221 protein-coding genes, 4 tRNA genes and 4 pseudogenes (1 of these 229 cut by a window edge) are annotated in these 230,686 nt (G+C 42.7%); 137 read left to right on the forward strand and 92 right to left on the reverse strand.

The genetic code is table 11. The features are described from left to right. The first annotated feature begins 40 nt into the window (after positions 1-40). From AB9H30_RS01730 to istB (AB9H30_RS01755), 6 genes are all read left to right on the forward strand, one after another. Positions 41-379 carry a hypothetical protein gene (locus AB9H30_RS01730; RefSeq protein WP_371192903.1) on the forward strand — a complete coding sequence of 113 codons (339 nt, stop codon included), beginning with the start codon at positions 41-43 and terminating at the stop codon, positions 377-379. 396 nt (positions 380-775) lie between these two features. Beyond that, entirely contained in the window at positions 776-1,102 is a 327-nt protein-coding gene (locus tag AB9H30_RS01735; RefSeq protein ID WP_371192904.1) for a hypothetical protein, read from the forward strand. A gap of 85 nt (positions 1,103-1,187) precedes the next feature. After that, positions 1,188-1,538 (forward strand): hypothetical protein, encoded by a 351-nt coding sequence (locus tag AB9H30_RS01740; RefSeq protein WP_371192905.1) that lies wholly within the window; start codon positions 1,188-1,190, stop codon positions 1,536-1,538. Positions 1,539-1,662: 124 nt separating this feature from the next. Next, positions 1,663-2,154, forward strand: a complete 492-nt coding sequence (locus AB9H30_RS01745) for a hypothetical protein (RefSeq protein WP_371192906.1) — start codon at positions 1,663-1,665, stop codon at positions 2,152-2,154. 285 nt (positions 2,155-2,439) lie between these two features. Beyond that, entirely contained in the window at positions 2,440-3,933 is a 1,494-nt protein-coding gene (gene istA / locus AB9H30_RS01750) for an IS21 family transposase (RefSeq protein ID WP_371192907.1), read from the forward strand. Next, a complete protein-coding gene (gene istB, locus AB9H30_RS01755) occupies positions 3,926-4,678 on the forward strand; it encodes an IS21-like element helper ATPase IstB (RefSeq protein ID WP_371192908.1) in 753 nt (250 codons plus the stop codon). The genes istA (AB9H30_RS01750) and istB (AB9H30_RS01755) overlap by 8 nt, the downstream gene beginning before the upstream one ends. Before the next feature lie 277 nt (positions 4,679-4,955). Here the strand turns inward: istB (AB9H30_RS01755) and AB9H30_RS01760 are convergent. Continuing rightward, a pseudogene (locus tag AB9H30_RS01760) lies at positions 4,956-5,825 on the reverse strand (IS110 family transposase); the annotation flags it as partial. A gap of 215 nt (positions 5,826-6,040) precedes the next feature. Here AB9H30_RS01760 and AB9H30_RS01765 point away from each other — a divergent pair. The 5 genes from AB9H30_RS01765 (at position 6,041) to AB9H30_RS01785 (ending at position 8,118) form a co-directional block, all read left to right on the forward strand. Further along, positions 6,041-6,283, forward strand: coding sequence for a type II toxin-antitoxin system Phd/YefM family antitoxin (locus AB9H30_RS01765; protein ID WP_371192909.1), 243 nt, complete (start codon positions 6,041-6,043; stop codon positions 6,281-6,283). Beyond that, positions 6,280-6,543 (forward strand): Txe/YoeB family addiction module toxin, encoded by a 264-nt coding sequence (locus AB9H30_RS01770; protein WP_371193191.1) that lies wholly within the window; start codon positions 6,280-6,282, stop codon positions 6,541-6,543. The genes AB9H30_RS01765 and AB9H30_RS01770 overlap by 4 nt, the downstream gene beginning before the upstream one ends. A gap of 36 nt (positions 6,544-6,579) precedes the next feature. Next, positions 6,580-7,152 (forward strand): helix-turn-helix domain-containing protein, encoded by a 573-nt coding sequence (locus tag AB9H30_RS01775; RefSeq protein ID WP_371192910.1) that lies wholly within the window; start codon positions 6,580-6,582, stop codon positions 7,150-7,152. A gap of 273 nt (positions 7,153-7,425) precedes the next feature. Continuing rightward, positions 7,426-7,626, forward strand: coding sequence for an addiction module protein (locus AB9H30_RS01780; protein WP_371192911.1), 201 nt, complete (start codon positions 7,426-7,428; stop codon positions 7,624-7,626). 90 nt (positions 7,627-7,716) lie between these two features. Next, positions 7,717-8,118, forward strand: a complete 402-nt coding sequence (locus AB9H30_RS01785; RefSeq protein WP_371192912.1) for a hypothetical protein — start codon at positions 7,717-7,719, stop codon at positions 8,116-8,118. Positions 8,119-8,212: 94 nt separating this feature from the next. Here the strand turns inward: AB9H30_RS01785 and AB9H30_RS01790 are convergent, their stop codons facing one another. The 3 genes from AB9H30_RS01790 to AB9H30_RS01800 all read right to left on the reverse strand — a co-directional run bounded on the left by AB9H30_RS01790 (position 8,213) and on the right by AB9H30_RS01800 (position 11,365). Next, positions 8,213-9,316, reverse strand: a complete 1,104-nt coding sequence (locus AB9H30_RS01790; RefSeq protein WP_371192913.1) for a glutathione S-transferase family protein — start codon at positions 9,314-9,316, stop codon at positions 8,213-8,215. A 114-nt stretch (positions 9,317-9,430) separates the two neighbouring features. Next, the gene (locus AB9H30_RS01795) at positions 9,431-10,615 is read right to left on the reverse strand and encodes an aminotransferase class V-fold PLP-dependent enzyme (protein ID WP_371192914.1); all 1,185 of its coding nucleotides are present in this window, start codon (positions 10,613-10,615) and stop codon (positions 9,431-9,433) included. 33 nt (positions 10,616-10,648) lie between these two features. Beyond that, on the reverse strand, positions 10,649-11,365 hold the full coding sequence (locus AB9H30_RS01800; protein ID WP_371193192.1) for a tryptophan 2,3-dioxygenase family protein: 717 nt from the start codon (positions 11,363-11,365) through the stop codon (positions 10,649-10,651). 247 nt (positions 11,366-11,612) lie between these two features. Between AB9H30_RS01800 and AB9H30_RS01805 the strand changes: the two genes are divergently transcribed. From AB9H30_RS01805 to AB9H30_RS01815, 3 genes are all read left to right on the forward strand, one after another. Next, the gene (locus AB9H30_RS01805; protein ID WP_371192915.1) at positions 11,613-12,071 is read left to right on the forward strand and encodes an Lrp/AsnC family transcriptional regulator; all 459 of its coding nucleotides are present in this window, start codon (positions 11,613-11,615) and stop codon (positions 12,069-12,071) included. A gap of 333 nt (positions 12,072-12,404) precedes the next feature. Beyond that, complete coding sequence (locus AB9H30_RS01810) at positions 12,405-13,592, forward strand: efflux RND transporter periplasmic adaptor subunit (protein ID WP_371192916.1); 1,188 nt, start codon at positions 12,405-12,407, stop codon at positions 13,590-13,592. Next, positions 13,589-16,759 carry an efflux RND transporter permease subunit gene (locus AB9H30_RS01815; protein ID WP_371192917.1) on the forward strand — a complete coding sequence of 1,057 codons (3,171 nt, stop codon included), beginning with the start codon at positions 13,589-13,591 and terminating at the stop codon, positions 16,757-16,759. Before AB9H30_RS01810 ends, AB9H30_RS01815 begins: the two co-directional genes overlap by 4 nt. Before the next feature lie 144 nt (positions 16,760-16,903). On the opposite strand, the gene AB9H30_RS01820 is transcribed toward AB9H30_RS01815, so the two are convergent. After that, a complete protein-coding gene (locus AB9H30_RS01820; RefSeq protein ID WP_371192918.1) occupies positions 16,904-17,905 on the reverse strand; it encodes a GlxA family transcriptional regulator in 1,002 nt (333 codons plus the stop codon). Between the two features lie 179 nt (positions 17,906-18,084). Here AB9H30_RS01820 and AB9H30_RS01825 point away from each other — a divergent pair, with 179 nt between their 5' ends. The 6 genes from AB9H30_RS01825 to AB9H30_RS01850 all read left to right on the forward strand — a co-directional run bounded on the left by AB9H30_RS01825 (position 18,085) and on the right by AB9H30_RS01850 (position 23,425). Beyond that, the gene (locus AB9H30_RS01825) at positions 18,085-19,890 is read left to right on the forward strand and encodes an acyl-CoA dehydrogenase (protein ID WP_371192919.1); all 1,806 of its coding nucleotides are present in this window, start codon (positions 18,085-18,087) and stop codon (positions 19,888-19,890) included. Between the two features lie 5 nt (positions 19,891-19,895). Further along, a complete protein-coding gene (locus tag AB9H30_RS01830) occupies positions 19,896-20,900 on the forward strand; it encodes an NADP-dependent oxidoreductase (RefSeq protein ID WP_371192920.1) in 1,005 nt (334 codons plus the stop codon). Positions 20,901-20,902: 2 nt separating this feature from the next. Then, positions 20,903-21,670, forward strand: a complete 768-nt coding sequence (locus AB9H30_RS01835; protein WP_371192921.1) for an SDR family NAD(P)-dependent oxidoreductase — start codon at positions 20,903-20,905, stop codon at positions 21,668-21,670. An 86-nt stretch (positions 21,671-21,756) separates the two neighbouring features. After that, positions 21,757-22,518: an SDR family oxidoreductase gene (locus AB9H30_RS01840; protein WP_371192922.1), complete on the forward strand. Its 762-nt coding sequence runs from the start codon at positions 21,757-21,759 to the stop codon at positions 22,516-22,518. A gap of 81 nt (positions 22,519-22,599) precedes the next feature. Further along, positions 22,600-23,064: a chalcone isomerase family protein gene (locus tag AB9H30_RS01845; RefSeq protein WP_371192923.1), complete on the forward strand. Its 465-nt coding sequence runs from the start codon at positions 22,600-22,602 to the stop codon at positions 23,062-23,064. A 79-nt stretch (positions 23,065-23,143) separates the two neighbouring features. Next, positions 23,144-23,425 carry a hypothetical protein gene (locus tag AB9H30_RS01850; protein WP_371192924.1) on the forward strand — a complete coding sequence of 94 codons (282 nt, stop codon included), beginning with the start codon at positions 23,144-23,146 and terminating at the stop codon, positions 23,423-23,425. A 147-nt stretch (positions 23,426-23,572) separates the two neighbouring features. Here the strand turns inward: AB9H30_RS01850 and AB9H30_RS01855 are convergent, their stop codons facing one another. The 4 genes from AB9H30_RS01855 to AB9H30_RS01870 all read right to left on the reverse strand — a co-directional run bounded on the left by AB9H30_RS01855 (position 23,573) and on the right by AB9H30_RS01870 (position 29,691). Beyond that, positions 23,573-25,498, reverse strand: a complete 1,926-nt coding sequence (locus AB9H30_RS01855) for a methyl-accepting chemotaxis protein (RefSeq protein ID WP_371192925.1) — start codon at positions 25,496-25,498, stop codon at positions 23,573-23,575. A 78-nt stretch (positions 25,499-25,576) separates the two neighbouring features. Continuing rightward, positions 25,577-26,743, reverse strand: coding sequence for a DcaP family trimeric outer membrane transporter (locus AB9H30_RS01860; RefSeq protein ID WP_371192926.1), 1,167 nt, complete (start codon positions 26,741-26,743; stop codon positions 25,577-25,579). A gap of 750 nt (positions 26,744-27,493) precedes the next feature. Next, positions 27,494-28,690 (reverse strand): aromatic amino acid transaminase, encoded by a 1,197-nt coding sequence (locus AB9H30_RS01865; protein WP_371192927.1) that lies wholly within the window; start codon positions 28,688-28,690, stop codon positions 27,494-27,496. Between the two features lie 227 nt (positions 28,691-28,917). Then, a complete protein-coding gene (locus AB9H30_RS01870) occupies positions 28,918-29,691 on the reverse strand; it encodes an NRDE family protein (RefSeq protein ID WP_371192928.1) in 774 nt (257 codons plus the stop codon). 143 nt (positions 29,692-29,834) lie between these two features. On the opposite strand from AB9H30_RS01870, the gene AB9H30_RS01875 reads away from it, so the two are divergent. Further along, on the forward strand, positions 29,835-31,082 hold the full coding sequence (locus tag AB9H30_RS01875) for a cystathionine gamma-synthase family protein (RefSeq protein ID WP_371192929.1): 1,248 nt from the start codon (positions 29,835-29,837) through the stop codon (positions 31,080-31,082). Positions 31,083-31,378: 296 nt separating this feature from the next. Here AB9H30_RS01875 and AB9H30_RS01880 read toward each other — a convergent pair whose 3' ends face one another. Next, positions 31,379-31,933 carry a glutathione peroxidase gene (locus AB9H30_RS01880; protein ID WP_371192930.1) on the reverse strand — a complete coding sequence of 185 codons (555 nt, stop codon included), beginning with the start codon at positions 31,931-31,933 and terminating at the stop codon, positions 31,379-31,381. Positions 31,934-32,134: 201 nt separating this feature from the next. On the opposite strand from AB9H30_RS01880, the gene AB9H30_RS01885 reads away from it, so the two are divergent. The 4 genes from AB9H30_RS01885 (at position 32,135) to AB9H30_RS01900 (ending at position 36,710) form a co-directional block, all read left to right on the forward strand. Beyond that, the gene (locus AB9H30_RS01885) at positions 32,135-34,651 is read left to right on the forward strand and encodes a prolyl oligopeptidase family serine peptidase (protein ID WP_371192931.1); all 2,517 of its coding nucleotides are present in this window, start codon (positions 32,135-32,137) and stop codon (positions 34,649-34,651) included. A gap of 246 nt (positions 34,652-34,897) precedes the next feature. Further along, the gene (locus AB9H30_RS01890; RefSeq protein WP_371192932.1) at positions 34,898-35,236 is read left to right on the forward strand and encodes a hypothetical protein; all 339 of its coding nucleotides are present in this window, start codon (positions 34,898-34,900) and stop codon (positions 35,234-35,236) included. Next, positions 35,237-36,352, forward strand: a complete 1,116-nt coding sequence (locus AB9H30_RS01895) for a GGDEF domain-containing protein (RefSeq protein WP_371192933.1) — start codon at positions 35,237-35,239, stop codon at positions 36,350-36,352. A gap of 163 nt (positions 36,353-36,515) precedes the next feature. Further along, positions 36,516-36,710, forward strand: coding sequence for a hypothetical protein (locus tag AB9H30_RS01900; protein WP_371192934.1), 195 nt, complete (start codon positions 36,516-36,518; stop codon positions 36,708-36,710). A 232-nt stretch (positions 36,711-36,942) separates the two neighbouring features. On the opposite strand, the gene AB9H30_RS01905 is transcribed toward AB9H30_RS01900, so the two are convergent. Beyond that, positions 36,943-37,320, reverse strand: coding sequence for a hypothetical protein (locus tag AB9H30_RS01905; RefSeq protein ID WP_371192935.1), 378 nt, complete (start codon positions 37,318-37,320; stop codon positions 36,943-36,945). Positions 37,321-37,680: 360 nt separating this feature from the next. Then, positions 37,681-38,271 (reverse strand): rhombosortase, encoded by a 591-nt coding sequence (gene rrtA / locus AB9H30_RS01910; RefSeq protein WP_371192936.1) that lies wholly within the window; start codon positions 38,269-38,271, stop codon positions 37,681-37,683. 177 nt (positions 38,272-38,448) lie between these two features. Between rrtA and AB9H30_RS01915 the strand changes: the two genes are divergently transcribed. Continuing rightward, positions 38,449-39,204: an enoyl-CoA hydratase-related protein gene (locus AB9H30_RS01915; RefSeq protein ID WP_371192937.1), complete on the forward strand. Its 756-nt coding sequence runs from the start codon at positions 38,449-38,451 to the stop codon at positions 39,202-39,204. Positions 39,205-39,242: 38 nt separating this feature from the next. After that, entirely contained in the window at positions 39,243-41,060 is a 1,818-nt protein-coding gene (ggt, locus tag AB9H30_RS01920; RefSeq protein WP_371192938.1) for a gamma-glutamyltransferase, read from the forward strand. Between the two features lie 134 nt (positions 41,061-41,194). Here ggt and AB9H30_RS01925 read toward each other — a convergent pair whose 3' ends face one another. Further along, positions 41,195-41,647, reverse strand: a complete 453-nt coding sequence (locus AB9H30_RS01925) for a hypothetical protein (RefSeq protein WP_371192939.1) — start codon at positions 41,645-41,647, stop codon at positions 41,195-41,197. Between the two features lie 119 nt (positions 41,648-41,766). Continuing rightward, complete coding sequence (cysK, locus tag AB9H30_RS01930; RefSeq protein WP_371192940.1) at positions 41,767-42,732, reverse strand: cysteine synthase A; 966 nt, start codon at positions 42,730-42,732, stop codon at positions 41,767-41,769. A gap of 326 nt (positions 42,733-43,058) precedes the next feature. Between cysK and AB9H30_RS01935 the strand changes: the two are divergent. The 13 genes and pseudogenes from AB9H30_RS01935 to AB9H30_RS01995 all read left to right on the forward strand — a co-directional run. After that, positions 43,059-43,550, forward strand: a pseudogene (locus tag AB9H30_RS01935) (AAA family ATPase); the annotation flags it as partial. A 100-nt stretch (positions 43,551-43,650) separates the two neighbouring features. Then, positions 43,651-45,117 carry a tyrosine-type recombinase/integrase gene (locus tag AB9H30_RS01940; protein WP_371192941.1) on the forward strand — a complete coding sequence of 489 codons (1,467 nt, stop codon included), beginning with the start codon at positions 43,651-43,653 and terminating at the stop codon, positions 45,115-45,117. A gap of 2 nt (positions 45,118-45,119) precedes the next feature. After that, positions 45,120-47,507 (forward strand): hypothetical protein, encoded by a 2,388-nt coding sequence (locus AB9H30_RS01945; RefSeq protein WP_371192942.1) that lies wholly within the window; start codon positions 45,120-45,122, stop codon positions 47,505-47,507. Next, entirely contained in the window at positions 47,500-49,656 is a 2,157-nt protein-coding gene (locus tag AB9H30_RS01950) for a hypothetical protein (protein WP_371192943.1), read from the forward strand. The genes AB9H30_RS01945 and AB9H30_RS01950 overlap by 8 nt, the downstream gene beginning before the upstream one ends. 10 nt (positions 49,657-49,666) lie before the next feature. Then, positions 49,667-50,170 carry a hypothetical protein gene (locus tag AB9H30_RS01955; RefSeq protein ID WP_371192944.1) on the forward strand — a complete coding sequence of 168 codons (504 nt, stop codon included), beginning with the start codon at positions 49,667-49,669 and terminating at the stop codon, positions 50,168-50,170. Between the two features lie 574 nt (positions 50,171-50,744). Then, a complete protein-coding gene (locus tag AB9H30_RS01960) occupies positions 50,745-51,143 on the forward strand; it encodes a mCpol domain-containing protein (RefSeq protein ID WP_165744477.1) in 399 nt (132 codons plus the stop codon). Beyond that, positions 51,127-51,741: a hypothetical protein gene (locus tag AB9H30_RS01965; protein WP_165744476.1), complete on the forward strand. Its 615-nt coding sequence runs from the start codon at positions 51,127-51,129 to the stop codon at positions 51,739-51,741. The genes AB9H30_RS01960 and AB9H30_RS01965 overlap by 17 nt, the downstream gene beginning before the upstream one ends. A 44-nt stretch (positions 51,742-51,785) precedes the next feature. After that, positions 51,786-52,382 carry a pancortin-3 gene (locus AB9H30_RS01970; RefSeq protein WP_165744475.1) on the forward strand — a complete coding sequence of 199 codons (597 nt, stop codon included), beginning with the start codon at positions 51,786-51,788 and terminating at the stop codon, positions 52,380-52,382. Continuing rightward, on the forward strand, positions 52,382-53,509 hold the full coding sequence (locus AB9H30_RS01975; RefSeq protein ID WP_371192945.1) for a hypothetical protein: 1,128 nt from the start codon (positions 52,382-52,384) through the stop codon (positions 53,507-53,509). The genes AB9H30_RS01970 and AB9H30_RS01975 overlap by 1 nt, the downstream gene beginning before the upstream one ends. Before the next feature lie 290 nt (positions 53,510-53,799). Then, the gene (locus AB9H30_RS01980; RefSeq protein WP_371192946.1) at positions 53,800-55,230 is read left to right on the forward strand and encodes an IS1182 family transposase; all 1,431 of its coding nucleotides are present in this window, start codon (positions 53,800-53,802) and stop codon (positions 55,228-55,230) included. Positions 55,231-55,725: 495 nt separating this feature from the next. Then, positions 55,726-56,091, forward strand: a complete 366-nt coding sequence (locus AB9H30_RS01985; RefSeq protein ID WP_371192947.1) for a hypothetical protein — start codon at positions 55,726-55,728, stop codon at positions 56,089-56,091. 430 nt (positions 56,092-56,521) lie between these two features. After that, positions 56,522-57,145, forward strand: a pseudogene (locus AB9H30_RS01990) (RHS repeat-associated core domain-containing protein); the annotation flags it as partial. A 513-nt stretch (positions 57,146-57,658) separates the two neighbouring features. Continuing rightward, positions 57,659-58,135 carry a hypothetical protein gene (locus AB9H30_RS01995; protein WP_371192948.1) on the forward strand — a complete coding sequence of 159 codons (477 nt, stop codon included), beginning with the start codon at positions 57,659-57,661 and terminating at the stop codon, positions 58,133-58,135. Between the two features lie 860 nt (positions 58,136-58,995). On the opposite strand, the gene istB (AB9H30_RS02000) is transcribed toward AB9H30_RS01995, so the two are convergent. The 4 genes from istB (AB9H30_RS02000) to AB9H30_RS02015 all read right to left on the reverse strand — a co-directional run bounded on the left by istB (AB9H30_RS02000) (position 58,996) and on the right by AB9H30_RS02015 (position 62,653). Then, a complete protein-coding gene (gene istB, locus AB9H30_RS02000) occupies positions 58,996-59,748 on the reverse strand; it encodes an IS21-like element helper ATPase IstB (protein WP_371192949.1) in 753 nt (250 codons plus the stop codon). After that, positions 59,741-61,234, reverse strand: a complete 1,494-nt coding sequence (gene istA, locus AB9H30_RS02005) for an IS21 family transposase (RefSeq protein WP_371192950.1) — start codon at positions 61,232-61,234, stop codon at positions 59,741-59,743. Before istA (AB9H30_RS02005) ends, istB (AB9H30_RS02000) begins: the two co-directional genes overlap by 8 nt. A 75-nt stretch (positions 61,235-61,309) precedes the next feature. Further along, positions 61,310-61,690 carry an RHS repeat-associated core domain-containing protein gene (locus AB9H30_RS02010; RefSeq protein WP_371192951.1) on the reverse strand — a complete coding sequence of 127 codons (381 nt, stop codon included), beginning with the start codon at positions 61,688-61,690 and terminating at the stop codon, positions 61,310-61,312. 696 nt (positions 61,691-62,386) lie between these two features. Continuing rightward, a complete protein-coding gene (locus AB9H30_RS02015; protein WP_371192952.1) occupies positions 62,387-62,653 on the reverse strand; it encodes a helix-turn-helix domain-containing protein in 267 nt (88 codons plus the stop codon). A 72-nt stretch (positions 62,654-62,725) separates the two neighbouring features. On the opposite strand from AB9H30_RS02015, the gene AB9H30_RS02020 reads away from it, so the two are divergent. The 17 genes and pseudogenes from AB9H30_RS02020 to AB9H30_RS02100 all read left to right on the forward strand — a co-directional run bounded on the left by AB9H30_RS02020 (position 62,726) and on the right by AB9H30_RS02100 (position 80,103). Next, the gene (locus AB9H30_RS02020; protein ID WP_371192953.1) at positions 62,726-63,244 is read left to right on the forward strand and encodes a hypothetical protein; all 519 of its coding nucleotides are present in this window, start codon (positions 62,726-62,728) and stop codon (positions 63,242-63,244) included. Continuing rightward, positions 63,241-64,620: a DEAD/DEAH box helicase gene (locus AB9H30_RS02025; protein ID WP_371192954.1), complete on the forward strand. Its 1,380-nt coding sequence runs from the start codon at positions 63,241-63,243 to the stop codon at positions 64,618-64,620. The genes AB9H30_RS02020 and AB9H30_RS02025 overlap by 4 nt, the downstream gene beginning before the upstream one ends. Positions 64,621-64,674: 54 nt before the next feature. Further along, entirely contained in the window at positions 64,675-64,854 is a 180-nt protein-coding gene (locus AB9H30_RS02030; RefSeq protein ID WP_371192955.1) for a hypothetical protein, read from the forward strand. After that, on the forward strand, positions 64,854-65,273 hold the full coding sequence (locus AB9H30_RS02035) for a hypothetical protein (protein WP_371192956.1): 420 nt from the start codon (positions 64,854-64,856) through the stop codon (positions 65,271-65,273). Before AB9H30_RS02030 ends, AB9H30_RS02035 begins: the two co-directional genes overlap by 1 nt. A gap of 69 nt (positions 65,274-65,342) precedes the next feature. Then, complete coding sequence (locus tag AB9H30_RS02040) at positions 65,343-65,606, forward strand: hypothetical protein (protein ID WP_371192957.1); 264 nt, start codon at positions 65,343-65,345, stop codon at positions 65,604-65,606. Positions 65,607-65,689: 83 nt separating this feature from the next. Next, positions 65,690-65,887 carry a helix-turn-helix domain-containing protein gene (locus AB9H30_RS02045; RefSeq protein ID WP_371192958.1) on the forward strand — a complete coding sequence of 66 codons (198 nt, stop codon included), beginning with the start codon at positions 65,690-65,692 and terminating at the stop codon, positions 65,885-65,887. A 50-nt stretch (positions 65,888-65,937) separates the two neighbouring features. Further along, positions 65,938-67,476, forward strand: a complete 1,539-nt coding sequence (locus AB9H30_RS02050; protein WP_371192959.1) for a type I restriction-modification system subunit M — start codon at positions 65,938-65,940, stop codon at positions 67,474-67,476. Then, positions 67,473-68,705: a restriction endonuclease subunit S gene (locus tag AB9H30_RS02055; RefSeq protein ID WP_371192960.1), complete on the forward strand. Its 1,233-nt coding sequence runs from the start codon at positions 67,473-67,475 to the stop codon at positions 68,703-68,705. Before AB9H30_RS02050 ends, AB9H30_RS02055 begins: the two co-directional genes overlap by 4 nt. Next, on the forward strand, positions 68,698-71,847 hold the full coding sequence (locus tag AB9H30_RS02060) for a type I restriction endonuclease subunit R (protein WP_371192961.1): 3,150 nt from the start codon (positions 68,698-68,700) through the stop codon (positions 71,845-71,847). The genes AB9H30_RS02055 and AB9H30_RS02060 overlap by 8 nt, the downstream gene beginning before the upstream one ends. Then, positions 71,840-72,784, forward strand: coding sequence for a hypothetical protein (locus AB9H30_RS02065; protein ID WP_371192962.1), 945 nt, complete (start codon positions 71,840-71,842; stop codon positions 72,782-72,784). The genes AB9H30_RS02060 and AB9H30_RS02065 overlap by 8 nt, the downstream gene beginning before the upstream one ends. Before the next feature lie 49 nt (positions 72,785-72,833). Further along, complete coding sequence (locus AB9H30_RS02070) at positions 72,834-74,450, forward strand: AAA family ATPase (RefSeq protein WP_371192963.1); 1,617 nt, start codon at positions 72,834-72,836, stop codon at positions 74,448-74,450. Between the two features lie 321 nt (positions 74,451-74,771). Continuing rightward, positions 74,772-74,942 carry a hypothetical protein gene (locus tag AB9H30_RS02075; protein WP_371192964.1) on the forward strand — a complete coding sequence of 57 codons (171 nt, stop codon included), beginning with the start codon at positions 74,772-74,774 and terminating at the stop codon, positions 74,940-74,942. A 164-nt stretch (positions 74,943-75,106) separates the two neighbouring features. Further along, the gene (locus AB9H30_RS02080) at positions 75,107-75,949 is read left to right on the forward strand and encodes an AAA family ATPase (RefSeq protein WP_371192965.1); all 843 of its coding nucleotides are present in this window, start codon (positions 75,107-75,109) and stop codon (positions 75,947-75,949) included. Positions 75,950-76,389: 440 nt separating this feature from the next. Further along, positions 76,390-76,758, forward strand: a pseudogene (locus tag AB9H30_RS02085) (ATP-binding protein); the annotation flags it as partial. Further along, the gene (locus AB9H30_RS02090; RefSeq protein ID WP_371192966.1) at positions 76,748-77,926 is read left to right on the forward strand and encodes a VWA domain-containing protein; all 1,179 of its coding nucleotides are present in this window, start codon (positions 76,748-76,750) and stop codon (positions 77,924-77,926) included. The pseudogene AB9H30_RS02085 and the gene AB9H30_RS02090, both read left to right, overlap by 11 nt. Positions 77,927-78,010: 84 nt before the next feature. Then, on the forward strand, positions 78,011-78,742 hold the full coding sequence (locus tag AB9H30_RS02095) for a pseudouridine synthase (RefSeq protein ID WP_371192967.1): 732 nt from the start codon (positions 78,011-78,013) through the stop codon (positions 78,740-78,742). A gap of 5 nt (positions 78,743-78,747) precedes the next feature. Beyond that, positions 78,748-80,103: an MATE family efflux transporter gene (locus AB9H30_RS02100; protein WP_371192968.1), complete on the forward strand. Its 1,356-nt coding sequence runs from the start codon at positions 78,748-78,750 to the stop codon at positions 80,101-80,103. A 55-nt stretch (positions 80,104-80,158) separates the two neighbouring features. On the opposite strand, the gene AB9H30_RS02105 is transcribed toward AB9H30_RS02100, so the two are convergent. Beyond that, a complete protein-coding gene (locus AB9H30_RS02105; RefSeq protein ID WP_371192969.1) occupies positions 80,159-84,361 on the reverse strand; it encodes a S8 family serine peptidase in 4,203 nt (1,400 codons plus the stop codon). A gap of 308 nt (positions 84,362-84,669) precedes the next feature. Between AB9H30_RS02105 and AB9H30_RS02110 the strand changes: the two genes are divergently transcribed. The 9 genes from AB9H30_RS02110 (at position 84,670) to AB9H30_RS02150 (ending at position 95,986) form a co-directional block, all read left to right on the forward strand. Further along, complete coding sequence (locus tag AB9H30_RS02110) at positions 84,670-85,857, forward strand: thiamine pyrophosphate-dependent dehydrogenase E1 component subunit alpha (protein WP_371192970.1); 1,188 nt, start codon at positions 84,670-84,672, stop codon at positions 85,855-85,857. After that, positions 85,857-86,834 carry an alpha-ketoacid dehydrogenase subunit beta gene (locus AB9H30_RS02115; RefSeq protein ID WP_371192971.1) on the forward strand — a complete coding sequence of 326 codons (978 nt, stop codon included), beginning with the start codon at positions 85,857-85,859 and terminating at the stop codon, positions 86,832-86,834. Before AB9H30_RS02110 ends, AB9H30_RS02115 begins: the two co-directional genes overlap by 1 nt. 11 nt (positions 86,835-86,845) lie before the next feature. Next, complete coding sequence (locus AB9H30_RS02120; protein ID WP_371192972.1) at positions 86,846-88,501, forward strand: dihydrolipoyllysine-residue acetyltransferase; 1,656 nt, start codon at positions 86,846-86,848, stop codon at positions 88,499-88,501. A gap of 198 nt (positions 88,502-88,699) precedes the next feature. Further along, on the forward strand, positions 88,700-89,611 hold the full coding sequence (locus AB9H30_RS02125) for a 23S rRNA (adenine(2030)-N(6))-methyltransferase RlmJ (protein WP_371192973.1): 912 nt from the start codon (positions 88,700-88,702) through the stop codon (positions 89,609-89,611). A 37-nt stretch (positions 89,612-89,648) separates the two neighbouring features. Then, positions 89,649-91,499: a protein kinase gene (locus AB9H30_RS02130; protein ID WP_371192974.1), complete on the forward strand. Its 1,851-nt coding sequence runs from the start codon at positions 89,649-89,651 to the stop codon at positions 91,497-91,499. 65 nt (positions 91,500-91,564) lie between these two features. Further along, positions 91,565-92,425, forward strand: a complete 861-nt coding sequence (locus AB9H30_RS02135; RefSeq protein WP_371192975.1) for an acyl-CoA thioesterase domain-containing protein — start codon at positions 91,565-91,567, stop codon at positions 92,423-92,425. A 13-nt stretch (positions 92,426-92,438) separates the two neighbouring features. Continuing rightward, on the forward strand, positions 92,439-92,960 hold the full coding sequence (locus AB9H30_RS02140) for a gamma carbonic anhydrase family protein (RefSeq protein ID WP_371192976.1): 522 nt from the start codon (positions 92,439-92,441) through the stop codon (positions 92,958-92,960). Between the two features lie 535 nt (positions 92,961-93,495). Next, positions 93,496-94,635, forward strand: a complete 1,140-nt coding sequence (locus AB9H30_RS02145) for an alanine--glyoxylate aminotransferase family protein (RefSeq protein ID WP_371192977.1) — start codon at positions 93,496-93,498, stop codon at positions 94,633-94,635. Positions 94,636-94,756: 121 nt separating this feature from the next. Beyond that, positions 94,757-95,986, forward strand: a complete 1,230-nt coding sequence (locus AB9H30_RS02150) for a nucleoside recognition domain-containing protein (protein WP_371192978.1) — start codon at positions 94,757-94,759, stop codon at positions 95,984-95,986. Positions 95,987-96,005: 19 nt separating this feature from the next. On the opposite strand, the gene AB9H30_RS02155 is transcribed toward AB9H30_RS02150, so the two are convergent. The 3 genes from AB9H30_RS02155 to AB9H30_RS02165 are packed head-to-tail and all read right to left on the reverse strand — an operon-like array spanning position 96,006 to position 98,199. Next, positions 96,006-96,452: a thiol-disulfide oxidoreductase DCC family protein gene (locus tag AB9H30_RS02155; protein ID WP_371192979.1), complete on the reverse strand. Its 447-nt coding sequence runs from the start codon at positions 96,450-96,452 to the stop codon at positions 96,006-96,008. Further along, positions 96,452-97,096, reverse strand: coding sequence for a nucleoside triphosphate pyrophosphatase (locus tag AB9H30_RS02160; RefSeq protein ID WP_371192980.1), 645 nt, complete (start codon positions 97,094-97,096; stop codon positions 96,452-96,454). The genes AB9H30_RS02155 and AB9H30_RS02160 overlap by 1 nt, the downstream gene beginning before the upstream one ends. Beyond that, positions 97,096-98,199 (reverse strand): calcium/sodium antiporter, encoded by a 1,104-nt coding sequence (locus AB9H30_RS02165; protein WP_371192981.1) that lies wholly within the window; start codon positions 98,197-98,199, stop codon positions 97,096-97,098. The genes AB9H30_RS02160 and AB9H30_RS02165 overlap by 1 nt, the downstream gene beginning before the upstream one ends. A gap of 107 nt (positions 98,200-98,306) precedes the next feature. On the opposite strand from AB9H30_RS02165, the gene yceD reads away from it, so the two are divergent. The 14 genes from yceD (at position 98,307) to AB9H30_RS02235 (ending at position 109,465) form a co-directional block, all read left to right on the forward strand. Continuing rightward, positions 98,307-98,828: a 23S rRNA accumulation protein YceD gene (gene yceD, locus AB9H30_RS02170; RefSeq protein WP_371192982.1), complete on the forward strand. Its 522-nt coding sequence runs from the start codon at positions 98,307-98,309 to the stop codon at positions 98,826-98,828. Between the two features lie 9 nt (positions 98,829-98,837). Next, on the forward strand, positions 98,838-99,008 hold the full coding sequence (rpmF, locus tag AB9H30_RS02175; protein WP_371192983.1) for a 50S ribosomal protein L32: 171 nt from the start codon (positions 98,838-98,840) through the stop codon (positions 99,006-99,008). A gap of 16 nt (positions 99,009-99,024) precedes the next feature. Continuing rightward, positions 99,025-100,041, forward strand: a complete 1,017-nt coding sequence (plsX, locus tag AB9H30_RS02180) for a phosphate acyltransferase PlsX (protein ID WP_371192984.1) — start codon at positions 99,025-99,027, stop codon at positions 100,039-100,041. Between the two features lie 4 nt (positions 100,042-100,045). Beyond that, positions 100,046-101,005 carry a beta-ketoacyl-ACP synthase III gene (locus tag AB9H30_RS02185; RefSeq protein WP_371192985.1) on the forward strand — a complete coding sequence of 320 codons (960 nt, stop codon included), beginning with the start codon at positions 100,046-100,048 and terminating at the stop codon, positions 101,003-101,005. A gap of 62 nt (positions 101,006-101,067) precedes the next feature. After that, positions 101,068-101,985 carry an ACP S-malonyltransferase gene (gene fabD, locus AB9H30_RS02190; RefSeq protein ID WP_371192986.1) on the forward strand — a complete coding sequence of 306 codons (918 nt, stop codon included), beginning with the start codon at positions 101,068-101,070 and terminating at the stop codon, positions 101,983-101,985. Positions 101,986-101,994: 9 nt separating this feature from the next. Further along, positions 101,995-102,732, forward strand: coding sequence for a 3-oxoacyl-ACP reductase FabG (gene fabG, locus AB9H30_RS02195; RefSeq protein ID WP_371192987.1), 738 nt, complete (start codon positions 101,995-101,997; stop codon positions 102,730-102,732). A 218-nt stretch (positions 102,733-102,950) separates the two neighbouring features. Continuing rightward, positions 102,951-103,190, forward strand: coding sequence for an acyl carrier protein (gene acpP / locus AB9H30_RS02200; RefSeq protein ID WP_214449853.1), 240 nt, complete (start codon positions 102,951-102,953; stop codon positions 103,188-103,190). An 80-nt stretch (positions 103,191-103,270) separates the two neighbouring features. Then, the gene (gene fabF / locus AB9H30_RS02205; RefSeq protein ID WP_371192988.1) at positions 103,271-104,515 is read left to right on the forward strand and encodes a beta-ketoacyl-ACP synthase II; all 1,245 of its coding nucleotides are present in this window, start codon (positions 103,271-103,273) and stop codon (positions 104,513-104,515) included. An 86-nt stretch (positions 104,516-104,601) separates the two neighbouring features. Continuing rightward, positions 104,602-105,438: an aminodeoxychorismate lyase gene (gene pabC / locus AB9H30_RS02210; protein WP_371192989.1), complete on the forward strand. Its 837-nt coding sequence runs from the start codon at positions 104,602-104,604 to the stop codon at positions 105,436-105,438. Then, a complete protein-coding gene (mltG, locus tag AB9H30_RS02215) occupies positions 105,439-106,473 on the forward strand; it encodes an endolytic transglycosylase MltG (RefSeq protein ID WP_371192990.1) in 1,035 nt (344 codons plus the stop codon). 12 nt (positions 106,474-106,485) lie between these two features. Next, the gene (gene tmk / locus AB9H30_RS02220) at positions 106,486-107,112 is read left to right on the forward strand and encodes a dTMP kinase (RefSeq protein ID WP_371192991.1); all 627 of its coding nucleotides are present in this window, start codon (positions 106,486-106,488) and stop codon (positions 107,110-107,112) included. Between the two features lies 1 nt (position 107,113). After that, entirely contained in the window at positions 107,114-108,028 is a 915-nt protein-coding gene (locus tag AB9H30_RS02225; protein WP_371192992.1) for an AAA family ATPase, read from the forward strand. Positions 108,029-108,035: 7 nt separating this feature from the next. Beyond that, positions 108,036-108,812 carry a TatD family hydrolase gene (locus tag AB9H30_RS02230; RefSeq protein WP_371192993.1) on the forward strand — a complete coding sequence of 259 codons (777 nt, stop codon included), beginning with the start codon at positions 108,036-108,038 and terminating at the stop codon, positions 108,810-108,812. Continuing rightward, complete coding sequence (locus AB9H30_RS02235) at positions 108,809-109,465, forward strand: pyridoxamine 5'-phosphate oxidase family protein (protein WP_371192994.1); 657 nt, start codon at positions 108,809-108,811, stop codon at positions 109,463-109,465. The genes AB9H30_RS02230 and AB9H30_RS02235 overlap by 4 nt, the downstream gene beginning before the upstream one ends. A gap of 22 nt (positions 109,466-109,487) precedes the next feature. On the opposite strand, the gene AB9H30_RS02240 is transcribed toward AB9H30_RS02235, so the two are convergent. The 6 genes from AB9H30_RS02240 to AB9H30_RS02265 form a co-directional block, all read right to left on the reverse strand. After that, positions 109,488-109,877, reverse strand: coding sequence for a hypothetical protein (locus AB9H30_RS02240; protein ID WP_371192995.1), 390 nt, complete (start codon positions 109,875-109,877; stop codon positions 109,488-109,490). 157 nt (positions 109,878-110,034) lie between these two features. Next, a complete protein-coding gene (locus AB9H30_RS02245) occupies positions 110,035-110,679 on the reverse strand; it encodes a sulfite oxidase heme-binding subunit YedZ (protein WP_371192996.1) in 645 nt (214 codons plus the stop codon). Between the two features lie 60 nt (positions 110,680-110,739). Then, a complete protein-coding gene (gene msrP, locus AB9H30_RS02250; RefSeq protein ID WP_371192997.1) occupies positions 110,740-111,741 on the reverse strand; it encodes a protein-methionine-sulfoxide reductase catalytic subunit MsrP in 1,002 nt (333 codons plus the stop codon). Positions 111,742-111,848: 107 nt separating this feature from the next. Further along, positions 111,849-113,168, reverse strand: coding sequence for an anti-phage deoxyguanosine triphosphatase (locus AB9H30_RS02255; protein WP_371193193.1), 1,320 nt, complete (start codon positions 113,166-113,168; stop codon positions 111,849-111,851). A gap of 27 nt (positions 113,169-113,195) precedes the next feature. After that, complete coding sequence (yfbR, locus tag AB9H30_RS02260) at positions 113,196-113,801, reverse strand: 5'-deoxynucleotidase (protein ID WP_371192998.1); 606 nt, start codon at positions 113,799-113,801, stop codon at positions 113,196-113,198. A gap of 2 nt (positions 113,802-113,803) precedes the next feature. Next, positions 113,804-115,024, reverse strand: a complete 1,221-nt coding sequence (locus AB9H30_RS02265; RefSeq protein WP_371192999.1) for a pyridoxal phosphate-dependent aminotransferase — start codon at positions 115,022-115,024, stop codon at positions 113,804-113,806. A gap of 206 nt (positions 115,025-115,230) precedes the next feature. Between AB9H30_RS02265 and AB9H30_RS02270 the strand changes: the two genes are divergently transcribed. Together AB9H30_RS02270 and AB9H30_RS02275 are read left to right on the forward strand one after the other, a co-directional pair. Next, positions 115,231-115,761 (forward strand): hypothetical protein, encoded by a 531-nt coding sequence (locus tag AB9H30_RS02270; protein WP_371193000.1) that lies wholly within the window; start codon positions 115,231-115,233, stop codon positions 115,759-115,761. 166 nt (positions 115,762-115,927) lie between these two features. Beyond that, positions 115,928-116,725, forward strand: a complete 798-nt coding sequence (locus tag AB9H30_RS02275) for a DUF2189 domain-containing protein (RefSeq protein WP_371193001.1) — start codon at positions 115,928-115,930, stop codon at positions 116,723-116,725. A gap of 62 nt (positions 116,726-116,787) precedes the next feature. Here AB9H30_RS02275 and AB9H30_RS02280 read toward each other — a convergent pair whose 3' ends face one another. The 6 genes from AB9H30_RS02280 to cmoA all read right to left on the reverse strand — a co-directional run bounded on the left by AB9H30_RS02280 (position 116,788) and on the right by cmoA (position 123,440). Next, a complete protein-coding gene (locus tag AB9H30_RS02280) occupies positions 116,788-118,572 on the reverse strand; it encodes an alpha-amylase family glycosyl hydrolase (protein ID WP_371193002.1) in 1,785 nt (594 codons plus the stop codon). 1 nt (position 118,573) lies between these two features. After that, a complete protein-coding gene (locus AB9H30_RS02285) occupies positions 118,574-119,800 on the reverse strand; it encodes a glycosyl transferase (protein WP_371193003.1) in 1,227 nt (408 codons plus the stop codon). 24 nt (positions 119,801-119,824) lie between these two features. Continuing rightward, entirely contained in the window at positions 119,825-120,664 is an 840-nt protein-coding gene (locus tag AB9H30_RS02290) for an HAD-IIB family hydrolase (protein WP_371193004.1), read from the reverse strand. Then, positions 120,649-121,548 carry a kinase gene (locus AB9H30_RS02295; RefSeq protein ID WP_371193005.1) on the reverse strand — a complete coding sequence of 300 codons (900 nt, stop codon included), beginning with the start codon at positions 121,546-121,548 and terminating at the stop codon, positions 120,649-120,651. Before AB9H30_RS02295 ends, AB9H30_RS02290 begins: the two co-directional genes overlap by 16 nt. Positions 121,549-121,722: 174 nt before the next feature. After that, positions 121,723-122,694 carry a tRNA 5-methoxyuridine(34)/uridine 5-oxyacetic acid(34) synthase CmoB gene (cmoB, locus tag AB9H30_RS02300; protein WP_371193006.1) on the reverse strand — a complete coding sequence of 324 codons (972 nt, stop codon included), beginning with the start codon at positions 122,692-122,694 and terminating at the stop codon, positions 121,723-121,725. Beyond that, positions 122,691-123,440: a carboxy-S-adenosyl-L-methionine synthase CmoA gene (gene cmoA / locus AB9H30_RS02305; RefSeq protein ID WP_371193007.1), complete on the reverse strand. Its 750-nt coding sequence runs from the start codon at positions 123,438-123,440 to the stop codon at positions 122,691-122,693. The genes cmoB and cmoA overlap by 4 nt, the downstream gene beginning before the upstream one ends. A gap of 183 nt (positions 123,441-123,623) precedes the next feature. Between cmoA and AB9H30_RS02310 the strand changes: the two genes are divergently transcribed. Further along, the gene (locus AB9H30_RS02310; RefSeq protein ID WP_371193008.1) at positions 123,624-124,259 is read left to right on the forward strand and encodes a LuxR C-terminal-related transcriptional regulator; all 636 of its coding nucleotides are present in this window, start codon (positions 123,624-123,626) and stop codon (positions 124,257-124,259) included. Next, a complete protein-coding gene (gene add, locus AB9H30_RS02315) occupies positions 124,259-125,248 on the forward strand; it encodes an adenosine deaminase (protein ID WP_371193009.1) in 990 nt (329 codons plus the stop codon). Before AB9H30_RS02310 ends, add begins: the two co-directional genes overlap by 1 nt. A 79-nt stretch (positions 125,249-125,327) precedes the next feature. On the opposite strand, the gene fadE is transcribed toward add, so the two are convergent. The 4 genes from fadE to purM all read right to left on the reverse strand — a co-directional run bounded on the left by fadE (position 125,328) and on the right by purM (position 130,415). Continuing rightward, positions 125,328-127,820 carry an acyl-CoA dehydrogenase FadE gene (fadE, locus tag AB9H30_RS02320; RefSeq protein WP_371193010.1) on the reverse strand — a complete coding sequence of 831 codons (2,493 nt, stop codon included), beginning with the start codon at positions 127,818-127,820 and terminating at the stop codon, positions 125,328-125,330. A gap of 192 nt (positions 127,821-128,012) precedes the next feature. Continuing rightward, positions 128,013-128,717, reverse strand: a complete 705-nt coding sequence (locus tag AB9H30_RS02325) for a DUF3108 domain-containing protein (RefSeq protein ID WP_371193011.1) — start codon at positions 128,715-128,717, stop codon at positions 128,013-128,015. Continuing rightward, entirely contained in the window at positions 128,710-129,351 is a 642-nt protein-coding gene (purN, locus tag AB9H30_RS02330; RefSeq protein WP_371193012.1) for a phosphoribosylglycinamide formyltransferase, read from the reverse strand. Before purN ends, AB9H30_RS02325 begins: the two co-directional genes overlap by 8 nt. Before the next feature lie 23 nt (positions 129,352-129,374). Then, on the reverse strand, positions 129,375-130,415 hold the full coding sequence (gene purM, locus AB9H30_RS02335) for a phosphoribosylformylglycinamidine cyclo-ligase (RefSeq protein WP_371193013.1): 1,041 nt from the start codon (positions 130,413-130,415) through the stop codon (positions 129,375-129,377). A 3-nt stretch (positions 130,416-130,418) separates the two neighbouring features. Between purM and AB9H30_RS02340 the strand changes: the two genes are divergently transcribed. Both AB9H30_RS02340 and hda read left to right on the forward strand, forming a co-directional pair. Beyond that, on the forward strand, positions 130,419-131,747 hold the full coding sequence (locus AB9H30_RS02340; RefSeq protein ID WP_371193014.1) for a DUF2066 domain-containing protein: 1,329 nt from the start codon (positions 130,419-130,421) through the stop codon (positions 131,745-131,747). After that, positions 131,747-132,451, forward strand: coding sequence for a DnaA regulatory inactivator Hda (hda, locus tag AB9H30_RS02345; protein WP_371193015.1), 705 nt, complete (start codon positions 131,747-131,749; stop codon positions 132,449-132,451). The genes AB9H30_RS02340 and hda overlap by 1 nt, the downstream gene beginning before the upstream one ends. Before the next feature lie 9 nt (positions 132,452-132,460). Here the strand turns inward: hda and AB9H30_RS02350 are convergent, their stop codons facing one another. The 4 genes from AB9H30_RS02350 to arsC are packed head-to-tail and all read right to left on the reverse strand — an operon-like array spanning position 132,461 to position 135,789. Further along, positions 132,461-134,395, reverse strand: a complete 1,935-nt coding sequence (locus AB9H30_RS02350; RefSeq protein WP_371193016.1) for a hypothetical protein — start codon at positions 134,393-134,395, stop codon at positions 132,461-132,463. A 2-nt stretch (positions 134,396-134,397) separates the two neighbouring features. Next, positions 134,398-134,835 carry a DUF2069 domain-containing protein gene (locus tag AB9H30_RS02355; protein ID WP_371193017.1) on the reverse strand — a complete coding sequence of 146 codons (438 nt, stop codon included), beginning with the start codon at positions 134,833-134,835 and terminating at the stop codon, positions 134,398-134,400. After that, on the reverse strand, positions 134,835-135,440 hold the full coding sequence (gene wrbA / locus AB9H30_RS02360) for an NAD(P)H:quinone oxidoreductase (RefSeq protein WP_371193018.1): 606 nt from the start codon (positions 135,438-135,440) through the stop codon (positions 134,835-134,837). Before wrbA ends, AB9H30_RS02355 begins: the two co-directional genes overlap by 1 nt. Next, positions 135,433-135,789 carry an arsenate reductase (glutaredoxin) gene (gene arsC, locus AB9H30_RS02365; protein ID WP_371193019.1) on the reverse strand — a complete coding sequence of 119 codons (357 nt, stop codon included), beginning with the start codon at positions 135,787-135,789 and terminating at the stop codon, positions 135,433-135,435. Before arsC ends, wrbA begins: the two co-directional genes overlap by 8 nt. Before the next feature lie 35 nt (positions 135,790-135,824). On the opposite strand from arsC, the gene AB9H30_RS02370 reads away from it, so the two are divergent. After that, a complete protein-coding gene (locus AB9H30_RS02370; RefSeq protein WP_371193020.1) occupies positions 135,825-136,301 on the forward strand; it encodes a TlpA family protein disulfide reductase in 477 nt (158 codons plus the stop codon). 7 nt (positions 136,302-136,308) lie between these two features. Here the strand turns inward: AB9H30_RS02370 and AB9H30_RS02375 are convergent, their stop codons facing one another. Further along, the gene (locus AB9H30_RS02375; RefSeq protein WP_371193021.1) at positions 136,309-137,769 is read right to left on the reverse strand and encodes a M48 family metalloprotease; all 1,461 of its coding nucleotides are present in this window, start codon (positions 137,767-137,769) and stop codon (positions 136,309-136,311) included. A 159-nt stretch (positions 137,770-137,928) separates the two neighbouring features. Between AB9H30_RS02375 and AB9H30_RS02380 the strand changes: the two genes are divergently transcribed. Further along, positions 137,929-139,008: an AI-2E family transporter gene (locus AB9H30_RS02380; protein ID WP_371193022.1), complete on the forward strand. Its 1,080-nt coding sequence runs from the start codon at positions 137,929-137,931 to the stop codon at positions 139,006-139,008. Between the two features lie 158 nt (positions 139,009-139,166). On the opposite strand, the gene bcp is transcribed toward AB9H30_RS02380, so the two are convergent. After that, positions 139,167-139,628 carry a thioredoxin-dependent thiol peroxidase gene (bcp, locus tag AB9H30_RS02385; protein WP_371193023.1) on the reverse strand — a complete coding sequence of 154 codons (462 nt, stop codon included), beginning with the start codon at positions 139,626-139,628 and terminating at the stop codon, positions 139,167-139,169. Beyond that, complete coding sequence (locus tag AB9H30_RS02390) at positions 139,603-140,160, reverse strand: glycine cleavage system protein R (RefSeq protein WP_371193024.1); 558 nt, start codon at positions 140,158-140,160, stop codon at positions 139,603-139,605. Before AB9H30_RS02390 ends, bcp begins: the two co-directional genes overlap by 26 nt. Before the next feature lie 114 nt (positions 140,161-140,274). Between AB9H30_RS02390 and dapA the strand changes: the two genes are divergently transcribed. The 3 genes from dapA to purC are packed head-to-tail and all read left to right on the forward strand — an operon-like array spanning position 140,275 to position 142,977. Then, entirely contained in the window at positions 140,275-141,156 is an 882-nt protein-coding gene (gene dapA / locus AB9H30_RS02395; RefSeq protein ID WP_371193025.1) for a 4-hydroxy-tetrahydrodipicolinate synthase, read from the forward strand. A 2-nt stretch (positions 141,157-141,158) separates the two neighbouring features. Further along, the gene (gene bamC, locus AB9H30_RS02400) at positions 141,159-142,250 is read left to right on the forward strand and encodes an outer membrane protein assembly factor BamC (protein WP_371193026.1); all 1,092 of its coding nucleotides are present in this window, start codon (positions 141,159-141,161) and stop codon (positions 142,248-142,250) included. 13 nt (positions 142,251-142,263) lie between these two features. Further along, entirely contained in the window at positions 142,264-142,977 is a 714-nt protein-coding gene (gene purC / locus AB9H30_RS02405) for a phosphoribosylaminoimidazolesuccinocarboxamide synthase (RefSeq protein WP_371193027.1), read from the forward strand. A gap of 94 nt (positions 142,978-143,071) precedes the next feature. Here the strand turns inward: purC and yfaE are convergent, their stop codons facing one another. From yfaE to ubiG, 4 genes are all read right to left on the reverse strand, one after another. Beyond that, positions 143,072-143,341, reverse strand: coding sequence for a class I ribonucleotide reductase maintenance protein YfaE (yfaE, locus tag AB9H30_RS02410; protein ID WP_371193028.1), 270 nt, complete (start codon positions 143,339-143,341; stop codon positions 143,072-143,074). 2 nt (positions 143,342-143,343) lie between these two features. Further along, a complete protein-coding gene (nrdB, locus tag AB9H30_RS02415) occupies positions 143,344-144,474 on the reverse strand; it encodes a class Ia ribonucleoside-diphosphate reductase subunit beta (protein ID WP_371193029.1) in 1,131 nt (376 codons plus the stop codon). A 17-nt stretch (positions 144,475-144,491) separates the two neighbouring features. Beyond that, entirely contained in the window at positions 144,492-146,813 is a 2,322-nt protein-coding gene (gene nrdA / locus AB9H30_RS02420; RefSeq protein ID WP_371193030.1) for a class 1a ribonucleoside-diphosphate reductase subunit alpha, read from the reverse strand. A 468-nt stretch (positions 146,814-147,281) separates the two neighbouring features. Continuing rightward, the gene (ubiG, locus tag AB9H30_RS02425) at positions 147,282-147,983 is read right to left on the reverse strand and encodes a bifunctional 2-polyprenyl-6-hydroxyphenol methylase/3-demethylubiquinol 3-O-methyltransferase UbiG (protein ID WP_371193031.1); all 702 of its coding nucleotides are present in this window, start codon (positions 147,981-147,983) and stop codon (positions 147,282-147,284) included. Positions 147,984-148,266: 283 nt separating this feature from the next. Here ubiG and gyrA point away from each other — a divergent pair, with 283 nt between their 5' ends. From gyrA to pyrF, 9 genes are all read left to right on the forward strand, one after another. Beyond that, positions 148,267-150,912 carry a DNA topoisomerase (ATP-hydrolyzing) subunit A gene (gene gyrA / locus AB9H30_RS02430; protein ID WP_371193032.1) on the forward strand — a complete coding sequence of 882 codons (2,646 nt, stop codon included), beginning with the start codon at positions 148,267-148,269 and terminating at the stop codon, positions 150,910-150,912. A gap of 90 nt (positions 150,913-151,002) precedes the next feature. After that, on the forward strand, positions 151,003-152,088 hold the full coding sequence (gene serC / locus AB9H30_RS02435; protein ID WP_371193033.1) for a 3-phosphoserine/phosphohydroxythreonine transaminase: 1,086 nt from the start codon (positions 151,003-151,005) through the stop codon (positions 152,086-152,088). A gap of 1 nt (position 152,089) precedes the next feature. After that, on the forward strand, positions 152,090-153,376 hold the full coding sequence (gene aroA / locus AB9H30_RS02440; RefSeq protein ID WP_371193034.1) for a 3-phosphoshikimate 1-carboxyvinyltransferase: 1,287 nt from the start codon (positions 152,090-152,092) through the stop codon (positions 153,374-153,376). Positions 153,377-153,504: 128 nt separating this feature from the next. Continuing rightward, on the forward strand, positions 153,505-154,200 hold the full coding sequence (gene cmk / locus AB9H30_RS02445) for a (d)CMP kinase (protein ID WP_371193035.1): 696 nt from the start codon (positions 153,505-153,507) through the stop codon (positions 154,198-154,200). A gap of 115 nt (positions 154,201-154,315) precedes the next feature. Beyond that, positions 154,316-155,986: a 30S ribosomal protein S1 gene (rpsA, locus tag AB9H30_RS02450; RefSeq protein ID WP_371193036.1), complete on the forward strand. Its 1,671-nt coding sequence runs from the start codon at positions 154,316-154,318 to the stop codon at positions 155,984-155,986. 89 nt (positions 155,987-156,075) lie between these two features. Next, positions 156,076-156,354 (forward strand): integration host factor subunit beta, encoded by a 279-nt coding sequence (gene ihfB / locus AB9H30_RS02455; RefSeq protein WP_371193037.1) that lies wholly within the window; start codon positions 156,076-156,078, stop codon positions 156,352-156,354. A gap of 46 nt (positions 156,355-156,400) precedes the next feature. Next, positions 156,401-156,661, forward strand: a complete 261-nt coding sequence (locus AB9H30_RS02460; RefSeq protein WP_371193038.1) for a lipopolysaccharide assembly protein LapA domain-containing protein — start codon at positions 156,401-156,403, stop codon at positions 156,659-156,661. Then, entirely contained in the window at positions 156,662-157,831 is a 1,170-nt protein-coding gene (lapB, locus tag AB9H30_RS02465; protein WP_371193039.1) for a lipopolysaccharide assembly protein LapB, read from the forward strand. 106 nt (positions 157,832-157,937) lie between these two features. After that, complete coding sequence (gene pyrF / locus AB9H30_RS02470) at positions 157,938-158,648, forward strand: orotidine-5'-phosphate decarboxylase (protein WP_371193040.1); 711 nt, start codon at positions 157,938-157,940, stop codon at positions 158,646-158,648. Positions 158,649-158,760: 112 nt separating this feature from the next. Here the strand turns inward: pyrF and ald are convergent, their stop codons facing one another. Next, the gene (gene ald / locus AB9H30_RS02475) at positions 158,761-159,891 is read right to left on the reverse strand and encodes an alanine dehydrogenase (RefSeq protein ID WP_371193041.1); all 1,131 of its coding nucleotides are present in this window, start codon (positions 159,889-159,891) and stop codon (positions 158,761-158,763) included. 127 nt (positions 159,892-160,018) lie between these two features. Here ald and lrp point away from each other — a divergent pair, with 127 nt between their 5' ends. The 6 genes from lrp (at position 160,019) to serS (ending at position 166,854) form a co-directional block, all read left to right on the forward strand. After that, positions 160,019-160,504 (forward strand): leucine-responsive transcriptional regulator Lrp, encoded by a 486-nt coding sequence (gene lrp / locus AB9H30_RS02480; protein WP_371193042.1) that lies wholly within the window; start codon positions 160,019-160,021, stop codon positions 160,502-160,504. Between the two features lie 229 nt (positions 160,505-160,733). After that, positions 160,734-163,124, forward strand: coding sequence for a DNA translocase FtsK (locus AB9H30_RS02485; RefSeq protein WP_371193043.1), 2,391 nt, complete (start codon positions 160,734-160,736; stop codon positions 163,122-163,124). A 1-nt stretch (position 163,125) separates the two neighbouring features. Further along, the gene (gene lolA, locus AB9H30_RS02490; RefSeq protein ID WP_371193044.1) at positions 163,126-163,773 is read left to right on the forward strand and encodes an outer membrane lipoprotein chaperone LolA; all 648 of its coding nucleotides are present in this window, start codon (positions 163,126-163,128) and stop codon (positions 163,771-163,773) included. Then, positions 163,742-165,118 (forward strand): replication-associated recombination protein A, encoded by a 1,377-nt coding sequence (locus tag AB9H30_RS02495; protein WP_371193045.1) that lies wholly within the window; start codon positions 163,742-163,744, stop codon positions 165,116-165,118. The genes lolA and AB9H30_RS02495 overlap by 32 nt, the downstream gene beginning before the upstream one ends. Positions 165,119-165,163: 45 nt before the next feature. Continuing rightward, positions 165,164-165,547 (forward strand): fluoride efflux transporter CrcB, encoded by a 384-nt coding sequence (gene crcB, locus AB9H30_RS02500; RefSeq protein ID WP_371193046.1) that lies wholly within the window; start codon positions 165,164-165,166, stop codon positions 165,545-165,547. 8 nt (positions 165,548-165,555) lie between these two features. Continuing rightward, positions 165,556-166,854 (forward strand): serine--tRNA ligase, encoded by a 1,299-nt coding sequence (gene serS / locus AB9H30_RS02505; RefSeq protein ID WP_371193047.1) that lies wholly within the window; start codon positions 165,556-165,558, stop codon positions 166,852-166,854. Between the two features lie 8 nt (positions 166,855-166,862). Here serS and AB9H30_RS02510 read toward each other — a convergent pair whose 3' ends face one another. From AB9H30_RS02510 to AB9H30_RS02530, 5 genes are all read right to left on the reverse strand, one after another. Then, positions 166,863-167,210: a TusE/DsrC/DsvC family sulfur relay protein gene (locus AB9H30_RS02510; protein ID WP_371193048.1), complete on the reverse strand. Its 348-nt coding sequence runs from the start codon at positions 167,208-167,210 to the stop codon at positions 166,863-166,865. Positions 167,211-167,226: 16 nt separating this feature from the next. Beyond that, positions 167,227-167,514, reverse strand: a complete 288-nt coding sequence (locus tag AB9H30_RS02515) for a hypothetical protein (protein ID WP_371193049.1) — start codon at positions 167,512-167,514, stop codon at positions 167,227-167,229. Positions 167,515-167,516: 2 nt separating this feature from the next. Next, a complete protein-coding gene (locus AB9H30_RS02520) occupies positions 167,517-167,879 on the reverse strand; it encodes a DsrE family protein (RefSeq protein ID WP_371193050.1) in 363 nt (120 codons plus the stop codon). Continuing rightward, entirely contained in the window at positions 167,876-168,262 is a 387-nt protein-coding gene (tusD, locus tag AB9H30_RS02525) for a sulfurtransferase complex subunit TusD (RefSeq protein ID WP_371193051.1), read from the reverse strand. Before tusD ends, AB9H30_RS02520 begins: the two co-directional genes overlap by 4 nt. A 109-nt stretch (positions 168,263-168,371) precedes the next feature. After that, entirely contained in the window at positions 168,372-169,034 is a 663-nt protein-coding gene (locus AB9H30_RS02530; protein ID WP_371193052.1) for a Bax inhibitor-1/YccA family protein, read from the reverse strand. Positions 169,035-169,267: 233 nt separating this feature from the next. Between AB9H30_RS02530 and AB9H30_RS02535 the strand changes: the two genes are divergently transcribed. Next, positions 169,268-169,359 (forward strand) — tRNA-Ser (locus AB9H30_RS02535). A 198-nt stretch (positions 169,360-169,557) separates the two neighbouring features. Here the strand turns inward: AB9H30_RS02535 and AB9H30_RS02540 are convergent. The 3 genes from AB9H30_RS02540 to AB9H30_RS02550 all read right to left on the reverse strand — a co-directional run bounded on the left by AB9H30_RS02540 (position 169,558) and on the right by AB9H30_RS02550 (position 172,559). Beyond that, the gene (locus AB9H30_RS02540) at positions 169,558-170,886 is read right to left on the reverse strand and encodes a PepSY domain-containing protein (RefSeq protein ID WP_371193053.1); all 1,329 of its coding nucleotides are present in this window, start codon (positions 170,884-170,886) and stop codon (positions 169,558-169,560) included. Between the two features lie 60 nt (positions 170,887-170,946). Further along, complete coding sequence (gene upp, locus AB9H30_RS02545; protein ID WP_371193054.1) at positions 170,947-171,576, reverse strand: uracil phosphoribosyltransferase; 630 nt, start codon at positions 171,574-171,576, stop codon at positions 170,947-170,949. Positions 171,577-171,716: 140 nt separating this feature from the next. Then, complete coding sequence (locus AB9H30_RS02550; protein ID WP_371193055.1) at positions 171,717-172,559, reverse strand: YiiX/YebB-like N1pC/P60 family cysteine hydrolase; 843 nt, start codon at positions 172,557-172,559, stop codon at positions 171,717-171,719. Positions 172,560-172,715: 156 nt separating this feature from the next. Between AB9H30_RS02550 and AB9H30_RS02555 the strand changes: the two genes are divergently transcribed. Beyond that, complete coding sequence (locus AB9H30_RS02555; protein ID WP_371193056.1) at positions 172,716-173,207, forward strand: FKBP-type peptidyl-prolyl cis-trans isomerase; 492 nt, start codon at positions 172,716-172,718, stop codon at positions 173,205-173,207. On the opposite strand, the gene AB9H30_RS02560 is transcribed toward AB9H30_RS02555, so the two are convergent. After that, positions 173,204-174,880, reverse strand: a complete 1,677-nt coding sequence (locus AB9H30_RS02560) for an aminotransferase class V-fold PLP-dependent enzyme (protein WP_371193057.1) — start codon at positions 174,878-174,880, stop codon at positions 173,204-173,206. The genes AB9H30_RS02555 and AB9H30_RS02560 overlap by 4 nt on opposite strands. Positions 174,881-175,029: 149 nt before the next feature. Between AB9H30_RS02560 and AB9H30_RS02565 the strand changes: the two genes are divergently transcribed. Next, a complete protein-coding gene (locus AB9H30_RS02565) occupies positions 175,030-175,497 on the forward strand; it encodes an Lrp/AsnC family transcriptional regulator (RefSeq protein WP_371193058.1) in 468 nt (155 codons plus the stop codon). Between the two features lie 8 nt (positions 175,498-175,505). On the opposite strand, the gene AB9H30_RS02570 is transcribed toward AB9H30_RS02565, so the two are convergent. Beyond that, the gene (locus AB9H30_RS02570) at positions 175,506-176,000 is read right to left on the reverse strand and encodes a MarR family winged helix-turn-helix transcriptional regulator (RefSeq protein WP_371193059.1); all 495 of its coding nucleotides are present in this window, start codon (positions 175,998-176,000) and stop codon (positions 175,506-175,508) included. A 287-nt stretch (positions 176,001-176,287) separates the two neighbouring features. Here AB9H30_RS02570 and AB9H30_RS02575 point away from each other — a divergent pair, with 287 nt between their 5' ends. Together AB9H30_RS02575 and AB9H30_RS02580 are read left to right on the forward strand one after the other, a co-directional pair. Continuing rightward, positions 176,288-177,361 carry a catalase family peroxidase gene (locus AB9H30_RS02575; RefSeq protein WP_371193060.1) on the forward strand — a complete coding sequence of 358 codons (1,074 nt, stop codon included), beginning with the start codon at positions 176,288-176,290 and terminating at the stop codon, positions 177,359-177,361. A 34-nt stretch (positions 177,362-177,395) separates the two neighbouring features. Beyond that, positions 177,396-177,950, forward strand: a complete 555-nt coding sequence (locus AB9H30_RS02580; protein WP_371193061.1) for a cytochrome b — start codon at positions 177,396-177,398, stop codon at positions 177,948-177,950. A 47-nt stretch (positions 177,951-177,997) separates the two neighbouring features. On the opposite strand, the gene AB9H30_RS02585 is transcribed toward AB9H30_RS02580, so the two are convergent. After that, positions 177,998-178,177: a hypothetical protein gene (locus tag AB9H30_RS02585; RefSeq protein ID WP_371193062.1), complete on the reverse strand. Its 180-nt coding sequence runs from the start codon at positions 178,175-178,177 to the stop codon at positions 177,998-178,000. Positions 178,178-178,630: 453 nt separating this feature from the next. On the opposite strand from AB9H30_RS02585, the gene AB9H30_RS02590 reads away from it, so the two are divergent. Beyond that, entirely contained in the window at positions 178,631-179,365 is a 735-nt protein-coding gene (locus tag AB9H30_RS02590; protein ID WP_371193063.1) for a hypothetical protein, read from the forward strand. Positions 179,366-179,463: 98 nt separating this feature from the next. Here the strand turns inward: AB9H30_RS02590 and AB9H30_RS02595 are convergent, their stop codons facing one another. Then, complete coding sequence (locus AB9H30_RS02595) at positions 179,464-180,288, reverse strand: DUF6671 family protein (RefSeq protein ID WP_371193064.1); 825 nt, start codon at positions 180,286-180,288, stop codon at positions 179,464-179,466. 182 nt (positions 180,289-180,470) lie between these two features. On the opposite strand from AB9H30_RS02595, the gene AB9H30_RS02600 reads away from it, so the two are divergent. The 13 genes from AB9H30_RS02600 to AB9H30_RS02660 all read left to right on the forward strand — a co-directional run bounded on the left by AB9H30_RS02600 (position 180,471) and on the right by AB9H30_RS02660 (position 189,442). Then, a complete protein-coding gene (locus AB9H30_RS02600; protein ID WP_371193065.1) occupies positions 180,471-181,292 on the forward strand; it encodes a chemotaxis protein in 822 nt (273 codons plus the stop codon). Positions 181,293-181,489: 197 nt separating this feature from the next. Further along, positions 181,490-182,134: a UvrY/SirA/GacA family response regulator transcription factor gene (gene uvrY / locus AB9H30_RS02605; protein WP_371193066.1), complete on the forward strand. Its 645-nt coding sequence runs from the start codon at positions 181,490-181,492 to the stop codon at positions 182,132-182,134. Between the two features lie 6 nt (positions 182,135-182,140). Further along, positions 182,141-183,970, forward strand: a complete 1,830-nt coding sequence (uvrC, locus tag AB9H30_RS02610) for an excinuclease ABC subunit UvrC (RefSeq protein WP_371193067.1) — start codon at positions 182,141-182,143, stop codon at positions 183,968-183,970. 57 nt (positions 183,971-184,027) lie between these two features. Continuing rightward, entirely contained in the window at positions 184,028-184,591 is a 564-nt protein-coding gene (gene pgsA, locus AB9H30_RS02615) for a CDP-diacylglycerol--glycerol-3-phosphate 3-phosphatidyltransferase (protein WP_371193068.1), read from the forward strand. 140 nt (positions 184,592-184,731) lie between these two features. Further along, positions 184,732-184,807 (forward strand) — tRNA-Gly (locus AB9H30_RS02620). 69 nt (positions 184,808-184,876) lie between these two features. Next, a tRNA-Cys gene (locus AB9H30_RS02625) sits at positions 184,877-184,950 on the forward strand. A 17-nt stretch (positions 184,951-184,967) separates the two neighbouring features. After that, positions 184,968-185,054, forward strand: a tRNA-Leu gene (locus AB9H30_RS02630). Between the two features lie 74 nt (positions 185,055-185,128). Next, positions 185,129-185,650 (forward strand): hypothetical protein, encoded by a 522-nt coding sequence (locus AB9H30_RS02635; RefSeq protein WP_371193069.1) that lies wholly within the window; start codon positions 185,129-185,131, stop codon positions 185,648-185,650. 72 nt (positions 185,651-185,722) lie between these two features. Beyond that, positions 185,723-186,592 carry a sulfurtransferase gene (locus AB9H30_RS02640; RefSeq protein ID WP_371193070.1) on the forward strand — a complete coding sequence of 290 codons (870 nt, stop codon included), beginning with the start codon at positions 185,723-185,725 and terminating at the stop codon, positions 186,590-186,592. A gap of 40 nt (positions 186,593-186,632) precedes the next feature. Then, a complete protein-coding gene (locus AB9H30_RS02645) occupies positions 186,633-187,220 on the forward strand; it encodes a LysE family translocator (protein WP_371193195.1) in 588 nt (195 codons plus the stop codon). Between the two features lie 56 nt (positions 187,221-187,276). Then, on the forward strand, positions 187,277-188,005 hold the full coding sequence (locus AB9H30_RS02650) for a hypothetical protein (protein ID WP_371193071.1): 729 nt from the start codon (positions 187,277-187,279) through the stop codon (positions 188,003-188,005). Continuing rightward, positions 187,998-188,774 (forward strand): glucosaminidase domain-containing protein, encoded by a 777-nt coding sequence (locus AB9H30_RS02655; protein ID WP_371193072.1) that lies wholly within the window; start codon positions 187,998-188,000, stop codon positions 188,772-188,774. The genes AB9H30_RS02650 and AB9H30_RS02655 overlap by 8 nt, the downstream gene beginning before the upstream one ends. 2 nt (positions 188,775-188,776) lie before the next feature. Beyond that, a complete protein-coding gene (locus AB9H30_RS02660) occupies positions 188,777-189,442 on the forward strand; it encodes a DUF2987 domain-containing protein (RefSeq protein WP_371193073.1) in 666 nt (221 codons plus the stop codon). 1 nt (position 189,443) lies between these two features. Here AB9H30_RS02660 and rssA read toward each other — a convergent pair whose 3' ends face one another. From rssA to ccoN, 12 genes are all read right to left on the reverse strand, one after another. Beyond that, positions 189,444-190,364, reverse strand: a complete 921-nt coding sequence (gene rssA, locus AB9H30_RS02665) for a patatin-like phospholipase RssA (RefSeq protein ID WP_371193074.1) — start codon at positions 190,362-190,364, stop codon at positions 189,444-189,446. Positions 190,365-190,386: 22 nt separating this feature from the next. Continuing rightward, positions 190,387-191,280: a tRNA 2-thiocytidine(32) synthetase TtcA gene (ttcA, locus tag AB9H30_RS02670; RefSeq protein WP_371193075.1), complete on the reverse strand. Its 894-nt coding sequence runs from the start codon at positions 191,278-191,280 to the stop codon at positions 190,387-190,389. 146 nt (positions 191,281-191,426) lie between these two features. Then, positions 191,427-192,332 carry a universal stress protein UspE gene (gene uspE / locus AB9H30_RS02675; protein ID WP_371193076.1) on the reverse strand — a complete coding sequence of 302 codons (906 nt, stop codon included), beginning with the start codon at positions 192,330-192,332 and terminating at the stop codon, positions 191,427-191,429. A gap of 122 nt (positions 192,333-192,454) precedes the next feature. Further along, on the reverse strand, positions 192,455-193,192 hold the full coding sequence (gene fnr / locus AB9H30_RS02680; RefSeq protein ID WP_371193077.1) for a fumarate/nitrate reduction transcriptional regulator Fnr: 738 nt from the start codon (positions 193,190-193,192) through the stop codon (positions 192,455-192,457). Between the two features lie 26 nt (positions 193,193-193,218). Beyond that, positions 193,219-193,887: a sulfite exporter TauE/SafE family protein gene (locus tag AB9H30_RS02685; protein WP_371193078.1), complete on the reverse strand. Its 669-nt coding sequence runs from the start codon at positions 193,885-193,887 to the stop codon at positions 193,219-193,221. Further along, positions 193,880-194,146, reverse strand: coding sequence for a cbb3-type cytochrome oxidase assembly protein CcoS (gene ccoS / locus AB9H30_RS02690; RefSeq protein ID WP_371193079.1), 267 nt, complete (start codon positions 194,144-194,146; stop codon positions 193,880-193,882). Before ccoS ends, AB9H30_RS02685 begins: the two co-directional genes overlap by 8 nt. Positions 194,147-194,153: 7 nt before the next feature. After that, complete coding sequence (locus AB9H30_RS02695; protein WP_371193080.1) at positions 194,154-196,604, reverse strand: heavy metal translocating P-type ATPase; 2,451 nt, start codon at positions 196,602-196,604, stop codon at positions 194,154-194,156. After that, complete coding sequence (locus AB9H30_RS02700) at positions 196,604-197,095, reverse strand: FixH family protein (RefSeq protein ID WP_371193081.1); 492 nt, start codon at positions 197,093-197,095, stop codon at positions 196,604-196,606. The genes AB9H30_RS02695 and AB9H30_RS02700 overlap by 1 nt, the downstream gene beginning before the upstream one ends. A gap of 136 nt (positions 197,096-197,231) precedes the next feature. After that, on the reverse strand, positions 197,232-198,185 hold the full coding sequence (ccoP, locus tag AB9H30_RS02705; RefSeq protein WP_371193082.1) for a cytochrome-c oxidase, cbb3-type subunit III: 954 nt from the start codon (positions 198,183-198,185) through the stop codon (positions 197,232-197,234). 3 nt (positions 198,186-198,188) lie between these two features. Then, positions 198,189-198,362: a cbb3-type cytochrome oxidase subunit 3 gene (locus AB9H30_RS02710; RefSeq protein WP_371193196.1), complete on the reverse strand. Its 174-nt coding sequence runs from the start codon at positions 198,360-198,362 to the stop codon at positions 198,189-198,191. After that, positions 198,362-198,967, reverse strand: a complete 606-nt coding sequence (ccoO, locus tag AB9H30_RS02715; protein ID WP_371193083.1) for a cytochrome-c oxidase, cbb3-type subunit II — start codon at positions 198,965-198,967, stop codon at positions 198,362-198,364. The genes AB9H30_RS02710 and ccoO overlap by 1 nt, the downstream gene beginning before the upstream one ends. Next, entirely contained in the window at positions 198,967-200,409 is a 1,443-nt protein-coding gene (gene ccoN, locus AB9H30_RS02720; RefSeq protein ID WP_371193084.1) for a cytochrome-c oxidase, cbb3-type subunit I, read from the reverse strand. Before ccoN ends, ccoO begins: the two co-directional genes overlap by 1 nt. Positions 200,410-200,622: 213 nt before the next feature. Here ccoN and AB9H30_RS02725 point away from each other — a divergent pair, with 213 nt between their 5' ends. Beyond that, complete coding sequence (locus AB9H30_RS02725) at positions 200,623-201,072, forward strand: hypothetical protein (protein WP_371193085.1); 450 nt, start codon at positions 200,623-200,625, stop codon at positions 201,070-201,072. Position 201,073: 1 nt separating this feature from the next. On the opposite strand, the gene bfr (AB9H30_RS02730) is transcribed toward AB9H30_RS02725, so the two are convergent. The 5 genes from bfr (AB9H30_RS02730) to AB9H30_RS02750 form a co-directional block, all read right to left on the reverse strand. Beyond that, positions 201,074-201,541, reverse strand: a complete 468-nt coding sequence (gene bfr / locus AB9H30_RS02730; RefSeq protein WP_371193086.1) for a bacterioferritin — start codon at positions 201,539-201,541, stop codon at positions 201,074-201,076. Positions 201,542-201,543: 2 nt separating this feature from the next. Continuing rightward, complete coding sequence (gene bfr, locus AB9H30_RS02735; RefSeq protein WP_371193087.1) at positions 201,544-202,014, reverse strand: bacterioferritin; 471 nt, start codon at positions 202,012-202,014, stop codon at positions 201,544-201,546. A 200-nt stretch (positions 202,015-202,214) separates the two neighbouring features. Beyond that, entirely contained in the window at positions 202,215-203,810 is a 1,596-nt protein-coding gene (locus AB9H30_RS02740; RefSeq protein WP_371193088.1) for a cation:proton antiporter, read from the reverse strand. A 416-nt stretch (positions 203,811-204,226) separates the two neighbouring features. Then, positions 204,227-205,150 (reverse strand): alpha/beta fold hydrolase, encoded by a 924-nt coding sequence (locus tag AB9H30_RS02745; RefSeq protein ID WP_371193089.1) that lies wholly within the window; start codon positions 205,148-205,150, stop codon positions 204,227-204,229. Next, a complete protein-coding gene (locus tag AB9H30_RS02750) occupies positions 205,147-206,622 on the reverse strand; it encodes a flavin-containing monooxygenase (RefSeq protein ID WP_371193090.1) in 1,476 nt (491 codons plus the stop codon). Before AB9H30_RS02750 ends, AB9H30_RS02745 begins: the two co-directional genes overlap by 4 nt. A gap of 333 nt (positions 206,623-206,955) precedes the next feature. Here AB9H30_RS02750 and AB9H30_RS02755 point away from each other — a divergent pair, with 333 nt between their 5' ends. The 6 genes from AB9H30_RS02755 to AB9H30_RS02780 all read left to right on the forward strand — a co-directional run bounded on the left by AB9H30_RS02755 (position 206,956) and on the right by AB9H30_RS02780 (position 211,491). Next, positions 206,956-207,363 (forward strand): PaaI family thioesterase, encoded by a 408-nt coding sequence (locus AB9H30_RS02755; protein ID WP_371193091.1) that lies wholly within the window; start codon positions 206,956-206,958, stop codon positions 207,361-207,363. Between the two features lie 813 nt (positions 207,364-208,176). Next, positions 208,177-208,491: a multidrug efflux SMR transporter gene (locus AB9H30_RS02760; protein ID WP_371193092.1), complete on the forward strand. Its 315-nt coding sequence runs from the start codon at positions 208,177-208,179 to the stop codon at positions 208,489-208,491. 27 nt (positions 208,492-208,518) lie between these two features. Then, positions 208,519-208,932, forward strand: coding sequence for an ACT domain-containing protein (locus tag AB9H30_RS02765; protein WP_371193093.1), 414 nt, complete (start codon positions 208,519-208,521; stop codon positions 208,930-208,932). Between the two features lie 164 nt (positions 208,933-209,096). After that, complete coding sequence (locus AB9H30_RS02770) at positions 209,097-209,612, forward strand: prepilin-type N-terminal cleavage/methylation domain-containing protein (protein WP_371193094.1); 516 nt, start codon at positions 209,097-209,099, stop codon at positions 209,610-209,612. Positions 209,613-209,783: 171 nt separating this feature from the next. Beyond that, positions 209,784-210,548: a hypothetical protein gene (locus tag AB9H30_RS02775; protein WP_371193095.1), complete on the forward strand. Its 765-nt coding sequence runs from the start codon at positions 209,784-209,786 to the stop codon at positions 210,546-210,548. A 76-nt stretch (positions 210,549-210,624) separates the two neighbouring features. Continuing rightward, positions 210,625-211,491 carry an NAD(P)-dependent oxidoreductase gene (locus AB9H30_RS02780; RefSeq protein ID WP_371193096.1) on the forward strand — a complete coding sequence of 289 codons (867 nt, stop codon included), beginning with the start codon at positions 210,625-210,627 and terminating at the stop codon, positions 211,489-211,491. 15 nt (positions 211,492-211,506) lie between these two features. On the opposite strand, the gene AB9H30_RS02785 is transcribed toward AB9H30_RS02780, so the two are convergent. Both AB9H30_RS02785 and AB9H30_RS02790 read right to left on the reverse strand, forming a co-directional pair. Next, positions 211,507-211,950, reverse strand: coding sequence for a YaiI/YqxD family protein (locus AB9H30_RS02785; RefSeq protein ID WP_371193097.1), 444 nt, complete (start codon positions 211,948-211,950; stop codon positions 211,507-211,509). 41 nt (positions 211,951-211,991) lie between these two features. Then, positions 211,992-213,380: a DASS family sodium-coupled anion symporter gene (locus AB9H30_RS02790; protein ID WP_371193197.1), complete on the reverse strand. Its 1,389-nt coding sequence runs from the start codon at positions 213,378-213,380 to the stop codon at positions 211,992-211,994. Positions 213,381-213,537: 157 nt separating this feature from the next. Between AB9H30_RS02790 and AB9H30_RS02795 the strand changes: the two genes are divergently transcribed. Then, positions 213,538-214,164 carry a hypothetical protein gene (locus AB9H30_RS02795; protein ID WP_371193098.1) on the forward strand — a complete coding sequence of 209 codons (627 nt, stop codon included), beginning with the start codon at positions 213,538-213,540 and terminating at the stop codon, positions 214,162-214,164. After that, positions 214,161-214,925: a DUF3307 domain-containing protein gene (locus AB9H30_RS02800; RefSeq protein WP_371193099.1), complete on the forward strand. Its 765-nt coding sequence runs from the start codon at positions 214,161-214,163 to the stop codon at positions 214,923-214,925. The genes AB9H30_RS02795 and AB9H30_RS02800 overlap by 4 nt, the downstream gene beginning before the upstream one ends. Positions 214,926-214,930: 5 nt before the next feature. Here AB9H30_RS02800 and AB9H30_RS02805 read toward each other — a convergent pair whose 3' ends face one another. The 3 genes from AB9H30_RS02805 to AB9H30_RS02815 are packed head-to-tail and all read right to left on the reverse strand — an operon-like array spanning position 214,931 to position 218,035. Continuing rightward, complete coding sequence (locus tag AB9H30_RS02805) at positions 214,931-215,080, reverse strand: DUF2256 domain-containing protein (protein WP_371193100.1); 150 nt, start codon at positions 215,078-215,080, stop codon at positions 214,931-214,933. Continuing rightward, positions 215,067-216,605 (reverse strand): cryptochrome/photolyase family protein, encoded by a 1,539-nt coding sequence (locus AB9H30_RS02810; protein ID WP_371193101.1) that lies wholly within the window; start codon positions 216,603-216,605, stop codon positions 215,067-215,069. Before AB9H30_RS02810 ends, AB9H30_RS02805 begins: the two co-directional genes overlap by 14 nt. A gap of 2 nt (positions 216,606-216,607) precedes the next feature. Further along, the gene (locus AB9H30_RS02815; protein WP_371193102.1) at positions 216,608-218,035 is read right to left on the reverse strand and encodes a deoxyribodipyrimidine photo-lyase; all 1,428 of its coding nucleotides are present in this window, start codon (positions 218,033-218,035) and stop codon (positions 216,608-216,610) included. A 155-nt stretch (positions 218,036-218,190) separates the two neighbouring features. Here AB9H30_RS02815 and AB9H30_RS02820 point away from each other — a divergent pair, with 155 nt between their 5' ends. Together AB9H30_RS02820 and AB9H30_RS02825 are read left to right on the forward strand one after the other, a co-directional pair. Next, positions 218,191-219,492: a DASH family cryptochrome gene (locus AB9H30_RS02820; protein WP_371193103.1), complete on the forward strand. Its 1,302-nt coding sequence runs from the start codon at positions 218,191-218,193 to the stop codon at positions 219,490-219,492. 10 nt (positions 219,493-219,502) lie between these two features. Continuing rightward, positions 219,503-221,071, forward strand: a complete 1,569-nt coding sequence (locus AB9H30_RS02825) for a deoxyribodipyrimidine photo-lyase/cryptochrome family protein (protein WP_371193104.1) — start codon at positions 219,503-219,505, stop codon at positions 221,069-221,071. Positions 221,072-221,097: 26 nt separating this feature from the next. On the opposite strand, the gene AB9H30_RS02830 is transcribed toward AB9H30_RS02825, so the two are convergent. Next, a complete protein-coding gene (locus AB9H30_RS02830) occupies positions 221,098-221,418 on the reverse strand; it encodes a hypothetical protein (protein WP_371193105.1) in 321 nt (106 codons plus the stop codon). 235 nt (positions 221,419-221,653) lie between these two features. Between AB9H30_RS02830 and fabA the strand changes: the two genes are divergently transcribed. Continuing rightward, positions 221,654-222,172 (forward strand): bifunctional 3-hydroxydecanoyl-ACP dehydratase/trans-2-decenoyl-ACP isomerase, encoded by a 519-nt coding sequence (fabA, locus tag AB9H30_RS02835; RefSeq protein WP_371193106.1) that lies wholly within the window; start codon positions 221,654-221,656, stop codon positions 222,170-222,172. Positions 222,173-222,259: 87 nt separating this feature from the next. On the opposite strand, the gene rmf is transcribed toward fabA, so the two are convergent. The 7 genes from rmf to AB9H30_RS02870 form a co-directional block, all read right to left on the reverse strand. Beyond that, positions 222,260-222,436 (reverse strand): ribosome modulation factor, encoded by a 177-nt coding sequence (gene rmf / locus AB9H30_RS02840; RefSeq protein WP_371193107.1) that lies wholly within the window; start codon positions 222,434-222,436, stop codon positions 222,260-222,262. Positions 222,437-222,726: 290 nt separating this feature from the next. Beyond that, positions 222,727-224,364 (reverse strand): DUF3466 family protein, encoded by a 1,638-nt coding sequence (locus AB9H30_RS02845; RefSeq protein WP_371193108.1) that lies wholly within the window; start codon positions 224,362-224,364, stop codon positions 222,727-222,729. A gap of 14 nt (positions 224,365-224,378) precedes the next feature. Further along, complete coding sequence (locus AB9H30_RS02850; RefSeq protein ID WP_371193109.1) at positions 224,379-226,298, reverse strand: ATP-binding cassette domain-containing protein; 1,920 nt, start codon at positions 226,296-226,298, stop codon at positions 224,379-224,381. Continuing rightward, positions 226,295-226,546, reverse strand: a complete 252-nt coding sequence (locus AB9H30_RS02855) for a glutaredoxin family protein (RefSeq protein WP_371193110.1) — start codon at positions 226,544-226,546, stop codon at positions 226,295-226,297. The genes AB9H30_RS02850 and AB9H30_RS02855 overlap by 4 nt, the downstream gene beginning before the upstream one ends. Next, on the reverse strand, positions 226,543-228,660 hold the full coding sequence (rlmKL, locus tag AB9H30_RS02860; RefSeq protein ID WP_371193111.1) for a bifunctional 23S rRNA (guanine(2069)-N(7))-methyltransferase RlmK/23S rRNA (guanine(2445)-N(2))-methyltransferase RlmL: 2,118 nt from the start codon (positions 228,658-228,660) through the stop codon (positions 226,543-226,545). Before rlmKL ends, AB9H30_RS02855 begins: the two co-directional genes overlap by 4 nt. Beyond that, a complete protein-coding gene (gene pyrD, locus AB9H30_RS02865) occupies positions 228,653-229,657 on the reverse strand; it encodes a quinone-dependent dihydroorotate dehydrogenase (protein ID WP_371193112.1) in 1,005 nt (334 codons plus the stop codon). The genes rlmKL and pyrD overlap by 8 nt, the downstream gene beginning before the upstream one ends. Positions 229,658-229,738: 81 nt before the next feature. Beyond that, positions 229,739-230,686, reverse strand: the 3' end of a protein-coding gene (locus tag AB9H30_RS02870) for an NAD-glutamate dehydrogenase (RefSeq protein WP_371193113.1). Its footprint extends 3,885 nt past the window's final position; only the last 948 of its 4,833 coding nucleotides appear in the window; its start codon lies off the right edge, out of view; its stop codon occupies positions 229,739-229,741.

Here is a 230,686-nt window from a genome sequence, read left to right on the forward strand (position 1 = left end):
GCAAAAAGAATACTAAAGCGTTATATGACAAGGAGACTGTGTGGATAAGGACGATATCGAAATCATGCTAGAGCAAATTGCTAGAAACCACGTAGCAACAATAAATCTATCTTACATCTTGGGAAAATTAGTACCGGTAGAAGATAGGAAAGTCTTTGGGCCAATGTTAAAAGAATTGTTAAAGAGTAATTATGATCTACAACATCAAATTGGTTGGAAATTCCCTGAATTGCATCCTGATTATCTTGGGCTAGAAAACTTCGCAGCTTTAAGAAAAAAGTATGAAATCCCAGAGTTGCCTGTAAAAATGCCAACTCAGGACGATATTGCCACTGCAAAAGAACAGTGGCAAAAAATTCAAAATCGGATTAAGAGGTAGTATGTCATATAACAAACGGTGAAGACGGTTATCTGTGAGAAGCCTCCAGCTATGCTTATGCAAGATGTTATATTGGCGCGTATGTTCAGGTTGCCATTTTTAGGTTAAAAGGAGTTTCAGCATGGAAAATTTGGGTTTTATTTTTGGAATTGTCGGCATGTCTATGGGTGTTACTGGGTTTGTTTTTTCAATAATTTCAATGAAAAGGATCGATAAACTCGAAAGCTTGCTAAAAGAGAACGATGTAATAAATAGTGATTTCAAATCGACTTAATTTGGTTCTATTGTTATTGCGCTTGAATTCAGCGCAATGGCATTATAACCAACAGTTGAAGATGTATAAAAACAAGAACGGATTTTACTGCTCAACTCAGTATTATATTTCAAGGAGGAAAAATGAAGCCTTTAATCTTTTTTTATAAAAATCCACTAACTTGGATTGTTGTTTTGCTTCTTTTGCAGGTATGGGTAGCGGTTGTATTAACTCCAAACTCTGAACAATCACATGCTCAAAACAACTTCTATGATGAAGTATTGATGTTGGCAGATGGAAACGTTGAGCTTACAGAATTTATAGAAAGTCAAAATCTCAGATTAAAAAAACAAGAAGATGTAATTGTTGCTCTCACAGATATGCAAAAGTATTTAGGAGGACTGGCGGCTATATTCATATTTTTATTTTTGCTCCTGCAATATATTAAAGAGCGGAAGAATCAGCAATGAAATATAACATTACGATGAATACGGATTTGTCAAAAAAAAAGCAGTACCAAACCGAATTTGTACGCTGTTATGTGTAAGGAGTGTTATGGGTGCAATTAGAGTTATATTGACTGCAATTTTTTCTATTTTTTCAGCTATTGGATTAGTGTCAGTAATCTTAAGTAAGGCTCCTTTGGGCTCGCTAATAATATGCTTGGCCTATGTTTTCACTGCAATGGCGTTAAACAGAAAAGGTGGCATTTTCATTCGATATATTGGTTACATTACTAGTTTTATTTTAAGTATAGGTATCATTGGGGCTATTTATGCAGCTATTTTACCTTTACTTGGTTCAACGTTTGAGCCATTACTATTTGGCTCAAGCTTAGTTATCGGTGTTATTGGGGTCACAACCTTTTTCTTACTAAAGAAAAGAGCTAGTGATGTAGAAGTTTAGACATAACCACCAATTTAATTCACTCCCGTTGGTCGCTGGGACACATAAACAGTTCGCCTTCGGCTATTATGCGCACCAAGTATGTGCCCGTTAATTAGGTGTTGAGTACTAAAGAGAGTTCAGTGTGAAAACTAAATATTTGATTTTGGCGCTTGGCCTTGTTTTTCAAGCATCGGCTCATTCTGCAAGCTTCACTGCTAAAGGTGAAGTTGTTGCATCATCAACGTCTGTTAAAACAATTGATTGCGACATATATAAAGTTGATTTAGTGCATGAAAGTTTCCCTTTAAAATTTGAAAACTATGTTCCAAGTGAGTTTAGGGTAGACGGTTTTTATGGCTCATCTACAACAATATCTAAGCAAGCCATTATTCAACCAGCCGGACTTGTTGTCCCAAATCCAAATGATATTGACGAACTTAAAAATCTATATCTAGAGGGTAGGACTTATTTGGCTGGATCTGCGGTTTGCCAAGGGTCTCTGCTTATTGTTTCATATTGGTCTGGTGGTAACTGCTCACAATGTGAAGCTTTCGTTTCATTTGAATATTCTGACTCAAAGTTGTCAAACCCTAAAATAGTGACTTATCGTGAGTTTAAGTCCTTATCGAAATAACATAGATAACACATATGAGCCGATCTCCTGTCAACAGCCATAAAACATTTTTTTGACCGCGTCAGCGGTCAAATCTAAATCAATCAGCAAAAGCGCTTACTTCGTCTGTCATGTAGCTGTTAAGTCAATCGCTTACAGCAAACACATATATGACTAGCCGGTTACCGGGATCTCTTATTGCGGTCTCACCGCTGTATTAAGCGACAATATCCTTGACCACTCAGCGTCAATCAACTTGACCGGTCGATCTGTTAAGGTTCGTCACTGAAATTCGGAGGGAATTCAGTGTCGGGTAAATACATTACAGACAGACAAATCAGGTTATATATGACATTGCGAGAAACGAGTTTACAAGAAGTAGCTGCTGCGAAGGCTGGCATATCTGTCAGCAGTGCGGGCCGAATAGATAATGGACGACACCAGCTAAAGCAAACTAAAACGCGTCGGCGAACAAGAGTTGATCCACTTATTCCCATTTGGGATTCAGTCGTGTTGCCACTTTTAAAGGAAGATCCCGAGATCACGCCCATTGGTATTTTCGACCATTTATGTGAAAGCCATAGCGATAAGTTTAGCTCATCATCTAGGCGCACTTTAGAGCGCCGAATTAAGCAGTGGCGACATTTACATGGGGCAAATAAAGATGTCGTGTTTATGCAGGAACACCCGCTTGGTAAGCTAGGCATATGTGATTTCACCCATGTTAAAAGCCCTGTAACAATTAATCTTAGGCCTTTTAAGCACATGCTGTTTAACTATCGCCTAGTATCTAGTGGATGGGTATACACTCAAGTGACGTATGGTGGCGAAAGCTTCGCTGCATTCTCTGATGGTCTGCAAAACGCATTTGCTAAGAGCAAAGGTGTGCCACGAGAGGTGCGTACGGATAGTTTAAGTGCTGCCTATAAGAATAGTGGAGCCGCTGAGGACTTTACCGCGCGGTATCAAGAGCTCATCGCACATTATGGTTTTATTGCCACACGCAACAACACCGGTGTTGCTCATGAGAATGGTGCGATTGAATCTCCCAATCGTCATATTAAAGCACAGCTTGAGCAAGCTTTAAAAATCCGAGGCTCATACGATTTTAATTGTCGCGCTGATTATGAAGCATTCGTGCAAACGACAATTAACCGCCGCAACAAGCGCATTGCTAACAAATTCAAAGAAGAGCAGCGACAATTACAATCACTACCGAGCCATAAGAGCGTCAATTACTCGCAAGAGTATGTGCGCGTCTCGCGCACAAGCACCATTAATGTTAAGCGAGTGATGTACACCGTGCCATCGCGCTTAGTCGATAGCCGATTGCGCATACACATTTATGACGACCATATTGATTTATTTGTAGGCTGTGAGCTGACATATCGCTTAGAGCGGATTTATGCGCCGGGCGCGACGCGTAAACGTAGCGTCAATTACAAACATGTTATTGACGCGCTGGTCAAAAAGCCACGCGCCTTTAGATGCTCTCAATGGCGCGATGAGCTTCTGCCTAACGAGGATTATCGGACAATATGGGCATACGTGGATGCCACAATGAGAGCCGATGATGCCAGTCATTACATGGTTAGAGTGTTGCATTTAGCCGGTAAGGCAGATAATGAAATGCGGCTAGGGCGTTTTATTACCGGCCAACTAAGACAAGGTCGACTCCCTAGTCTGTTTGACTGCCAAGAGCGCTTTGACATCAAGCCAAAAGACATCCCTAACATTGATGTGATGCAGCACGAACTATCGCAGTACCAATCACTAATCCCGGGAGGTCGCCATGGATAATGCTGCTGCATCTCTGCCTTTAATGTTGAAAAAGTTACGCCTGAGCGCCTTTAGAGAGCAGTGGAAAACCATCGCAGATAAAGCGCTGCACGACCAATGGCGACCTGAGCAATACCTTAGTGAGCTATGTCATATCGAGCTGGCAAGTCGCACAGACAAGCGACAAATGCGCTACATAAAAGAATCACAACTGCCCTCAGGCAAGCACTTAGGTGGCTTCGACTTCACGTCGATTGAGGGAGTGAATAAAGCTAGGATGTATGAGCTTAGTGATAATCATGATTGGGTGAGTCAGGGTGCTAATTTACTCTTGTTCGGCGCAAGTGGTGTAGGTAAAACCCATCTCGCAAGTAGTCTAGGATATAGCCTAATTGAAGCTGGTATCCGCGTGAAGTTCTACTCTGCCAGTGCCTTGGTGCAGCATCTGCAAGAAGCAAAGAAATTGCTCAAACTACAAGATGCGCTGAATAAATTAGATAAATACCAAGCACTTATCGTCGATGATATCGGTTATGTCAAAAAGACAGAGCAAGAAACTAGCGTGCTGTTCGAACTAATTGCGCATCGTTATGAAAGGCACAGCTTAATCATTACTTCAAACCAATCGTTCGAGGATTGGGATGAGTTGTTTACAGACACCACAATGACCGTGGCGGCCATTGATAGACTTGTTCATCACGCTCATATTGTTCAATTAGTAGGAGAAAGTTACAGAAGAAAAACAGCGATGAAAGACGAGAAATAAAACGGTGGCAACCGGTCAAGTTAATTGCCGCTGACCGGTCAAGGAGATTGACGCGCTATACCGCTGCCAGCGTTGTTCTCAATCCATTAAGGGTGACTGGGTCACTAGACATTTATCGGTTAACCCTGAGATGGCACTAATCAAATAGAAGGCGCTTTTTGCACAGTTAGGTACAGGTGTTTAGAAGTTCACTTCAGGTTATTCTCTGCCATATTCATGCTCGCACGTTGGTGTTAACCAAGACTAGTTATGTGTTGAGCTCACCCAGTTGCGCGACTTACTCGTTTAAAAATCGTGATTCATCGAACACCGTCTTATTTTTAAGTATGAAGTAAACACACCTCCCTAACTTGTGTGCAAGGGCAGATAATGCTTTAGCTTTACTAATGCGTTTTTGTAATTTGTTAAGGTAGTTGCGTGCTTTGTCGTTGCCGCGTAAATACAACACTGCCGCTTCAGAGAATGCCCATTTAAGATGTGCATTGCCTATCTTATTACCTTGGGTCCATAGGTTTTGCCTGCCGATTCAGCTTTGCATTTTACGAGTCTAGAATAAGAGGCAAAGCGTTGAACCGAGTCGAACCTATCAATATCTCCAATCTCATAAAGAATAGTCAGTGAGAGTATGCGCCCGACACCAGGAATAGTCTTTAATAGGTTAAGAAAAGCAGGATTATGCTGGCGCGCCTGCGCCAGAATGAAGTGTTCAACCTTGGATATTTCTCGAGCGTAGAAGTCGAGTATATTCATGTCTAGGTCAATATTGCGTTGGACAATGGGGTCATCATAACTGTGTTTTAGCACTTCTCTAGCAGATACATTTTTCAAATTAACCTGCATGGGCGGCAAATTATATTGGCTATTCGTATTAACGACATGACCTTTGAGCATAGCGCCATGGCGAACAATCTTTGTGCGCCTGCGTAATAAGTCCCGCGTAGCGCGCATCTCTTTTTTATAATGAAAAGCGATAGGGAAATTACCGCCACGTAAAAGCTTGGCAATTTTAAGTGAATCGACCTTATCATTCTTGGTTTTACCACCGTGAATGGCTTTCATGTAAAGGGCGTGGCCGAGCACAAAATCGATGTTGTTATCGTCACACCAATCCGCTACCGGTGACCGGCCCAGCCAAATACCAGCAATGTGCGTTATTATAAAATCTCATTGAGTTTTCTCCATTTTGGTTTTGGCGAACTCAAGCATACCGAAAATTTCAGTTGCGTAGGAGGAGGCTCAATGAGTATCAAATCAATGAAGACGGACGTTCGCAAAGAACGCGACCGCCGCTTAAGTGGGTGTTAGCAGTGCAATATTTGACATTGCGTGCGGTTAAGCGTACGCTTTTGGCTGGAGGTACTTATGACTACATTAACTGCAACAGAAGCTCGTGCTAATTTATATCGTGTGATAGATGAAACTGCTGAATCTCATATTCCAGTGAGGATAACGAGTAAACGAAATAACGCTGTTCTACTCTCTGAAAAAGATTGGGATGCAATTCAAGAGACCTTATATCTATTGTCGGTGCAAGGAATGCGCGCAACAATAAAAGAGGGATTAGAAACTGATATATCAGATTGTTCAGAGGATTTAGATTGGTGACATGGAAAGTTGTCTATACTAACCAAGCACAAAAAGATGCTAGGAAGTTAGTTAGTAGCGGTTTGAAAGATAAAGCCCAAGTCCTAATAAGTATAATTGAACAAGACCCATATACGACTCCACCTTCTTTTGAAAAACTAATCGGTGATCTCTCGGGTGCTTATTCTCGCAGGATTAATATACAACATAGATTGGTTTATCAAGTTTATGAGGATGAAAAAATAGTAAAGGTTCTAAGGCTATGGAGTCACTACGAGTAAATTGACTGCTAACAAAAAAAATGGTCTCAGGAAGAGTTGGCGACGGTAACAGGCCTCAGCCACAGAACTATCCAAAGAATAGAGAATTCTGGAAACGCCTCTTTAGAATCCAAGCGAGCACTGTCTGCGGCATTGGAAATGGATATTGATGAGCTAGAATTTGTACACCCCAATACAATTAATAAAAACAAACTCGTCAAAGTCAAACGATTTACAGTAAATATAGCATCAATTTTGTTTATTCCACTTGTTGTTTTCGTCACAGTATTTTTTATTAGAAACGTGCAGAATACGGCAAATTTCGAAATTGTAATTGCAAACCCCAATGATATTAGCTCTAAAATCTATAGCCTAAAATTTAAACAAGACAAAGCATCAATCATACAGGTGCGCAACGGATACAGTTTGGAAGTCGAACTCTTATCTGGTTTTACACCACGCTTAAAGGCGCAACTCTTTTACACAGATTCATCAGGCAAACGCTTGCTTCATACTAGTAATCGTTTAGGGACATATTTTTACCCAGTCAAATACGTAATTCGACAGGGCAACGAAGTATGTTATGAATCACCAATAAGTGACACTGGAGATGGATGTGCCGGCACGTAACAACCGAAATAATGGAATGTCTCTACCGTCGGACACACCGCTTTCAGCGATGCGTCGATTATTCGAGTGTTATCTGTTTATTTTAATACAAAGGATGTTCAAACCTTGTCACCTGTTTCGCAAGAAGCCGTAAAACAAACCGATAACGAGGACGTTCTACCTGACTGTAGTTCGCCTCATATCTATAATCGTTATGTGCTAATTGGTGCAGGTGTTTCATAGTGAAAATTGGCTTATACTTTAGAATATTTGGGCACTTTAATGGTGGGGCTAATGAAAATTGATTCTCTTACAACAAATGAAAAGATTGTTTTAGCGCAACAACTTTGGGATTCAGTCGCTGCGAATGAAGATTCTTTAGATGTCTCAACGAAGCAAAAATCTGAGTTAGACAGAAGAGTTGCGGAGTATGAATCTGATGGTAACAATGGTTCCTCTTGGGAATCTGTCAAATCGAGGATTCTTAATAAGTAATGTTTGAAAACGTAAGGATACGACCAAAGGCTGAATTAGACTTACAGGAAGCATATTCGTATTTTGAACTTAACTAGGTATTGAGCTATTATGCAAAATCCATTTCAACGCTTAGATAACGCACTTCGAAAAAGTCACGTGAATAAGCGGAATGAACCAAGTAAGTTTGTGGCAATGTACGAAATGATTACTTTTCTGCTAGTCATACCAAGTATTTTAGTTTTTCAAATTGGGTTTGTTTTCGTGGTAATTAACATCTGGATATCATCACAAATTGCGAAAAATAGGTTTGTCTTATCAGGTATTTCGATTGTTATTGTAAATTTATTAGCCTTGCCAGTGGCATACTTTTATTGGCTGGGCTTAAACGCCAATTTCAGTATAGTTGCCGGTGCAGCATTGTTTATTTCGCTATCACTTACCCTTGCTGGCTTAGTTGCCTTGTATACTCAAAAAACACGTCAAGAGCTGAGTAAAACTGCTAAAAAATAGAAGCGGACTCGTCAGTAAAAACTGCAATATGTTTCAATTCATATCAATGTATTTAGGTGGGGACAAGCGTCTGTGCTCAACATTAATTGTCGGGTCAACAGTCTGCGACAACCAGCACATTGTTTGTTCTGGTAACTCTGCGCTCAATAACAGTCTGCATTACCTCATAGCCTCCAAGCTCTTTTAAAAGTGGGTCTACCCTTTGCTTCTCATCGTCGCTCATTGCTTGGTAAACATCTAAAACGCGCTGTAGTTTCCATTGGCTAAATGTGCGTATCACACGTTTTTCAGTAACATTGCCAATTTGAAAGCTATGCTCGCCTAAAGCCCTTGGCAGTTTGCTGGCCTTCGGGTTTTGTTCAATCCATTCCTGAACATGTTTAGCCGTGTCTAACTGCACCGGCCAAAACTCTTTGAATTGCTGCTGCAATAATGGCAACAGTGTTTCAGGAATGCGATCATTTACGCACCATCTGCCTAGCTGAACGTTGTCTTGATTCATGCGTTCTACCCATTTCACTACATTTGGCGCAAGTCTCTTCATTAGTTTGCCAGATGCAGGGTCTCTATAAAGATGGGCATACATTGGACCGATTAAGCCAAAATCGCCAATGCAAGGCCGTGATCCCAATAAATAATCGTGCCTAGCAAAGTGGGCATCTAGCATAGGCAGTACTTCATTTTCGTACCAATTTTCAATAGCGGGGATGCTCTTTGGTGTTATCCCTAACATAGGCACAAAGCCTTTAAATTTAGCGCCGGCCTTTTTACCCATTATTCGCCTAACAAATGCCGGCATATAGGGCATCACGACTTTACCAAACTCTTCATAAATGAAAGGAAAATTGTCGTGGTTCCATCTATAGTGCATAGCAGGTAGCAGAAGCCATTCGTCGGCCCACATTTCAAATATGGCTGAAACTAAACGTTGTTTAGGGCCTTTTGGAACAGCAGAGCGCAGCGGAAATTCGGCTTCTAATGAATCCATAATAACCGAGGTGTCTTGGATGAATTTGTCGGTTGGGGTCCTCAATACGGGTATAAAGCGCACACCCGTTTTAGGAATAATGACCTTTTTATACACGCTTAGTGACGAAAACACTTCATCAAAGGGAATCTGCTTAAAGCGCAAATACGCACGGGTTTTGCCGGTATAGAGTGAGAGTGGGGCGCCGTAAAGGGTGTAATTATCAGGCATAATATCCGTTTCTTTTTTGAATGGGCCGCTGATACGAATTATGTTCTGAACTACCCAAAAAACTATTAAAGGCAATTGTTGAGCGGGCGACCTATATACGAATTTAGCTTGCTATTATGAATAGCAAGCTAGCGCTTTTGCAACATCAGTTTGATTATTAATCGCGCTAAACGATAACCTTACCACGCCATTGCGCTCATCAAATTTTATATTATGACCAGAAAACGTACTCTTTATTTTCGTCGCTTGGGATATCGGCATTGGCAAGCAAAGGGTTGCGGAGTGCTTAGGCTTATAGCTAGTAAAATTTATGGCAGAAGCATCAGCGCCCAATTTCAAAAGGCTTTGATAGTGCGCTGGTATCTCATGCTGATATTGCGATAAGAAGCCATGCATAAGCATCAGGTTATGCTCACGAAATGCCGCTGTGCCAAAACGATTATGCTGATGTATGGCGCTGGCTGCCATTACATATGGCGCAATGCTGGGTGTCCCGCCCCAAAAACGCATCACACCTTGTGCAGGACTAAAGTGTCTTATGTCGAACTCAAAGGGATTTTCGTGTGAAAACCATGCTAAATGTTCTGGCATGAGTTCATTGGCTTGTTCGCTGGGAATATATAAAAATGCCGCGCCTGGTCCGCCACTGAGCCATTTTACGCAAGATCCTACCACGCAATCGGCACGCCATTGGCTTAAACTGATGGGAATGATCCCAACCGACTGTGCGATATCTACTGCACCAAGTACAGCATTTGCTCTGGCAATCTTCAAGATAGCCTCGACATCGCTCAGATAACCGGTGTTTGAATGTGCATGCGTCACTAAGCATGCAAATACATCGGGTAATGCCAGTGCTGATGTCCAAGCATCTAAATCGTTGGCAGAGCTTGTGACAAAACGCAGTTCCAGGTCATACACATCGCAAAGCCCCTTGACGGCAAAACCAAGAGAGGCAAACGCATCTTGATGCATTAACACAACTCTGCGTTGTTTCGAGGGTCTATTTTTACTCACCGCGGCTAACCACTGGCTAAACGCAATCGACACCGAGGGTTGCGGGCAAAAGTCATTGGCATCTGCAGTGAGCAAGATGCCTAACTCATTATTAAAACGCGTAATTTGCTCAAGCCATGTGGGCCATGCATCACCACCTAGCGCCTGCCAAGGCGTCAAAAACTGTGTGTTTAAATCATCTTTAGCCGATTTGCACAGAGGGCCAACTGAATGAGCAAGGCAATAGACACCGTCTGGTTTTGCATAAGGCGCTGAGATATCAGCTACGCTAAATGTATTCATGGTCAGTCACTCGTTTTATGCACAACAAAAGCGTTACGATTTACCGCTTATAGATGGACGAACTTTACCATATTCGCTGCCCCATTTATTGGTCATATGATTACGGATATCCCATAATTTCGGGAAGAAGCGTTTTTTAGCGCCTTCCTGCAGAAGGTCAACAGGCCTGCCTTTTAATGAATCTGAGCCCAGGCCAATGGAGCGGTGAATTAAAAACAGATGGCGCCACCTAAATAATTGAAACAATTCATCGTATTCAATTAATGCCTCAGCCACGGTGTATTTCTCGTCGTGAGCATAATGTTCGTCGTAGATATCTTCTATGCTGATTTTACCTTCGTCTAAATAGTGGGTTTCAAAGGCTTTCCATAAATCATTTGGCAGCTTTAATAGCATTCTAAAACCGGGAGATTCTTGTCCACTGCCGTTGCCCAATTGTAGGCGAATTTGCTGATATTCTTTTGGCGACATAGTCTCTAATACCGCCAATTGGTCAACCATCATGCGCTGCAGGCGATGTACGCGGCCAAATAGGGTAATCACCCGGTGGCTTTGCTTTTGCTGCATGTACTCAATAATTTCGACTAGGGTGAAGGTCATCAGCTTCATCCACAGCTCTTCTACTTGATGCACAATTTGAAACTGCAGTTCGTCGGCGGTGGCTAACTCTTTTAGCGGCTTTTGGCAGCTCAGTAATTGATCACATTTAAGATAAACACCATAGTCGAGCATGTCGGGGTTTTCGATCATCGCGTAATAAGCGTCTCGCTTAGATATGGTCGTGCTCTTGCTCGAGGCAGCGTTGTTTTGTTTATTAAGATCGTTATCAAGCACAGGTATCACCTTTAATGAATATCTTGTGTATAGAGTATCGACTAATTTGAAAAAACATTGTTGCTTTTCTTTTTGGATAAACGTCGGTATAAAGAACATTAGTTACTTAGTTTCCTAGAAAAAGAAACGATGTTCTTTAATTGACATAGGCAATGGCAAAATAATGAAACTGAGCCCTCAAGACAAACACATACTCTCCTTACTTGAGCAGTCGGGGCGAATGTCCTTTTCAGAACTCGCTCAGCAAGTCGGACTGTCTAAAACGCCCTGTTGGAATCGCGTTAAGGCACTTCAAAAACAAGGTTTGATCACAGGTTATTCAGCGCAGTTAAGTTCAGAAAAATTAGGCTTAGAGATCCGTGCATTTGTGCACGTAATAGTTAACTTTGAAGCGTCGGATAAGTTTGAACATGCCGTGCTCAAACATCAAAATATTTTGCGCTGCGAGGCCGTAACAGGTGACTTTGACTATTTGCTAGAAGTGGTCGCAGCGAATATGCAGCGCCTAGACGTGTTGTTGCGACAAGAGCTGTCAAAACTGCCGGGGGTGGCACGTTTTAGTACATCCATATCCACCCGTGAAGTTAAGCATATTAGCGCCTATATGCCCTTAATAGACTAATTTGATTGGTCATCTACGTTAATCTGCAGCATTTGTGTAGCTAAGCTCGCTCAAATATTCCGTAAAACGATTTAACTTAAGGTGTGGTTCGCATCAAAGAGTATATGTCAGCAATAGCTAATAAGTGCAGTAAAACTAGGCTTTGTAGGCTTTAGGTTGAATAGACTTTTTTGTAGTATCGCCATGGATAGGCCGATTTCTTATTCGCTTGTAACATTTAGACACACTTTAGCGCACAAAATGAAGGATGTTTAATCATTCTAGGGGGGCTATACCATCAATAGGCGAGTATACTTAAGCAACAAGTAGCAAATTACATCACAAAGGTTTTTCATGGCTAGTGGCATCAAAAAAGTCGGCATCCCCATTATTATCATCTTAGGGGCGATAGCAATTGCCGTTATTTTTGTTATGAACAAAAGCAAACCAGAAAAGAAAGAGGTCGAAATACCTAAGTTTTTGGTTGATATAAAACCCATTGAATTTAACAACGTAGAATTTCTTGTTTACGCGCAAGGCCCTGTTCAACCCAAAAATCAAACCATGCTGAGCGCCCAAGTTAGCGGGCAAGTCGTTAGCATCGCTGATAAGTTTATAGAGGGTGGATTTTTCAAAGAGGGCGACGTGCTTGTTGAGATTGAGAGTGTTGATTACCAGACAGACTTATTACTAGCTGAAGCCGAAATAGCCAGAGCACAAGCAGCCTTAGACGAAGAAATTGCTCGTGGTCGTGTGGCTGCAAAAGAATGGAGTTCATTCAATTCGGGCGCGCCACCAGAGTTAGGCTTGCGTAAACCGCAGTTGGCTCGAGAGCAAGCTAATTTGAAAGCCGCACAGGCAAACCTGCAAAGAGCAAAACGTAATTTAGCCCGCACTAAAATTAGAGCACCGTACGATGGCTTGGTTAAAACCAGAGCAGTCGATTTAGGCCAGTTTTTACCAATGGGCGGTCAAATTGGTGAGGTTTTTTCTACGGATGTCGCGCAAGTTAGACTGCCCCTTACTGACGATGATGTTGCGTTTATCGGCAACTTAAACGAAAAACAACCTTTGGTAACACTTTCTGCCGATGTAGCCGGTAAAAAACACTTTTGGGAAGGCCGCTTAGTAAGAGACGAAGCGGTCTTAGATGATGCGCGAAGAGTCATCTATGGCGTGGTAGAAGTACAAGACCCATATTTATTAACTCAAGATCAAAACCATCAAAGCAGACTCAAATTTGGACGCTTTGTCGAAGCCTCGATTACGGGGATTCAAGCGAATAATGTTATTAAGCTGCCACGATTTGTGCTGAGACTAGACGGCACCATACTCACTGTTGACGAAAACATGTCTTTGAAAATAAATATTGTGGAAGTTATGCGAACCGACGAAGACTTTGTTTACATTGGTGGCGGGCTAAATCCGAATCATCAAGTGGTAATGAGCGCTGTATCTAACCCTTATGATGGCATGCCGGTCAGAACCCTTGCTGATAACAAACTGTCAGAAAACGACTCATCACAAGAGCGCAGCTTATGAGCGAACATATAGACACAAAAACAGGCATCATTTCTTGGTTTGCACGGAACTCAGTGGCGGCAAACCTGCTTATGTTTGCGATTATTGTTGGCGGGATTTTTGGTGTTTTTCGTGTGCAGAAGCAGGTCTTTCCACAGTTTATAATTAATAACGTCATTGTACAGGTGCCGTATTTGGGTGCCGCTCCTCAAGAAGTTGAAGAAGGTGTGGTCATTAAAATTGAAGAGGCCATTAAAAACCTTGAGGGGATCAAGAAAGTCACCTCGACAGCGCGAGAAGGTTTAGCCAGAGTCAGTATCGAAGTTGAAGATGGCTACGACGTTCAGAATATGCTCGATGAAGTAAAAGTACAGATAGATGCCATCCCTTCGTTGCCCGCGAATACCGAAAAACCGGTGGTGTTTAGGGTAAAAGTCCCGCAAGACGTCATGTGGATTTCGGTATACGGCAGTGTTGGCGAACGGCAATTAAAAGAAATGGCTAAATCAATCCGCGACGAAATTGCGAATTTGCCCGGGGTTTCAGATGTAACCGTTGCTGGTGCCAGAGACTACGAAGTTTCAATCGAAATTTCAGAAAACGATTTACAAGCCTTTAACTTGACCTTTGACGAGGTTGTAAGCGCCATCCGTGCCAGCAGCATCGACGTACCTGGCGGCTCCATAAAAGGTGAAAATGGCGATATTTTGCTGCGTGCAAAAGGTCAAGCTTACACCGCTTGGGAATATGCGAGTATTCCGCTCATCAATAGGCAAGACGGTACTCGATTACTGCTTGGAGACATCGCCAGTATTAATGATGGTTTTGTAGAAGAGCGTCAATTCTCTTTATTTGACGGTAACCCTGCGACCAGCATACGTGTGCGTGCAGTGGGTGACCAAAACGTGCTGCAGATCTCTAAAAATGTAAACGCATATTTAGAAAAAAAGCGCGCTGAACTGCCACCAAATGTGAGCGCAGAATCATGGGGAGATGCTTCGTTTTATTTAAGTGAACGCTTAAGCATGATGCTATGGAACATGGCTTTTGGCGCGGGCTTGGTGTTTTTAGTACTGTCTTTATTTCTAAAAATTAAATTGGCATTTTGGGTCATCGTTGGCCTGCCGGTGTGCTTTTTAGGCACTATTATGTTGATGCCGCTAGAGTACATTAACATATCCATCAACATGTTGAGTTTGTTCGGGTTTATTCTCGTGCTGGGGATAGTGGTAGATGACGCCATTATTATGGGGGAATCGGCATACTCAGAAATAGATAAAAGCGGCCACTCCCTCGATAACGTGATACGAGGCGTAAAACGGGTAGCAATGCCTGCGACCTTTGGGGTGTTAACCACCATTGCAGCATTTACACCCATGTTAATGGTATCGGGGACCTTTGGCGTAATTTGGAAAACCATCGGTTTAGTGGTTATTTTATGTTTAGTATTCTCGCTAATAGAATCGAAATTGATCTTGCCGGCGCATCTGGCCAATATGAAGGTTACGGCTTACGACCCGGATAAGACAAATTGGTTTCAAAAGAAGCGCGAAGCATTTAACCTTTTAGTAAAGAGCTTTATTGCGAATAAGTACGCGCCATTTTTAGTAAAAGCCATGAAGTATCGTTACACAACGTTGGCTAGTTTCCTTGGAGTGTTAATTATCACCGTCGGTCTGTTTGCTGGCGGCTTAGTCAGATTTGTATTTTTCCCGGATATTCCGTCAGATTTTATTATTGCTAACGTTGAGATGGAAGCAGGCAGCTCGCTTTCTCAGCGAGACCAGACCATTGAGACCATTATGCGCGCAGCGGTGGATATGAACAATGATATAGCAGACGAAACCGGTCAAGGTGTGATTAAGCACTATCTTGCTTTTGATGGTGGCGCGTTAGGCGGCTCGATTTTTATGGAGTTGTCTAAGGCCGAAGATCGAGAGCTGGATGGAAAGCAAATTGAAGAGCGCTGGCGTCAACAGATCCCAGAAATGGCGGGGGTACGCAGCTTGAGTATTGGCGGCGCTGGCGGTCCTGGCGGTGGAAATGATTTAGACTTTGAGTTTAGCTCTAGCAATATTCAAGAGCTTGCGGATGTTACTCTTGAGCTGCGCAGCTATTTAGAAGCTTATGCCGGCGTAAGTGAGATTAACGATACCTTTAGTGGCGGTAGCGACGAGATTAGACTAGAGGTTAAACCTCAAGCTGAAGCGCTGGGTATTTCATTGGCACAGTTGGCACAACAAGTTCGTTACGGCTTCTTCGGTGCTGAGGCGCAGCGCATTCAGCGTGAGGACGAAGAAGTAAAAGTGATGGTGCGTTACCCGCAAGACCAACGTAATTCTGTGGGTAACCTTGAGAATATGCGCGTTAGAGCGCCTAATGGCGACGACATTCCATTTAGCCAAGTGGCCGATATTCAGCTTTCAAAAGGTTATTCAAGCATTATCCGAGTAGATGGCGCTCGCTCTATCACGGTAACCGGCAAAATCAACAAAGAACTCATCGATCCCGGGGTGGTTGTTTCTGAGATCACCGATAATGTAATCCCCGAAATTCTATCTCGTTATCCGAATGTCACCTTCAAGCTTCAAGGTAATTCAAGAGAGCAGGGAGAGGCTATGATCTCTTTAGCCCAAGGATTTGCGTTAGCGATGCTGGCTATCTTTGCATTGATGGCAGTGCCTTTGAAGTCTTACTCACAGCCCTTAATTATTATGTCGGTCATCCCTTTTGGCATTGTAGGGGCCATTGTCGGTCATGTGGTATTGGGCATGGCAGTCAGTGTGCTGTCAATCTTAGGGATAATTGCGCTAGCGGGTGTGGTAGTCAATGATTCATTGATCATGGTGGACTTTGTTAACCGAGCGCGCCGCGAAGGTTACGCAATGATTGATGCTGTAGTAAACGCCGGTACCCAGCGTTTCAGAGCAATCGTACTTACATCATTAACGACATTTATGGGCTTGCTTCCAATCATATTTGAAAAGAGCTTACAGGCACAATTTATTATCCCAATGGCGACCTCTTTAGCCTTTGGTATTTTATTTGCCACGGTCATTACCTTGATTTTGGTTCCAGCGCTGTATTTAGTTTTAGATGATTTTAAGAATGCATTTAGAAGCAAAAAGCATCGCATCAATCCAAATTCCTCAGACATCAAAGAAGTAAAACTCGCGAGTGATAGCTGAGTGAGGGTAAAGTATTTGAGCACGTAACAGTTGCTTTAAAAATCAAAGGTCAGTTTATATAACTGGCCTTTTTTATATCACTTTGACGAACTTAAATGTTGCTGCTAAGGCAATCAAGAATGCAGCTAATAGCGCAAATATATGTTAAAAGTCAAAGTCTCTGTGAAACTTCGTTTTATATTGGGCTGGCGTTAAACCAGTGCTTTTTTTAAACAGTTTCGCAAACGAAGCAGCGTCTTCATATCCGACTTCTAAAGCGAGCGTTTGCGTGTGTTTGTGGCCACTTTCCAAAAGGCGTTTTGCCTGCTCTACGCGAATGGTTTGAATATACTCAATGGGCCGCATATGCACCCACTGTTGAAACTGCCGATTAAGCGTTCGGGTAGTAGTGTTAACCAGCTCGGCAAGTTCGCTCACTTTTAGAGCCATGCGATAGTTATCCTCAACATACTCCTGCACTTTGATAATGTGTGCTTGTTGATGCTGTTTTAACAAACGAATATTCGTAAAACCGCTCTGATTCGAGCGGTGCACATCAATAACATGCGCCTTGGCTACCTGATTGGCCACATCGCGCCCGCAGTAGCGCTCAATAAGCAGCAAACATAAGTCATGAAATGCAACCCCACCTCCTGCGCAATGTACTCGTCCAGATTGCGTGATCATTTGATTTATTTGCAGCTTAACCTGTGGAAACATCTTTGCGAATAAGGAGGCATAGCCCCAATGCGTTGTCGCGTTCAGCCCATCAAGAAGCCCAGCTTTTGCTAACAAAAACGCACCCGAGCAGTTGCTAGCAACATCGCAATCGCTTTGACTAATGCGAACTAAATGCGGCAATAATGCCTGATGCTGCTCTAATACTTTGTGAATAGAGCCTCCAATTGTTGGGATCAATAAGATATCGGTTTCGCTGATATCTTCGATGGCTTGATGGGCATTAAGCGTGAGTCGATTAATACATTCGATAGGGCGCTGGTTTAGTGTGGCTAAGCTAACGGTAAAGCGCTGCTGCGGCGGTAAATGATTAAAGCGTTGCCAAGAAACCCCAGCGAACGAAAACATGTCCATGGCCCCAGTGATGGCTGATGCTAAGGCGCCGTCAAAGCCAACAATGGTTACGTTATATGGTTTGTAGTAAGGCAAACTTGACCTCTTAGTTAAGATCTTAGGTAAATTCAACTGACAGACATGTATTCACTGAATAAATAGATGTCTTTTATCACCATAAGAATGGCATAAATGACACTAAAATGAAATATGTAAGCGCGTTAACATAGGTTTTAACAATTAAGTAAGCATCTACATTTTAAGGTGAGGCACTAATGGCAGCAGATACATTAATTCATGATATGGAGCTATCGTTCCAATTATATGACGTACTCAACTGTGAATCTTTGTGTGAACATGAAAAGTTTGCAGACCACAATCGTGAGACCTTTGATGCAGTAATTGATACTGCTCATAAAATGGCGGCTAACTTGTTTTTGCCGCATAACCACATTGCCGATAAGCAAGAGCCGACATTCGATGGCAAAAAAGTCAGCATGATCCCCGATGTAAAGGTGGCTTATGATGCGTTCAGAGAAGCCGGCTTTATCGCCGGTCGCTATTCGTTTGAAGACGGCGGTATGCAATTGCCAGAATCTGTGATGACCGCTGTGTCGGGTTACTTCATGGCCGCAAACCCATCTACTACCGGTTATGGATTTTTAACGGCAGCGGCGATTAATGTTATCAGCCACTTTGCCAAAGATGAGCTAAAGCAGCAGTTTATGCCGAAAATGCTCACTGGGGATTTTACCGGCACGATGGCCTTAACAGAGCCCCATGCTGGTAGCTCACTTACTGATATTTTGACCACCGCTGTCAAGCAAGACGACGGTAGCTATCGCATAAAAGGGTCAAAAATCTATATTTCTGGTGGAGAGCATGAGCTGTCAGACAATATCGTGCACTTAGTATTAGCAAAAATACCAGGCGGCCCTCCCGGAGTAAAAGGGATTTCTTTATTTGTGGTACCTAAATACAGACTCGATGCCGACGGTAACCCAGCCGATAGAAACGATGTTCAGCTTGCTGGATTGCTACATAAACTGGGCTACAGAGGCACTACATCAACTGCACTCACCTTTGGCGAAAATGATGATTGTCATGGCTATATTGTGGGCGAAGAACACTTCGGTCTGCGCTATATGTTTATGATGATGAACGAAGCGCGCATTGGCGTAGGCTTTGGAGCAGCGATGATTGGCTATCGTGGTTACCAATATTCACTCGACTATGCAAAAGACCGCACACAAGGCCGTGTGGCACCCAATAACAAACCTGAAGACGCCGCCGCGCCGATTATTCTGCACGGCGACGTGAAGCGCATGTTGCTAGCACAAAAAGCATACAGCGAAGGCGGTATGGCTTTGTGCTTATATGGGTCGAACTTGATTGATCGCGTCAATACCTGCGCAGACGCAAGCGAAAAAGAGGGCCTGCAAGAACTTCTAGATTTACTCACTCCGGTATTAAAAGCTTGGCCATCAGAATACGGTCCCAAGGCCAATGACTTAGGTATCCAGGTATTAGGCGGCTCTGGCTATACCCGTGAGTATTTTTCTGAGCAGTTTTGGCGTGACAATCGTTTGAATCCGATTCATGAAGGAACCAACGGTATTCAAGCGCTAGATTTAACTTTCCGTAAGCTTTGGCAGAAAAATGGTTTAGGTTTAAAGGTTTTACAGCAAGAAATTCAGCGCGACTTGTCGGCTATCACTACGCCTGAATCGGCAGCTATGGCGAAAAAATTAGGCATCTACTTAGGCAAACTACATGAGCTACTAAGCCATGTAGCCGTTGCCCTGCAAAGCGAAAAGCAAGTCACGTTAACCGCAAATGCACAAGCAATGATGAACGCATTTGCCACTATTGTGGTGAGCTGGATTTGGATCCGTCAGGCCAGTGTGGCCGAAAAACTGGTGAACAGCGCTGGCAGCGACTCGGCTAAAGCTTTCTATTTGGGCAAAGTGCAGGCTGCAAAATACTTTATGGATTGGGAGTTGCCAACGATTGAGCGCGACTTACAACTTTTACACAACAACAGCGACGTCTGCGCACAAATGCAAGCAGACTGGTTTTAAGGAGAATGAATATGAACAAACAGTGGAAATTAAAATCTCGTCCAGTAGGTGAGCCAACCTTAGAAAATTGGGAATTTAGTGAAGGCGAAGTCCCTAGTATTAGCGATGGCGAATTACTGGTAAAAGTACACTATGTTTCGTTAGATCCAGCGATGCGCGGTTGGTTAAATGACGCAAAATCGTATATCGAGCCGGTGCAAATTGGTGATGTTATGCGTGCCGGTACCGTTGGCGAAGTGGTCGAAAGTAAAAACGCACATTTTGCTGTAGGCGATTTTGTGGTTGGGCACGGTGGCGTCCAGCAATATGCGGTTACCGATGGCAAAGGCGTACATAAGGTCGACCCTAAACTAGCTCCTCTATCTACATATTTAGGGGTGTTGGGCATGCCTGGCATGACCGGTTATTTTGGTTTACTTAAGTCAGGAGAGCCAAAAGCAGGTGAAACCGTGGTGGTTTCTGGTGCAGCTGGCGCGGTAGGTGGTTTGGTTGGCCAAATCGCAAAGATTAAAGGATGCCGCGTAGTCGGTATTGCCGGCGGCGAAGCAAAATGTAAGTTTTTGATTGATGAGCTCGGTTTTGATGCGGCTATCGATTACAAAAACGAAAACGTAAAAAAAGCCCTGAAACAAGCATGTCCAGAAGGTATTGATGTATTTTTTGACAATGTTGGCGGCGATATTCTAGATGATGTCTTAACTCGTATAAACTTTAAAGCGCGCATTGTTATTTGTGGCGCGATTAGCCAATACAATAATACGACCCCAGTGAAAGGTCCTTCAAACTATCTGTCGTTATTAGTCAATCGCGCTCGCATGGAAGGTATTGTGGTATTTGACAACATTAAAGAATACCCCGTTGCGATGAAAGAAATCGGTGGCTGGATCCAGTCCGGCGAAATGAAAGTCAAAGAGCATATTGTTGACGGCATAGAAACCTTTCCAGATACCCTAATGATGCTGTTTAAAGGCGAAAACTTTGGCAAGCTTATGTTGAAAGTAGGGGAGTAATTATGGGCCATCCTGCAGCAAACGTTGAAGGTAAAAAAATACTCATCACAGGAGGCGCCTCTGGAATAGGCGCCGCTAGTGCACTATTACTTGCCGAGCGTGGCGCAAAAGTGGTCATTGCCGATTTATCAGAGCAAGCTGGAAACGAGGTTGCTGAACAAGCTTCAGCTAAAGGCCAAAGCATTGTTTTCCATAAAGTGGATGTGGCAGACGGCGAATCAGTAAGGGCTTTATTTGCATTTGCAATGGAGCAATTGGGCGGTTTAGACGTGGTGTTAAATAATGCGGGTATCGACCATAAACCCGCTCCTATGCATGAACTGAGCGACGATGATTTTGATCGCAACATTGCGGTTAATCTAAAGGGCGTTTGGCACTGCATGCGCGCTGCTATTCCTTGTCTATTGCCTAAAGGTGGTCATGTTATTAACGTTGCATCGGTAGCCGGCCTTCGTTCTTCACCCATGATCTCTGCCTACAGTGCGTCTAAACATGGCGTTATGGGGCTAACAAAATCAGCTGCTATCGAGTATGCAAAAGCGAACATCCGTTTTAATGCGGTGTGTCCGAGCTTTACCGATACGCCTATGGTGCAAAATACTTTGGCGCAATTAGACGAACGAGCACAAAACGCCATTATAAAAGCAAGTCCTATGCGTCGACTAGGAAGAGTCGAAGAGATATCGGGCGCTGTCGCATGGTTGTGCAGCGACGAGAGCAGCTTTATGAATGGGCATGCCTTTACGCTAGATGGCGGCATGTTGGCCTAAATTGATACTGCAGCGCATAACGATGTATTAATGATCAGTTGTTATGCAATAGTGGTGAACTCAGCAAATGTAGCGGAGATAATAAGATGAAAGATTTATTTGATTTAAGCGGCAGAGTGGCAGTCGTAACCGGTGCTAGCCGCGGGATTGGCGAGTCGATTGCGCGTTTGTTAGCCGACAAAGGTGCTCACGTTATAGTATCGAGCCGTAAACTAGAAGCCTGTGAAGAAGTGGCGCAAAGCATTCGAGAAAACGGCGGTAAAGCAAGTGCATTTGCTTGTCATGTAGGTGAGATGGAGCAAATTTCGGCCTTGTTCGAGCACATTAAGAGTGAGTTTGGCAAAATTGATATTTTGGTAAACAATGCTGCCGCTAATCCGTACTTTGGGCACATTCTAGATACCGACTTAGCAGCATATAGCAAAACAGTTGATGTCAATATTCGCGGATATTTCTTTATGTCGACCGAAGCGGGCAAAATGATGCGTGAACAGGGCAGCGGTGTGATTTTAAACACTGCGTCAGTAAATGGCGTAACTCCGGGCGATATGCAGGGTATTTATAGTGTAACTAAAGCCGCCGTCATCAGCATGACCAAAGCCTTTGCCAAAGAATGCGGTAGGCATAACATTCGGGTAAATGCCTTGTTGCCAGGCTTAACCGATACAAAGTTCGCCTCGGCGTTAACCACGAACGATCATATTCTGAAAACAGCGCTTAAACAGATCCCGTTGGGCCGTGTAGCTCACCCTGACGAAATGGCTGGAACGGTTCTTTATTTGGTGTCAGATGCCTCTAGTTTTACAACAGGGGCATGCGTGATCGTTGACGGCGGGATGATCGCTTAGCCATGCATGACATATAAAAGCGCAGGTCTAACCTGCGTTTTTTTGTAAACATCACCGAAGACTACCTAGAGGACCAACTGCATGGCAAAAAGTACACAAATTATTGAGCAGCACGTGCCCAAAGCAAAATTAGTTGGTAAGGCCAGACTCAAAGTTCTATTTTGGAATGTATATGACTCAGAACTCTATGCTCAAGATGGGGTATGGACTCCTGATCAGCCTTTTGCGCTTTCACTCCAATATTTGCGCGACCTTCAAGGTAGAGACATCGCCAAACGCTCAATCGAAGAAATGCGTAAGCAGGGTTTTAGCGATGAAGTGGCAATGACACGTTGGCACGACACATTGCTCAACATCATCCCAAACGTCAGTAATAACTCTACCGTCGTGGGCATTCAAGATGCCAATAAAAGCACTATTTTATATCATAACGATAACCTGCTAGGTGAAGTCTCTGAGCCGCTGTTTACTGAATGGTTTTTCAATATTTGGTTGGGAGAAAAAACGTCTCAGCCGGCACTTCGTAGACAGTTGCTTGGAGCTTAGTATGCAATAACTAATGCATTGCATTTTTTATTAGCGTAGTCTTTAAACATCAAAAAAAGCGTAGACTTAGAGTGTTTTTATGAATGTAGACAAGGCAAAAAAACTTATCGCAAAGCAGGTTAAAAAAGGCGATAAAGGCTATCCGAAGATTGCTATAGAATATTTCGGAGCAAGCACCGAATGTGCAACTCACGTCGCGCTAAGATTTACCTTAGAAGAGGGCGCGGAAGTACAAGAAGAAGTGTTCTCTAGCAAAACTGACGTCCGTGAGAGCGAAGTGATTCAATCAGCGATTGTAAAAGTTATTCAGCGAGCAGATGCTAAGACGGTTGTCGAAGTACAGGGCGTTTCAGCCTTGTAAAAATGTAATATGAGTCGATAAGTAATCGTTTAGCTTCATAACTGAATAAAAGCACACAATAGCTAATCAAACAAAGACCCCCATGTGTGGAGTCTTTGTTTAAATTAACAAATACGTCTTTAATTTATTATCAATGAATCGGTGGTTTTAGGATCTTCTAGTATAGCCCGTAAGCTTGTCTTGCATTTGTTGCGCTAGCGTCGATAGTTCGTCACACATTGCTTTCATATCACTAGCGCTGCTTAGGTTCTCTTCGCTAATGATGTGCACTTTATCAATGCTTCTTTTAATTTCCATCGAGACTTCTTTTTGTTGACTAGCCATGCTTGAAGTGGCGCTGTTAAGCACTCTAATTTCATCAACAGCAACCAAAGCTTGTTGTAACACTTCTCCCGTTCTCGATGTTGATTGAACGGTTTCAAGCGCCGACTCTTTATTACTAGCCATCGCCATAGAGGCTTCTTTACTGCCAGCCTGTAACTTTTCAATCATTTTTCTAATTTCTTCAGTTGATGTTTGTGTGCGGCTAGCAAGTGATCTTACTTCGTCAGCCACAACGGCGAATCCTCGGCCTTGCTCACCCGCGCGCGCGGCCTCTATAGCAGCGTTAAGTGCTAGTAAATTAGTTTGTTCGGCAATATTGCGGATTACTTCCATTACACCACTAATCTCTTCACTTGAGCGGGCAAGATCTTCAATTACCAGCACTGAGCTTTCAGTTTTTTCTGCCTGACCTTTAATGTCAATTATTGTATTGTTTAGGGTTTGTACACTGAGATTCGTTTCTTTGTCTGCGCTTGCAGCAGCAAAGTCAGCTTTGTTAGTGTTCTCTTCAACAGCAATCGCTTTTTCTTCTAAAAGTGACGCAGAATGGTTAACAGAGTTAACTTCTTCAGATAATTTATTGACTGATGTTTGAGTTGTGCTCGCTAGCGCATTTAGGGCAAAGGTTTTTTCAATTAACTTGTGAGCAGTTGATTCTACGTCCGTTATTGTCTCTTGAACTTTCGCAAAAAGTTTGTTTAGTTCTTTACCCATTTGTCCAAATTCATCATTTTGTTCTTCACTAAACCTCAGAGTTAAATCGTTGTTGCCACTTGAAATTCCCCTTATTGAAGCCGTGTATTGCTCAATACGCTGGCCCACTATTTTTTTCAATAAAAAGAATACGGTTATAAGAATGAAAATGCCAGTTATTAGTTGTTCGCCGGCTACCCATAAAACAGCACTAAAAATAGTATCTGAGACTTCAGTTGAGTCTGCAGCAAAAATAATGTTATATCCCCACTTATCAAACCTAACCTCAGTTATTTCCCAACCCTCTCGATTTTCTATTGCTTGAGAAACCTGTTCTATTGACATGTGGTCAGAATGAGACCGAATATTATTGTTGCCATCAACTAAGGCAATAAAGCCATTGTTTAAAATCCGACTGGTTTCTATCGTTTTTGATATTGCTTCAAGATCGGCTGAATAACCAACGTACCAAATTCCGATGGTTATTCCTGCATCGTTTTTCATTGGTGCATACCCTGTCAAAAACGGATTTCCTAAAATATCAACTGCGCCAAAATATGCGTTGCCTTTATTTATTTCCTGAATAGCTTTTCCTGTTGAACTAAGGGTTGTACCAATAGCTCGCTGCCCATTGTTAATTACATTTGTACTTATTCGGACGTAATCTTGACCTGTTTTGCTGAAAATTGTAGCAGTGCCGTCCATAATATCGGTGAGGCCGTCTACTAATTCAAAGTTATTGCCTTGCGGCGTATCGCCAATCACTATGTTATTAGCGCGTATTCCATTTACATCAACCGTGCCGCTTATTTTTACTTGACCTAGTTCTGTGCTCATTTTTTTGAGCAGACGCATACTGTTTTGCACACGTTCGGCCATGATAAGATCGGTGGTGTTTAAAAGGTCGTGTATATGAGACTTTTGTTTACTAATTTGGTCATCAATGTTTTGTTGAATTTTATTAGCATTATCTATGCCGGTGAATGTGGCCAATATGATCACAAATGCTAATATTACTGTCGCCACTGAATAGAAAAATTTCTGCTGTATTGTCATGGTTTATGCCTTGTGATTTTAACTATTAGTTTAATTAAATGTTCGTTCAAAAGAATGTGTGCTGTAGCGTAAATGTTTTCAAAAACTATACTTAGCCATAAATTGTAAGCGGGTCATATCACCACTTATACCCGATTCAATTTCACGGTTAGCTCTTTTTATTTCGGCACCGAATGTAATTTTTGCTACAGGGGAGTACATGATATTGGCACTAACACTATAAGTGCTTTGAGTGGCTGTTGCCCCTGTCAGGGCAATGTCATTATCAACAGACAAAGCAGCAAACATAAAATTGCTTCTGATCTTTCCAGACCATACCTTTCTGTAGGCTATCGTAAAACCGCTTGATTCGATTGCAGATAGGTTCGAGTTACTATCTAATACAGCTCCATTGCTGGCATTAATAGCTAAATAGCGACCTAAACCGATACCACTGGTAAAGGATATTCGCAGGTCATCCCTATCTCCCACATAAATTTTTGAATTCATACTAATGCCGTATGAAGACGCGCTTTCGTCTATTGTTGCTGTTTCATAACTTAGTTGACGTAAAAGCGTGGCGACTGAGAAATGTCCCCAATCTGCCTTATGGGTATATCGTACGACGGCATCAGGAATAAAACCATCGTCTGATACTATGCGTGCACCGCCACCAAATGGTGTAATTGTTGACTCAGAATTTTCTAAGGCAAATTCCCATGCCCCTGTTTGGTAACGCAATAATGCTTGGCGGTTGAATGCAATGCCGTCGGGTACACCGATAAAATCAACGCTTTCGGGCAAGGTTTTTATGTCTTGAAATGTTGTCCAGGTTTGTCCTATCGTCCATCCGCTGTATTCAACAAACGCATGTCGAATTCGAGGCACATACGAGTTACTGACTCTTTCATTACCACCAGGCGTTACTAAAAAATCTAACTCGAATATACCTTTAATAATGTTGTTATTTCCAGCATCGGTTGTGCTGGTAAAGCGAAAACGAGTTTGCTTTGCATGAGCATCAAATTGAGTACTCTCTTTTACGCCTCCAACAGGAGTCGCACCAGGTACATAAAAGTCTCGGCCTAAACTTTGTGCCGGTAGTGTGCCATTGGAATAATTACTAAATAATGCATCAACTTTTATTGAACCCGTCAAACCGAACTCGGTGTCCGATATTAGGTCAGCGTTTGCATTTGCGCTTAGCATTAAAGCGCCGATCGTAGTGCCTAAAAACGTATGAACCTTTATTTTTGAGTAGTACATTTTTTTGCCTTAATTTGTTTGCTTGTAAACGAACTTGATAAACAAGCATTGATGTAAATTAAATCTTTCGTCGCATGTGTGCTTATGAAAAAATTACATTTACACACTTCAAGCTTAACTAAAGGCAAGTACTTAATTGCGGCTAATCATCGCTCAGTGAGTATAAACCTCGGTTTCATTAATCTGGCGATAATGAAGCTTGATGTTTGGCTTAAAAAGTAAGTTTTTTCTACTTTAGGTTAACTACTCATTGACTTTTTTCTTGAGAGGTAATTTGCTTAGATATGAAAATAATGGGCACTGTTTCGATCTAAGGCCTCGGTAAACGCTCTAAATCATGACTTTAAGGAGCTTAAGGGTTTATCGATTATCATTCGTTTTTTTGATGAAATTTAAAAAATAGTAGAGTTGTGCGCGAAAACGGCTTGAACTTTCAATTGTATTGCAATCAAAACGAAGCAATTGCTCATCATGAATTTTCATATGAGTAAAGCATCACTAATAAGTGACTTTTAAACTCTCAATTGTTAGATATCATGTTAGAGGTCATCGGCTTCGATTGAATTTATTAAGGTTTTTTATACGCGCCCCACTGCAACATCAATTTTCTGGTTAAAGTGGTACTGTTATTTGGTGTAAAAAATGGACATTAATCGGTCAAGATGAAAGTGAGACTGTAAAACTGGATTACATAAATGTAGGATGCCCATTCAATCGAAATTGACTGGGCATTTGTGTTTTAAGGGTTATCTAAGCTTTTAACGTAGCGGCAATCGCCTTCGCCAGCGCTTCAACATTCGATTTACTAATACCCGCGATATTGACTCTGCTTGAATCTACAAAGTAGACGCTGTGCTCACTGCGCAAGTGCTGCACGTGCTCAGGCGAGATGCATAAAAACGAAAACATTCCTTTTTGCTCATTGATAAAGCTGAAGTCTTTATCCACGCCCTGCATCGATAGGTTTTCTACTAGGAGCTGACGCAGGGTAATCATGCGCTCGCGCATCTCAGATACTTCTGACTTCCATATTTGATTCAACGCCCCATCGGCTAAAATGATATCTACCAATGCGCCGCCATATGAGGGAGGCATTGAGTAAATTCCGCGGGCGACAGATTGGATCTGAGATTGCGCAATTTTGGCAACTGAAGCATCTTTGGTAATAATAGCTGCAAGGCCAACACGCTCGCGGTACAGCCCGAAGTTTTTGCTGCACGAAGCGGCGACGATCATTTCATCTACACTATCGGCAAGTAGGCGAAGACCATAGGCGTCTTCTTCTAGGCCATCGCCAAAACCTTGATAAGCGACATCTACAAAGGGTAAGAACCCGTTAGTGCTGGCAAGCGCAGCCACGGCCTGCCATTGCTGATTGCTTAAATCTGCACCGGTAGGGTTATGACAGCAGCCGTGCAGCAATACGACATCGCCTTTTTTCACATCTTTTAGGCAGTCCATCATTTCGTCGAATTTAATAGTCGCCTTTGCTTTATCAAAATATGGATAGGTTTTTAGCGTAATACCGGCATCCCCGAGAAGTGGCATATGGTTCGCCCAAGTGGGGTCACTTACCCATACTACGGTGTCTTTATTACAGCGGATGAGCAGTTCAGCCAATATGCGCAGCGCACCACAGCCGCCAGGTGCTTGAACCGCGGCGACGCGTTTGTCAGCCAATACTTGACTGTCTTTGCCAAACATTAGGTCTAACATACCGTTAATGTAGCCTTGGTGACCTTGCGGCGTAATGTACACCTTAGAGGTTTCACGGCCTTGTAATACGGCTTGTGCCATACTCACGGCTTTTAAAATTGGGGTGTTGCCATGTTCGTCTTTGTATACACCTACACCTAAATCAATCTTATGTGGGCTGGGGTCTTCTTTGAATGCAGCAGAAAGGCCAAGAATAGGATCGGGAGACAGAGCGGGTAATGTTTCGAACACGAGCTAAATTCCTTTAAAAGTAAGTAATAAGATGATTCGCCTACCGAATGGTGACTATCGTCAATGGTCAATGTGACTGGCTCTCATTATGCCTGAATGGTTTAAAAACTCTAAGCATAAATACGCGCAATTCCATCTCTATGCGTCTTGAACATCACATTTGACAAATTAGTGTCGATGTAAGTTTGTACTGTTAACAGCCATCATCATCCTAGGTGATGCGGCGGCTATTGTGTATCAAGTTTGAATAAATAGGTTTGTTGGTCAATTAATTTAGCGTGTGCATCAAAACTACGCTCTTGCCAAAATACCTGTCGATAGCTGTCAAGCAGTAAAACGGTGCTAGAGCGCGTCCCATAGTCTGGTGATTCGATAAAGATTGAAGACAATCGGCGCTCCCATTCAATTGGTACACCTGTTTGCGGTAATACTTCGTCTTCGGGCTTGGTGTTGTTGCCTAATAAATCAAATAAGTGCTCTATGTTTAAATCAGAGGTTTGCTGACAATATTTGGCAAGTTCGCTGCGGCCTAGGTCGAGTTTTGGCCAGGGTGAGTTTAAGTTAGCATTAGATAAGCCATAGACGCCATTAGTTAGAGGGTAAACGGAGTCTTCAAAATTATTGTAAACCTGCAAGTCATCTAGCTGTCCGAATAGCAAATTATAGCCGTTGTATTCGCTGGCTTTAGACGATAAGCGTTTTAAATAGTCGTCATCAGAGTAATCTTTTGCCAGAAAATCCATGACTAATTCACCTCTGCTAACGGCATCGCTGCGCTCTTGGCCTGGCGCTCTGATATTAGTCAGTGCGGCTAATTTCCCTTGTTTTGATACGCCCATCCAGCTTCCACCCGCCTGCATGTCTTTTCCGGCGAGCACTTTTGGATGCTGCTGCCAAAAACCAGATGGCTGGGTTGGACGCGCATGAAATTCATCACGGTTAGCCGCGACTATGAGAGGGAAATCTGGATGTTGTTCGACGCCAATAAATAAAATACACATAAATAATAAGAACTAACACAACTAATTTATAACAATGCTGGCTATACAATAGAGACTACATTCGCTAACATCAAACAAATTCTGAGTTTTCCTATTCTGGCTCTGCAATTTCTTCCTTTGGACTAGTAAAAGAACCCTAAACTGTGAATAAACGCGTTAATAATACTCAACTAGTGCACGCCGACCGCTTACTTAATCGTCCGCAGCATGGCGCAGTGCATGAAGCTACTAATAACTCAGTTTTATTTGAGTTTGAAGACGTGGCAGATTTAGAAGCGGTATTTCAGGGTAAAAAGCCCGGACATGTTTATTCACGCAGCTCATCAAGCTCCGCGGTGTCATTGCAAAATATGCTCAATGATATTGAGGGCGGAGCAGGAGCAGTTGCCTTTGCGACCGGAATGGCAGGGATTAGCAGTATGGTTTATTCGCTGCTCCAAGCCGGTGATCATATTATTGTGAGCCAGTATTTGTTCGGCAATACTCGAAGTTTCTTTCAAACACTGTCTAATTTTTCGGTTAACGTGAGTTATGTTGATGTCACAGATGCAGAGAATATAAAAAATGCGCTTACACCAAGCACCAAAATGGTGTTCTGTGAATCAATTGCTAACCCTGTTACGCAAGTCAGTGATCTAGAGGGAATAGGGGCTTTATGCCATCAACATGGTATTTTGTTTGTCATTGATAACACCATGACTCCATCGCCAATGCTAGATGCCAAAGCTTTAAAAGCCTCTTTAGTCGCCACGTCTTTAACCAAGTATATAGCGGGTCATGGCAGTGTTTTAGGCGGGGTGGTCGTCGATTTAGGTAATTACGACTGGCGCCAATATCAGAACATTGACGACAAATATAAGGTTGCTGATCCTGCACAGTGGGGATTAACTCAAATACGTAAACGTGGACTACGCGACATGGGAGCCACACTGGCGCCAGGTTCGGCAAGTCAAATTGCGATTGGCCTCGAAACGCTAAATCTACGCATGCATCAAACATGCAATAACGCGATGGCTCTGGCGACCTTTTTTGAAAATGAAAGGTCGGTTAAACAGGTTTTTTACCCGGGCTTAAGTGAGCATCCTCAGCACGAAAGGGCAACCCGTTTGTTCAATCACCAATACGGTGGAATACTCAGTATTGAGCTGGCCGACTCACTGGATATGCGAGTGTTTTTAAATGCTTTGAAACTGGTGATTTGTGCGACGCATTTAGGAGATACACGCACCTTAGCGCTACCTATCGCTACTACAGTTTTCTACGAAAACGGCCCTGAGCAAAGAGCTGTGATGGGAATATCCGACAAACTTATTCGCATGAGTATTGGGATAGAAAATGTTGCAGATTTGATTGACGATATTCAGCAAGCACTTAAGCTCGCCGCGGTTTAACCCTGCAGCAATCTAAACGCTAGCATTTATTGTGCCTGAAACATGTTCGCGGCATCCCAAAAAAATTTATAAAATTTTAAAAAAATAATGAACCAAATTATTTATTACAGCACTAATACATACTTAGAGCTGGTGAGTAAGTCACTGGTTTTTAGTGTGTTCCTAGTTGAGTGTGTTGATGGCCCCGCGAAAGCGGGGCTTTTTTATGTCTAAGATAGCTGGTAAGTAACATAGTCTGGTCGTTTCACAGACAAAAAAATAGCCCCAATTGGAGCTATTTGTGTTGCATTTGCTTTCTACTCTGATGTGTTACTAGCGGCTAATGCTGCATTAAGGTCTTTCAAGAAATCTTCATCATCAGGTCTGGTGCGTGAGCCGTAATGAGTCACGTTGCCATTTTTATCCATAAGATATTTATTAAAGTTCCACTTTGGCGATTTACCCGTCTGCTCGGCGAGCTTCGCATATAGCGGGTCGGCATTTTTACCGCGTACTGAGATTGGCTCGAACATTGGGAAGTTTACGCCATAAGTCAATTCACAGACTTCTGCAGTCTTGCTTTCGTCGGCGTATTCTTGAGCGAAGTCGTTAGACGGAAAGCCTAATACAACAAAACCGTCGTCTTTACGTTGCGTATAAAGCGCTTCTAGGCCCTCAAACTGCGGGGTAAAACCACATTTACTTGCAGTATTTACGAATAACACTGTTTTGCCAGCATACTCAGAGCATAGGTTAACTACCTCTTGTGAGTTCAACTTGCGCTTCATATGTTTTAATACGTCTGGGCACTGATTTGCATTAGCGGTGGTGGCGGCTAAAATAAGCGCCACTGCAGTAATTAATTTTTTCATGGTTTTTATCCTTTACTGTTTAACTCAAAACAGAGCTGGCGAATGGCGTGTATTGTCATTCCATCGCATAATATGTACCGTTTAATATTGCAGATGATTTTATTTAGATCACAAGCGTGTAAACTATGGTCGAGATTATCGCATAAGTCGTATAGATTTATGTAACTAATAACGCCTATCACTTCTTTAAAAAATAATAAGATGAAACGACCTATGAAGACAGTTAAATTAAGTGCCCTCGTAATCGCCCTAGGATTCATCAGTGCGTGTACTGCCACTGATAACAATGTAAGCAGCGTCAACTCACCAAACAATGGATCGTCTGCAGCATTCCCCACTGCAACCGTTACTCAGCAAACGCAAAACCCTTCGGCTTCAGTAAGCCAACAGGTTGAGCTGACTATGGAACAAATCATGTCAGACCCAGACTGGTTAGGCAGACAACCAGAAGATGCATTCTTTTCGCCCGACTCAAAGCACATAATATATGAGCGCAAGCAAGAGGGTTCAGTCATCAGAGATTTGTTCAGAACCGATGCGCAATCTGGGAATGGCTCAAAAGTGCCATTAACTGAACTGCATGAAGTGTCATACGACGATTGGATTGATGATAAAGACCAAAGCTTTGTTGCTTGGATATACGAGGGTGATGTGTTTGCGCAGATTCGCGGCACTGACAAGGTCATTCAATTGACTCGCGACAGCGCACAGGCCGACAACCTCCAATATTTCAAGAATACGGGTGTCTCATTTCAGGTTGGCAATGGCTTTTACAGCATCGATATCGACGGCGGTAACTATCAACAGTTGTTAAGTTGGGATTTTAACGACGCACCGCAAGCCGTGAAACCGCCTAAAGACTACATCGCACAAGAGCAATTAAAGTTAATTGAATACGTGAATGTTCAGCGAAAAAACCGTCAAGCTCGTGAAGATTTACGTAACGCTATTAAAGCGCAAAACGATGCAGTGATGGGCACTGAGATATATTTTGACAAGGCTTATACGAATGTTTTGGCGAGTTTATCGCCGGATGGTAAATATGCCGTTGTGGTTATTCGCGAAAACACGCCTACGCGCAACGATAGCGATATTATGCCAGACTACATCGAAGAAGATGGTCGAATCGCTGCACAGCAGGTGAGGCAGCGTGTTGCTGATGCAAAACCCGTTAGCCATGAAGTTTACCTTGTTGATGTAGCCAATAACAGCAAGCGCAAAATTAGCTATGTGAATCTGCCGGGCTATAACGAAGACGTGCTAGAAAACGAAAAACGTGAAAACGCACAAGCCCGCGGCGAAAAATACGAAGCTAACCGTTTACCTCGCGACATTGGCTTATTGTTTGACTGGTACGCCACTGAAATGCCTATTCGCTGGCACGATAACGCTACGCACGTAGCACTCATGCTAGAAGCATGGGACAACAAAGACCGCTGGATTGTGACCCTTGACGCTACCTCAGATAGCGCGTTTACCACTCAACATCGCATGCACGATGACGCTTGGGTTAATTATCGATTCAACCAGTTTGGTTGGTTAGAAGATTCAGCTGTTTTGTATTTGTTATCTGAAGAATCGGGCTACTCACACCTTTATCTCAAACCCTTAGACGGTGACTTGAAACAAATTACCTCGGGCAACTATGTGGTAGACGACGTGTATATCTCAAAGGATGATCGTTTTGCATTTTATCGTGCGAATGTGAAACATCCTGGGATATTTGAAGTGTATCGAACTGAGCTTGCTACAGGAAATACTGAAGCCCTTACTGATTTAAACGGCATGACTGAGTTCGTATTAAGCCCTGATGAATCGACCTTGGTGCTCACACACAGTAAGTTAACCATGCCTCCAGAGCTTTATACCAAGCCAGCAGACACCACTACAAAAGCTGTTCGTTTGACTAACACGGTAAGTGATGCGTTTTTGTCTATTGATTGGAAAGCTCCGTCAATTGTTGCAGTGCCCTCGAGCCATACTGACCAACCCATATACTCAAGAGTCTACTTGCCAGAGAACCTCGAAGCAGAGAAACGACGCGCGGTCGTGTTTAATCACGGTGCAGGTTACCTGCAAAATGCGCATTTAGGCTGGTCGGGATACTTCAGAGAGTTTATGTACCATAATTTGCTTATTTCACAAGGTTATGTAGTGCTTGATATGGACTTTAGAGCATCCGCTGGCTATGGCAGAGACTGGCGCACGGCTATTTATCGCCAAATGGGCACGCCAGAAGTGCAAGACTTAAAAGATGGTGTAGATTGGCTCGTTGAAAATGCCAATGTAGATCGCGGTCGAATAGGCACGTATGGAGGCTCTTACGGTGGTTTTTTAACCTTCATGGCATTGTTTAATGAGCCTGAGCTGTTTCAAGCGGGCGCGGCGCTGCGTCCGGTTTCTGATTGGGCACACTACAACTTGCCGTATACCTCTAATATCTTAAACCACCCTGATGCAGACCCTTTGGCCTATGAGCGTAGCTCACCCATCTATTTTGCAGAAGGTTTAAATAAGCCGCTGTTAATGAATGCACCAATGGTCGACAATAACGTTTTCTTTGTTGATGTGGTTAGATTGGTTCAGCGTTTAATTGAACTTGAAAAGGTCGATTTTGAAACCGCCATTTACCCTGTAGAGCCTCATGGCTTTGTGCAGCCGAGTTCATGGTTAGATGAATACCGCAGAATACATAAGCTGTTTGAAACCCACCTGTAATGGTATTTGCGCATGCCTTTTTATAATAGGCATGCGCTTTTTACATCACTTATCCCAAGTTGGGGCTACTTAGAACCGATATTGAATCATTCGCTGAGTTAGGAGAACGCGGCGCTTTGCAATCGCTGCAAAGTGAAGTGCACGACTATCGTCTATCAGAGACATATCAAAACTGTAATGCGTTGTTTTAGTTGCACAGGTCTATAACGATGGATAGCTTATGCATAATAACCCAATGACTTTGTCATGAGGAAACAAACAAAACATGGAGTTTGCAGTGATTGTATTGGCCATGTAGTCGATGATAATTTTTTAATTGGTTTGAAGAGCTCCAAAGGGCAGTTTCCTGCCGTTGAATTTTTGGTGGGAATGACGTGGGTCATATTGAGAAAAGAAGTGATTCAATGTCCACAATTGGCACTTTTCGACCATTTGGCTAGATATTCCCATCGCTTTGCCTGTGAGGTGGTAATAACATGCTTAACCCTTTATGGATTAACGTTGATGTTTGTCAAGCATTTGCTTATTCAGCCGTTATCTATTGATGATATTTGTTATGGCGTCGTTTCGACGATATATTGGTAAATGCACACTAGTAATAAAAAACAAAAAATTACAAAAGCAAGTACTACCTTTGTTGGCCTATCTGATGTTGAATCCACCAGACGTCTTTTCATATTTTACGTGACTAGCTATTTGGGCGCAGTGATTCTATTTTATTTCGCCTACAAATACTTCAACACAGAATACGTCGGGCTACAACTTCTCTACTCAATTGGCAGTGCATTTATTATTGGTAGCGTAATGCTCGCCCAAAAATTTAAAAACAAAATTTACTTTATTCAGTTCACGGGCTTCACCGTAGGCTGTTTGATGCTTGGGCAAGTATATACAGGAGGTTTCGAAAACACAGGCCTATATTGGATATTTCCGTTTCAATTTGCCATGTTTATTCTACTGGGATATCGCTGGGGTATGATAGGAAGTATTATTATATTTGTGCTGTCTGCGGTTTTGCTATTTAATCCTCAATACACCATTGCCAAATATTCTTTTGTAGAGAGTAGCCGATTTTTAGCATCTTTAGCAGTAATCGACATCTTCATTTTTACCAGTGAATTTACTCGTTATAAAAGTCACCAAGCAATGATGCTGCTAAACTGGGAAAAAGAAAATCAAGCTAACACCGACTCGCTGACGAATCTACCAAATCGCAGATATATTACCTCATTTTTCTTAGACCAAGTGAATACCAAAAAGAGTTCGCTGTTACCAATTAGCATTATTATGGTAGACATCGATCACTTTAAAAAAGTAAACGACAATCATGGGCATGACGCGGGGGACAGAGTTCTTATTTGGTTTGCAAATATTTTACAGCAGAGTATCCGAAACTCAGATTTAGTTGCGCGTATGGGTGGTGAAGAGTTTTTGATTGTTTTCCCTAAGACGCAAATTGATGAGGCAGAAAAAATCACCAATGCGATACGTAAAAAAATAGAGAAAACGGCGTTTTATGCAACTGAAGATATGTCGCTTAAAATAACTGCGAGTTTTGGTATTGCTATGGCCGAACACGTTACAGAAGTTGAATCTGCAATGAACAAAGCCGATGTCAATCTATATTTGGCCAAGCGAAGTGGTCGCAACCGTGCCTGTATTGGTCCTGAGAATAGCCCGCCGTCGATGAACAACGTTTGAATAAGACAATACAAGGTATGATTTAAAAACGTATTCTTATAAAATAGGATGATGTTTTTATTTTTTACATTTACAACTAATTCACTTACGACACTAATAAACAAGGAGACACTAAGAGCGCGATCCCGAAATGGTTTTATGTGGTAACAATTATAGTACTGCTTTGGAATTTAATTGGTGCAGCAGCCGTTGGCATGAATTTGTTTATCACGCCAGAGCAATTGGCTCAATTGTTGGGTTCAGGGTCATTGAAGTGATTGTTGGTGCAGGTCAACGGATGAAAAAGTCAGGATTTGATACTTTTAGGTATGGGTTTTATCCGGTCAATCGACAAAAAAGCGTTGCGAAGGCATGCTGATTTCCATCCATTCTTGCTCTTCGATTATGATTTTGAAACGGCCGCTTTCTTTAGTAATGCAAATAATATTGAGGGTGAAAAGTCGGGTTTTGGCACAAAATGGCATGTTGCTACCAGTCGTCAAAATAGATAAATAAGCTGCTGCAAAAAACCAAGCGCCATAAAGTAAGGCTTAATGTACGAGTCCAAGCGAAGCCTAGACGGATGATCAAAGCCTCATACTAATGACAGCTTAGTCGTTGCTAGCCAATATTATTGTTAACTCCGCTGCACTAACGAGCGCAAATCTGCGTTTAAACATCTTACCGTCTTCATCGAAGAACAAGAGTTCGGCACTTTTTGCCTCGTAATTTTTTATAAAATTATCTGTTGCTGGATAGCCTGTGCGTGATACTAAGTAGTTAACAGTATCACCAAGTTCCGCCTTTGCATTATTCATTTCAATCGTCTGTTGATTACTTACTACTAGATTCAGATCGTAAATAAAAACCACCGACTTTTTGCCGTTGCCAATTTGATTTAAATCATTATCGAGTGGCGCCGGTAATGACCAGATAAATGCAGCAACAAAAATTGCAATGAATCCAAATATCAGAAGAGTCTTTTTCATAGCGTTTAACTTCTCATTTTACTGTGCTTAGCAACCTACCAAACAAAAGCTATATCTTAGGCAAATATAATATCACTTCTGCTGTAATCAGTTATGGCAGATTGCAGGCTCAACCTTTATTGGGGTTTCTGAGCATCGTCTAAAAGTTTTAGCCTAACAGTTTAATTTAGGGCCACAAAAAAAAGGGCTCATTCGCAAGCTATGAAAGTTGCATGAATGATACCGGCATTCGTCATCAATTAGGATGAAAGGTTAATACCGTCACGATTATAGATATCGAAGCCTTTGCTTTGACTGCACGCACAACAAAGCAATATCGACTAGTTTAGTTCGCTTACCGTTGTTCTATAGTTATGCCTGTCAATCCCTAAACTGCTGTTGCAACTCTAGCACTTTTACAATACAGCCAGCCACAACTCCTAGCACGGCGCCCCACAAATGCCCATTGATAGCAACACTAGCGCCTATCAGCTCTGCAGTAGACTGAGTTGAACCGCCCATTTGTTCAAATATGAGTTTGCCGATACCGAATATAATAATGATGTAGGTGGTAACACGCTTTTTGTTGACATCGAGCACTAGCGCAAATGCAAATAGGCCGTGAAGGGTGCCTGATAAACCCGCATACCACGTGATGCTCTGAAGGTTGTTAGTCGCAAATAGCACCATAGATAGGCCCAATGTGCTAAAAGCGAGAGCTAGTAACAGTCGCTGGGGCGAAAAGTACTCTACAAACAACAGCCACGTTAGCCAAAGCCCAGCTATGTTAAGCGCAAAGTGCCAAAGGTTCGTATGTACAAAATGTGCGGTAAACATGCGCCAAAGCTCGCCGTTGGCTAAACCCGCTTCGCTTAATACCATTGCGTCAGTAATATTGCTTGGCAACAACATCGCTGCGCTGCAAAGCACGGTGATCACAAGGCATGCAGCCCAGCTCTTATAATGCGTCATTAGTATCCAGACAAAAAATAATGGAAGTATTTATCGATTTCAGCGCTCGCAGCACTCTTATCGATCATAGCTGACCTTTTGAAAAGACTATCACCCGATTAAATACTCCCTATGGTTTAACAATCGACGGCTTAAAGGTAGACTGCCAGTAACATCACTACATCTTATAAAATAACTATGATAAATACACAAGTCGTTGATCACGTTCTTAAGATACAAATTGACCAAGCTAGCAAGAAAAATGCGCTAAACCCGCGCATGTATGAAGATATGGCGATAGCTATTGAGACCGCCTCTGAGAGCGCCGTAAAAGTAATTTTGATTGAAGGCGCCAATGCTTGCTTTACTTCTGGCAACGATGTTAGTGAGTTTGTAAAATCATCGGCTAAAACCGGCGACATCAATGAGACCTATCGATTTATGCTGGCCTTACTGCATTGTCCGCTACCGGTAGTGGCTAAAGTTGAGGGCTTAGCCATTGGCATCGGCACCACATTGCTATTGCATTGTGACTTCGTGCTCGCACATAAAAATACCAAGTTCGCAATGCCGTTTATCAATTTAGGCTTAGTGCCCGAATATGCTTCGAGCTATATTATTCCACGAATTGGCGGGCATCTAGTAGCCGCCGAACTACTGATGTTGGGCGAGGTGTTTAGTGCCGAAAAAGCCCTGAGTGCGGGCCTTATCAACAGTATGCATGACGATGACTTAGAACAAGCCTGTAAGCAGCTAGTTAATAAACTGATTGCCAAACCAACGGCGGCGTTACAACAAACAAAAGCCTTATTAAAATATGACAAAGTTAATATTCAACACTACATTGATGAAGAGTTAAAATGGTTTGTGCAGGCGATGCAAACTGACGTCGCTAAAGAAGCGTTCGCTGCATTTATCGAAAAGCGTGAAATAAACCGCAATATATTTAAGTAATCGCTAAAAAAATTGTAAATAACTAACAAGGACATCTTATGCCCCTTCACAATAGCGCGTCATTCCTAGTTAAACGAAGTGTGGTTACATTGACGCTTACCCTATGTCTATTCAGCGCACAAGCTATAGCAGACGATACGCTTACTGCACAAAACAACGCGGCGTCAAACCCGCAGCAATCCGCTTGGGAAGACCGAGAGCCAGAGGCCGCGACCGGCATCTATGAAAAACAGGCTGCAACGGCCACACAGTATATGGTGTCGGCCGCAAATCCACATGCCTCTAATGCAGGCCTGAAAATTTTAGAGCAGGGCGGCTCTGCTATAGATGCAGCGATAGCCGTTCAAGCCATGTTGACTCTTGTTGAGCCTCAATCATCGGGCATTGGTGGTGGTGCGTTTATCCTATATTGGGATAACACCGAAAAGCGTCTTTACACCTACGATGGAAGAGAAGTTGCACCGGCTAATACTGAGCCTGATGTGTTTTTTAAAAACGGCAAGGTGATGTCTTGGCGCGAATCAGTGGTAGGCGGCAAGTCAGTGGGTGTCCCTGGTGTGCTAAAAGCCCTAGACAAAGCACACAAAAAACATGGGAGTTTAGCTTGGGACAGCTTGTTTAACGCCACCATTAAACTTGCCAACAGTGGCTTTGAAGTATCTCCGCGCTTGGCCGGTTTGTTGGTGCGCGATTTACACCCCGCACTGAACGAATTTGAGGCCGCTCAGGAATACTTTAAGCCAAATGGCGAGTGGCTAAAAGAGGGCGAGTTAAAACAAAATCCCGCCTTGGCAGTAAGCTTGGCGAACATTGCTAAGCAGGGCGTTGATTACTTTTACTCAGGGCCTCTAGCTGAACAAATTGCAGAAGCTGTGCGGCTTGCTCCGACTAATCCGGGTAAAATGAGTACGCGCGATTTGCGCAACTATCAGGCTATCGAACGCTTACCTATGTGTGGTGATTATCGCGGATACCAGGTGTGTGGAATGGCACCGCCTAGCTCCGGAGGGGTAAGCGTTTATCAGATATTAAACGGTTTAGAGCAATTTGATGTGAGTAAATGGAGCCCTCAAGGCTCTGAACTGGTGCATACCTTCAGCCAATCTAGCTCTCTTGCTTTTGCCGACCGATCTATTTATTTGGCTGACCTAGACTTTATGGGTCTGTCGGCTAAGCCACTGGTAGAAGCATCCTATTTGGCTACCCGCAGTGCATTAATAAGTGTAGATAAACCCTATGTTAAAGGTACCCCTGGCCAACCTTATCCAAACTATGCCTTTGCGCAGGACGATGCATATGAACTCAACAGCACCAGTCACATAGCGATTGTTGATAAGGATGGTAATGCCGTATCGATGACGACCAGTATCGAGTTTATGTTTGGCTCAGGGGTAATGGTAGGCGGCTTCTTGTTGAACAATCAACTTACCGACTTTGCCCTATCGCCTGAAAAGGACGGTAAACAAGTGCTAAATCGAGTACAGCCTGAAAAGCGTCCGCGCAGCAGCATGTCACCTACTATGATATTTGATGAAAATGGTGAGCTATATCTTGTTGTGGGTTCGCCTGGCGGCAGCCGCATCATTAACTATGTTGCCCAAGCCATTATTAATGTTGTGGATTTTGGTATGAATATTCAAGACGCTATCAGTGCGCCACGATTTACTAACCGCAACGATTACACTGCGCTCGAAAAGGGTACTGACATCACTAGCTTGGAGAGCGAGTTAACAGCGCTTGGTCACGATGTTCGGATTATTGACCTAAATAGCGGCATACACGGAATACAAATTGAAGATGGTAAGTTAATAGGCGGAGCAGATCCGCGCAGAGAGGGCTTGGCAGTAGGGCGATAATAGCCGTCACATATCCAGTGTTATCTGATCATTAAAAAAGGCCCGACCCAGATATTGTAAGCGGGTCAGGCCTTTCGTTTTTGTTCGTGACGCTCCGTTGTTGACTAATCGGCGCGATTTTGAATCATCATTTATTACGGGATGGTATTTTTAATGTCGACCACTAACCATTTTCCTGATTCGCGGATCATCGAAATGGTTTTCAGGTCAACCACTTGATTGCCTTCAAAGTCACCTTCGATTTTCACCTCAATATCCGCTTCTTTTTGTACATCTGAAAATATCAGTGTGCCGCCAGAGACAGGGTCAACGGTCATGTTGTTAAGGCGTAGGTTAAGCATATGCCTTTGCACATTTTTGTTGGTGTGATGATTTTGCATTATTCTACCAAACCGAGCATCAGCCATAGAAATCGCTCGCTCTAGTGTTTCGTCATGGTAGATCGCGCGCATAAATACAATCGCAGTATATTGCGGTGTGTCTGTGCTCATCATACCGTAGCGGCCAGCTGCAACTTCATCGCCGGAACCATCTGAACAGCCAGTCATAAACAAGACTGATAATATAGTTAGTAAAATGTACTTCATTGATCTATCACCTCTAATGACGCTATCGGCTTTCGGTATCAAATCATGAGGGATATTCTGTATTTGCATAAAAAAAGAGAGCCTGAGCTCTCTTTTTGATTATTTAGAGGCTAGAGACCTCACTGAACTTCCTCTAATTCAGAGAACTCGCCAGCAAATAGTGGACTGCTCAAGTAACGCTCAGTGCCACTGGCTAGCAGCACGACAACGATTTTATCTTTGTTTTCTGGGCGCTCTGCAAAACGCTTTGCCGCTACTGCTGCCGCACCTGACGAAATGCCCGCTAAAATACCTTCTTCTTTCATGAGACGGCGGCACATTTCAAAGCACTCTTCGTTACTTACACGCTCAACTTCATCAATGATGCTCAAATCAAGGTTGCCAGGAATAAATCCTGCGCCAATCCCTTGAATTTTGTGCGGTGCTGGGGTTAACTCTTGCCCGGCTAATGCTTGGGTGATAACAGGAGAGTCTTCAGGCTCTACCGCAACTGTAACAATGGTTTTACCTTTGGTATGCTTTAAATATCGTGATGTCCCGGTGATAGTGCCTCCGGTGCCAACGCCCGCTATAAAGGCGTCGACTTTCCCGTCGGTAGCATCCCAAATTTCAGGCCCTGTGGTTTTTTCATGGATCTCAGGGTTAGCAGGGTTATCGAACTGATGCATTGCCACATACTTACCAGGGTTAGCATCCATTAGCTCTTGAACTTTCGCTACCGCACCTTTCATGCCTTTTGGTGGCTCAGTGAGCACAAGGGTAGCACCTAGCGCTTTTAATAGCTTACGGCGCTCTAGCGACATACTGCTGGGCATGGTGAGCGTGATTTTATAGCCACGAGACGCGGCGACAAAGGCCAGTGCGATACCGGTATTGCCACTAGTGGCTTCGATAATCTCTTTTTCAGGGGTTAAGGTGCCGGCTTTTTCAGCATCCCAAATCATATTGGCGCCGATGCGGCATTTTACGCTGAAGCTCGGGTTACGGCTTTCAATTTTCGCGTAAACGTTTCCAGAAACAATACGATTAAGCTTTACGAGCGGAGTATTGCCTATAGCGAGAGAACTGTCGTCAAATACGTGCATGGTGAGCGATCCTTTTAGTATCTTGTTTGTTTATCGATGCATATCAATAAACTTAAGTGTTGTGTCGTGCGTAAAACAATTAAAGTAGTCACATTGATGTTTACTAACGCAAACCTCATGTTACAAGCTTATGCTTTATTGGCGAAAAGCAAAGTGACATTTAGCTATATCTTATTAGCCTATGTACAAAAGTGAAGGGTAATGCCTAAGTTAGTAACAAGACCGAATATTGCCATCGATTATTGCAAGCGCGGTAAGTTAAATGTCCGCACTTGTAAGCATCGCATAAACGCATTTGAATACAGTGACTAAAAAAGAGAGAAACAATGGGATTTAAAGGTACTGATAAATATATCGCAAGCAAGGAATTACAGTTGGCAGTTAATGCCGCTATCACACTTGAAAAGCCACTTTTAATCAAGGGCGAGCCCGGCACAGGTAAAACCATGCTTGCAGAAGAACTTGCGTCTGCTTTAGATGCCAATTTGTTGCAGTGGCACATCAAATCAACCACAAAAGCTCAACAAGGTCTGTATGAATACGATGCGGTATCTCGACTCAGAGATTCACAATTAGGCGATGAGCGCGTAAAAAATATCGGCAACTACATCGTGAAAGGTAAACTGTGGGAAGCCTTTACTGCGGAGCAACGCCCGGTATTGTTGATTGATGAAATTGATAAAGCCGACATCGAGTTTCCGAACGATTTGCTTTTAGAGCTCGATAAAATGGAATTTTTTGTTTATGAGACTCAGCAGCGCATAGTCGCCAAACAACGTCCCATTGTTATCATCACCTCAAATAATGAAAAAGAACTATAGTTGGCATAATTAAATGACAAAGATTGTTGGAGGTTTTGACAAAGAATAAATATGACTTATATTGAGGCTTAAAATAACCTCGATGATAATTTGTCTCATGGAAAAAAACTGTGATTATGAAATAAAAGTAGTAAAGGTTTTAAAAAATCCTAAGTTAGCTAGTCCAACCAACCTTGAAACTTGTAACCTTGAGCAAGTAATTAAAGGGAGCGCAACAAAAAGGCAAAAACTTTCTATCATTGTTCAACCTGATGGAATGCCACTAGAGCCACACAATCAATACCTACATTCCAAAATTAAAAATGGTGTTATGGATACATCTTCAGATGCACATGCGTTAATGTCATTCCAGCGCTTTCTAACAAGAATAGGCGAAACCTATCAGTCCTTAACTGATGATCCACAAGAAGGCGTAGTGTGGAAGTATGCTGATTACTTGATTGACAACACTAAGGTCTTTTGTCCGTCATCAGGTGGCGTATTAAAGAATTCACATGGCTATTCATCATCAACGACCAACAACTACATCACTGTAGTTATTGATTTTTATAAGTGGCTTCATAGTAACGGCTTGTTTTTTATCACCAGAGATAAAAAGCCGTTTGAGTTTAAAGAGATCAACAAACGCATGTCTAAAGGTATAAACCAACATGATTTACTTGGACACATTAGCAGTAGAAATCGAGTTCTTCACATACAAACAACGGACGTAAAACAGCGATTCCCAAAGATTCAAAGTCGTCAGCCGCATCAAATATTAAAGCCAATGACCGAAGAGCATAAAGAAATATTCCACACTCACCTTAAATCACTTCCGTATACCTATTCTAATAGAACCCAAAGCTTAATGTTGCGTCTTGCCGTCGAAACAGGATTGCGCATGGATGAAATGGTTACATTTCCTGCACTTGGGATACATCACCCTACAAGCGAAGCTGAATCTATTCCATTTAGCATTGGTCCATACAACGGGTGTAACACTAAATTCAGAAAAGTTCGTAATATAAAAATACCATACGGCTTAATGCTTGCGCTACACGAATACCTAAATAGCGATGACAGAAAAGAAATGCTTAAGAAACGCATTGGCAATCTTAAAAAACAACACGAGAAGGATGTTGTAGCTCAAAAAGAAATACATATCATTAACGGTGGCACAGAAGATACATTTGAAGGTGTGGAGTTTGATAAAATTAAGCACCAAGAAGTACAAAACTTGTTCGTAAATACAAGCGGACTGCCTTTCAATAAAAACACGTTACAAAGCAAGTTCAGTGACATACGCGCAGCAATCCAAGAGAGCCACCCTATCTGGTACTACCGACCACATGATTTGCGCTCAACATTTGCTACACATTGGCTAAAAAGAGAGGCTGATCGGAGAGTGACAGTATTTGATATTCTCATTAGCGAATTAGCCGACTTAATGGGGCACGAGTCAACACAAATAACACAAAAGTACATTAATTTCATGAGCGACCTCACCGCCAAGATTGAATTCGCTCGAAGAAAAAATAGAGCAAGCCAAGAAGCTATGATTATAAACAAAAATATTGGATTATAAAGATGCCTGACCTTCGTAAAAGCCCCTTAAGTGCAGGCATTTTAAAGGACAATCCGATAACGCAAAGAGAGCGTAACGTGATTGATTTTGCTTTGCTAAAGCAAAAGGCGATGCTTGCAAATAAGCAGCGATGTTACTTTGATTTTCATCCATTATTAAATGGTTGTGATAATCGAAAGAGGCTTGTTTATCTATTAGCGAAAGGATTGCGTGAGAGCTTAGAAGACGATTGCTCCACCGATTCAGAATATGGTGCTTATTTAAGATTCTTCAAATATGCCCGTCACTGCAATGCAGTAGGAGTTGATCCATTTTCTAGAATAGGTTTTTTGAGTTTTTGTGGAAGGGAGGGAGAATTACAGAGACTAGTAACCCTTTCGGAAAAACCACTTCCATACTCTTACCTTTACGATCATGGCGGAGAGACAGGGATATCAGAAAATCATGCAGGTGGAATTAGAGGAAGTATTATAATTCAGCTAAACCGCGCTAAAGTATTTAATGAACAATGGTTGAGGGATACCCCCATTTTCTCAAATAAAAAAAATCCGACACCAGCTTATTCGCATAATGAATACAACACTTTACTTAGGCGTTTGCAGTTTGTATTTTTTTCAATCACCAGCCAATTGATTGCAGCAAAGGAAAAAGGGGAATGGTTGGATTCTGTCGAAGCAGTTTTTGATGAACTTAGTGACGGTAGCATACATACGATCACCATACCCAATCCAATGCAAGAATCAATTAATAATCTTACTGCCTTCAACACAGCCATGATTTGCGGCTATTTTTTATTTTGCCATTACACGAATTTAAATACGACCTCTGTATTAAATGTATGCCATCCAATAGTTGAAACAAAATACGCAGAAGCACATCGTTCAACGCGATATACGACAATTAACGCTTGGAAAGGAAGGGCAAAAAAAGTTGTGCAAGGAACCTTTGTGGAAGCTGAAATTGCTGATAATGAAGAGGGAATCCCTCTTGATATAGACAAACGCGATGGACTGACTTTTGTCAAAGCGTTAGCAAAACTATCTTTAATGTTTAATGAGGATACCAATAATGAACACCCACCGCTATTTTATCGTATTGGCACAAATGGCATTACTCCAAAAATAACAGGTGTTAATCTTAACAAAGTGGCTAAAAGGCTCACAATCTATACAGATAACCGCATCGTTCATGCACCTTATCTAATCGAACGATTTAATGAAGTGGTTGATAAACAAACTATCACTAAGGTTAAGCGATTCAATGATGACATAGGAAGTGTAATTTCAAAAGATACTCAACCCCTCAAATCAAAAGATATGAAGGATTGGAGTATAGTTTTAGCTTATGCAGCCTTGCGTTCATTGACCGACATCCCCCTTAAAAACATATACATGCCTCTTAAATACTCAGAAATCGATGAAGACGGTAATGTTGATGTATCATTTTTTTACCAAAATGGGCTAGAGGGTAAACTCACTGTTGCCAGTCGATATGTAAGCTTTGTTAAGAAACTTGAATCTTTTGCAGAGCATTACAATTCCACAAAGCCCAATAAATATCATCCTAACCAGAAGCTCACCCCTTATCTGCTGCCCTTAGGGTCAAGAAACAAGACGTATCAATGGAATACGTTGGAATTACCTATTGTCGGGTATTTAGCAAAGGTTGGTATTTACTCTGGGGAGTATTTGTTAGATGTAACTTCAAAAAGAATTCGAGCCACTGCATCGAACTTCAACTTCGACCCAAACGACGGTGGACTTTCTGTAGCAACCTCGCTACTTCAAAATCAATTAACCACATTAGAAGATCATTACCTCGAAGGTGATATTACGCAAAACCAAGTCGTTACCAGTCAAGCAGTAGATATTCTGCATGAATATCTTGATAGCGATTCAATTAAAGATGCAAAAATCAAGGTCAAGAAGAGTCGAAATATCGAAGTTTTGGAGTATGATGCTTGGAAGGAGCTAAGAATGCCTACTAATCCAAATGGCATGATGTGTGGTGGAGAGCCAACAGGAGAGGCTGCAGCAGAGCACAGGGCATCTCAAAGAAGATCTAAGAGAATTGTAAGCGAAGATATTAAAATCAAGTGCTACCAATACGATAAGTGCTTAACGTGTCAGAGTGCCAAGCTTGTCAATGATATATCGAATGCATACAAACTTTTATCGTTTATCGAGTTATTGCAGGACTCCATTGACCTTATGCCAGAGCGGGAAGAGGAATTTTCCATACGTGCCAATGCTTTAATGGAGTTGGCCGAACAAAACTTATCGAAAGACGTACTAGAGCAAGCAGAAGATAAACTTCTATACGAGGGGCGTTACTTACTTCACGATGAAAGCTTTTTACAGACAATGGCGAGTGTGAATTACCATGCTTAAACTAAAAAATGGTGCCACACTGGCACATTCATATCAGGTTAATCAAGTCGATGGGGGTGGTGATTACTACCGTGACACCTTACTCCCATTAATGTGTGATGGAAGGTGGAATGAGATACAAAACCATATCGTAATCCGATTACCCAACGGCGATGGTATTAAATTTAGCTCAGACAATTGGGGTTTTAGGTTATTACAACCAGAAAATCCTTTAGCGTTGTTATTTACGTATCAGGACAAAATACTTCCTTATCGCCTGCGTAACGAGACAAAAGCAGCAGTTCTAGCACGCATGTTTACTGGTCGAAAAACGATCACTCTGGATACTTTAAGGGCATGGTTGAATAGCCTAAAACCGTTAGTAGCGCAGTTGCCCTTAATTGGTCTAGATAGTTTCTCACAGTTGACAGATGAAATCCTACATGACCTTGCTCAGACAAACCCTGATATTTTTAACAGCCCACAAAGGGTGTGCGCTGTTAACTCTCTCATTGATTGTTACGAGGAACTTCCCTTTGATGTTAATTTTTCAAGACAATCCTCCGAGAAACTTGGCGTTCAAGCGGCGAAACAAAGCCAACACCTTGCTATCCCTCCTAGGATATACAAAAAGCTGATAATCCAATTTTCCAAAGATATTACTGATCTTACTAGACATATCCTTAAAATTGAAAGTGAGACCGTTCGAATGCTAGATATCCAAAGAGAATTCAAAGACTATTCTGTTAAACAATTTAGACAGGGTATGATAGCGAACCCATTTAATGGAGCTGCGACACTCGAGCAAGTGGAGGAAACATTCAAACGGGAAGGCGTTCTTCTGGTAGATCATCTTAAAGGCGAGAAAGACTCGCCGGGTCGTTGGATGAAAGTTTTTGATCAATTACAACCGCCCATAAGGTCCATATCATCGTATGCCCTGAGCAAAAATTGGAGCTATGAGCCATTTAAAATTGGAAAGTTACAATTTGACACTATTGGCAAATTTATTAATTTCCTAATGGATGTTGACACAAAGTGTAAAACCTTGTGTCTCCTGCTGAGTGGGATGCGTATTGACGAGTTAAATTCAATGCACCCTGACTATGGTGCACAAAGTTATCAAGTTTATAATCAAACAATTCACTTGTTTACAACTAGACAGTCAAAAATCACCCGAGGGCAGCAAACCGAAGAGGATATATTTGTAACTAATCAGATAGGACACAAGGCATATCACTTACTAACTTCAATACATAGGCCTTATTTAAAGAGAGTAAAAGATAAGAAAATCGGCTATTTCGCAATGCTACAAAAAAGCACATACCCTCAAGTAATTATTAAGAAAAATTGGGCAAACTTCTTGGCAAATAGGGTTAACAATTGGCTTCTAAATAATAAAAGTAACATAATCTCTTTAGAAGATGAAAGCTTTCTACGTGTTTCTAACCCATCGAACTCAGGCATCGAGGCGGGAAATACGTTTAAATTTACAAACCACCAAACTCGACGCTCTTTTGCGTTCTATATGGTTGGGTTAGAATTAATGGCGTACCCACAACTTAAAAAACAGCTATCACACCTAAGTTCAGCAATGACTCGTCATTACGCCAATAACGCGTCCTATTGGGGGTTATTGCGCTCTGAAGTTCATCATGAGCGTATGTTGCAAAAATCGGAACTGCTCGCTAGCGTCTATAAGCGCTTAGCGCAAGGCGGTACGCTAGCTGGAGGAAAAGGCAAAATTCTGAAGAAATTAGCTGGTAGCAAAAGCTATTTTGAAGAAAGTGAAATAGATAGACGGCTTGACCCTAGCTACTGGAGAAAGCTTATTGAAGCCGGCAAGGAGCATGTCCATGCTATCGCCCCAGGAATGTATTGCACTAACGCTCAGTGTGATATGCGTATCAATGTTGCGCTGGACGAATGCGTAGATTGTGAATTTGATTTTATCATCGATGGCTTGTATGCCGAGGGTAAACGTCTTGCCGCGCATAGAAACTTAGTGGTGTTAGATGAAATGAACGATTTAAACCACAATGTCTTATCGCAGTTGGTCGTTGTTATTAGAAGCTGTGAGAGAATTCTAAACGATTTGGAGATCTCGTTCACCCCAATTGAGCTACCAGAAAATATTAAAGAAATGCTTATCGACACGTTTGAGGCTTAACGGAGGTTCTATGTCGTTACGAAAAATAAAGAAGCAAAAAACGGCTCATGAATTTATGGCAGCAATCAATAGGCTTGTAGACAGAAAGCCAACATGCAGAGAGTTGAAAAAGAAGCTCGCAGACGGAAAACCACTAAAGCTTAACCCAACGAACGTTGAAAAAGAGGCAGGAAGAGGCTATAACTCGACTAAGAACCATCCTTCTGTACTAAAGGAAATAGAGCGAATCAATGCACTAGTATCAAATACAAAGGAAGTCAGCTCACAAGTCCTTGAGAACCTAAAAGCCGAGAGGAAAGAAAAGAATAAAGAAATCAAAAAACTTAAGGAAAATATCAAGAATAAAAATACTGAACTTGAAAAACTTAAGCGGGTCAATTTGATCTTACATGCCCATTGCCGCGAATTGACGAGCGCACTCTACAATAAAATTCCACAGGAAGAAAGAGAGGGTCTGTTTGAAAGGTCTGTGACCACTAAAAACGAAAGCAATATTATTCCGTTTAAAGATTAACAACGTGCAAACGAAAGAGTCATTGGGCTATTTGCATTCTAGGGTTAGAACAGGCCTATTTTATCTAAATTCAAAACGGAAAGAGGTGGTTGGATTTAGATAATTCGTATTACTTCTTTGTGCCAATTGCGGACATTAAAGCGTAACTCGTTTCTGCCCCAAAACCACTTAACGCAAATGCTCTAGAGTCGAATTTGAACGAACTACGGCAGTTACCCAAAGCAGAACAAGAGAGCTGCCTAAAATCAATTCGTTAACCTGCTTAGTTGCTCAGGCTAGCGGCCTCTGTGCGCGTAAAAAATATAATTGCTTATTAAGGCAAATTTAGATGTAATGAATACATAATAAGCGCTGAGCAATGCAGGGAAAGCTTCATTAATAATAGATTCGCTGTTCAAACCAAATGATTTGGCTAATGTCTCTAAAAAGCAAATTCCCATAGCATAAACAACACCAACTCTGACACACCGAGAAGGTAGCGCCTCAGTCCAACAAGCGATTATGCAGCACATACTGCGTGTCGCATAAATACTAAAATGTTAGGCTCCAGTTCTATTTACAACCGAGGTTCTAGTTGAAATATATTTCTATTGATGGTGATGATGTAGGTAGAAAGATTACATCATATTATTTGAGTAATGACTGCAACGGGCTTGAGGAGTTAAGCAGCTCTATTAGGGCTTCTACAAAGGCAATATCAGTTAAGCTTCAGGAACATGGATTTGACATCATTTTTTGCGCTGCCGATGGAGTCGCGGCGTCTACGAAACAAGATATTGACATGAAATCTATATTCTCCGAAATAAGGAAAATATCTCCAAATGGAGTTACTTTTTCCGCAGGGTCTGGGTCAAGTATTCGTGAATCCTATATTGCTTTAATTTCAGCTAAGAGCAATGGGAAAAATTGCCTTCATGAGTATTCAACATTAGATGATTACAGCAAGGATTGCCAAATTGTTCAGGATCGTTAAGTTTGACCTACTTTTAAAGTACATTGCTCTTGCTACCGTTGTCATCAGTATGGGTATTTACGCCCTTGTACAAACATACTGGCTACCTGATATATCGCTATTTAAGGTTATTACGATATCTTCAATAGTAAGTACCTTATTAATTCTATTGCTATTGACTTCCTTTATATCTCGGAAGATATGGGCTGTTTTAGCTTGGTTTGATAAATCAATGTTTCCTGATCTAAATGGAACATGGGAAGGCGAAATCACTTTAGAAGATGGTAAAAAAATTTCGGCTAAAGCTGTGATTCGACAATCGTTACTTGCAACTCAAATTGACATGCATGGCGAAACGACTAAATCAATAACCCTGGAAACAACGCCAACAATTGAGCAGGGACAAAAGAAGCTATATTACGTCTATCGTTCAACTCCAAAAACACCAGGATGGCCTTCTTATAATGGCTCTACATTATTTGATATAAGGACTATAGACTCGGGGAAAGGAAAAATGTATGAACTTTCTGGTCACTATTACACTGATCGAAAAACAATTGGCAGGGTTCGGCTAACTCAGATTAGCAAGGATTCAAATAATGACGTTTCATTTTACTAAAAAGCCTAACAAGGCGCTGCTACGGTTAAATCACGGAGAAAGCTATGCATGATTATGCTGTATTTGGACATGATAGATCTACTATTGGAAGGTGGTTGGGGTTTATATCTATTGCCCTCTCAGGTGGAGTCGCTCAGCTATTGGCTATTGCTAGTAATCTAAGTGGTATTGAGGCATTTACAAAAGCAACAATTACCACAGGCGTAGTATATTTTTTACTCCATTGGATATTCAATAAATGGGTATGGAAAATTTCATTTTTTGAAGTTCCAAACTTAAATGGGGAATGGGAACTTAAGGGGCAAACGCTAAATGATGATGGGACTACTAAATTCGATTGGGAAGGTTCTATTGGAATTGAGCAAACTTGGAAAAATATCCAAGTACACCTAAAAACAAAAAACAGTCAAAGCGAAAGTTATACTGCGACGCTTTCTAAGCGGTTCGGTCCAACAGGTGGCTGGCTTCTTTCATACAGTTACAAAAATGAGCCAGAAATAGAGCAGAGCCATGAGTTGAATTCTCATAAAGGTTACTGCGAAGTTGAGTTTAATAAAGAACTAACGGTTGGTAAAGCCTCCTATTTCAATAGTGCAGGAAGAAAGACATTTGGTGTTATGAGTTTAAAAAGGATTCAATAATGATTGACTTTGAAAAACGGTTGAAATCGCTTAAAGAGCGCAGACAAGGAACTCGTGAACGAGCTATTTATGATTCTATGGAGTCTTTTTCTGCCAATAATGCAATACAGCGTGGGGTTGATGTCAGGAAATCAGAATCATTTGAAAACCTGAATGAAGTCGCTGGTGTCAAATACGCGATAGGCGCAATGTCCGCTGTGGAACCAGCATCTACAAATGTATCTATTGATGAGGGTAATCGAGTAGCTGATAGTCTTATTAAGAGTTTGCAAAATAGTGGTGAATCTGTCACCAAGCGGCTTCAAGGCTCAGTGGCTTTAGATATTCACATCAAAGGGCATTCTGATGTTGATATGCTTATCATTGTTACTAACCCTGTAAATATTGAACTTCCTACAGTAAATCCAAATGGATACTCTCCCGCAACAGACACTAGAGGTTTGATTAATATTGCTAAGGATGTGAGGGAAAAATCAGAACGTATTCTGCCCATTAGCTTCCCCAAGGCAGAAGTTGATAGTTCGGGAAACAAGTCAATTGCTTTGGAAGGTGGAAGCTTGAGACGAAAAGTTGATATTGTTCCAGCCATTTGGTTTGACACAATAAGATACCAGCGTTCAGGTCTAGAAAGTGACCGAGGTATTAAAATATATCATAAAGCAGATCATGAATTTCATCTTAACTATCCATTTACCCATATCAAAATGATAAATGATAGAGATTCATTGTACTCAGGAAATCTGAAATCTGTAATCCGACTATTGAAGAACATGATTGCTGATATGCCTGACTACAAGAAGAGAACTGCGAAAAATTTGAGTAGCTATGATTTGGCTGCAATCGTATTTCATATGAATACAGATTTAGATGTACCTAGCTACATGAAGTTGGCACTTGTGGAGAAAGCTCGTGCACATTTAGCCTTTCTTAATTCTGCAAAAACTTATCGTGATACTCTCGATGTTCCTGATGGTAGCCGAAAGATATTTAATGAAGAAAGTAAGACTGAAGCTTTAGAAATTCTTACAAATGAAATTTCAGACTTAGCTAAAGCGATTTATGAGGAGCTCAAGCCTTATAGCGAGAGGTATGATGCAAATGTCATCCTCAATAAGTCTGTATTTTAGCCCTAACAAACGCATGTTGTCGGACTGGTTTTCCGCTGCGATCCAAACCAGCCGCAAATGCAGGCGTTAGCCCATAGAAATTCACCTAATACAGCTGATGACCTAAAACATTTTTGTCCAAAAACGAGTTTACCCGACCGTCCGCTATTCGCTCAGACTGTGTGAAAACTATTGATCACCTTTTGGTCTAAGTCCCGCGTTTTTATGATCAAATAATCTTAAAGTTGCCGCCTATTAAATCACCACTTTTAGTATAATTATTGGGTCAGATAAATCATAGAGAAAACGTGATGGCACATCATATTTTAGGCCAGTCAAGAACCCAGACAACCTTGTTCCCAGAAGTGCTTGAGGACTTTATTACTGAAGATAATCCTGTTCGAGTCATCGATATATTTGTAGAAGGTTTAGACCTTCAAACCCTTGGGTTTGAAGGTGTTATTGCCAAAGGCAAGGGTCGTCCAGGCTACCATCCAGCCATCCTGTTAAAACTTTATATCTACGGTTATTTAAATCGTATCCAATCATCTCGCCGATTAGAAAAAGAAAGCCATCGCAATGTTGAAGTGATGTGGTTGCTGGGTCGACTAAAGCCAGATTTTAAGACGATTGCTGACTTCAGAAAGAATAATGGCAAAGGCATAAAAGGCGTGTGTCGTAGGTTCGTAGAGATGTGTCGTCAGATGAACATGTTTGCTGATTCAGTCTTTGCTATTGATGGCAGTAAGTTCAAGGCAGTGAACAACAAATCAAAAAACTATACGCCAAGCAAAGTTAAGTTCCACATCGACCGAGTGGAGAAAAGTATTGAAAAATACTTAAGCCAAATGGATACCAAAGATAAGGATGAAAAGGCTGCCGACACTAAGGTGTCAGCGTCAAAATTGGCATGGCTTGAAGCGCGTTTAGTTGAACTTAAAACACTTGAAAAAGAAGTGAATGAACACCCAGATAAGCAAGTGTCACAAACTGACCCCGATGCCCGTTTAATGCATACGCATCACATGGAAAGACGAGTTTGTTACAACGTGCAAAGCGCTGTGGATACAAAGCATCACTTGATTGTTGAGCACGATGTCACCATGACAGTAGACAGAGGACAACTCACCTCAATGGCAGCGCAGGTCCAAAAAGCATTAGGTAAGAAAAACATCACCATCATCGCCGACAAGGGCTATTTTAGTCGCAACGATATTAAGGCGACACAAGACTTAGGCATGACGGCAAACGTGCCACAGAGCGATACATCGGGCGCAGCAAAAAAAGGGGTGTTCAATAAATCGTTATTTAAATATGATAAAAACAAAGATATGTATATCTGCCCTGCGGGTGAAGAATTGCCTCATCGACGTAACGTGACGGAAGATGGTGTTGAGCAAAAGGTATACGTTAACCACGTTGCTTGCAGTGGCTGCACTATCAGAGCGAAATGCACAACGTCAGTAAAAGAGCCGAGAAAAATGAAACGCTGGGTGCACGAAGAGATGATAGACGCGATGCAGATAAGGCTTGGCGATAATCCAGATTTACCCGTTCTAAGAAAGCAAACCCTTGAACACCCATTTGGCACGATAAAAATGTGGATGGGCGCGACACACTTCTTAATGAAGCGCAAAAAGAATGTAAGTATCGAAATGAGCCTCCATGTGCTGGCTTACAACCTGAAACGAATGATGACCATAATGGGAACTGCTGGATTGATGGAGGCGATGATCGCCTAGGGTAGTTACCCCTGAAAAAAATCAAGTGTATAGCCTTATTAAAAGTCATTATTGCTATCCAAAAGTCACTCAACGCGCAAATTTACAATTTCAAATAAATATTCGACACATCAACTCCGATGCTAAGGATGTGATTGAAGCGGCCGCAGATTAGTATTAAAAATAGTTTTAACACAGTCTGGGCAGTTAGGGGACGTAGCGGTTTTCTTCTATTCGGCATTGCGAGAGTAAAAAGGCAATATTCTTACCAACCATAAAGAGATGAATTTACGTTCATTAAACAGTTGATAATGAAGCTACTTTCCTCGATAGCAGACGTTTAATAACGCTCAACTAAGAGGCAAACGATAGTTGGCTAATATAGAGAGCGGAGCGAACAAAGCCAACCGTTACTTGCCCTGCTTGAGTGGCTTGTTATGTTTATATAGTGCAATTGGTTTCTAACATTGATAATGTTTATCGCACTAAGATAATAACTTAAAAGTAATTTAAACAATGATTAGAAATCAAGACAAATTATTATTCGAAGCATTAGCCTCATTCTCAGTACCTCTCGAAAGAGCATTCCACACAGCATTAAATGCAATTAAAACCGACGATAGTATATCTGATAAATATAAGGAGGATTTGCTTACTTACACCAAAGCTATTCTCATGAATAGTTTGGATTTACATGAATATGTTGCGAGGAAAGATCCAAGTTTAGATTTCGAGAAGCTTGGAAAACAAAAATACATTGAAATGAGAGAAGAATATCTAAATGCATTCCCCAAAGACGAATATTATCCTCCGAATTTTCACGAGTACATTTGCAAAGAGGCAGATTCCAGAAAGAAGAAACCGCCAAAAGTTAAAGGCTAATTTATGACTATCAATTTAACTAAATATATTGAGTGAACTGGTCAAGTCATTTTGGCAGCGGCTTGCGTTAAGCTGCCTAAGACAAGTTTGGGCAGTTAGGGGTCTGTCGTAAAACATCTATTCAAGTTGAGTTTCTGCCGTTCAAGCACCATCTAACAGAAGTTTATCGTATGACGGCAATGGGGGGCTAAAGCGGACTGTCACTGTGATTAAGATAGCACTAGTCTTGAAACAAAAATTTCAAACGTATTGGATATCAGTTCAGGGGTATTTGCTCTTGCATGAAAAGATCCACGATGCTTAGTCTTAGTCGGACAATGTAAAATCTATAATATGTTAAGATAACTCGTAGCCACCCCAACAAAAGTCACTTAATATGAAATAGTTGGGTAGTCAGAATGCTGGTTCATAATTACGATTATTTTACTACAAAGCACGGATTTATCATCCAAAGTTAGGTCGATTCCTTCAAGTTGACCCGATTGGGTATGACGATGGCATGAATATGTATGCCTACGTAGGGAATGATCCGATTAATATGGTTGATCCAACTGGCCTTACCGGTTTAATGCCATATGGTCCGGCACTAGAAACAGCCGGATTAGTTAGTAATGGTACGGCAAAAAAAGACATAAAAGTTTATTTGGATACACAACGCGCAATTGATAAATTTTTCTTATCCAAGTTACCGTATATCGGACCTGTTTTAACTGTGTCTGACATAGTAGTTGAAATATCAAACGATAGAGTACCTATTTCAAAATTGCTAGCTGAGGGCACCGGTTATGGTGCTTCAAAATTGACTGATTCTATATCTAACGATTACGGCTATAAAGAGATGCCTATGGGTAAGAAAAAATTTAGTATTTGGCTCCTAAAACAACTCGCAACTGAAAGCTCAAAAACATTTACTGAAAACAATACTGGAATATTTGATGATATAGCCTCAGGATCTGAAAATAAAAGTAGTATGCAAAAACATGATGAAGGATTAATACAAGCAGTTTGGTGTGTTGCAAGTGGACCAGGAAAAGTTAGGTGTCCTGGTAGCTAAGAATTATTTTTATGGGCTGTCTATTTTTGTAAAGTGGCGCGGACTTTTGTAATCTATTCAGTTAAGAAGTAAGCTTTTTTATAGTGCTAATATGTAAAAATATTTAATTGAGCACTGCTATATTACAAGCAAGCAAACCTGCTTCTAATTTAAAGGATAAGGGATGTATTTTAAACAAACTAAACTTACTTATATACATAGGTTAATCATTTTTATATTTCTGCTAATAATTTTTATCGCAACACTTTTTGGTAGTTTATATGGCTTAGGTATGAAATATTTAATAACTTATCTTATGCGCATGGGCGGATTATACTGTTTTGTTTATTGCTTCTTTTGTTTCCTAAAGGGTGAAGAAAATTTCATTAGCGCAGGTTGGTTGATTTCAAAAAAATTCACAAAAAGGAACTATCCACTAACTTTTTACTATGTACTTGTCATGCTATCGGTTTTTGGTTTGTTGATGTCTTATATGGGTTTTGTTCTAATTGAAATTTAAGGAAAATGTAAAAAATGATTGTTCATATTTTGTTGATATTTGGAGTAATTGTTACAGAAGATATTGTTAAACTTAGCGAAGAAGATGTGCGTTTTGCCTTGAATACAATCGATAAGGGAACAAGAGAATGCAATTTTGATAAGGCTACCAAGTACTATCGCCCATATACTTCTTTTTATGCTTACGAGAGTGGTATTAGAATTAGCGAGCACAAATTTGTTGAAATAGAAAATTTATTTCTACAAATGATGGAAAAATGTTCTTATGAAGTAGTAAATGAATACAAATCTGAAGTAAAAATCATAGTAAATAAAGACGGTCAGAAAGCTTTTTCATTAAGCGAATTAGAATATGATATGAAATACACATATGGAGGTAATTCAGTCGTATATAGAGAAAAAATAGAGGCAAAGGCCGAATTTCAAATAATAAACAACCAATTAGTGGTCGTAGAGAATCACTGGAAAATAATTTCTAAATACAAAATTTAGAAAATTTGATACAAAATGTAGCGTACCAAATTACCATCGTGTGCGCCACGAGGCGTGTAGCGTACCTTTTTCCTGTCATAACTTTTGCGAACAAAGCTCCGACTAGCGAGGCTTTGGATTCAAAAAAACACTTTTATGTTTTTCGCTTTCTCTTCTTTTTATCCTTATAACTATTAAAATAGTGATAAGCAAAAGGAACAACGACGAAACATAAGATAATTACGCTTGTATAAGCAAGAACCCATCTGCTATAGCCCGTTAATATCGAAAATATATTCAACAGTAATATTAATGCTACCGAAACATAGTCTAACTTTTTATTTTTGTGTTTATCCTCCAACAATATGAAAAAAAAGCTATGGACTAGAACATATGTGTTAATCAAAAAAAATATTGAAAAGACTACGTACTGAAGAATAGTATATTCTCTTTCTACGTAGCCAAAGCTAAATAACAAAATTCCTAAACAAACAATTAAAAATCTAACTTTAGGCAACTCTAGCATTTTTCTACAGCCTCACAAGCAGACGATGCAGCACTACTTCCAGCACCAGAGCCAATAATTGAACCAGCATTAGCCCCTTGGTCACCAGCCTTATTTTGTATTCTATTCATTTTGCGATTGTGTTTTCTACTATTCGGTGAACCTGCTGGTTTCTTTGGGTTAACTAAAGAAGAAGCCGCTTTACCCGTTTTCTGACCCGCAACTTTCCCTAACGGGGCTAGAGCTTTGCCGCCAGCTACATTAGCAATTGTGCCTGCTACTGTAACTTCTTTTCCTTGAATTTTATCACCAACTTATAGCGCGTCAACTATCTTGACCGGTGTAGCGTCAATTATCTTGACCGGTTGCCACTGCTTTAACTCTCTTTTTTCATAGCACTTTTTCGTCTATAGCTTTCTCCTACTAATTGAATAATGTGGGCGTGATGAACGAGTCGGTCGATAGCAGCCACGGTCATTGTAGTATCGGTAAATAGATCATCCCAATCTTCGAATGCCTGATTCGACGTAATGAGCATGCTAAATCGCTCGTATCGATGTGCGATAAGTTCGAACAGCACACTGGTTTCTTGCTCAGTCTTCCTGATGTAACCGATATCGTCGATAATGAGCGCATGGTATTTATCTAGCTTATTCAAGGCATCTTGCAGTTTTAGCGCTTGTTTTGCCTCTTGTAGATGCTGCACTAGCGCCGTGGCGGAGTAGAATTTTACGCGTATTCCAGCTTCGATTAGACTGTAACCAAGTGAGCTAGCCAAATGAGTTTTTCCAACACCACTGGCCCCGAACAACAGTAGGTTCTTGCCTTGTTTTATCCATTCGTGATTATCAGCGAGGTCATACATTATGGCTTTGTTGACGCCATCTATTGCTGTGAAGTCGAAGCCGCCAAGGCTTTTACCTGATGGCAGGTTTGACTCTTTTAGGAAGCGTAATTGTCGCTTATCGGTGCGACTCGCCAGCTCCATATGACATAGCTCGCTTAGGTATTGTTCTGGTCGCCACTGGTCATGAAGGGCTTTCTCTGCAATGGATTCCCAGTGTGTTCTAAATTCGCTTAAGCGCAGCGTTTTCAGCATCAGAGGGAGCGAAGCGGTAAGATTACTCATGACAACCTCCTTGTAATAACTGATTGTATTGCGACAGTTCATGCTGCCTCACGTTGAGTTTTGGCACATCAACAGCTCTATTAGTAAAGCGTTCTTGGCAATCAAACAAGCTAGGGAGTCTGCCTGCATTTAGCTGGTTGGTAATGAATCGGCCTAACCGCATTTCGTTATCGTGTTTACTTGCAAGGTGTAGCACTCTGACCATGTAATGACTCGCATCATCTGCTTTCATCGTTGTGTTTACGTATTGCCAGATGGTGGCGTAGTCATCATTGGGTAATAGTTCGTCCCGCCATTGTGAGCATCTGAACGCGCGAGGCTTTTTCACTAGTGCATCTATCACATGTTTGTAATTGACGCTGCGAGTGCGTGATGAGCCTGGCGCATATAATCGCGCTAACTCATAAGTCTTTTCATGGCCCACGAATAGGGCAAGGTAATTGTCGTGGATATGGACTTTCAATCGGCTGCCCACTAGACGCGATGGCACTGTGTACATCACACGCTTAACATTAATTGTGCTTGTGCGCGTTACGCGCACATATTCAATGGAGTAATTGACGCTAGTTGTCGCTGGTAAGGCTTGTAATTGTCGCTGCTCCTGCTTGAATTTGGTTGCGATACGCTTATTTCGCCGTTCAACAAGGTCGCTAATAAAACCCTCATACTCTGCGCGACAACTAAAATCGAATGACTTTCGGATACGCAACGCTTGCTCTAACTGCGCTTTTATATGGCGATTACTGGATTCAATTACGCCATTTTCATGTGCAATACCAGCATTGTTGCGCGTGGCTGTAAATCCATAATGCTTCATTAACTCATGATATCGTTGGGTGAAGTCATCAAGCCCACCATTATTCTTATAAGCAGCACTGAGGCTATCAGTGCGAACCTCAATTGGCACGCCACCGCTTTTAGCAAACGCATTTTGCAAGCCATCAGAGAATGCTGCAAAGCTCTCACCGCCATATGTCACTTGGCAATATTGCCAACCGCTGGCGGCTAATCGATAATTAAATAACATGTGTTTAATGGCTTCGCCATCAATCGTGACCGGTACCTTAACGTGCGTAAAGTCGCAGATGCCTAGCTGTCCGAACGGGTGATGTTGGAGAAACACGACCTCCTGACCTTCGCCATGCAAGTGCTGCCATTGCTTAATTCGTCGCTCTAGCGTACGCCTTGATGACGTTGAGAACTTGTCGCTGTGAGCTTCACATAAGTAGTCGAACACGCCGATGGGCGTTATTTCACTATCTTGCTTGAGTAGCGGCAACACAACTGGCTCCCAAATACCTTCGAGTGGATCGGCTCTAGTTCGCCAATGGCGTTTGTCTTTTTTAGGTTGATGGCGACCATTTTCAATTCGCCTGCCTGTGCTGATAGAGATATTGGCTTTACTGGCTGCAATCTCTTGTGAGAAATCTTTTCTGAGCTTCATATATAACCTGATTTGCTTTTCTGTAATGTGATTTCCCGACACTCAACTCTCCTTGGATTTGAGTGTCGAACTTTAACAGAACAACCGGTCAAGATAATTGTCGCTCAACCGTTCAAGTTAATTGTCGCTTAATACACCAACTAAAGATGCTGCACCCTCACTAGCTAATTTGGTCATCACCCCGGCTCCTTTGGCTAAACCAGTTATACCACCACCCGCCAAACCAGCTATTCCAGCCATACCAACTTTACCCAATTCTATTTCATCACCCTTTATTAATTGCGTTGCAAGTTCTACCCCTGCACCTACAAGGAATCCTGCTGCATAACTCATCCATTTTCCTGTAGGATTAATCATATTAACCGGATCATTTCCCACATAAGCATAAAGATTCATCTGGTCTTCATAACCCACAGGGTCAGTTTGCAGGAATAGCCCTAGCTTTGGATGATACATCCGTGCTTTGTAGTAGTTTACCCCAATTTTTTGAAGGTACAACTGACCTGTTTGCCGACCTAATATTCACACCTTATAGAAGCTAATGTGCAACAACAACGTGAGAACAACCTAGATTTATACAAGATTAATTATGCAGCGTTGATGAAGGTCGACTAGCCCAGTTGAGATTAAAAAATGTAAGTAAACGACTGTCTGCTTAGAAAGAGAGCAGACAGTCAAAATTTCCAATCTCAATGGTTGTTTATGGCAAAAATTTCTCGCACATATTTGAACGGCGTGTGTCTGCAAATGCCGTGCACTTGCCCTTAAGTATAAGGAAGGGCAATGTCGGCTGATCGCTCTAAGTGAAAGTTCACTATGCTAAACCTAATGGGCAGATAAACGTTGCACAATTAATATACTGTATTGCATCTCAGAAGGGCGCACACTGTTTGAATCGGAATCGTCGATGTGTGTTTATTCTAGAGAATGAAAATGCGGCAGTATTTAGAGGAAAAAAGCAGTGAAATATTGGAAAAGTGCAACTTAAAAAACGTCAATAAAATCAGTCACTCACTCACTTGTTACATGCAATATGGGGATTAATAGAATGCAAATAGCCAGTCATTGTAGCCCTATGATACAAAATTCAAATGTCCGCAATCAATTTTAGATGAGCATTATCGAAGGATGAAGTGAGCGCAATTGGCACATTATCCCCTTCAACTATGAAAATTTAATGAGTGTTTAGGCAATTCATGGCCTTGAGCTTTTGTGGTTTGTATTCATCGACTCCATTAAAACTGAGAGCCCCTCTCGAGGATCCACTTCAAGAACTTGGCACAACTCAATAAACTCTATGAGTTCTATCTTTCGTCTAGCTTGTTCAATTTTACCTAAGATTGAATGGTGTTTGCCCCACTTTTCCGAGACTTCTCGCAAAGAAAGAGACTGTTCCTCACGATGTGCTTTTAACCACAATCTGAGTTTGTCGTAATGTGAGGAGTAAACTGATGTTTTCATTGTCTCGATGATAGAGACAAAGTACACTGTCGCGAAATTCGAGACGGTAATCATAAAAAGAGATATTTTGTAATGCCAAAGAAGCAATATGACATTGATATATTAGCCTTTATCCGCTCACTTTCACTGGAAACGTTCACTGTTACGGATATTACGAGACACCTTTTAGAGGTTTACGTAAAGATGTTCGACAAAAAGAAAAACGCTACACAATTTGTCTATCGCCACCTTAAATTTCTCGAGAAACAAGGAATCATTAAGACACTAACTATAAATAATCAGAAAGCGATCGTTTTTTGTTGGTCAGTCCAAGGTGAGGATATTAATGACTTGCAAAAACGCACCCACCTCGAAAATAAAAGTCACGAGAGCATCATCAATAAACTTCAAGAGAAGATCCGTTTATGTAAGGCTGAAATGCTGACAAATATTGGTGAAACCGAAGCTTATTCTGAATGGGTAAACGAAATGCCTGAGTTAGTAGACGATGTCAAGTCTCATTACCAACAAACCCGAGATCAAGCAAAGGTGATGCTTGGTAAAGTGAAAGGGTTCGAGCGTTTACTGGCTCAGTATGAAGCGCGTTTATGATTAATTTGAGAAATTGGCAGAGTGAAGCCATCACAAGTGCTCTAGAAAAATTTGAAGCTCTATATTCTCACTTTTTATGTCTAGCGACGCCGGGTGCTGGGAAAACCGTGATGGCATCTACGCTTGCGGATATCCTCATCAAAAAAGACAAGGTCGATTTGGTATTATGTTTTTCGCCATCAACCGTAGTTGCAAATGACTTCAAAGTCGAACTCGAAGCTATAACAAAAAAGCGTTTCTGTGGTGGGCTCGGTGCAACCGGTTCATCACTAACCTACCAAAGCATGAGGCATTTAGATGCAGCGTTTTGGACGTTGCTCGATACTTATAGGGTATTTGTGATTTTCGACGAGATTCATCATTGTGCAGGTACTGGCATCGAAAATGCGAATGCGTGGGGAGAACAAATCCTAATGAACATACAAGGAAAAGCTCACTATACAATCGCATTGACGGGAACGCCTTGGAGAAGTGATACAATCCCTATCGCAATGGCCAATTATATTGGAGAGGATAATAGATTACAGGTAGATTATCGATATGACTTAACTCAAGCTATTGAAGATGGTGTATGTCGTTCTCCACACATTACTTTGTTCGACAATGAGCTTATAGACGTTATTGAAAATAATGAAAGAACCTCTTATTCATCAATTTCAGATTTTCTTATTGAAAGTGGGTTGTCTTATTCCGAACTTATCTTTCATGATGAAGTAATTCGCAAAATACTCAAACATGGAATGATTCGATTAAATCAAGAGCGGAATATTTTTAGTAATGCCGGAGGTCTCATAGTCGCAGCAACGATATCTCATGCAAAACATATCCAAATGCTTTTATCAGAATTAGGCGAATCCAGTGAGCTCGTGACATATCAGGAAGACGATCCTGAAAGCCTTATTCGCCGATTTAAGCGAGGCAGTCAAAAGTGGATTGTATCTATAGGAATGATTAGCGAAGGAACGAACATACCTCGTTTAAGAGTTTGCTGCTACTTGTCTCTAGTTACAACAGAACTCTATTTCAGACAAGTATTAGGTCGAGTCTTAAGAGCGCAATATTCACCTGTTGAGCTTGGTTATCTAATTATGCCTGCTCATCCTCGTCTACTAGAATATTCTAATCGGGTCGCTGAAGAAGTGCCGCATTATGCAGTGATCAAATCATCAGGAAATAATCAAGTTCTGGACTCAGAAGATTCTAATTTGGAAGAGGATAGTGACTCGCCGCCCAAGAGCAACGAGCAAGGTAAACCTCCCACAGCTCCGTTAAATATTGAAATAGAAGAGGAGCCTTCTCAAGGGCCACTCACCTCATGGTATGATTCCACAATAGATTCTTTTGGTCGGTTTCAGCAAAAAGTTTTCATGTTATGAACCTCTTACAGTATCTCTTCCTAATCCAGTGGGCTTCAATTCAGTATTAACAAAATGGTTTCGAAAGAAAACTACAAAATTTCTCAAGTAGCATTTAAATCGATTGCTGATGCTGGCGATATAGAATCAACACGAAGCAAAAAATTACAAAATGTATATCTGTTGCTAGAAGTAAGAGAATTATTTTTTGAAATAGACAGAGACGATATTATTTCAGCAATGGAGCTACACTGATGGCTGAACTTACGACCAAACAGCAAAAACGACTTCACGATAGGCTTGAACAAATACAGCCTAAAATTGAAAGTGACGATTTTTTGAAGAACCAAGGTTTAGGAAATGAGATTGGTTTTTACGTATTTGACTATCCGCCAGAATCAGAAATAGTTATAAGAAAACACCTAGAATACTTGACAGGCCGCCTTAACAAGCGTGGTCGTAATTTCAAAAGCATCAACTTATTTGAAACTGTTATAGAATTGCTTGACTATCGCAACCTCACTGATAGAGCATTCAAAGTGCGGAAAGATCGCGGTGATGAAGCGCTATTCAACGCATTGAAGGGGCCTCTTAAGCAAAACAGAGTAGCTGATTTTATCGCCTCAAAAATTAATTTTGGCTCCAATGACATTCTCCCCAAAGGCACACCTTAAAGCCAGAACAACGTTGCTAAAGAGGCTGGTGTCGACCCTTCCGCACTTAGGCGAGTAAGGTTTCCTGAGTTGGTATCAGAAATACAGGAATGGACCGAAACTCACAAAGATGAGAAAAGCACAAAAACACCAAGACAAATGATGCTTGCTCAAAGATCCAAGAATCGGGATTTAAAAGAGAAGTATCAGTCTCTTGAAGAGCAGAGAGATAAGGCGCTAAGCCAATTGCTGGACGCTCAAGCTAGGATCCTAGAGCTTACTCTAGAAAATCAGAGTCTACGCTCTCAATTGCCAACAAACACAGTAACTCATCTTTTTGACCGAAATAATTAAAGTTGAACTCAAAAAATGTTACGCAAATCAATATTTACTGGTAATCTTTGTGTGAAAAATAAAAAAATGCTAGGAGCATAGCCATGATCCGCTGTCATCTCGCTCGTATGATGGGCGAACATAAAATGCGTATTGCTGACGTTGCAAGAGAAACGGGACTTAGTCGCGCAACTGTAACGTTACTGTATAAAGAAACTGCGCAGAAAGTGGACTTGGGTTCTATAGAGAAGCTTTGCTTGCTGTTTAATTGCCAGGTAGGTGAACTACTAGAACTGGCATAAAGCCGAAAAGCCCTAAAAGAACGGACAAACAATTATAAATAGGAAAAATCATGACAAGCTCACAACAACGTGCCGCACTTCAACGTCAAATCTGGGCTATCGCTAATGACGTGCGCGGCTCAGTCGATGGATGGGACTTTAAACAATATGTACTAGGCACTTTATTCTACCGGTTTATTAGTGAGAACTTCGCCAGCTATATCGAGGCAGATGACGATAGTATTAATTATGCCTCACTCAACGATAATGTGATTACACCTGACATAAAAGACGATGCTATCAAAACCAAGGGTTATTTCATCTACCCAAGTCAGCTGTTTGTTAATGTAGCTAAAAATTCCAAAACGAATGAAAGCTTGAATACCGACTTGGCTGCTATTTTTGCGGCAATAGAAACTTCTGCCAACGGCTACCCATCGGAGGGTGATATAAAAGGCTTGTTTGCCGATTTTGACACCACGAGTAACCGGTTGGGTAATACAGTAAAGGAAAAAAACAATCGATTAGCCGATGTGCTAAAAGGCGTGGCAGTACTGGAGTTTGGTAACTTCGATGCGGTTCATATTGATTTGTTCGGCGATGCTTATGAATTCCTTATCTCAAACTACGCAGCCAATGCCGGGAAATCAGGAGGCGAGTACTTCACCCCTCAGCACGTCTCAAGGCTGATTGCTCAGTTAGCCATGCATAAACAGAGCAGTGTGAATAAAATTTATGATCCGGCTGCTGGCTCTGGTTCGCTGCTTCTGCAAGCCAAAAAGCACTTTGATTCTCACATAATTGAAGACGGTTTCTTCGGTCAAGAGATAAACCACACGACCTACAACCTAGCTCGTATGAACATGTTTTTGCACAATATCAACTACGACAAATTCAACATGAAGCTTGGCAATACACTTACTGAACCGCATTTTGGTGATGACAAGCCCTTTGACGCTATTGTCTCTAATCCGCCTTATTCAGTGAAGTGGATTGGCAGTGACGACCCAACCCTCATTAATGACGAACGCTTTGCACCAGCAGGCGTCCTCGCACCTAAATCCAAGGCTGATTTTGCCTTCGTGCTACATGCACTGAGTTACTTATCGAGCAAAGGACGAGCGGCTATTGTTTGCTTCCCCGGTATTTTTTACCGTGGTGGTGCTGAGCAGAAAATCCGTAAATATTTGGTGGATAACAACTACGTTGAAACAGTTATTTCTCTTGCACCTAATTTATTTTTTGGCACGACCATCGCTGTAACCATTTTAGTGCTCTCGAAACATAAAACCGATACTAACACCCAATTTATAGATGCGAGTGGCTTGTTTAAGAAAGAAACCAATACAAACACACTTACTGATGAGCACGTCAAAGCGATTATGGACGTTTTTGATAGTAAAGCGAATGTGGACCACTTTGCTCGTTCAGTGCCTTATGAGGAGGTTGCTAACGAGTACAACCTGTCGGTTAGTTCTTATGTTGAGGCCAAAGACACTCGTGAAGTGACCAACATCACAGAATTAAATGCTGAATTGAAAATCACCGTCTCCAAAATAGACCAACTTCGAAGAGACATTTATGGGATTGTTGCGGAAATTGAGGGATGAGCGATTTGAGTTTTATGGAAAAGTTACTGGGCGGAGCAGAAATTTGCTGGCTCCCACTAGGTGAAATAACGACATATAAGCAGCCAACAAAGTATCTCGTCAAATCTAAGATTTATGACGATAGCTTTAATACACCGGTATTAACAGCAGGAAAAACCTTCATTCTAGGTTATACAGATGAAAAACAGGGCATAAATAAAGCATCTATTAATCCTGTAATAATTTTTGACGATTTCACTACTGCAAATAAATGGGTCGATTTTGACTTTAAAGCTAAGTCATCAGCTATGAAAATGATTTCATCAGCTGACGAGTCAAAAGTATTGCTTAAGTATGTTTACTATTGGCTTAATACTCAGCCCAGCGGATTGGTCGAAGGTGATCACAAACGTCAGTGGATTAGCAACTTTTGTAATAAAACAATCCCTATACCTTGCCCAGACAACCCAAAAAAGTCGCTGCAAATACAAGCCGAAATCGTCCGTATACTGGACACCTTCACCGAGCTGACCACCGAGCTGACCACCGAGCTGACCACCGAGCTTAATGCCCGTAAAAAGCAATACAACTACTATCGTGACAAGTTGTTGAGTTTTGATGAAGGGGAAGTGGAGTGGAAGACGTTGGGGGATGTGACCCAACTTATTACCAAAGGAACAACACCTAAAGAATTCGTAAGAGATGGAGTTAACTTTATAAAGCTCGAAAGCTTTGATAACAACCAAATAAAGCCAGGCAAGTTTATGTTTATTACTCCAGAAGTTCATAATAAGGAACTAAAACGCTCAGTACTTGAAGAAAATGATATCTTATTTGCCATTGCAGGAGCTACTATTGGTAAATGTGCGATAGTAGATAAAGGCGTATTACCAGCAAACACCAATCAAGCTCTAGCTATTGTTCGCCTAGACCAACAAGTGAATGTAAGGTTTGTTTTTTATTACATGCAAACGACAGCAATGACAGATTATATTGCTAAGTTTAATAAAACGTCAGCCCAACCAAATATAAACCTGAAACAAATGTCGGATTTTAAGATTCCTGTTCCTTCTCTTAATGAACAAATCCGAATTGTTAATATATTAGATAAGTTCAACACATTAACCACTTCAATCCAAGAAGGTCTACCCCGAGAAATAGAACTTCGTCAAAAGCAATATGAGTATTACCGCGATTTGCTTTTGAGCTTCCCTAAGCCTGTTGCAGAGGCGGCGGCCTGTCATGACTAACTTAAAAACAATAGCCGAAACGAATAACTTTATTGTTCTTGAAAAATACAACAAAGACTGGAAAGTAGCTGAAAGCTACCAGAGTGAAGATGCTTTAGAGCGTGAACTAATTCAGGACCTACAAAACCAAGGCTATGAGTTCGTGCCTGGTCTGAATAATCCGCAGGCCATGCTCTCCAACGTTAGAGAGCAGTTGCAAACGCTTAATAACGTGAAGTTTACTGAAGGCGAATGGCAGCGTTTCGTGGAAACCTACCTAGATAGACCAAGCGATACTATCTTAGATAAAGCACGTAAGATCCACGATGACTATATTCATGACTTTGTGTTTGACGATGGCAGTATCAAAAACATCTACCTAGTGGACAAAAAGAACATTGCTCGCAATAAAGTGCAGGTAATCAAACAGTTCGAGCAAACAGGCAGCCATGCCAACCGTTATGATGTGACTATTTTAGTTAACGGCTTGCCATTGGTGCAAATTGAGCTCAAAAAGCGCGGTGTCGCTATTAGAGAGGCCTTTAACCAGGTGCATCGCTATAGTAAAGAGAGCTTTAACAGCGAACAGTCGCTGTACAAGTATTTACAGTTGTTTGTGATATCTAATGGTACCGACAGCCGTTATTTTGCTAATACCACCCAACGCAATAAAAACAGTTTCGATTTCACTATGAACTGGGCAAAAGCTGATAATAGCCTTATTAAGGACTTAAAAGACTTTACCGCGACCTTCTTCCAGAAAAATACACTGCTCAACGTGTTGCTGCATTACTCGGTGTTTGACATCAGCGACACCTTGCTTGTTATGCGCCCATACCAAATAGCCGCTACCGAGCGAATATTGTGGAAGGTGAAAAGTTCCTATCAAGCCAAAAATTGGAGCAACTCGGAGAGCGGCGGTTTTATCTGGCATACCACTGGCTCGGGTAAAACCTTAACCAGCTTTAAAGCAGCACGTTTAGCGACAGAACTCGATTTTATCGACAAAGTGTTTTTTGTCGTTGATAGAAAAGACCTCGACTACCAAACCATGAGGGAGTACCAGCGCTTTTCACCAGACAGCGTAAATGGCTCAGACAGCACTGCCGGCTTAAAGCTCAATTTGGATAAAGATGATAATAAGATAGTTGTCACGACGATTCAGAAACTCAACAACCTAATGAAGAGCGAGAGTGAACTTCCTATCTATAGTAAACAGGTGGTCTTTATTTTTGATGAATGCCATCGCAGTCAGTTCGGTGAGGCGCAGAAGAACCTTAATAAGAAGTTTAAGCGTTTTTATCAGTTTGGTTTTACCGGTACGCCTATCTTCCCGCAAAACGCGTTAGGGGCGGAAACAACTGCCAGTGTGTTTGGTCGCGAGTTACATTCTTATGTAATCACAGATGCGATTCGAGATGAAAAGGTACTCAAGTTCAAAGTAGACTACAACGACGTTCGAGCACAGTTTAAGGCTATTGAAACAGAACAAGATGAGAAAAAACTCAGCGCACTTGAAAACAAACAGGCTTTATTGCACCCAGAACGTATTCGCGAAATTTCTGAGTATGTTCTGAAAAACTTTCGACAGAAGACACATCGATTACAGTCTAACAATAAAGGTTTTAACGCCATGTTTGCCGTGAGCAGTGTGGATGCGGCTAAATTATATTATGAATCCCTAAACAAACTACAAGCAGAGCCCTCGTACAAGGATAAAAACAAGCCACTAAAAATCGCTACTATCTTTTCCTTCGCTGCCAATGAAGAGCAGGATGCAATTGGAGATATTGAAGATGAAAGCTTCGATATTTCAGCAATGAATAGCACTGCCAAAGAATTTTTAAGCGCTGCGGTGGGTGATTACAATGCAATGTTTAAAACTACTTTTAGTATAGATAGTAAAGGTTTTCAAAATTATTACCGTGACCTTGCTATGCGCGTCAAAGGGGAAGACAGCCACGGTAAAAAGTTAAAGCCAAACGAAAAGGTTGATTTTCTAATTGTAGTAGGAATGTTCTTAACTGGCTTCGATGCCCCAACACTCAATACCTTATTTGTAGATAAGAACCTACGATATCATGGCTTGATGCAAGCTTTTTCGCGCACTAACCGTATTTACGACGCGACCAAAACATTCGGAAATATAGTCACCTTCCGAGATCTAGAAAAAGCTACGGTAGATGCCATTACCTTGTTTGGGGATAAGAACACCAAGAATGTAGTGTTAGAGAAAAGCTACAAGGAATACATGGATGGCTTTACCGACGTGGTGACAGGTCAGGCTCGGCGAGGCTTTATGGACGTGGTAACAGAGTTAGAACAGCGTTTCCCCGACCCATCATCTATCGAAAAGGAATCTGACAAGAAAGATTTCGCCAAACTATTCGGCGAGTATTTGCGTGTTGAGAACGTTCTGCAAAACTATGATGAGTTTGCCGCTTTAAAAGCTCTTCAAGATATAGACATGAGTGACGAAGAAGTAGTAGCAGCATTCAAGGCGGAGCATTATTTAGATGATGAAAAGCTCGCTGAACTCCAGAAAATAAGACTTCCAGCAGATCGTAAGCTTCAGGATTACCGGTCGACTTATAACGATGTGCGAGATTGGCAGCGTCGACAAAAATCAGCAGACGATAAAGAAAAATCTACCATAGACTGGGATGACGTGGTCTTTGAGGTGGACTTGTTGAAATCCCAAGAGATTAACCTTGATTATATATTGGAACTGATTTTCGAGCATAACAAAAAGAATAAAAGTAAAGCTGAGCTTATTGAAGAAGTTCGTCGCCTAATTAGAGCGAGCCTTGGTAATCGCGCTAAAGAAAGCTTGATTGTAGATTTTATTAATCAAACTAATCTTGATGATATTGGCGATAAGGCGAACATTATTGACGCATTTTTCACCTTCGCGCAGGCTGAACAGAAAAGAGAAGCTAAAGAGCTAATTGAATCGGAAGGCCTCAACGAAGATGCCGCGAAGCGTTATTTATCAGCATCATTGAAACGAGAATATGCCAGTGAAAATGGCACTGCTCTTAACGAGGCACTTCCTAAATTAAGCCCTCTTAACCCGCAATATAAAACCAAAAAGCAGAGTGTTTTTCAAAAAATAGCAATGTTTGTAGAGAAGTTTAAAGGTGTGGGCGGAAACGTTGAGTAGACCTTTAATTTACATTGATCAAAATATAATCGGATTGCAATTGAATGGTATTATTGAACTGGGCAAGCGAGATGATGTTGTTTGGGTTTATTCAAAAGAGCACTTTTCAGAAATCAAACGAGCTAATGAACCTGAGAAATATTTAGATGTACTCGACGCTATAGATGCGAAGTTACTAGATCTTATCCTTGACGAAAATGGGAAGATAACCAGCGAAGCGGCATTAAATGAAGCCGGATCTCCACATCAACATTATTATAACTACATTGCAGTAACTGAAGACGTAAGTTTCGATGACACCATTTTCGACCCTCTTCAGGTATGGATTAATGGTGGTGCATGCAAAGGTCTATTAATGGAACTCCCAGATAAATTTGAGCGGGAAATTTTAAATCTGACAATTGGCTTACCAATGGATAATACAGAAATGCTTGATAAAGCCCAGTCTTTAAAACCTGAATTGGCTTCAATGGTCGATGAAATGGTATCAAATGGAAACGATACCGAGAAAACTAGGGCAGCAATGGGAGGTGAGAAAGGAGCTTTCGGTAGTTTAGTAGGTGAAAACCAAATTCTACGGATTTGGGAGAAGATATCTTCAACAATGCGCGGCACTGACATTAGTTGCGACCAATTTTTTGGTTTTAATCCCGTTGATAAGCAAGGCTACGACGTTTGGCCCACGTATCTTGGAATAATCGGGTGTAACGCAGTGCTTGATCTATTAGGTTTTCAAGCAGAAAAAAAGTGTAGGGATCTTAACAAGATTCAAAATGTCAGAAGCGACGCTGTCCACATAGCTATGGGCGCATATTGCTCAGCAATCTTATCCAACGACGGGCGGCTAATAAATAGAGCAAGAGCTATCTATGAATACAAGAATATTGATACTACACCTGTCTCGGTTTCACGAAATACTAATAAACCAAGACAGTAAGAGGTCAATAAAAATAGGGTCCAGATTGTCACTAAACTAAGGAATGACTGTGAAGATAAAAGAAGTAAAATTAAATAGATTCAAACGGTTTACCAACCTTACGTTAACGAACATCCCTGAGACAGCTAAACTTGTAGTGCTGGTTGGGCCAAATGGAAGTGGAAAAACCTCTCTTTTTGAGGCTTTGAATCATTGGTATAAATTCAAGGGGTTTAATGATCGAGGGATCCAGGATTACTTGGAAAAGAACGATGGAGAAATATCAAACCCAGAAACTTGGCGGCAAACTTCACACAATAAAGTAGAAATATCTTTTCACAACGAACAGCAGCTGAATCAACAGCAAATAAAAAACAAGTTCTATTTTCGTACTGCTTACAGAAATGAAGCTGACTTTACAGTTTCCAACCTAAATAAGCAGAACAATCCTGCTGAGAATATCAAACTACAGAATTTGATGCAGAACGACCAGACTGTGTCCGAAAATTACCAGCGGCTCGTGGCTCAAACACTAGCGGGAGTCTATGAGCCATCGAACAATAACAAAACGGTTGAACAACTTAGAGATGAACTGATAGGCAAGATCAAGACCTCTCTGTCCAAGATATTTGAAGATCTTAATTTAAGCTCTATAGGTGATCCGTTATCAAATGGAAGTTTCTATTTTGAAAAAGGTACTGCAAAAGACTTTCATTACAAAAATCTATCGGCTGGCGAAAAGTCAGTATTCGACTTGGTCTTGGACATGATAATTAAGTCTAGCTTTTATTCTGATGCGATTTTCTGTATTGATGAACCAGAAGCGCACATGCATACCAGGCTCCAGTCCAAAGTTCTTAGAGAGCTCTATGATTTAACTCCTGAAGACACCCAGCTTTGGGTTTCTACGCACTCAATAGGAATGCTCAAAGAAGCCGAAGATATTGAGGAGCAAAACCCAAAGACGGTAGTGTTCCTTGATTTTGATAATAGAGACTTCGACTTGGCCGAAGTAATCCAGCCTACTCAAATTAGCAGGGCTATTTGGGATAGGTTCTTTGATCTAGCATTTGCTGATTTTTCAAAACTCATATCCCCCAAGAGAATCGTGTTTTGCGAAGGTACTAGTCAGGGGAGAAAGTACCGAGACTTCGACGCTTTAATATACGGAAAAATACTTGGTGAGAAGCATCATGGGACAACATTTGTATCAGTAGGCTCATGCTCAGAAATAGAAGACATGGAAAATAAATCCGTAAACCTTATTTCCAACATATTAAAATCTTCAGAAATCATTAAGTTTGTTGACAGAGATGACAAGAGTAAAGAGGAGGTCGCTGAGCTCTTGGAAAAAGGAGTAAAAACCTCTTCAAGAAGGCACATTGAATGCTATCTTTTTGACGATGAAATCATAAAAAAATTATGTGTAGCAACTGGGAAAAATGAACTAGTTGATGATTGTCTTCAGGCGAAGGAGTTAGGGTTAAAAGAAAGTATTGAAAGAGGGAATCCAGCAGACGATATAAAGTCAGCAAGCGGTAAAATTTTCACGGAAATTAAAAGAATCCTAAACTTAACGCAATGTGGCAATAACAAATGTGCTTTTCTTCGAGACACAATGGCACCTTTGGTTACACAAGAGACACAAGTTTACAACGAAATCGAAGAGGAAATATTCGGTTCATGAGTTTGAGCTTTTCTATACCAGTAGTCTAGATAGGCGAAATTCCTAACGCTGGAGTCGTGCACTTTGTTGATGAAGGCGCAGCCGGAAAGCTCGGTGTCTATCGTATTGAAACTCAAATGACATCAGGTAATCGCAAACATTCCACTTCGGGGTTTGGTTCTGACTCGTCAGCTAAAGAGCAAGTGCGTTTTGGTTTTGAATATTTTAAAGGTAACTTAAATTGTATTGATGTGATTACCAAGGGATTATGTCGATCTACAAACATTTGGAAACAGCCATCATGCTAGTCTAGCTTCACTGGAAGCATGCTGCTCTATTTTGATGAATAAACCAACTCAAGAACAGATGGTTGTGCTTGGCAGCATCACATTAGGTGGTGTGGTTAATCCCGTTCAAGATCTCGCGTCATATATGCAAATCGCTTTGGAAACTGGGGCAACCAGAGTTTTATTACCAATAGCTTCGGCTACCGACATTCCATTAGTACCCTGAGAAACATTTACCAAGTTTCAAGTAAGCTTTTATAGTGATTCAGTAGATGCGGTTCATAACGCTTTAGGTGCTCATTAATCAACACACGAGATAGTATTAATTATAATTAGATTGTAGAATTCGATATTAAAATTTTGCTGAGATAAAATAAAACGAGGTAGTAAATGGCGTTTAAAGGCACTGAAACGTATATTGCAAGCAAGGAATTGCAGCTAGCTGTAAATGCATCAATAACACTAGAAAAGCCACTGCTTATTAAAGGTGAGCCTGGAACTGGGAAAACTATGTTAGCAGAAGAGTTAGCATCTAGCTTGGGAGTTGATTTAATTCAATGGCACATTAAATCCACCACCAAAGCACAACAGGGATTATATGAATACGATGCAGTATCGCGGCTAAGAGACAGTCAACTAGGAGACGAGCGTGTTCATGACATTAATAATTACATTATCAAAGGTAAGTTATGGCAAGCTTTTGAATCCGACAAACGCCCCGTTTTGCTAATTGATGAAATAGATAAAGCCGACATTGAATTTCCAAATGACTTGCTATTGGAATTGGACCGCATGTCATTTTACGTGTACGAGACCCAGCAAGAAATAAGAGCAAAACAAAGACCAATTATTATTATCACTTCTAACAATGAGAAGGAGCTTCCAAGCGCTTTTCTTAGAAGATGCTTTTTTCACTATATTCAGTTTCCATCTATCGATGAAATGAAACAAATAGTAGAAGTTCATTATCCTGACATCAAGCAGAAACTACTTACTGAGGCTTTAACATCCTTTTTCGAATTGAGGGAGCTAAATGGTTTAAAAAAGCTGCCATCAACTTCTGAACTAATAGATTGGCTAAAATTAATCATGGCTGACGATATTTCTCAAGAAGTTTTGCTCGATAAACAAAACAGTAAGGGAATAATTCCTTTGGTCGGGGCTTTAATCAAGAATGAACAAGACACGCATTTGATAGAGAAACTTGCTTTTATGAGCAGGAGAAAAGATTAGTTAGTTGTGAGTGACATTAATCATAAAAATTAAGACTCAAATTAAAATTTTGAGAAAACAAAATGTATTTTTAAGACTGAAATGAAAAATAAGCTATCAAAAATGAATGTTTTAGACTATAGCTTTGATTTTAATATGTTTTATCATGTTAAGTCTTATTTTGTGTCAAACTTTTTTATAAGTGGTGAAAAATTACCAGATGCATTTCTTCGGCTATGTTTTCTAACTACAATAGTGCACCTTTAAGTACATTCAACATTTCAAGCAAGGCTATCAACTTAAAAATTATGACTAAAAATTAAATCATGTTAATAGTTATTTTCGTATAAATATGACTGAATTAAAAATCGAGGTATACAATAATAAATATGACTAACCAAACTGCTTCAAAACATAACTTCGAGGGTTATATGTCATATAAATTATTATTATATAATTCCAATTATAAGTTGCTACCAGATGCGTTTTTGCGCCGGTGTTTTTTCCATTATATTCAGTTTCCTAACGAAGACGAAATGCGTCAAATCGTGGATGTGCACTTCCCAGATTTAAAAAAGAACCTGCTCGACACCGCCTTAAACAGTTTTTTCCAGCTTCGCTCGATTAATGGCTTAAAGAAAAAGCCATCGACCTCTGAGTTAATTGATTGGCTCAAGCTCTTAGTGGCAGATGATATTCCACCAGAGGCGATTGCTGACAAAGACGCGAAAAACGCTCTGCCACCGTTATATGGCGCATTGCTTAAGAATGAGCAAGATATCCATTTATTCGAAAAACTAATGTTTATGGCGCGGCGCAATGCTAATTAATTTTTTCTTTACCTTAAGAAAACACAAAGTAAAGACCAGCATTACCGAATACCTTGATTTGATGGCGGCGCTGAAAAATCAGATAGTAGATGCCGATATGGACGGCTTTTACTATCTTGCGCGTACCGTCTTGATCAAAGATGAAAGTCAGTACGACAAGTTCGACCGTGCATTTGCTGAATACTTTAAGGGTGTGCAGCAAATCAATTTGTTTGACGAAAATATTCCGGAAGATTGGCTGCGTTCGCAGATGGAAAAGCTTTTAAGTGATGAAGAGAAAAAACAAATTGAGGCGATGGGCGGCTTAGATAAGCTCATGGAAACCTTACAAGAGCGTCTAAAAGAGCAAGAAAAGCGGCATCAGGGCGGTAACAAATGGATAGGTACAGGCGGTACTTCACCTTTCGGTGCAGATGGCTATAACCCTGAAGGCGTGCGCATTGGGCAAAACAAAAACCGTAATTACTCGGCGGTAAAAGTCTGGGACAAACGCGAGTATAAAAACCTTTCTAGTGACGTTGAGCTGGGTACGCGTAACATTAAAGTAGCCCTTCGCAGGCTAAGACGCTTTGCCAGAAGCGGCGCCAGCGATCAACTTGATGTGCCTGACACTATTTCGTCTACGGCTCGTAACGCTGGGTATCTTGATATTAAAATGGCGCCTGAGCGTCGTAACGCCATCAAGCTATTACTGTTCTTTGATATTGGTGGCTCGATGGATGCTCATATCAAGCTGTGTGAAGAATTATTTTCAGCTGCCCACACCGAGTTCAAGCATATTGAATTTTTTTATTTTCACAACTGCATTTATGAAGGGGTCTGGAAAGACAACAATCGCCGCGGTTATGGTGATTTAGACACATACCAGATACTGCATAAATACGGCAGCGATTACAAAGTTATATTCGTAGGCGATGCAACCATGGGGCCCTACGAAATCACTTACCCAGGGGGCAGTGTTGAGCATTGGAATGAAGAGCCTGGCAGCGTATGGATGCAGCGAGTATTAAACCATTTCGAATACTGCGTGTGGTTAAACCCTCAGCCAAAAGAGTACTGGCACTATCATGCTTCTATTCAAATCATGAAAGAGCTTATGAAGGACAAAATGTACTCACTGACCCTTGAAGGGATCACTGATGCCATAAAAGCGCTATTGAAAAAATAGCGCCAAGGTATAGACTGCACAACGCAAATTAGGCGTTTGATATCGTTAGGCGCGTTTTTCAACACAAACCGTAATGGTATTCCTTTGAAAAGACTTAATAAATACATCAGCGACACCGGATTTTGTTCTCGCAGAGAGGCAGATAAGCTAATTGAGAGCTTGCGCGTTACGGTAAATGGCAGGGCGCCCGAGTTAGGCACAAAAATTGGTGACGACGATGTGGTGTGCGTTGACGGTAAAGAGGTAAAAGCTGTACCTGAAAACAAAAGTGACAGAGTCTATTTGGCTTACAACAAGCCCGTGGGTATTACATGCACCACCGAGCGTAAGATTAAGGGGAATATTGTTGACGCGGTCAAATATAAACAGCGTATCTTTCCCATTGGACGCTTAGATAAACCTTCTGAAGGCTTAATTTTACTAACCAACGACGGCGATATCGTTAATAAGATACTGCGCGCTGAAAACGCCCACGAGAAACAATACCGCGTGAATGTTGATAAACCCATTACGCCAATGTTTTTAAATAAAATGAGCAGCGGTGTGCCGATTTTAGATACGATAACCTTACCTTGCGATATCAAGCAGGTTGGCAAAACAAGCTTTGATATAGTGCTCACCCAAGGCCTAAACCGACAAATCAGACGTATGTGTGAATATCTTGGTTACAACGTTACTAGACTCATTCGCAAACGCATTATGCATATCAAGCTCGACGGATTAAAAGCAGGCCAATATCGTCAGCTTAGCGATGATGAACTAAACCAGCTCAATAACGATGTGGTTCATTCCAGCAAAACCGCACGAGATAGCTAATTCATATGACGCACTTTCAACGTGAGTTTGCGCAGTTAAGTAAGATTGCTTGGCCATTACTGATTGCTCAGTTGATGCAAATGATGATGGGTGTCTCTGACACGATCATGGCAGGGCGCTACGACTCACTTGATATGGCCGCGGTTGCAATTGGTCACAGCGTGACAATGCCTATATTTATTTTTATGCAGGGCATTTGCCTGGCTTTGACACCTATTGTGGCGCGCTTTAATGGGGCGCGTGAATCCAATCAAGTTGCCTATCCAGTGTGGCAAACGCTGTATTTATCGTTGAGCATAGCTGCTTTGGTAATGCTATCTGTAGTGGGTATGCCAAGCTTATTGAGTATGCTTGAGATGGACCCTCAGATGCGCCGCGAAACTCTCGAATACGTTGGTTTTGTATTGATGAGTGCGCCTGCTTTTGCGATATATCAAACTCTGCGTAACTATTGTGAGGGGCTCTCGAAGACGCGTCCTACCATGGTGATCATGTTTACCGGTTTGATGGTAAATATTCCTGCCAATTATATTTTAATCAACGGTTTATTTGGCTTGCCCGAAATGGGCGGGGCTGGCTGTGGCTTAGCTACAATGCTGGTGTTTTATGTCATGGCCTTTGCCACATGGATTTATACGGTCCTCGATAAAAAGTTATCGGAATATGCACTGTATAGCAATATATCTAAACCCGACCTCGCCTTTATATGGGCGGTATCCAAGCAGGGCGTACCGATTGCTTTAACCTTTCTAGCTGAAGTGAGTTTGTTTGCAGTTGTTGCAATTTTGCTAGCTCCTTTGGGCGCGTTAACGGTTGCCTCGCACCAAGTTGCTCTGAACTTTTCATCTTTGATTTTTATGATCCCCTTAAGTATCGGTTTGGCAGTTGCAATAAGAATAGGACATGTAATTGGCGAAAATCGCACGCCAATGGCGCAAACAGCCTATTTAGCGGCAATTGTATTGGCGATCGCTAGCGTTACTGTTACCGCAACGGGGACTATCTTAGGAAGTCACTATATTGCGAGCCTGTATTCAAATGAAGCCGAAGTCATTGAATTTGCCAGCGGGCTATTATTATTTGCGGCAATATTTCAGTTCTCAGACGCTATACAGGTTGTTTCTGCAAATGCACTAAGAGGCTACAAAGATACCAAAGCCATGCTGATCATTAGCGTATTTTGCTATTGGTTTATTGGCTTTCCAACCGGGATTATTCTGGGCTTAACAGACCATATTGTGCCGGCGATGTCTGCAAAAGGCTTTTGGATAGGATTTATAGTTGGGCTTAGTACCGCAGCCGTATTAATGACGTGGCGAGTGCGAGTAATACAAATTCGCCTCGCCAGATTTCCTATTTAGGCATGAATAGCGCTTCTTTGCCTAAATAACCTGAACGCTGGATAAGAAACAGCGCTCAACGGCCCCGAGAGTTCTTCGCAACATTGATTGGCCTGCGTAAAGCGGCAAGAACGCTTAATAAAAAGAGCCATAGCAACGAAGAACCGCCACCACCGCTACTTCCGGTATTAATCGGCGTTTGGGTCAAATTGATGCTGACCGAATCTGTTACGGTGTTGATGCCGTCTGATACCGAAATACCATAGCTGACTGTCGTTCCGCTGCGCGGTGTGGTGGTGCTAAAGCTGTTGCCGATTACGCCGTTAATGCTTATCGTCAAAACATCACTCTCAGGATCGCTCGCATTTACGGTAATGGTAATTTGCTGTCCACCGCCAGCGGCACTGGGAGCGCTTATCGAATCTATCACAGGCGGTTCATTGTTGATTACGTTCACGGTAAATGTAGCACTGGCAGTATTACCATTACCGTCACTTGCTTGAACATCAAAGCTTAGCAGGCTGTTTTCATCTACATTTGGCGCGTTGAGGGTGGATATACCTCCGTTTTGACTTATTGTTACGGCAGGGCCAGCTGTTTGTGTATAATTTAGGGTGATATTGTCTTGGTTCGGATCGCTTACTGTAATCGGCACTACTAAGGCTTGACCCTCAAACACGTTTAAACTGGCACTCGGGTTACCGTTAAAATCAATGGTTGGACTGCCCTCTACCTGCACTAATGTAAATGTTTGAGCCTGTTGTTCGGTATTGCCGGCACGACCCTGTATTTCGCTGGAAAGATTCACAGCTATAGGTCCTGGACTGCCAGTTTGATCTATATTTAAATCGAAACTCAGTAAGGTGCTAGCTCCATCAGAGCTGAGTTTATTTGCGACAAAGCGCAAGCCATCAGGAAGTATAGTGCCGGCGCCGAAATTAGTGAAACGTGTGCCAGTAATCTCAGGAATAGTGATCACGTAGCTTCTCTCTTCATTCGTTGTATTTCCTGAGACTAATACACCTAGGCTTACGGTATCGCCTGCACTGACTCTGGCGGCGTCTCCAGTGATAACGATATCATCGTCACCTCGAGTAATATCTACAGCTATTAGACCAAGATTATCTGGCCTCTCTGCGCTGGTGCCCATCTCGATGGCACCATAAAAGTCGTCATCTAGCGCGGCATCGTCAAGCTGGTGCAGTATACGCATATTAAAGGGGACGTTTGCAGAAAGCGAGCTAGGTGCTTGGGCTGCTAAACTATTATCTTGTTGGCTTGTGACCACTGCATATCGAAGCTCAAAGCTATCGGTCGCACTAGCACTAGCGGTGAAGCTTTGAACCACAATAAAATATCGACCGGCATCAGGTAAGTCGACTTGAATTTCCTCAGTTGAATCACCCGATTGGCTGGCGGCAATTTCCTCAAACCCTGACAGCACACCATCATCGTTATCGTCAAAAACGAGATACAGGTCTAAATCGGGTGCACTTGAGCCAACCAGCTCAACAATTAAGCGCTTCGCAGCTTGCTCAACAGCTATTTCAGTGATTACCACGCCATCATTAAGGTTATCTACATAATCGGAGTTGTCTGAATCTTGGCTGACTTCGCCAAATACTTTTGTTGCTTTCGTTAATGCGTAGGGCGTTAAAATAAAATTATTTAAAGTAATAGCATCGATATCTTCAATTAATATGCTATCTGCATCTCTTGTGGCAGTTGCTGTAACAAGCGTAGGGATGTCGCCAATTGACGGTAAAACACTTACTGGCAAATGAAGGTCAGGGGAGTTGTTAGAAGACAGATTGACTTGACCAAACACATATCGATTTTTGTCGGCATTTATGGTGTCTATACTGACTTCAATTATTTGTGTTTGCCCAGCTTGAATAGAAAAAGACGTGGGGCTCACGGTAATGTTTAATCCGACCTCTGTGGTTTGTCCACTGACGTTCCATACGCCGTCTTTAGTTGCGGTAAATGTGCGCGTCCAAGTGCATACAGTTGCACATTCATTGTCTGTAATACTGGGTAAATTGAGCGTTCTTGGATCGCCACCTCTAGCTGGCTCAGCGGCAATATAGCGGGCGCTAGTTTCATCAAGTACTAAGCCAGTTTGTGCAGCTAAATCTACCCGAATGCGCCCTGAGCCCATGTCAAAAAAGTCAGCAGGAGTACTAGCATCTTCTCTTCGCACAGACGTGACAGCGGTCATAGCAAGGGCAGACCTTATATTGTCTGGCGTCCAATTCGGATGTAAGGACTTTAACAGAGCCGCTGCGCCGGCCACATGCGGGCTCGACATTGAAGTCCCCGATAAATAGTTAAAATCGCCAGCAGGGGCCTCGTGACCATCATGCCCAAAACGCTGATCAGCGTAGGCAGAATAGATATCAACACCGGGAGCTGTCATGGTTGGGTTTAGAGTGCTGATTGTGGTGTTTGGGCCTCTAGATGAAAAACGGGCAAGTACGTCAACACGCGCTTGGTCAATGTTTTGAGCGGCACTGCCTTCAGTTATTGTAACGCGATGCCCAATTCCAGAAGCGAGCCATTGTTTCAGCGCATCGCCATCGTCTGCATTAATATGAATACCGGGAATGACGTAAGAATCGTTAGCTAAGAAGGTTTCGCCGCCCTGTATATTTGCCAATATATAGCCAGAGGCTCCTCCGGCTCGGACATTTTCTGCCTTTTCTACTCTGGCAATCTCGCCTCTATCACACACTACAATTAAACCATTAAACGTGTTTGCTGGAAATGGCTCTAAACATTGGGCAGAATCATTAGTAGGGTCGTTTGAATTAGTGAAGTCGCCAGCATATACGACAGCTCCAGTAATCGAACCAGTGTTACTCTGACCGATAATATCGCTGGGAGTCGTTAAACCGCCTCTAAAATTGGTGATCTGTTTGATAAGGGCATTTTGCCGACCGTGCTCACTCGCTGCAACCGAGGTATACCAGGGTGAATGTTTGACCGAACTAGACACTCCCGGACCGCTGTTACCAGCTGAAGTTGCTACAAAAATTCCTATACTTTGAGCAGTCAGAAAAGCACTCTCAGTTGAATCTCGCCAAGGGTCTCCACCTCCGCTGATTGAAAAGTTGATAACATCTACCCCGTCTCTAATCGCATCTTCTATGCCTCGGTTAATGGCTGAGCCTGGGCAACCCGCATAAGTGTCGTTTTGGTCAGCGCGACCAACAAAACATACTTGATAGGAGATAAGATTTGCTCTGGGAGCGACACCCGATATTTGCGCAAAGGTAAATCCGGTTGGCGTACCGTCTGATTCTATTTGACCTTGTGTTGGCAACGTTTCCGGTAAGTTATTTAGCACGTTGCCAACGGCTGTTGCTGCAACATGAGAGCCATGACCGTCATAGTCTTCGCCATTGCGTGGTAAATTGGGGGGAAAAACATCTGTATCTGAATAACTGTTAGTGATATTTGGGTAGCTATACACACCAATAAGCTTGTTGTTGCAGAGTTCAGGAAACTGTCCAGCACAATCACCTAAGTAAACGCCATCACCCAATGGGTTAGTGTGTACATAGCCGTCACCACTTCGTTCGGCAAAGGACGGGTGGTCTGAATTAATTCCCGAATCTATAATACCAACTACAACTCCTTCGCCTTGAGTTTGGGGTAAGCTGCCTATGTTGCCTTCCCATAACTGCGGAGCACCAACTAAAGTCGGTCCTTGATCAGTGTTTTTTCTATATATAGTCTCACGGGTAATTTTGGTGATTTTTGGATGAAGAGACAATCGTTGTGCATCGGCTTGGCTTAGACGTAAGGCTACACCGTTTAAAACATATTCATATTGTGTAACGAGATTATCATTAAGGTTGTCAATGTCATTTAAGAATGCCTGCTGATATTCTTGCAAATATTGAACGTGCGACTTTATATTTTGTTGCTGCTGAAATTTAATCGACTGTCCGCGTCCGCGACTTTGTTCAAGGGAATGACGCAACGCGGGAACTTGCAATACAGATGGAGCGTTGAGCTCTACGATATAGGTATACTTGCCCGGAGGGAGAGTCGGTTCGAAAACAAACTTAGCGCTAGTACGGTTGTGATTTTTGTCTTGATTAACATATTGCTTTCTGACCACATGCCCGGGAGTCTCTAGTAAGCCATCTATACCGCTGGATTGTGGCGCTATCTGCAGAGGATGATGGCCTTTTGGGCCTCCAGCATTGTGCGCCTGTGTAGTAGATCCTGAAACCAATATCAAGCAAAGGCCAAAAACAGCTTTATTCATCTAGCTCTCCGAAAAACGTTTTGTGTGGTGCTGTTAATATTTCTTCGCACCAGACATTAACTATCATTCATTGTAATACATCAACACGAGGAAAAAAGAAAACTACCATTACCATTCTTTAATGAAATGTTTGTTTAAAGATACAAAAAAGTAACAAATAGGATAAGTGTTTTAATTTAGAGGCTAAATTAGAACACTTGTTCCTTTTATTTCATTCTCTTTTCAATTATTAGCAATGCTAAGTGAACAAAGCTTGTCTAATATAGTAGGCATCATAATACATTTACGTGTCTACTTTGGATTGAGTTATGCAAGATAGAAACCATCTTTCAGATGTGAATATCATTCATGAAGCAAAGATTATTACAAACGGTTTGCTCGACATTCCCATGCTTCAGCTTGTTGATGAAAACGGCAAAGAAACTAATGATTCAAGCTTACCTGACATAAGCCAAGAAATGGCTCAGAAGATTCTCGAGTCTATGCATTATGTTCGCCTTTTAGATGAACGCATGATCGGCGCGCAACGTCAGGGGCGTATAAGCTTTTACTTAGCCTGTCGTGGTGAAGAAGCTGCAACTGTCGCCTCGGCCGCCGCGCTAAGCGATAAAGACATGATTATGTCGCAATATCGAGAGCAGGGCGCTTTAGTATTTCGAGGCTATACGACCGAACAATTTATGAATCAGATGTTTAGCAATCAGCTTGACCCGAACAAAGGTCGGCAGATGCCAATCCACTATGGCGATAAAGCGCTTAACTTTATGACTATCTCGTCACCGCTAGGAACGCAAATTCCACAGGCCTCTGGCTACGCTTATGGGCAAAAAATGTCAGGCGAGGCGGCAATAACTATCTGTTATTTTGGCGAGGGTGCCGCTTCGGAGGGTGATTTTCATGCTGGCCTTAATATGGCGGCAGTTCTAAATTGTCCTTGTATTTTCTTTTGTCGAAACAATGGCTACGCGATTTCTACGCCTTCACATGAACAGTTTGCTGGCGATGGCATTGCCTCAAGAGGCATTGGGTATGGCGTAAAGACTATTCGTGTGGATGGTAATGACGTGTTAGCGGTTTTCCAAGCGACACAATTAGCGCGCAAAATAGCACTTGAACAGAACTGCCCAGTATTGATTGAAGCGATGACCTATCGCTTGTCTGCGCATTCTACTTCAGATGATCCAAGCGGCTATCGCAGCAAGGAAGAGGAAGAGCAATGGGCTAAAAAAGATCCGGTGCTGCGATTTGAAGCATGGATGGACAGTAAAAAATGGTTTGACCAAAATGCCATTGATGCCTTTAAAGATGAGACTCGTGCTGAAATATTGAATGCCCTGAAGGTTGCCGAAAAAGTACCGGTAAATCCATTAGAAGATATTATCGAAGATGTATATGACACCCCACCATGGCATTTACAAAAACAGCTTGATGAACTCAAAGCGCACGTCAAAAAGTATCCTGAGTCTTATCCGAAGACTTCTGGGAGGGACGCATAATGGCGCAAATGAACTTACTACAGGCTATCAATAACGCATTGATCACCGCTATGGATGAAAATGAACGCGTCATGGTGTTTGGTGAAGATGTTGGTCATTTTGGTGGTGTATTTCGTGCAACCTCAAACCTTCAACATAAATATGGTAAAGGCCGCTGTTTTAATACGCCACTTACCGAGCAGGGGATTATTGGCTTTGCAACAGGCTTGGCATCGCAAGGTTCAGTGCCGGTTGCTGAAATTCAGTTTAGTGATTATATTTTCCCAGCTTTTGATCAAATTGTGAATGAAACAGCTAAGTTTCGCTATCGCTCAGGCGGGCAATTTAGCTGCGGCACGCTAACTATCCGAACGCCGTACGGCGGGGGTATTGCAGGCGGGCACTATCATTCTCAGTCTCCAGAAGCATTTTTTGCCCATATCCCCGGAATGAAGGTGGTTATTCCTCGTAATCCTTATCAGGCTAAAGGCTTGCTACTGGCCTCTATACGAGACGATAATCCAGTGTTGTTTATGGAGCCAAAGCGCCTATATCGTGCCGCCGTGGGCGATGTTCCAGAAACAGATTATACGCTCGAATTGGGCAAGGCAGATTTAGTGAAAGCGGGCTCCGACATTACGCTGTTAGCATGGGGCGCTCAAGTTGAAATCGTCGAAAAGGCGGCAGCCATGGCTGAAGCTGAAGGTATTTCGTGTGAAATTATCGACTTACAAAGTATTTTACCGTGGGACGCGCAAGCAGTGTGCGATTCCGTATATAAAACAGGGCGTCTATTAATTAATCACGAAGCTCCGCTAACCGGTGGTTTCGCCAGTGAAATTGCCGCCACAATTCAGCAAGAGTGTTTTTTATATCTTGAGGCGCCAATTGCTAGAGTTTGCGGATTAGATACGCCTTATCCACTGGCGCACGAGAAAGAATATATGCCTGACCACTTAAAAACATACGAAGCCATCAAACGCACTATGGATTATTAGGAGAGATTGTAATGACTGATTTTATCTTACCTGATATCGGTGAAGGTATCGTGGAGTGTGAGTTGCTTAAATGGTTAGTGGCTGAAGGTGATGTGATTGTTGAAGATCAGCCAGTTGCCGAAGTGATGACCGACAAAGCCACGGTTGAAATCCCAGCAATGTATAACGGTGTTGTGCAAAAGCTGTATTATAAAGAAGGAGATATTGCCAAAGTACATGCTCCGCTCTTTGCAATGAGACAAGATGGGGAAATCCAGCCAGATGCCTTTGCCGCGCCGATAAACAATGAGCATTCAAAAGCGCATGGCAAGGCCGATAGTGCACCTAAGGCAGAAAGCAAAACAGAGTCATTTCTATTGCCAGACATTGGTGAAGGAATTGTTGAGTGCGAGATTGTCAAGTGGAGCGTGGTCGAAGGTGATCACGTTGAAGAGGATCAAGTTGTCGTTGAAGTCATGACCGACAAAGCGGTAGTCGAAATTCCCGCAAAGTATGCGGGGGTGGTTACCCTGTTACATTATAAACAAGGCGATATTGCAAAAGTCCATTCTCCTTTGTTCGATCAACTGATTTCTTCTGATCTTGGTACTCAGCAGCACTCGGACGCTGCGAATACATCTAAAAATTCTGATGGACAAAACGTTGCGTCACAAAACAATAAAGCCAGCATCTCTAAAAGTGCAGACCAAAAAGCGGTGCACGACAAATTTGCTGCAAGTAAACAGGGTGAAAATTTCGAGGCTCCGGTGGATTCAGCTCGCGCTATTGCCAGTCCTGCCGTGAGAAGACTTGCCCGCGAACTCAACGTAGCTTTATCTAATGTTGCAGGCTCCGGTAAAAAAGGACGGATCTTAAAATCAGATTTGCACCAATCTTTAGAAACTGTCAATGACAAGACTAGTGCCGCCAATGCATCAACAGCGCAGCAATCAGTCGACGTGACTCAACCTCCGGTTATGCTTGGCGACAGGGTAGAAGCGATAAAAGGCATTCGAGCTGCAATGGCCAAGCAAATGCTAGCCAGCGTGAGTACCATCCCGCACTTTACTGTGAGTGATGAATTGCTTATGGATAATTTGATTGCGCTGCGTGCAAGCCTAAAACCAGAGTTCGAAAAACAAGGTATTAAGCTTAGTTTTATGCCGTTTTTCATTAAAGCATTGTCGTTGGCGATGCTCGAGTTCCCGGTAATTAATAGTCGCTTAAACAGCGATGCAAGCGAGCTAACATACCTCAGCAGTCATAATGTTGGTATGGCGGTAGATTCCAAAATTGGTTTGCTTGTACCAAGCATTAAAAATGTCCAGCATTTGTCACTTAAAGAAGTGGCGGTAGAAGTCAATCGTATTGTTGAGAGCGCCCGCATAGGTAAACTTTCGAATGCGGATTTAAGTGGTGGCAGTATTAGTATTTCGAATATAGGGGCGATTGGTGGCATTACAGCAACACCGGTGATTAATAAGCCAGAGGTGGCAATTGTGGCGCTAGGGAAAACTCAAAAACTACCGCGCTTTACCGATGATGGCAGTGTGATTGCACAAAATATAATGATGGTGAATTGGTCAGGTGATCATCGCGTGATTGACGGTGCAACTATGGTTAAATTTAACAACCTATGGATGGATTATCTTGCTCACCCTCAAAAAATGCTGGTTAACTTAAGATAGCGCGGTCTGCTAAGGCTCAGCATTTTGGGTAATTACTGCACAATGCTGAGCTATATTTCAACTTATTATTCCTATCGCGTATCAATATCTAGCATTGAAACCTTGCCTAAAGTAGCATGCTAACACTCGAAATTGACAGCCCCAAATGTTTGCAGGCTCAGATTTCTATTTAGATATTTGGTCTTAAGGATATATGACTTGCTAAGTTATCAACATGCGTTTCATGCTGGCAATCATGCTGATGTTTTAAAACATATCGTATTGATTGCCGTTCTCGAAAAGTTAAACAAAAAAGCTAAACCCTATTTTGCACTGGATACTCATGCCGGCTCTGGCCTCTATGATTTAAGCAATGTGCATGAGAAAGCTGACGCTACCGCGTTCGACAAGCTTAACAGTCTGTCAGAGAACACCTATTCTAATAATATTCCACTGAACAAATACATCAGTCTGATTAGCGAACTTCAGGCAAAATCAATTTACCCAGGCTCACCCTATTTAATATCGTATTTTGCAAGAGAGCAGGATAAGCTTCACGCAAATGAACTGTCTGCAGGTATGTTCAATGCGCTAGAAGACACTGCAAAAATATGTAAAGTACAAGGTCAAACATTGCAACTGCATCAGCGCGATGGATTTGAAGTTCTCAAGGCGCTTACCCCGCCGGTGCCGAATCGCGGAATGGTGCTAATTGACCCTCCTTACGAACAAGCTAAAGAGTACCAAGACCTTGTCGATGCAATAAGTGATGTGCTGAAAAAATGGCCAAATGGCACCTACATGATTTGGTATCCGCTGTTATCTGCGAGTCGTATTAGTAGAACTACAAAGCAAGTAGAAGATAATCCCAAATCAGGCTACAGTGCAAATATGCTGCGCAAACTCGCTAATTTGACCCAACAAAAGTGCTCCGGTGGCCTGCTCACTGTGGAGTTTGCAGAACGGGCGCCAAATGAAAAGACGGGAATGTATGGCTCAGGCATCTGCTTGATCAACCCACCTTATCAGATTGAGAAGGACTTAAACGAAGTGTTAGCGGTCCTGAAATTAGACCTAAGAGCAGATAACAACGATTTAAGTGGGCTGAAATGGTTGGTGAAACCCGAATAATTTACCTGCATTTATTGCGATATCAGATTGGAAGCAAATGAAAGAAATTGGCCTTAAACACTTTTATATACCCGACGATCAGTCGGTATATTTGCTATCGCACAAAGATGCGAAACGTTTAAAAGACTGGTTTAAGCTTTGTGAATCTCAGCTTCGTAAACTTGGTTATGCCAATATTAAAATTATTGGTAAAGGCGCTTTTGGTTTTGCATTTAGCGGCAGGTCGCCTTTAGGCGAGTCGCACGTGTTTAAGTTCTCCAGAGCAACCTTGCCTCAGCATATTCAAGACCGTTTAGAAGAAGAGGCTTATATGCTTGGGCTGGTGCAGCATCCGTCTGTGCCGCAACTCATTCAATTTCAAAAAATCAAACGTCAATCCATCTTAGTTATGCAATTGGCCCCTGGCTATGACTTAGAGCAGTATTCGCTATCTCAAGGTCCGCTACCGGTAAACGAGCTGGTAGAAATATTAGTGCAGCTTTGCGATATTTTACTGGCACTGCGACAGCATCAAAGCAACGGCAGTAAAAAGCCGATTGTACACGGCGATGTAAAGCCTTCGAACTTAGTGTGGGAGCCAGAGCAAAAGATTCTATCTCTGATAGATTGGGGATCGTGCGTATTTGCGCAAGTCGACGAACATCAGCAATATGTTGGCGACAATGTCATGGACTTAATGTCGGGCGACTTACAGCAAACAAATGCGAGGCTCGGTGACGTGTATTTTATCGGGGATGATCAGCTCGACGGCAAAATGAGTTCGCCTCGTTTTGATGAGCAAGGCTTAGCAAGCACAATTTATGCGTTAGCGAGCGGTCAGTCGTCTCGCTTTGGGCGTAAAGCGATTACACCTTTAAGTTTAGGTTTACCCCAGGCACTTGCCGAATGTTTACACGCGATGATGAGCGATGAAGCGAGAGTGCGAGAGCAGGGCGGGGATTGGCTTATGGCAAACTATCATCACCTGTCACGCCTAGTCTTTGCTAAACCGAAGCCAGACAGCAAAATTTGTATGTTGCCAACGTGGATTAGCGGCACCAAAAAAGATATTGAAACGGTTGTTTACAGCTCCCGTAAATCATTTTTGCGTCAGCAATCGGGAATTAACGTTGAGGATTTAAACTATCTTAACGATGAGCAGTTTGAACGCTATTATAAAAACTACCTGCAAGGCATGGGGGAAACCGAGAAAGGGTTTATATCTGCGGTTAGTCGATTAGGCAAATACCCTGTTGTAGGGGGCTTAGCAATAAAGTGGGAAAAAGACGGAATATATGTTGATTCGAGTCTCAAACTCTATGATCCGAGCCTTCAAGTGTCGTTTGACCGCTCAGTTGATAACATGATTGTGCTCGCACGAGCGATTAATCGCAGCGGAATATTCAAAAGTTGCATGTTCAATGCTAAAAACACCCTCCATTTTGAGCGAGAGGATGAACAAACACCGTTTTCACCATTGGTAAAAGACAATATCCCCTATGATCTGAGCAAAAAATCTATCGTCGAAAATGAAACCAGAACCCATTCATATTTTGAGGATGGTGATGATCCTGACGAATTTTTAAAACTGCCGCTGCCGCTTATCGAATGCCTCAAAGAGTTGAACAGTATTCATCATACCGGCTGTATAATTTTTGAAGCTTTGCCAAAGCATCTTAAGATCCATAATTATTTTACTTTGCTTGATCATGAACAAGAAGCGACCTTTGCACGTATTTTAAAAGACATTATTGCGTTAGTCCCACATATCGACGGCTTGGGTATTTCTGGTTTCATGAAATTACCTTATAAAGACACTCGCACCTATGAATATCAAGAGATGATGCCCACAAGGTTTTATCCTCGAAACCCGCACCAACTTGAACAAGGTCAAAGTCAAAGTGCATAACACTGATTATGGAATAAAGCGTTGAAGTATTGTCTGTCACATTATAGCCAATTTGGAGAATGCCATTGTCTGACGTAAGGCTCGCACATTTATTTGACTTAGAACAGCTAGAAGCGGGTTTATATCGCGGAGATTCTTGGGACCTTGGTTACCCAGCGCTTTTTGGTGGGCAAGTGCTCGGCCAATCGGTCATGGCGGCATATCATACTGTCCCACAAGAGCGGGTCATTCACTCTTTTCACTCTTACTTTTTACTGCCCGGTGATGCAAGTAAGCCTGTTATCTATGACATCGAGAATGTCCGAGATGGCCGCAGTTTTTCAACCCGAAGGATTAAAGCCATCCAAAACGGGCGCAATATTTTTTATATGACGGCTTCATTTCAAATACCCGAAGAGGGCTTGACCCATCAACACGGACAAATGCCAGTCGCGCCAAAGCCAGAAGATGTGACCCAAGACTTACAATACTATGACGATAACGTTCATAAAATTTCTGAAAGGATGAAACAAGCATTAAGCTATCATCGCCCGGTGGATATTCGCACCATCGGTGGTGCGCACTCCTTTAGAGCCGTTAAACGTGAACCCAAACGCAACCTTTGGATGCGTGGCAGAGACCCATTGGACGAGACCCTTTCGATACACCAAGCTTCACTTGCCTATGCATCAGACTATCATTTTTTGTCTACAGCGCTTCAGGCTCATGGTTTAGCCGCTCAGGATAAAAGTCTGCGTATGGCTACTATTGACCACGCTATGTGGTTTCATAAACCCTTTAAGTTTGATGATTGGCTGCTATATGAAATGGAAAGTCCGTTTAGTGGTAACTCTAGGGCACTTGTGCAAGGTAAGATCTATAATAAAGAGGGTGAGTTAGTAGCGACCTCAGTTCAAGAAGGCTTAATGCGTCAAATCAAAGATTAAACTTGGAGAAACTATGTTGTATTCATTAGATAAAGACCACGTAATCAAAGACAACTCAGCTTATGTCGCACCGGGCGCTCAGGTTATCGGTAAAGTTAAATTGGGCGCCAATTCCAGCATATGGTTCAATACCGTTGTGCGCGGCGATTGTGAATTGATTGATATTGGCGCGGGCAGCAATATTCAAGATTTGTCGGTATTGCACACAGACTATGGTTTGCCGTTACTTGTTGGCAAGGGCGTTACTGTTGGGCATAAAGTGATGCTGCATGGCTGTACGATTGGCGATTATTCGCTGATTGGGATTAATGCGGTCGTGCTTAATGGTGCAAAGATTGGCAAGTACTGCGTAATAGGTGCAAATAGTTTAGTCACTGAAAATATGGTTATCCCTGATAATTCACTAGTAATGGGCAGCCCCGCAAAAATTGTAAAAACGGTAAGTGAGGCGCAGCAAAGTCATTTAGAGGCCTCAGCTAAACACTATCAGGAAAATGCGCAGCGTTTTATGGCAGGTTTAAACCCACAGCAATAAACAGCAATAATAGACTCTTTATCCTGGTAATAGCTGGGCCAGAAAGAAAAAGGCCCGGAACAAATGTTCCAGGCTTAGGGGATGGCTCATTTAAGAGCCTTGCGCTAACTATAAAAACGAAAATCCATAGAATCCCGCTCAAGACTCCAACTGCTAAAAATCGTCAATTACTTCCATTAGATGGGAGAAGCGTTTACAAATACTTTACAAGACGGATAACTATAGCGCAAAACAGGATATAAAATAAATAGCTTTTTGATAATATTCACAGAATTATGCGAATTTGTTCTGTTATGTCCATGGCTTTTCCTTAAATAATACATATTATTCAGCATCATAGAGCTTTTTAATTCACAGGTTTTACCAGTTTCCTCACCGCTTATTCACAAACATATCCACAGATAATCAATGTATAACAAGTGCTTTTACATAAGCGTTCGTTATTTCCAATATCAAACATATTTTCTATCTTTATAGTGGTCTCGAAACTTTTGCTATGTAATCATAAACAAAATTACTTCTTTTAGGTTTTCTTATGGCTCAAGTCCTCGACGCGATCACTACATTTACGCCAAAACAACGAACACTGATGGGTCCTGGGCCCTCTGATGTAAGCGCAAGAGTGCTAAACGCTCTCAGCAGACCGACCTTAGGGCATTTGGACCCTGACTTTATTGGTTTGATGGATGAAACAAAAGCGCTGCTACAATATGCCTTTTGCACTGAAAATGCGCTAACCATGCCGCTATCTGCCCCCGGCTCAGCTGGCATGGAGGCTATGTTTGTTAATCTTATAGAGCCTGGCGACAAAGTTATTGTCTGCATAAACGGCGTGTTTGGTAATCGCATGAAAGAAAACGCTTTGCGAGTAGGGGCTGAAGTAATTACCCTCGAAGACCCTTGGGGCGAACAAAGTAAACCCGAAAAGTTAGAAATGGCGCTCAGGCAGCATCCGGATACCAAAGCCGTGGCTTTGGTGCACGCTGAAACCTCTACTGGCGTGCGCAATGATGCGCAACTGCTGTGCCAAATCGCCAAGCAATTTAACTGTTTAACCATAGTTGATGCCGTGACATCACTGGCAGGAGTCGAGCTAAGAGTAGACGATTGGCTAATAGATGCGATTTATTCCGGGACGCAAAAATGCTTGTCCTGCGTACCGGGCTTGGCACCTATTTCGTTTAGTGACAAAGCCGTAAAAGTCATTCAAAGCCGCAAAAAACCTGTACAGAGCTGGTTTTTAGATATGAATTTAGTGGTGGGGTATTGGGGACAAGGACAAAAACGCGCTTATCATCATACCGCACCAGTGAATAGCGTATATGCACTGCACGAAAGCTTATTAATGTTGCACCAAGAAGGCCTCGAGAATAGTTGGCACAGACATGCCGAAATACATCAAAGTCTAAAATTAGGTTTGGAGGGGATTGGACTAGAAATGGCAGTGGATGTGTCTTATCGCTTACCTCAATTAAATTCGATTCGGATTCCCGAAGGAACGGATGACGCCTTGGTTAGAGCGACATTATTAAATGACTATAACCTAGAGATAGGCGCGGGTTTAGGCGAGTTGGCGGGCAAGGTTTGGCGTATTGGATTGATGGGTTTTGGCTGCAATCAACATAACGTAGATTACTGCGTGCAGTCTTTAGCAAAGGTTTTAAAGCGCATTTAACAATAATAATTTGCGGTCTCCTTGTATTTTATAAGGTGTTTCGCTTCGCAACCTTGTTAGTTTTGCTGTTTATGTCGTAGACTTAAAGACTATGGCCTATAACAAAAACTAAAGAGGGCACATGCTTCATAAAATTTGGCTTGGTTTCATTCTCAGCGCTTTTGTTGCCACCTGTTACAATGTGTTCGTAACTGGAGACTTCGGTTCATTTGAAGAGGTAATGACAGCGGTCAACAGCATGGCCCGCACAAGTGTCGAAATTGCTATCGGTCTGATTGGCTTGCTCGCGTTTTGGTTAGGGATATTCAAAGTTGCCGAACATTCAGGCCTTGTAGCTAAATTTTCTAAAGTGCTTGCGCCGTTATTGTGCAGAATAATGCCTGATATACCTCGCGATCACCCCGCGCTTGGCAGTATCACAATGAATATGTCGGCGAATATTTTAGGCCTAGATAACGCAGCAACTCCTTTTGGTATAAAAGCGATGCAAGATATGCAGACGCTATCACCTGTGAAAGACACCCTAACTGATTCTCAGATACTATTTTTAGTGTTGAACACCTCCTCTGTGACCTTATTTCCAATCGCGGTGTTTCTGTATCGCGCCGACGCCGGTGCAGCTCAACCCACTGATGTGTTTATACCCATTCTGTTAGCCACTAGCTGCTCAACGCTAGCAGGGTTGTTTGTGACCTGCGCCGTACAAAGAGTGAATTTATTTAACCGCGTAGTGCTTACTTATTTGGTGGGTGTATTTAGTTTGTTAGCGGCGATTATTCTATATTTTTCAAAACTGGCGTCAGAACAACTTGCTGCTCAATCAAGCTTAATTGCTAACTTCGCGTTATTCCTTTTTATTGTGGTGGTGCTAATTGCTGGCTATCGTAAAAAACAAAATACCTATGAATTGTTTGTTGACGGTGCAAAACAGGGTTTCGAGGTAGCGATTAGCATTATTCCCTATTTGGTGGCCATGTTGTTTGCGATTGGTATGCTCAGAGCGTCAGGCGTAATGGAAATGGTCACCGGTGGGGTTGCCTCAATGGTCGCCATGGTGGGATTAGATACTATGTTTGTAGACGCATTGCCTACCGCCTTTATGAAGCCTCTCAGTGGCTCAGGCGCCAGAGCACTGATGATTGAAACGATGCAGTTTCATGGGGCTGATTCTTTTGTCGGCAGGCTAGCTTCGGTTATGCAGGGCTCCACTGAAACCACGTTTTATGTGTTAGCCGTTTACCTTGGAGCAGTAGGTATTAAGCACAGTCGATATGCAGTGGGTTGTTGTTTAGCTGCGGATTTAGCTGGCATCGTTGCTGCAATCTTGGTTTGCTATTGGTTTTTTGCTTAGGGTTTGTTGGTCTTTGCTGCTACAAAATAAATTTAGATTTTATTGCTTCGCTGGGCAGCAGGCAGCTATCGGCTTTTCCAAACAAACGATAGCGGTTTCGGGCAATTAAGCGATAGCCAACATCACGAATCGCCTTAGGTACCCATTTAAAGACTCTCAACAGTCGCCACGCGCCGCTGAAAGAGCGGCTGATTTCTAATGCTGCATCGCTTTGTAAATAGAGCTTTTGGTCCTTCACTAGTATAAACGTATCTTGCACTAGGTGCTCTACATCATAGTGCTGCATAAGTGTTTGCGCATACTCACTTTGTAGCGGCGAAAAGAGAAAAGAATCATATTTATCCCTTTTAATAATAAACTGTACAGATTGATTGCACAGATAACACACACCGTCGTATATCACGACTGCTTTATTGGGGCCATCCGTAAAATGCTGTGATTGACTGGATGCTGGTGTTTTATGCATTAGGCTTGCTCTGCATACTGCATTTGAAGATCAAGAACATCAATCCCTATGTTGTTTAACAGCTCTATCAAAGCCATTAACGGCAAGCCGATTAAGGAATTATGGTCACGCCCAGAAAAGCTCTCAAACAAGCTAATGCCGATGCTTTCTGCTTTAAAGCTACCCGCGCAATCAAAGGGTTTATCAATCTCAACATAATTGCGGATCTGTGCGCTACTGAGTGTTCTGAAATTTACGCTATAGCTCTCTACAATAGTTTGTCGCTGACTAGCGTGTGAATTTGCATAATGACTTGGTGCGAAAACGCTCAGCGCAGTATAAAAATGGAGAGTCTTACCACTGTATGTGGATAGCTGCGCAATCGCATTTTGTGCGTTATAAGGCTTGCCTATTGGTGTTTGAGTACCCGCTAAACAGGCGACTTGGTCACTGGCAATAATAATATGCTGGGGATACTGTTCGGAAGCTTTTTCTGCCTTTGCTGCACTGAGTCGTTGCGCAAGCTGTAGCGGTAATTCGTTTATTTTAGGGCTTTCATCAATATTCGGTGAGTAGCTATCAAACTTTAGCCCAATTTGATTTAGCAAGTTGGCTCTGTAAGGGGAGGAAGAGGCCAGTAAAAATTGAGGAAGCTTAGAAAACATTAATGCTTGTCTCTTTTGTTTCGCTCTCTGCAATGTCTATATGCATCGAATGCGATAAGCAGCGCGGCTATGGGAATGAGCACATAAAACAAGAGGGCATAGAGCATACTTACACTCGGGTGAGCGTTGGCATTCATCCATAAATAGAGGCTGTAAAGCATATACATTGCCAAAAAGAAAAATCCCTCTTTGCGGTCGATTAAATATCCGCTGAAAGCAATGGGTAAACAAAACAAGGCAAAAACAATCAGAAAAGGAAATTCAAATTCCAAAAGCCCAAGACTGACTGGAATACCTGCCGATGAGACAAGGCCTGTCACGCCGAGCACTGCCACCAGGTTAAAGATGTTGCTGCCAATAATATTGCCCACTGCAATATCTCGCTGTTTGTTAAATACTGCAATCAAAGATGTCACGATTTCCGGTAAGGACGTGCCAATAGCTAATACAGTAAGACCAATCAGCAGCTCGCTGATGCCAAGCATTTTTGCAAATGCTACAGACGAAGAAACTAAAAGATTAGAGCCAAATGCTAATCCAGCGATGCCGCCAATAACGAGCACCATGTTTATTACAAAAGATTGAGCAAAAGACGCCTTAGGCTTTTTGTCTGTTGAAATGTGATCAAGCGTCGCGCTTACGCCTGAATCATTTGGCTCAGTATTTTTACTTTGCTTCAATAGCAGCATCAAATAAGCAATCAGCAATATAATCAAGATTAAGGCATTGAATCGGGAAATAAGCTGATCGAGTGCAAATAGGTAAACCAGCAGGGTCAACGCGAGTAAAATAGGAATATCTTGTTTGACAAGTTGAGCTGACACTTTAAGCGGTAGTATTAGCGCACACAAGCCCATAATAAATAGAACATTGAATAAATTACTGCCGATAACGTTGCCTAAGGCCACATCGGTTTGCTCAGTTAAGGCGGCTTGTACGCTTACCGCTAATTCAGGAGCACTAGTGCCAAACGCAACGATTGTTAAGCCAACGATTAAGGGCGGAATACCATAGTCAGTAGCAAGCGCGACTGCGCCTTTGAGTAACACTTGCGCTGATATAATCAGCAGTAACAGGCCGACAGCAAATTCGATATAAATCATCTTGAGAAACAGCTAAAAAATATAGTGCGTAAATTATGGCGTATCTGTACGGAAAAGATAGGAAATTCTTTGACTATAATAGCTCAAGCCTATATCATGCGCGCGCTATGGCAAATGTGAAACTACCTAAACGTCTTGATCCGATCAAAAGCGCACAAATACGCTCGTCTTACGAGGGTGTGTATGTTGCTAGAGATATGCAGCGGCTCAATGACATGGTAGATTCGATATTATCTGAAGTATCGGTGAAAGTTGAGTTTTTAAAAGACGCGCAGAGTCTTACTTATTTTCAAGGTACGCTTGCAGTACAGGTAATGTTAGTATGTCAAAGGTGTAACCAAACCTATCCATATAATGTGGATACGGAGTTTTGTTTTTCGCCCGTGCAGGGGAGTGAACAAGCGGACACGTTACCCGACGCTTATGAACCGGTAGAGGTAGATGACCACGGAGAAGTCGATCTCTTCCAATTATTAGAAGACGAATTGATTTTGTCCTTACCCATTGTAGCGCTTCATGCAGATGAAGAATGCAAGGTAAAGGCAGAGGATATGAGCTTCGGAAAGATCGAACCGGCAACTAAGCGCGAAAACCCATTCGCGGTTTTAAAAGAGCTTAAGCGAGATTAGGAGTAACCTATGGCGGTACAAAAAAGTAAGAAATCCAGAGCAAAGCGCGGCACACGTCGTTCTCATGACTCATTAACAGCCAAGACAATGTCTGTTGATTCGACCTCTGGTGAAACTCATCTACGTCACCACGTGACTGCAGATGGTTTTTATAAAGGTAAAAAAGTCATCGAAATCTAAGGCTTAGGTCTTTTCGATGATTACTATTGCGTTAGATATCATGGGGGGCGATCGCGGCCCCCATGTTTTTTTGCCTGCGATAAAACGCGCCCTCGATAAACATTCCCATCTTGTTGTTATTATTTGTGGTGAACAGCAAGCTCTCGATAACATCTTAAGTGAGCTCAGTGCGCTGCAGCAAAAGCGTGTGAAACTGCGTGCGTGTTCTCAAACCGTTGATATGCGAACCAAACCCACAGTTGCTTTGCGCAAAATGAAAGATTCAAGTATGCGTGTGGCCATAGATTTAGTGCACAATGAGCAGGCCGATGGCTGCGTTAGCTGCGGTAATACCGGTGCATTAATGGCAATGGCGTACCACGTTCTTAAAACTATCCCCGGTATATCCCGTCCAGCCCTAGTATCCGCTCTGCCTACAGCAACAAAGCAAAAAGTATTGCTATTGGATTTAGGCGCATCCATCAACTACGATGCCGAGAATCTTTTGCAATATGCGGTAATGGGCTCGGTGTTGATGCAGCAAGTTGAAGGGCTAGAATCCCCTCGCGTAGCATTACTCAACGTGGGTGAAGAGGATATCAAAGGCCATTCTTTAATTAAGCATGCTGATTTATTGGTCAAACAATGTGAAAGTGTCAACTATATTGGTTATGTGGAAGGGGACACCATATTTTCAGGTGATGTAGATGTAGTGGTAACCGATGGATTTACCGGCAATGTTGCTTTAAAGGCAAGTGAAGGTATTGCGAAGTTAGTGGTAAGTGAAATTAAATCCATCACACAAGAAACATGGTTTGCTAGATTTATAAGCAAACTTACCCTGCCATTGTTAAAAAGTTTGTATCAACGCATGAACCCCGACCAGTATAATGGCGCGAGTCTGATAGGATTGCGCGGCACTGTGGTTAAAAGCCATGGCAATGCATCTTCCGATGCTTGCTTTTATGCGATAGAGCAAGCAATTGCCGAAGTCACGCAAGGTGTACCTGATAAAATAAAAACAATAATAGAACAAGAACTAATGGAGCATTAAGCTTATGTATTCACGCATAAACGGGACCGGAAGCTACTTTCCGAGCGAAGTGCGTAGTAATGCCGATTTAGAAACCATGGTTGATACATCTGATGAATGGATTATGGATCGAACTGGCATCAAAGAACGCCGAATTATTGGTGAGCATGAAACCGCTGGAACGATGGGAGCGGAAGCTGCGAAGAAAGCCCTAGAAATCGCGGGCTTACATGCTTCAGATATCGAAATGATAGTTTGCGCCACCACCAGTGGCCGATACGCGTTACCTAGTTCGGCCTGTGAAATCGCAAAAATACTAGGCATCGATAACATACCTGCCTTTGACGTAGCGGCTGCGTGTGCAGGCTATTGTTATGCACTGAGTGTTGCCGATCAATACATAAAAAGCGGCATGGTTAAGCGAATTCTGGTGATAGGAACCGATTGCTTGAGCCGTATGATCGATCCTGCGGATCGCAGTATGATTATTCTGTTTGGCGACGGCGCCGGCGCTACGATTATTGAAGCTAGCGACACGCCAGGGATTTTATCCACACATATCAACGCAGCTGGCTCATATGGAGATCTGTTAACGATCGGACATGTACAGCATGGCAGTGAAGCCTCACTGCATGAGAACTGGGGTTCGATGAAGGGTAATGAGGTATTCAAAGTTGCGGTAACCAAGCTTAGCTTGATTGTAGAGGAAACACTCACTGCAAATAATTTACAAAAGTCCGATATAGACTGGCTCGTTCCGCATCAAGCCAACTTTCGAATTATTAAAGCAACCGCTAAAAAATTAAACATGTCTCTGGATCAAGTGGTCATAACCCTACAAAATTATGGCAATACGTCTGCTGCGACGGTGCCGACAGCGCTGGATATTGCAATTAGAGACGGGCGGATTCAACGCGGCCAAAATCTTTTGCTCGAGGCCTTTGGTGGTGGTTTTGCTTGGGCCTCTGCTTTAGTTAAGTATTAACAATAAGCCTATTTTAAGATTATTAACGATAATAAAAATACTATGTTGAAAGGAAATTAAGTATGAGCAAGTTAGCCTGTGTTTTTCCAGGGCAAGGCTCTCAGTCTGTGGGCATGCTTGCAGAATTGGCCAATCATTCTGGGCTTGTAAAAGATACGTTTTCTGAGGCATCTGATGCACTCGGCTACGATCTATGGGACCTTACGCAAAACGATACAAACAATACCTTACACCAAACAGAGGTAACGCAACCGGCATTGCTAACTGCAAGCTATGCCGCTTGGCGTGTCTTATTAGCAGAAGGCTCAATCTCGGTTGACTACCTTGCCGGTCACAGCTTAGGCGAATATTCTGCCTTAGTTGCGGCAAAAGTACTCTCGCTATCCGATGCTGTTAAATTAGTCGAAGCTCGTGGGCAATATATGCAATCAGCGGTGCCGGAGGGCACCGGCGCGATGTATGCGATTATTGGTTTGGATGACGAGATTGTTGTTCAGATTTGTAAACAAGTATCTACAGACACCAATATGGTTGTTTCGCCGGTAAACTTCAATTCACCTGGGCAAATCGTGATTGCGGGTAACGAAGAAGCGGCGGATATTGCTGGAGCTGCGTGTAAAGAAGCGGGTGCCAAACGTGCTTTACCATTGGCAGTGAGCGTACCTTCTCACTGTGCGCTTATGAAGCCGGCTGCAGAGCAGTTGGCAGACTTGTTATCATCAATGCGGTTTTCACAGCCGCAATATGCGGTAGTGAACAATACTGATGTACGTATTGAAACCTCTGCAGATTCGATAAAGAAAGCATTGGTTAAACAATTGTATAGCCCTGTAAGATGGACTGAGTCGATTGAGTATTTAGTCAAGCAGGGCGTTAGCCGTATTATTGAAGTAGGACCCGGTAAAGTGCTGACCGGTCTTAACAAGCGTATTGATAAGTCACTTGAACTTTCAAATTTTAATTCGCCAGCAGACTTATAAGGGATATAGATGTTTGATTTAACGGGAAAAGTAGCTTTGGTCACCGGCGCGAGTCGTGGCATAGGTAAAGCGATTGCAATGCAGTTGATTGAGCAGGGTGCCACCGTGGTTGGCACTGCAACCTCAGAAAAAGGTGCTGAGGCAATATCTGCTTATATTGGTGAAAACGGTCAAGGTATGATGCTTAATGTTACTGACGACGCATCGATTGCTGCTGTATTAGCGGCGCTTACCGACACCTATGGCGCTCCTGATATTTTGATAAACAACGCAGGGATCACACGAGATAATCTGATTATGCGCATGAAAGACTCAGAATGGGATGAAATCATGCAAACCAATTTAAACTCGGTATTCAAATTATCAAAAGCAGTAATGCGTGGAATGATGAAAAAGAAAAATGGCCGAATTGTGTCAGTTGGTTCAGTCGTCGGCTCAACAGGAAACGGTGGGCAAGCAAACTATGCTGCAGCCAAGGCCGCAGTGATCGGATTTAGTAAATCGATGGCTAGAGAGATTGCATCTCGCGGAATTACTGTTAACGTAGTGTCACCTGGATTTATTGATACCGACATGACAAGAAGTTTGACGGATGACCAAAAACAGGCAATATTTAGCGATATACCTGCTAATAGATTGGGTCAACCAGAAGAAATAGCTGCGGCTGTTGGTTTTTTATGCTCTGAAGCGGCTGCCTATATCACTGGAGAAACAATCCATGTGAATGGTGGCATGCATATGGCGTAAGTGTCTGTATTTAATTATATAATTACTTACAAATTTTAAAAAATTGATGTATTTTAGATAGACATTACAAAAATAGTTGCGCAGAATTTATGCGTAAAACAAGTGTTTGTGGTTTGACCACTGATAAAATTGGTTGTTAGACTTGCATGGTCACGGATAGGGCAATAAACTAACCGCGATAATTTTAAAAACAAGGTATGTTAAGGAAACCTGTCATTATGAGTAACATCGAAGAACGCGTAAGAAAGATCATCATCGAGCAGTTAGGCGTTAAAGAAGACGAAGTGAAGTCAGAAGCTTCATTTGTTGATGATTTAGGTGCTGATTCTTTAGACACAGTTGAGCTAGTTATGGCTCTAGAAGAAGAATTCGACACGGAAATCCCTGATGAAGAAGCGGAAAAAATCACTACCGTTCAGTCAGCAATAGATTATATCAACGCTAATAAAGACGCGTAAGCAGAATTATTAGAAAACGGCTCTCATTGGGCCGTTTTTTCGTTTCTATAACATAAGTTTTTTTACATTAGGAGGCTGTCGTGGCAAAACGTCGCGTAGTAGTGACCGGTCTTGGCATGCTAACACCGTTAGGTAATGACATTGATACCACATGGTCAAATATTTTGGCTGGTAAAAGCGGTATTGGCCCGATCACGCATTTTGACCCAGCCGACTTTAACACCCAGTTTGCCGGTGAAATTGTTGATTTTGATGTGGAAGCATATATTCCTAAGAAAGAAACGAAAAAAATGGACCGCTTCATTCAACTTGGCATTGCTGCAGGCATTCAAGCGTTGCGCGATTCAGGTATGGTGATTGATGCTAGTAACGCAAAACGCGTAGGTGTAGCAATCGGTTCTGGTATCGGTGGCTTAGGATTAATTGAAGAAAATCATAAAAAATTACTGACCAGCGGCGCAAAGCGCGTCTCTCCATTTTTTGTCCCTTCTACTATTACCAATATGATTTCTGGCTTTATGTCGATCATGGAAGGGCTGAAAGGCCCAAATTTAAATGTTGTGACGGCTTGTACCACTGGCGTTCACAACATAGGCATAGCTGCTAGGACAATTGCCTACGGTGATGCCGATGCAATGCTCGCGGGCGGCGCAGAATCAAGTATTACCCCATTGGCAATGGCTGGATTCGGTTCAGCTAGAGCACTTTCAACTCGTAACGACTCTCCACAACAGGCAAGTCGTCCCTGGGACAAAGACAGAGATGGCTTTGTGATGGGCGAGGGGGCCGGTGTAATTATGTTAGAAGAATATGAATATGCAAAAGCGAGAGGCGCGAAAATTTATGCTGAGCTAGTAGGCTTTGGCATGAGTGGCGATGCTTACCATATGACCTCTCCCCCAGCAGATGGAGAAGGTGCGGCAGATGCAATGGCAAATGCCTTGAATGATGCTGCTGTAGCGGCGAAAGATGTCGTTTACGTAAACGCTCACGGAACTTCTACCCCAGCGGGTGATGTTGCAGAAGTCAGCGCTATCAAAACAGTATTCGGTGAACATGCTTACAGTGTTAAAGTCAGTTCAACTAAGTCGATGACTGGGCACTTATTAGGCGCAGCCGGTTCAGTAGAAGCAATATTTACGATCTTAGCCTTGCGCGATCAAAAAGCGCCGCCGACAATTAACTTAGATGAACCCGGCGAAGGCTGTGATCTTGATTTTGTTGCCCATCATGCAGCAGATATCCATGGCAATTATGCTCTGTGTAATTCATTTGGATTCGGCGGCACTAATGGTTCAGCGTTATTCAAGCGGCTTGGGAAATAGCTTTCACCGTTACTTCTCTCAAAATTTGTCGAGCAAAGCATAATATTATGGTTTGCTTGACTGTGTTTTGGCGATAAACTGCCGTCATGCTAGCACATAACATACTCGTTAATCCTACTTCTATATCTGCCAGCGATCGCAGTATTCACTATGGTGATGCATCGTTTACGAGCATGTATGCAGAAAACCATAACATCACCCTTTTATCTGAGCATATTCAGCGCTTACAAGATGCCTGCCTTGGCTTGGATATTAAGTTCACAGATTGGGATGAGCTGCATAGGACTCTTCAAAGCTTAGTTGCGTTGCAGCGCGAACCTCTGGCGATAAAGGTAATCGTCACCAGGGGAAGCGGTGGTCGTGGCTATCAGCCACCAGAGCAACAGACTCCAATCTGTATTATCAGCACCCATAGCGCGGAATCGATGCAGGCGCAGGGCAATGTGAAATTGTTAATGGTTAGCGATATTTGTTTACCTAGCCATGATAAATTAGAAGGCCTCAAGCACACCAATAGGCTCGCACAGGTTTTGGCGAAGCAAGAAGCGTTAAATATGCATTGCGACGATGTATTGATGTGTGATTATCGGAGACATGTAATCGAAGCCTCATCGGCAAATGTGTTTTATAAACTAGACGGATGCTGGTATACACCGCCCCTAAATAGCGGGGGCGTGAAGGGTCTAATGCGAAATGCATTTTTGCTGTATCTGCAGGATTTAGGCTTGTTTGTTAACCAGGCCAGCCATCACATCGAGCAACTTTGCTCAGCACAAAGTATATTACTGAGCAATGCGGTAAAGGGCGTCAGGCAAGTAGATAAGCTGCATTATCAAAATGCGGATGTCTTATTGACTACTGATCTTGGCGAATTAATCGCGCCTTTTCTCAGTTCGATATTGCAAGTGGAGCAAAATGTTTAGATGTTAAAAAAGTGCGTAATCATATTTATGGGGGTGATGTTCCTGCTGTCTGTAGGCGCATACGCACTATTTCTTCAGGTGAATGCGCTTGGCACTCAAACAATTAATATCCAAACACCCTTGATAGTGCATCTTAAACCGGGCCAGTCTGCGCAAAGCATTTGGCGAAGTTTGCCTGTGACGCACAGTGAATTAAATCATACTTATTTTAAGCTTTGGTTAAAACTTTACCCAGAGAACAGCCGCGTGAAAGCCGGCTATTACGAGTTTAATTCAAGTCAGAGCCTTGAATCTATTTTTGAACAAATTTCTAAGGGCAAAGAAACCCAGTTTAGTATTGCATTGGTTGAAGGCCAAACCATACGTCAATGGTTAAGCTTATTAAGTGCCACTAGCACTTTAAAACAAGATCTTCCTGAGTTTGATTTACTATATGCGCTTGTTACCGAAACGAAAACTTCGCAACACACTAATTTTTGCGAGAACGATATGTCGTCCCTAGAAGGTTGTTTACTGGCCGACACCTACTTCTATTCGTATCAAGATTCTGCGCTTTCAATTTTGCGACGCGCTTTTAATGCCATGGACACTGAGCTGGATATCGCATGGAGTCAGCGATTTCAAGACATTCCTTTACGAAGCCCTTATGAGGCTTTGATCCTTGCATCTATCATCGAAAAAGAAACAGCAGTTGCATCTGAGCGAGGTCTGATTGCCGGGGTATTTAGCAACCGCCTTGAATTAAATATGCGATTGCAAACTGACCCCACTGTGATTTACGGTATTGGTGTTGATTTTGATGGTAATATCACTCGCGCACATTTACGTGAAATGACGCCCTTCAATACCTATAGGATTAAAGGGCTGCCGCCAACACCCATAGCAATGGCCGGCAGGGCGTCATTAATGGCGGCGGTGCAGCCTCAGATTACTGACTATATCTACTTTGTAGCGAAAGGTGATGGTAGTCATCAGTTTTCTGAAACACTAGCGCAGCACAATAAAGCCGTAGCTGAATATCAACTGAATCGATAGCAAGGACTACCATTGAGCGCTTTTATTGCAATAGAAGGATTAGAGGGAGCGGGGAAAAGCAGTGTCATTGCTGCGCTAAAAGCGCTTCTTGAAAAACATGATATAACGGTAGTGACGACCCGCGAGCCAGGGGGCACGCCAATGGCCGAGGCGATCCGTGACTGCGTGAAAAAAGATTGGGAAGGCGAAAGAGTCACTCAGCAAACAGAACTTTTGTTAATGTACGCCGCTCGTAGTCAACTGGTTGAAAATGTTATAAAGCCGGCTTTAGATAAGGGTAATTGGGTCTTAGGCGATCGCCACGATTTATCATCAGTGGCCTATCAAGGTGGAGGCCGCGGGGTTCCACTTGAGACGTTGGCTGCACTTAGGCAGATGACATTGGGTGAATTTGCCCCTGATTTTACACTTTATTTGGATATAGAGCCGGAACTCGGGCTAGCGCGTGCAAGGGGAAGAGGCGAGCTGGACCGCATAGAGCAAGCAGGTTTAGGCTTTTTTGAGCGGGCTCGCGCTACCTACCTTGAACATATCAATGCATTGCCAAATGCAGTGTTAATCGATGCATCGCAAGGTATCAAAGCTGTCCAGAATGATGCGACTGCTGCGCTCGAACACTTTATTAAGGGGCAATCGTAAGATGTTATATCCATGGTTGTTGCCACTAATGACCGAGCTAAGTCAGCGATTGCAAGATAAACAGCTGCATCACGGCATTTTGCTGGTAGGTGAGCATGGAAGCGGTGAGTCAGTATTGGCGCAGACTCTTGTGAAGCGTATTTTATGCTCTGCAACCCAGACTTTGCCTTGCAATAGCTGTAAAGCATGCATGTTGCTTAACGCACAATCACATCCAGATTTCCATCCGGTGACCACAGAAAAGACCCAAATTGGGGTGGATGCGGTGCGCGTGGCCATCGAACAGGTGACAAAGACTGCCCAGCTAAGTGCCAACAAAGTGGTTCTCATTGAAAATATTGAGACGATGAGTGAATCGGCCAGTAATGCTCTCTTAAAGACCTTAGAAGAGCCCACCAATGATACATACTTAGTACTCAGCACCAATGCACCTCAATATTTACTCGCTACGATAAAGAGCCGCTGTGAAAAAATCAGAGTGCCTATGCCTAGTTACCAACAAAGTATAGATTTTTTGGCAGGAAAAACTCAAACTGTTCCCACTCCAGAAGCCTTAGCGGCATACAAGCATTCGCCTCTGTTATTTCTTGAACAAGCAGACAATACAAGTTTAGATTTTGTAGTGTTTCAACAAGATTTTATTTCATTAACTGATGGCAAAGCCAGCGCAGAAAGTTTAGCCAACAAATGGAAGGACTTTGCCACAGAGGCGGTGCATTGGACTGCTCAGTTAAGTTTACAGTTATTTGCCACTGAGGTAAAAAATACAACGGAGCAAAGCCACAGGGTAGTTGGTGTTAAATGGATGGCTGTTTATGATAGTGCTACCTTAGCCACTAAAAAGCTTCGTCAAGCAGGCTTAAACAAAGCCTTAATATTGTCTGCATTGTTTGCTCAAGTTCAGTCTACCTCCTAGGAGCCCTATGTTTGTTGATTCACATTGTCATCTTGATAGATTAAAACACGCAGATACGGATCTCGATAATATAGTGCAAGCTGCATTAGATAGTCAGGTTGAGCATATGCTGTGTGTGGCGGTATCGGTCAAAGAGTTTGACGCGATGCGCGAAAAAGTAAGTCACTATCCAAATGTATCGATGAGTTGCGGCGTACATCCTCTACATCAAGAAGATGCGTGCGATTATGATACCTTGTTAGTTCATGCACAACGAGATGACGTGGTTGCAGTGGGCGAAACCGGCTTAGACTACCATTACAGTGCCGATACAAAAGAGGTGCAGTTACAATCATTTGTCGATCATATTAAGGTCGCTAACGTGGTGAAAAAACCACTGATCATACATACCCGTTCCGCACAACAAGACACACTGGATTTATTACAGGCGCATTATCAACGGGACACTGGCGCAGTTTTGCACTGTTTTACAGAATCATTAGATATGGCTCGCGCAGCCATGGAAATGGGGATTTATATTTCCATTTCGGGCATAGTTACCTTCAATTCTGCGTCAGAATTGCAAGAGACAGTGCGCCATATACCACTGGACAAACTGTTAATTGAGACTGATTCGCCTTGGTTAGCACCTTCGCCATATCGAGGAGAAGAAAATCAGCCTAAATATGTAAAACGGGTAGGTGAGTTTGTGGCTGAACTAAAAGGAGTAAGTATTGAAGAGCTCGCTCGTATCACTACTGAAAATTTTTACCGCTTATTTAATCGGATCTCCGTGTCAAAATGATATATCCCGTTTGGCGCCAAGATTTAGTCAGAAGCTTACATATCCATCGCAGCAAGGCTGAAGCAAAATATATACAGGTTGCTAGTGTTGCTTTAGATGGCAAGCCTAAGCTTCGTACAATGGTGTTCAGAGGCTTTCATGACGCTTCAAATAGTTTACTTGCAGTAACTGATATTCGCAGTGAGAAGGTGAGCGAATGGCAAGCGCACCCGTTTACCGAGTTACATTGGTATTTTGCAAAAAGTAGAGAGCAGTATCGTATAAGCTGTGAGCTAACGCTTATTTTCCAAACCGATGGAAAGATTGAAAGCTTTGGAAGCACTACAGGTGACACTTCAGTGCAGGCAAAAACCTATAAACAACAATGGCACGCTTTGTCTGATGGTGCCCGTGCTGGATTTTTTTGTCCAGCTCCAAAGTCAGAGATCTACTCAGCGCCAGATGAGCAGTTAATCCAGCATTCGGATTATGAAGCGGGTGATAAAAGCTTAGCAATGAATGAAAATCAAAAAGCTGGCATAAGCCAGCATTTTGCAGTTGTCGTATTTAATCCAATATCGGTGGACTATTTAGACTTAAAAACAAAACCACATACACGCACCCTTCAAAGTTTAGAAAACAATCTGTGGAAACTTGTACCCGTCAATCCATAGTCCTAAGTTTAAAAGAAAATCATTATCCCGCAGCTCTATTAAACTGCATTGCTAAGCGCGCGTGCACGAGTTCGGTGTTCGAAAACACCTGCAGCATTTTTAAAATACCAAGCTGGCTAGCACTTAGCTGACAGTCAAAGTAAATCACGTCACAGGTTTCTGCTTTGAGCAGTTTCACCATCAACTCGTATTGGCTTTTTGTTCCGCGACTGTCGATATTAAGGCCATTTTTAACGTCTTTACTTAACTTTACACCTTCAGCAACACTGCACAACCAGCGTTTTTTAGCATTTGTCTCGGCGATGAAAGCTATGTTACTAGCAGAGACTTGTTGTGCCATGCCTTTAACTGCGTTCACTGCTCCTGCAGATTGGCGTGGATTAGTTGTTTGAGTGTATGTAGTAAAAGCCATAATAGACCCCTTGCTGTTTAGTAAAGAGCGCCTTCGCGCTGTTAGTGCCAACAAGTCGTTCGAACGAGTAAGGTTTTACTCAGAGACTTACCTGTTTAGCTATACAGTAACTACTGTATGTGTGAACAGTAATACTGTATAAATAAACATGCAAGCTTTATTTGAATATATTTTGTATTTTTTTTCTGCGGTAAATCAGTAAAAGTAGAGCAATACTGATGTAAATAGCGGGTTCATACCAATTTGACTTTACTGACCATAGGTAATGAATACATCCTAAGATAATCGCTAGGTAGGTAAAATTATGCAGGGATTGCCAGCGTGCCCCCATGCGTTTTCTAACGCGATCAAAAGAGGTGATTAGTAAGGCTGTTAATATAAGCAATGCCGACATCCCCACTGTAATGTAAGGGCGTTTAATGATCTCATCGATGATCAATAGCCATTCATACTGAAGTTCGTAGGCAGTAAACACATATAGGTGAAAGATGGCATACACCGCTGCATACACGCCAAGAGTTTTGCGTACGCGCATGAGTTGTGAAAACTTTAAACCTTGGGCCAATGGACTTACCAGCAGACTCAATAGCAGAAGATGCAGGGCGCCAATACCGCTGAAATCTAATAAGTATTGCACAGGATCACCGGGCAAATTACCGCTAATTCCCTGATAGTAGGCCCAAGCCAGCCATATTGCTGAGACTGCATGGATGCCATAGCGTAGTAACAGCATCCAAAAATTTGCCACTCTAATAGGGCGCTTTACCGCAAATCTGGGTAAAGAGAGGCTAGGTTTACTCATAGGCCTACCGAATTGACCATGTATTGCAACGTATGCCAAGCAAATCAAAAAGTGTAGGCACTAGTAAAAGCGCCTCAGGTCCAAGCTACTGTATAAAGATGCTACTTCAGAGTAACCATTGAACATTTTGGTATCAATACGCTGCTGCGCATTTAGACCTGTGCCTAAAATACGTCGCTCGCGTCCCTGGGACCAACGGGGGTGGTCAACATTTGGATTCACATTGGCGTAAAAACCATATTCATCTGGGGCTAAAATATTCCATGTGGTTGGTGGCTCTTTATCGGTCAGCTCTATCTTTACCACCGATTTAATACTTTTAAAGCCATATTTCCACGGCACGACCAATCTTACTGGGGCACCGTTTTGTGGGGGAAGCGTTTTACCGTACATGCCAACACTCATGATACTTAAGTCGTGCATGGCTTCGTCTATGGTTAAACCTTCTACATAGGGATAATCGACGCCACCACCAACAAAGCGACTGCGTTGCCCAGGCATTTGCTCAGGACTGTACAAGGTTTGAAATGATACATACTTGGCACTGCTGAGCGGTTTGGCGGCTTTGATTAGGTCTGCGAGGCGAAAGCCAATCCAAGGCACTACCATCGACCACGCCTCTACACAACGCAGCCGATATATGCGTTCTTCAAGGCTAAACTTACTTAACAGGTCGTCGTAATCTAAGCTAAGAGGGCTCTCAACTAAGCCGCCTACCTCAAGTTTCCATGGATCAACGTTGAATTCTTGGGCATTCTCTAAGGGGTCACTTTTACTTGTGCCAAACTCATAAAAATTATTATAGCTTGTGGCGACACTTTCGTCAGTTAGCGGATTAAGTTGTTCTTTTGCTTTGGTGAAGTTCAGCGGTGTCGTTTTGAACGCGGGGGTCTCGTCTTTGCTGAACCAGTCGAACGACCCTGCTACTGCACTTTGAGACAGCAGAGTCATTGCGCCAGTAAAGCCTAATTTTTTTAAGACACTGCGGCGGTCGTGATATACCTGCTCATCGGTAACATCGTTATCTTTTAACTGACTGTTTTTCCATGATTTTATAAGCACATTACTTCCTCGAAATAGCTCTGATAAACCAACCTAATGTTTTGCCACGTGCACAAACTATTAGCGCTACATAACTAGACCAGCTATATGTCCTAAGAGTTTCAAAATTACTTATCTGTAATGCGATGGGACTTTGGTAAAAACAAATTCGCATAAACTCGGTTGGCATAAGCATCGGTCATTCCAGATATGTAATCAGCAATTACTCGAAGGCCAAGTGTAGCGCTCTGTTCGTTTGCACGCAGCCACCGCTGTGCTGTATTTTTCGGCAGTAGCCTTGCAGGTTCACTGGCAAACGCTTCGAATAAGGCCATTACAATCTGTTGTCCTTTATACTCTAAGAGCTGTATTTCGGGTTTTTTAATCACGTATGCAAAGACAAAGGCTTTAAAGGTGTGTAAAGCCTGCTGATACGAAGCTGGAAGCTGTGCATTGTGTTCAAGTAAGGCTTCGTCAAAAAGATGCAGCCGTTTTACGTCAATGGCGGTAATAAAGCAGTTTACTAGCGCACCTATCGCATTTTTACGTTTGTAGGCTTGGGCATGGAACAACTGCTCTTCTATATGTTCAGCCTGTTCTGAAAGCCAGGGTATATCTAGTACTTTTAGCTTATCGGTAACTTGTTCAGAAAACGCGCTGCGGCTGATCAAGCCCATTACGATGGCGTCTTCTAAGTCATGAATGCCGTAGGCAATGTCGTCAGCTAGTTCCATAATTGAGCAATCTATTGACTTATGCCGGGTTTTTTTATGCTCGTTAAGGTTGTTGTCTGCCAGCATGTATGTTGCTTTATCCTTCGCAGAGATGGGCGATGTGACCCAATCAAATGCGTCTCGATCGCAATCAAATAAAGACTTGGGTGGATGCCACTGGCTTGCCTTTACTTGAGAAAACCGGTCTGGCTTATCAGGGTGATAATTAGGATGACTAAGTGCACTCATAAAATTGGGGTATTTTATGACGCCAAGCAATGAACGTCGGGCGAGATTCATACCGTCATGTTCCGAGTAGGCCTCAAGCTTAGTTAAAATGCGGAAGGTTTGACCGTTACCTTCAAAACCACCGCTGTCACTCATCATGTAATGCAGGGCAATTTCACCACCGTGCCCAAAGGGTGGATGACCAATATCGTGGGCTAATGAAATGGTTTCAATTAAATGCTCGTCTAGACTCAAGGCGGTTGAAATGTCAGGGAACTTTTGCTTGAGCTGTGCGGTGATCCCGGTACCAATTTGTGCCGCCTCTAGCGAATGAGTGAGCCGGGTTCGATAAAAATCACTGATACCCACGCCAACTACTTGAGTTTTTGCTTGAAGGCGCCTGAAGGATGCACAGTGCATAATCCGCGCCTTATCGCGCTGATAAGGACTGCGATGATCACCGTCGCGACTGTCAGAACGTATTTGTTTTCTTTGGTCCCATTGGATCACGTCAGTTGTTTCCTTTACTCAGCGTTACTTCGATTGGGATAACTCATCGACATTGGCAAAACATTTTTCTTCAAATAACTTAAAAAACAGCTTAATTTCGGGCATATCTTCACTAAACTCCGCGAGCATAGACTCTAGTCGCGTCTTTACATGCGCAAACTCTTTGTTTTGAAAGCTAAGTTCGTCGGAGGCTTTTAAGTATGCCGAGATTAAATCTGCGGCCTTTACTATCTTTTTGTAAATTGGGTCGACATTGTTCTGCACAAGTAAAGAAGAGAACTGCTCTTTCAATTCCTCAGGAAGGGTATTTAAACACTCAATCTCTGCTAACTTCTCAATTTTTTTGAATTCGCGGGTTAAGTCAGGGTTGTGATATTTGGTGACATGATTAATATCCTGAAGCTTTGTTTCGGACACTTCATGGTACAACGCGACAGTTGCCGCACGCTCAGGGCTTACATCACCATCAAAATAGGTATTTCTTATGCTGGCAAGTAAATGCGCGATGACCGCCACTTGATGGCTGTGCTCGGCTACGTTCTCTTGTTTGACTGAATGCATTAATGCCCAGCGCTTAATCAAGGGCATACGTAAAATCCAGGCTAAAAACGGACTGCTGATAACTGCCATAGTTACATTGCTCGCTTATAAGTCTCAAAAAAGTGATGCATGCTGTCTAAGGCCGGCCTTAGAATGTCTTTATGCGGTAAAAATACAAGCCTAAAATAAACGCCTTGCTGCAAATTAAAAGCCGAGCCGTGTACTAATAAAATCTTTTTATCTTTCAGAATATCTAGTATCAAGTCTACATCACTTTTAATACCAAAACGCTTTTCATCAACTTTTGCAAAGCAATACATTGCTCCCATAGGCTTTACGCAAGAAATACCGGGCATTTGATTTAAGCGTTCGTAAGATAGGTTACGTTGCGTCAACAAACGACCATCGTTATTTACTAAATCATGAATACTTTGATATCCGCCAAGAGCAGTTTGTATGGCATGCTGGCAGGGTACGTTAGCGCACATCCGCATAGACGATAGAATAGTAAGCCCCTCAATGTAGCTTTTTGCCGACTTTTTATTACCACTAACCACTAGCCACCCGGCCCGAAAGCCTGCCACTCTGTAGTTTTTTGATAAGCCACTGAAGGTCACGCAGAACAAATCGGGAGCTAAGGACGCAATACAGGTGTGTTGGGCGTCGTCATACAGAACTTTGTCGTAAATTTCATCGCTAAATATGACTAAGTTGTGCTCTCTTGCTAGTTTCACAATCTCTAACAGCAGCTCTGGTGAATAAACTGCACCAGTAGGATTGTTTGGATTGATTAACACAATTGCTTTTGTGTGAGTCGAAATTTTACTGCGAATATCCGCAATATCTGGAAACCAGCCGGCTTGCTCGTCGCAAATATAGTGTACTGCTGTGCCGGAAGAAAGATTAACTGCTGCTGTCCAAAGCGGGTAATCGGGGGCAGGGATCAAGACTTCGTCGCCGCTGTCTAAAAGTGCCTGCATCGACAGGGTAATCATTTCGCTTACGCCATTGCCTAAATAAACATCTTCTATGGCGATATTGTCGATGCCTTTTTGCTGGTAATACTGCATAACTGCCACCCGCGCACTATAAATACCTTGTGCATCTGAATAGCCTTGTGCAGTGGGCAACAAACGAATTACATCTTTTAAGATGTCGTCGGGCGCATCAAAGCCGAAGGGCGCTGGATTACCTATATTGAGCTTAAGGATACGATCTCCGGCCTCCTCCATTTTATTGGCCTGGGCGAGAATAGGACCGCGTATGTCGTAACATACATTTGCGAGCTTTTTAGATTGTAAGATGTGCTGCATGGGGCAAATATGAACTGAATGAGGTTTGAATGCTCTAAGAGTAAAGCATTGACTGCAGAGTGTTAAGCAATAAATGACACGTTTTGTCACAGTTTAGTACAGATATTCACAATGTTTTTTACTAGCATAATGCTCTTTGTGGCAAGTGGGTTTGAGCATGGGTCAAAAAGATGTGCATTCATCGTTGAGATTAGGAGTTTGAAAGTATGCCAGCACCATTAATTTGGTTAGGGGCTGCGGCAGTTTCATTATATGCAGGAAACAAGCTGAATAATGCCCATCTTAGACAACGCAGTATCGTGCAAAAATTACCCGGCGACTGCAAAAAGCCTCGCGCGCCCATCAATGGCAGTATAGTGACCTGCGGTATCTATGAGGTTTTAGATCATACCGGTATATGGATTGACGGGAATATCTATGAGTTAAATGGCAACGGCCTAGTGCGCTGTGTCAGTCCTAGTCGGTTCTTAGCGAACCGCAGTGGTGATCATATCTATGTTGCCTGTAATCCACAGGGCCAAGCCCTTGCTGAGCCCAAATCAATTAGTCGCGCGCAGTCGCAGCTGTTTACCCTTTATGACTATCATGTGGTTCGCCAAAATTGTCACAAGTTTGTTGCTGAAATGATCTGTGGTTATGACTGTGAAGTTACTAGTTTTAGCGACCTTAATGAGTTTTTGAGCCAACAATTTAATACGGTAATAGATTGGCGACTGACCCAGATCAATAATATGTGATCAAATTTTGACGTGAGTAAGGTTCTTACCTAGTATACATGCAGGATCTGCTTTAATTTTTGTTAAAATTATGTGATGATTTTAGCATTATTAAAACATTCAGATCTGATAAGCATTTGAACATGCTACAAGGATTTTGTATTGCCACGCCAACTAAGGGGATGTCATGTCTCAAGAAATAGAACAAGCCGCTGAAGAAAACGCTATTGAAAAGAGCGGTATTGCACGTGTTATTCCATGTAAGCAACTCGACTCCTTTGCTTGCTTTAAGTGGATAGGACTTGCAGTAACAGATTTTAAACGAGCAAAATTTATCAGTTTTACTTACGGTGCTATATTTACCATTTTACCTCTCGCAATATACATGTTGGTGTACGCAACTGAGTGGCATCTAGTCATTGCTCCGGCAATGGTGTGCTTCATGTTAATTGGTCCTTTTCTTGCAGCCGGTCTTTATGACGTTGCTTGGCAGTTTGAAAAGAAACGTAAACCTTCATTAAGACATTCCTTAAAAGCGATGTCGAGAAACGCAGTAAACGAATGGGGCTTTGGATTATTTCTTATGATCCTAATGATATTTTGGTTACGCGTAGCCTCGCTAATACACGCCCTATATCCTGAGTACTTAGGTTTTTCCCTTGCGAATGCATGGCCATTTTTACTCTTAGGAACGATCGTTGGCTTTGGTTTTACGGTCTTAGTGTTCTTTATCAGTGCGTTCACTCAACCAATATTATTGGAGCGTAAAGTAGATTTGGCGACTGCGGTGTTAAGCAGCATGAATGCTGTTTGGCGAAATAAAGTGCCGATGTTTATTTGGGCGTGCGTGATCTTGTTCTCGGTATTTTTGGGCTTTGTTACGTTTTTTGCTGCGTTCCTAGTGATTATGCCTCTAATTGGATATGCAACATGGCATGGCTATATCGAAACAATTGAAACTAAGATTGAGCGCAAATTTGAATAAGCAGTAATTTTATCAATGCAAAAAAAATCAATACAAAAAAACGGGTCTGATGACCCGTTTTTTTATGCCTCAAACTGATTGGTTAACCATAATGTTTGATAGGGATGAAGCACTACTTCAAGTTTGTCGGTTGGGAAGCTCGTTTGTGAAATTAGGTCGGTCCACTCTTCGGTGTCAATTAAATTGAGATCCGATAAGTAAAGGCTTTGATTTTGATCGCTTATATTTGCGACACAAAATATGCTTTGTTTTCGGTCAATACTTTGTCGCCAATACCCAAATAAAGTATCTGATAGCTGCAAAGTAAATTGCGTTGCATTCGGATGAAACGCGCGCTGTTCGCGTCGAATGTGCAAAAGCTGGGTGATTTGAGTCAATACTTGATGATGCAGTGAGTGCACGTCATCAAGTTCATCAATCAGGCTTTGGTAAATCCATCGATGCCGGTTTATGGAGCGATTTTGTCCGGTGTGAATCACTTTTTCTTCATCATTGGTGGTGCCAATTAGTGAGTGGACATACAAGCCTGGAACGCCCTCAAGCCCAAACATGATGGCGTGAGCACAGATAAAGCGTTCAATTTGCCATTCATCTTCACCTTTTAAAGTGCCTTTTAGTGCATCGATTAAAGCAATGTTAAGTTCGTAAGGTTTTTGTTTACCATTGTCTGCGCTTCGCCATCCTACGCGCCCACCGAATTTGAGCATACAATTAACTAAGTCGTTAATTTCTTGTTCAGATAGTAAACCTTCTGCTGGCCGCAGCCCAATGCCGTCGTGAGATGCAATAAAATTAAAATAAAATGTACCATTTTGCGCAGGCGGCATGCTCATCAGCCAATTTTTTAAATATTGACTCGATCCACTTACCAGCGTGTTCACCAGCAGAGGCGGCAGTGAAAAGTTATAGATTGCGTGCGCTTCATTTGCATTACCGAAATAGGTGAGGTTTTCTCTATTGGGGATATTGGTTTCAGTAATAATCAGCGCATTCGCGTTGGCATGTTCAACAAGGGTTCGTAATAATCGCACCATTTCGTGGGTTTGCGGTAAGTTAATGCAGCTTGTTCCAGGAATCTTCCACAAAAACGCAATCGCATCAAAGCGAAAAATCCGAGTGCCCTTATCAAGATAAAGCCGAATAATATCCACAAAGGCGATGAGCACCTCAGGATTTCTAAAATCAAAATCTACTTGGTCATGGGAAAATGTACACCAAACTTCTTTTACACCCGTTGCAGTGGTTGTTTCGCGCAATAGAGGCGAGGTGCGAGGACGCACTACTTGGGTGATATCATCGGTCAGCTGTGCGGTATAAAAAAAGTCTTTGCCAGGAGATTTTTGCTCTATAAACTGAGTAAACCATGCGCTTCGCGCAGAACAGTGGTTGATCACTAGGTCTACCATTAAGCCAAAATCTTCTGATATCGCTTCGATATCATCCCATGTACCCAATGACTCATTAACCGTAGAATAATCTATCACTGAAAAGCCATCATCGGAGCTGTAAGGAAAAAACGGCAGTATGTGGACATGATTAACAGCTTTGAGACAATATCGCTGTAAAAAGATACTGAGTGTCTTTAGGGGTGCTCGTTGCAAACCGTCAGATAATTGCGATGAAGGTTCATAAATGCTATCGCCATAGGTAATTAAAACAACATCTTGCTCAGACCATAAATTTTCATGGGGCCTTACGCTTTGAATGCTCTCTGCTTTATTTAGCCGCATTGCTACTAACAGACGCTCTGCGATGGTTTCATAGTCATCATCTAAAGGCACATCCGCATAGATACTCGCCAATTGATGAATGAGTTTATCTTTTAATATAGTATCCGCTTGAAGCATATTAAGCTCCCTTAAACTCTTGATAGTCCGCTTCTACTGCAGTCTTTAAACATTCCAATACGTCAGGTTTCGCACTGACAACTCTGTTCCAACTGGGAATAAAAGGCGTCTCCATTGGGTTGTCTAAGAAACTGCTGCCCGCTTTCATGATGTTTTGTGCAAATAACTCTACTGCGCGCTCTTCAGAATCTATATCGAGTTTTAGGCCATTCATGACTGCGTCATTGTGATAGGTTTCAATAAAATCTAGGGCGATACGAAAGTACGTAGCTTTAATTGTTCGAAAAGTTTCCGTATTAAATACGGTGCCTTGTGTCGCCAGCTTTCTAAACAGTGCTTTAGTAATGTCGATAGACATTTTTGACAAGCCGCCCTGATCGTTATTTAAAGAAAGATCTTGGTGTTTGTGGTCGTACTTATGAGCAATATCGGCCTGACATAGGCGATTATGGGAATAATTGCGGTGCATTTCAGAAAGCACCCCAATCTCAAGGCCCCAATCACTTGGTATGCGGATATCATTTAATACATCACGGCGAAAAGAAAACTCACCCGCCAGGGGGTATCTGAAGCTGTCCATAAACTCAAGATAGTCATTATGACCCACGGTGTGCTTTAAAGCACGCAGCAGTGGTGTTACGAGCAAACGAGATACCCGGCCGTTAATTTTGCCGTCTGCCACTCTTGCATAAAAGCCTTTGCAGAATTCATAATTAAACTGCGGGTTTGCAACTGGATAAATCAGCCGAGCTAACAGCGCGCGGTCGTATGTCAAAATGTCACAGTCGTGTAAGGCCACGCTTTCGACTTGGTTGGAGGCTAAAACGTAACCCATGCAATACCAAACATTACGACCTTTTCCAAGCTCTTTAGGGGCTAAACCTAAGCTTTGTAGTTCATCATCTAAGGCCTTTAGGCGTGGACCATCATTCCATAAGACTCTATGACGTTGGGGCAAGGTATTAAAAAACGATAATGCATGTTTAAACTCTGCTTCGTTGGCTCTGTCTAAACCAATGACAATTTCACTTAAATAGGGCACCTGAGAAATTTGATTAATAATGTCGGGAAGTGCTTTGCCCTTTAACTCTGAGAATAGCGAGGGCAAAATTAAGCCCATTGGCCGGCGATCAGAAAAAGACTCCAGCTCGGTCTCTAAATCGTCTATTTCCCTTGATTCCAAATTATGTAAGGTGGTAATGATCCCGTTTTGATAAAAATCAGCCATTTTGTTTTCCTTTTTAATGCACGTTTATAGTGACGGCATAATTAATTCGATGGCTTCTCGCCAACCATCTGGTCCGGTTAAACTGCTTGTGTAGGTCGAATCTTTGCGCTGCAATAATGGAGGTGGATGGATTGGCGATCGTATTCGAACCGCGATATCGGCAACCTCCAGCATAGCAATGTCGTTATTACTGTCGCCCAGTGCGATGGTTTTTACATTGGTTTGCTGTAACTGACGTTGGTACTCATTTTTCATCCACGTTAGCGCCTTACCTTTATTGGCATCTGAGCATATGTGCAAAAATCGTCCGCCCAATAGTGCACAGGCGCCCATTTTCTTAGCCTTGGCGACAAAAATGTCTCGCTCATCGTCATTGCCGTTCCACAGTAGGGGCTCTCCATACAGTCGCTGGGCTGCTAATGCGGCGTTCGTTTCACTTAATCCGGTAACTTCAGATATGCGCGCCAGAGACATTTCTGAAAACATTTCAAATTGGCCGAGAAACTCTGGTTGTAACTTTTTAATCAAGTTAAGCCAGTGAGAGCGTCGTGATGCAAATGTTTTCACCCAAAATCCATCTTGCCACACGGCTTCTTTGGGTTTCGTTTTAAAAAAGTCTTGAGGTATGAATATTGCTGCACCATTCTCGACGATAAATGGAGACGTCAACTGCAGTTCTGCTCGAATAACTTTTACTTCAGCCAAAGTCTTGCTGGTATTGAGAATAACGGGTATCGCTTTTAGACGCAGCTTATCTAAAGTACTTTTTGCTGCTGCAAACGAATAGCTATAGTGATCAAGTAATGTTGCATCCAAATCACTAAAGATCAGGGCAGTGGCATCGGCGTCTAATGGATATGACATGTTACAACATTTCGCTGCTGGTCTAATTCAAAAACTTCATTACATAAAGCCGGAAGATGTGTCAGTCCATGCTCAGTAATTCTTTGATAATGTTGAATAAAAGCTGCTATTTGAGCGTCAGACATACCGCCCTGATCCCGTCCTAACTCGATGTTTCTTTTCTGCATTTTATGTTCTTGCTCACATCGCCAAGAAAATATTTGTTGAAAAGAGGGCGCCTTCAACATGATTAAGTAATCAAGCTGCAAAAACAGCCTTTGATACTCTGTTGCAAGTTTAGTGTTTACAAAATTTCGCCAAATACCATTTGCGTCTTCTTCACGTTCAAGTGAATTTACGTCGTGAAGGAGTTGTTGCTTAGTCTGCGGTGGCGCACCGACACACCAACCTTCGAGTATTATTAGGTCGACCTTGGTATCAATTATCGGCCATGTTGCCGGATCGCTGCGATCGTCTATTGCCTTATTAAAACTTGGAATAGCGCAACTAGCATAGGATTTTAGCTGGCTTAAGATGTTTTGTAATAATTGAAGGTCGTGGGTACCTGGCACGCCGCGTGTCGCCAAAAGCGGGTGAATTGACTCAGCCAAAGAAACGCGTTCTTGCTTGCTTAGATAAAAATCATCTAAAGACATGCACACTGCATTAAGATCATAAGCATCTTTTGATAGCCGGACTAATAGTTCGCCAAGCGTACTTTTACCACTGCCTTGCGCACCATTAATCCCAAGAAAAAGAGGCTTCTTTGCTTTAATTTGGTGCAGTTGCACCTTTGAAGTGATTCTTTCTAGTAGCGGGACAAACCACTCTGCCGCGATTTCTGTATACCGAGTAGGTAAACATTGCTCTTCTATAAAATTCGCAAGACTTTTTTCTATATCCAAGTGAAGACCTTTAGCAGTATAGGATGAGAATAGATTAATTGTTTTAAATCCTCTGTTTGGTCAAGCATATTTAGTTGCCCTGTGAGAAGGTTTAAACCTTACAATCCAATTATCAAAATACCGTTTAATTCATTTATACGGATACAACTATCACGATACATGCCAAGGATGATTTTATCTTGTAGCAATAAATGTTGCCCTACGCGGAGCTTCGTAGCCCTCGATGGTTTTATTGAGATCATCGGGGTCGAGAAAATCTTTTAGGGATAAACTGTCCATCCATTCTGTAGAGCGTTGCTCATCTAAGCTGGTGACGCAATCGTCCACTAAGCTGACATCCTTAAAGCCGACTTTCTCTAGCCACTTTTTCATGGCCGCAATACTGGGTAAAAAATATACGTTGCTCATTTGCGCATAGCGGTCGCTGGGCAGCAACACCGTATTTTCATCGCCATTGATAACTAAGGTCTCTAATACTAACTGCCCGCCTGTACTCAACTGGTTTTTCAACTGTTTTAAGAAAAGCAGCGGGTCAGGGCGGTGATAAAACACACCCATTGAAAAAACAGTGTCAAAGGCTTGCGTAGTAGGTAGGTCCTCTATGCCGATTGGTAAGTAATGCAGATTATGTTCGGGTAGATATTGTTTAAAAATTTGAAATTGGTAAAAAAATAGGGGGGTAGGATCAATACCGATAACTTGGCTGGCACCGTCCTCAAGCATCCTAAAAAGATGGTAACCGCTTCCGCAGCCTACATCCAACACACGTTTGCCTGTTAATGATGTAAGGTGAGGGCTCACCCGGCTCCATTTAAAGTCAGAGCGCCACTCTGTGTCAATTTCAACGCCAAACAACTTGAAAGGGCCTTTTCGCCATGGCATGAATTGCTTTAAGATACTGTTTATGCGTTTTTGCTCGCCAAGGTCCAAGGGCGGTAGTGATTGCAAAATGACGGTATCTGAAATGTTGAGTTGGACATCTTTAGGTCGAGGTAGATTATTTAGTTGTTTTGCCCATTTTTTTGCACTTGCATGCTGCTGTTCACCTTCCCATGCTTCGAGGAGAGGCATTAATGTTATCAGGGACGATTGCAAGGGCGTGTTAATTACTGATTGGTAAAATGCGCCTTTCCATCCGTTATTCATGATTTTACCGCGCAAAATGACAAAAAGTTAAAATGTTGAAACCAAACGGAAATGTCGCTAAACCCGGCTGCTAGCAAGCGTTTTTTGTGCGTCTCAAAACTATCTAAAATCATGACTTTCTCAAGTGCCGAGCGCTTTTGGCTGATTTCTAAGTCTGAATAACCGTTGTCTCGTTTAAATTCGTGATGAAGATCGATAAGCAGCTCATCCATAATTTGCCCCTCCACCGATATTTTTTCAGAGACCACTAAAACGCCACCTGGGTTCAAGGCGGAAAATACCTTATTAATCAGTGATTGTCGCTGGGCAGGTTCAATAAACTGAAGCGTGAAGTTGATCACTACCATGTCGCAGGGACGCAAGGACAGTTTAGTAATGTCGCCCTGCTGCACGTCGATAAGCGCATCATAGTTGTATGCCCCTACATGCTGCCTGCAGCGTTCTACCATTGCGATAGAGTTATCGATTGCGTAAATACATACAGATTTACCCATATTGTGTTTCGCAATGGTCAAGCTGACGTTGCCCAATGAGCTACCAAGGTCATAAACGCTGCTCCCAGCACTTAAAAAGCGCTGAGAAATACGCCCGATACCGTCTACTATCGTTTGATATCCAGGTACGCTGCGATTAATCATATCTGGAAAGACATCAACAACCGATTGGTTAAATTTAAACGGATGTAAGTCTTGATCGCTCGATAAAAACAGCCTATCGATTGCATTCTCTGGTAATTTATTGCTCATATACTATACTTATGGTTAGTGGAAAATAAGGCGTAGATTTAATACTCTACTCGCATTGTTAGGTGGCGTTTATTGTTATTAAGATCTCCACGTTAAAATATGCGTTAATCATCTTATGTTGGTGCTTATTGCTTGAGTCTCACAGAGACCTCATCATTATAAATAAAAGAGGCGAATAAGCACATGCTAAAATTTTTAGTTGCGGATGACCATCCTCTGTATCGTGAAGCGCTTATCTCGGCGTTACAAAATAATTTTGAAAAAGCTCGTTATTTTGAAGCCGACTCCTTAGACACTACTGTATCGAATCTTAATAGGCATCGAGCCATGTCTATGATCTTACTTGACCTTAACATGCCTGGCTGCGAGAATTTTTACGGCTTACTTCGAGTGCGTCAGCGTTTTCCAGATATTCCAGTCGCGATTATTTCGGCGACTGAAACAATAAGTGTCGTTTCCCAAGCCATGGAGTTTGGTGCAGTGGCTTATATTCCTAAAACCACGAAAACTGCAGATGTCGTGGAAGCGATAAAGCTAGTGTTGAAAGGTGAAACATGGCTACCTGCAAAATTTCGAGATTCAGTGGCACTGGTGCATGACGAAATTATTGATGTTGCAGAGCAGGTAAGAGGCCTCACTCCAAAGCAGTTCAGAGTCTTGCGATTAGTCCGCAAAGGTTTGATGAACAAGCAAATTGCAGAGCAATTAAGCGTCACTGAAGCGACCGTTAAAGCACATATAAGCTCGATCTTTAAACAATTTAATGTAAAATCTCGCACACAAATTTTAATAAAGATTGAAAAACTCCAGTTGGAATAATGACAACACTGAGATTGCCTTTAGTAGATTTACATCGTCACCTAGACGGAAATGTGCGTGTCTCGACCATTTTAGCGCTCGCTAAAGAGCATAAATTACCACTACCTTCCGAGCATTTAGATACGCTCGAAAAGATCATTTACATTCAAGATAAAACCTCCAATCTTCTCGAATTTTTACAAAAATTAGATTATGGCGTTTCGGTATTGGCAAATATCGAGGCCTGTGAACGTATTGCGTTTGAGAACGTTGAAGATGCGTATAACGAAGGTTTAGCATATGTTGAGTTGAGATTTTCACCGTTTTACATGGCGCAATGTCATAAATTAGCACTAACAGATGTGGTGGGTGCGGTGGTAAGAGGAATAAATGCGGCAACAGCGATATACCCGGTAAAAGCCAAGCTCATTGGTATCCTGAGTCGGACATTCGGTGAAGAGGCTTGTATGCTTGAGTTACATGCATTGCTAGCACATCATGAAAGTATTGCAGGGCTTGATTTAGCGGGGGACGAGTATAATTTTCCGGGTAAACGTTTTGTAGAGCATTTCGCTCTTGCGCGGGCGAAAACAGATTGGCGATATACCATTCACGCTGGTGAGGCTGATGGCGCCAGCAGTGTTTGGGATGCTATTCATTTATTGCGTGCAAACAGAATTGGGCATGGCGTAAGGGCAGTCGAAGATCCTGCACTTGTTGAATACTTAAAAGAACACGAAATTGGCATTGAAAGCTGTTTAACCTCTAATTACCAAACTGGTACGTGGACTGACGTAGCCTCGCATCCGCTCAAGTCTTTTCTTGAACATGGCGTGCTCGCTTGTCTAAATACTGACGATCCCGGTGTGTCTAACATCAGCCTTCGAGATGAATTTGATATTGCTCAAACAGTTTTAAAACTCAGCAGTCTAGAATGTGATACCTTGCAGAAAAACGCGATTAACATGGCATTTTTAAGCGCAGAAGAAAAATCGATGCTGTTGTCATAGCCAAAATAATTAACGTTCTAAACCGATAAAAAAGGCCGCTATTATATCAGCGGCCTTTTACTTTCTTTAACTGCGGGTACTAAGCCGCTTTAGCTGCTTTGCTAGTTTTTGTCGTGCGCTTGCGGGGAGCCGCTTTCTTTTTAACCTTATCACTGGTCGACATTAATAACTCTTGCGGGTCAAAATCGTCTACATTGATTGTGCGTAGTCGACCCGCTTCTGTTTCATGGAGCAGTTTCGCTTCGTCATCACTGATAATATTTGCGACGAGGGCCCTCTCGGCAAGCTTATCCAACTGGGTCATTGGTAGTTTTTCTCCGAGTGCTTTACACACTCGCTCAAAAATCGGCTCAACTTTGATAATATTCTCTAGTGTTTGTTCTAAATCACCGAATAAATTACCCTCAATACGCGTTAGGTATTGACCTTCTCCAAGTCTATCACGTGCGCTACATGGGTTTTGCAACATGTGCGCAATTTTATGTTCAATGTCATCTGATGGTTTATCGAAGCGCTTGCCTAAAGGCTGAACTACGGTTCTTAGCATCCAAGCTACAGGTTTCACCGGAAAATTACGAATGAAGTCATCAATCGCAACATCCATTTGGTGCAAGCTATCCTGCAAAGCCCAATCAACAAAAGGTAAGTCCTCTTTTAATCTGCCCTGGTCGTCGTAGCGTTTAAGTACCGCACTTGCTAAATATAGGTGACTTAAAACATCGCCCAAGCGCGCAGACAGACGTTCACGGCGCTTTAATGAGCCTCCTAATACACCCATGCTAACATCGGTTAAGAACGCTAAATTTGCTGAATAACCCTGCAATGCACGGTAGTATTTAGATGTTTCGTCTGAGAAGGGAGTACCACTGAGCCTATTCCCACTCACGCTAAACCATAAGGATCGCACAGTATTGCTAAATGCGAAGCCAATATGACCCCACACAGCCTTGTCAAAGGCGGTTAATTGCTCTTTTTTGTCTTCTTTTTGCGCAGCATAAATTTCTTCGAGGACATATGGATGACAACGCATTGCACCTTGGCCAAAAATCATCATATTTCGCGTTAAGATGTTGGCACCTTCAACGGTAATAGAAATAGGCGTACCTTGATATGCTCTGCCTAAATAATTATTTGGACCTAAGCAAATACCTTTGCCTCCATGCACGTCCATTGAATCATTGACCGCTGTTCGCATCTTTTCTGTTAAATGATATTTGCATATTGCCGAGATCACCGACGGTTTTTCACCTAAATCGACACCAGCGGTTGAGAATGAAGTAACGGCATCCATCAGGTAGGCATTGCCGCCGATTCTTCCTAGCATTTCTTCGACGCCTTCCATTTGCCCAATAGGTAAACGGAACTGACGTCGAATGCGTGCATAAGCACCAGTTGCAAGGGCTAATTGCTTACCACCGCCAGCAGCAGATGATGGCAATGTGATACAACGTCCTACCGATAGACATTCCATCAGCATGCGCCACCCTTTGCCAGCCATTGCTTCACCGCCAATGATGTAGCTCAGTGGAACAAATAAGTTATCGGCTTGCAGTGGACCGTTATGGAACGGGACATTTAAGGGATAGTGCCGACGACCAATTTGCAAGCCTTCTGTGTCTCTTGGGATCAGGGCGCAAGTTATGCCTAAATCTTCTTGGTCTCCGAGTAAGCCGTCGGGATCAAATAGTTTAAATGCCAAGCCTACAACTGTCGCAATAGGAGCAAGGGTGATGTAACGTTTGTTGAAGGTAAGCGACATACCTAAGACTTCTTCGCCTTTGAACATTCCTTTTTTGATAATACCAACGTCAGGAATCGAACCAGCGTCAGAGCCAGCTTCCGGGCCAGTTAGTGCAAAGCAAGGAACTTCTTCGCCCGCGGCTAAGCGCGGCAGGTAGTAATCTTGTTGTTCTTTTGTTCCATAGTGCTGCAATAGCTCACCGGGGCCCAGAGAGTTGGGAACACCAACCGTGCTTGAAAGAACAGCGCTAACTCCCGCCAGCTTTTGTAAAACGCGAGATTGAGCATAAGCTGAGTACTGCAGACCACCGTATTGTTTCTCGATAATCATGGCGAAGAATTTATTATCTTTCAGATATTGCCATACATTTTCGGGTAAATCGGCGTCGACATGGTTGATTTGCCACTCGTCTACCATAGCACAGACGGTTTCACAGGGGCCATCTAGAAAAGCTTGTTCCTCTGCGGTAAGTCTTGCTGGCGCGATTGCGTGCAGTTTCTGCCAGTCTGGCTTGCCGCTAAATAATTCACCGTCCCACCATACCGTTCCAGCATCAATCGCTTCTTGTTCTGTTTGCGACATTTCCGGTGAAACGCGCTTATAAAAAGTGAGCAATTTTTTGCTAAGAATATCTTTACGCAAAGGTTCGTAGGCGAGGGGAACAGCAAGCACAGCGAATATTAACCAGCTAAAAAATCCCAGAGAACCGAATATTGTTGCAATGGCAAGCGTAGCTGCGATGGCAAATAGACTGCTTTGTAAACTGTAGCGTTTATAACTCACCACAGCTACCGCGGTTAACACAATTAACACCCAAATTAAATCGGACATACTAACTCCAAAGGTCTGACCAGATAAGGCAAAGACTATAATTAATGCGTTGAAATATCAAGTTTTCAACAAAAAAGAGGACGAATGTCCTCTTATATCGACTGTAAATTTAATACCACAAGTCGCAGGTGTTTTTTTTCAGTAACTTTTATCAATAACAAGATACCCATAATAAAACCAATTTCGCGATACTTATTCGCGAGTAAATGCTTGTAGCTTGATATCACCTTGTTCTTTGCCTTCTTTAAACTGTTGAAAGCGTACTAAGGAATAATCAAGATCGGGTGCAAACCAAGCATAGGTAACACGCTTATTTGTTTCTCTATTAATTTTTACTTTAGTTGCCGACAGACTGCCATACGGGAGGGATAAATTATCAGTGCCTAGAACCTCAAGTTTGTAATGCTTTTGTTCACCGCGATTGTTGATAAAGTCATAGCTAAATTCGCTATCTCCATCACGCAAGCGCTGAGATAAGTCGACTCTGAATAATTGATTGTCCATTTCATCATTCCAGTCAAACTTGGGCTGTTCGTTTACAAGAATAGTGTCGCTTGACCTATCAAAGCTTACACTCAAGTATTTATTGGAACCGGTTCCTTCTCGTTTGTAGATATAGCTGATAGGTATAAGTTTGTTGTCCTCAACTTCAAAAATGCTTGTCTCGTATCGACGGTCTGAGAGGAAAAACTTCGATACTTTTGACACATAGGAAAGTTGATATTGGCTGTCTTTAACATGGGACAATACTAAAGTAGCTTCGCCAACGTCCTTACCATCATAGTAAGCAACAAAGCTTGAGGAGAAGGGGCTTACTTTAGCAAATGCCGCAGTGTAACAAAGCATACAAAATATAACCGATATCAGCTTTATGGTACTGCTGATTTTATTATTCATAGACTATTCCGCCTTTAGGTAGCGTTTTATTGTCGAGGAGCACTTCGTCGCCGATCAATGTTAACCTGTCGTCACAAAACCATTCTACAACGCTTGGATATATTTGCCACTCCGTTGACGCGAGTCGAGTAGCAAGAGAGTTTGCATCGTCTTGGGGCATTATGTCAATTATCCCTTTTAAGACTACAGGCCCACCGTCTAGTTCCGCAGTCACAAAGTGAACGCTGCTTCCATGCACTTTGTCTCCGTTATCAAGCGCTCTTTGGTGGGTATGAAGCCCCGGATACTTGGGTAAAATAGACGGATGTATATTCAGTAATTTACCAGCGAATGCGTCTACAAAGTGAGAGCTTAATATCCGCATGAAGCCCGCAAGTACCACAAGGTCGGGTCGGTAGCTTTGTATGATCTCGAGTAAGCTGAGGTCAAAGCTTTCGCGATCGCCGTAGTCGGTATGCGAGATGCTAATCGCGTCGATGTTGTGCTTTCGAGCTCTTTGCAGGCCGAAAGCGTCCTTCTTATTCGATATAAGTGCGACAACACTCGCCTTAATGCGCCCATTATTGCACGCATCAATAATCGCTTGTGCATTGCTGCCGTTGCCAGAGACTAAAATAACAATGCGTTTAGACATACTGTTGCCTTAATTACACTGAGCTATTGGTGGATGATTACTTGACGCTCGTCGGTTTGCTCCTGAATATCACCAATGACCCAGGCAGTTTCGCCAAGGCTATTTAAATGAGTGACACAGCGCTGTGCAATTTGCGCATCAACCACAATCATCAAACCAACGCCGCAGTTAAAGGTGCGATACATTTCCTCGGTTTCAACATTGCCTTGTGCTTGTAAAAAAGAAAACACGGCAGGCCACTGCCATGAGCTACTCTGAATGTGGGCGGTCATATTAGCCGGCAAAACCCGTGGGATGTTTTCCCAGAATCCACCGCCAGTAATGTGTGATATTGCGTTTACCGTTTCATGCTCAAGCAGTGTTAGTACAGACTTTACATAAATACGCGTGGGAGCCAATAGGTGCTCAATGAGTGGTTTATTGTCTAAAGTTGATGACAAATTAAGTTTAGCGACCTCAATAATTTTGCGTATTAAGGAGTAGCCATTTGAATGCGGGCCAGAAGAGGCAAGGGCAATGATTTTGTCACCTGATTTAACGCGAGAGCCGTCAATCACGTCGGCCGCTTCGACAACGCCCACGCAAAAGCCTGCTACATCATAGTCTTCACCGTGGTACATCCCCGGCATTTCAGCGGTTTCGCCGCCAATAAGCGCGCAGCCCGCTAGCTCGCAACCTGCACCTATACCGCTTATTACCTCAGCCGCAGTATCTACGTCGAGCTTACCGGTAGCGTAATAATCTAAAAAGAATAGTGGCTCTGCACCCTGCACAATCAGGTCATTTACGCACATTGCGACGAGATCGATACCAATGCCATCATGTTTGTTTGCATCCATGGCTAAGCGTAATTTGGTGCCAACGCCATCGGTGCCCGATACCAGTAAAGGCTCTTTATATTTTGTCGGTAAAGAACACAGAGCACCAAATCCACCTAAACCGCCTTTTACTTCTGGCCTCGCTGTGCGCTTACTCACCGATTTAATACGCTCAACTAAACGGTTACCCGCATCAATGTCTACGCCGGCATCTTTATAGCTTAATGGGGTATTCTGGTTGCTCACACAATGTCCTTGTTAAATAATCAGTCACAAAGTGTGAATGTTAGCAGTTACCATGTTTTTTTTGTATTAAAACTTCTAGAAATTAGAGATGCAAAACAGGCCCAAATATCAGACAATACCCACACTGTTAATATTAGGCTGTTTTTTTTGATGTATTTAAAACTGATTTTCATACTTGTGCTGAGTTGTGCTAGCGCCCACCTTTGTGCAACTGCCGTTGCAGACGTTAACGTGGGGCGAGTGCTAATTGCCGATCAGTCAACAGCCACCCAAAGCACTGCGGGTCGTGAAGCACTCAAGCAAGTGTTCATCAAAATAAGTGGTAGCGAAGAGACCGTCTTAGAGCCGACTATTCGCAGGGCGATAGTGAATTATGAACAATATTTGATATCAAGCTCGTTCGTACAGCGCCAAGACATATTGATGTTTGAAGCCCGATTTAATCAAGAGAAAATAATCACCCTATTAAAGGCTACCGGTTTACCTATTTGGGCAAGTTTACGACCAAACGCAACCCTGTGGCTTGCAGAACAAAATCAGCTTTCGAATATAAGATGGCTGAATCAAAATACCGCAAGAGAGTTTAATCAACATCTTCAACAGTTAGCTTTTGAAAGAGGCGTTAACATTGTGTTGCCATTAGGCGATTTGAATGATGCGATGGTGATATCCGACTTTGATGTTTGGACACAAAATACGGCAAAGTTGATGCCACAATCAAACCGCTACGGTACCGTGTTTACGATTAGCGCAACTTTGAAACCGATAACCGAAAATATGCGCACACAGTACCAAGAAGAAGCCATGTTTTTAGAGCAACAGCGAGCATTAGAACGCCTGTTCAATCCCGCTCTAGTTGAATCTAGTCCGGCGAACAATAGCCCACAAGCCCTCTCTGCCATAGATGAAAATGCACGCTTTCAAATTGATTGGATATTTAGTAATGCCAAAGAAGTGCATATAGGAAAAGGTTTTTTAGCTGATGATAAGGGCGCTGCTGCACTGCTGGTAAAGGAATATGCCGATATGCTTGCCAGGCAATACGCGTTTGGTGGTGACAGCACGGTTGGTGATGCACGCCTGCATAAACTCACTATGCAGAATGTAAGGTCCTTGACCGACTACAATCAGGTAATTGAATTAATCCGCACAATGCCTCAGGTCGATAATGTAGAGTTGATCGGCGTAAACGGCTCGAACGCTATTTTCCTTATCACCTTAAGCACAAATAGCGCTGAATTTATTAACTTAGTGGTTTTAGACCGTCGCGTTAGGGAGTCTGTGAATACATCGTTGGAAGAACATAATATTCAATTGATGTGGCAGCGTTAATGCAATTAGTCTTACCTGTATTGCATTCTCATGACTATTCTTTGAAGAATTTTATTGCTGGTAGCAATACTTCTTTGCTTGAGCACCTGCAGCAGCAACTTTCATCGACGCTAGGGGAAAGTGCCGCAAACCCCATTACTTTTGTGCATGGCTTACACGGTGCTGGAAAAACTCACTTGCTATCGGCCTGTCATCAAATTGCTGAGGCAAATTCGATCAGTTGTCAGTATTTAGATATGCATGAACTAGTATCGATGCCAGCACCAATCATTCAAGATATCGGTTTGTTGGATAGTTTGTTTATAGACAATATTGACGCTATTGCTAATCAGCACGCTTGGCAAGTTCAAATTTTTGATACGATCAATCAATTTTTAGAACACAGTGGTAAGTGCCTATTGTTTTCCTCAAGTAAATCTGTGGTGGCATGTCAATTTAGTCTACCCGATCTGGCTTCTCGCTTGATGTGGGGGACAACTTTTCATCTGCAAGAGCTGGATGAGTCTGAAAAAGTATTGGCCATAAAAAAACACTTTAATGAGCGCGGCATAAGCGTGCAGCAAGAAGTGATTCTATTTTTGATGAACCGTAGTCATCGCGACATGCACAAGTTGATGCAATTGGTTGAACGCTTAGACAGTCTATCACTGCAGTCCAAGCGAAAGTTAACCATTCCGTTTATCAAACAAGCACTTTCAATTTAAGCTGCCTGCTTAGGGCTGAATAGCTGTAGACGGGGCCTTATCATGCGGTCTTTTCTGGTCGAGCCAGGCCTGTTCTTTGAGGTCGAATGTGCGCTGCTCGGCCACGTTTGAATTAGTGGCTGGTGAAATATCCAAATTACCAAACCAGCCGTTTGCTGGGTTCATTAATCTAGGAGGCGGCAACTGTTCTTGCAGAGCCGGAATGTTGCCTAATTCAGGATAGACTCTAGACACAGCAAAGGCCGTGCGCTCACGTAAAGCCGCTTCGCTGATTCTATTTCGCTGCCCCCAAATAACATTAAAATCGTTTGACGTTTGGCCATCTATAATCGCCACGTCGGCCTCAGCTCCTAAACGATGTAGCATAAAAAAACGTTCGGCCAAGGTCGCAAAATCCTCACGAATGGTGTAATAAGAATAATAAGACGGGGCAATATCAGGCGTGAAGAAAGTCTCAATGTCTGTTCCGCGATAGTTGCGCTGCTGAGTTGTCGGTGTTTGCCCGCCAAAGCTAACCTCAGCAAGTGCATGCATCTCGCTTGACCGAAGAGGGTACAAACGATCTAGAACATCTGAATTGGCTCCGTTGCTTTGGAAATAGTCCAAGGGTGTGGTATTAGCACTGATGTTCTGCCATGAGCTTGGAGGGAAAAAGTCGTTTGCGTGCGCAAGTTCATGATACATCAACCACGAAATACTCGCCTCTAAGTCTTCAAAATCTCGGGTTTGCCTTTCACCCTTTGGGTATCGGCCTTTGGGATAGTAATCATTGTTTTTGGTATAGCGCCAAAATACTGAAAAGTTAAGATCATTTCCAAAGTCGCTGCGAAAATCGGGTTGATCATTCAAGGTATCTCGTTCAAACGGTGTTTGCCAAAAGTTGTTGGCGTCTAGATAAATGGCACCGGTTGCCGCCCAATAAAATGATGGTCTAACGTCGTAAGAAATAACAACGGCAGTTACGCCACGCAGCAAACGCAGCATGTCCACCCCCGCAAGTGAGTTTTCTAAGTAATATTTGAAACTGTCGCCCATCCAATCATGAGAAACGAGCGTGCGATCAAGGATATCCTGTACTGATGGATTGCTTGTCACACTTCCTATCAAGGGAAGTGTATTAAACGTGCAGTTGGGTCGACTGGGAATTTGATTACTATAAACACACCTCTCTATGGCTGCTTTGTAGGGGCTTGAAGGATTGTAGGCATGCATGTCTTCAGTAATAATAAAATTATTTCGATAAAACAGACCGTTTGTATCGAAGTTAACATTTTTGATGGCAATTAGTGCAGTATCAACTGCTGTAGAGCCGTCGCTGAATTGAACGGAGGCCTGCATTTCGATGACTGCATCTTGATTGACTGCCGGTGCGTCAAAAAATAACATGCTGTCTTGCTCTGTCAATTGCGCAATTTGTGGTCCTGATAGCTGCTGCCAACTAATATTTGAAATTGCTTTACCGCTTGCGCTGTCTGCACTTAAAGACACTTTGCCTAATTCTGTTACGCCATGATCAAGTCGGATGTTTAGCTCGACGGCTTGATTATTTGATGCGCTCATATCAATGGTAATACTTTCTATTGTGCCATCGCTTGCAGTAACGTTAGCCACAAAAGTATACTGACCGGCTTGCGGCACATCAAAACCTATACCAAGCGAATTATCAGCAAGCATTTGCACTGAGGCACCGCTTGTTTGCTGCCACGTTGCACGAATATCTCCACTTTTGGATGTAATTGCAAAGCCAACCGATTCACCCACTAGTGCACTTGTTTGACCGTATACATTGACCTTAGATGTTTCTTGTATTGGCTGCAGTTGGCCAATTATTGGAGGCGGCGTAGTAGGAGCCGTCGGAGCAGGGCGAGCGGGCGCAGTAGAATCAGCCCCACCACCGCAAGCAGATAAAAATATGCCAGCAATTAGTACCATACTCCAACGCATGATTAGTTTCCTCTATTTTCGAACCTAGCTTTTTCTTCTTCCATTACCTTACTTAGCTTAGGCAGGCTAGTGCCTAACTCTTGGCCCCGCAATCGCGCAAATGCGCTACAGCCAATGAACATCCCAGACGCCAACAATAATTCAAAGCTCGCGTGCCAAATGTAAGTGGGCTCTGCATACATAACGGTAATAGCGTGTAAAAAATACAGCAATACGATAAAGCAAGCCCACGCATGGGTGTAAGGTTTTCCCTGTATGACACCTTTAAGCGGAAAGAGTAAAGGTAAAACATAAAATAAAACAATGAATATAATCGAATAATCCGATTTTGTATCTAAAGCCAAATACCAAATTGACATCCATGCTAACAATCCAACATGTGAGATAAGGGCAAGATAGCGATAGCGCTTCACTTTCGCGGACATTGGGGTTGTGGTCATTAACTATTACCTTTATCGGTTTGTGTATAATGCTTTGCAAATGTAGCGATGCGCTTTCCCATGGCTTTTGCAAGAATCGTTTCATCTTCTGACAATCCATTAAAGCGTTCGCCTGCAAAACAGGATACGCCATAAGGTGTGCCGCCAGTGCGTGTACTATGCAATTTATCTTCGCTATATGGCAAGCCTACGATACACATACCATGATGCAGCAGTGGCAGCATCATAGAAAGTAGGGTGCTCTCTTGCCCGCCATGCATACTAGAACTTGAAGTGAAAACGCAAGCTGGTTTATCGACTAAACTGCCCTTCAGCCATAAATCGGTGAGACTATCAATGAAATATTTAAGACCAGAAGCCATATTCCCAAAATGCGTTGGGCTACCTAATGCTAAGCCATCGCATTCAATAAGGTCTTGCTTGCTGACATACAAATGTCCCGCATCCGGGATGGACTTAAGGTTTTTTTGCAGATTATTACTGACTTCAGGAGCACAGCGAAGAATCGCTTCACAACCATTCATTTGCACACCTAAGGCGATGGCTTCGGCGAGCGCTTGGGTTGCACCGTGTTTTGAATAAAACAATATTAGTATTTTACTCATTCAGCAGATTCGCTATATTATCAAGCGGTCGACCTATTGCTGCACGCGTCCCATAAACTAAGATTGGGCGCTCTAGCAGCTTGGGATATTTTTCTATGGCCGATAATATTTCATTGTCGGTGGAGCGAGAGGACAGTTTGGCTAATTTATATTCCGCTTCTGTTGTTCGTATCATGTCATGCGCTGAGTGAATATCTAAGGCGCTAAAAATTTGTACTAAGGTCGCTTTACTTAGGGGTGTTTTTAAATATTCTACAACCTCTAGCCCACTAATTTGTAAGCTAAGAAAAGCCAAAGCTTCTCTACTTTTTGTGCATCGGGGGTTGTGATAAAGAACGGCTTTAGGCATTATTTTACCCTCTCATAATTAAGGTGAACCATTTCATGCAACACAAGTGGCTATACATACTGATTGCTACCGTAGCAATCGTTGCTGGCAGTGTTTTTTATCAATTAAATCAAAGCGATTTTACCACGCTTGATGGTGCAAAACACAAGCATTCGGATTATATCGGCAAGTTTATTATCGTCAATTACTTCGCTGAATGGTGCGCACCTTGCCTCAAGGAGATTCCAGAGCTTAGTAAACTTGAACAAATAAAGCCTGACAATACCGTCCTGTTTGCCGTTAGCTATGACAATCTAACGGATGAAAAGTTGGCAGAGATCAAACAAAAGTATGAAATGAATTTTCCATTGATCAACGCGATAACCACGCCTTTTCCGTTTGAGCGGCCGCAGTATTTGCCTGCTACTTACATCATCAGTCCAGATGGGACACTAAAAGGAAAGCTATTTGGTGAACAAACCGCTGAAAATTTGCTAGATGTTATTGGCGCGGCGCAGGCGTCTGCCGGATAAACCGGCCTTAAAGGCTTAAGCGTTGAGCGTTAGCTTGAGCGGTGCGCAGTTGGTCAATTCTGCCCAAAATACGTTGTTTTTCAAGATTGTCATCTTTGGCAAAGTTATAAGCAAACTGCAGCTCATCAATCGCCAAGGGATAGGCAGCAATTAGCGCATAGATTTCCGCCTGAGTTTTATGTGCCTCTTTCTTTTGCTGTGTACGCTCATAGGCATCATTTAACAGCTGATACGACAATAAGTTCTCATTATTTACCAGTAATAAATCTCTTAAAATCGCTATGGCAGATTCATATTGGGCAGCCTTCATATAGCTATTGGCTAAGTTCAGCGCTAACACCTGGTTTTGTGGTTTGTGCAACCAAAGCGGGCGGAGCATGTTAATAGCTTCAGTGACTTTACCTTGCTCTAACAACACATCGGTTTTCAAGTCGAGGTAAAATAAATTTTCGGGATCAGGACTGAGTAATTCATTGATGACGGTTTCAGCTTGCGCATATTCTTCTAATTCAAACAGCACTAACGCTAAGCCATATTGCGCAGCAGTTTGCCGAACACCCTGATATCGCTTGATGTCGGTCTGAAAAATATTGAGGTTTCGATCGCTGGTAAGCATATAGCGTGCTTGAATTCGTGCTCGTGCTAATTGGAAACTTAGACTATCTGCAACATAAACATCGCCATAAGCACGCGCCCTTGTAATCGTTTCAGCGACTCGGTCTTGAGGAAGCGGGTGAGTTTGTAAAAACGCAAGTTGAGTTGAGCGAGAGCCCGCTTGCTCTGCCAACCGACTGAAAAAGCCTGGAGCACCCATGGGATCAAAACCTGCTCTGAACAAGATGTTGATGCCGATATTATCGGCTTCTTGCTCGTTGTTCCGCGTAAAGTTGATACTGGCCTGCTGACCTCCTGCCATGGTTGCAGAAACCGCCGCCATTCCGGCTCTTGGATCTGCCATTGCTACCAACAAACTGCCTATCATACTGGCAATCTGCAGCGGGGATGAGCGCTGCTGAGATTGCATTCTGCGGGCTAGATGGCGTTGCGTGACATGGGCAATTTCATGGGCTAGTACCGAAGCTAACTCACTCTCCGTTTCAGCTTGAGCAATTAAACCGGTGTGCACGCCAATATGCCCGCCATAAAACGCAAATGCATTCAGTACTGGGTTGTTGATCATGAAAAATTTGAAGGGGAATTTGGTGTTATCGGCATGGACGACAAGGCGATTCCCAATATCTTGCAGGTATTCCTGTAATACCGGATCATGAATTAATGGTGCTTGCCCGCGTAATTGTCGCATTATAGCCTCACCAATGAGTTTTTCTTTATCAATGGTGATAGCGTCAGAGGCAACAACACCGATTTCAGGCAGTTGGTTGCGGTTATTATTGGTTTGAGCATAGGTCGCACTGCTGCTTACAAGCAGCAGGGCGATAACTAATTTACGAAGTTTAAAAAACTGCATAAGAACGTTGTCTGATATCCATATGATTACTATATACTATAGATAGACCTCGTTAGGTCATCTTAGTTTCACAGCAAGATGTTAATGTGCTAGTTTGCGAGCGTCGCTCGATGAGTAAGTAACGATAACGTATTTTTAAAATAATGAAAGGGTAAAAAAATGCTCGGAGTGTTTGGTAATTGGTATAAACGCAAGTTTTCGGACCCAAATGCGTTGATGCTTTTGCTGCTAATTTTATTTTCATGTGCGCTGCTGTTTGTGTTTGGTGGCATTTTGATGCCCGTATTGGTGGCAATCGTGATTGCTTATCTACTCGATGTTCCTGTAACACGACTGGAAAATCTTGGCGTACGGCGCTCCCTAGCGACATCCTTTACCGTCACTGTATTCTTGCTGGTCTGCTTTATTGCCGCGATAGCCATTGTTCCAATTATCTCAAAGCAAAGTGTAAATTTGATTAAGGAAATTCCCTTAATTTGGGATTCTGCGCAGCAGTGGCTCACAACCTTGCCTGAAAAATACCCCAATGTAGTCGAGGTTGCTTATATAAAATCGATGATGTCAGGGGTTAATGAACGCATAGTCAACCTAGGTGAGCAGGCGCTATCAGCATCATTTAGCTCCTTGGGTAACTTAGCCGCGCTGTTGATTTACATCATCTTAGTGCCGCTGATGGTGTTTTTTATGCTAAGTGATAAAGGTTTCTTTGTGGACAGCATCTCTGCGGTTTTACCGAAAGAAAGAGTCTTAATCACGCAGGTCGGGGTAGAAATGAATATCCAGATTGCTAACTATATTCGTGGTAAAGTAATTGAAATAATTATTGTGGGCACCGTCACCAGTATCGCGTTTAGCATTCTCGAACTACGTTTTGCACTTTTGTTAGGAGTGTTAGTGGGGTTTTCAGTACTTATTCCATATATCGGTGCGGCCGTTATTACTATCCCTGTGGCCATAGTTGCATTATTTCAATTTGGTCTTACAGCTGAATTTGGCTACATTATGCTGGTTTACATGATTATTCAAGCCTTAGACGGCAACTTGCTAGTACCAATATTGTTTTCAGAGGCTGTCAATCTGCATCCCCTGTATATCATTATTGCGGTGCTGTTGTTCGGAGGGCTATGGGGCTTTTGGGGAGTGTTTTTTGCAATTCCACTGGCTACTTTAGTCAAAGCGCTAATTACCGCTTGGTCAACGCCCAAGCCGGCAGCAGACGAAAACGCCAGCGCGGTTTAACGCTAAAAATTTATTATGCAGTGTTTGCCGGCATCAGCATCGATTTACACGTCGGGAAAATATACGAAAAAGCTAATGGGACATCCTCATTAGCTTTTTTTATGTGCGTATTAACGTAGCTCTGTTGCTCTTTGCTGTATGGTTTAGGTTTAGGTTAACTAACTTATGCTATCTAGCACTGCTTGATGGTGGTCTTTGGTTTTAAATTTATCAAGCACATCTCTCACCATCCCACTTTCGTCAATAATAAATGTAATTCGGTGAATTCCATCATATTCTTTGCCCATGAATTTCTTTAGACCCCAGACACCAAAGGCGTCCGCAATTTTATGCTCTGGGTCAGACAATAAAGTAAAATTCAAAGATTCTTTATCGGCAAACTTTTTTAACTTGGCGACGGGATCAGGGCTAATCCCCAACACTACCGCTCCGGCCGCTTTCAACTGCTCATTGTGATCGCGTAAGCCTTGCGCTTGAACTGTGCAGCCGGGTGTCATTGCCTTAGGGTAGAAGTATACCACCACTTTGCTGCCTGCGAGATTGCTCAGACTAACGGTCTTATCATTCTGGTCTTGTAAAGTAAAAGACGGTGCTTTATCCCCAGCTTTCAATGTATTCATTGTCTTCCTTATTTTGTTGATGACTAATTCGGCCTGATAAACCCAAGCCGTGGAGGGCATTCTTTACCTTATTATCGAATTCAGCCAAATCTAGATCAGCCGGGGCAGATAAAATCATTTTACATTCCACATGACAATAACTGTTTTCGCTCGTCACCTTCTGCCTAACGGCATTGATGCTTACGTGTTCACCCGCCAGTAACTTGGTTACAGTTTGCATAAGCCCACTGGAGTCCCTACCTGCAAACTTTAAAGTAATAATTTGCTCAATGTTTTGTTTGATATGACCACTTGTGCGCTTCATCATGCATAAAAGTTCATGCTCGACGCAAAGTGTTGATAGCGCAATTTCAAGGCGAGTGATGTCGTTTTCGTTTCCGCTCGCAATCATCGTTACAGAAAAGTCCTGACCGTAAATTGCGTGGCGTGAGTCTAAAATGTTGCAATTGTTATCGCTGATACAACCGGCTATTAAGCTAAGGATCCCAAGCTTGTCAGCACCTAATACGTTTACAATTAACTCGGTTTTCATTGTTTGAAGTTTTCCTACTCTCACATGCTTCAATATTATCTTCAATATAAGGTTTTCTGCTTGTTTTTACTAGCTTAGAACACTACTATTGCGTCTTGTTTAAAGGGGGGGTAAATGTTCAGAGGAAGTTACGTCGCATTAGTGACACCACTATTGGCATCAGGTGAGATTGACAACCTCAGTCTTGAGCGCCTTGTGCAGTGGCATATTGAAGCAGGTACCCACGGTATTGTTGCCGTTGGCACGACCGGTGAGTCAGCCACTCTGCCGATGGATGAACACATCGACGTAGTCAAACAAATCGTTCACTACGCTCAGGGACAAATTCCCGTTATTGCTGGCAGCGGCGCGAATTCGACGGAGGAGGCGATATTTCTAAGCAAAGAAATGGCAAAGCTCTCAGTGGATGGTTTCTTAAGCGTTGTTCCTTATTACAATAAACCTCAACAGCGTGGCATTATTGCTCATTTTGAAGCCATTGCCGAGGCGACTGACCTTCCCACCATACTCTATAACGTGCCATCGCGAACGGTTGCAGACATGTCTACCGAAACCGTGGCCAAACTGTCCAAACATCCCAACATTGTTGGTTTAAAAGACGCCACTGGCGATCTCACAAGACTTGCTGAAACACGGCAAGCAGTATCCTCTGATTTTATTAACTTTAGCGGTGATGATGCTACCGGCTGTGAGTTTTTATGCCAAGGCGGCGACGGCGTTATTTCAGTAAGCGCGAATATTGTGCCAACGCAAATGGCGCAAATGTGTGACGCGGCCGGCAAGCAAGATTTTCTGGGAGCACGGGCAATAGAGGCTGTGCTGTCAAAACTTCATACCGATTTATTTATCGAACCAAATCCGGTGATCCCCAAGTGGGCGCTGTATAAAATGGGTCGTTTACAAAGCGCAATGCTAAGATTACCAATGGTATTGCCTGAACTTAATAGCCAAAAACAAATCGAATATAGGTTATTGCAATTAGGATTAATAAAATAGAAATGAAAAAACCGATTCTTTTTTCGTTGCTTGCGCTGGTAATTACTGCTGGATGTACAAGTTCTGAAACTCGTAAACAAGCATCAGGTAATTTTGATTACTTAGATGTCACTGAAGCTGAAATGCTGAAAGTGCCCGATGATTTAACTCGTCCACCGATATCAAATCGCTATGCACTGCCGCAAACCAACTCGCAACATAACATTTTAGGCCCCGCTGTATTGGTGCAGTCACCAAGATTAGTGCTGCCTTTAGTGGGGGGTTCACATGTCGTCGAGGGGTCTTCAAAGGCCACTGTAATGTTCGATCAAGTGAATGACAGCAAAGCCCTAGATGCAGAAGTTTGGGACACAGTGCTCGCGTATTTGGAATTGAACAGCATTGCCGTTGAATCATTTGATCGCGAGAAAAACGTGTTAATTACCGACTGGGTCGTCTCAAGAAAGAACGTTGATGCGAGCTGGTATGAATTCAATGATGACGTGATAGAGCAGGCCAGAAAGTTTAAATTGACCGTTGATCTCGCTCCACATGGCAGAACAGCTGGGTTAAATGTTGAGAAGATTGCGTTCATCGACGAAAACGGTGAATCTCAATTAGCTAATATCAGTCCTTTTGAATTAAGAGAGAATGAGGTGAATTTTCTTAATTATATTATCCAAGAATATGATTTTGGAATTCGTTTAGCGCAAACTCAGCGCATAGAGATGATTCGCGAAGGCTTTAATTCAGAGTTAGGCTTTAATCCAGACGGCGATCCGGCTTTCGTGGTAGATGCTGTTTACGCAAATACATGGCCTCGGCTCCTTTTGGTGTTGCGAAAAATGGGCTTTGACGTTATCGATTTAGATCAGTCTTCAGGTTTGATGTTCGTCAAATATAATGGCCCAGACAATTCGTGGTGGCAAGGTATGTTCAGCGAAGATGAACTCGATCTTGAAAAAATTAACTACCGTTTACTGGTGCAATCTTTAGGCGAGAAAACGGTCATCACGTTTAAAGACACAGACAATCAGCCCTTTGAGGCAAAACAAGCGACAGATCTGTTCTCAGTATTTTCTGGGTACATGGCTGAAGAAAACTTAGACATTTAGATTGAGGCGGCAAATGCAAAAAGGTGCAGAGCTTTACCGTGGTAAGGCAAAAACCGTGTTTTTAACGGATCAAGCCGATCTGTTGGTATTAGAATTTAGAGATGATACCTCCGCGTTTGATGGGGAAAAAATAGAGCAACTTGAGCGCAAGGGTGAGGTTAACAATAAGTTTAATCACTTTATCATGCAGCAAATTGAAGCTGCTGGCGTGCAAACACAGGTGCAAAGCCTGCTATCTGATACCGAAAGCCTCGTTAAAAAGCTCAAAATGATACCCGTTGAATGTGTGCTTAGAAACTATGCAGCAGGCTCTTTATGCCGTCGCTTAGGCGTGCAAGAGGGCGTTACACTTAACCCGCCAACCTTTGAGTTTTTTCTAAAAAATGATGCCTTGCATGACCCTATGATAAATGAATCGCATATCATTGGATTTAATTGGGCTAGCCAGGCACAGATAGATGAAATGAAAGCACTTACATTTAAGGTGAACAGTGTTTTGAGTCCTCTTTTTGCTAAGGGCGGAATGCTATTAGTTGATTTTAAATTAGAGTTCGGGGTAGATGCAAAAGGCCAGATTATATTAGGTGATGAGTTCACACCCGATGGCTGCAGACTATGGGACAGTGAAACAAAAAGAAAGCTTGATAAGGACCGATTTAGACAAGGCTTAGGCTCAGTCGTTGAATCGTATATTGAAGTCGCAAGAAGAATTGGTTTAGCGCTTTAACTCACAGGAGAGGCTGCTATTGCTGATTATTGGGTAAGGCCTTTTGAGCATTACCTAAGAAATGTTTAGGCAAACGGCTTCATCTGTGCTTTTTCTAGTAGGTCTCTACTTCAATATCAGTAAGCGGCACACAACAGCATGCGAGTATTTCATCGTCCTCGATACAGGCCAAAGGGTCAACTTTATATTCTACTTGCCCGGACAATAACTTGGTGCGACACGCGCCGCAAAAACCTTCTCGACAGTGATAATGCACATCGATATTCTGTTTTTCCATGGCAATCAGTAAACTTTCTTCCTGATCAAATAAAAAGCGTGTGGTCTTATCGACACACACGCTTATCTTTTGGTTTTTAACAATCACGCTTATAGTTCGAACTCTTCGAAATCACCAGAAGCGACTTCACTGTCAATTTGACCTACTAAGTAACTACTTATCTCAGTCTCCTGAGGTGCAACTTGGACATTGTCAGAGGTAAGATAGTTATTCATCCATGGCAGAGGGTTACCTTTAACATTAAAAGGCTGTCCCATACCAATGGCTGCCATACGCTGATTAGCAATATATTCTACATACTGACTTAATATTTCTTCATTTAAGCCCAGCATAGAGCCGTCTTTAAATAAATATTTTGCCCATTCTTTCTCTTGCTCTACAGCAAGCAAGAAAATATCTTTGGCTTCTTGCTCACACTCTTTTGCTACTTCAGCCATCTCTGGATCATCTTTGCCTTTTATCCAAAGATTTAAAATATGCTGTGTTGAGGTTAAGTGAATATTTTCATCGCGAGCGATTAATCGAATGATTTTAGAATTCCCTTCCATTAACTCACGCTCTGCAAAAGCAAACGTACAGGCAAAAGAAACATAAAAGCGGATGGCTTCCAGCGCATTAACCGAATTCATGCATAGAAATAACTTTTTCTTAAGTGCTCGCAAATTTACGTGATGCGTTTCGCCGTCTATTGTAAACACACCTTCACCACGGGTTTGGTAAATCTGTGTATAAAATATTAAATCGTCATAATACATCGAAATAGACGTGGCTCTTCGTCTGATTTCATCATTCACAACGATATCGTCGAAGACTTCACTTGGATTTGAAAACAAGTTTCGTAAAATATGGGTGTAAGAGCGTGAATGAATGGTTTCAAAAAACGACCATGTTTCTACCCATGTCTCTAATTCGGGTAATGAAATAATCGGTAAAAAAGCAATGTTTGGGCTTCTACCTTGGACCGAGTCGAGTAAGGTCTGATACTTTAAATTAGATGTAAATATATGCTTTTCGGCATCTGACAGCTTTTGAAAATCCATTCTGTCTTTACTAACGTCCACTTCTTCTGGACGCCAAAAGAAAGATATTTGTTTTTCGATTAGCTTTTCAAAAATAGGGTGCTTTTGTTGGTCATAACGTGCCACGTTTACTGGGTCACCGAAAAACATCGGCTCTGTCATCGTGTCAGTCACTTTTTGATTAAAAGTTGTATATTTCATTTATATTCCTGATCCGATTATATTTTGCATGCGCCGCCAGCGCAGTCATCATCTTCTTCAATGATTGCGGTTTGCGCTTGAGGCTCTTGTACGACACCAGCGAGTTCGGTGTCTGATTTATCTGAGGCACCATCGCGAGTGTTGTGATAATACAGCGTCTTCACGCCTAACTTGTATGTGGTCAGCAAGTCTTTTAGTAAGAGTTTCATGGGAACCTTGTTGCCCTCGTACTTACCTGGATCGTAACTCGTATTCGCCGAAATAGTTTGGTCTATAAATTTTTGCATAATGGCAACTAACTGCAGGTATCCATCGTTTGATGGGATGTCCCACATTAATTCATAGGCATTTTTCAGCGCTTTGTAATCAGGCACGACTTGCTTTAGTACGCCATCTTTACTGGTCTTTATACTAATATGCCCACGCGGTGGTTCAATTCCGTTTGTCGCATTTGAAATTTGTGATGAGGTTTCTGATGGCATAAGCGCTGACAGCGTCGAATTGCGTAAACCATGCTCCACAATCTCATTGCGAAGGGTATTCCAATCATAATGAAGAGGCTCATTGCATACCGCATCAAGGTCGCGTTTATAAGAGTCTATTGGCAAAATGCCTTTTGAGTAGGTTGTTTCATTAAATTTAGGGCACGCGCCTTTTTCTTTGGCTAAATTATTAGATGCTTTTAACAAATAGTATTGCATTGCTTCAAACGTTCTATGAATCAAACCGTTCGCACTGTGGTCAGAGTATTTCACGCCGTTCTTTGCAAGGTAGTAGGCAAAGTTAATTACGCCTATGCCTAGGGTTCTACGACCGATGGTTGCATTCAGAGCCGCCGGAACAGGGTAATCTTGATAATCCAATAGATTATCTAAGGCACGCACAGAAAGGTCGGCTAATTCCTCAAAATCATCAAGACTCTCAATTGAACCTAAGTTAAATGCAGAGAGCGTACAAAGGGCTATTTCACCTTCTGGATCATCGACGTTGCGTAATGGTTTGGTGGGTAATGCAATTTCTAAACATAGGTTGCTTTGACGCACAGGTGCAACCGAGGGATCAAATGGGCTGTGGGTATTGCAATGGTCGACATTCTGCAGATAAATACGGCCCGTGCTGGCTCGTTCTTGCATAAACTGGCTAAACAGTTCAATCGCTTTAACTCGCTTTTTACGGATGCTGTCATCATTTTCATACTGTACATAGAGCTTTTCAAACTCTACTTGATCAGCAAAGAAAGAATCGTACAGACCTGGCACATCAGAAGGGCTAAATAAGGTGATGTAATCGTCTTTAATCATCCGGGTGTACATCAGTTTATTACACTGAATTCCATAATCTAAATGACGCACGCGGTTTTCTTCAACGCCACGGTTGTTTTTCAACACTAATAGTGACTCTACTTCCAGATGCCACATAGGATAAAACAAGGTCGCTGCGCCGCCGCGAACGCCGCCTTGAGAACAACTTTTAACCGCAGTTTGGAAATACTTATAAAAGGGTACGCAGCCAGTATGGAAAGCTTCACCGCCTCGGATCGGACTACCAATAGCTCTGATTCGACCCGCATTTATGCCAATGCCGGCGCGTTGACTGACATATTTAACGATGGCACTGGCGGTGGCGTTAATCGAATCTAGGCTGTCTCCAGCTTCGATCAACACGCACGAGCTAAATTGACGAGTAGGGGTGCGCACACCTGCCATAATCGGCGTTGGCAGGGAGATCTTAAATTTAGAGGTCGCGTCGTAAAAACGTTTGATGTAATCCATGCGAGTGTCGGCAGGGTATTTTGCGAATAAGCATGCCGCAACTAACACATATAGGAACTGGGCGCTTTCGTATATTTCACCGCTTACTCGATTTTGTACAAGGTATTTACCTTCTAACTGCTTAACCGCTGCGTAACTGAAGTCCATATCGCGACTGTGATCAAGAAATGCATCCATTTCAGCCAGCTCAGCAGGGCTGTAGTCTTCTAATAAATGCTTATCGTACTTACCTTTCTCAACCATGCTTTTAACATGATCGTATAAGGCTGGGGGTTCGAATCTGCCGTAGGCTTTCTTACGCAAATGAAAGATGGCTAGACGAGCAGACATGTATTGATAATCTGGCGACTCAGTTGAAATTAAGTCCGCCGCAGACTTTATCAATGTCTCGTGAATTTCTGCTGTTTTAATACCGTTGTAAAACTGTATCTGTGCTTTTATTTCTACCTGCGAAACAGAAACGTCTTCAAGTCCGCTTGCGGCCCATGTAACAACTTGATGAATTTTGTCTAAGTCTATTGCTTCTTGTGAACCATCTCGTTTGGTTACCAAAAGATCATTTTTCATTATGGTTATACTCTTATTTTTATGGCTGGAGTCTTTGCCCAGCTTAATGTGTTATCAGCGCAAAAAATTGAATGATTGACTTATCATCTGCAGGTACTTCGAAGATCCAAAAAATGAACGCATAATGTCAATAGACACAAGATAGTGGGTCTTTAGTGGTAATGCAATCACTATATCTAGTGTTTGGGTGTCAACAATGGTTCACATCTTCGTTTAGTTAGTAGGAACTTACCGATGAGATTAATGCTTACTTGTACTCACGTTCTTGCAACTACTTTTATGCTAAAAAACAAAAAAACATTTAATTTTAAAAAGCATATTCTTAGTCCAAAATGTAATTAAGAGATGCGGCAGAAAGTTGGTCATTCCTTATCTTGGTACAAGATCTAAAAACGACATCAAGTATCCTCAGTGACAAACTGCGCATTAATCTAAATTTGCTTGCTCTAATTTGCGTAGGTTCGTGATTTAAGTTGCCTGACAGACAATAAAGTAGTTTACGTCGACATTTTTTTGAGACAGGTAATACTGATTTAACAAGGGTTGAAAATGCAGGCCCGTCATTTCTAGGGCGTTTAGTGATGTATTTTCGATCATCGCCATTAACTCAGAAGGTTTGATAAACTTGGCGTAATCATGGGTTCCTTTAGGTACCATCGATAGCATATATTCGGCGGCCACGATCGCCATTAGATATGATTTCATGTTGCGATTTAAGGTAGAAAAAATCACTTTGCCATTGGGTTTTACCATATGAGCGCAAGCCCTGACTATGGCAGCGGGGTCGGGCACATGCTCTAACATTTCTAAGCAGCAGACCACATCGTAGGCATGTGGATGATTTTGTGACCAATCTTCGGCAGTAGTTAAATAATAATCTACCTGTACACCCGATTCTAAGCGATGCAAGTTAGCAACATCTAAAGACGCCTGAACCATATCAATGCCAGTAAGCTCAGCCCCCTTTAACGCTAATGCCTCAGAGAGAATGCCGCCGCCGCACCCAACATCGAGCACTCGCTTACCAAACAAGCCCTCACAGTGGGCTTCTATATAGTCAACACGCAAGGGGTTAATGTCATGAAGGGATTTAAACTCACCTTCTTTGTCCCACCAGTGACTGGCTAGCTCAGCAAATTTGCTGAGTTCTTGAGCGTCAACATTTGACATTATTATTCCCATTTGGCAAAACGAATTGTGAAGATTATCGCACCTTTATGTGGCCTTGATAAGGCTTCTTGCAAATACAATTAATGCACGCAAAATAAATTACGCTCTAAGCGCACAAGGCGCTACATTTTTTGAGCCTATAGTGCTAGTATCACGACTTGAAAATAAGATGATAAAAACAAAGTGGTGATGTGCACGTCCATACGGACTTTCAGGCTAAGGCTCATTTTGAGAATGAGTAGGGCCAGAGGATCACTCCACAACAATAAGGATCATTCAGTTCATGGCTGACAACAATTCCAGTAGTATTTCCCCGATTAATATAGAAGAAGAACTTAAGAATTCCTATCTTGATTATGCAATGAGTGTAATCGTAGGGCGCGCATTGCCCGACGTACGTGACGGTCTTAAGCCTGTTCACCGTCGTGTATTATTTGCAATGAGCGAACTTAAAAATGACTTCAATAAGCCTTATAAAAAATCCGCGCGGGTTGTTGGAGACGTTATTGGTAAATATCACCCGCATGGTGATTCTGCGGTGTACGACACTATTGTACGGATGGCTCAGCCATTTTCACTGCGCTACATGCTCGTTGACGGTCAAGGTAATTTTGGCTCAGTAGACGGTGACTCTGCTGCTGCCATGCGTTATACCGAAGTCCGCATGGCTAAAATAGCGCATGAATTGCTCGCTGACTTAGAAAAAGAAACCGTTAACTTTGTGCCCAACTATGACGGCACTGAATTCATTCCAGAAGTTGTGCCCACCAAAGTACCGAATTTGCTAGTCAATGGTTCATCGGGCATCGCTGTGGGCATGGCAACGAACATACCGCCTCACAACTTGACCGAAGTCGTAAATGGCTGCTTGGCGTTAATTGAAAATCCAGAGATTTCGTTTGAAGAGTTACTCGAGCATATTCCGGGTCCAGACTTTCCGACTGCCGCTATTATCAGTGGAAGAGCCGGCATCATCAGCGCATACCAAACCGGCCGCGGCAAAATTTATATGCGGGCGAAGGCCAGCATTGAACAGGAAGAAAACGGTAAAGAAACCATTATCGTTCATGAGATCCCGTATCAAGTAAACAAAGCCCGACTGATTGAAAAAATTGCCGAGTTGGTAAAAGAAAAGCGCGTTGAAGGCATCTCTGCACTGCGCGATGAGTCTGATAAAGACGGCATGCGCATTGTAATAGAGGTTAAGCGCAATGAATCGGCCGAAGTTCTGCTTAATCATTTATACGCACACACCCAGTTACAAACCGTCTTCGGCATTAATATGGTTGCACTTGACCGCAATCAACCGAAGGTATTTAACCTTAAAGAAATACTCGAACTGTTCGTCCTACATCGCCGTGAAGTGGTTACTCGCCGCACCGTATTTGAATTACGCAAGGCCAGAGACAGAGCACACATCCTCGAAGGTTTAGCAATTGCCTTGGTCAATATTGACCCGATTATTGAGCTGATTAAAAAATCAAACAGTCCTGCAGAAGCTAAAAAAGGATTGGTGGCGAAGGGCTGGGATTTAGGCGATGTTGCCGAAATGCTTGAAAGAGCAGGGAACGATGCTGCTCGCCCTGATTGGTTAGCACCTGAATATGGTATTCGTGACGGCAGTTACTTCTTAACCGAAGAACAAGCTCAAGCGATTCTTGACCTACGTCTAAACAAATTGACTGGTCTTGAGCATGAAAAAATTCTGGAAGAGTATCGCGGTCTTTTAGACATAATCGCTGAACTGTTGATTATACTCGCGAGCTCAACCCGCCTAATGGAAGTGATATCTGAAGAGTTAATCGCGATTAGAGATGAATATGGGGATGAGCGCCGCACTGAAATTACAGCGGCGACGCACGATATTGATATTGAAGATCTGATAGAGCGCGAAGAAGTCGTCGTCACACTCTCACGCGAAGGCTATGTTAAATATCAAAAACTGTCTGACTACGAAGCGCAGCGTCGCGGTGGTAAGGGCAAATCTGCTACAAAGATGAAAAATGAAGACTTCATCGAGAAACTGTTGGTAGCAAATACGCATGATCATATTTTGTGTTTCTCAACTCGTGGACGCTTATATTGGTTAAAGGTGTATAACTTACCCCTCGCTAGCCGTAATGCTCGTGGTCGTCCAATTGTGAACATCTTACCCTTGGAAGAAAATGAGCGTATTACTGCGATTTTACCTATCAAAGAGTTTGAAGCCGGTTACTTCGTGTTTATGGCTACGCGCAAAGGCACCGTGAAGAAAACAGAACTAACGCAATACTCGCGCCCTCGTGCAAACGGTATTATTGCAGTAAATCTCACCGATGGTGATGAACTCATAGGTGTAGATTTAACCGACGGTAGCAGTGAAATAATGCTTTTCTCTGATGCCGGAAAGGTAGTGCGTTTTAGCGAAGAACAGGTTCGTCCTATGGGACGCACTGCTACAGGTGTTCGCGGTATTCGCATCAGCGAAACGGAGCGCGTCGTTTCGTTAATTATCCCAAATAAAGAGGGTGATATTCTTACTGCCACTGAAAATGGCTATGGTAAGCGCACCCCAATCGGCGAGTATCCAGCGAAAAGTCGCGCGACGAAGGGCGTAGTGTCCATCAAAGTATCTGAGAGAAATGGTGCGGTAGTGGGCGCAGTGCAGGTAGACGAAACCAACGAAATTATGTTGATTTCTGACCAAGGCACACTCGTTCGTACACGTGCTGCAGAGGTATCTACGGTAGGTCGTAACACCCAAGGTGTGAGACTGATTCGTACCGTTGAAGGCGAACGTGTAGTGGGCCTGCAGCGAATTGATGAAATTGAAGAAGTGATTGAGCTAGATGAAAACGGCGAGCCTATCGTTGCCGAAGTCATTGAGACTGAAGCTGCTGATGATGCGCAAGCACCTGAAAGCGATGCTGATGATGCTCCCAAAGAGTAATATTGACTGGTAAGTTCAGTGCAATATTGAAACAAGCGACTCAATCGAGTCGCTTGTTTTGTGTTAGATACAACCCATTGAGAATGCTGTATGCAAACCATCTATAATTTTAGTGCCGGTCCGGCTACTTTACCTCGCTCGGTGCTTGAGCGCGCCCAAGCAGAAATGCTGGATTGGAACGGTCAAGGAACCTCCGTGATGGAAGTTAGTCATCGCGGTAAGCCCTTTATGGCAATTGCTGAAAAGGCCGAACAAGACTTACGCACGCTTATGAACATTCCTGAAAATTACAAAGTATTGTTTTTACAAGGTGGTGGGCGAGGGCAGTTTTTTTCGGTGCCAATGAACTTAGCTCAGCGTGGTGACCTTTCACAACACTTAGTTTCTGGTCAATGGTCGCAAATTGCGGTTTCCGAAGCCGAAAAGTATATGCAGGCAGAAGTCGTAGCCAAAACACAAACTAGAGATGACCAACTGTGGGTGCCAGATCAATCGAACTGGGAAATTAATGACAAGGCCGCCTATTTTCACTACTGCTCCAACGAAACGGTAGACGGCATAGAAATTAATTGGGTGCCAAAATCTAAAAAGGTTCCCATTGTTGTTGACATGTCTTCGAATATCTTAAGTAAAGAAATTGATGTGAGTGACTTTGGGATCATCTATGCCGGTGCACAGAAAAACATTGGTCCTTCAGGCTTGGCAGTGGTTATTGTTCGTGAAGATTTAGTGGGTTTAGCAAGAGCAGATACCCCCTCTGTGTTTGACTACCAGCAGCAAGTCAATAATGACAGCATGTATAACACACCGCCAACTTTTTCATGGTACCTAGCGGGGTTGGTGTTTGAATGGTTATTGGCCCAAGGTGGAGTAAAAGCCATTGAGCAAATCAATACCCAAAAAGCGGCTTTATTATATGAATGTATCGATAGCTCGGACTTTTATCGCAATAACATTTCAGCAGAAAATCGTTCAAAAATGAATGTAACCTTTCAGCTTGCGGACAATAGCTTAGATGCCGCTTTCTTAGAAGAAGCTGAGAAGCTTGGTTTGGTGGCACTTAAGGGGCACCGATTTGTTGGCGGCATGCGCGCTAGTATTTACAATGCTATGCCTCTTGAGGGAGTTAAGGCACTAGTATCGTTTATGCAAACATTTGAAAGGACCAAAACTTAACATGGAACAGTTAGTGTTATCTCCCGTTAAAAAAGTAGCTGGCGAAGTGCATTTACCCGGCTCGAAAAGTCTATCAAATCGAGCATTGTTGCTGGCGGCTTTGGCTACCGGACAAACTACTCTAGAAAACTTACTTGATAGTGATGACATTCGTCACATGTTAACTGCATTATCGGCATTAGGCGTGAAATACCGTCTATCGGCGGATAAATCGCAATGCATCGTCAATGGAATAGGCGGTAAGTTCGTCGCAAAAGAGCCTTTAGAGCTTTTCTTAGGCAATGCCGGTACTGCGATGCGGCCACTGTGCGCGGCGCTAGCATTTTCAGATGTAAATGTAACACTGACCGGTGAGCCGCGTATGGAAGAGCGTCCTATTGGTGATTTGGCAGAAGCCTTAATTGCCGCTGGCGCGAACATTCGTTATGTAAAAAACCCAGGCTATCCACCCATTGCGATTCAGCAGGCGAATATAAGTCAGACAGAGTTTACTGTAGACGGGTCGGTATCAAGTCAGTTTTTAACTGCCTTATTAATGGCCGCCCCTCTGCTCAAACAGCAGGTCTGTATAAATATTAAGGGTACCTTGGTATCTAAGCCGTATATCGATATAACTTTGGACAGCATGAAAAAGTTTGGCGTTAATGTTCAAAATAATAACTATCAGCGTTTTGTTATTGATGCGGAGCAGTCGTATACCTCTCCTGGTAACTTCTGGGTAGAAGGTGATGCGTCCTCCGCCTCTTACTTTTTAGCAGCAGCTGCCATAAAAGGCGGTTCGATAAAAGTGCTTGGTGTTGGAAAAAGCTCGGTGCAAGGCGACGTTAAGTTTGCTGATGTGCTCGCAGACATGGGCGCGCAGATACATTGGGAAGATAATTCTATTACCGCTTCGGTGGGTAAATTAACGGCCATTGATCAAGACCTTAATCATATCCCAGATGCGGCGATGACCATTGCCACGACAGCCTTATTTGCAACGGGCACGACAGTCATTCGCAATATATATAATTGGCGAGTAAAAGAAACCGACCGATTGCACGCCATGGCCACAGAGCTAAGAAAAGTGGGCGCAAGCGTTGAAGAGGGTAACGATTACATAAGTATTACACCGCCGGAGCACATTCAACATGCAGCGATAGATACCTATGATGATCATCGTATGGCGATGTGTTTCGCTTTGCTTGCATTAGACGATAACTGTGGGGTGACCATCAATGATCCTAAATGTACGTCAAAAACCTTTCCGACATTCTTTGAAGTGTTTGCAAAAATAGGTCAGCAATAGGGCAGCACTGGGCTATCTTCAGTGCTTTTTTATTTTACGCTCCCACATTTATCAGAACTATCGTGCGATAGTACCTAAGTCGCGTTGCACTTCTATAAGATGCGCGTATAATTGCGGCGTTTTCAGCAATGAGCACCTCCATTATGCAGCAACACATACCGATAATAACGGTAGATGGCCCAAGCGGGGCTGGCAAAGGGACCTTGAGCGCAATGCTCGCAGAATCTTACAAAATGCATTTTTTAGACAGCGGCGCAATTTATCGCGTACTTGCGGTTGCCGCCATTCATCATGGTTTGGCACTTGACGACCAAGATGCACTGGTGCCTTTAGCAAGTGGCTTAGACGTGTCATTTAACGCTCATGACAACGTAACTCGCATCGTCTTAGAGGGTGAGGACGTAACCGATGATATTCGAACCGAAGATGTTGGTTCTGCAGCGTCACAGGTAGCGGCGTTGCCTGTGGTAAGAGAAGCCTTGCTGCGGCGTCAGCGCGGTTTTGTTGAGTCACCTGGCTTGGTAGCAGACGGCAGAGACATGGGTACAGTGGTATTTCAAAACGCCGACGCCAAAATTTTCCTTACTGCCTCAGCCGAGGCACGAGCGCAGAGAAGATATGATCAGTTGAAAGATAAGGGGCATGATGTTAAAATCTCGCGCCTTTTAGAAGATATACAGGCAAGAGACTATCGGGATGCAAACAGAACAACTGCTCCTCTACGTCCTGCCGAAGATGCATTTGAGATTGATTCAACCAATTTAAATATCACTCAAGTGTTTGAAAAGGCAAAACAATTTATAGACAGTAAATTGTTTGCGTAAAGCTCCACCGGTGCAGTTCTTTGCACAAAAAGCGACCGATTTTAGGATGAAAAAGGTCTTATTAATAACCCCGTAATTCTGGATTGAATTGACGGACTAAACATTGAATGTGAATATGACTGAAAATTTTGCAGATCTTTTTGAAGAAAGCTTACTCCAGCTAGAAACCCGCCCAGGCGCAATCGTTAAAGGTACCGTTGTTTCAATCGACAAAGACGTTGTACTTGTTGATGCTGGCCTTAAATCAGAAAGTGCTATCCCAGTTGAACAATTTAGAGCAGCTGACGGTTCATTAGAAATTGAAGTTGGTGACACGGTAGACGTGGCACTAGACGCAATAGAAGATGGTTTCGGTGAAACTATTCTTTCTCGCGAAAAAGCCAAGCGCCATGAAGCTTGGGTCGAGCTTGAAAAAGCATACGACGAAAAAGCCACGATCATTGGTGTCATTAACGGTAAGGTCAAAGGTGGCTTTACAGTTGAAGTGAATACCGTGCGTGCATTCTTACCTGGTTCGTTAGTAGACGTTCGCCCAGTTCGCGAAACGACTCACTTAGAAGGTAAAGAGTTAGAATTTAAAGTAATTAAACTTGATGCTAAGCGCAACAACGTGGTGGTTTCACGTCGTGCCGTTATTGAAGCAGAAAGTAGCGCTGAGCGTGATCAATTGCTTCAAAACCTTGAAGAAGGCGATGAAGTTAAAGGTATCGTTAAGAACCTTACCGATTACGGCGCATTCGTTGACTTAGGCGGCGTAGATGGCCTACTTCACATTACGGATATGGCTTGGAAACGCGTTAAGCACCCAAGTGAAATCGTTAACGTAGGTGATGAAATCAACGTTAAAGTATTAAAATTTGATAAAGAGAAATCTCGCGTATCACTTGGTATGAAGCAGATGGGCAACGATCCTTGGCAAGAAATTGCAGAGCGTTATCCTGAAGGTGCTCGTTTAAGTGGCGCGGTGACTAACCTGACTGATTACGGTTGTTTCGTAGAAATCGAAGACGGCGTTGAAGGTTTAGTACACGTTTCAGAAATGGATTGGACCAATAAAAACATCCACCCATCTAAAGTTGTTAACTTAGGTGATGTCGTGAATGTTATGGTACTTGAAATCGATGAAGAGCGTCGTCGTATTTCTCTTGGTCTTAAGCAATGCATTGATAACCCTTGGGAAACATTCGCTAAGTCATACGAAAAAGGTGACAAAGTGTCTGGTAAGATCAAGTCAATCACTGACTTTGGTATCTTTATCGGCCTAGACGGCGGTATTGATGGACTTGTTCACCTATCTGACATTTCATGGCAGAAAGCGGGTGAAGAAGCGGTTCGTGACTATAAGAAAGGTGACGAAATCAGTGCGGTGGTATTACAGGTTGATCCAGAGCGTGAACGTATCTCTCTAGGTGTGAAGCAAATCGATGAAGACCCATTCAATAAGTATCTGACAGATAACAAAAAAGGTGTTATTGTTAATGGAACAATTATCGAGGCCGATGCTAAAGGTGTGACCGTACAACTTGGCGAAGAAGTTGTTGGTTATATCCGTATTGGTGACCTTGCACGTGATAGAGTAGAAGACGCAAATGATGTAGTAAAAGTGGGTGAAACCATTGATGCTAAATTCATGGGCGTTGACCGTAAGAACCGTATCGTAAATCTGTCTGTTAAAGCGAAGGATCAAGCTGACGAAAAAGAAGCTATTGATTCAGTTAACAAACAAGATGATGCTGGTTTTGCGAACGCAATGGCAGAAGCATTTAAAGCTGCAAAAGGCGAGTAATCGTACTATCAGGAGCGGCTTTTCTGCCGCTCCTTTTTTATCACATGCACCAAGGTTACCTCTCATAAGATTAACTTAGGAGATATTCCGTGACCAAATCAGAACTCATTGAACGCCTAGGCTTAAAGGTTCAAGACCTACAAGGCAAAGAGCTCGAATCTGCTGTAAAAGAATTACTTGAACAAATGGCGCAAACACTGCAACGAGGCGATCGCATAGAAATACGCGGCTTTGGAAGTTTTTCGCTGCATTATCGTGCACCAAGAGTCGGCCGTAACCCTAAAACAGGCGACACGGTTGAGCTAAGCGGAAAGCACGTTCCACATTTTAAAGCGGGTAAAGAATTAAGGGATAGAGTCGATCTTTAACTCTTTCGCCTAATATTTTCTCTATACCCGTCAGTAAGGAAGCTTGATGAAAGCGATATTGGTTATTATCACCGTTGTGTTGCTTGTATTGCTCGCAATTGTTGTTGGCTCACGTAATGCTGATATGATTACGGTTAACTATTTAATTGCCCAAACCGATATGCGGGTATCGACCTTTATGGTTTGGTCTATTTGTGCAGGCTTTATTCTTGGTATGTGCACTATAGTTACTAAATACCTTGCCCTTAAGGTAAAAGTCTCGGTTCTTACCCGAAAGCTTAATAAGCTTGCTAAAGTAGCCCCATAAATGATCGAGTTTTTGTTTCTGTTATTGCCTGTTGCCGCCGCTTACGGTTGGGTGATGGGAAGAAATAGTTTACGAAGAGCTCAGCGCAAACAATCCTCCATTCTTTCAAATCACTACTATAAAGGTCTCAACTTTTTACTGTCTGACCAGGCAGATAAAGCGGTAGATACTTTCATGAAGATGATCAGTGTCAATAACGACACCGTTGAAACACATATTGCCATGGGTAATTTCTTTCGGCACCGTGGCGAGCTAGATCGCGCTATTAGAGTCCATCAGAATTTAATCAGTCGCGATGAAATTAATAAAAGACAAGAAGCACTCGCGCTAGTTGAGCTTGGCACAGATTATTTGTTAGCCGGCTTTTTAGAAAGAGCGGAGGGCGTATTCATTCAACTACTGGAAGATGAGAAACACTTTAACACCGCTCAATCTAAGCTATTTAGTATCTATCAAGTAACTAAAGAATGGAATAAGGCGGTTGAATTAGCCAGTCGCAGTTTAAAAATCACCCCAAATGATGAATTTATGTACTTGCTTCTCGCCCATTTTTATTGTGAGCAGGCCTTAGAACAGATTCAAGAAAATGATTTAGATGCAGCCGAGAAAACCCTCAAGAAAGCTATAATGGTTGAGGGTAAAGAAGTTAGAGCGTGGCTTGAACTCGGTAAATTAGCCATTCAACAAGAAAATTATGCACAGGCTATGGATTACCTTGCTGAAGTGCCAAAGCGAGACTTAAACTGGCTGAGTGAAGCCATACCCCATTTAGAAATTTGTGCCGGCAAAATTGATGCTTGGGACAGGTTGGAAAAATTACTCGACCCGTATTGGCAAAAGTGCGCCTCTTCATATATCGCGAAGGTAAAAATTATCGCGAGAAAAGGAAATACAGACGATGCTATCGAAACGCTCAATCGTCAGCTAGACCAGCACCCCACAATGCGCGGGTTTGAATCTCTGCTTAGTCTATATCAAAAAGCCCTGCCAGATAACAGAACACAGCAAAGTCTTGGGCAAATGCAGTCATTAATCGTCAAGCAAATAAAACAAAGACCTAAATATCGTTGTCATAGTTGCGGGTTTTCAGGCCGGCAGCTCTATTGGCTTTGTCCCTCTTGTAAAAAGTGGTCTGTAATCAAGCCTATTAAGGGGCTTGACGGCGAATAAACGAAAACTCTTCAGATTCAGTTTTTAGAGTATGTAGGCTGGATCTGGTGTTTAATAGTCAGCAATCTTTTGCTTATTAGTCTTTGAAAATATAGGTAAACCTTACGTGAACACAGCCAACGCATCGCCAGTTATAGTGGCCTTAGACTATGACGATATTCAAGCCGCTAAGACACTTGTAGCAAAGCTATCTCCCGAACTATGCCGCTTAAAAGTAGGTAAAGAAATGTTTACTTTGTACGGACCTGAGTGGGTGAAATACTTGGTAGGCGAGGGCTTTGATGTTTTTTTGGATCTTAAATTTCATGATATTCCAAACACGGTGGCCAAAGCAGTCACCGCTGCGGCTAAGTTAGGCGTATGGATGACAAATGTGCATGCTAGTGGTGGTCCTGACATGGTGCGGGCTGCAAAAGAAGCAGCACAATCTGCTAGCATAGGTGCCGCGCCGTTATTAACCGCTGTTACGGTGCTTACTAGTATGGATGAACGGCAATTTTCTGCGGTTTACCAGACAACTGACATTGCCAAAAAAGTATCTGAACTCGCGTTGCTTGCGCAAAATGCAGGGGCGGACGGAGTAGTTTGCTCAGCGAAAGAGGCGCTGCTGTTACGCAAACAGGTTGACAGAAAATTTTGTTTAGTCACCCCTGGTATTCGTCCACATGGCAGCGATAGTAACGATCAAATACGCGTCATGACACCACTAGCGGCGATTCAAGCCGGGGTTGATTATCTAGTTGTGGGTCGCCCTATAACGCAAGCAGACTCGCCCTTTGATGCACTTTGCGCTATTAATAAATCACTGGCTATTTAATATAGTTAAATCATCAGCAACAATATTTTTGAAAATCTTCATCGCATAAAAAAGCACAAACCACCAAGATGATTTGTGCTTTATAGTTCGCTTACGTAAATTTGCGTAAGCCTTATTTATTTAATGCTTCCACAGCATCACAGTAAGTCAGATTCAACTGCTTGCCTAGCGCATCAACTACCGCTTTATACGTGACTAAACCTTTGTGTACATTTAATCCATTGAGCAGATTTTTATCATCTAACATGGCTTGCTTTGCACCCTTGTTGGCAAGCGCCAAGCCAAACGGCAGCGTCGCGTTGTTTAATGCCATAGTAGAAGTGCGGGCAACACCGCCAGGCATGTTCGCTACACAGTAATGTACGACATCATCGATAATGTATACAGGATCTTGATGAGTGGTTGCTTTAGATGTTTCAAAACAGCCGCCTTGGTCGATTGCAACGTCAACTAATACTGAACCAGGTTTCATTGCTTTGATATGCTCACGGTTCAGCAATTTCGGTGCGGCCGCACCTGGTATCAATACGGCGCCTACAACAAGATCGGCTCTTGATGAGTAATGCTCAATTGCTTCTTCGGTTGAATATACAGTATGAATACGTCCTAAGAAGATATCATCTAACTCTCTTAAGCGAGGCAGAGAGCGGTCTAAAATAGTCACTTCTGCGCCTAGGCCAACCGCCATTTTAGCAGCTTGGGTACCAACCACCCCGCCGCCAATAATTAACACTTTACCGGGAGCAACGCCCGGCACGCCGCCTAACAGCGTGCCACTGCCACCGTGGGCCTTCTCAAGGTAGTGCGCGCCAGCTTGAATTGACATGCGTCCAGCCACTTCTGACATGGGCGCAAGTAGGGGCAATCCGCCTTTATTATCGGTGACCGTTTCATAAGCAACACAAGTTGCGCCTGAAGCAACCAAGAGTTCGGTTTGTTTGGCGTCTGGTGCTAAGTGCAAGTATGTATATAAAATTTGACCTTCGCGCAGCATTTTACATTCGTTTGCCTGCGGCTCTTTTACCTTAACTATCATGTCGGCGGTGGCAAATATTTCAGCGGCGTTATCAATGATGCTTGCGCCAGCATTAATATACATCTCATCAGTAAAACCGATTGAAGTGCCTGCGTCGGTTTCAATCACGACCGAGTGGCCATGGGCGACAAATTCTTTTACTGCTGCAGGCGTTAAGCCTACGCGATACTCATGATTTTTAATTTCTTTTGGTACACCGACTAACATAATATTACACTCTATATTGGATGTTTGAAGTTGCGCATTGTAACGAATAAAAAGAAAATAATAATTTCGTATTTTTATTTTTTACAGTATATTATTTGGTAAATAGACAAATATTTAACATTTAATTATGCTAGTGAAAACCCCCAAACATATTGACCGTATCGACCGTAGAATCATGTCTGAACTACAGTCAAACGGAAAAATTTCAAATGTAGACTTAGCCAAGATAGTTGGCTTGAGCGCCAGTCCCTGCCTCGAAAGGGTCCGTAGGCTTGAATCCCAAGGGTACATAGAGAGCTATCACGCAAGACTCAATCCAGAGATGCTCGGTGCAGCCATGTTGGTGTTCGTTGAGATTACATTAACGAAGACATCAGTGGATATCTTCGCGGAATTTTCTGCGGCGGTGCAAGAGCATGAAGATATTCAGGAATGTCATTTGGTTTCGGGTAATTTCGATTTTTTATTAAAAACGCGAGTGGCTGATATGTCGAGCTATCGAAAGTTACTGGGCGATACCTTATTGCGACTACCCGGAGTGAGCGAATCGAGAACCTACGTGGTAATGGAAGAAGTAAAGCACACCTCAAAAATTAAAATTAATTTGAAGTAGCGCTTGTTAATGTTTAGGTGGCGCTCAAAAGAACATAAGCAGGGTGGTTTTTAGGCGAAGTGTATTTTTCTGCCCAGATTTCACGCTGTAACATTAGTCGCTTAAACAGGCTGTTAAATATGGGTTAAATTGCCAGATAAAATCCTCGGATTTAGGTGATATGTATCTTTCAAATATGCTAATCTTTCAAGGAATATAACCATTCAACCAATAAGAACATACGAATAAGATGTCACGACTGTCAGGCATACAGCGAATAATGGAAGTAGGCATGATTTTATCATGCGGCTTTGCATTTTTTTTATTGGTCGCGTTAGCATCATTTCACCCAAGCGATCCTGGCTGGTCGCAAGCAGGATTGAGCCCAGATGTGCAAAACATGATGGGCGCGGTTGGGGCGTATTTTGCTGATATATTATTATTCACTTTTGGCTGGACCGCATATCTGGTGCCTTTTGCCTTAGCCTTTATTGGTTGGTTTGTATTCTTACATTTGCGCAGTTTAAAAGAACTTGATTATTTAACCATTAGCCTGCGTCTTATTGGTATTGTGCTTCTCATATTCGGTTTTACCGGCATTGCCAGCATTAACTTTGATGACTTCTACAGTGTCTCAGCAGGCGGCGCGATGGGCGACATTATCAGCGCGGCCTTATTACCGCATTTTAGCTTTATTGGCTCGGTGCTTTTACTGCTTTGCTTTTTCTGCACAGGCTTTACCCTTGCAACCGGTATTTCATGGATGAGTATCGTTGATGGGATTGGTAAGGTAAGTATTGTGTCTACTAAACAATTGATTGCTTTACCCAATAGAGTGGGTCAACTATCCCTGCCAAGTCCTAAAAATAAAAAAGACCAAGCTAACAAAGCTAGCGCGGACGCCGGTAAAGTCACAATTACGAGTCTGCGAGCGGCGCCACATGCACCCAAAGCCATTGAGCCATCGTTTAGCATCCCTGACGAAGTATTCGATGAAGATTTGCCGCCGTTTTCCAGTGATACAAAAGTAAATGCGACAAAGCCAGTCAAGGCATCAAAGTCAGGCATTAGTGACTTGGCGCCTGAGAGCGACGCAGGTGCTGACGAACAAGAAATAGACTCTCGAGACGGCGAGAGCAGCCAATTAACGCCCATGCCTTCGTTCGACCTGCTCGAAAGAGCCAACAAGAGAGAAAACCCTATTTCGCAGGAAGAATTAGACCAAGTTTCAAGGTTATTAGAGGCTAAACTCGCCGATTTTAATATTGAAGCTACCGTAGTTGATGTGCTGCCTGGGCCGGTCATCACAAGGTTTGAGCTCGATTTAGCGCCTGGCGTAAAAGTCAGTCGCATCACGGCGCTAGCGAAAGATTTAGCGCGCGCCATGTCGGCGATATCGGTGCGCGTAGTTGAGGTAATCCCTGGTAAATCGGTAATTGGATTAGAGTTACCCAATAAACACCGAGAAATGGTGCGCCTAAGTGAAGTCATCAGCTGCGAGGCTTTTCAAAACAGTGAGTCACCATTGACCATGGTACTTGGGGCCGACATATCTGGTAATCCGGTCATTGTTGATTTAGGCAAAATGCCTCATTTATTAGTTGCTGGCACCACAGGCTCAGGTAAATCAGTAGGTGTGAACGTGATGATTCTAAGCTTGCTGTACAAATCAACGCCTGAAGATGTGCGCTTGATCATGATCGATCCCAAAATGCTGGAACTTTCGGTATATGAAGGCATTCCGCATTTATTAGCCGAAGTGGTAACCGACATGAAAGAGGCTTCCAACGCCTTGCGTTGGTGTGTAGGTGAGATGGAGCGCAGATATCGTTTAATGTCAGCATTAGGGGTACGTAATCTTAAGGGCTATAACAAAAAAATTGCTGATGCCGCTGCAAAAGGCGAGCATATTTACGACCCACTATGGCAGCCTAGTCAGAGTATGGAAGAGACTGCTCCTGCATTAGATAAACTCCCGTCAATTGTGGTGATTGTTGACGAATTCGCTGACATGATGATGATCGTTGGTAAAAAGGTCGAAGAGCTCATTGCGCGCATCGCTCAAAAGGCAAGGGCAGCTGGTATACACCTTATACTCGCAACACAGCGTCCTTCGGTTGATGTAATTACTGGCTTGATAAAAGCCAATATTCCTACCCGCATTGCTTTTCAGGTATCTAGCAAAATTGATTCACGTACCATTTTAGACCAGCAGGGAGCAGAATCTCTGCTAGGTATGGGTGATATGCTGTATAACCCCCCCGGTACAAGCATCACCACGCGTATCCATGGAGCGTTTGTTGACGATCATGAAGTCCACGCCGTTGTTGCTGACTGGAAAGCGCGCGGTGCCCCTCAGTACATCGATGAAATTCTCAACGGTGAAAGTTCCGGTGAGATATTGCTACCGGGTGAGCAGGGGGAGAGCTCTGGTGAAGATTATGATGCCTTTTACGACGAAGCTATCGCCTTTATTACCGAGGCCCGCAAAGTATCGGTATCAAGCATTCAGCGTAAATTTAGAATTGGCTACAACCGCGCTGCCCGGATAGTTGAACAAATGGAGATGGACGGCGTCATAAGTACTGCCGGCCATAATGGTAACCGCGAAGTCCTCGCGCCACCGCCGCCTAAGGATTAATATGCAACTTGTGTCATTTTCAAAGTTTAGCCTTGCGATTATATGCTTATCTTCAATTGCCTTTTCTACGCATTCTCAAGAGACAAGCGCTAGCGACAGCCTTAAACCCATATTAGGTAGTCTTCAGAGCTACCGTGCGAGCTTTGTACAATTAATTCAAGACGCAGAGGGCGAGACCCTGCAGCAGTCTGAAGGGCTTATGTCTCTAAAGAAACCAAACATGCTTAGATGGGAGGTGTCCTTGCCTGATGCTTCATTGTTTGTTGCAGATGGTTTGGTAATATACAACCTCGATCCCTTCGTTGAGCAAGTCACCTTGTTAGATCAAGCCGACATCGTGAACAACAATCCATTGATGCTGTTAATATCAGATGATACTGAGGCTTGGGACAAGGTCGATATATCTTATGAAAATGGAGAGTACTGGCTTAAGTCAAATGATGAAAATGCCAATATATCCTTACTCAAGCTTCGTTTTGTTGAAGGTGTTTTACAGTCCTTACATTCTGTAGATCGTCAGCAACAGTCAAACATCATCGAGTTTAGTAGCATCCAACATAATCTCAATATTGCTGATTCTGCGTTTCGAGTGGATATACCCGAGTCATACATTGTTGATGACCAGCGCAAGTCTGCCGCGCAGCCATAAACGTGAAGAAATCTCAAGCCCCTCGCAAATGAGCCAAACTCGCCCCCTTGCCAGTTTGTTGCGTCCTAATAGTTTTAGCGATTATGTAGGCAACCCCGATTTAATGGGCAAGACCGGCATTCTTCGCATGCTAGCCGAAAAGCAAAACATTCCCTCAATGATTTTGTGGGGCCCTCCCGGCTGTGGTAAGACATCCTTGGTAAATGTGCTGGCGAAAGTTCTCGACACTGACGTTAAAGTTATGTCGGCTATCAACTCGGGTGTAAAAGACATCAAACAGGTCGCCCAACAGGCACAAGAGCAACAGGAAGGTATGTTTGGCTCAGTGCCTTTGGTGTTTGTGGACGAAATACATCGCTTTAATAAAGCCCAGCAAGACGCCTTTTTACCTTATGTAGAAAGCGGCGTCATTCGCTTAGTTGGTGCAACCACTGAGAATCCTTCGTTTTCTATTAATAACGCATTGCTGTCAAGGATGCGCGTGTTCACCTTAAAAGCACTTGATGTGCAGGATATGGACATGCTGTGCGAGCGTGCCTTAACTCACCTCAACGCTAATGATGGCTTGCACGCAGTAGCTATATCGAAAGAGGCCAAAGATGCACTGATCATATTTGCCAATGGCGACGCTCGGCGCTTACTTAACAGTATCGAAATTGCTTCAGATATTGCCAAACTGAACGATGCTGGCATTCGCATGATAGATCATCAGACCCTAGAAGTAGCGGTAGGCGAGAGTATTGCTGCATTTGCTAAACAGGGTGACCATTATTACGATTTGCTGTCTGCTTTTCATAAATCTATCCGTGGTAGTGCAAGCGATGCTGCACTTTATTGGTTTGCGCGTATGTTAACGGCAAATACCGATGTCACACCAATTTGCAGAAGACTGTTGGCAATAGCGTCAGAGGATATCGGCAACGCAGACCCAAAAGCCATACAAGTATGCTTAACCGCATGGGATGTTTATCATAGGGTGGGACAAGCTGAAGGTGAACGAGCCGTTGCGCAAGCGGTTATTTATTGCGCTTTAGCGCCAAAAAGTAACGCTGTGTACAACGCATTTAAAGCGGCCAAGCGAGATGCCTTAAAATATCATAGCGAAGCGGTACCGCTGCATCTTCGCAACGCCCCTTCTGCTTTGGCAAAAGAGGCAGGGCATGGCAAAGAATACGTGTATCCGCATAACCTTGATACAGCTTATGCAACAGATATATCTTACTTTCCTGACAGTATGGGCAGTCAACAATACTACGCGCCCAATCCACGTGGCTTTGAAAAGCAGCTATTACAAAAAATCGCCTATTTACAGAATTTAGAGGATAATGCAAAGAATGAGCAGTGATATGAACAAGCATTCTTTTAATTTGCAAATACAAGGCTCGTCAACATGACGATTACGTGGGTAACATATTTATACGTAGCAGTCGGTGGTGCTCTTGGTGCCTGTTTGCGACTGTTTGCTAATTTAACTCTGACAAATTTGTTGGGCAAAAGCCTGCCTTTTGCTACCCTTAGCGTTAACGTAGTAGGCTCGTTTTTTCTAGGTTTAGTATTTGCTTGGTTTTCGCAGCAATCTGACGTTGAAAGTGACCTCAAACTATTCGTTACCGTTGGTTTTTTAGGGGCCTTGACAACATTCTCTACGTTTTCTTTAGAAGTATTTCTGTTCCTCCAGCAAGGTGAGTGGATGCGAGCAGGGATCACGGTTTTACTTAACGTGTGCCTATGCCTTGCGGCTGTATGGTGTGCAATGACATTAATGAAAGGATAGTAATTGTTATGTTAGACCCACGTTTGCTTCGCAATCAAATTGACCAGACCGCAGAAGCATTGGCTAGCAGAGGTTTTGTACTCGATACTGCAGCTTATAATGAATTGGAAGAAAAACGCAAAGCCCTGCAGGTTGAAACACAAGAGCTACAAAATGAGCGTAACACGCGCTCTAAAGCTATCGGCAAAGCAAAGGCATCAGGGCAGGACATTACTCCCTTGCTCGCTCAAGTCAGTGAGTTAGGCGATAAGCTAGAGCAGGCGAAGTCGGCTTTAGAGCATGTACTAAGTGCTATTAACATTTTTTATCAAGAAACGCCGAATTTACCCGCTGAGGGCGTTCCTATCGGTAAATCAGAAGACGAAAATGTTGAAATATTAACCTGGGGCACGCCAACAAGTTTTGATTTTGAAGTAAAAGACCATGTCGATGTGGCCGAAGGCTTAAGCAACGGCCTCGATTTTGAAACCGCGGCAAAGCTATCGGGCTCTCGTTTTGTGGTAATGAATGGGGCTGTGGCGCGCATGCATAGGGCATTGGCTCAGTTCATGCTCGATTGCCATACCCAAGAGCATGGTTATCACGAAGTATATGTGCCTTACCTAGTAAACTCTGAAAGCCTATACGGCACCGGCCAACTGCCAAAATTTGGTGAAGATTTATTCCATACCAAACCTGCCACCGAAGAAGGGCAAGGTATGTCGTTGATACCCACAGCTGAGGTGCCCTTAACCAATATTGCCCGCGACCACATCTTCGATGCTGATGAGCTACCGGTGAAAATGACAGCGCATACTCCTTGCTTTAGAAGTGAAGCCGGCAGCTACGGCAGAGACACCAGAGGCCTCATTCGACAGCATCAGTTTGATAAAGTCGAAATGGTGCAGTTAGTACATCCCGATAGCTCTATGCAGGCTTTAGAAGAGTTAACAGGGCATGCTGAAGTAATTTTACAAAAGCTAAATTTACCGTACCGCAAGGTGATATTGTGTACCGGAGATATGGGGTTCGGCTCATGCAAGACCTATGATCTTGAGGTGTGGCTACCCGCGCAAAATACGTATAGAGAAATCAGCTCCTGCTCTAACATGGGCGATTTCCAAGCCCGCAGAATGCAGGCCCGCTTTAAATCAAAAGACATGAAAAAGCCAGAATTACTGCACACGCTAAACGGTTCAGGCTTGGCAGTAGGGCGAACCTTAGTGGCGATCCTAGAAAACTATCAAAGGGCTGATGGCAGTATAACGGTTCCTGAAGTGCTCGTGCCATATATGAATGGACTCACAGAAATACAATCGACGATGTAACTAAAAGTCTATAAACACTTTGCCGGTTTGGGCAAACCGGCAAGTTTTGTGGCAAGTTTGGCTGGGCCATCAGGGAACAAGCGATGTAAATATCGGCTATTGCCTACCTCGGGTCCAAATTTATCCTTCATAGCCTTTACCAGTGCGCGAATAGCGGGGCTGGTGTCGTAGGTTTGATAAAATTCTCGCACAAAATAAATGACTTCCCAATGTTTATCACTCAGCACCATTTGCTCTTGCTTTGCCAGAGCAAGAGCAAGTTCCTCACTCCATTGTGACATATTGCTGAGATAGCCATTTTTATCCAGCAAAATGTCCTTGCCATTTACACTTATGCAGCGCTGAGCTTGATTCAATATAGTGATTCCTTGTTTATTGCAAAGTCATAACAGGGGTGTGCTCTGCGCAGAGCACTACCCATTGAGTATGACTTATATAATTTACGTGCTTATTGTTAATCGCAGGGTGATCATTAAATTGCGCATCAAGGCCAGCAGCGCGCCAATCAACATCGAGTACCTTAATCCGATGAGGGGAGACTAGGGTCAATAATCTAGGCAAAAGATACACGCCATTTTGCAGCAATACAAAATGAATACTTTCATCATCAATATAGGCTGTCACTTGGTCAAGCTTATTGCACATTACTTGAATTAACATCGCTAGAACACCAGAATTTGTTGGGATGCACGTTTAAGCAAAAGCACATCATCTTGATTAATAATCGAGTAAGAAAGCTTCCCGTCATTAGTTATGCGTAACCCGCGAAAATCAATACTGGCTTTGTCTACATAAATATCTTCAATATCATAAAGGGGGAGTGAACACAGTTTTTTATAGGTATTTTTATGGAAAATTGATTCAGCTTGTTGAGATTCTACACATTGATAGACGCCATCATCCTCTAATAATATTTTGACCTGTAGTCCAACATTGCTAGCCGCTAGGGCTGCCTCAAAAGCATCGATAGCGGCACTGCTATGGTAAGGCGCTTGGGTGCTAATAATTAGTAGATATGCACTCAAAACTGAATACTCTTAATGGCTTCGTTATGCAGTGCGGCAAAATACGCACTCATCCCTACTGATTGAAAAGATGGGTTCATATTTTGTATATCACTATCTACCCTGTGGCGTGAACATATTACACCACGGCGAGTAGCTGCTGTTTCACACACATAAAGAGGCACACCATGTTTTGCATGCAGAAGCTCCCAGCGCTCTTTCATATTGACTTCATCAGCATTTACTTCAATTAATGCTGATGCATTGTGAACACCTGCTTGATAAAAGAATACATGCTCAATTTTGTGTCCTAATGCTATTGCAGCTTCACAAAATGCGAAGGCTGACTCGGCATTGCGCGAATCATATGAGCTTTTAGTTACAAATAGCGCGAATTGCTGCATGGTTTTACATTTCTTAACGATAGTTATAGTTTAATTGGGGAAGTATACAGGGAAGTGACACAAACAAAAACGCCCCAAAAAACGGGGCGTTTTAATAAAGTTTTGTGGTTTAGTCGTCGCCGCCCATGCCTAAAAGCGCAAGCATGTGAACAAACATCTGCCAGATATTTAGGTAGAGGCTTGTGGTTGCACGAATGTAATTGGTTTCTCCGCCATTTACAATCCGGCTAGTGTCAAACAATATCAAACCCGACATGATAAACACAACCAGTGCGCTGATTGCCATACTCATAGCTGGGATTTGTAAAAAGATGTTAGCCAACATGCCAACGATAGCAACTACTAAGCCCACCATCAAAAAACCGCCTAAGAAGCTAAAATCTTTCTTAGTGACTAAGGCATAGCCCGACAGTGCGAAAAACACTACAGCCGTTGCTGCAAGGGCCTGCATTACAATATGGCCGGCACCCGCGTTTAAATAGATATTTAAGATTGGACCCAGTGCTCCACCTAATAACCCAGTGAAAGCAAACACCCAAAACAAGCCAGCGGCAGAGTCAGCCTTTTTATTTACGATAAACAGACTGATCAAGCCACCAATAAGCATCACAAAATAGCCAATAATGCCAATTTGTAAAAATGTAGTGATAGTAGCTGTGACCGCACTGAACGCAACGGTTAGTGCTAACAGCATGTAAGTATTGCGAAGTACCTTATTAATTTCAATCGCTGGGCGGTCTGCCGCGCTTGAATACATAGTACGCCTGTCCATTTTGTATCTCCAAATAATGCATAAGTGTTGTTAAACTGCTAATAACGAGTAAACGACTCGATATATATTAGGCTGTTTGTATGGTGTTTGGTTCACTTTTTCAAGTGTTTTCTATTATAACCTGTTCGACGATGTAAACATGTCGGAAAATTGTGCGATTGAAACAGGTTTTTACGATTTTTTGACAATTAGACTTTACATTATCGCCATAGGCTTTTAATATGCGGGCCTCTGGAGAGTTGGCAGAGCCCGGTTGAATGCACCTGACTTGAAATCAGACGAACGGTCAAACGTTCCGGGGGTTCGAATCCCTCACTCTCCGCCAAATACAGAAAAACCGCCTTTATGGCGGTTTTTTTTATGCCCGAGTATACAATATACGTGAGCAGTCGTATCAGGCAATAATAAATCTATATGCCAATCGACAAGATACCGGTTTATTTTCTATTTTTAGATAGGCTGATACGTCGCCATGTAAAAAGCAGGCCGCTGATACTAAGTAATAAAAGTGCCACGCTGAAAATTATGTTCCAACTATGATTAAAATGCCCTTACTGAAATAGTCCATAAAGTGCAGACGCATCATTAAGTCATGTATGCGCGCTTTAAAATCGAAAGATGCAAGTTGCTCTGCGCTGCGGGCATCAAAGTAATAGCTTGTGTTGGCAGTATCTACTCGCCACGTTGCATTCATTTCACCGCGGATGTCTGATGATCCCTCATCTAAACGAGTGATCTTTTCAATCGGCTTTTCGATGAACGCAAAGTACGCCTTAATTTGTTTTTGCTCGATGTTGAATAGCGAGCCGTTTGTCAGATCAACAAGCTGTTTATCACTTGTGAAATTCCGATGATAGCCTTGGCTTTCGGTATACAGCAGATAGGGTGCACCAAATATATTTTGCAGCTTAGCTCCAATGATTGGGGGTTTATCATGCAGCAAATCTGCAAAACTAACATTGTCGGGTATGACGTGTTGCCAATCAATCTTAGTGAGGGGAAGTAAGGGTATCTTCTGTTTTTCAATTAGCGATAGATAAAGACCTGTGCCAAGCCACACAGACAGTTGGGCGAAAACGACCAGCGCTATATATTTGTGCGCCACCAGTAAGTGCTTGTAGTATGGTTTGCTAACGAGTAAAGATTGTTGAGTAAAACGTCTTCGTGACCAGAGTAATATTCCACCGAAAATAATGGATAAGATACTTAATGTAGCGACTATTTGTAAAAACAGATTGTGTATGTTTTCACCATCGTCATAGTCCATGATATGCAAGCGCCACATCCAATCGAAAATATGCCACATGCTATGGCGCTTCGTTACAATTTCCCCGGTTGTTGCGTGTATGTAAAAATGTAAATTATCCCAGGTGTTAAATGCAACTTCATAAACTGGTGCATAACGTGCCGGCACGTAGTCAGGCACTTCTTGTAACAGGGTTACTTTGCTGACTGATGAAATCCCACTAAACATATTTAGAGCAATCTTTTCTGCCTGCTCAGCGCTAAGTTGCGGTAAAGCCTCGCCGGTATTCGCATTCAATAAAATAGCGGTGTAGGGATTATCACGAAAATTCACTTGGATGAGCGCATGCTCTAAACCTTGAACTAACTTCGCGCCGCTCATTTCAGGAAAACGATTGGCGACGGCAGTTAAGGGATAGTTTGCCGACTGTACATCGACATATGCGGGATTTTTAACACGATCATCTCCATGAATAGCGTGTATATCGAGGCTTACCATATAAAGACCAGACAGCGCCCAAATACACAACTGCACGCCAACTAAATACATCAGTCTGGAATGCCATTTGTGGGATATCGCGGTTAAGGAACGTCTTGAACGCTTCACAATTATATTCTATTGGATATTATTAAATTAATAACGCGTTAAATGTTGCAAGTGCACTCACTATCGGGTCCCAAATATTTTGTCGCCGGCATCTCCTAAACCCGGCAATATGTAGCCTTGATCGTTAAGGCGCTGATCTATTGCGGCTACATAGATATCGACATCGGGATGTAAATCAGTAACAGCCTTAATACCCTCAGGAGCGGCCACCAAAAATAAGCCCAATATATGCTTGCAACCCTTACTTTTTAGAAGGTCTATGGTGGCAATCAAGGTCCCGCCTGTCGCCAACATGGGGTCAACAATGAGCGCGGTACGCACGTCAATATCGGCGACGACTTTGTCAAAATAGGCTACAGGTTGCAATGTCTCTTCATCTCGGTATAAACCAACCACACTGATTTTAGCACTGGGCACCAGTCTCAAAACACCGTCTAACATCCCCAAACCTGCTCGTAAAATGGGTACAACGGTTATTTTTTTACCTTTGATGTGCTCAATGTCAATCGGGTCACCGTTCCAACCTTCAATTTGTACTTGCTCAACGCTCAAGTCTCTAGTCGCTTCATATGTCAGAAGGTTTGCGACTTCACTTGCCAGCTCTCGAAAGTCTTTAGAGCTCACACCAGCGGCTCGCATTAGCCCCATTTTGTGTTGAATTAAAGGATGCTTTATTTCATAAACAGACATTTAAATTCCTTATTAATAAAAGTCTTGCAGCAGCTATGCTAACGCAGATTGCTAACTCAGACATTCACTAAATCTACTTGTTTGTATCTGATTACGCCAATGCTAAACAAATATTCACACTTTAGGTCGAATATATGTTGTTATTCAGCCTCATCGTTTGCCCATTTAATGGCTTTGTAGTCAAAACCACAGCAAAGGGTCGGCTTTACCACTTCAAAATAGGGAGAAAGATCAAAATCTCGAGGTGTGTAGTGACTGTAGTGGCGTCGGGTTAGCACCATATCGTTTTTAAACATTAATTCTTTTAAACGTTGGATCCGTCTTGTTCGAGCATGTCCTAGGTTCGTGTCTTCTAAGCTGCTAGCTTCCCCATCTACCTGTGCCGTCAACGGTAAAATAGGGTAGCGAATGGATTGAAATGCTTGAGCAACTAAAGTAGAGCAAATCGCTTTAGTGGGATCACCGCTGCCAAATTCCAACAAACCCCGCCTAAACCTCTGGGGCACAGGTGGTGTCGGGAGCAAATAACGCATCAAATCGATGATATTTTTGTTGTCATATTGATGACCAAGCTTCGATATTGAGAAGTTTACCAATGACTGGGTATCATCGGGGCGTAAGTTAACCGGACGGCAAATACGCAAATTAAAACCATTGTACTTGTCTAGCGGAACGGTAATAACACCCTCAATTAAATCAGCCTCCAAAATAGGCTGAAGATCAGGATGCTCGCCAATATACATACAAACATGAGACCAAGTGGACTGCGTTAGGTATTTAATCGCACTGCTTATCCGACTATTCCCTTCAACTAGGATTAAGTCACCTGGCTGCAGCGTCGTTTTAAGCTGTTCGGTGCTTAAAGTACTAAACGTCTGATAGCCCTCTCGAGGTTTTGAAAGGTATGCGGCGAGTTTATCGCCAATAGCATCGCCGATTTTAGCGAGCAGGCTAGGGGATAAATCTGGGGGAATATCACTCAATGCTGTTTCCTTAGGCTTGCTATATGGCTTAGCTTATCACCATTTTATTGCTTTGATGAATGCTTGTCGGTCAATCTTTCAGTTAGTGTCTATTTGTTTATGGATCTGAAGGCAATATTCATGCGAGTATCGACTAATAGCCTTATGGAGATCACGATGAAAAACCACTTATTGTTAGTATTGCTTGCCTGCACTATTTTTTTGGGTGCATGTACCGACAGCTCTATAAAAAAAGAACAAAGTGAAGCCTATGTTTTAGGTACTGCCTTTTTGGAGGCAAATGCTCAAAAAGCAAATATCATGACCACCGAAACCGGTTTACAATATACGGTATTAAAAGAGGGCGATGGAAATACGCCTGTAGCGAAAGATACTGTAAAAGTGCATTATCGAGGGACCTTAATTAACGGAGACGAGTTTGATTCATCCTACTCTAGAGGTGAGGCGAGCTCTTTTCCCGTAAATAGAGTAATTCCCGGTTGGACTGAAGGTCTGCAGCTGATGAAGGAGGGCGCTAAATATCGCTTTTATATACCCGAAGACTTAGCATACGGAAATAGACGTACGGGTAAGATAGTACCCTATTCAGCGCTAATATTTGATGTAGAGCTGATTTCCATCGAAGTGCAAAGCACAGTGTCAAATTAGCTCGCCTCAGGCAATGTTTGAAGCTCGTTGTAGCAATCTTGCGGCAGTGCAAACCACCGCAGGGCCTCTGACGATGGTGATAACTCGAGCGGACAATGTGCTTGATGCTGTCTGCTTTTAGTTAGTTCATTTTCAGCCGCTTTTAACAAAGCCTCGTAACAGGGTGCCTCGGCAGTCAATGCTTGATGATTGGCGCAATCTTGGATTGGGTTAAAAGCTTCAAGAGAAGCAGGCAAATCAGGCAACTTACCTTGATAGCGCCAACTCCAAGCACTGCGGTCTAACTTATAATAGGGCAATAAGCGCCAACCATGCTCGGCAACCAGTTTAAGCGCGCTTAATACGTAGGTAAACTCAGCCTCAGATATAAAATAGTTAAAGTTAAGCCTCACCCAACCTGGTCTGAGCGCCATATTTCCGCGACTAATCTCCTGCTCAATTTTTTCACTATATTCATAATCCATATTCAGCAGTGCGTGCCCATACGGTCCTGCACAAGAGCATCCGCCACGGGCCTGAATGCCGAACAGATCATTTAGTAAAGCAGTTATAAAAGCGTAATGTAAGTCTTTATTCCTATGCTTAAAACGCAGCGAAAAAATTGATAGGCGTTTTGCGGTATTGCTGCCCAATACTTCGATGTTGTCAACGCTATTAAAAACAGCCATTGCCCTATCTACCATGCTTTGTTCGAGCTTTTCGATGGTTTCGATACCAACTTGTTGTTGCAGCTTAAACACCAGACCCGCGCGAATGGATTCGATGATAGCAGGTGTTCCACCTTCTTCTTTGCGTTCAATATTGCCAATAAATACATGTCTGGTTGGCGTAACGTAAGCTACTGTGCCGCCGCCTACGAGCGCCGGAACGGTGTTGCGTACAATATGTTCTTTAACAACCAGCACCCCTGGTGTGCCCGGCCCGCCAACAAATTTATGAGGCGAAATAAACACTGCATCTATTGGCGCTGCGCCATTCATATCAATTTTTACATAGGGTGCAGCCGCGGCATAGTCCCAAAAACTCAAGGCACCGTGCTGTTTCAGCATCTGTGTTATGCCTTGTACATCGCTGCAAATACCGGTGACGTTAGACGCCGCAGAAAAGCTGCCGATCTTTAGCGTCCGATTATCATACTGCTCTAGCTTTTGTTTAAGTACATTGATGTCTATTTGACCGCACTTTGTGAGCGGTATACACACCACCTGTGCATTGCTTTCACGCCAGGGTAGTTCATTAGAGTGATGCTCATATGGGCCGACAAAAACGACTGCTTTTGAAGAACTCTGCATACCATCATCAGTTCGCGCGCTGTTTTGCGCGGTGTTACCGGTTTTTAAACCCAGTATGTGCATGATTTTATCGATAGCAGAGCTTGCCCCAGAGCCACAAAATACCACTTTATCACTGCCTGTACCGTTTACAGCTTTGCGAATTTCAGCGCGAGCCTCCTCTCTGAGGCGAGTTGTTTGGGCACCAGTGAAAGATGTTTCGGTATGAGTATTGGCATACCATGGCAATACATTGCTCTGCAGATAATCTTCTATAAAACGAAGGCTGCGTCCAGACGCGGTGTAATCCGCATAAATTAATGGTTTTTCACCAAAGGGCGTATGTATGGGTGCATTTGCGCCTATTACTGAGGTATTAATTTTGCTTAGCAAGGTTTGCATGAACTTACGCTGTGCTTATGTATCATGACCTAAAGTATATATGCGTAAAAATGAAACATTAGTTCCATTTTATGCGTAAATTGTTAATATGTTCGAACGCTGTTTCGGTAAATGCTATATTTATGAATCATAATGAAGGGAAGATGCTTATGGATAAACTTGACACAAAACTATTGGGCCTAATGCAAGAAGACGCTGGCTTATCCGTAGGTAACTTAGCCGAGCAAATTGGTATCTCTAAATCGGCATGCTGGCGCAGGATTCAAAAGCTTGAAGAAAATGGTGTTATCCGGCAGCGAGTAACGCTTTTAGAACCTACAAAAATAGGTTTAAGTTTAACAGTGTTCATCTCTGTGCGCACCAGCCAGCACAATCCAAAATGGGCCGAAAATTTTAAAGCTGCAGTTCAAGATATATCCGGTATTACTGAAGTGTATAGAATGGGCGGTGACGTAGATTATCTGCTAAAAGCCATAGTGTCTGATATGAGCGGGTATGACCGTTTATATCAAAAGCTGATTGCTGCAGATTTATTTGAAGTAACCGCTGGTTTTGTTATGGAAACCATGAAGCAGACGACAGTGCTGCCCTTGTCTAGTATCATGTCAAAAGACTAAACGAATTGTTATTTTAGGTCTTTGCGATTAGCCGCTAATAGTTTTTGTAATAGCACAACAAAGGTTTGCTGCTCTTGTTCATCCAATACCGAGACAATCGATTCTTGTGCCTGAGCATGTTCGACCACCACTTCCTTGATCAGCTTTAGGCCTTTTTTTGTGAGCGCCACATTGACGCCGCGTTTATCGTCTTTTTTGGTTTTCCGCTTAACTAGGCCTTTTTTTTCAAGTTTATCAATGCGAGTTGTCAGCGTCCCAGATGTGATCGACATCTGATCAAGCAGTTGTCCTGGTGATAGTGAGTAGGGGGTGCCAGCTCGCAATAGCGTTGCCATTACCTCGAAGCCTGCATCACTGAGCTTGTAATGTTTGAATGTGCTGTTAAGCTCTTCTGTGATGTGCTTAGAGGCCTGCTGCAACCTTGCCGTCAAGGCCATCGGAGCCGTGTTCAGCTTGGGCATTTGCTTGGCCCATTGCTTGATTTTCTTATTCACACCATCCATTTATTAAACTCTGATCAATTGTTGTTATAACGACACTTTGCCACTTATTCTTTACATTAATATGACAGTGTTTATGCTTGTTTTCTAGGAATAAAAAAGACTAGGAAATCGGCAAATAACTAAAGTAAAAACAAACCTTTAAATAATAACAATCTTGACTTCAAGATAAGCTCTTATTACCATTGATTTTTTTTAGCATCTGTCTGCATAGTAGGGTGGTGTGAATATCGTGAGTTTATCGCATAGATGACACTAGAACACGCACAAACAATAATGGGTTTTAATGCATGAAAAAGCGCCAAGAAAAAGCTGCGAATCTAAGGTTTAAAAGTAAAATTCCAGAAAAACAAGCGCGACTAATTGGCTTCATTATCGTGTTGCCCGTGTTCTTCTTTTTGTTCTATAAGATATTTGCTTATGTCGACCGAAACACTGTCTCTGCCCAGCAGTTTGTAGATTTACAACAGGGTAAGATTCCACACGCCGGCTTTAGGCGTGCCCATGCTAAGGGTAGTTGCATAACTGGGGTGTTTGAGTCTAATGGCGCATTAAGCACATACACTTCGGCAACAGTATTACAAACAGGTACACATCCGTTTGTAGGCAGGTTTTCAATTTCAGGAAACGATCCAAGCGCACCCGATTTGCAATCGCCCGTGCGCAGTTTGGCTTTGTCAATGAGCGACAGCGGCAACTCACAAAATTCTGAATGGCGAATGGCTATGAACACGCCTCCTGTTATGCCTGTAGCAACACCTGAGGCTTTCTATGCACAACTTACTGCTATGGCACCGGATCCTGAGACAAAGCAAGCTAATCCTCAAAGGATTCAACAGTTCTTCAAGGACCACCCAGAAACAAGTGCATTTTTAGATTGGAAACAAAGTTATGTGCCAAGTAACAGCTTCGCTGCTGAGACTTATCACAGCATTAATGCATTTTATTTGCTTAATAAAGAGGGCGATAAGCGGGCCTTTCGCTGGCGTCTTGAGCCCTCAAGCGCTGAGCAATTTCCAGAGTTAGATACTGCTAAGCCAGATGCTTTGCAGGCTCAGTTGATTGAGATTTTATCAACTGGCGACATTCGTTTTAACTTTTTGGTTACCCTTGCCGAGGCCACTGATGATGAAAATAACCCTACGATCTTATGGCCACCAGAAAGAACATCCATCAGTGCCGGCCAGATTGTGATTCAAAGGCATGCAGAGCAGGGCATGTGCCAAGACCGTAATTTTGACCCTCTAGTACTACCACAAGGCGTTGAGCCTTCCGCAGATCCAATACTAAGAGCACGATCTGCAGCCTATGCGGAGTCGTTTAGACGACGCGCGAGCGACGTGTTGTTTGAGGGGGGAAGATAATGAACTCAATTCACATTCTGAGGACGAGTAAAAGATGACCGAACGCAAAGCCATTAAATATTACCCGACTCGCAGCCGCTTGCTGCATTGGAGTATGGCGATATTGATCATCAGCATGCTATTGGTCGGTTTGTCTATGGTGAAAAGCCTAGCCGTTTGGCAACCTGTAGCTCTTAGCTTACATAAGTCTTTTGGTGTGTTGTTATTATTGCTGCTGGTTATCAGGCTGGTGAACAAATATTTAACGCCTCGACCTAGACTGCCGAAAAAAATGCCAGATTTACAAAAGAGGGTGGCAAGGCTTAGTCATTTCACACTCTACGCAGCAATGTTATTAATGCCGCTTTCCGGATGGCTAATGCAAAGCGCAGATGGTAGGTCAGTGAATGTGTTTGGTTGGTTTACCTTGCCGCAATTGCTTGATGCGAATATAAAGGCTTACGCAATCTTTAGAGAGCTTCATGCTTGGATAGCATGGTTATTAATTCTCACTATCGCGCTGCACGTGTTAGGTGCGCTTTACCATGGTTTAATTAGACAGGATCGTGTGCTGGCGTCAATGCTTTACAGCAAGAAACCAAAAGGCTGAAAATGCATGTGAGTGCTGATAGGTTTACTGTCAGCACCTAAATGATATTAAGCGTGTTTCTTTTCTAGTTTTGAACCATGAGGCTCTGTAGCCGCAATATCTACTAGTTTTTTTTGTTTAACAATGTCTGCCCCTAGTGAGCGCTCGACCGTTTTTCTACCTAAGTAGGCAACAGGCAAGTAGGGATGCTTGCGTTTGAAAAAATTTTTAAAAATATTTAGTTTCATAATAATTTACTGCGTATCCTTTATTGAGCTTACCTTTTGTATAAAAATACGCCTATTATATCTTGACGTCAAGATATAATTATTTACATGAGTCTCTGTACTGCTTCGAAATTACCCGAACGCTTTAACATTTCAAAAGCTTGTGCATGGCTACAAATTTAGTCCAACGCGTTTTTGTAGAATTCTACCCATTATTTTATGTCATAAATAATTAATAAAAGCTTCATATTAATGTCATAAATGTGTCATGATTACCGTAGTCAACTGAATCTTTTGCATGGCGATATTCATGCTAGCAGAAGCAAGTGATGGGTGGTCATTTTCAAAAAAGTCATTCTGCATTATTGGACATTCCCGATATATCTTAATGTTAGTTTGATAGCTCATGTAAGTAGCCAATGGTCTCTGGAGAAATAACTTAACTATGTTTGTTACACGTTTAGGGTCGCTCAATTGAAACTAATTTATCTTCTGGTTTTTTGTGTTCAGTCTTTACTAATAATTACTCACTTGCCAATTGCGCAGGCTAATATATCTGGGGTGATGGGACCAAACATCAATCCAAATGATCGTAGCATTCAGTTTAGAAGTGCAGTGACGCTCGCCGATGACAGCAGTCAACAAGATAACTGGGCATATCGCCTGCATTACCAACACGCTTTCAATGACACTTTTCGTGCCCGCATCGTCATGCAGTATCGCGACAGAAATAACTTTGAATATGACTTCTTTCGAACTGAACTGTTGTTTAACTTTAAAAAGGCATCTGCAAACGATAATTGGTCAAGTGCGCTGCGCTTTGATCTTAGAACCCGCCGTGGCAGCAGACCCGAGGAATTTGCTGTTAATTGGGGCAACCAATGGGATTTAAATGATGGCTATAGAATGCGCGCGACAATCATATTAGGAAAGCAAATCGGCGGCAGTCGTCAGCTAAACGGCATTACTGTGCAAACGCGAGCGAGTTTCAGTCGTAAACTAGAAAACGGTCTTAGAGTAGGCATGCAAATGTTAAATCAACACGGTGAAGCTGGACACTTTTCCTCATTCGATGAACAAGGACTATATTTAGGACCCGCTGTAAGCGGCAGTTTTGGTGACTTTAAGTATGAGTTTAGGTATTTAAAAGGTCTCTCTTCTGCAGTACGTGATCACAATGTATTTTTTAGAGTCACACGGAGCCTGTAGGTTTGTTACTTAAGGCATCGTTGAGCAATTTTGTAGCATTAAATAAACAGCGAGCCATTGTCTTATTTAGTTAATCTAAATTTAGCAGGCAAAAGAGCTCAAGGATTACAGCTCATACAATACATCATTGATGCGGTTTCAGGCGCGTTGCTGTCGTGTTCAATATGGCCACAATTGTCACATTTGACCTTTGCAGGTGCCAGTTTGCTGGTGTTCGAAGCGCAAAATTCACAGCGTAAATATTGCACTGATTCGGCATCATATTTTTTAACAAAATTGACGGCGTCGCATTTTGGGCAATGAGATTTTAGACATTCTATAAGGTTCCGCGCAGCCATTTCTATCGTTTGCTGGCGCGGTGGGCAGTTCATTGCTCTAAAGTCGGGCTCTATGGTGCATGGCCAGCGTTGTATTAATGGCAGTAGATCGCTAAATGCCAATCCTTTTTGCCAAGACTCATTTTGATAAAGCATCCATTTTTGTGCATGGCCAAAGCGCTCTATAAATGGCTGCATTTTTTCGCCTAACTCAACTTCATTTTTGGCATCCAGCGTTTGCAACCCAATAAACTGCTCGGCAAATCCAATTACTTCTAAATTAAGCTTAAGATCCACAAAAGCAAGTACTTCCTTGTTTACCGTTGCGCCTGTAATAAATGAGTTGAAACTGCCTTCACTGCCAATCCCTTGTGAGCTGCCGGTTAACTCGCAGGCTAAATATGCTTTCTTTAAGGCCGCTCCCACGGGAGATAGCGTGCGCTCAACGCGACGGTCGAATGTGCCTAAACTGTCGGTGTCAAAGCTATCGGTATGGATGATAGACGTGTTAAATTCTGATGCTAGTATAGGCTGCAGGATATCTTGTTTGCCATGCTTTGTGAGCAATGCAATGCGCGGCTGTATAGTGAAATGAGATGCAGTCATAACCGTGAGTGATCAATGTTGCTAAAAAATCTAAGCACATTATAAACGAAGTAGTTAGAAAAACAGTCAATTCTGCAAAAAGCTCGATAAGAATATCGTAAAAACAGAATGTACTGATGCGCTCAAAAGCTTTAGGCTTGTGTAACTTTTTTATGCAGTATTCATCTACAAGAAGAATAAAAATGAAAAATGCTTATTTGACACACCTAGCCATTATTCCTAGAACATGGGCATGCTCAGTATTGTTAACATTTGTTTTGATTAGCCATCCTGTATGGGCAAAAGATAGCAGTCATGGCGTGAGTCAGGCCTTGACCTTAAAAAACATGCATCTGTCTCTTATGCAGCTCAGCCAAACAATCGAAGCCAGAATCGATAAAATGAAGCTAATTGCAAAGAGCATTGCTAACGATACACATATTCAAGCATGGGTAAACGATGATTTTCCTGAGGACCAAGTAAATCTGTTAGTTGAAAAACTTGGTTTTTATGTCAAAGAGTATGACCTTACCAGCGCTTCGTTTGCCGATAAAAAATCGCATAAATATTGGAATCACGAAGGTTTTTTGAGAGTGCTGCAAACAGGCATCGACACTTGGTATTTTGCTTATCTTAAAAGTATGCAGCAAGATTTGATCAGTGTTTATCACGATCAGAATAAAAAGCGGGTAGATGTTTACGTCAATTATCAACAGCTAAACGGCAATGGCTTATCAGGAATAGCTACCTCCTTTGATGGCGTGGTTGAAATGCTAAACACCTCTGAGTTTGCTAAGCAGGGGGATGTCTATTTAGTGGATAGTAGCGGAAAGGTTCAGGTCCATGCTAACAGCGCCATAGCCGGTAGTGTCAATATTAACACTTTGTTCGGCGAGCAGGCCGTTTCAAAAGTCATGCATGAACAGCAAACTAGCTTTATTGAAACATCTGAACAAATGTTTCTAGGTGCCAGCTATATTCCAAGTATGGGATGGTATGTTGTGGTGAGTATAAAACAACCATAAGTGTAGGTGTATTATCGGGCACTCATGCCTCGCAACAATACGTTTGCGCAATCATCAAGCAAAAACGTACACGGATAAATGCAATGCAAAGGCTACTGAAAAAACTGTTTTAAAAAAAATACAGATGTAAGATACTATTTGAGCGCAGGGCAATTGCCTGCTCGGTATGTGAAACAATAATTAGGCTGGTTTACGACATGATCAAGATATTAGTAGTGGATGACCATGAGCTCGTAAGGACGGGAATAAGTCGAATACTCAACGACGTAAAAGACTTTTCGGTGGTAGCAGAGGTAGGTTGTGGCGAAGATGCCGTTGCCTATTGTAGAAAGCATACGCCAGATATAGTGCTAATGGACATTGGTATGCCCGGTATTGGTGGCTTAGAAGCAACAAAGAAAGTATTAAGAGTATGCGACGGAACAAGAGTCATTTGTCTGTCAATGCACAAAGAAAATCCACTTCCCGCAAAAATTATGCAGGCAGGCGCATATGGGTTTTTAACTAAAGACGCTGACTATAGTGAAATGATTAATGCAATTTACAAGGTGTCTAGTGGTCAAAAGTACATCTCTCCCGAAATTGCTCAAAAAATTGCCATCGGTGCCCTCGATTTAAATCAAAGTAATCCTTTTGAGGCCCTTACTGAGCGAGAGCTTGAAATAACACTGATGATTACTCGTGGAGTGAAGGTTACAGAAATTGCACGGACACTCAGTCTAAGTGCGAAAACCGTAAATACCTATCGATACCGTACGTTTCATAAGCTGGGGATTGAGTCAGACGTTGAGTTAACTCATTTAGCGTTGCGCCACGATCTTATACAAACCGCGAATTTATAGCGACTGATGAGTGAACAGCTTAACAACTTCGATTCTAAGCAATTTTTAAAAAGTGTATCGCAGCAACCAGGCGTATACCGCATGTACAATATTGCCAAGGACGTTATTTACGTAGGTAAGGCAAAAAATTTAAAAAAACGCTTAAACAGCTATTTTAGAGCCACCGTAGACAGCACTAAAACGCAGTCTCTGGTGGCTCACATCGCACATATTGATGTCACCTTGGTAAGCAGCGAGACCGAAGCTTTTCTGCTTGAAAATAATTATATTAAAAAATACCGACCTCGATATAACGTGGTGCTGAGAGACGACAAGTCCTACCCCTTTATTTTCCTATCTGAGCACAAACATCCAAAATTAGGGTTTCACCGCGGTACAAAAAAAGCCAAGGGCGAATACTTTGGACCTTATCCAAGTGCTTGGTCGGTGCGTGAAAGCTTACGCTCTATGCAACGCCTGTTTCCTATTCGTCAGTGCGATGACAGCTACTATCGCAATCGCACCAGACCATGTTTGCAATATCAACTTGAACGATGCTCGGCGCCTTGTGTCGAGGGCTATGTATCAAATGAAGAATATGCTGAACAGGTTCGCTTAGCGGTAATGTTTTTAAAAGGTAAAAACTCAGAAGTGATTCAGAGCTTGGTTAGCAAAATGGAAATGGCGAGCCAAGATTTAAATTTTGAGGCCGCTGCACGCTATCGTGACCAAATTAGTGCGCTTCGTAAAGTCCAAGAGCAGCAGTTAATTAGAGGTACGCAGCAAGAAATGGATGTGTTTGGGTTTTCGTTTAAGCACGGTATTGCCTGCGTTTATGGCATGTTTGTAAGAGATAACCAGCTGTTAGGGAGTAAGTCGTTTTTTCCTAAAATACCAAAAGGTGCGACTAGTGAAGAGATTTTCGAGTCTTTTCTACTGCAGTTTTATCTAGCAGGGAATAAACTCATTCCAAAGCAAATAGTCGTGCCTTTTAGGTTTAATGAGATGCCAGACGTGGAAAACGTCCTTTCAATTGAATCGGGCCGTAAAATAGCGTTTTATGAAGGCGTGCGAGATGAAAAACGTAAATACTTAAAGTTAGCTAACACCAACGCCGAAAATGCCTTAGAAACGCAACAAAATCAGCAAAAATCGATGTTTGCTCGCTTTAGTGATTTGGAAAAACTACTCAGCACTGACAACCCTATTAAGCGGATGGAGTGTTTTGATATATCACATACCTCTGGCCAACAAACAGTAGCCTCTTGTGTGGTATTTGATCGAAATGGCCCCTTGAAAAGCGATTATCGAACTTTCAACATCGAGGGGATTACGCCTGGTGACGACTATGCTGCGATGGCGCAAGCCCTTAAGCGCAGGTACAAAAAACCATCCGATGATGCAAAACTGCCAGACTTATTATTGATTGATGGCGGCAAGGGACAGCTGTCACAAGCCGAGCAACACTTTGCAGATTGGCCCCCTGAATACACGCCGTTGATTGTTGGTGTGGCAAAAGGCACCACGCGTAAACCGGGCTTAGAGACGCTTATTATGGCGGATACGCATGAAACTATTCCTGTACAGCCTGACGCGCCTGGCTTGCATCTTGTGCAGCATATACGTGACGAATCACACCGTTTCGCAATAACCGGGCATCGGGCACGTCGTCAAAAAGTAAAGAATCAATCTGTACTGCAAGAGATACCAGGGGTAGGGGCTAAGCGCCGCCAAGCCTTGTTAAAATATACTGGCGGCTTACAGGGTTTGAAAAAAGCCAGTAAAGAAGAAATCGCGAAAGTGCCCGGCATAAGTGAAGATTTAGCCGATACTATCTATGATTATTTACACGCTTAAGTGGAGGATCTGATATCATTGTAACCGTCGTAATAAAAAACGAAAAAGACTTATACAATGTGGACAATACCTAACATCATCACTCTGCTAAGAGTGGTGTTAATACCTGTTTTTGTGACCATTTACTTTTTAGATTGGAAATGGGCACATGAGGCCGGTGCCTTCGTATTTTGGCTAGCTGCTATTACTGATTGGTTTGATGGCTATTTAGCACGTAAACTCAAACAGTCTAGCGCCTTTGGGGCATTTCTTGATCCTGTTGCCGACAAGTTGATTGTCGCCGCTGCATTACTGATGATCACCCATACATACGCTACTTTGTGGATAACCGTCCCAGCAATCGTTTTGCTCATGCGTGAAATCTTTGTATCGGCCCTGCGCGAATGGATGAGCGAGCAGGGCGCATCTGATGCGGTAAAAGTTAGTTTTTTAGGTAAAGCAAAAACCATGGCGCAGATGCTGGCCTTGATTGGTCTGCTTTCAGGCTTAGAAGTATTCATGGGCGTGACCATATATTGGGTGACACTGGGTTATATTTTGCTGTGGTTTGCCGCTGCACTGTCACTTTGGTCAATGATGGCTTATGCCGTTGCAGGATATCGCGCGCTCAAGGACGCATAGTTTAACGCTGCTGTACGATTTTTTAGCATACCGTTTGGTTTTTAGGCGAAGTGCTTAAAAATTAGCTAAGTAGCTTATTTTCAGCAGATTTGTAGTTGACACACGTTGTTTTGCAGGTAGAATGCACCACGCATTTCAGAGCGGGAATAGCTCAGTTGGTAGAGCGCGACCTTGCCAAGGTCGAGGTCGCGAGTTCGAATCTCGTTTCCCGCTCCAATTCTTTCTTATAAGAATGTTTTGAAATGTTTTGCTTTTCCAAGTTTGAACAAACGTTGAGCAAATTAAGGCGGAATGGCAGAATGGCTATGCAGCGGATTGCAAATCCGTGGATCTCGGTTCGACTCCGGGTTCCGCCTCCAATCCGCATTAAATCAGTGCCCGGGTGGTGAAATTGGTAGACACAAGGGATTTAAAATCCCTCGCTCGTAAGAGTGTGCCGGTTCAAGTCCGGCCCCGGGCACCATTCTCTTTATATCTTAGTATATCTTCTACAAGTTTCATTCATAAATTTCTGAAAGCACGTTGAAAAGGCTAACGATGAAACTATTCGCTTCGATTATTTTATGTTTGATACTCAGTGCCTGCAGCTCGCAAGCTCGTATTCATAAAAATTTCGCCAACATTGACTATGAAAGGATATTATTGCCTCACATTAAAGGCGATACTGCAAACTACGTTTATAAAAAGTTTATAGATGAATTTGAAGCTCATCCAAACCTCAAAATAATAGGACACGACCGTATTTTAGCGGTCTCGATTAAGCTTGGTTTGGGCTCAAATATACAGGGCGCTTCTTTTTCAACATTGCAGGCAATTGCGAAGGAGCTGGATGCTGAGGCTATTGTGCTGGGAAATGTTAAGTCAGGGGCAATGTCAATTTCGAGTAGCCTGCAAATCTATTCAAACATTGACTTAGAGTTAATAGATATAAAGAGCGCTAAAGTCGTTACCAGTGCTTCAGTCGATGAAGAAATGACCCTTAGAGAACGAGGCTCTAGTTTAAAGTCGGCTACAGAGAATATTATCCGTCAATATCAAACGATTTTTGCTCAGCTGTAAAGACAATAACTCCCTTGATTAAGCGCAAGAAACTGGATAACGTGACCCCAGTATAAACATTAAGGAAAGTGCATGCTTGCATCCGAAATCTCGGTTACTCAGCTGGTATCAGAGATACATCATCCTGCTTTGCGTATCTTGTATACGACTTCTAACCATGCAGCGGCGTCTAAGCCACAAAGCGTGATTCAACAGCCCTCGGCGTTTATCCCAGGCTCACAATTATTCGATTTTAAAGATGTTATCGTTGATAAACATTCAGATTTGACTAACACCATGCCGTGCAAAGAAGTGTTTGAGCAAGAGGTTCGGCGTTTGGGAATTAATGTTGATACCGATATCGTCGTCTACGATGACATTGGAAACTTTTGTGCGTCAAGGGTTTGGTTCATGTTTAAAAGCATGGGACACGATTCTATTAAAGTTTTATCAGGCGGCTTAGGAGAGTGGCTCTCGACAGGCGCTAGCACCCAAGATGGTTTGTCAAATGCGACTGCACTGGGCAATTTCAAGGCACATCCAAATCCTCATTATCAATTTGTCGATAAAGACTTTATAGCTGGTCAGATAGCCTGCGTTGATAAACCGCAGTTACCATTATTTGATGCGCGCAGTGCCCCTCGATTTAGCGGCGCAGTCCCCGAGCAAGACCCTCGCCTGCGTAGCGGTCATATTTTTAATTCTGGCAATATCCATTACCAGCGCCTGCAAGAAAAAAATGGTGCGTATTTGCCAATTCAACAGATTAAAGAGATTTTTCAAGACGCTACGCCCGATGACATGAAGCATGCGGCAATGGCTTTTACCTGCGGCAGTGGGGTTACCGCATGTATTTTAGCGCAAGCTGCTGACGCAGTCGGATATTCGCCTTTATATGTTTACGACGGGTCTTGGTCAGAGTGGGGAAAATGTGAAGAGCTACCAATGAGCACTGGAGAATAAATTGGGTATCGATTTTACCGTTTGGCTAAGCATTGCGGTGATGCACGCCTTTGCTGTGGCCAGTCCTGGGCCTGATTTTGCGGTCGTAATGAAGCAAAGCCTTCAGCAGGGCCGTAAAATAGGCATTATAACTAGCTTAGGGGTTGGCTCAGCGATTTTACTGCATGTTGCTTATTCCATATTGGGCGTAAGTTTGCTGATTAAGGCAACACCTTGGATTTACAATGCCTTAATCTATGCTGCTGCCTTGTACTTAGTGTGGATGGGAATAGGGGGCTTGCGCAGTGGCGCTACTAGTGGAAAAGACTCCGCAATCAAGGATGTAAGCGCGCAAAGTGCTGTAAGAGCGTTTATCGTAGGATTTATTACTAATGGCCTTAACCCCAAAGCAACCCTCTTTTTCTTTACCCTTTATACCTTAGCAATACCCGCAGAATCGACTTTAGTGGCTAAGAGCATATATGGGGTATATTTAGCGCTCGCCACAGGCTGTTGGTTTGTGTTGGTCAGTGTATTGGTAAGTCACCAGCGTGTACGCCGCGCTTACGTCTCGCATGGCTACATTTTTGATCGTGTAATGGGCGCAGTCTTGATTGTTATGGCAATTATATTAGTGGTCACTCAATAATTGGTGTTAACATTGACCGTAGGTTATTTTATAGATTTGCTTACATTTAGGTGATAATGAAAGACGACGCTCATATTAAGCGCATGCTCGCAAAAGAGTACAATTTTGATGTAAAAAATGTCTTATCGCGGGCGCGTGAGCTAAGTGCAAACAACAATTGGATTTTGGTCCAAGGTATATTGGCCTTGGTCGGTATGGCTTTAGTTCTCGGCTTTATATTCATTCAAACCTTCAATATTACTACGCCTGAAGATCTGCAGTTAGTGTCTAACACACAAAATGTGCTGGCCAGTTTAGTCATCAATGTAGTGTTGGCGCCGGTATTTGCGGGTATCGCCATGTTGGCCATTTCAACAGTGAGAGGCGTGGTAGCTAAACCAATAAATGTGTTCGCTTACGTCAGCTATATATTGCCACTAGGTGTAGCGTCCTTGTTAATCTCCATTGCCACTGATATCGGCATGATGCCGTTTGTCCTGCCTGCTTTTTACGTGTTTATGGCGACCACCTTTACTTTGCCTCTAATTGTGGATAAACAGCTCACGCCGTTTTCAGCTATTTTTTTGTCAATACGAATGACGAATGCCTATTTATTTCAAATGAGCATTATTTTTCTCATATTTTTAGCGCTGTTTGTGGGGGTTGTGCTCACCTTTGGTTTTGCCTTGATTTGGGTTGGTCCGTATTTTTATAATGTCAAAGCGGTGCTCTACACTGAACTTTTTTGTTCTGCGGAGTCAACAGAACAATCTCAGCCTAAAGATACAGGAGTGTTTGATGCATAAATTAAAGATTATCTCTGCGGCAAGCTTTTGTTTGCTGCTCCTCATTTCACTGATCATTTATTTACAGCCTAAACCTTCGCTGGTTGCCGATATCCCTCAAGTTGAAAATGCCACAGAGCCTGTTCCAGACTTTAAACAATTCGATGATGTCACTGAAAAAAAACAGGCCTTCTTTGATTATCTTAGGCCTGCCGTAGATGCCCAAAATGAATATATTCTGCGAGTGCGTAACTATTTACAGGGACTTCGGGCAAAGCTAGTAGCGCAAGAGCCACTCAGCGATGACCAGCAGGCTGAAATCGATTGGTTGGTAGAAGAGTATCGCGTTGATACAGATCAAGCATCACTAGCGATTTTAGATACACTGTTACGCAGAATTGATATTATCCCCGCTGAACTAGTATTAGTACAAAGCGCTAATGAATCTGCATGGGGAACAAGCCGCTTTGCCGTAGAGGGATACAACTTCTTTGGTATGTGGTGCTTTGTTGAAGACTGCGGCTTTGTTCCAAGACGTCGGAATGAAGGCGCCATTCATGAAGTTGCAAAATACGACGATTTGTCGAGTGCGATGTATTCATATATGCGAAACCTTAATCGGCATCCAGCCTATACTGAGCTGCGCGCTATTCGGGCGAGATTACGTAACAACCAACAAGAAATAACAGCCATAAAGCTTGCTGAGGGTTTGAGTCGCTACTCTGAACGTGGCGAAGAATATATTTTAGAGCTTCAGCAAATGATAAGAATTAACGAGGAGCTAATTTAAACGTGACGTTTACACATACCAGCAGACTATTTAAGGCATTGAGCATCAGCGCGGTGCTCTTGTGCACGGGAAATAGTGCAGTCTTTGCAGACGAAATAGAAGTGTCTTATAAGACCTTTCATAGCCATGTGCGTAAGCTAGAAAACGATGACACGCAAGCCCTGCGTTTTGCATTTGGGTTTACGCATATCCAAAGCGGTAAACTTTGCCAAATCAATTCTGCACGTATAAGCACTCAAAAACAGCAAATACCGCTAGAAATATCTAGCGAAAATCGCTTTACCATTCCATCAGAGAAGGCCCTTCGCTTAGCGGATGCCATGATTTATATTGATGTAAGCGAACCAAGCAACCAATGCGATATATCTGTGCAGCTTGAGACTAAACCAGAGTACAACAAACGTTATTATAGTTTTGAAGAGCTCGTATTTATTAAAGAGCAGTACGAAGCGTTTTTTAATGAAATGGGAAGTTTCTTATCTTTTATGATGCCGACGGTTAAAGGCCTAGTAGTTCAGTTTGAGGACCAAAGCTACACTAGCACCATGGAAAATGGATATACAATCACGCAGGGGACCTTAACCTTAAATGAAGCGTTTTTTGAGGCTGGCAAGCCTATCAATTTACCCATTGAACCGTTACGCATAACCGCGCTAGCTACTAATTAAACTAAGTATTCTTAGCATCATCATTTTTTATATTAAGCTGGTAAGCAATTTGTTCTGCCAGCCTTTGTACGCTTCTTTCACCTCTATCGGCAAGTTCTTTTGCGCGATGAAACTCTAAAAGACCTACGTCACCTAACTGAGGCTCAATCAGTACATCGGGTGGATCGCCTGCAAGCCTTGAGCGAGTAACTCTCGCTTGCAGTATCTCCAATGAGCTGCTCATTACACCCATTATTCCTGGCGCAGCCATTTTGTTAGCTTTGGGCGCGGGAGAAAACCACTGCTTCATAAAACCACTAGAGCCCTTACTAATTAATTCATCGGTTTTCTTTTGCGATGCAATGTGTTCCTTTTCTGATTTTTCGATTAGCTGCGGTCGAAAATCAGCACTCAAATTCACTGCGATCACAAAGTCAGCGCCCAATTGTCTGCATTGGTTCACCGGCACAGGATTCACTACTGCACCATCGACCAACCAGCGACCATGATGTTCGATAGGCGGAAACAGTGCCGGGATAGCGCAGGAGGCCTGGATTGCTTCGCTTATACTGCCTTTATTAAAAGCGACTTCTTTACCTGAGTAGAGATCGGTTGCGACAGCGGTAAAAGGTTTGTCCATTAGCTCAAAGGTTTGCGCACAAAATTCTTCACGATGCTTTTCAAACACCTTTTGACCGCTGGCTAAGCCTCCACGCCGAAAGCCTACGCCGAGCAAGCCGAAAACTTGCCATTCAGTTAATGTGTTTGCCCATGTTTCAAGCTCTGTGAGTTTGCCACTTGCATAAGCCGAACCTACATATGCGCCGATAGAGCAGCCGGCCACCACATCAATTTTGACGCCAATGTCTTCTAAGGCTTTGATAATACCTATGTGCGCCCAACCACGAGCGGCACCGGCGCCTAACGCTAAGCCAATCTTCACAACAACTCCTTATTTGATGGATTTATTTTAGTTCAATAATAGTGGCGCTGGGCTCGTCCACTGAGAAATACTTTGGAACGTCGACTTTATCAAATGCGATATCACCTTCTCCAGACAATATGGTGTTGGTATCAAGACTTTTAAAGTCAAACTGCTGATGATCTAGCATATGAGATGGCACGATATTCTGCATGGCGCTGAACATTGATTCAATGCGCCCTGGAAAGCGCTTCTGCCAGTCTTGCAGCATCATTTTAATATTTTTGCGCTGTAAGTTTTCTTGTGAACCACATAAGTTACAAGGAATAATCGGAAATGCCATGTTTTGTGAATAGCGCTCAATGTCGACCTCTTTGCAATATGCGAGCGGTCTTATAACCATATGCTCGCCGTTATCACTTAACAGTTTTGGCGGCATCGACTTTATTTTTCCGCCATAGAACATATTTAAAAATAAGGTTTCAATCATATCATCACGGTGATGGCCCAAAGCAATTTTGGTGGCTCCAAGAGTTTTAGAGGTCTTATATAAAATGCCTCTGCGCAGCCGCGAGCAAAGTGAGCAGGTTGTTTTGCCTTCAGGGACTTTGTCTAATACGATGGAGTAGGTGTCCTCTTCCACTATTTCAAAATCTACGCCTAGTTCACTTAAATAATTAGGCAAAATGTGCTCCGGGAAGCCCGGTTGCTTTTGGTCTAAATTGACCGCAATAATCGAAAACTGAATGGGAGCAATACGCTGCAGATAAAGCAGTATGTCGAGCATAGTGTAACTGTCTTTGCCGCCTGACAAGCAAACCATGATGCGGTCACCGTCTTCAATCATATTGAAATCGGCGATGGCTTTGCCCACTTCACGACGAAGCCGCTTTTGCAGTTTATTAAAATTGTATGTAGCTTTTGGCTTAACTGACATAGTCTGTGCTTTATCCGTATTAAAAACATTGAGTAAAATGAAAACGCCGCAAGTATACGAAATTTGCGGCGTTTTTTCATCTACTGCATGCGTGAATATTGCGCGCAAATCGATAGAAAGCTAGTCAGCGTGGTCAAATATCCAATTCATTGAACCTGCGGCTTTATCACTAGCGTGTCACAGTTGACTCTATCTATAATATGTTCCGCAGTATTGCCTAACAGGGCTGCTGAAATTCCTCTGCGGCCAACTGAACCCAAAACTAGTAACTCTGCATCGAGCTTATCACAAAGGCCGGGCACAACATCTTCAGGTAAGCCTTCGCTAACATGTATATTTTGATCTGGTAATTTGTGCAGTTTGGCAATTGCCTTCACTTCTTTCTCATGTTTTGCTTGGATATCAAGGTTGTATGCCTGAGCGTTAAAACTTGGTACCTCTATCGCAACATGCATAGGTGCGCCGGCAAAAGTGTTGGCTAAATGTAAGCTACCCTTTACCAGTTGTGATAAATCTGCGCTGATCTGAGTGACTCGCTCACTTAATAGATTATGCACTTTGTCATTTGTATCTATGCTGATAGCAGCCACTATGTTGCCGTTTTCAGGCCAGTCGTGGTTTTTAACCATCAATACATTCATGGGGCTGAAGCGCAGCAGATGCCAATCATTCGGAGTAAATATTTTTTGAGCGATTTTATTGTGTTCTTTGCAACTTTTTACAATTAAATCACAGTGTTCGTGAGTTGCGGTATCAATGATCCCGCGATATAGCGATTTATGCCAAACTGATTTAATCTCTACATTCACCGCCCCACATTTGTTTATATACTGATTCATGGCCTTAACTTGACCATTCATCAATGCGGCCTTCATATCCACGCGTTGGTCAGTGCTCAGAAAGTTCGTCATATCGTAGGTTTCATCATAAATACAGCTGACTAACAGAATATTTGCATGCAGTTTATTGGCTAGGAAACAGGCTCTGTCAAAAGCCGGTTGAACATCATGATAGGGGTCAAATACCACTAAAATTCGTGAACAGTTAAACATATGTGCTCTCCACTGATGGTTATAGCTCTAGGGTTTGTTGATCTTAGTATAAAACACAATAAAAAAGGTGGTCAGCATCTGCATGCCGCCACCTTGTGTTAGATCAATGAAGGGTTAAAAAGTTAATTAGATGCCGAAAAAGACATTTCACTTTCAGGCATACGCTGCCTGACACCATCAAAATCCACTATGCTAATGAGTTTGCCATCTACTTTAATTAAACCCTCTTTTTGAAAGCGGGTGAGCAAGCGACTTATAGTTTCGACGGTTAAACCCAAATAATTGCCAATTTCGTTACGGGTCATCGATAGATTAAACTGTTTGGCTGAGTAACCGCGTTCGTCAAAGCGTTTCGATAAATCGTTAATGAAATGCAACAAGCGCTCTTCAGCGCTGCGTTTACTTAACAGCATCATCAGATCATGGTCGTGTTTGATTTCAGCACTCATGAAACGCATGATTTGTTTACGTAATGCAGGGTAACGCTCAGATACTGCGTCTAATGTGTCGTAGGGCAATTCACACACCATCGCCGTTTCAAGAGCTTGGGAGTAGCTTTGATGCATATTGTCTTTTAAAGCATCAAAACCGATAATGTCGCCGGGAAAATGAAAGCCCGTAATTTGTTCAACGCCGTCTTTATCACTAATGTATGACTTAAATGAGCCAGAACGCACTGCATATAGGGAATGAAAGACCTGACCAGCTTTGACAAGTTTGTCGTGCTTATGAAGAGGGCGCTTACGTTCGATAATATCGTCAAGGCTTTCTAATTCAGTCTTGCTTAGACTTACCGGTAAACAAAGGTGGCTAAAACTGCAACTTTGGCAGTGGATGGAGAGCTCGGCACTATTGCCCATCGCTACACTCCTTATAAATATTTAGATCATGTTATACCTTGAATTATTGGCAAAATCAAAACAAATGCGAAAAGAATTAGACTAATGGCTATAATATTTCTCGTTAACTTATGTTGCAGTAATGGCACTAAAAAGCTGGCTCCCAGGCTTGTAGCAATCAGCGCTGGAAAGGTGCCTAGTCCAAATAGCAGCATAAACAACGCACCGTTTAATGCGCTTCCCGAAGCTAATGACCAAGTTAATGCGGTGTAAACTAGCCCACAGGGAAGCCAGCCCCAAACCATGCCGTAAGCGAGGGCATAGCCCGGATGTTTAAAAGGTAACAGCTTTTTTGACAGTGGCTGTATTTTACGCCACAGATGACCGCCGATCCGCTCAAAATACGACAAACCTTTCCACCAGTTACTAATATAAAGAGCTAGAAGAATCAAAAACGACGCACTGACCAAGGTTAGAATAGGTAAAGTCGTAGTCATACTGCTACTGGCGATAGCCCCTAGATAACCTGTGAATGCGCCAGCCACGCTATAGGACAAAATCCGGCCGACATTGTAGGCAACAATATAGAAACTCGGTGATGCTTGTTTAGGGATTGCAAACGTAAATGCGCTTGCTATGCCTCCGCACATGCCGATGCAATGAACACCGCCAGCTAAGCCCATCAAAAATGCTGATAGCAGGCCAATTTCAGTCATTTGACTCAGTAGACTTGAGGGTATTCTGTTTTTGGGGTTTTGCTGCTATGTCTGCTCCGCTGGAGGCTTGGCCTTGCTCTGGCTCTGCTTTTACAGCCACATCAACATCAGATTTTTTAATGTCGTCATCAAATAAGATGCTGTAGCCCTGACGTTCTAGATCGTCAAATTGATTGGATTTTACCGCCCAAAAAAACACTCCAATTGCAATAGATACAATAATGATGGCCAGTGGGATTAAAACAAATATGATACTCATCGCAGTATTATCGCATTAAACGAGTGGAATTATATACCACTATTATTGAACTTAAGGACATCCCTAAAGCTGCCTGCCAAGGAGTTAATACGCCCATAACGGCAAATGGTAACACTGATATGTTATAGCCGAGCGCCCACGCAATGTTCTGTTTGATTTTTCGTTTAGTCCGCGCTGCCATCGTCAGCACGTCATTAAGCGCGGTTAACTTGGTATTGAGCAAGACAATATCGGCGGCATTCTTGGCTAAATCAGATGCATTGCCTACCGCAATAGATACGTCAGCGGCGGCCAATACAGGTGCATCATTAATGCCGTCACCAAGCATTATCATCGACTTACCTAGTGCCTGTTGCTGTTTAATATAGGCGAGTTTCGCTTCGGGTGGACAGGCGCCAATGGCATTGGGAATATTGAGCTGCTCTGCAATATGACTGACATTCACCTGTGCATCACCACTTAGAATACTCAAATTGAACTGTTTAATGTTAGCTAATACTTGTTTCACGTCGTCTTTTATTGTGTCAGTAAGCCAAAAGGCCGCAACAACTTGATGCTCGATAGCCAGCAACACATTCGCGCCCTCCCATTCAGACGTATCTTGTTGACCAGTTTGGCTCAGTACAAACTTTTTAGACCCTATATAACATTGATGAGCGTTGACTGTAGCCGATATTCCTTTGCCAATTTCTATCTGATACTGCTCGATATTGAAACCAAACTCAGCAAAGGGTTCGGTAAATGCTTTAGCTATTGGATGCTCCGAGCGAGTTTCTAAAAAACTGGCTAAAGCCAATAAGTAATTATGAGGGGGATTGTTAGACTTACCTTCGCCACCTAGCGGCGGATTGATGCGCTTAGGCGAAGTGGAGAGCCACTGTTGGCTAATAGAAAATGCGCCTTGTGTAAGGGTGCCTGTTTTATCAAACACAATATCGGTGGCATGCGTGACTTGTTCTAGCGCGTCGGAGCGTTTTAGCAATATTCCTAATTTATTAAGTTTTGCCATTGCACAGGTCAAAGCAGATGGGGTGGCTAATCCTAAGGCACATGGACAAGTCGCAATCAATACTGAAATCGTAATCCAAAATGCATGCGGGTCGTTTTGTGACCACCAATACCAATAGGTTAGGGCGCTTACTAGCAGCACTACACTAACAAAATATCGAGACAGTTTATCGGCGATAAGGGCAATTTTGGGCTTACTGCCCATGGCCGCTTCTTGTAAACGCAGTATTTGATTCATCATCGCGTATTTGAGACTGCTTGTGACCTCAATAGTAATACTGCCCTGTTGATTCACAGAGCCGGCAAACACTTTATCGTTTGCGCGCTTACGTACTGGCTCAAATTCGCCAGTCAGCATAGACTCGTCGGCAGTTGAACTGCCCTCTAATACGATCCCATCAATCGGGATAGATTCGCCGGCCTTGACCAACACTTTATCGCCGGTAGCTAGTTGTTTTGCTAATACGGTGACCCATTCGGAGTTTTCCCAGCGCGCGGCTGTTACCGGAATTAGTTTTAACATATTTGACGATATTTCTGAGGCTCGATGGCGCGCACGATGCTCCAAATAGCGACTGATCAGTAAGAAAAATACAAACATGCAGATTGATTCGAAATACACTTCACCGGTATTTTTATTGACCGCTAATACTCCGGCTATATAAGTAGCAACAATGGCAATGGTAATCGGAACGTCCATGTTCACGCCTTTCGCCATAAGGGCTTTGATGGCGCTCACATAAAAAATACTGCCGGAGTACAGCACAACGGGGGTGGTTAACAGGAGGCTGACCGCATTAAAATAAGCAATGGCTTCGGGGTCGATATTACCAAAAATATCAAAGTATTGGCCCATGGCCAACATCATTACTTGCATCGTCATTATGCCCGCGAGGCCTAACTTTTTTAAGTATGCTTTTTGTTCTTTTTTAAACGATGCTTCATGATTATCAGCCTGAAATGGCAGTGACTCGTAACCAATGGACTTCATTTTGCCTAAGATGCCCGAGAGTTTTAGTTCGTCATTATTCCAGGTTACTAGCGCTCTGCGTGAAGACACATTAACCGAAACTTGTTTGAGCCCTTTTACTTTAGCGAGCTGCTTTTCAATTAGCCAACCACAAGCAGCACAGGTTATCCCTTCAACAGTGAGTTGAATTTGCTTATCTTTACCTTGATCAAAAACAAATTCTTCCTGTAACTCAGGCTCGTCATAGACCGCTAACTTAGCCATTGTATTGTCAAGCGCAGCATCGCCTCGCGCCGCCGGTTCGGTCCTAAATTCATAGTAACTTTCTAGACCGTTGTCGACAATAGCCGCAGCCACAGCCTGGCAACCAGGGCAACACATATAGTGAGTTTGTCCAACGATGGCAACAGGATACTTTGTACCCTCAATATTTGGCAAACCGCAGTGAAAGCAGCCGCCTTCTGCAATAATTATACTCATTATGGTTCGAAACGAAATGCCTTAGCTTGGGGTAGATTTACGCGGTCCTGTACTTTCCATTCTTCATTCATTGGCATGAGGCGAAGACGCCACTTACCGTCGATCGGATTATTCGCATTACTGCGATAAATACCATTCGCATCGCGAGTAAGCAATACATCAAAATCGCGGTCTTCTATCGTAACGTGAAAGAAGTCTAACTTTAATGCTTCACCGGTTTTAGGAGCACCGCTGACAAATTCAAGCTCTATATTTCCTTGCTGCACGCTAAGGAGGGTAGAGATGCCCATTTCTCGGGCTAAATCGATCTTGTCTAATCGGGCATTGATCGCCTTACCTTCTTTGTAATAATCGTCCACTACCAAGCTATTAGTGCCATCGGTCGCAAAACGGATAACAAAGCTGCCAACAATAATAGATGACAAGGGTATTGCGATTAAGAACCAAGGCCAGAATTGCTTATACCAAGGTTGAGTGTCTTTTTCTTGCATGATTAGCCTAATTAAACCTGTTTAATTACTCCTTTCGGAGTGTATGAATTTACACAAAAAAGCCTCGCGAAACGAGGCCTTTTATCAACGAATTTACTTGCCTATTGCCAGTACAATTCGCGAATCTTTTATCGCATTATTCCTGCGACAGACTATACACGTATGCGGCAACAACGTGTACCTTGTCTTCGCCAAGGGTTTCGTCAAATGCGGGCATGACACCGTTACGCCCATACACTAAGGTTTCGGTTACGGCTCGGGTGCTGCCGCCATAAAGCCAGATATTATCAGTAAGGTTAGGGGCACCAAGCATTTGATTCCCTTTACCGTCCATACCGTGACAAGCTGCGCAAACCACAAAGCGCGCCTTTCCGGCCGTGGCGAGGCTTTGCTCAACATCTCTGCCGCTGAGGCTTAAGGTGTAAGCCACTACTTCATCAATGCCTTTTTCGCCAAAGCTATCTATCCAGCCAGGCATCGCGCCAATACGCCCTTTTATTAGGGTTTCTTTAATTTTAGCGCCCGTGCCACCATACAACCAGTCGTTGTCGGTGAGATTAGGGAAACCGCCGCGTTGACCGCGCGCATCAGAGCCGTGGCACTGTGCACAGTTTTGGATAAACAGACGCTTACCAACTTGCAGTGCTTCGTTGTCTTTTGCCAATTCCTCGATGGGAACGGCAGCATAAGCAGCAAAAATTGGGTCGAATAATTCTTCTGCAATTTTAATCTGCGTTGCGTACTCGTTTAAACGACCCTCATCAATATCTTCGCGCAGGGCTTGCCTAGACTCTTCTAAAGAGAGCACGTGCAGGTTCGCACTTTCCCAACCTAACAAACCTTTAAAACCACCTAAACCGGGATAAGCAATTAAGTACAACACGCCCCATACCATGGTTAAATAAAATAAGATGGTCCACCAACGTGGCAACTGATTGTTGATTTCCTCAATGCCATCAAAATCATGACCCATTGATTTGCCTTCTTCGACACCTGTATTATTTGCAAGTGTCCAGCGCATTAATAAGTAACAACCTAATATTGTTCCTAATGTAATTACGCTAATCCATATTGTCCAAAACATAGTCATCAGCTATGACTCCTGATTTTTCTTTGTTGACTGGTGTTTATCTTCGTCTGCGAAGGGCAGGTTAGCGGCTTCATCAAAATTGCTTTTGTTACGGCTGCTAAAGGCCCAGATAATTACGCCAACAAAGGAAACGAATACGATGACAGTAAATATGCTGCCAATTGTGCCTTGATCCATCATTGTAGATGCGTCCCAAGTGATTGAAGATATGCAATGAGCGCTTCCATTTCGGTTTTACCCTCAACAGCTGCTTTTGCGCCGGCTATATCTTCTTCGGTATACGGGACACCTAACATCTTATTTACTTCAAGCTTCTTAGCGGTATGTTCACCGGTCAGAATATTGGTTTCTAGCCATGGATAGCCAGGCATATTCGATTCAGGCACCACATTACGTGGGTTGATTAAATGTACCCGATGCCATTCGTCCGAATATCGTTCACCTACTCTTGCCAAGTCAGGACCGGTGCGCTTAGAGCCCCACAAGAACGGACGTTCCCAAACTGATTCTCCTGATACAGAATAGTGACCGTAGCGTTCAGTTTCTGATCTGAAAGGGCGAATCATTTGACTATGGCAGCCAACGCAACCTTCACGGATGTAGATGTCTCTGCCTTCCATTTCTAATGCAGTGTAGGGGCGTAAGCCCTTCACAGGCTCAAGCACACTTTGTTGAAACATCAGCGGAAGAATCTGTGCCATTGCACCAAAGCTAATGGCAACTAGAATCAGGATAGTTAATAGTCCGACGTTTTTCTCTATGAGTTCATGTGGATTCTTCATTACGCCGCTCCTAATGCTTTAGTATTTGCAGAGCTTTCAACTGCCTCTGTTTTACCACGAATAGTCATCCAGCAGTTATAAGCCATGATAAGCATACCCGCTACAACAAACAGACCACCAATAAAGCGAACCACGTAGAAGGGTTTAGACGCTTCTAAAGATTCTACGAAAGAATAGGCAAGGGTGCCGTCAGCATTGATTGCTCTCCACATAAGACCTTGTAATACGCCTGATATCCACATAGCGACAATATATAAGACCACGCCAATGGTCGCTAACCAGAAGTGCACGTTAATCAAACGAGTGCTATACATTTTGGCTTGATCAAAGAGTATCGGTACCAAGTGATAGATAGATCCTATAGACACCATCGCAACCCAGCCTAATGCACCAGAATGAACATGACCTACGGTCCAGTCGGTGTAATGAGATAGAGCGTTAACGGTTTTGATGGCCATCATCGGTCCTTCGAAGGTGGACATACCGTAGAAGCTCAAAGAAACAATCAAGAAACGAAGAATCGGGTCAGTACGCAGTTTATGCCAAGCGCCAGAGAGGGTCATGATACCGTTGATCATTCCGCCCCAAGAAGGCACAAATAGTATAACCGACATCACCATACCTAGTGACTGTGTCCAATCTGGTAGCGCTGTGTAATGTAGGTGGTGAGGACCGGCCCATATATAAAGCGATACTAGTGCCCAAAAATGGACAATCGATAAGCGATAAGAGTAAACGGGACGCCCGGCTTGCTTAGGAACGAAGTAGTACATCATGCCCAAGAAGCCCGCGGTGAGGAAGAAGCCTACAGCGTTGTGGCCGTACCACCACTGCATCATCGCATCTACCGCACCTGCGTATATCGAATACGACTTAAACATGCTCACGGGAACCGCCATACTATTACCAATATGCAATACCGCTACGGTAAGCATAAAAGCGCCTAAAAACCAGTTCGCAACGTAGATATGAGACGTTTTCCGAATAACTAATGTACCGAAAAAGTTTATGCAATATGCCACCCAAACCAAGGTAATCAAAATATCAATTGGCCATTCTAACTCAGCATACTCTTTGGACGAGGTAAGACCGAGTGGAAGCGTAATAACGGCTGAAAGAATAACCGCCTGCCAACCCCAGAATGTGAATGCGGCGAGTTTGTCGCTAAACAATCTAACCTGACATGTTCTTTGAACGATGTAGTAGGATGTGGCAAATAACGCACAGCCACCAAACGCAAAAATTACCGCGTTAGTGTGCAGTGGGCGAAGACGAGAATAAGTGAGCCATGGAATGTCAAAATTTAATGCGGGTGCAAATAGCTGTGCAGCTAATAAAACACCCACTGACATACCAATAATGCCCCATATAACCGTCATGATGGTAAACTGCCTGACAACTTTGTAGTTGTAATCAGGTTGAACTTGGCTTGTTTCGCTCATAACTAAAATTTCCGTGTATAGAAATAAAATGGAACTGAATAAAACGAGTGTTGAATTACTTTTATTTCTCACGTCCTAGTTGAGTGGGGCGCTCAAGAAAAGTAAACTTGGCACTAGTCGAAAAGAATCATAAAGTACTTAAATACAAAAAGATACCATATACAACTAAGGTTTGATCTTGGTCAATAAAGGAAAGTTTACGGTTAATAAATTGTGAAAAAATCATTCCCATTATTCCGATTTATACTTACGATTTTACTGCTGTGCGCAGTGATTTTTGGTGTTTATTTGTCAAATGTAAGCAGTTCGTTAACAGCTTCAGGTAATTGTGACTTAACAAGCGATGCTTGTGCACCGCTGGTGTTTAATCAAACAGTGCGAGTAAATTTTGAACAGCCGCCGGTTGCCGAAGAAGAGCTATTCCTACAGTTTAGTCAAAATGATGGCCTGAGTATTCAGAATGTCTGGATAGAGGGGGTCAATATGTATATGGGGAAAACCCCAGTGCTGTTCGAAGATCCATCTCAAACTGGGCGTGCCGTAACATTTTTGGGAAGTTGTAATTTGTCAGAAATGCAGTGGGCGCTTTATGCCAACATAAAAAACAACGCCACTTCAGAAGTGGCGTTAGTAAAATTTACTTTTAGTACTTATCAGGACTAATTTACATTTGCGACTGCAGGTAATTGGGTAGACCCAACCGCTTGATGAGGCCAAGCTGTTGCTCTAACCAATGCGCGTGGTCCATTTCCGTATCGTCTAGTAAGATAAGCAACATGTCGCGCGTCACGTAGTCATGTTCAATTTCGCAAATAGCAATGACTTCTTTTAGCTTTGCTGCAACCTCATACTCAACACGCAAGTCACTTTCTAACATATCAGGGACTTCTGAGCCGATTAATAAGCCTGTGCGTGTCTGCATATCTGGCGTGCCGCCCAAGAACAACATGCGTTCAATCAGTTTGGTAGCATGACCTTTCTCATCGTCAAATTCATGACTGATGCGGTCAAACAGTTTGCTTAAGCCCCAGTCCGCGTACATTTGAGAGTGCACAAAATACTGGTCCATAGCCGCTAATTCATATCCTAATAAGGTGTTTAAGCCTGCAATTACGTTCTCTTTACCTTGCATATCTAATCCTCCAACTGGGCTTGTAAGTAGTTTTCTAAGCCCATCTGTTCAATTTGTAATAACTGAGTTTCAAGCCAATCGAGATACTCTTCTTCGTCGTCGAGAAGCTTAGTTAATAAGTCGCGGCTAACGTAATCCTGATGTTGCTCACAGAGCGCAATCGCTATTTTTAGCTGCGGGATTTGTGCATGTTGAAACTTCATGTCGCATTTCAAGCATTCGGGTGTATCTTCGCCAATGTAAAGTTTGCCAAGGGCCTGTAGATTCGGTAAGCCCTCTAAAAATAAGATACGTTCAATCAACTTATCTGCTTGTTTCATATCAACAATCGACTTTTTATATGCTGCGTCGTTCAGCTTTGATAAGCCCCAATTTTTATGCATGCGAGCGTGCAAAAAATACTGATTAATAGATGTTAACTCAACGGTTAGCATCTCGTTTAAGGCTTTTAATACAGGTAATGCGCCTTGCATGTAGATCCCCTAAGAATGAATATTTGGCAAGTTTAGCAATACCTTTCTGAAAAAGCAAAAAACATCATATAATTCAGTCATTTAATAAATGTAATCATTCTCATTTAGGATGCGATTTAAGTTTAGTAGGATAGGAATTAAGCACACTTTCAAAGAAAATGTACTTGAATCAGCAGTGGAGAAACGCAGAGTATCCTGATTTAGGCTTGCTTATCCGCCTGTGTAGGCTGGCCCCGTCCAAGAATCGCCAGAGATTCTTCTGCAAACCCAAGACCAGCATCAGTAAAGAAGTTGAATACTTGGTCGACACCGCTGTCTAAAAGTGGCTGTACCTCATCTTCGTAGCGGGCAATGGCTGCAACTTTACCATTGAACTTCGCGCTTCGCAGTTGGCAAGTTATATTAGAAGAGTCTTCAATAGATGGCAGCGCCAGTAACACAAGCTTAATATTTGAGATGTCTAAGTTCTCCCAGAGATCAATATTCTCTCCGTCGCCAACAATGGCGTTGTAACCGTCTTTATTCAGTCTGTTAATTTTATCTTGGTCAGCATCCATTCCACAGACTGCGCTTCCTATATCTTTTGATAGCGCACTAAAAGCGCCTTTTCCTACTCTGCCCATACCGATAACCAACACATCTACGTTATTAAAACTGGGGTATACATCTTCGGCGAGTGCACGAGGTTTCTGAAATTTCTTTAAGGGCTCTTTGATGAGAATATATTGATTATGCGATTGTTTATAAAGGATGCTGGTAAGCACAAACGAAAATGACACACTCATTGCGATAATAACTAACCACTGTTCGCTGATCATTCCAACACTTACCGCCACCGCTGCTACTATGAGTCCGAATTCACTGTAATTAGACAGTATAAGGCTTGCTAAATACGAGGTCCGAGCGCGCAGTCTGAGCTGGGTAAATAATGCAAAAAACATCATAAACTTTAAAGGAATAAGTAAGGTTAGCAACAACGCAATCAAGGTCATTTCTAAATCGGGAAGGGCGGTTAAACCGATTGATAAGAAAAACCCAATCAAGAAAAGGTCTTTAAAACTTAACAACGATTTTGCTAGTTCTGAAGATTTAGATGTACCGGCTAACAAAATCCCAAAGACTAGTGCTCCTAAGTCGCCTTTCACGCCAACAAGTTCGAATAATTGATACCCGCCTAAAGCGAACACTAAACCGCTCAGCGGGAGCAGTTCGCCGTGCCCAGCTTCCGACAGTAGTTTTTTCAACAATGGGGCCAAAGGAATAAGCGCGAACAAGGCAAGTGCATAAATCGACGGAACCTTACCCGTTGCAAATACTAGGAATAACACTGCGAATATGTCTTGCATGATTAAAATGCCAATCGCAATTTTTCCATGTCTTGTGCGAATTTCACCGCTTTCTTCTAATAGTTTAACCACACACACGGTCGAGCTAAAGCTAAACGCGAAGCCAATTAAGGCCAGTTGCATAAAGCTCAACTCTGTAAAATGGGCAAGCGGAATAAGCGCCAATAAAAATAAAAGCCCAACACAACATAAAATCCAAACGGCGCTATGCGCAACGCTTGCAAACCATATCTCAGGTTTAATCAAATCCTTTAAGTTTAGTTTTAATCCGATAGTAAAGAGCATCACGGTGATACCCAAATCGGCGATTGTGCTTATGGCAGGGTTAGATGAAAACCCCATCGCATTGAGGATAAACCCTGCAACAAGGTAACCAATTAGCGGGGGTAAGCTAACCAGCTTGCAAGCAAACCCGCAAATAAAGGCAATCAGAAGTAAAAGAAATTCCATCTTTACTTAGGTGTTCCTATAATTTTGATTGCTAGAACAATAACTTAAATAGTATCTAAAGCGCAATCTTATTGACTAAGTAATTCCATATCGGACGCAGTCAACGAACCTTTAAATGCCGTTACAAACCTATTAGCATAATGTTTGGGCACTTGTTCCATTTTTTCAATTGCGCGCAGGGTGGCTAACTTGCAGTTTAGTTTGGCAGCGATACAGCTCAAAGGTATGCCACGTTTTGCGATTAGTCGTATAAAAGCTCGTCCGGTCATCATCTACTCCTCACATACTATAAATAATGTAATAACAAATGGATACCGAAGTGTTGCGCACTGCAATTGACCTCAGGCCTAACAATCTAGCAAACAAACGTCTTTTCAGGCGCGTTTTATTTATACTTGGGTATACACGGTAGACGTTTATCTTTCGTGTATGAAGTGATGGCAATCATCGTAAGTAACTTTTGTGCATTCAACCATGGGCATATGTCCAATGTTTGGATATATGTCTGCTTGGCATCCACTGAGTGTAGCCCATAATTTAGAATCTGCTACTGGCAGCAGTTGGTCTTTTTCACCCCAAATGATTTTTAGCCTGCTTGCGTCGACTTCAAAGGGCGTATCAAAAAACTCATCCATATTGAAAAAGTCCCTGAACATATGTGCGAATTGTTTATATTTTTGAACATAATTTACTTCGCCTACATAGTGCAAGACTGAAGGCGGTGCGAAGGGCGGTCTTGCCATTGATTTATTGTAGAAAGCAAAAAAATCTGCCACCTCGGGAATTAAAAATGGATTCATATTTTTTTCTGCTCTTTGCATTGCAAACTCAGACTTAACTCCAGCGGGGTCGAGAAGCACTGCCTTAGCCAAGCGCTCACCGTCTTGCAGTAGCAAGCGCATAGCAATCATGCCCCCCATTGAGTTACCAATCACCGAATATTGCGTGATCTTTAACTGTGATAGCAACTTCATCAGCATCGCTGTTTGCGCCAGGGTCGAATAAGACTGCTCAACAGAGTAGGGTGTATCGCCATGTCCTAACATGTCTGGAATAACGAGGTTGTAGTCGTCTTTTGCCTGCATAGCAAAACGGTGCCAGATGGATTTGTCTGCGCTAAAGCCATGCAGTAACAATAAGGTCGGTTTGTCTTGCTTGAACTCGTTACTGCGATAAAGTGTGATGGGTACATCATCAACAACAACGATTTCGTTATGCAACTTTGCTCGTTTGCGTTCTAAGTTCATAAACTGCGTATAAAGAAACTTCCCCAGTACTTTCGAACGTGAAATAAATAACACATACATTGAAACGATGATCAGTATTAATATTAGATTCATAAATTGTGCTCCTTTAATAAATGGTGAGCAGATTTAAAGCGTTTGCACAACTTTCTGAATGTAAAACTAAAGCCCGGAAACATTGCAATGACTTTCCCAGACGCGTTTTGATACCAGGATTGACACCCGCCATAATGCCAAACGGTCTTTGTCATTTCAGAATGCACCATTTTCGTGTATTCATCCTCAGCATATTCTGTGGGCTCGATACTTAGGTGCGGATTGTTCTTTATTTTTTCCAAGCAGATATTGATGTAGCGTATTTGTGACTCAATTACAAAAATTGCACTGGTATGCCCAATACCCGTATTCGGACCTGTAACGACAAAGAAATTCGGGAAATTTGGGATGCTTGTGCCTAAATATGCGCGAGGGTAATCGCGCCACTGGTCCTTTAAGGCAATATTATTTCTGCCAATCACCGAATATGAGATCATACTGTCGGCCGCATCAAATCCTGTCGCGTATACGATTAAGTCTACATCAACTTGTTCACCTTGGTTTGTAAGAATGCCGTGTTCGTTGATTGCTTGGATACCGTTATCTTTGTTGTGCAGAGTGACCTTGTGCTTTTGCAGTGCAGGATAGTACGTGTTAGACATTAAGATGCGTTTGCAGCCAATCATGAAATTGGGCGTCAGGGTGTTTCGTAGTGTGTCATCTTTGATCTGCTTCTTTAAATGTCGAATAGCAGGTATCTGAGCTAGGACCTTTAGGAGTGCTTTAGAGTATTTAAAAGCAAGCACTCTGAGTTCATGATGCACATATATCGACCACTTCAATGCGCCATATAACCATTTATTCGTCAGCAAGGGTTTTACCCATTTGGCAAAACTAAAATCGATACGAGGTAATATCCAATGTGGCGTGCGCTGAAATACGTGTAACTCATCGACTTCTTCAACAATGGCAGGGATGATTTGTATTGCACTTGCACCTGAGCCAACAATCGCTACCTTTTTACCTTTGATTGATAAATCTTTGGGCCAATCATTACAATGAAAACTCAGGCCGCTAAACGTGTCTTTGCCCTGAAAGTTTGGAACAACGGGCGTACTCAGTGGCCCTGTTGCGTTAATAACCGTGCGGGCAGTCAAAACGTTCCCATTGCTCAAGGTCAACCGCCAATGATCATTCACCCAACGGGATTCGAGCACCTCTGAATTGAGTAAGATTTTTTCATTGAGTTCATGTTTATCGATTAAATGCAGTGTATAGGCCTCAAGTTCAGCTTGTTTAGCATAGAGACGCGACCATGGATAAGGCTCATTTTCAAAACTGTATAGCGGAGACGGCACATCTACAGCTGCACCAGGATAACGATTTTGACGCCATGTACCGCCGCAAAAGCTTCGCCTTTCAAGCATGACAAAATCATTAATGTGTAATTTTTTGAGGTTAATGGCTGCGCTTAAACCGCCAAATCCAGTGCCTATTATGATCGTTGAATACATCGGTTCAATCTTTTTCAATTTGCTGCCTGTTTAACGTAATGGTGTTGGCTTGCAATTTAACAAGCTCAATATGCGATTTAAGCTTATACGCGTCTTGTCAGATAAATCTCAATTTAATATTAGGCGTTATCTATAACGTTAGGCTTTACACTTAATAGTAATTTTACGACCGATCTTATAATTTTATGGCCTGTTAATATTATTACTTTGCTTTTAACTATAATCTCTAAAAATTACGACAAGTGCACAGCTCTCTGAGCTTGTTAGTAAAAGCAGTAATATGATGCAAATGCCTAAAATCACTGATAATGTTAAGTCAATTTAGCAGGTAAATGCATGTAGGGGTCACATATGAATGAAATTCCAGAAGGGTATAAGCCCTTATTCAGAAGCAGTCCTTTTCTCGATCTCATTGGGCCCATATATAATAAAAAACTTGGAACCGACCTCATCGTTGGTATGCGCATAGAGGCCAAGCACTGCAACAAAAGAGGCACTGTGCACGGCGGTATGCTAAGTACACTGGCAGATATAGCATTAGGCTACAGCACAGCATTTTCTCAGGGTGAACCGGTTCCGCTTGCAACTGCGAGTCTAACCATCGATTTCTCAGGTGCGGCTCATATAGGCGACTGGGTCGAAATTAAGACCGACGTACAGAAGCTAGGACAGAGCCTAGCCTTTGCCAATTGCTATTTTGATGTTAATGATACGCGTATTGCTAGAGCTAGTGCCGTATTTAGCGTTGTGAGAGCGTAATAATTATTTATTCTACACAGGCACAGTAAAAGTCGATTAGCTAATAAACACATTTACTATGCCTATCAAAAGATTAAACATGAAAATCAAAAAGCGCTTATACAAAATTCAGCATAAGTAGTTTGAACAACTGTTTTTTTGCAAGCGACCATAATAAATAAAATCACAAAACCGTAACTGCTGAATTATCTACCACAAAGCCAACTCAAATAAATTTTCCGCAAGGGGAGTCGTTCATATTTGTAAGCGTGAGACTTTTCTGATTCAGCCTTAAAATCTTTATTTAAATGACCAGCAAAAAAGGAGCCTGTGGATTACTTGTGCGCAATATCCTATTTAACATAATATACATTATACGCAATTATATAATATGTGGATAAAATAAGGGCAATATAATCAATTAGTTAAAGATTTATCCCCAGGCGCACATTACGAACGCCTAGAATTTTACTTTTGAGTTTAAAGTATTAAGCGCGTTGATGTGCCGATGAATTGCCAAATTGTTGGTGATTCGTAACGTGGTATGAATGCTGACTAAGCTTCCAGCATCTGAAACATTAAACCTGAGTTGGGCATCCGCAAACTAAAAACGCATAGTATTTTAAAGCACGCAAAATGCGTATATAGACTATCCTTAGCAGAAGTTAGGCTGGAAAGAATTAATTTTCTGGCTGAGTGGCAAACGTCAGATCATACGTTTTGCTTTTGAGCAAAAATTTGATAGGCTTACCAACAAGCATAACCAACGATGTGAGGACGACCTCACCGCTCTATTTTCTCTGGGGACGACCCCTATTAAAGTAGAGTACAAAAATGTATTGGTTTATATTATTAATAGCGGGAATACTAGAAGCTGGCTGGTTAGTTGGCATTCAAAAATCGGAATCATTTTCAAATATCCCTTATGTATTTTTAGCCATTGTTTCTATGGCGCTCAGTCTCTTGTTATTTTCAATCTCTTTAAAAGAAATACCTGTTAGTCATGCTTATCTAGTATGGCTTGCTGTAGGTGTCTCTACCATATCAGTTATTAATCATTACTTTTTTGATCAACCATTATCACTACAGCATATATTATGTTTTGCCCTAATATTTGTTGGCATAGTGGGTCTAAAAATATCTAGTTAACACAAATAATCAATGGCGGAAATTATTATGTCTGGTGAAAAAAACTTAAAAAAACTCATTGCATCTATGACACCCATTCTGACTGAAAACGAATATGTATTTGGAACGCTCGATGCTTATAGCGCAGAAGTTTTAGCTGTGTTAAATCCCATTAGTACATTTCAAGAAAAAGAAGGTTTGACAGTTGTTGTGCAAAAAGAAATTGCTGAAGCTCATAATTTGGCTTTCTCAGGCGTATTTAGATGCATTACGCTAAGAGTACACTCTAGCCTTGATGCTGTTGGTTTGACTGCGGCGGTAGCAACGAAGCTCACCCAAGCCAATATCAGCGCTAATGTAATAGCCGCGTACTACCACGACCATGTGTTTATTGCATCGACAGATGCTGAAACAGCATTGTCAAAGCTTAAAGAGCTAGCATGTGAAGGCAGCGATATTTAAGGTCTTATATCTAGAGCTTGTATCAGCATTGACAAAATTAGCTATAAACCAGACTCAGCAGTGCGCTTTTAAATTTACCTCAACATTTTAATTCAACTCGATATCGATTCAGCCGATAAGTAACATGGGGATAAATTCGAAACGGTTATGACAGTGTCTGAGTTATGCACAACATAAGATCTAGATGTGGTTTTACACTTATTGAACTGATTATCGTGATCGTGATTATTGGTATAATCGCGGTTGTGGCAGCGCCTCGGTTTATCGATATTTCCTCAGATGCTAAAGTCGCAAGTATTAACGCAATTGCAAGCCAGATGCATGCTACAGCAGCCTTGGCGCAAAATAAGGCTCGTGTTAACGGTTTACGTCCGGTAACTTCCAACCCGGGTAGTGGTCAAGCTAACTATATTGTCGATTTTGGATTTGGCTCTGCTGAGGTCGATTTTAGAAATTTGTGCCCTGAAAGCGTCGCTGAGCTTGGGTCTCGACTTCAAATGCTTGATTTTATCGACATCTCAATTGACGATAAGCTACAAACACGCGTCAACAATCAATATACCCTTGTAGGCTATGAAGTGCCAGCAAGTGGCACACCAACAACCCAAGGTTGTTACGTCATCTATGATTCATTTGGACGTCCAAACTGCACCATAACAGCGGTTACCGTCGACTGTTAATCGCATCTTTTTTCAGCATTTACTCTCAGCGTGGCGAAATCAATAAGCGAGTTTATTTGACGATTCAGTGCAAAGTTTGGTACCTATCAAGCAGGCATTGCTTTTATTAATAGGAACCTTAACTCGCCAAACTAGTCTGTACTTTAACTATCCCATTATTATTAAGAACTTTTGCATCATATCGATATTGCCCAATTTGAGGATCAAGCCCAACTTGAACGTGAACGTCCGTCTACATTTCCTGTTAAAACGAGATGGTTACGGGCTTTTTTGGCACTCTCAGCGCTGCTTCATCTTCTTATTTTAACGGTACTTTTGTTAAGTAAACCGGCGGTGATGACGCAAAAGCCTCTGCAGCAGCCAATCTTACAAAGTTATTTATTTATAAAACCCGCCGCAGTGGAAAACACACTGCCAGTGCCCTCACCTATCACCCAATTGCAGGAAACAGAGCCACCTATTGAAATTTCAGTATCAAAGCCCGCTGAGCTTATTCCAGCTATCGCAAATAAGCTTGAGGAGCCACTATCAATATCTACATTATTAAATACCGCAGAAGCTCCTGAAGCTCTCACGGGCAGTAAAATTGTTGTCACCGAGCCTTCAATGAAAAGACGCATAGATCATGCGGTTCGCAACTATCAATCCAATATCAATGACCAAGCGATTCAAAGAATGGCAGAGCAAGACGCTAAAGAATATCAGCTTAGAAAAAGCTCACCAATTATTGCGCCTCCAAATTTACCAAGCCAAGAAGACAGAGAGGCAATGCTCAGAACCATCGAGCTTGATTGTGCGAACGCAGCAAAGAAAGGTTTGGGTTTTATATCGGGGCTAATGGGTGGGACTATCGAATGTCGCAACAATCCAGATTTTCAGCAATATATTGATAAACACCTTGGTAAAAAAGCCTTGCCAACACAGCAGAGAAATTAGGGTATGTTGATCTTTATTCGTTTATGCCTACACTAGCGTCAGTTGATATTCCTCTTTGTATAATAAAGGAAAGATAATGGAATTAGCATTTATAGGTTTAGGGGCGATGGGCTTCCCAATGGCAGGCCATTTATCAAAAGCGGGTCATACCGTATGCGTATTTAATCGCACTACGGCTAAGTCTTTGGCATGGCAAGAACAACATCCGAGTAGCAAGCATGCAATAAGCCCAGGGCTTGCAGCGCGAAATGCCAAGGTTGTGTTTATGTGTGTAGGCAATGACGACGATGTTAGGTCGGTTGTATATGGTGACAACGGTATATTGAATGCAATGCAGGCGAATTCGATTTTAGTTGATCACACGACTACATCAGCAGAGCTAGCAAAAGAGCTGGCGCTTGCATGTGCACAAAAACATATCAGCTTTGTCGATGCCCCAGTCTCTGGCGGTCAAGCGGGCGCTGAAAACGGCAAGTTAACCGTCATGTGCGGCGGTGGCGAGGAAACTTACCAAACACTCATCCCTTTATTTGATTGCTTTGCCCAAAAACATGCACTAATGGGCACGGTTGGCAGTGGTCAACTCACAAAAATGGTCAATCAAATCTGTATCGCTGGTGTGGTTCAAGGCTTATCAGAGGCAATCCATTTTGCCACGAATGCTGGTTTAGATACTGAGCAAGTCATTGACGTTATCAGTAAGGGCGCCGCTCAGTCATGGCAGATGGAAAATCGCTCCCATACCATGGCTAAAAATGAATTTAACTTTGGGTTCGCCGTTGATTGGATGCGCAAAGACTTAGGTATTGTGCTTAACGAAGCAAAACGAAATCAAAGCACCCTGCCAATAACGGCCTTGGTTGATCAGTTTTATGCGCAAGTGCAAAAACATGGCGGTGGCAGAATGGACACGTCTAGCTTAATCACGCTGCTGCAGAAGTAAATCTTTAAGGCTATTTTATCGACGCGACAAAAGCCGGTCTAAATGATCGGCAAATACCTTACGGTCTTTCGTGGTTAATGGCGGTGGACCGCCACTTTGAATGCCGCTAGCACGCTTCGTTTCCATAAAATCACGGGTGGTTAAACGCCCTCTTATGGTTTGCTTATCAAACAGTTCACCTCGAGACGAAAGCGCATTACCGCCCTTCTCTATTATTTCTGCTGCCAGCGGAATATCTGATGTGATCACTAAATCACCTGCATCGCATCGCCGCACCACTTCATGATCAGCTACATCAAATCCAGATGGTACCTGAACACTCTTTAAATAGGGTGATGGCGGCACCTGTATATAATGATTTGCAATAAATAGCGTTTCAACTTGTGTGCGCTGTGCCGCTTTACACAAGATTTCTTTTATCACGACTGGACACGCGTCTGCATCGACAATTATTTTCATTTATTCATCATTTTCAATGGGTTAATTAGTGCAAAAAAGGCCTACAGCAATAAACCGAGTAACACGTAGCTGACCAAAGCCAGCATACTCGATACCGCAAAACTGAGTACGGCGCCCTCTTTTACCATTTCGCGTATCTCGATCTCACCTGTGCCATATGCAATTGCATTAGGCGCCGTGGCGACCGGTAACATGAATGCACAGCTAGCAGCCATCGCCGCAGGCACCATGAATATGGCAGGGTCGACGCCATAATTAATGCCTACTAAATATAATATCGGCATAAGCAGCGTGGCCGTTGCCACATTACTGGTGATTTCAGTTAAGTAGGTCACCGTTAAACATAGTAATAACAAAGTAATCAATAGCGGAAATTCAGTAAAAGCGCTTAGTCCATCGCCAATTAACTGACTCAAGCCTGACGCAGTAAATCCTTTTGCTAGCGCAATACCGCCTGCAAATAACAATAGCATACCCCAAGGGATATCAACCGCGGTTTTCCAGTCTAATAGACGTTCGCCTTTACCATTAGGCACCATAAACATGATTATAACTGCGGCTAAGGCAACTGTGCTGTCTCCGGCCATAGGAATATCAAATAAATCACTCCAACCCCCGAAGGGTTCGTTACGCGTAATCCATGCAAGCACCGCCAAACCGAACACGAGTAGAGTTCGCACTTCTTCAACTTGCCAATGGCCCAGCACTGGCAAATCAATCTGTAGCGGACCTTTTAAACGTCGAATTAGCCACAATGCCATCATTGGGATAGCAATAACGACCACTGGAATACCTACCATCATCCACGTCACAAAACTAAATTCATTACCCGTTTGCTGTTCGTATAAGCCGGCAAATATCACATTTGGCGGGGTACCAATTAGGGTACCTAAACCGCCCACGCTAGCTGAATAGGCAATGCCTAATATCATCGCCACTTTAAGCGTGCGCTCTTGAATTTGCGACAATACGGCTAAGGCGATGGGCAACATGATTAATATAGTAGCGGTATTGGAAATCCACATACTAAGTGCGGCCGTTGCCAGCATAAAGCCAAACACTAGGCGCTTTTTACTATGTGCACCAATGGCATTGACCATCATTAGGGCAAGCCGTTTGTGTACCCCTGCTCTTTCTAGCGTTTTAGAGAGCATAAATGCCCCCATAAGCAACAGGATCACATGGCTACCAAAGGCACTGCTTACTTCTCGATGGCTCAAAATACCGAATAGAGGTAACAATGCAAAAGGCAGTAGAGAGGTAATAGGGATTGGCAGCGCCTCACTTACCCACCAAATAACCGTCAACACCGTTATCCCAGCAGTTATCGCAGCGTCTTGCTGAAACCCAAATGCCGCTATACATAAGTAGTAAGTTGCAAAGGCAAATAACGGGCCTATTACCAAGAATCGGTTGGTATTTGTCATTATTATTATTACCTAAAGTCTTTACTTAAATTGCAGCTAAGTCACTTTTAAAATAGCAAGTCATTATAGTTGCTAACATCAATAGCAAACATTAAAGTTTGCGCATAATTCAGAATCGTGTCATATTCACCTAGTGTTCATTCTATCTATGGTGCTGTCAATGTTTATAGCGGTTGAAACAGGCGACTTGGTGCATTCTACCGATATGTCGCAAGCCAAATACACACAAGCTATTATGCTATTAAAGGCAGAGCTCAATAAACAAAGTGAAACCTTGCAAACTAGCTTTGAAATTTTTAGAGGTGACGCATTTCAAGTTTTATATAAACACCCCACAGATGCCATGCGTGCAAGCTTGATGACTAAACTTTGGTTGTTATTTGCCATCGACGGCAGCCCGATTGAAATCACTCAGGCCATCGCGTTTGGTCATCAAGACATCAGCAGTCAACGCATCTCAGAAAATATGGGCAATGTGTTTATCGCCTCCGGTAGGCTCCTAGACCAAGTAAAACGCCGACATATCGCCATTAGCCACTGGCAAAATCAAAACGCCATTGACTTAATTCAATCATATTTAAACCATCATTTAACTGGTCTTACCCAAAAGCAGGCAGAAGTGCTTTACTATTACCTTCAAGAAAACTTTCCAGAACAGCAACTGATTGCCGATATACTCGATATCACGCGACAAAACGTTGCGGCTCACTTAAAACGAGGCGGTGCAGATTTGCTAAAACAAACCATTGAGTTTTTTGCCAATGCCAGCGAGGACGCCACAAAATGACTTTATTTCTTCTGCTCTTGCTTGTGCATCTTGTCGCAGACTTCTACTTGCAACGCAAGGCGTGGATTGAAAGTAAAATTAAGTATAAAGAAAAATCCATCGGTTTGTTCAAGCACATATTGACACATTTGGGCCTCAATGCTGTTGTCCTCTATGCATTCTTGGGTATTTCACCCGCCTTTTTTGCTGTCTTAGCTATTATCGTTCTCACTCATTACGCCATCGACATTTGGAAAACCTATCAGGGCTTTTACTTAAAGTCATTTTTGATGGACCAATGCGCCCACATTTTTATATTGGCGCTAGTCAGTGCATATATCGCGCAACCCGACTTACAAAAGTGGCATGGTGTGGCGACTGAGTTTACTGAACTCAAACATTTGATTGTATTGGCCGTATTCCTATTTGCGTGGAAGCCACTGTCGTTAATTATTCAGCTGATCTTATCGCCCTACACCAAAGAAATGCAGCAAAATGATAAAAACCCTGGCTTGCCCTATGCTGGAGAGTGGATTGGTATTTTAGAGCGGTTTTTGGTCATCATCTTTGTAATGCTGGGGCAGTTTGCCGGCATCGGTTTTTTACTTGCTGCAAAAAGCGTCTTTCGCTTTGGCGATATGCGGCGAGAACAGGACCGCAAGCTGACTGAATACATTATGCTGGGCACCCTGTTTAGCGTTACCTTAGCGATCTTGCTTGGTTTGCTGGCGTCTTACGCAATTGGCCTTGTGAGTCCTCAAGTAGCGTCACTTTCGCTTTAAACATCCTATGACGCCTTATTCAGTGAGCGCCGGTTACGCCGACATCGCTCTGAGCAGTATTTAATTTCGGGCCAGTTACGCTCCCACTTTTTTCGCCACGAGAATGCTAACTGGCACACAGGACATACTTTTTCAGGTAGTTCAGACTTCTTCATTATTCGCTAAATTTTCAAAAAACAGTTTGGCATCTTGCTCTATATGCTCGACACGCTTTGCATCCATCTTCTCAAGAGTGCGATATATCATCGCCATGCGCGGGTTCTTTTGCAATATGCCTTTATGGCGGATCAAAAAGTCCCAGTACAAATAATTGAACGGACACGCTTGATGCCCTACTTTTTCCTTAACACTATAGGCACAATTTTGGCAGTAGTTCGACATTTTGTTGATGTATGCACCGCTTGCTGCATAGGGTTTACTGGCAAGCATGCCGCCATCAGTAAATAAAATCATACCGCTGACATTGGGCAGTTCTACCCATTCATAAGCATCCGCATATACAATCAAATACCACTCATTGACTTGCTCCGGATCTAAGCCAGCAAGCAGCGCAAAGTTACCCAGCACCATTAAGCGTTGAATATGATGGGCGTAAGCATTTTCTTTCGTTTCTTTCACGCACTGCTGTAAGCAATTCATCTTGGTTTTGCCGCCCCAGTATAAATCGGGCAAATCACGCTTGGCATGCAAGTGATTTTTTTGCTTATAGTCAGGCATTAAATGCCAATAAAACCCACGGATGTATTCGCGCCAGCCAATTATTTGGCGAATAAAGCCCTCTACCGAGTTCAGCGGTGCCTGACCGGAAATGTAGGCCTGCTCAGCCGCATCTACACATTCTTGAGCGGATAACGAACCGGTGTTAATGTAAAAGCTGACATGAGAGTGATACATCCATGGTTCGCCCTCTACCATCGCATCTTGATACTGTCCGAAATTTTCCAAACGATGCTCGATAAACTCCGCTAATACTTGCTGCGCTTGTTCACGAGTTACCGCGTAGTGAAAATTACCAATATCACCAAAATGGTCGGCAAAGGTATCCTCAACCAATGCAATTACTTCTTTGGTTATGTTGTCGGGTGCAAAGCTTGTCGGTTTTGGTATATTTAAATCTTTTGGGGCCTTTTCTCGGTTTTGACTATCATAGTTCCATTTGCCGCCAGTGGGCTCTTTGCCTTCCATTAACACTCGATGCGCTCGACGCATCTCTCTATAAAAAAACTCCATACGCAACTGCTTGCGTCCCTCAGCCCAATCTGAAAAGAACGAAAGTGGCGCTAAAAAACGATTGTCTTCGGTAATTTCAAGTTCGACATTAAGTTTGTCTGCCCATGAGCTCATATTCTCATGTAAGCGGTATTCGCCGGCCTGCGCCACAACAACTTGTGTTATTTTGTGCTCTTTTACTGCGTGTTCTACATGGGCATAAAGACTGTCATGATTATTAGGATCGTCATATTGAGTATATTGGAGTTGGTATCCAGCTTCTTTCAGCGCCACGGCAAAATGACGCATAGCCGAAAAAATAAATGCTATTTTCTTTTTATGATGTTTTACGTAAGTGGCTTCTTCTTTTACTTCTGCCATCAGAACGATGTCTTTGCCTTTATCTAAGGCCTGCAAAGAAGACATATTCAAACTGAGTTGGTCACCTAATATTAGGCATAGTCGGGTCATTTCTATCCGCCTTTTATCTTAGCAAAAGCATCAAGTGCTCTTTGCCGCGAGGGCTTAAGCTCAACAATAGGATGAGGATAAGTTTCGCCTAGCTTTACCTTTGCAGCTTTCAGCACGTCCTCGGGCGCTTCCCAAGGTTTGTGAATATACTTTTTTGGCATCTCGCTGAGCTCTGGACAATAAGTTTTCACGTACTCACCTTCTTTATCAAACTTCTCTCCCTGCAAAATAGGATTAAAAATTCTAAAGTAAGGTGATGCATCTGCTCCCGAACCTGCTACCCACTGCCAACCAGCAGAATTGCTCGCCGTATCTGCATCAACTAAACAATCCCAGAACCAACGCTCACCTTCTCGCCAATCAATCAGTAAATTTTTAACTAAGTAGGAGCCAACAATCATACGCACTCGGTTATGCATGTATCCGGTTTGATACAGCTCTCGCATTCCAGCGTCAACAATTGGCACGCCGGTTTGACCTTTTTGCCATGCTTGTAAATCTTGCTCAGATTTACGCCAAGGGAACTGATCAAACTTGCTATTGAAGTTAATATTCTGCATATCATCAAAGTGATACAGCAAATAATAGGAAAATTCTCGCCAGCCAATTTCACTTAGGTATGTATCAACTCCACGACCGCTAACGTCACCTTGAAAGGCGTCGGTTATTGCATACCACACTTGATTAGGAGAAATTTGGCCAAAATGTAAGTAGGGAGATAGCTGTGATGTTCCTCTAACAGCGGGCAAGTTTCGCTGGTCTGAATATTCTTTTATCGCATTGTTAATAAACCAGCTAAGCTTTGCGCCTGCTGCTTTTTCTGAAACCGTCCACATATCGGTTAGCCCGCCGTCCCATGGTATATCAGGAAGCAACTTGAGCGCACTAATTTGCTTTGCTGCGTCATTTGCTACGCTAGGATCAATATTCAAATTGGGCCGCTCTAATGGGTAACGTGGCGCACTTTTTGACAGACAGCCTCTGCGGTAATATGGCGTATATACTTTGTAAGGAGTCTCATCTTTCTTTAGTACTTCCCAAGGCTCCCACAATAACGAGCCGTTAAAGCTCTTTGCGGTAATATCATTGTCATTAAAGTGCTGTTTGACTTGAGCATCGCGGGCTCTTGCCCAAGGTTCATACATGCGGTTCCAGACCACTCGGGTAGCCCCATACTCAGTTACTAGTGATGCCAGTATCGCTTGCGCATTGCCGCGCTTTACAATCAGTTGTTGGTTAAGCGATGCGGCTAAATCTGTTAAAGCATGATGCAACCACCATTTACAGGCACCGCCCATGTCCGCTTTACCGGATATCGTTTCATCAAAAATGTAGACGGGAATGACTTCGCCATTATCACAAGCGGCCTTTAGGGCGGGGTTGTCGTTAATGCGCAGATCTTGTCTGAACCAAACAATGCTTTTTGTCATGTACGAGTTATATCCCTTGTAGTTGTGCATGAAGTGTTAAAACAGAGGCGCAACGCTTTCTTACCTCTGACTTTTTTACTAATAAAGCTGACAAACCGATCGAATTTTATTGTCATTGAGTAAATATAGAAGAACCTTAAACTTGGACGACAAGCATGACAGCAAGCACGATGGGTGTGCATTGGTTTAGACACGACCTAAGAGTCACTGACAATGAAGCACTTTTAAAGCTATCTCAACAGAGCGAACGATTCGTTGGCGTGTATGTCCACAACCCAGATTGGCAGCGACAAGACCAATGGGCTTGCTCTCATATGGGTAAATATCGAGAGGCCTTTATTGCCGATGCGCTTACAGACTTGAAGCAACGGATGCATGCTTTAGGTTCTCAGTTACTAGTGATTGAAGGTGAGCCTGCTCAGCAGGTATTAGCCCTATTAGACGCGCTAAAGGCCACCCATCTTTCTTATGAACTGCATGCTGGCTACAATGAAATAAAAGATGTTCAAAATATCAGGCGGCACCTACAGACACCCGGCAGCGCCAACGTTATCCTGATTGAGGGAACGAGCAATTATCTATATTCGCAAGCTGAACTACCATTTTCGCTGGAGAATATGCCAGATACATTTTCTCCATTTCGACGTAAGGTTGAAAAATATGCCAAGCTCAGGTCGCCTTTGGCGGCCCCCCAAGCTTTCAAGGGATTGGTTAACTCAGCAATTACGCTACCGCAGTACCATTACCCAACAAAAGTGCTTGGCAGTTTAGATACAAACGGCTATCCCAGCGGTGAGTCAGGCGCATTGGCCAGAATCGATGATTACTTTTTAAACTCAGATCGCATCGCCACATATAAAGAAACTCGCAACGGCTTGGATGGTTGGGATTTTTCTAGCCGACTATCTATGTACCTAGCCCACGGATGTATTTCGCCGAGCACTGTCTATAGCAAGATCAAAGAGTATGAATCTGAGCGGGTTGCCAATGATTCAACCTACTGGCTGTTTTTTGAGTTGCTTTGGCGTGAATTCTTTCATCTTCAACACATCAAACATGGAGCGAGGTTTTTTGCGCGCGATGGGATACAGCGTAAACAGCCTACCTCCATGCACGATCAGGTTAAATTTGAACAGTGGTGTGAAGGGCAAACCGGATATGACATCGTTGATGCCTGCATGCGACAGTTAAATGCCACTGGATTTATGTCTAATCGAGGACGTCAATTGGTGGCGAGTTGTTTTGTGCACGAATTAAATTTAGATTGGCGCTATGGGGCCGCTTATTTTGAGCAGCAGTTAATCGACTTTGATGTAGCCAGTAACTATGGTAATTGGCAATATCTCGCTGGAGTAGGCAGTGATCCTAGAGGGCACCGCCAATTTAACCTTCAAAAGCAGACGGAGACTTACGACCCTGAGCGACGGTTTATCAATAAATGGCTCGAGCGCAGGTAGACGGTAGTCAGTGATAGCAGATAAAGCAACAGGTCAAGACCCTACCCCACTTGAGCTTACAAGGTTTAACGTTGTGTGGTTAAAACGTGATTTACGTTTACGAGACCATCAAGCCCTATTTGAGGCGCAACAGTCACCATTACCCTTGCTACTGATTTATATTGTCGAGCCGATTATGCTCAATGATGAACATATGGACGTTAGACACTGGCGGTTTATTCACCAGTCTATTGAAGACATCAACAGACAAATCCAAAGCGCTCAGTCTGAAAATACTAAAGCACACAATATTATTAAGCACGATACATCACGTGTTCTTAAGCATGATTTTGTCACAGTGCTAAACGGCAGCGCGTTAGAAGTGTTTAACGCACTTAAGCTGCTCGGGATGCAGGCAATCTATAGCCATCAAGAGATTGGTCTTGCACAAAGTTTTCAGCGGGATCTGGTGATAAAAACATGGGCTAAAAAGCATAACATTGTTTGGCATGAATATGCCCAAGGGGCCGTTAAACGTCCTCTTGCCCATCGTTTTACTTGGCGTAAGCATTGGCATGAGGTTATGGATAGCGCTACCTTTGACCCGCAGATAGACCAAATGCGTTTTGCCTACTTGCCCTCAGAAAGCCTCAGTGCCTACATGAATGTCATCCCGGATAATTGGATAGAACAGCCCCCTGCTTTTCAAAAAGGTGGCGAAAAACGCGCTTGGCATATTCTTTACGATTTTTTTAAAGAAAGGGGAAAAGGCTACTTCGGTAATATCGGTAAGCCAACTGAGGCACGAAAAACATGCTCTAGATTGTCGCCATACTTAGCTTGGGGAAATGTTAGCATCAGGCAGGTATATCAGTTTAGTCAGCGCTATCAGAACAAAACGGGTTGGAAACGTTCTGTGAATGCTTTCCAGGCTCGCCTTAGCTGGCATTGTCACTTTATTCAAAAGTTTGAGTCTGAGTGTGCAATGGAGCATCGTTCGGTTAATACAGGCTATGAACACTATCAATATTGCTCTGGGGCATTAATGGAGCAAAGACTTCACGCTTGGAAAACTGGAAAAACAGGCGTACCCATAGTTGATGCGTCGATGCGCGCAGTCATACAAACTGGCTATTTAAATTTCCGGATGCGCGCCATGTTAGTGAGTTTTTTGTGCCATCACTTAGATATCGACTGGCGCCTTGGCGTCAGTCATTTAGGCAAACAGTTTTTAGACTTTGAGCCGGGCATACATTACCCGCAGTTTCAGATGCAGGCCGGAGTGACTGGCACCAATACCATTCGACTATATAACCCAATTAAACAATCACAAGACAAAGACCCAGACGGTATCTTTATAAAAAAGTGGGTACCCGAGCTAAGCGCCCTGCCCGCAGAATTAATACATAGCCCTTGGACAGTTCCACCCCTAGAGTCTGCGATGTATGGATTTGATATTCACAGAGACTATTGTTTACCGATTGTAAATGTTGAAGAGGCAGCCAGAGCCGCACGCAAAAAATTATGGGAATTTAGAAAGCGAGATGATGTAAAGCTTGAAGCCAAGCGGATCTTGTATCAACACTCCGTATTAAATTGAGCAAAGGTGTAGTGTAAATTACTTAGCTACTGCTCTGAGGTATCAGAGGCTGACGCTGGCGTAGTAGTGGCTCTGCTCTCCTGCGCTATTCTCTTTTTACGATCTTCATCCTCTAACCACTTGTTTAAAAAACGAATTTGATTATTTCGATATGCGGCATAGGTAATTCTCAGCGCATTGGATAAAATATCACTGTCGGTCCAGTTCGTCTTTTCGACAATCTCTTTGTAATTGTCCATAGCTTCAGGTGAGATATATCCTCTTACCATTTTTTTGCCCAGTAATTTTTGCTTATCGCGATAGCGTTTTTGTTTTTCTGCGTTCGCCTGAAGCTTTTTGTTTCTCATAGGAGAATGCCCTTAACCGAGTTTAATTTAATGTGTGTTATTACAACTAGGGTCTGATCTTCGCTTTATAAACTTAGTGTAGAACAATTACTGTCACCTGTTTACCCTTAATAATCGAATATTTACTGCTTATCTCACGAAAATTGAAAATAATTTATGAAATATCACTGTTCAGAGTTGTTTAGCGTACAAGTGTTCGCTAAATTACACACTGATTTTTAAAATAAGAAACCTTATGTCAGATAAACAACACCAATTCAACCGTGAAGACTTACTTAAATGCAGTACCGGCGAGATGTTTGGACCAGGCAATAGTCAACTACCTGCCCCAAATATGTTAATGATGGATCGAATCAATATGATCACCGAAGAAGGCGGTGAATTCGATAAGGGCTACATCGAAGCTGAACTCGATATCACTCCCGATCTCTGGTTTTTCGCCTGTCATTTCCCGGGTGACCCAGTTATGCCTGGCTGTTTAGGCTTAGATGCAATGTGGCAGCTTGTTGGCTTCTTCCTTGGCTGGACAGGCGGTCCAGGAAAAGGCAGAGCACTTGGGGTTGGCGAGGTTAAGTTTACCGGGCAGATTCTGCCTAGCGCTAAAAAAGTGACTTATCGCATTGACTTTAAGCGCGTTATCAAACGTAAGTTATATATGGGCCTGGCAGATGGTTCAGTAGCCGTAGACGGGCGCGTAATATACACCGCAAAAGATCTTAAAGTAGGCTTGTTTTCCGATACTTCTAAGTTTTAAATCATCAACTATGGGCAAGGCCCTCATCTAATGCTAAAAACAAAAACGCCGAGCAAATATGCTCGGCGTTTTTGTTTAAATTAGTGCTTACCTTGTGTTCAAACCAATCTGGCGATCACCGGTAGCTTCTCTCCAACCGCCCAGCCAGTGAGACCTTGCATCAAATGCGTGAAATGGACAGATTTCTTTTGAACGACCCGTTATACCGGCTTGATAACCTTTTGCATGCGCTCTAGTTAACTTATCTCTTTTTTGTCTTTTCATTGAACACCTCTCTAGTTTGAAAGAAATGACTATTTTTTACTTTGAAAACTAAAATTTATCTAAACATGGAAAGTAATAAATATGTCACATAGGTAGAGATACGCCAGATTCGCGATGAGTTCAACCTACTAAACCCAAATATTTAGGATAAGGTTCATAACTTATTGAAAATAGGTCATTTCATTTTTGGACTGTTTTTGTCTAAAAAACGGGTTTATTATCTTCGTAAGTTATTAAAACAAAAAAGGCCACGGAATACGTGGCCTGTAGCAAAGCACATGATTTTAGGCTTAGCGTTTGATCCGTCTAAACAGGGCCAAACCAGTCAAAAATAGTATGAATATCATACTGTTACTTGCACCTTGACGCACTTCATTTGGGTCTTCTTCACCGTCTACACTGCAATCTGGGGCGTCTGCGCCGTTGGGTGTTAACTTTAATGCCACAACAGCCGTTTCGAGGATTTCATTTCCATCGGCATCTAAAAACGGCTGACCACGCACGTTTTTAGCTGAACGCAGCACCGCAGCATCCGCAACAATCACTCCACTGTCGTTAATACTATTTGCGGCTACTATGCTATACGGAGTATCACAGGGTATAAGAGTGTTTAAATCGATAAATTCATCGGTTTGCGGATTATAAACAAAACCGCCTCTGCGCCTTTGGCTCTGACTAGCATCTATCTCTGCATCACCAACGACGATTCCATCACTATTTATATCCCTAGGAAAAGTAGATGAACTTGCAAAAAAATCATCAGGAAACGTTAAGGTTTCGGTATTCAAATCGTAAGTAAAGAATTTTGCTCGGCCTTGCCCGTTTATGGCTTGTATTTGATAGCCAACTACAATCCCTTGATCATTAATACTAGTGGCAAAATTGGGTAGCAGTGAATCATCATCTAACAGTCGTCTAGTGGTGCCATTTTCAAACACCATTGCTGCCGTAACGCCTTGGTTATTAAACAATACGGTACCAGTACCTACTGCAACACCAGAATTGTTGATTGCTACCGCCTCATTAGTGAAGTTGCGCAGTTCATCTTCGTCAAGTGTAAAGTCAAGATCGTAAGCTGTAGTAGAAACGACTTGCCCTTGCGCATCTAACTGCCAAACAGTTGCTCGGCGCACAAATTGCTCTTGGCTCCTAGTTTTTAATTCGTAAATACAAGCCTCAACAGGAATGGTCAAATCATCACTTGCACAGTTTTCTATTCCACTGGTGATTAAATCTCTTACACCAACAGATGAAACGCCCGCTACCTGCAGATTTTCGTTTATCGCACTGGCACTGCTAAAACCTTCGAGTGTCATATCAAGGGGCAACAAGGGATTAACTTGTCCATCAAACTGCACAAAGCCTCTATTTAAGACATCCGCAATCACTATCGTGAACTCTGTGCCGTCACTGCTCATTACATCTCGTGCAGTAAACAAAGACGAACCATTACCGACGATGTAGGCACCATTTGCTGATCCTGCAACCCGAGTATTCATGCCAAAAGTAAAGCCGTCTGTATTTGTTTGCTCTTCATCAAAACCAAATACATATTGTGCATCGGTGCCATCGGTTTGATATATCACTTGATTGGCAAGCTTTTGACCGAAAGTCGAAAAGCTTACTGCATTTTGGCGATACGTATTAACGATTTGCGCATAGTCATTGTTATTAAACTCGCCTTGAGCAGCGGCGTCAGGGTCGGTAAGTAAAGGGAAGTTCGCCACATCAAACAAAGTCATATCAATGGGCGGACTGAATGGATTAATAAGGGTGGTTAATATAAGGCCCGAGTTGTCGATAGAAGAACCAAATTGGCTCCCCGACAGTTCTGTGACGGGTAATTCTTGCACGTCGTATGCAGTCGCATGCACTACGATTGGTGCAGAGCTTAGCGCTATTACACCTATCCATTGATTCAATTTCATTAAAGGTCCTGTTACTACTCGTTATTTTTTAATTCTTCTAGCACTTCCCAACGCTCGAAAGCCTGTTCTAGCGCAGTTTCATTTTTTTTCAATTCATCCAATACGGGCTGAGTAATCTCTGCGGCCTGTAGGAAAAAATCAACACCACTTAACTGTTTTTGTGCGGCAGCAATATTTGCTTCAAATCGTTCAATTTGCTTGGGCAGCTGTTCTAATTCTTTACGCTCCTTGTATGATAACTTGTTCGTCTTTTTTTGAGTAGTCTTGTTATTAACTACCGGAACCGGTTTTGCTGCTTGGGGCGCATGTTTTTGCTGTTTTTTTTGCTGCTTATCTTGTTGTTCATACCACGCAAGGGTGTCTGAATAACCGCCCACAAAATGATTAATTTTACCATCGCCTTCAAAAACTAGGCTGGATGTTACCACATTGTCAATAAATTCGCGGTCGTGACTTACAAGCAGCACCGTGCCTTGATACTCAACTAGCAAGGACTCTAGTAATTCCAGCGTTTCGACATCAAGGTCGTTAGTTGGTTCATCTAAAATCAACAGGTTGCTAGGTTTAAGCATAAGCTTTGCAAGCATCAAGCGGTTTCTTTCTCCTCCAGAGAGGGTCGATACCGGTGCATTCACTCTTTCGGGGCTGAACAAATAGTCCTGTAGGTAGCTGATAACATGGCGAGGAGCACCATTTACGGTTACTTCTCGCTTACCATCAGCAATCACGTCTATTAAGGGTTTATGTAACTCTAATTGACTTCGATGTTGGTCAAAGTAAGCAATCTCAAGGTTTACGCCCCGCTCCACTTCACCGGAGTCGGGCACTAAATCACCGAGCAGTAGCTTAATTAAGGAAGATTTCCCGCAACCGTTCGGACCAATTAAAGCAAGTTTGTCCCCACGATTAATGAGTAAATCAAATTCTGCTAAAAGTACTTGTTGTGCGTAGCCAAAACTCACTTGTTTCAGTTCAAACACTCGCTTGCCTGAGCGCTGCCCTTCACCGCCTTGAATAACCGCTGTTCCTAGCACTTTACGGCGAGCTTGGTATTCTTCTCGCAGCGCTTTTAGGGCTCTAACGCGGCCTTCGTTGCGGGTACGGCGGGCTTTTATACCTTGACGGATCCAGACTTCTTCTTTAGCTAATTTTTTATCAAATTCTTTTTGATGCGTCGCCTGCACTTCCAGATCATGAGCTTTTTGTTCAAGATATTTGTCATAAGTTACTGGGTAAGATGTAACCTGCCCTCTGTCGATATCAATAATACGCGTTGCCATATTACGAATAAAGCTTCTATCGTGACTAATAAACACCAAACATCCCGAGAATGACATCAGGGTTTTTTCTAACCACTTTACCATGTCGATATCTAAGTGATTGGTTGGCTCATCTAGTAAAAGCACATCGGGCTGACTGACCAACGCCCTTGCTAATGCCGCTTTTCTGCGCCAACCGCCAGATAAATCACTGAGTAATGTTTCAGCAGGTAGACTTAATTGCGTGAGTACATTGTCAATGCGCTGTTCAAGTTGCCAGGCATTATTGGCATCTAACTGTTCTTGTAAGGCCTGCAGTTTATTCATAGCGGCATCTGAATGGTCCGTTACCATTAAATTAGCCTGCTCATGATACGCTTTTATTAAATCAGCATTTTCGCCTAAACCCTCGGCCACGTAGTCGAATATGCGAGTTTCTGTGTTTGCGGGAGGGTCTTGCGGCAATCTAGATATGACAGTTTCGCCCGCAACAATGCGCTGTCCATCGTCAAGTTTTAACTCACCGCTTATTACTTGCAATAATGTAGACTTACCACTGCCATTACGACCAAGGATACAAATGCGCTCTTGGCTCTGTATATTGACATCCGCTGCATCAATTAAGGCCGGTTGCCCAAATAAAATAGAAGCATTTTTTAACTGGACTAAATTCATTTTAAAAATTGTTCCAACATTGTTACATCAAAAGGCCAAGCCAGTTCAGCTTGACTATCCTGCCTTTTCAGAACGGGAATGCGCACTGCATAAAGATGATAGAGCTGGCTATCGTCGCGTATGTTCACCTTCACCATGCTGACATCGGGAGGCTTAAGTTCTTCAAATACTTCTTGTGCATGTTCACAGAGCTCGCAATGAGGCCCTGTGTACATTATAAGGTCGATATTAACGGCTGTTTTTTTCATTGTTTGGTGATCTCCCAACAATGATGTATTTTGGGATTTCGAGCAAAATCTTCAGGCAGAGTTTTATGACCGATATTGATTGCCTTCAGACCCAATTCAGCTATTGCGTCATTGTCTAATGTAAACTTGCGAAGGTTATTACTAAAGTAAATAAAACCGCCATCTTGCAAGCACGACAATGCATCTTTGATCAGAGAGATGTGGTCGCGCTGGACATCCCAGGTGCTGTCCATGCGCTTTGAATTTGAAAACGACGGCGGATCAATGAAAATAGCGTCATATTTTGGTAAATGCCCTTGCGCCCTTTTACTTAACCACTCTAAACAATCTGCTTGTTCAAAAACATGGGTACCAGTAATGCCATTGAGTTCAAAGTTATCTTTTGCCCAATTTATATAGGTTCGCGACATATCTACGCTTGTCACCGATTTTGCGCCATGCAGTGCGGCATGCACCGACACACTTCCGGTATAGCAAAATAGGTTTAGAACATGCTTTCCTTTGGCCTTCTGAGCAAACATTTGACGGGTTGTACGATGATCTAAAAACAGTCCAACATCTAAATAGTCAGCAGGATTGATGTAGAATTTCGCACCATATTCACTTACCGTAATGCGTTTACCGCTACTGCTTTGTTTTTGGTACTGACTGGAGCCGCTTTGCTTCACTCGCTGTTTAACCACAACTTGCGCTGTTGGACATTTCATAATTGCCGGAATGCGTAAAAGAGCCTGCTGCAAGCGTTCTTTTGCCACTGCCTCTGGCAAGGTTTTAGGCGGCGCGTATTCTTGTACAATTACCCAAGCACCATAAACATCTATTGCAAAGTTATAGTCTGGTAGGTCAGCATCGTATATTCGGTAAGCTTCAATACTTTCGCGGGTAAGCCATTTTTGTAAGCGTTTTTGATTTTTCATGAGTCGATTTGCGAATTCATCTGCAGGCATCGCGCCCTGCACATCAAAATCGGCCAAATTCTCATCATTAAGAATGTAATTCACTAACACACATTCAAGCTTACCATTGTTCAATGCATAGCGCTTATGAGCACGAAGCTTTAACGCTTTAATTAACTGCGGGTCGCTTGATAAAAGTGATACATGCCAGTTAGCAAAGTGCGTTTTTAGTTGTTTACCAAAACCGTCATAGAGCGGTAGTAATCCGACATACTCCCCTAAACGCTCTCCGTAAGGAGGGTTGCTGACGATGTAGCCGGTACTTTCTTTTACCTGCGCTTGTAGGGCGTCGCATTGCTTAAATTCGATAATATCTTGTACACCGGCAGCTTGTGCGTTCACTTTCGCCATATCTAAGAGTATCGTGCTTATGTCAAAGGCATATATTTTTGCTTTGGGCTCACAAATATTCGCAATAGCTTGTTCCTTCACCTTGTTCCATATTGCTTTATCGTGCCCTAAGAAATGTTCAAAACCCCAATGAAAACGATGTAGATTAGGCGGTGTATTTGTAGCGATCAAGGCAGCTTCTATGGCTATTGTGCCCGAACCACACATTGGGTCGAGCATGCACTCAGTGGTATTCTGGGCCCATCCGCTGCGCATTAAAATGGCTGCTGCCACTTGTTCTTTGAGAGGCGCATCTCCCGTCTGCTCTCGATAACCGCGCACATGCAGACTCGTGCCCGAGAAATCAATACATATATCAAGTTTTTCGCGGCGCAAGCGCCCGTGGATCTGCACATCAGGCTCTTGACGAGACACATCAGGTCTGCGCCCGGTTTGCTCTGTAAACTGATCAACCACCGCGTCTTTAATTTTAAGACCGCCAAATTGCGTGTTGCGAATTTCTTTGTTTACACCATTAAAACGCACCGCGAAAGCTGAATTGACATCAAACTGCTCAGGCCAATTTACTTGTTGAGTTAAGGTATAGATGTCATCGGCATTTTTCACGTTACCGCTGACCAACACCAACAATACTCTGTTGGCGATTCGAGTATGCAGATTGAGCCGATAAAGCTCTTCAAGGGATACTTCCAAACGGCATTGACCAGGCGTCATATGTATTGCACGAGCTTCGCCTAAAATTTGCTGTATTTCGAGTTTAAGAAGCTCGTCAAGGCCTTTAGCTGCGATAAGTAAACATTCAAGCATTTAATAGTGCCTTTATAAGTGGTGGACCTTGATAGATAAAAGATGAGTAGACCTGCAATAAACTTGCGCCCGCAGCATAACGTGCGCTGGCATCTTGCGCGTTACTAATTCCCCCCACGCCTATGATCGGCAGCTTGCCGCCTAATGCTGTGTGAAGTAAACGTGTCACATGCTCGCTCTTTTCGGTCAGCACCGCACCGCTCAAACCGCCCATTTCTGCTGCATATTGATGACCTTTAACAGCCTCGCGGTCTAAAGTGGTATTGGTCGCAATGACACCGTTCATGCCGGTCTCAAGCAACGAATAAGCAATTTGTTCGATTTCTTCAGGGCTTAAATCAGGTGCGATTTTCACTAATAAAGGGACCTGTTTTGCATGCGCTTTATTTAGCTTTTCGGTTTCATTTTTCAAACCGTTTAGTAAGTGATTAAGCGCTTCGCCATACTGCAGATTTCTTAACCCTGGGGTATTTGGTGAAGATATATTGATTGTAATGTAGGACGCATACTGATGAACTTTTTTCAAACAAATAAGGTAATCCGCCAAAGCGTCTTGTTCTGCGGTGGTTTTGTTTTTACCTATATTTATACCGAGTATGCCCTGATATTTAGCGCGTTTAACGTTATTGACTAAATTGTCTACGCCCTGATTGTTAAACCCCATGCGGTTGATAATCGCGTTATACTCTGGCAATCGGAACAGCCTAGGTTTGTCGTTTCCAGCCTGCGCTCTGGGGGTCACGGTACCCACTTCAATAAACCCAAAGCCCATAGCACTGAACGCGTCTATACACTCGCCGTTTTTATCAAGTCCAGCAGCCAAGCCAATAGGATTTTTAAATTCAAGCCCAAAGCATGATACTGGCTTTGGCGGAAGATTCTGTGAATACGCGGTGTTTAAAATATTGTTTTGGGAGTGTTTTAAAAAGCCTATGGACACGTCATGACTCCACTCTGGATCGCATGACATTAGCAGCTTTTGAATAATCGAATACACGGGCTTAACTTTTACCTTTTTTTAAACATATAAAAACGCCCTGCATGCAGGGCGTTATCGTTAACCTGAAAGGTCTATAGTTTAATGGTTTGCGCTGATGCTTAACAGCATCAATTCACGTAAAGCGACAGAAAACTTAGCAAATTCGTGATTATCTGAGGTTTTAAACTCCGTCATCATATGATGCCAACGATCTAGCTTGACTTTATTCTCCGAAATCCATGTTGATAAGATCTTATCGGCATCCTTGCTCTTCGGTGCAGTGTTGAGTAACACTGTTGTCAGCGCTCGCTGTTGCCAATCGAGCTCTTCACGATAGGATGCTCTTGCAAGCGCTTGCCAATGGTTGGAAACACTCTGCTGATTGATTTGCTCTAAGAACCAATGCAGCTCGAACTTGTTGCCTAATTGGTAGTACAAGCGCGCCACAACATCCACAGGGCGCTTTTCAGACTCAGCGATTTGCACCAAGTCCATGCTCGAGAACATATTGCTTAAGCTTGCAATCCTGTATGCATAATCAACCGGCACACTCAGTTGTTTGAGCTCTTCAGTGTGTTTTTCAACTTCTTTCAACTCAGAAGAGACTAAATAGTTCGGCAGATTTTTACCAATTACTTCGAACGACGAACGGTATTTGTCAATCGCGGTCTGAATATCAGCGTGCTTATCACCGTGTCGAATAAACCAACGCGCTGTACGACGAAGTATGCGACGCATTCTATCGAGTATCTCTAGCTGCACATTCGCATCAATTTGATTATCGAGTTGCTCAATTTCGTCCCATAAACCACCCATGTCAAAAATACCCTTAACGATGGTATATGCATGCGCCACTTCAGAAACTGATGCACCGGTTTCTTCCATTAAGCGATAGACAAAGTTAAGCCCCATATCGTTGACAATTTCGTTGGTAAACTTTGTGGCAATGATCTCGCCTCGTAGGGGATGATCTTGCATTTGCGCACGATATTTATCACGAAGCTTAGGAGGAAATGCATTTACTAAGTGTTTTTCGTAGTACGGATT

The sequence above is a fragment of the Glaciecola sp. SC05 genome (assembly GCF_041380235.1).
Taxonomy (GTDB): domain Bacteria; phylum Pseudomonadota; class Gammaproteobacteria; order Enterobacterales; family Alteromonadaceae; genus Glaciecola.

Bases quoted from the DNA above. Each gene is read 5' to 3' on its own strand.
- AB9H30_RS01735 (WP_371192904.1), top strand. From the start codon at position 776: ATGAAGCCTTTAATCTTTTTTTATAAAAATCCACTAACTTGGATTGTT.
- AB9H30_RS01740 (WP_371192905.1), top strand. From the start codon at position 1,188: ATGGGTGCAATTAGAGTTATATTGACTGCAATTTTTTCTATTTTTTCA.
- istB (WP_371192908.1), top strand. From the start codon at position 3,926: ATGGATAATGCTGCTGCATCTCTGCCTTTAATGTTGAAAAAGTTACGC.
- AB9H30_RS01765 (WP_371192909.1), top strand. From the start codon at position 6,041: ATGACTACATTAACTGCAACAGAAGCTCGTGCTAATTTATATCGTGTG.
- AB9H30_RS01780 (WP_371192911.1), top strand. From the start codon at position 7,426: ATGAAAATTGATTCTCTTACAACAAATGAAAAGATTGTTTTAGCGCAA.
- AB9H30_RS01785 (WP_371192912.1), top strand. From the start codon at position 7,717: ATGCAAAATCCATTTCAACGCTTAGATAACGCACTTCGAAAAAGTCAC.
- AB9H30_RS01790 (WP_371192913.1), bottom strand. From the start codon at position 9,316: ATGCCTGATAATTACACCCTTTACGGCGCCCCACTCTCACTCTATACC.
- AB9H30_RS01795 (WP_371192914.1), bottom strand. From the start codon at position 10,615: ATGAATACATTTAGCGTAGCTGATATCTCAGCGCCTTATGCAAAACCA.
- AB9H30_RS01800 (WP_371193192.1), bottom strand. From the start codon at position 11,365: ATGATCGAAAACCCCGACATGCTCGACTATGGTGTTTATCTTAAATGT.
- AB9H30_RS01805 (WP_371192915.1), top strand. From the start codon at position 11,613: ATGAAACTGAGCCCTCAAGACAAACACATACTCTCCTTACTTGAGCAG.
- AB9H30_RS01810 (WP_371192916.1), top strand. From the start codon at position 12,405: ATGGCTAGTGGCATCAAAAAAGTCGGCATCCCCATTATTATCATCTTA.
- AB9H30_RS01815 (WP_371192917.1), top strand. From the start codon at position 13,589: ATGAGCGAACATATAGACACAAAAACAGGCATCATTTCTTGGTTTGCA.
- AB9H30_RS01825 (WP_371192919.1), top strand. From the start codon at position 18,085: ATGGCAGCAGATACATTAATTCATGATATGGAGCTATCGTTCCAATTA.
- AB9H30_RS01830 (WP_371192920.1), top strand. From the start codon at position 19,896: ATGAATATGAACAAACAGTGGAAATTAAAATCTCGTCCAGTAGGTGAG.
- AB9H30_RS01835 (WP_371192921.1), top strand. From the start codon at position 20,903: ATGGGCCATCCTGCAGCAAACGTTGAAGGTAAAAAAATACTCATCACA.
- AB9H30_RS01840 (WP_371192922.1), top strand. From the start codon at position 21,757: ATGAAAGATTTATTTGATTTAAGCGGCAGAGTGGCAGTCGTAACCGGT.
- AB9H30_RS01845 (WP_371192923.1), top strand. From the start codon at position 22,600: ATGGCAAAAAGTACACAAATTATTGAGCAGCACGTGCCCAAAGCAAAA.
- AB9H30_RS01850 (WP_371192924.1), top strand. From the start codon at position 23,144: ATGAATGTAGACAAGGCAAAAAAACTTATCGCAAAGCAGGTTAAAAAA.
- AB9H30_RS01855 (WP_371192925.1), bottom strand. From the start codon at position 25,498: ATGACAATACAGCAGAAATTTTTCTATTCAGTGGCGACAGTAATATTA.
- AB9H30_RS01860 (WP_371192926.1), bottom strand. From the start codon at position 26,743: ATGTACTACTCAAAAATAAAGGTTCATACGTTTTTAGGCACTACGATC.
- AB9H30_RS01870 (WP_371192928.1), bottom strand. From the start codon at position 29,691: ATGTGTATTTTATTTATTGGCGTCGAACAACATCCAGATTTCCCTCTC.
- AB9H30_RS01880 (WP_371192930.1), bottom strand. From the start codon at position 31,933: ATGAAAAAATTAATTACTGCAGTGGCGCTTATTTTAGCCGCCACCACC.
- AB9H30_RS01885 (WP_371192931.1), top strand. From the start codon at position 32,135: ATGAAACGACCTATGAAGACAGTTAAATTAAGTGCCCTCGTAATCGCC.
- AB9H30_RS01890 (WP_371192932.1), top strand. From the start codon at position 34,898: ATGAGGAAACAAACAAAACATGGAGTTTGCAGTGATTGTATTGGCCAT.
- AB9H30_RS01895 (WP_371192933.1), top strand. From the start codon at position 35,237: ATGCACACTAGTAATAAAAAACAAAAAATTACAAAAGCAAGTACTACC.
- AB9H30_RS01905 (WP_371192935.1), bottom strand. From the start codon at position 37,320: ATGAAAAAGACTCTTCTGATATTTGGATTCATTGCAATTTTTGTTGCT.
- rrtA (WP_371192936.1), bottom strand. From the start codon at position 38,271: ATGACGCATTATAAGAGCTGGGCTGCATGCCTTGTGATCACCGTGCTT.
- AB9H30_RS01915 (WP_371192937.1), top strand. From the start codon at position 38,449: ATGATAAATACACAAGTCGTTGATCACGTTCTTAAGATACAAATTGAC.
- ggt (WP_371192938.1), top strand. From the start codon at position 39,243: ATGCCCCTTCACAATAGCGCGTCATTCCTAGTTAAACGAAGTGTGGTT.
- AB9H30_RS01925 (WP_371192939.1), bottom strand. From the start codon at position 41,647: ATGAAGTACATTTTACTAACTATATTATCAGTCTTGTTTATGACTGGC.
- cysK (WP_371192940.1), bottom strand. From the start codon at position 42,732: ATGCACGTATTTGACGACAGTTCTCTCGCTATAGGCAATACTCCGCTC.
- AB9H30_RS01940 (WP_371192941.1), top strand. From the start codon at position 43,651: ATGGAAAAAAACTGTGATTATGAAATAAAAGTAGTAAAGGTTTTAAAA.
- AB9H30_RS01945 (WP_371192942.1), top strand. From the start codon at position 45,120: ATGCCTGACCTTCGTAAAAGCCCCTTAAGTGCAGGCATTTTAAAGGAC.
- AB9H30_RS01950 (WP_371192943.1), top strand. From the start codon at position 47,500: ATGCTTAAACTAAAAAATGGTGCCACACTGGCACATTCATATCAGGTT.
- AB9H30_RS01955 (WP_371192944.1), top strand. From the start codon at position 49,667: ATGTCGTTACGAAAAATAAAGAAGCAAAAAACGGCTCATGAATTTATG.
- AB9H30_RS01970 (WP_165744475.1), top strand. From the start codon at position 51,786: ATGCATGATTATGCTGTATTTGGACATGATAGATCTACTATTGGAAGG.
- AB9H30_RS01975 (WP_371192945.1), top strand. From the start codon at position 52,382: ATGATTGACTTTGAAAAACGGTTGAAATCGCTTAAAGAGCGCAGACAA.
- AB9H30_RS01980 (WP_371192946.1), top strand. From the start codon at position 53,800: ATGGCACATCATATTTTAGGCCAGTCAAGAACCCAGACAACCTTGTTC.
- AB9H30_RS01985 (WP_371192947.1), top strand. From the start codon at position 55,726: ATGATTAGAAATCAAGACAAATTATTATTCGAAGCATTAGCCTCATTC.
- AB9H30_RS01995 (WP_371192948.1), top strand. From the start codon at position 57,659: ATGATTGTTCATATTTTGTTGATATTTGGAGTAATTGTTACAGAAGAT.
- istB (WP_371192949.1), bottom strand. From the start codon at position 59,748: ATGAGTAATCTTACCGCTTCGCTCCCTCTGATGCTGAAAACGCTGCGC.
- AB9H30_RS02015 (WP_371192952.1), bottom strand. From the start codon at position 62,653: ATGAAAACATCAGTTTACTCCTCACATTACGACAAACTCAGATTGTGG.
- AB9H30_RS02020 (WP_371192953.1), top strand. From the start codon at position 62,726: ATGCCAAAGAAGCAATATGACATTGATATATTAGCCTTTATCCGCTCA.
- AB9H30_RS02025 (WP_371192954.1), top strand. From the start codon at position 63,241: ATGATTAATTTGAGAAATTGGCAGAGTGAAGCCATCACAAGTGCTCTA.
- AB9H30_RS02030 (WP_371192955.1), top strand. From the start codon at position 64,675: ATGGTTTCGAAAGAAAACTACAAAATTTCTCAAGTAGCATTTAAATCG.
- AB9H30_RS02035 (WP_371192956.1), top strand. From the start codon at position 64,854: ATGGCTGAACTTACGACCAAACAGCAAAAACGACTTCACGATAGGCTT.
- AB9H30_RS02045 (WP_371192958.1), top strand. From the start codon at position 65,690: ATGATCCGCTGTCATCTCGCTCGTATGATGGGCGAACATAAAATGCGT.
- AB9H30_RS02050 (WP_371192959.1), top strand. From the start codon at position 65,938: ATGACAAGCTCACAACAACGTGCCGCACTTCAACGTCAAATCTGGGCT.
- AB9H30_RS02055 (WP_371192960.1), top strand. From the start codon at position 67,473: ATGAGCGATTTGAGTTTTATGGAAAAGTTACTGGGCGGAGCAGAAATT.
- AB9H30_RS02060 (WP_371192961.1), top strand. From the start codon at position 68,698: ATGACTAACTTAAAAACAATAGCCGAAACGAATAACTTTATTGTTCTT.
- AB9H30_RS02075 (WP_371192964.1), top strand. From the start codon at position 74,772: ATGAATAAACCAACTCAAGAACAGATGGTTGTGCTTGGCAGCATCACA.
- AB9H30_RS02080 (WP_371192965.1), top strand. From the start codon at position 75,107: ATGGCGTTTAAAGGCACTGAAACGTATATTGCAAGCAAGGAATTGCAG.
- AB9H30_RS02090 (WP_371192966.1), top strand. From the start codon at position 76,748: ATGCTAATTAATTTTTTCTTTACCTTAAGAAAACACAAAGTAAAGACC.
- AB9H30_RS02100 (WP_371192968.1), top strand. From the start codon at position 78,748: ATGACGCACTTTCAACGTGAGTTTGCGCAGTTAAGTAAGATTGCTTGG.
- AB9H30_RS02105 (WP_371192969.1), bottom strand. From the start codon at position 84,361: ATGAATAAAGCTGTTTTTGGCCTTTGCTTGATATTGGTTTCAGGATCT.
- AB9H30_RS02110 (WP_371192970.1), top strand. From the start codon at position 84,670: ATGCAAGATAGAAACCATCTTTCAGATGTGAATATCATTCATGAAGCA.
- AB9H30_RS02115 (WP_371192971.1), top strand. From the start codon at position 85,857: ATGGCGCAAATGAACTTACTACAGGCTATCAATAACGCATTGATCACC.
- AB9H30_RS02120 (WP_371192972.1), top strand. From the start codon at position 86,846: ATGACTGATTTTATCTTACCTGATATCGGTGAAGGTATCGTGGAGTGT.
- AB9H30_RS02130 (WP_371192974.1), top strand. From the start codon at position 89,649: ATGAAAGAAATTGGCCTTAAACACTTTTATATACCCGACGATCAGTCG.
- AB9H30_RS02140 (WP_371192976.1), top strand. From the start codon at position 92,439: ATGTTGTATTCATTAGATAAAGACCACGTAATCAAAGACAACTCAGCT.
- AB9H30_RS02145 (WP_371192977.1), top strand. From the start codon at position 93,496: ATGGCTCAAGTCCTCGACGCGATCACTACATTTACGCCAAAACAACGA.
- AB9H30_RS02150 (WP_371192978.1), top strand. From the start codon at position 94,757: ATGCTTCATAAAATTTGGCTTGGTTTCATTCTCAGCGCTTTTGTTGCC.
- AB9H30_RS02155 (WP_371192979.1), bottom strand. From the start codon at position 96,452: ATGCATAAAACACCAGCATCCAGTCAATCACAGCATTTTACGGATGGC.
- AB9H30_RS02160 (WP_371192980.1), bottom strand. From the start codon at position 97,096: ATGTTTTCTAAGCTTCCTCAATTTTTACTGGCCTCTTCCTCCCCTTAC.
- AB9H30_RS02165 (WP_371192981.1), bottom strand. From the start codon at position 98,199: ATGATTTATATCGAATTTGCTGTCGGCCTGTTACTGCTGATTATATCA.
- yceD (WP_371192982.1), top strand. From the start codon at position 98,307: ATGGCAAATGTGAAACTACCTAAACGTCTTGATCCGATCAAAAGCGCA.
- rpmF (WP_371192983.1), top strand. From the start codon at position 98,838: ATGGCGGTACAAAAAAGTAAGAAATCCAGAGCAAAGCGCGGCACACGT.
- plsX (WP_371192984.1), top strand. From the start codon at position 99,025: ATGATTACTATTGCGTTAGATATCATGGGGGGCGATCGCGGCCCCCAT.
- AB9H30_RS02185 (WP_371192985.1), top strand. From the start codon at position 100,046: ATGTATTCACGCATAAACGGGACCGGAAGCTACTTTCCGAGCGAAGTG.
- fabD (WP_371192986.1), top strand. From the start codon at position 101,068: ATGAGCAAGTTAGCCTGTGTTTTTCCAGGGCAAGGCTCTCAGTCTGTG.
- fabG (WP_371192987.1), top strand. From the start codon at position 101,995: ATGTTTGATTTAACGGGAAAAGTAGCTTTGGTCACCGGCGCGAGTCGT.
- acpP (WP_214449853.1), top strand. From the start codon at position 102,951: ATGAGTAACATCGAAGAACGCGTAAGAAAGATCATCATCGAGCAGTTA.
- pabC (WP_371192989.1), top strand. From the start codon at position 104,602: ATGCTAGCACATAACATACTCGTTAATCCTACTTCTATATCTGCCAGC.
- mltG (WP_371192990.1), top strand. From the start codon at position 105,439: ATGTTAAAAAAGTGCGTAATCATATTTATGGGGGTGATGTTCCTGCTG.
- AB9H30_RS02225 (WP_371192992.1), top strand. From the start codon at position 107,114: ATGTTATATCCATGGTTGTTGCCACTAATGACCGAGCTAAGTCAGCGA.
- AB9H30_RS02230 (WP_371192993.1), top strand. From the start codon at position 108,036: ATGTTTGTTGATTCACATTGTCATCTTGATAGATTAAAACACGCAGAT.
- AB9H30_RS02235 (WP_371192994.1), top strand. From the start codon at position 108,809: ATGATATATCCCGTTTGGCGCCAAGATTTAGTCAGAAGCTTACATATC.
- AB9H30_RS02240 (WP_371192995.1), bottom strand. From the start codon at position 109,877: ATGGCTTTTACTACATACACTCAAACAACTAATCCACGCCAATCTGCA.
- AB9H30_RS02245 (WP_371192996.1), bottom strand. From the start codon at position 110,679: ATGAGTAAACCTAGCCTCTCTTTACCCAGATTTGCGGTAAAGCGCCCT.
- yfbR (WP_371192998.1), bottom strand. From the start codon at position 113,801: ATGGCAGTTATCAGCAGTCCGTTTTTAGCCTGGATTTTACGTATGCCC.
- AB9H30_RS02265 (WP_371192999.1), bottom strand. From the start codon at position 115,024: ATGCAGCACATCTTACAATCTAAAAAGCTCGCAAATGTATGTTACGAC.
- AB9H30_RS02270 (WP_371193000.1), top strand. From the start codon at position 115,231: ATGCCAGCACCATTAATTTGGTTAGGGGCTGCGGCAGTTTCATTATAT.
- AB9H30_RS02275 (WP_371193001.1), top strand. From the start codon at position 115,928: ATGTCTCAAGAAATAGAACAAGCCGCTGAAGAAAACGCTATTGAAAAG.
- AB9H30_RS02280 (WP_371193002.1), bottom strand. From the start codon at position 118,572: ATGCTTCAAGCGGATACTATATTAAAAGATAAACTCATTCATCAATTG.
- AB9H30_RS02285 (WP_371193003.1), bottom strand. From the start codon at position 119,800: ATGGCTGATTTTTATCAAAACGGGATCATTACCACCTTACATAATTTG.
- AB9H30_RS02290 (WP_371193004.1), bottom strand. From the start codon at position 120,664: ATGTCATATCCATTAGACGCCGATGCCACTGCCCTGATCTTTAGTGAT.
- cmoB (WP_371193006.1), bottom strand. From the start codon at position 122,694: ATGAATAACGGATGGAAAGGCGCATTTTACCAATCAGTAATTAACACG.
- cmoA (WP_371193007.1), bottom strand. From the start codon at position 123,440: ATGAGCAATAAATTACCAGAGAATGCAATCGATAGGCTGTTTTTATCG.
- AB9H30_RS02310 (WP_371193008.1), top strand. From the start codon at position 123,624: ATGCTAAAATTTTTAGTTGCGGATGACCATCCTCTGTATCGTGAAGCG.
- add (WP_371193009.1), top strand. From the start codon at position 124,259: ATGACAACACTGAGATTGCCTTTAGTAGATTTACATCGTCACCTAGAC.
- fadE (WP_371193010.1), bottom strand. From the start codon at position 127,820: ATGTCCGATTTAATTTGGGTGTTAATTGTGTTAACCGCGGTAGCTGTG.
- AB9H30_RS02325 (WP_371193011.1), bottom strand. From the start codon at position 128,717: ATGAATAATAAAATCAGCAGTACCATAAAGCTGATATCGGTTATATTT.
- purN (WP_371193012.1), bottom strand. From the start codon at position 129,351: ATGTCTAAACGCATTGTTATTTTAGTCTCTGGCAACGGCAGCAATGCA.
- AB9H30_RS02340 (WP_371193014.1), top strand. From the start codon at position 130,419: ATGTCCTTGTTAAATAATCAGTCACAAAGTGTGAATGTTAGCAGTTAC.
- hda (WP_371193015.1), top strand. From the start codon at position 131,747: ATGCAATTAGTCTTACCTGTATTGCATTCTCATGACTATTCTTTGAAG.
- AB9H30_RS02350 (WP_371193016.1), bottom strand. From the start codon at position 134,395: ATGCGTTGGAGTATGGTACTAATTGCTGGCATATTTTTATCTGCTTGC.
- AB9H30_RS02355 (WP_371193017.1), bottom strand. From the start codon at position 134,835: ATGACCACAACCCCAATGTCCGCGAAAGTGAAGCGCTATCGCTATCTT.
- wrbA (WP_371193018.1), bottom strand. From the start codon at position 135,440: ATGAGTAAAATACTAATATTGTTTTATTCAAAACACGGTGCAACCCAA.
- arsC (WP_371193019.1), bottom strand. From the start codon at position 135,789: ATGCCTAAAGCCGTTCTTTATCACAACCCCCGATGCACAAAAAGTAGA.
- AB9H30_RS02370 (WP_371193020.1), top strand. From the start codon at position 135,825: ATGCAACACAAGTGGCTATACATACTGATTGCTACCGTAGCAATCGTT.
- AB9H30_RS02375 (WP_371193021.1), bottom strand. From the start codon at position 137,769: ATGCAGTTTTTTAAACTTCGTAAATTAGTTATCGCCCTGCTGCTTGTA.
- AB9H30_RS02380 (WP_371193022.1), top strand. From the start codon at position 137,929: ATGCTCGGAGTGTTTGGTAATTGGTATAAACGCAAGTTTTCGGACCCA.
- bcp (WP_371193023.1), bottom strand. From the start codon at position 139,628: ATGAATACATTGAAAGCTGGGGATAAAGCACCGTCTTTTACTTTACAA.
- AB9H30_RS02390 (WP_371193024.1), bottom strand. From the start codon at position 140,160: ATGAAAACCGAGTTAATTGTAAACGTATTAGGTGCTGACAAGCTTGGG.
- dapA (WP_371193025.1), top strand. From the start codon at position 140,275: ATGTTCAGAGGAAGTTACGTCGCATTAGTGACACCACTATTGGCATCA.
- bamC (WP_371193026.1), top strand. From the start codon at position 141,159: ATGAAAAAACCGATTCTTTTTTCGTTGCTTGCGCTGGTAATTACTGCT.
- purC (WP_371193027.1), top strand. From the start codon at position 142,264: ATGCAAAAAGGTGCAGAGCTTTACCGTGGTAAGGCAAAAACCGTGTTT.
- nrdB (WP_371193029.1), bottom strand. From the start codon at position 144,474: ATGAAATATACAACTTTTAATCAAAAAGTGACTGACACGATGACAGAG.
- nrdA (WP_371193030.1), bottom strand. From the start codon at position 146,813: ATGAAAAATGATCTTTTGGTAACCAAACGAGATGGTTCACAAGAAGCA.
- ubiG (WP_371193031.1), bottom strand. From the start codon at position 147,983: ATGTCAAATGTTGACGCTCAAGAACTCAGCAAATTTGCTGAGCTAGCC.
- gyrA (WP_371193032.1), top strand. From the start codon at position 148,267: ATGGCTGACAACAATTCCAGTAGTATTTCCCCGATTAATATAGAAGAA.
- serC (WP_371193033.1), top strand. From the start codon at position 151,003: ATGCAAACCATCTATAATTTTAGTGCCGGTCCGGCTACTTTACCTCGC.
- aroA (WP_371193034.1), top strand. From the start codon at position 152,090: ATGGAACAGTTAGTGTTATCTCCCGTTAAAAAAGTAGCTGGCGAAGTG.
- cmk (WP_371193035.1), top strand. From the start codon at position 153,505: ATGAGCACCTCCATTATGCAGCAACACATACCGATAATAACGGTAGAT.
- rpsA (WP_371193036.1), top strand. From the start codon at position 154,316: ATGACTGAAAATTTTGCAGATCTTTTTGAAGAAAGCTTACTCCAGCTA.
- AB9H30_RS02460 (WP_371193038.1), top strand. From the start codon at position 156,401: ATGAAAGCGATATTGGTTATTATCACCGTTGTGTTGCTTGTATTGCTC.
- lapB (WP_371193039.1), top strand. From the start codon at position 156,662: ATGATCGAGTTTTTGTTTCTGTTATTGCCTGTTGCCGCCGCTTACGGT.
- ald (WP_371193041.1), bottom strand. From the start codon at position 159,891: ATGTTAGTCGGTGTACCAAAAGAAATTAAAAATCATGAGTATCGCGTA.
- lrp (WP_371193042.1), top strand. From the start codon at position 160,019: ATGCTAGTGAAAACCCCCAAACATATTGACCGTATCGACCGTAGAATC.
- AB9H30_RS02485 (WP_371193043.1), top strand. From the start codon at position 160,734: ATGTCACGACTGTCAGGCATACAGCGAATAATGGAAGTAGGCATGATT.
- lolA (WP_371193044.1), top strand. From the start codon at position 163,126: ATGCAACTTGTGTCATTTTCAAAGTTTAGCCTTGCGATTATATGCTTA.
- AB9H30_RS02495 (WP_371193045.1), top strand. From the start codon at position 163,742: ATGACCAGCGCAAGTCTGCCGCGCAGCCATAAACGTGAAGAAATCTCA.
- crcB (WP_371193046.1), top strand. From the start codon at position 165,164: ATGACGATTACGTGGGTAACATATTTATACGTAGCAGTCGGTGGTGCT.
- serS (WP_371193047.1), top strand. From the start codon at position 165,556: ATGTTAGACCCACGTTTGCTTCGCAATCAAATTGACCAGACCGCAGAA.
- AB9H30_RS02515 (WP_371193049.1), bottom strand. From the start codon at position 167,514: ATGTTAATTCAAGTAATGTGCAATAAGCTTGACCAAGTGACAGCCTAT.
- tusD (WP_371193051.1), bottom strand. From the start codon at position 168,262: ATGCAGCAATTCGCGCTATTTGTAACTAAAAGCTCATATGATTCGCGC.
- AB9H30_RS02530 (WP_371193052.1), bottom strand. From the start codon at position 169,034: ATGGACAGGCGTACTATGTATTCAAGCGCGGCAGACCGCCCAGCGATT.
- upp (WP_371193054.1), bottom strand. From the start codon at position 171,576: ATGTCTGTTTATGAAATAAAGCATCCTTTAATTCAACACAAAATGGGG.
- AB9H30_RS02555 (WP_371193056.1), top strand. From the start codon at position 172,716: ATGAAAAACCACTTATTGTTAGTATTGCTTGCCTGCACTATTTTTTTG.
- AB9H30_RS02560 (WP_371193057.1), bottom strand. From the start codon at position 174,880: ATGCAAACCTTGCTAAGCAAAATTAATACCTCAGTAATAGGCGCAAAT.
- AB9H30_RS02565 (WP_371193058.1), top strand. From the start codon at position 175,030: ATGGATAAACTTGACACAAAACTATTGGGCCTAATGCAAGAAGACGCT.
- AB9H30_RS02570 (WP_371193059.1), bottom strand. From the start codon at position 176,000: ATGGATGGTGTGAATAAGAAAATCAAGCAATGGGCCAAGCAAATGCCC.
- AB9H30_RS02575 (WP_371193060.1), top strand. From the start codon at position 176,288: ATGAAAAAGCGCCAAGAAAAAGCTGCGAATCTAAGGTTTAAAAGTAAA.
- AB9H30_RS02580 (WP_371193061.1), top strand. From the start codon at position 177,396: ATGACCGAACGCAAAGCCATTAAATATTACCCGACTCGCAGCCGCTTG.
- AB9H30_RS02585 (WP_371193062.1), bottom strand. From the start codon at position 178,177: ATGAAACTAAATATTTTTAAAAATTTTTTCAAACGCAAGCATCCCTAC.
- AB9H30_RS02595 (WP_371193064.1), bottom strand. From the start codon at position 180,288: ATGACTGCATCTCATTTCACTATACAGCCGCGCATTGCATTGCTCACA.
- AB9H30_RS02600 (WP_371193065.1), top strand. From the start codon at position 180,471: ATGAAAAATGCTTATTTGACACACCTAGCCATTATTCCTAGAACATGG.
- uvrY (WP_371193066.1), top strand. From the start codon at position 181,490: ATGATCAAGATATTAGTAGTGGATGACCATGAGCTCGTAAGGACGGGA.
- uvrC (WP_371193067.1), top strand. From the start codon at position 182,141: ATGAGTGAACAGCTTAACAACTTCGATTCTAAGCAATTTTTAAAAAGT.
- pgsA (WP_371193068.1), top strand. From the start codon at position 184,028: ATGTGGACAATACCTAACATCATCACTCTGCTAAGAGTGGTGTTAATA.
- AB9H30_RS02635 (WP_371193069.1), top strand. From the start codon at position 185,129: ATGAAACTATTCGCTTCGATTATTTTATGTTTGATACTCAGTGCCTGC.
- AB9H30_RS02640 (WP_371193070.1), top strand. From the start codon at position 185,723: ATGCTTGCATCCGAAATCTCGGTTACTCAGCTGGTATCAGAGATACAT.
- AB9H30_RS02645 (WP_371193195.1), top strand. From the start codon at position 186,633: ATGCACGCCTTTGCTGTGGCCAGTCCTGGGCCTGATTTTGCGGTCGTA.
- AB9H30_RS02650 (WP_371193071.1), top strand. From the start codon at position 187,277: ATGAAAGACGACGCTCATATTAAGCGCATGCTCGCAAAAGAGTACAAT.
- AB9H30_RS02655 (WP_371193072.1), top strand. From the start codon at position 187,998: ATGCATAAATTAAAGATTATCTCTGCGGCAAGCTTTTGTTTGCTGCTC.
- ttcA (WP_371193075.1), bottom strand. From the start codon at position 191,280: ATGTCAGTTAAGCCAAAAGCTACATACAATTTTAATAAACTGCAAAAG.
- uspE (WP_371193076.1), bottom strand. From the start codon at position 192,332: ATGTTTAACTGTTCACGAATTTTAGTGGTATTTGACCCCTATCATGAT.
- fnr (WP_371193077.1), bottom strand. From the start codon at position 193,192: ATGGGCAATAGTGCCGAGCTCTCCATCCACTGCCAAAGTTGCAGTTTT.
- AB9H30_RS02685 (WP_371193078.1), bottom strand. From the start codon at position 193,887: ATGACTGAAATTGGCCTGCTATCAGCATTTTTGATGGGCTTAGCTGGC.
- ccoS (WP_371193079.1), bottom strand. From the start codon at position 194,146: ATGAGTATCATATTTGTTTTAATCCCACTGGCCATCATTATTGTATCT.
- AB9H30_RS02695 (WP_371193080.1), bottom strand. From the start codon at position 196,604: ATGAGTATAATTATTGCAGAAGGCGGCTGCTTTCACTGCGGTTTGCCA.
- AB9H30_RS02700 (WP_371193081.1), bottom strand. From the start codon at position 197,095: ATGCAAGAAAAAGACACTCAACCTTGGTATAAGCAATTCTGGCCTTGG.
- ccoP (WP_371193082.1), bottom strand. From the start codon at position 198,185: ATGACTATGTTTTGGACAATATGGATTAGCGTAATTACATTAGGAACA.
- AB9H30_RS02710 (WP_371193196.1), bottom strand. From the start codon at position 198,362: ATGGATCAAGGCACAATTGGCAGCATATTTACTGTCATCGTATTCGTT.
- ccoO (WP_371193083.1), bottom strand. From the start codon at position 198,967: ATGAAGAATCCACATGAACTCATAGAGAAAAACGTCGGACTATTAACT.
- ccoN (WP_371193084.1), bottom strand. From the start codon at position 200,409: ATGAGCGAAACAAGCCAAGTTCAACCTGATTACAACTACAAAGTTGTC.
- bfr (WP_371193086.1), bottom strand. From the start codon at position 201,541: ATGCAAGGTAAAGAGAACGTAATTGCAGGCTTAAACACCTTATTAGGA.
- bfr (WP_371193087.1), bottom strand. From the start codon at position 202,014: ATGCAAGGCGCATTACCTGTATTAAAAGCCTTAAACGAGATGCTAACC.
- AB9H30_RS02740 (WP_371193088.1), bottom strand. From the start codon at position 203,810: ATGGAATTTCTTTTACTTCTGATTGCCTTTATTTGCGGGTTTGCTTGC.
- AB9H30_RS02745 (WP_371193089.1), bottom strand. From the start codon at position 205,150: ATGAATCTAATATTAATACTGATCATCGTTTCAATGTATGTGTTATTT.
- AB9H30_RS02755 (WP_371193091.1), top strand. From the start codon at position 206,956: ATGAATGAAATTCCAGAAGGGTATAAGCCCTTATTCAGAAGCAGTCCT.
- AB9H30_RS02760 (WP_371193092.1), top strand. From the start codon at position 208,177: ATGTATTGGTTTATATTATTAATAGCGGGAATACTAGAAGCTGGCTGG.
- AB9H30_RS02765 (WP_371193093.1), top strand. From the start codon at position 208,519: ATGTCTGGTGAAAAAAACTTAAAAAAACTCATTGCATCTATGACACCC.
- AB9H30_RS02770 (WP_371193094.1), top strand. From the start codon at position 209,097: ATGCACAACATAAGATCTAGATGTGGTTTTACACTTATTGAACTGATT.
- AB9H30_RS02780 (WP_371193096.1), top strand. From the start codon at position 210,625: ATGGAATTAGCATTTATAGGTTTAGGGGCGATGGGCTTCCCAATGGCA.
- AB9H30_RS02785 (WP_371193097.1), bottom strand. From the start codon at position 211,950: ATGAAAATAATTGTCGATGCAGACGCGTGTCCAGTCGTGATAAAAGAA.
- AB9H30_RS02795 (WP_371193098.1), top strand. From the start codon at position 213,538: ATGTTTATAGCGGTTGAAACAGGCGACTTGGTGCATTCTACCGATATG.
- AB9H30_RS02800 (WP_371193099.1), top strand. From the start codon at position 214,161: ATGACTTTATTTCTTCTGCTCTTGCTTGTGCATCTTGTCGCAGACTTC.
- AB9H30_RS02805 (WP_371193100.1), bottom strand. From the start codon at position 215,080: ATGAAGAAGTCTGAACTACCTGAAAAAGTATGTCCTGTGTGCCAGTTA.
- AB9H30_RS02810 (WP_371193101.1), bottom strand. From the start codon at position 216,605: ATGACCCGACTATGCCTAATATTAGGTGACCAACTCAGTTTGAATATG.
- AB9H30_RS02815 (WP_371193102.1), bottom strand. From the start codon at position 218,035: ATGACAAAAAGCATTGTTTGGTTCAGACAAGATCTGCGCATTAACGAC.
- AB9H30_RS02820 (WP_371193103.1), top strand. From the start codon at position 218,191: ATGACAGCAAGCACGATGGGTGTGCATTGGTTTAGACACGACCTAAGA.
- AB9H30_RS02830 (WP_371193105.1), bottom strand. From the start codon at position 221,418: ATGAGAAACAAAAAGCTTCAGGCGAACGCAGAAAAACAAAAACGCTAT.
- fabA (WP_371193106.1), top strand. From the start codon at position 221,654: ATGTCAGATAAACAACACCAATTCAACCGTGAAGACTTACTTAAATGC.
- rmf (WP_371193107.1), bottom strand. From the start codon at position 222,436: ATGAAAAGACAAAAAAGAGATAAGTTAACTAGAGCGCATGCAAAAGGT.
- AB9H30_RS02845 (WP_371193108.1), bottom strand. From the start codon at position 224,364: ATGAAATTGAATCAATGGATAGGTGTAATAGCGCTAAGCTCTGCACCA.
- AB9H30_RS02850 (WP_371193109.1), bottom strand. From the start codon at position 226,298: ATGAATTTAGTCCAGTTAAAAAATGCTTCTATTTTATTTGGGCAACCG.
- AB9H30_RS02855 (WP_371193110.1), bottom strand. From the start codon at position 226,546: ATGAAAAAAACAGCCGTTAATATCGACCTTATAATGTACACAGGGCCT.
- rlmKL (WP_371193111.1), bottom strand. From the start codon at position 228,660: ATGCTTGAATGTTTACTTATCGCAGCTAAAGGCCTTGACGAGCTTCTT.